The 230,686-nt window shown below is 58.3% G+C and carries 197 protein-coding genes and 6 pseudogenes (1 of these 203 cut by a window edge); 90 read left to right on the top strand and 113 right to left on the bottom strand.

From position 1 onward, the window contains the following. Positions 1 to 552, top strand: the 3' portion of a protein-coding gene (locus tag EAH78_RS21380; protein WP_140669313.1) for a CsgG/HfaB family protein. It extends 306 nt beyond the left edge of the window; the window shows 552 of its 858 coding nt (coding positions 307–858); its start codon lies beyond the left edge, outside the window; its stop codon occupies positions 550 to 552. A gap of 583 nt (positions 553 to 1,135) precedes the next feature. Here the strand turns inward: EAH78_RS21380 and EAH78_RS21370 are convergent. The 5 genes from EAH78_RS21370 to EAH78_RS21350 all read right to left on the bottom strand — a co-directional run bounded on the left by EAH78_RS21370 (position 1,136) and on the right by EAH78_RS21350 (position 7,435). Then, positions 1,136 to 1,513 carry a DUF6124 family protein gene (locus EAH78_RS21370; protein WP_140669312.1) on the bottom strand — a complete coding sequence of 126 codons (378 nt, stop codon included), beginning with the start codon at positions 1,511 to 1,513 and terminating at the stop codon, positions 1,136 to 1,138. Positions 1,514 to 1,816: 303 nt separating this feature from the next. Further along, positions 1,817 to 3,265, bottom strand: coding sequence for a curlin (locus EAH78_RS21365; RefSeq protein WP_140669311.1), 1,449 nt, complete (start codon positions 3,263 to 3,265; stop codon positions 1,817 to 1,819). A 27-nt stretch (positions 3,266 to 3,292) separates the two neighbouring features. Then, the gene (locus EAH78_RS21360) at positions 3,293 to 3,754 is read right to left on the bottom strand and encodes a curlin (protein WP_140669310.1); all 462 of its coding nucleotides are present in this window, start codon (positions 3,752 to 3,754) and stop codon (positions 3,293 to 3,295) included. Between the two features lie 58 nt (positions 3,755 to 3,812). Then, positions 3,813 to 6,053 carry an Ig-like domain-containing protein gene (locus EAH78_RS21355; RefSeq protein ID WP_140669309.1) on the bottom strand — a complete coding sequence of 747 codons (2,241 nt, stop codon included), beginning with the start codon at positions 6,051 to 6,053 and terminating at the stop codon, positions 3,813 to 3,815. 35 nt (positions 6,054 to 6,088) lie between these two features. Further along, the gene (locus EAH78_RS21350; RefSeq protein ID WP_140669308.1) at positions 6,089 to 7,435 is read right to left on the bottom strand and encodes a hypothetical protein; all 1,347 of its coding nucleotides are present in this window, start codon (positions 7,433 to 7,435) and stop codon (positions 6,089 to 6,091) included. 288 nt (positions 7,436 to 7,723) lie between these two features. Between EAH78_RS21350 and EAH78_RS21345 the strand changes: the two genes are divergently transcribed. The 5 genes from EAH78_RS21345 (at position 7,724) to EAH78_RS21325 (ending at position 16,192) form a co-directional block, all read left to right on the top strand. After that, the gene (locus EAH78_RS21345) at positions 7,724 to 9,172 is read left to right on the top strand and encodes an ATP-binding protein (protein WP_140669307.1); all 1,449 of its coding nucleotides are present in this window, start codon (positions 7,724 to 7,726) and stop codon (positions 9,170 to 9,172) included. A gap of 186 nt (positions 9,173 to 9,358) precedes the next feature. Next, the gene (locus tag EAH78_RS21340) at positions 9,359 to 12,166 is read left to right on the top strand and encodes a multicopper oxidase domain-containing protein (RefSeq protein WP_140669306.1); all 2,808 of its coding nucleotides are present in this window, start codon (positions 9,359 to 9,361) and stop codon (positions 12,164 to 12,166) included. Positions 12,167 to 12,186: 20 nt separating this feature from the next. Beyond that, entirely contained in the window at positions 12,187 to 13,197 is a 1,011-nt protein-coding gene (locus tag EAH78_RS21335; protein WP_140669305.1) for an SCO family protein, read from the top strand. Between the two features lie 102 nt (positions 13,198 to 13,299). Further along, positions 13,300 to 14,793 carry a sensor histidine kinase gene (locus EAH78_RS21330; protein WP_140669304.1) on the top strand — a complete coding sequence of 498 codons (1,494 nt, stop codon included), beginning with the start codon at positions 13,300 to 13,302 and terminating at the stop codon, positions 14,791 to 14,793. Further along, complete coding sequence (locus EAH78_RS21325; RefSeq protein ID WP_140669303.1) at positions 14,762 to 16,192, top strand: sigma-54-dependent transcriptional regulator; 1,431 nt, start codon at positions 14,762 to 14,764, stop codon at positions 16,190 to 16,192. The genes EAH78_RS21330 and EAH78_RS21325 overlap by 32 nt, the downstream gene beginning before the upstream one ends. A 3-nt stretch (positions 16,193 to 16,195) precedes the next feature. Here EAH78_RS21325 and EAH78_RS21320 read toward each other — a convergent pair whose 3' ends face one another. Beyond that, the gene (locus tag EAH78_RS21320; protein WP_140669302.1) at positions 16,196 to 16,579 is read right to left on the bottom strand and encodes a hypothetical protein; all 384 of its coding nucleotides are present in this window, start codon (positions 16,577 to 16,579) and stop codon (positions 16,196 to 16,198) included. 167 nt (positions 16,580 to 16,746) lie between these two features. Between EAH78_RS21320 and EAH78_RS21315 the strand changes: the two genes are divergently transcribed. After that, positions 16,747 to 17,556 (top strand): class I SAM-dependent methyltransferase, encoded by an 810-nt coding sequence (locus tag EAH78_RS21315; protein ID WP_140669301.1) that lies wholly within the window; start codon positions 16,747 to 16,749, stop codon positions 17,554 to 17,556. A 13-nt stretch (positions 17,557 to 17,569) separates the two neighbouring features. Here EAH78_RS21315 and EAH78_RS21310 read toward each other — a convergent pair whose 3' ends face one another. The 3 genes from EAH78_RS21310 to yghU form a co-directional block, all read right to left on the bottom strand. Continuing rightward, complete coding sequence (locus EAH78_RS21310; protein WP_140669300.1) at positions 17,570 to 17,878, bottom strand: addiction module antidote protein; 309 nt, start codon at positions 17,876 to 17,878, stop codon at positions 17,570 to 17,572. A gap of 2 nt (positions 17,879 to 17,880) precedes the next feature. Then, positions 17,881 to 18,174 (bottom strand): type II toxin-antitoxin system RelE/ParE family toxin, encoded by a 294-nt coding sequence (locus EAH78_RS21305; RefSeq protein ID WP_140669299.1) that lies wholly within the window; start codon positions 18,172 to 18,174, stop codon positions 17,881 to 17,883. Positions 18,175 to 18,417: 243 nt separating this feature from the next. After that, entirely contained in the window at positions 18,418 to 19,260 is an 843-nt protein-coding gene (yghU, locus tag EAH78_RS21300; RefSeq protein ID WP_140669298.1) for a glutathione-dependent disulfide-bond oxidoreductase, read from the bottom strand. Between the two features lie 341 nt (positions 19,261 to 19,601). On the opposite strand from yghU, the gene EAH78_RS21295 reads away from it, so the two are divergent. The 4 genes from EAH78_RS21295 to EAH78_RS21280 are packed head-to-tail and all read left to right on the top strand — an operon-like array spanning position 19,602 to position 23,677. After that, positions 19,602 to 20,147 carry a polysaccharide biosynthesis/export family protein gene (locus tag EAH78_RS21295; protein ID WP_140669297.1) on the top strand — a complete coding sequence of 182 codons (546 nt, stop codon included), beginning with the start codon at positions 19,602 to 19,604 and terminating at the stop codon, positions 20,145 to 20,147. A 32-nt stretch (positions 20,148 to 20,179) separates the two neighbouring features. Continuing rightward, complete coding sequence (locus EAH78_RS21290) at positions 20,180 to 21,289, top strand: hypothetical protein (RefSeq protein ID WP_140669296.1); 1,110 nt, start codon at positions 20,180 to 20,182, stop codon at positions 21,287 to 21,289. A gap of 19 nt (positions 21,290 to 21,308) precedes the next feature. Next, on the top strand, positions 21,309 to 22,874 hold the full coding sequence (locus tag EAH78_RS21285) for a GumC family protein (RefSeq protein WP_140669295.1): 1,566 nt from the start codon (positions 21,309 to 21,311) through the stop codon (positions 22,872 to 22,874). A gap of 11 nt (positions 22,875 to 22,885) precedes the next feature. Continuing rightward, positions 22,886 to 23,677, top strand: coding sequence for a CpsD/CapB family tyrosine-protein kinase (locus EAH78_RS21280; protein WP_140669294.1), 792 nt, complete (start codon positions 22,886 to 22,888; stop codon positions 23,675 to 23,677). Between the two features lie 48 nt (positions 23,678 to 23,725). Here EAH78_RS21280 and galE read toward each other — a convergent pair whose 3' ends face one another. The 3 genes from galE to EAH78_RS21265 form a co-directional block, all read right to left on the bottom strand. Further along, positions 23,726 to 24,703 (bottom strand): UDP-glucose 4-epimerase GalE, encoded by a 978-nt coding sequence (galE, locus tag EAH78_RS21275; RefSeq protein ID WP_140669293.1) that lies wholly within the window; start codon positions 24,701 to 24,703, stop codon positions 23,726 to 23,728. An 85-nt stretch (positions 24,704 to 24,788) separates the two neighbouring features. Further along, complete coding sequence (locus EAH78_RS21270; RefSeq protein WP_140669369.1) at positions 24,789 to 27,464, bottom strand: cellulase family glycosylhydrolase; 2,676 nt, start codon at positions 27,462 to 27,464, stop codon at positions 24,789 to 24,791. Positions 27,465 to 27,469: 5 nt separating this feature from the next. Beyond that, positions 27,470 to 28,996 carry an O-antigen ligase family protein gene (locus tag EAH78_RS21265; RefSeq protein WP_140669292.1) on the bottom strand — a complete coding sequence of 509 codons (1,527 nt, stop codon included), beginning with the start codon at positions 28,994 to 28,996 and terminating at the stop codon, positions 27,470 to 27,472. A gap of 95 nt (positions 28,997 to 29,091) precedes the next feature. Here EAH78_RS21265 and EAH78_RS21260 point away from each other — a divergent pair, with 95 nt between their 5' ends. The 10 genes from EAH78_RS21260 (at position 29,092) to EAH78_RS21210 (ending at position 39,701) form a co-directional block, all read left to right on the top strand. Continuing rightward, a complete protein-coding gene (locus tag EAH78_RS21260; RefSeq protein ID WP_140669291.1) occupies positions 29,092 to 30,468 on the top strand; it encodes an oligosaccharide flippase family protein in 1,377 nt (458 codons plus the stop codon). A 326-nt stretch (positions 30,469 to 30,794) separates the two neighbouring features. Further along, on the top strand, positions 30,795 to 32,291 hold the full coding sequence (locus EAH78_RS21250) for a GMC oxidoreductase (protein ID WP_140669289.1): 1,497 nt from the start codon (positions 30,795 to 30,797) through the stop codon (positions 32,289 to 32,291). 96 nt (positions 32,292 to 32,387) lie between these two features. Further along, positions 32,388 to 33,005: an acyltransferase gene (locus EAH78_RS21245; RefSeq protein ID WP_140669368.1), complete on the top strand. Its 618-nt coding sequence runs from the start codon at positions 32,388 to 32,390 to the stop codon at positions 33,003 to 33,005. Further along, positions 32,998 to 33,954 carry a glycosyltransferase family 2 protein gene (locus EAH78_RS21240; protein ID WP_140669288.1) on the top strand — a complete coding sequence of 319 codons (957 nt, stop codon included), beginning with the start codon at positions 32,998 to 33,000 and terminating at the stop codon, positions 33,952 to 33,954. The genes EAH78_RS21245 and EAH78_RS21240 overlap by 8 nt, the downstream gene beginning before the upstream one ends. An 8-nt stretch (positions 33,955 to 33,962) precedes the next feature. Then, on the top strand, positions 33,963 to 34,487 hold the full coding sequence (locus EAH78_RS21235) for a serine O-acetyltransferase (RefSeq protein ID WP_140669287.1): 525 nt from the start codon (positions 33,963 to 33,965) through the stop codon (positions 34,485 to 34,487). A gap of 82 nt (positions 34,488 to 34,569) precedes the next feature. Next, positions 34,570 to 35,547 carry a glycosyltransferase gene (locus EAH78_RS21230; RefSeq protein ID WP_140669286.1) on the top strand — a complete coding sequence of 326 codons (978 nt, stop codon included), beginning with the start codon at positions 34,570 to 34,572 and terminating at the stop codon, positions 35,545 to 35,547. 7 nt (positions 35,548 to 35,554) lie between these two features. Further along, entirely contained in the window at positions 35,555 to 36,484 is a 930-nt protein-coding gene (locus EAH78_RS21225; protein WP_140669285.1) for a DUF535 family protein, read from the top strand. Positions 36,485 to 36,517: 33 nt separating this feature from the next. After that, positions 36,518 to 37,720: a glycosyltransferase gene (locus EAH78_RS21220; protein WP_140669284.1), complete on the top strand. Its 1,203-nt coding sequence runs from the start codon at positions 36,518 to 36,520 to the stop codon at positions 37,718 to 37,720. After that, positions 37,717 to 38,904, top strand: a complete 1,188-nt coding sequence (locus EAH78_RS21215) for a glycosyltransferase family 2 protein (RefSeq protein WP_140669283.1) — start codon at positions 37,717 to 37,719, stop codon at positions 38,902 to 38,904. The genes EAH78_RS21220 and EAH78_RS21215 overlap by 4 nt, the downstream gene beginning before the upstream one ends. Beyond that, complete coding sequence (locus tag EAH78_RS21210) at positions 38,904 to 39,701, top strand: WecB/TagA/CpsF family glycosyltransferase (RefSeq protein WP_140669282.1); 798 nt, start codon at positions 38,904 to 38,906, stop codon at positions 39,699 to 39,701. Before EAH78_RS21215 ends, EAH78_RS21210 begins: the two co-directional genes overlap by 1 nt. Before the next feature lie 245 nt (positions 39,702 to 39,946). On the opposite strand, the gene EAH78_RS21205 is transcribed toward EAH78_RS21210, so the two are convergent. Next, the gene (locus tag EAH78_RS21205; RefSeq protein WP_140669281.1) at positions 39,947 to 40,291 is read right to left on the bottom strand and encodes a hypothetical protein; all 345 of its coding nucleotides are present in this window, start codon (positions 40,289 to 40,291) and stop codon (positions 39,947 to 39,949) included. Between the two features lie 746 nt (positions 40,292 to 41,037). Between EAH78_RS21205 and EAH78_RS21200 the strand changes: the two genes are divergently transcribed. Both EAH78_RS21200 and EAH78_RS21195 read left to right on the top strand, forming a co-directional pair. Further along, positions 41,038 to 42,180, top strand: a complete 1,143-nt coding sequence (locus EAH78_RS21200; protein ID WP_140669280.1) for a hypothetical protein — start codon at positions 41,038 to 41,040, stop codon at positions 42,178 to 42,180. An 84-nt stretch (positions 42,181 to 42,264) separates the two neighbouring features. Continuing rightward, on the top strand, positions 42,265 to 43,386 hold the full coding sequence (locus EAH78_RS21195; RefSeq protein WP_140669279.1) for a glycosyltransferase 61 family protein: 1,122 nt from the start codon (positions 42,265 to 42,267) through the stop codon (positions 43,384 to 43,386). A gap of 238 nt (positions 43,387 to 43,624) precedes the next feature. On the opposite strand, the gene EAH78_RS21190 is transcribed toward EAH78_RS21195, so the two are convergent. Further along, positions 43,625 to 45,049, bottom strand: a complete 1,425-nt coding sequence (locus tag EAH78_RS21190) for an undecaprenyl-phosphate glucose phosphotransferase (RefSeq protein ID WP_140669278.1) — start codon at positions 45,047 to 45,049, stop codon at positions 43,625 to 43,627. A 627-nt stretch (positions 45,050 to 45,676) separates the two neighbouring features. Between EAH78_RS21190 and EAH78_RS21185 the strand changes: the two genes are divergently transcribed. Next, positions 45,677 to 48,508 (top strand): amino acid adenylation domain-containing protein, encoded by a 2,832-nt coding sequence (locus tag EAH78_RS21185; RefSeq protein WP_140669277.1) that lies wholly within the window; start codon positions 45,677 to 45,679, stop codon positions 48,506 to 48,508. A gap of 60 nt (positions 48,509 to 48,568) precedes the next feature. Here EAH78_RS21185 and EAH78_RS32840 read toward each other — a convergent pair whose 3' ends face one another. Both EAH78_RS32840 and EAH78_RS21180 read right to left on the bottom strand, forming a co-directional pair. Continuing rightward, positions 48,569 to 48,742, bottom strand: coding sequence for a helix-turn-helix domain-containing protein (locus tag EAH78_RS32840; RefSeq protein ID WP_240051922.1), 174 nt, complete (start codon positions 48,740 to 48,742; stop codon positions 48,569 to 48,571). A 28-nt stretch (positions 48,743 to 48,770) separates the two neighbouring features. Beyond that, positions 48,771 to 49,325 (bottom strand): hypothetical protein, encoded by a 555-nt coding sequence (locus EAH78_RS21180; RefSeq protein WP_240051918.1) that lies wholly within the window; start codon positions 49,323 to 49,325, stop codon positions 48,771 to 48,773. A gap of 117 nt (positions 49,326 to 49,442) precedes the next feature. Here EAH78_RS21180 and EAH78_RS21175 point away from each other — a divergent pair, with 117 nt between their 5' ends. The 5 genes from EAH78_RS21175 to EAH78_RS21155 all read left to right on the top strand — a co-directional run bounded on the left by EAH78_RS21175 (position 49,443) and on the right by EAH78_RS21155 (position 54,749). Further along, positions 49,443 to 50,111, top strand: a complete 669-nt coding sequence (locus EAH78_RS21175; protein WP_140669276.1) for an ABC transporter ATP-binding protein — start codon at positions 49,443 to 49,445, stop codon at positions 50,109 to 50,111. Position 50,112: 1 nt separating this feature from the next. After that, the gene (locus EAH78_RS21170; RefSeq protein ID WP_140669275.1) at positions 50,113 to 52,584 is read left to right on the top strand and encodes an ABC transporter permease; all 2,472 of its coding nucleotides are present in this window, start codon (positions 50,113 to 50,115) and stop codon (positions 52,582 to 52,584) included. Continuing rightward, complete coding sequence (locus EAH78_RS21165; RefSeq protein ID WP_140669274.1) at positions 52,574 to 53,638, top strand: lipocalin-like domain-containing protein; 1,065 nt, start codon at positions 52,574 to 52,576, stop codon at positions 53,636 to 53,638. Before EAH78_RS21170 ends, EAH78_RS21165 begins: the two co-directional genes overlap by 11 nt. Before the next feature lie 62 nt (positions 53,639 to 53,700). Then, positions 53,701 to 53,943, top strand: a complete 243-nt coding sequence (locus tag EAH78_RS21160; RefSeq protein ID WP_140669273.1) for a hypothetical protein — start codon at positions 53,701 to 53,703, stop codon at positions 53,941 to 53,943. 221 nt (positions 53,944 to 54,164) lie between these two features. Beyond that, on the top strand, positions 54,165 to 54,749 hold the full coding sequence (locus EAH78_RS21155) for a hypothetical protein (RefSeq protein WP_140669272.1): 585 nt from the start codon (positions 54,165 to 54,167) through the stop codon (positions 54,747 to 54,749). Positions 54,750 to 55,068: 319 nt separating this feature from the next. Here the strand turns inward: EAH78_RS21155 and EAH78_RS21150 are convergent, their stop codons facing one another. The 3 genes and pseudogenes from EAH78_RS21150 to EAH78_RS21140 form a co-directional block, all read right to left on the bottom strand. Further along, a complete protein-coding gene (locus tag EAH78_RS21150; protein ID WP_140669367.1) occupies positions 55,069 to 55,338 on the bottom strand; it encodes a hypothetical protein in 270 nt (89 codons plus the stop codon). Between the two features lie 39 nt (positions 55,339 to 55,377). After that, a pseudogene (locus tag EAH78_RS21145) lies at positions 55,378 to 55,701 on the bottom strand (DUF6124 family protein); the annotation flags it as partial. A 285-nt stretch (positions 55,702 to 55,986) separates the two neighbouring features. Then, positions 55,987 to 56,292, bottom strand: coding sequence for a hypothetical protein (locus EAH78_RS21140; protein WP_140669271.1), 306 nt, complete (start codon positions 56,290 to 56,292; stop codon positions 55,987 to 55,989). A 600-nt stretch (positions 56,293 to 56,892) separates the two neighbouring features. On the opposite strand from EAH78_RS21140, the pseudogene EAH78_RS32830 reads away from it, so the two are divergent. From EAH78_RS32830 to EAH78_RS21125, 3 genes and pseudogenes are all read left to right on the top strand, one after another. Beyond that, a pseudogene (locus EAH78_RS32830) lies at positions 56,893 to 57,333 on the top strand (transposase); the annotation flags it as partial. Between the two features lie 44 nt (positions 57,334 to 57,377). Then, positions 57,378 to 58,244 (top strand): annotated as a pseudogene (locus tag EAH78_RS32825) (IS4 family transposase); the annotation flags it as partial. 412 nt (positions 58,245 to 58,656) lie between these two features. Beyond that, positions 58,657 to 59,022, top strand: a complete 366-nt coding sequence (locus EAH78_RS21125; protein ID WP_140669268.1) for a DUF6124 family protein — start codon at positions 58,657 to 58,659, stop codon at positions 59,020 to 59,022. 203 nt (positions 59,023 to 59,225) lie between these two features. Here the strand turns inward: EAH78_RS21125 and EAH78_RS21120 are convergent, their stop codons facing one another. Continuing rightward, positions 59,226 to 60,536 carry an MFS transporter gene (locus EAH78_RS21120; RefSeq protein WP_140669267.1) on the bottom strand — a complete coding sequence of 437 codons (1,311 nt, stop codon included), beginning with the start codon at positions 60,534 to 60,536 and terminating at the stop codon, positions 59,226 to 59,228. A 169-nt stretch (positions 60,537 to 60,705) separates the two neighbouring features. On the opposite strand from EAH78_RS21120, the gene EAH78_RS21115 reads away from it, so the two are divergent. From EAH78_RS21115 to EAH78_RS21100, 4 genes are all read left to right on the top strand, one after another. Further along, on the top strand, positions 60,706 to 61,818 hold the full coding sequence (locus EAH78_RS21115) for a sugar diacid recognition domain-containing protein (protein ID WP_140669266.1): 1,113 nt from the start codon (positions 60,706 to 60,708) through the stop codon (positions 61,816 to 61,818). A gap of 250 nt (positions 61,819 to 62,068) precedes the next feature. Next, complete coding sequence (locus EAH78_RS21110; protein ID WP_140669265.1) at positions 62,069 to 63,211, top strand: glycerate kinase; 1,143 nt, start codon at positions 62,069 to 62,071, stop codon at positions 63,209 to 63,211. 317 nt (positions 63,212 to 63,528) lie between these two features. Continuing rightward, positions 63,529 to 65,154 (top strand): methyl-accepting chemotaxis protein, encoded by a 1,626-nt coding sequence (locus EAH78_RS21105; protein ID WP_140669264.1) that lies wholly within the window; start codon positions 63,529 to 63,531, stop codon positions 65,152 to 65,154. A 42-nt stretch (positions 65,155 to 65,196) separates the two neighbouring features. After that, positions 65,197 to 66,384 (top strand): pyridoxal phosphate-dependent aminotransferase, encoded by a 1,188-nt coding sequence (locus tag EAH78_RS21100; protein ID WP_140669263.1) that lies wholly within the window; start codon positions 65,197 to 65,199, stop codon positions 66,382 to 66,384. 127 nt (positions 66,385 to 66,511) lie between these two features. Here EAH78_RS21100 and EAH78_RS21095 read toward each other — a convergent pair whose 3' ends face one another. From EAH78_RS21095 to EAH78_RS21075, 5 genes are all read right to left on the bottom strand, one after another. Continuing rightward, positions 66,512 to 67,489 carry a 2-hydroxyacid dehydrogenase gene (locus EAH78_RS21095; RefSeq protein ID WP_140669262.1) on the bottom strand — a complete coding sequence of 326 codons (978 nt, stop codon included), beginning with the start codon at positions 67,487 to 67,489 and terminating at the stop codon, positions 66,512 to 66,514. A 21-nt stretch (positions 67,490 to 67,510) separates the two neighbouring features. Next, positions 67,511 to 68,809 (bottom strand): MFS transporter, encoded by a 1,299-nt coding sequence (locus tag EAH78_RS21090; RefSeq protein WP_140669261.1) that lies wholly within the window; start codon positions 68,807 to 68,809, stop codon positions 67,511 to 67,513. A gap of 42 nt (positions 68,810 to 68,851) precedes the next feature. Continuing rightward, positions 68,852 to 69,916 (bottom strand): sugar kinase, encoded by a 1,065-nt coding sequence (locus EAH78_RS21085; RefSeq protein WP_140669260.1) that lies wholly within the window; start codon positions 69,914 to 69,916, stop codon positions 68,852 to 68,854. After that, positions 69,909 to 70,691, bottom strand: a complete 783-nt coding sequence (locus EAH78_RS21080) for a sugar phosphate isomerase/epimerase family protein (protein WP_140669259.1) — start codon at positions 70,689 to 70,691, stop codon at positions 69,909 to 69,911. Before EAH78_RS21080 ends, EAH78_RS21085 begins: the two co-directional genes overlap by 8 nt. Positions 70,692 to 70,858: 167 nt before the next feature. Then, the gene (locus EAH78_RS21075; protein ID WP_140669258.1) at positions 70,859 to 71,884 is read right to left on the bottom strand and encodes a LacI family DNA-binding transcriptional regulator; all 1,026 of its coding nucleotides are present in this window, start codon (positions 71,882 to 71,884) and stop codon (positions 70,859 to 70,861) included. Positions 71,885 to 72,151: 267 nt separating this feature from the next. Here EAH78_RS21075 and EAH78_RS21070 point away from each other — a divergent pair, with 267 nt between their 5' ends. From EAH78_RS21070 to EAH78_RS21060, 3 genes are all read left to right on the top strand, one after another. Next, a complete protein-coding gene (locus EAH78_RS21070) occupies positions 72,152 to 72,976 on the top strand; it encodes a hypothetical protein (RefSeq protein WP_140669257.1) in 825 nt (274 codons plus the stop codon). Positions 72,977 to 73,165: 189 nt separating this feature from the next. After that, positions 73,166 to 75,226 (top strand): hypothetical protein, encoded by a 2,061-nt coding sequence (locus EAH78_RS21065; RefSeq protein ID WP_140669256.1) that lies wholly within the window; start codon positions 73,166 to 73,168, stop codon positions 75,224 to 75,226. Positions 75,227 to 75,473: 247 nt separating this feature from the next. Further along, positions 75,474 to 78,005 (top strand): autotransporter outer membrane beta-barrel domain-containing protein, encoded by a 2,532-nt coding sequence (locus tag EAH78_RS21060; protein WP_140669255.1) that lies wholly within the window; start codon positions 75,474 to 75,476, stop codon positions 78,003 to 78,005. Positions 78,006 to 78,076: 71 nt separating this feature from the next. On the opposite strand, the gene EAH78_RS21055 is transcribed toward EAH78_RS21060, so the two are convergent. The 7 genes from EAH78_RS21055 to EAH78_RS21025 all read right to left on the bottom strand — a co-directional run bounded on the left by EAH78_RS21055 (position 78,077) and on the right by EAH78_RS21025 (position 86,398). After that, positions 78,077 to 78,505 carry a hypothetical protein gene (locus EAH78_RS21055; protein WP_140669254.1) on the bottom strand — a complete coding sequence of 143 codons (429 nt, stop codon included), beginning with the start codon at positions 78,503 to 78,505 and terminating at the stop codon, positions 78,077 to 78,079. 186 nt (positions 78,506 to 78,691) lie between these two features. Continuing rightward, the gene (locus EAH78_RS21050; protein WP_140669253.1) at positions 78,692 to 79,324 is read right to left on the bottom strand and encodes a LysE family translocator; all 633 of its coding nucleotides are present in this window, start codon (positions 79,322 to 79,324) and stop codon (positions 78,692 to 78,694) included. A gap of 48 nt (positions 79,325 to 79,372) precedes the next feature. Then, a complete protein-coding gene (locus EAH78_RS21045; RefSeq protein ID WP_140669252.1) occupies positions 79,373 to 80,212 on the bottom strand; it encodes an AraC family transcriptional regulator in 840 nt (279 codons plus the stop codon). A 76-nt stretch (positions 80,213 to 80,288) separates the two neighbouring features. Beyond that, complete coding sequence (locus tag EAH78_RS21040) at positions 80,289 to 80,930, bottom strand: DUF1345 domain-containing protein (RefSeq protein WP_140669251.1); 642 nt, start codon at positions 80,928 to 80,930, stop codon at positions 80,289 to 80,291. A 97-nt stretch (positions 80,931 to 81,027) separates the two neighbouring features. Further along, complete coding sequence (locus EAH78_RS21035) at positions 81,028 to 81,930, bottom strand: hypothetical protein (RefSeq protein ID WP_140669250.1); 903 nt, start codon at positions 81,928 to 81,930, stop codon at positions 81,028 to 81,030. Between the two features lie 200 nt (positions 81,931 to 82,130). Further along, positions 82,131 to 85,226 (bottom strand): efflux RND transporter permease subunit, encoded by a 3,096-nt coding sequence (locus EAH78_RS21030; protein ID WP_140669249.1) that lies wholly within the window; start codon positions 85,224 to 85,226, stop codon positions 82,131 to 82,133. Positions 85,227 to 85,240: 14 nt separating this feature from the next. Next, a complete protein-coding gene (locus EAH78_RS21025) occupies positions 85,241 to 86,398 on the bottom strand; it encodes an efflux RND transporter periplasmic adaptor subunit (protein ID WP_140669248.1) in 1,158 nt (385 codons plus the stop codon). Between the two features lie 285 nt (positions 86,399 to 86,683). Here EAH78_RS21025 and EAH78_RS21020 point away from each other — a divergent pair, with 285 nt between their 5' ends. Beyond that, positions 86,684 to 87,385 (top strand): response regulator transcription factor, encoded by a 702-nt coding sequence (locus tag EAH78_RS21020; RefSeq protein WP_140669247.1) that lies wholly within the window; start codon positions 86,684 to 86,686, stop codon positions 87,383 to 87,385. A 4-nt stretch (positions 87,386 to 87,389) separates the two neighbouring features. Further along, on the top strand, positions 87,390 to 88,691 hold the full coding sequence (locus tag EAH78_RS21015) for an ATP-binding protein (protein ID WP_140669246.1): 1,302 nt from the start codon (positions 87,390 to 87,392) through the stop codon (positions 88,689 to 88,691). 147 nt (positions 88,692 to 88,838) lie between these two features. Here EAH78_RS21015 and EAH78_RS21010 read toward each other — a convergent pair whose 3' ends face one another. Genes EAH78_RS21010 through EAH78_RS21000 form a run of 3 tightly spaced genes read right to left on the bottom strand, consistent with a single transcriptional unit; the run spans position 88,839 to position 90,698 of the window. Further along, positions 88,839 to 89,606, bottom strand: a complete 768-nt coding sequence (locus EAH78_RS21010; protein WP_140669245.1) for an anti-sigma factor family protein — start codon at positions 89,604 to 89,606, stop codon at positions 88,839 to 88,841. Then, the gene (locus tag EAH78_RS21005) at positions 89,603 to 90,100 is read right to left on the bottom strand and encodes an RNA polymerase sigma factor (protein ID WP_081743930.1); all 498 of its coding nucleotides are present in this window, start codon (positions 90,098 to 90,100) and stop codon (positions 89,603 to 89,605) included. The genes EAH78_RS21010 and EAH78_RS21005 overlap by 4 nt, the downstream gene beginning before the upstream one ends. 55 nt (positions 90,101 to 90,155) lie before the next feature. Beyond that, on the bottom strand, positions 90,156 to 90,698 hold the full coding sequence (locus EAH78_RS21000; RefSeq protein ID WP_140669244.1) for a tetratricopeptide repeat protein: 543 nt from the start codon (positions 90,696 to 90,698) through the stop codon (positions 90,156 to 90,158). A 158-nt stretch (positions 90,699 to 90,856) separates the two neighbouring features. Here EAH78_RS21000 and EAH78_RS20995 point away from each other — a divergent pair, with 158 nt between their 5' ends. The 3 genes from EAH78_RS20995 to nudC all read left to right on the top strand — a co-directional run bounded on the left by EAH78_RS20995 (position 90,857) and on the right by nudC (position 93,504). Further along, positions 90,857 to 91,630: a class I SAM-dependent methyltransferase gene (locus EAH78_RS20995; RefSeq protein WP_140669243.1), complete on the top strand. Its 774-nt coding sequence runs from the start codon at positions 90,857 to 90,859 to the stop codon at positions 91,628 to 91,630. Between the two features lie 224 nt (positions 91,631 to 91,854). Beyond that, on the top strand, positions 91,855 to 92,667 hold the full coding sequence (locus EAH78_RS20990; protein ID WP_140669242.1) for a crotonase/enoyl-CoA hydratase family protein: 813 nt from the start codon (positions 91,855 to 91,857) through the stop codon (positions 92,665 to 92,667). 6 nt (positions 92,668 to 92,673) lie between these two features. Continuing rightward, entirely contained in the window at positions 92,674 to 93,504 is an 831-nt protein-coding gene (gene nudC / locus EAH78_RS20985) for an NAD(+) diphosphatase (protein WP_140669241.1), read from the top strand. Here nudC and EAH78_RS20980 read toward each other — a convergent pair. The 3 genes from EAH78_RS20980 to EAH78_RS20965 form a co-directional block, all read right to left on the bottom strand. Then, positions 93,472 to 94,251: a TSUP family transporter gene (locus tag EAH78_RS20980; RefSeq protein WP_140669240.1), complete on the bottom strand. Its 780-nt coding sequence runs from the start codon at positions 94,249 to 94,251 to the stop codon at positions 93,472 to 93,474. The genes nudC and EAH78_RS20980 overlap by 33 nt on opposite strands. A 242-nt stretch (positions 94,252 to 94,493) precedes the next feature. Then, a complete protein-coding gene (locus tag EAH78_RS20970) occupies positions 94,494 to 94,970 on the bottom strand; it encodes a DUF1348 family protein (protein WP_140669239.1) in 477 nt (158 codons plus the stop codon). Between the two features lie 56 nt (positions 94,971 to 95,026). After that, a complete protein-coding gene (locus tag EAH78_RS20965; RefSeq protein WP_140669238.1) occupies positions 95,027 to 95,590 on the bottom strand; it encodes a TetR/AcrR family transcriptional regulator in 564 nt (187 codons plus the stop codon). A 215-nt stretch (positions 95,591 to 95,805) separates the two neighbouring features. Between EAH78_RS20965 and pssA the strand changes: the two genes are divergently transcribed. Next, entirely contained in the window at positions 95,806 to 97,149 is a 1,344-nt protein-coding gene (gene pssA / locus EAH78_RS20960; protein ID WP_140669237.1) for a CDP-diacylglycerol--serine O-phosphatidyltransferase, read from the top strand. Here pssA and EAH78_RS20955 read toward each other — a convergent pair. The 5 genes from EAH78_RS20955 to efeU form a co-directional block, all read right to left on the bottom strand. Then, positions 97,106 to 98,323, bottom strand: coding sequence for an MFS transporter (locus tag EAH78_RS20955; protein ID WP_140669236.1), 1,218 nt, complete (start codon positions 98,321 to 98,323; stop codon positions 97,106 to 97,108). The genes pssA and EAH78_RS20955 overlap by 44 nt on opposite strands. A gap of 196 nt (positions 98,324 to 98,519) precedes the next feature. Continuing rightward, positions 98,520 to 99,344 (bottom strand): iron uptake system protein EfeO, encoded by an 825-nt coding sequence (efeO, locus tag EAH78_RS20950; RefSeq protein ID WP_140669235.1) that lies wholly within the window; start codon positions 99,342 to 99,344, stop codon positions 98,520 to 98,522. A gap of 24 nt (positions 99,345 to 99,368) precedes the next feature. Further along, positions 99,369 to 100,667, bottom strand: coding sequence for an iron uptake transporter deferrochelatase/peroxidase subunit (gene efeB / locus EAH78_RS20945; RefSeq protein ID WP_140669234.1), 1,299 nt, complete (start codon positions 100,665 to 100,667; stop codon positions 99,369 to 99,371). An 18-nt stretch (positions 100,668 to 100,685) separates the two neighbouring features. Next, positions 100,686 to 101,885 (bottom strand): iron uptake system protein EfeO, encoded by a 1,200-nt coding sequence (gene efeO, locus EAH78_RS20940; protein ID WP_140669233.1) that lies wholly within the window; start codon positions 101,883 to 101,885, stop codon positions 100,686 to 100,688. Positions 101,886 to 101,893: 8 nt separating this feature from the next. After that, complete coding sequence (efeU, locus tag EAH78_RS20935) at positions 101,894 to 102,733, bottom strand: iron uptake transporter permease EfeU (RefSeq protein ID WP_140669232.1); 840 nt, start codon at positions 102,731 to 102,733, stop codon at positions 101,894 to 101,896. Positions 102,734 to 103,006: 273 nt separating this feature from the next. Here efeU and EAH78_RS20930 point away from each other — a divergent pair, with 273 nt between their 5' ends. Next, the gene (locus tag EAH78_RS20930) at positions 103,007 to 104,023 is read left to right on the top strand and encodes an AraC family transcriptional regulator (protein ID WP_140669231.1); all 1,017 of its coding nucleotides are present in this window, start codon (positions 103,007 to 103,009) and stop codon (positions 104,021 to 104,023) included. On the opposite strand, the gene EAH78_RS20925 is transcribed toward EAH78_RS20930, so the two are convergent. Continuing rightward, on the bottom strand, positions 104,007 to 104,450 hold the full coding sequence (locus EAH78_RS20925) for an SDR family NAD(P)-dependent oxidoreductase (protein WP_140669230.1): 444 nt from the start codon (positions 104,448 to 104,450) through the stop codon (positions 104,007 to 104,009). The genes EAH78_RS20930 and EAH78_RS20925 overlap by 17 nt on opposite strands. Positions 104,451 to 104,648: 198 nt before the next feature. Between EAH78_RS20925 and EAH78_RS20920 the strand changes: the two genes are divergently transcribed. The 8 genes from EAH78_RS20920 (at position 104,649) to EAH78_RS20885 (ending at position 113,036) form a co-directional block, all read left to right on the top strand. Next, the gene (locus EAH78_RS20920; protein WP_140669229.1) at positions 104,649 to 105,395 is read left to right on the top strand and encodes an SDR family oxidoreductase; all 747 of its coding nucleotides are present in this window, start codon (positions 104,649 to 104,651) and stop codon (positions 105,393 to 105,395) included. A 56-nt stretch (positions 105,396 to 105,451) separates the two neighbouring features. Next, on the top strand, positions 105,452 to 106,396 hold the full coding sequence (locus tag EAH78_RS20915; protein WP_140669228.1) for a GlxA family transcriptional regulator: 945 nt from the start codon (positions 105,452 to 105,454) through the stop codon (positions 106,394 to 106,396). Positions 106,397 to 106,455: 59 nt separating this feature from the next. Next, complete coding sequence (locus EAH78_RS20910; protein WP_140669227.1) at positions 106,456 to 107,175, top strand: hypothetical protein; 720 nt, start codon at positions 106,456 to 106,458, stop codon at positions 107,173 to 107,175. Positions 107,176 to 107,311: 136 nt separating this feature from the next. Next, positions 107,312 to 108,976, top strand: a complete 1,665-nt coding sequence (locus EAH78_RS20905) for an AMP-binding protein (RefSeq protein ID WP_140669226.1) — start codon at positions 107,312 to 107,314, stop codon at positions 108,974 to 108,976. A 16-nt stretch (positions 108,977 to 108,992) separates the two neighbouring features. After that, positions 108,993 to 109,754: an SDR family NAD(P)-dependent oxidoreductase gene (locus EAH78_RS20900; RefSeq protein WP_140669225.1), complete on the top strand. Its 762-nt coding sequence runs from the start codon at positions 108,993 to 108,995 to the stop codon at positions 109,752 to 109,754. Positions 109,755 to 109,765: 11 nt separating this feature from the next. Further along, positions 109,766 to 110,959 (top strand): acetyl-CoA C-acyltransferase, encoded by a 1,194-nt coding sequence (locus EAH78_RS20895; RefSeq protein ID WP_140669224.1) that lies wholly within the window; start codon positions 109,766 to 109,768, stop codon positions 110,957 to 110,959. Positions 110,960 to 111,120: 161 nt separating this feature from the next. Further along, the gene (locus tag EAH78_RS20890; protein WP_007945943.1) at positions 111,121 to 112,248 is read left to right on the top strand and encodes an acyl-CoA dehydrogenase; all 1,128 of its coding nucleotides are present in this window, start codon (positions 111,121 to 111,123) and stop codon (positions 112,246 to 112,248) included. Positions 112,249 to 112,262: 14 nt separating this feature from the next. Continuing rightward, positions 112,263 to 113,036 carry an enoyl-CoA hydratase gene (locus tag EAH78_RS20885; RefSeq protein ID WP_140669223.1) on the top strand — a complete coding sequence of 258 codons (774 nt, stop codon included), beginning with the start codon at positions 112,263 to 112,265 and terminating at the stop codon, positions 113,034 to 113,036. 117 nt (positions 113,037 to 113,153) lie between these two features. Here the strand turns inward: EAH78_RS20885 and EAH78_RS20880 are convergent, their stop codons facing one another. The 13 genes from EAH78_RS20880 to arnB all read right to left on the bottom strand — a co-directional run bounded on the left by EAH78_RS20880 (position 113,154) and on the right by arnB (position 128,109). Further along, on the bottom strand, positions 113,154 to 114,305 hold the full coding sequence (locus EAH78_RS20880) for an acyl-CoA dehydrogenase family protein (RefSeq protein WP_140669222.1): 1,152 nt from the start codon (positions 114,303 to 114,305) through the stop codon (positions 113,154 to 113,156). 3 nt (positions 114,306 to 114,308) lie between these two features. Next, complete coding sequence (locus EAH78_RS20875; RefSeq protein ID WP_140669221.1) at positions 114,309 to 115,415, bottom strand: enoyl-CoA hydratase/isomerase family protein; 1,107 nt, start codon at positions 115,413 to 115,415, stop codon at positions 114,309 to 114,311. 171 nt (positions 115,416 to 115,586) lie between these two features. Beyond that, the gene (locus EAH78_RS20870; RefSeq protein WP_140669220.1) at positions 115,587 to 116,294 is read right to left on the bottom strand and encodes an HPP family protein; all 708 of its coding nucleotides are present in this window, start codon (positions 116,292 to 116,294) and stop codon (positions 115,587 to 115,589) included. A gap of 160 nt (positions 116,295 to 116,454) precedes the next feature. After that, entirely contained in the window at positions 116,455 to 117,633 is a 1,179-nt protein-coding gene (locus tag EAH78_RS20865) for an MFS transporter (RefSeq protein ID WP_140669219.1), read from the bottom strand. Between the two features lie 92 nt (positions 117,634 to 117,725). Beyond that, entirely contained in the window at positions 117,726 to 119,339 is a 1,614-nt protein-coding gene (locus EAH78_RS20860; protein WP_140669218.1) for an ArnT family glycosyltransferase, read from the bottom strand. Next, positions 119,312 to 120,691, bottom strand: coding sequence for a UDP-glucose dehydrogenase family protein (locus EAH78_RS20855; protein ID WP_140669217.1), 1,380 nt, complete (start codon positions 120,689 to 120,691; stop codon positions 119,312 to 119,314). Before EAH78_RS20855 ends, EAH78_RS20860 begins: the two co-directional genes overlap by 28 nt. Further along, the gene (arnF, locus tag EAH78_RS20850) at positions 120,688 to 121,089 is read right to left on the bottom strand and encodes a 4-amino-4-deoxy-L-arabinose-phosphoundecaprenol flippase subunit ArnF (protein WP_140669216.1); all 402 of its coding nucleotides are present in this window, start codon (positions 121,087 to 121,089) and stop codon (positions 120,688 to 120,690) included. Before arnF ends, EAH78_RS20855 begins: the two co-directional genes overlap by 4 nt. Continuing rightward, entirely contained in the window at positions 121,086 to 121,430 is a 345-nt protein-coding gene (arnE, locus tag EAH78_RS20845) for a 4-amino-4-deoxy-L-arabinose-phosphoundecaprenol flippase subunit ArnE (RefSeq protein ID WP_140669215.1), read from the bottom strand. The genes arnF and arnE overlap by 4 nt, the downstream gene beginning before the upstream one ends. After that, the gene (gene arnT / locus EAH78_RS20840; protein WP_140669214.1) at positions 121,427 to 123,076 is read right to left on the bottom strand and encodes a lipid IV(A) 4-amino-4-deoxy-L-arabinosyltransferase; all 1,650 of its coding nucleotides are present in this window, start codon (positions 123,074 to 123,076) and stop codon (positions 121,427 to 121,429) included. Before arnT (EAH78_RS20840) ends, arnE begins: the two co-directional genes overlap by 4 nt. Beyond that, complete coding sequence (gene arnD, locus EAH78_RS20835; protein WP_140669213.1) at positions 123,073 to 123,957, bottom strand: 4-deoxy-4-formamido-L-arabinose-phosphoundecaprenol deformylase; 885 nt, start codon at positions 123,955 to 123,957, stop codon at positions 123,073 to 123,075. The genes arnT (EAH78_RS20840) and arnD overlap by 4 nt, the downstream gene beginning before the upstream one ends. Beyond that, positions 123,957 to 125,948: a bifunctional UDP-4-amino-4-deoxy-L-arabinose formyltransferase/UDP-glucuronic acid oxidase ArnA gene (gene arnA, locus EAH78_RS20830; RefSeq protein ID WP_140669212.1), complete on the bottom strand. Its 1,992-nt coding sequence runs from the start codon at positions 125,946 to 125,948 to the stop codon at positions 123,957 to 123,959. The genes arnD and arnA overlap by 1 nt, the downstream gene beginning before the upstream one ends. After that, on the bottom strand, positions 125,945 to 126,964 hold the full coding sequence (gene arnC / locus EAH78_RS20825) for an undecaprenyl-phosphate 4-deoxy-4-formamido-L-arabinose transferase (protein ID WP_140669211.1): 1,020 nt from the start codon (positions 126,962 to 126,964) through the stop codon (positions 125,945 to 125,947). Before arnC ends, arnA begins: the two co-directional genes overlap by 4 nt. Next, a complete protein-coding gene (arnB, locus tag EAH78_RS20820; RefSeq protein ID WP_140669210.1) occupies positions 126,961 to 128,109 on the bottom strand; it encodes a UDP-4-amino-4-deoxy-L-arabinose aminotransferase in 1,149 nt (382 codons plus the stop codon). Before arnB ends, arnC begins: the two co-directional genes overlap by 4 nt. Before the next feature lie 385 nt (positions 128,110 to 128,494). On the opposite strand from arnB, the gene EAH78_RS20815 reads away from it, so the two are divergent. Continuing rightward, a complete protein-coding gene (locus EAH78_RS20815; RefSeq protein WP_430539944.1) occupies positions 128,495 to 129,433 on the top strand; it encodes a site-specific integrase in 939 nt (312 codons plus the stop codon). A gap of 10 nt (positions 129,434 to 129,443) precedes the next feature. On the opposite strand, the gene EAH78_RS20810 is transcribed toward EAH78_RS20815, so the two are convergent. The 10 genes from EAH78_RS20810 to EAH78_RS20765 all read right to left on the bottom strand — a co-directional run bounded on the left by EAH78_RS20810 (position 129,444) and on the right by EAH78_RS20765 (position 141,226). Beyond that, positions 129,444 to 130,514 (bottom strand): ABC transporter ATP-binding protein, encoded by a 1,071-nt coding sequence (locus EAH78_RS20810; protein ID WP_140669209.1) that lies wholly within the window; start codon positions 130,512 to 130,514, stop codon positions 129,444 to 129,446. Further along, positions 130,511 to 132,109 carry an ABC transporter permease gene (locus EAH78_RS20805; RefSeq protein ID WP_140669208.1) on the bottom strand — a complete coding sequence of 533 codons (1,599 nt, stop codon included), beginning with the start codon at positions 132,107 to 132,109 and terminating at the stop codon, positions 130,511 to 130,513. Before EAH78_RS20805 ends, EAH78_RS20810 begins: the two co-directional genes overlap by 4 nt. A gap of 3 nt (positions 132,110 to 132,112) precedes the next feature. After that, positions 132,113 to 133,126: an iron ABC transporter substrate-binding protein gene (locus tag EAH78_RS20800; RefSeq protein ID WP_140669207.1), complete on the bottom strand. Its 1,014-nt coding sequence runs from the start codon at positions 133,124 to 133,126 to the stop codon at positions 132,113 to 132,115. Positions 133,127 to 133,464: 338 nt separating this feature from the next. Further along, entirely contained in the window at positions 133,465 to 135,006 is a 1,542-nt protein-coding gene (locus tag EAH78_RS20795) for an ArnT family glycosyltransferase (RefSeq protein WP_140669206.1), read from the bottom strand. Next, entirely contained in the window at positions 135,003 to 136,751 is a 1,749-nt protein-coding gene (gene arnT / locus EAH78_RS20790; protein ID WP_140669205.1) for a lipid IV(A) 4-amino-4-deoxy-L-arabinosyltransferase, read from the bottom strand. The genes EAH78_RS20795 and arnT (EAH78_RS20790) overlap by 4 nt, the downstream gene beginning before the upstream one ends. Before the next feature lie 117 nt (positions 136,752 to 136,868). Next, on the bottom strand, positions 136,869 to 137,492 hold the full coding sequence (locus tag EAH78_RS20785) for a histidine phosphatase family protein (protein WP_140669204.1): 624 nt from the start codon (positions 137,490 to 137,492) through the stop codon (positions 136,869 to 136,871). Between the two features lie 255 nt (positions 137,493 to 137,747). Beyond that, on the bottom strand, positions 137,748 to 138,305 hold the full coding sequence (locus tag EAH78_RS20780) for a PqiC family protein (RefSeq protein ID WP_140669203.1): 558 nt from the start codon (positions 138,303 to 138,305) through the stop codon (positions 137,748 to 137,750). 29 nt (positions 138,306 to 138,334) lie between these two features. Then, positions 138,335 to 139,996 carry an intermembrane transport protein PqiB gene (locus tag EAH78_RS20775; protein ID WP_140669202.1) on the bottom strand — a complete coding sequence of 554 codons (1,662 nt, stop codon included), beginning with the start codon at positions 139,994 to 139,996 and terminating at the stop codon, positions 138,335 to 138,337. Beyond that, the gene (locus EAH78_RS20770; protein ID WP_140669201.1) at positions 139,977 to 140,633 is read right to left on the bottom strand and encodes a paraquat-inducible protein A; all 657 of its coding nucleotides are present in this window, start codon (positions 140,631 to 140,633) and stop codon (positions 139,977 to 139,979) included. Before EAH78_RS20770 ends, EAH78_RS20775 begins: the two co-directional genes overlap by 20 nt. Continuing rightward, on the bottom strand, positions 140,630 to 141,226 hold the full coding sequence (locus EAH78_RS20765) for a paraquat-inducible protein A (protein ID WP_140669200.1): 597 nt from the start codon (positions 141,224 to 141,226) through the stop codon (positions 140,630 to 140,632). Before EAH78_RS20765 ends, EAH78_RS20770 begins: the two co-directional genes overlap by 4 nt. Positions 141,227 to 141,454: 228 nt before the next feature. Between EAH78_RS20765 and EAH78_RS20760 the strand changes: the two genes are divergently transcribed. Next, positions 141,455 to 142,081 (top strand): dihydrofolate reductase family protein, encoded by a 627-nt coding sequence (locus tag EAH78_RS20760; protein WP_140669199.1) that lies wholly within the window; start codon positions 141,455 to 141,457, stop codon positions 142,079 to 142,081. A 13-nt stretch (positions 142,082 to 142,094) separates the two neighbouring features. Here the strand turns inward: EAH78_RS20760 and EAH78_RS20755 are convergent, their stop codons facing one another. From EAH78_RS20755 to EAH78_RS20725, 7 genes are all read right to left on the bottom strand, one after another. Continuing rightward, positions 142,095 to 142,457: a DUF6124 family protein gene (locus EAH78_RS20755; RefSeq protein WP_140669198.1), complete on the bottom strand. Its 363-nt coding sequence runs from the start codon at positions 142,455 to 142,457 to the stop codon at positions 142,095 to 142,097. A 440-nt stretch (positions 142,458 to 142,897) separates the two neighbouring features. Next, positions 142,898 to 143,686, bottom strand: a complete 789-nt coding sequence (locus EAH78_RS20750) for an SDR family oxidoreductase (RefSeq protein WP_140669197.1) — start codon at positions 143,684 to 143,686, stop codon at positions 142,898 to 142,900. Positions 143,687 to 143,732: 46 nt separating this feature from the next. After that, entirely contained in the window at positions 143,733 to 145,280 is a 1,548-nt protein-coding gene (locus EAH78_RS20745) for an amino acid ABC transporter permease/ATP-binding protein (RefSeq protein WP_140669196.1), read from the bottom strand. Between the two features lie 64 nt (positions 145,281 to 145,344). Next, positions 145,345 to 146,139 (bottom strand): ABC transporter substrate-binding protein, encoded by a 795-nt coding sequence (locus EAH78_RS20740; protein WP_140669195.1) that lies wholly within the window; start codon positions 146,137 to 146,139, stop codon positions 145,345 to 145,347. Positions 146,140 to 146,185: 46 nt separating this feature from the next. Beyond that, complete coding sequence (locus tag EAH78_RS20735) at positions 146,186 to 147,256, bottom strand: isopenicillin N synthase family dioxygenase (RefSeq protein WP_140669194.1); 1,071 nt, start codon at positions 147,254 to 147,256, stop codon at positions 146,186 to 146,188. 14 nt (positions 147,257 to 147,270) lie between these two features. After that, a complete protein-coding gene (locus tag EAH78_RS20730) occupies positions 147,271 to 148,122 on the bottom strand; it encodes a sugar phosphate isomerase/epimerase family protein (RefSeq protein ID WP_140669193.1) in 852 nt (283 codons plus the stop codon). 452 nt (positions 148,123 to 148,574) lie between these two features. Then, positions 148,575 to 149,135, bottom strand: a complete 561-nt coding sequence (locus EAH78_RS20725) for a YSC84-related protein (protein WP_140669192.1) — start codon at positions 149,133 to 149,135, stop codon at positions 148,575 to 148,577. A 304-nt stretch (positions 149,136 to 149,439) separates the two neighbouring features. Here EAH78_RS20725 and EAH78_RS20720 point away from each other — a divergent pair, with 304 nt between their 5' ends. After that, on the top strand, positions 149,440 to 149,919 hold the full coding sequence (locus EAH78_RS20720) for a VOC family protein (RefSeq protein ID WP_140669191.1): 480 nt from the start codon (positions 149,440 to 149,442) through the stop codon (positions 149,917 to 149,919). Between the two features lie 4 nt (positions 149,920 to 149,923). Here EAH78_RS20720 and EAH78_RS20715 read toward each other — a convergent pair whose 3' ends face one another. Continuing rightward, positions 149,924 to 150,829 (bottom strand): LysR substrate-binding domain-containing protein, encoded by a 906-nt coding sequence (locus EAH78_RS20715; protein WP_140669190.1) that lies wholly within the window; start codon positions 150,827 to 150,829, stop codon positions 149,924 to 149,926. A 99-nt stretch (positions 150,830 to 150,928) separates the two neighbouring features. On the opposite strand from EAH78_RS20715, the gene EAH78_RS20710 reads away from it, so the two are divergent. Continuing rightward, positions 150,929 to 151,849 (top strand): DMT family transporter, encoded by a 921-nt coding sequence (locus EAH78_RS20710; protein ID WP_140669189.1) that lies wholly within the window; start codon positions 150,929 to 150,931, stop codon positions 151,847 to 151,849. A gap of 42 nt (positions 151,850 to 151,891) precedes the next feature. Beyond that, positions 151,892 to 152,284 carry a tautomerase family protein gene (locus EAH78_RS20705; protein ID WP_140669188.1) on the top strand — a complete coding sequence of 131 codons (393 nt, stop codon included), beginning with the start codon at positions 151,892 to 151,894 and terminating at the stop codon, positions 152,282 to 152,284. Between the two features lie 30 nt (positions 152,285 to 152,314). Here the strand turns inward: EAH78_RS20705 and EAH78_RS20700 are convergent, their stop codons facing one another. The 3 genes from EAH78_RS20700 to EAH78_RS20690 form a co-directional block, all read right to left on the bottom strand. Further along, on the bottom strand, positions 152,315 to 153,616 hold the full coding sequence (locus EAH78_RS20700) for an NAD(P)/FAD-dependent oxidoreductase (RefSeq protein ID WP_140669187.1): 1,302 nt from the start codon (positions 153,614 to 153,616) through the stop codon (positions 152,315 to 152,317). Continuing rightward, entirely contained in the window at positions 153,613 to 154,701 is a 1,089-nt protein-coding gene (locus EAH78_RS20695) for a polyamine ABC transporter substrate-binding protein (protein WP_140669186.1), read from the bottom strand. The genes EAH78_RS20700 and EAH78_RS20695 overlap by 4 nt, the downstream gene beginning before the upstream one ends. A gap of 140 nt (positions 154,702 to 154,841) precedes the next feature. Further along, positions 154,842 to 156,200: a glutamine synthetase family protein gene (locus EAH78_RS20690; protein WP_140669185.1), complete on the bottom strand. Its 1,359-nt coding sequence runs from the start codon at positions 156,198 to 156,200 to the stop codon at positions 154,842 to 154,844. 161 nt (positions 156,201 to 156,361) lie between these two features. Here EAH78_RS20690 and EAH78_RS20685 point away from each other — a divergent pair, with 161 nt between their 5' ends. Then, positions 156,362 to 157,270, top strand: coding sequence for a helix-turn-helix domain-containing protein (locus EAH78_RS20685; RefSeq protein ID WP_140669184.1), 909 nt, complete (start codon positions 156,362 to 156,364; stop codon positions 157,268 to 157,270). 6 nt (positions 157,271 to 157,276) lie between these two features. Here EAH78_RS20685 and EAH78_RS32190 read toward each other — a convergent pair whose 3' ends face one another. Next, positions 157,277 to 157,447, bottom strand: coding sequence for a hypothetical protein (locus EAH78_RS32190; RefSeq protein ID WP_161599701.1), 171 nt, complete (start codon positions 157,445 to 157,447; stop codon positions 157,277 to 157,279). Positions 157,448 to 157,455: 8 nt separating this feature from the next. Further along, positions 157,456 to 158,349, bottom strand: a complete 894-nt coding sequence (locus EAH78_RS20680; RefSeq protein WP_140669183.1) for a LysR family transcriptional regulator — start codon at positions 158,347 to 158,349, stop codon at positions 157,456 to 157,458. Between the two features lie 176 nt (positions 158,350 to 158,525). Here EAH78_RS20680 and EAH78_RS20675 point away from each other — a divergent pair, with 176 nt between their 5' ends. Further along, positions 158,526 to 158,930 carry a (R)-mandelonitrile lyase gene (locus tag EAH78_RS20675; protein ID WP_240051917.1) on the top strand — a complete coding sequence of 135 codons (405 nt, stop codon included), beginning with the start codon at positions 158,526 to 158,528 and terminating at the stop codon, positions 158,928 to 158,930. An 8-nt stretch (positions 158,931 to 158,938) separates the two neighbouring features. Here EAH78_RS20675 and paoC read toward each other — a convergent pair whose 3' ends face one another. The 4 genes from paoC to EAH78_RS20655 form a co-directional block, all read right to left on the bottom strand. After that, on the bottom strand, positions 158,939 to 161,134 hold the full coding sequence (paoC, locus tag EAH78_RS20670; RefSeq protein WP_140669181.1) for an aldehyde oxidoreductase molybdenum-binding subunit PaoC: 2,196 nt from the start codon (positions 161,132 to 161,134) through the stop codon (positions 158,939 to 158,941). Beyond that, complete coding sequence (locus EAH78_RS20665) at positions 161,131 to 162,087, bottom strand: FAD binding domain-containing protein (protein ID WP_140669180.1); 957 nt, start codon at positions 162,085 to 162,087, stop codon at positions 161,131 to 161,133. The genes paoC and EAH78_RS20665 overlap by 4 nt, the downstream gene beginning before the upstream one ends. Beyond that, a complete protein-coding gene (gene paoA / locus EAH78_RS20660; RefSeq protein WP_140669179.1) occupies positions 162,084 to 162,725 on the bottom strand; it encodes an aldehyde dehydrogenase iron-sulfur subunit PaoA in 642 nt (213 codons plus the stop codon). The genes EAH78_RS20665 and paoA overlap by 4 nt, the downstream gene beginning before the upstream one ends. A gap of 109 nt (positions 162,726 to 162,834) precedes the next feature. Then, positions 162,835 to 165,228 (bottom strand): DUF3772 domain-containing protein, encoded by a 2,394-nt coding sequence (locus EAH78_RS20655; protein WP_140669178.1) that lies wholly within the window; start codon positions 165,226 to 165,228, stop codon positions 162,835 to 162,837. 199 nt (positions 165,229 to 165,427) lie between these two features. Here EAH78_RS20655 and EAH78_RS20650 point away from each other — a divergent pair, with 199 nt between their 5' ends. After that, complete coding sequence (locus tag EAH78_RS20650) at positions 165,428 to 165,880, top strand: hypothetical protein (RefSeq protein WP_140669177.1); 453 nt, start codon at positions 165,428 to 165,430, stop codon at positions 165,878 to 165,880. Here the strand turns inward: EAH78_RS20650 and EAH78_RS20645 are convergent. The 5 genes from EAH78_RS20645 to EAH78_RS20625 form a co-directional block, all read right to left on the bottom strand. Further along, positions 165,865 to 166,893, bottom strand: coding sequence for a DUF2955 domain-containing protein (locus tag EAH78_RS20645; RefSeq protein ID WP_140669176.1), 1,029 nt, complete (start codon positions 166,891 to 166,893; stop codon positions 165,865 to 165,867). The two genes, EAH78_RS20650 and EAH78_RS20645, sit on opposite strands and share 16 nt — an antisense overlap. Continuing rightward, a complete protein-coding gene (locus EAH78_RS20640) occupies positions 166,883 to 168,010 on the bottom strand; it encodes an HlyD family secretion protein (RefSeq protein WP_140669175.1) in 1,128 nt (375 codons plus the stop codon). Before EAH78_RS20640 ends, EAH78_RS20645 begins: the two co-directional genes overlap by 11 nt. Then, a complete protein-coding gene (locus tag EAH78_RS20635; protein WP_240051916.1) occupies positions 168,003 to 169,559 on the bottom strand; it encodes an efflux transporter outer membrane subunit in 1,557 nt (518 codons plus the stop codon). The genes EAH78_RS20640 and EAH78_RS20635 overlap by 8 nt, the downstream gene beginning before the upstream one ends. A gap of 80 nt (positions 169,560 to 169,639) precedes the next feature. Next, the gene (locus EAH78_RS20630) at positions 169,640 to 170,272 is read right to left on the bottom strand and encodes a response regulator (RefSeq protein ID WP_140669174.1); all 633 of its coding nucleotides are present in this window, start codon (positions 170,270 to 170,272) and stop codon (positions 169,640 to 169,642) included. A gap of 32 nt (positions 170,273 to 170,304) precedes the next feature. After that, positions 170,305 to 171,672, bottom strand: coding sequence for a cache domain-containing protein (locus EAH78_RS20625; protein ID WP_140669173.1), 1,368 nt, complete (start codon positions 171,670 to 171,672; stop codon positions 170,305 to 170,307). 395 nt (positions 171,673 to 172,067) lie between these two features. Here EAH78_RS20625 and EAH78_RS20620 point away from each other — a divergent pair, with 395 nt between their 5' ends. After that, complete coding sequence (locus EAH78_RS20620) at positions 172,068 to 174,125, top strand: carbon starvation CstA family protein (RefSeq protein WP_140669172.1); 2,058 nt, start codon at positions 172,068 to 172,070, stop codon at positions 174,123 to 174,125. A gap of 15 nt (positions 174,126 to 174,140) precedes the next feature. Further along, a complete protein-coding gene (locus tag EAH78_RS20615) occupies positions 174,141 to 174,338 on the top strand; it encodes a YbdD/YjiX family protein (protein ID WP_007949127.1) in 198 nt (65 codons plus the stop codon). A gap of 71 nt (positions 174,339 to 174,409) precedes the next feature. Here the strand turns inward: EAH78_RS20615 and EAH78_RS20610 are convergent, their stop codons facing one another. Both EAH78_RS20610 and potE read right to left on the bottom strand, forming a co-directional pair. Beyond that, positions 174,410 to 175,315 carry an amino acid ABC transporter substrate-binding protein gene (locus EAH78_RS20610; protein WP_140669171.1) on the bottom strand — a complete coding sequence of 302 codons (906 nt, stop codon included), beginning with the start codon at positions 175,313 to 175,315 and terminating at the stop codon, positions 174,410 to 174,412. Between the two features lie 47 nt (positions 175,316 to 175,362). Further along, the gene (gene potE / locus EAH78_RS20605) at positions 175,363 to 176,703 is read right to left on the bottom strand and encodes a putrescine-ornithine antiporter (RefSeq protein ID WP_140669170.1); all 1,341 of its coding nucleotides are present in this window, start codon (positions 176,701 to 176,703) and stop codon (positions 175,363 to 175,365) included. A 95-nt stretch (positions 176,704 to 176,798) separates the two neighbouring features. On the opposite strand from potE, the gene EAH78_RS20600 reads away from it, so the two are divergent. Next, positions 176,799 to 177,140, top strand: coding sequence for a potassium channel family protein (locus EAH78_RS20600; RefSeq protein ID WP_140669169.1), 342 nt, complete (start codon positions 176,799 to 176,801; stop codon positions 177,138 to 177,140). Positions 177,141 to 177,163: 23 nt separating this feature from the next. Here EAH78_RS20600 and ppk2 read toward each other — a convergent pair whose 3' ends face one another. From ppk2 to ahr, 4 genes are all read right to left on the bottom strand, one after another. Further along, positions 177,164 to 177,982, bottom strand: coding sequence for a polyphosphate kinase 2 (ppk2, locus tag EAH78_RS20595; protein ID WP_140669168.1), 819 nt, complete (start codon positions 177,980 to 177,982; stop codon positions 177,164 to 177,166). Between the two features lie 193 nt (positions 177,983 to 178,175). Next, positions 178,176 to 179,135: an HlyD family secretion protein gene (locus EAH78_RS20590; protein ID WP_140669167.1), complete on the bottom strand. Its 960-nt coding sequence runs from the start codon at positions 179,133 to 179,135 to the stop codon at positions 178,176 to 178,178. Positions 179,136 to 179,138: 3 nt separating this feature from the next. Continuing rightward, positions 179,139 to 179,510: a DUF3302 domain-containing protein gene (locus EAH78_RS20585; protein WP_140669166.1), complete on the bottom strand. Its 372-nt coding sequence runs from the start codon at positions 179,508 to 179,510 to the stop codon at positions 179,139 to 179,141. Between the two features lie 309 nt (positions 179,511 to 179,819). Next, complete coding sequence (gene ahr / locus EAH78_RS20575; RefSeq protein ID WP_140669165.1) at positions 179,820 to 180,851, bottom strand: NADPH-dependent aldehyde reductase Ahr; 1,032 nt, start codon at positions 180,849 to 180,851, stop codon at positions 179,820 to 179,822. A gap of 369 nt (positions 180,852 to 181,220) precedes the next feature. On the opposite strand from ahr, the gene EAH78_RS20570 reads away from it, so the two are divergent. The 12 genes and pseudogenes from EAH78_RS20570 (at position 181,221) to EAH78_RS20520 (ending at position 193,636) form a co-directional block, all read left to right on the top strand. Further along, positions 181,221 to 182,063 carry a transporter substrate-binding domain-containing protein gene (locus tag EAH78_RS20570; protein WP_140669164.1) on the top strand — a complete coding sequence of 281 codons (843 nt, stop codon included), beginning with the start codon at positions 181,221 to 181,223 and terminating at the stop codon, positions 182,061 to 182,063. A 52-nt stretch (positions 182,064 to 182,115) separates the two neighbouring features. Then, positions 182,116 to 182,937 (top strand): amino acid ABC transporter ATP-binding protein, encoded by an 822-nt coding sequence (locus tag EAH78_RS20565; RefSeq protein WP_140669163.1) that lies wholly within the window; start codon positions 182,116 to 182,118, stop codon positions 182,935 to 182,937. An 11-nt stretch (positions 182,938 to 182,948) separates the two neighbouring features. Continuing rightward, positions 182,949 to 183,620, top strand: a complete 672-nt coding sequence (locus tag EAH78_RS20560; RefSeq protein WP_140669162.1) for an amino acid ABC transporter permease — start codon at positions 182,949 to 182,951, stop codon at positions 183,618 to 183,620. 10 nt (positions 183,621 to 183,630) lie between these two features. Beyond that, positions 183,631 to 184,296 carry an amino acid ABC transporter permease gene (locus EAH78_RS20555; RefSeq protein ID WP_140669161.1) on the top strand — a complete coding sequence of 222 codons (666 nt, stop codon included), beginning with the start codon at positions 183,631 to 183,633 and terminating at the stop codon, positions 184,294 to 184,296. Positions 184,297 to 184,333: 37 nt separating this feature from the next. Continuing rightward, positions 184,334 to 185,215: a dihydrodipicolinate synthase family protein gene (locus EAH78_RS20550; RefSeq protein WP_140669160.1), complete on the top strand. Its 882-nt coding sequence runs from the start codon at positions 184,334 to 184,336 to the stop codon at positions 185,213 to 185,215. Positions 185,216 to 185,273: 58 nt separating this feature from the next. After that, positions 185,274 to 186,317, top strand: a complete 1,044-nt coding sequence (locus tag EAH78_RS20545) for a 4-hydroxyproline epimerase (RefSeq protein WP_140669159.1) — start codon at positions 185,274 to 185,276, stop codon at positions 186,315 to 186,317. Beyond that, the gene (locus tag EAH78_RS20540; RefSeq protein ID WP_140669158.1) at positions 186,314 to 187,612 is read left to right on the top strand and encodes an NAD(P)/FAD-dependent oxidoreductase; all 1,299 of its coding nucleotides are present in this window, start codon (positions 186,314 to 186,316) and stop codon (positions 187,610 to 187,612) included. The genes EAH78_RS20545 and EAH78_RS20540 overlap by 4 nt, the downstream gene beginning before the upstream one ends. Next, positions 187,609 to 189,090: an aldehyde dehydrogenase family protein gene (locus EAH78_RS20535; protein WP_140669157.1), complete on the top strand. Its 1,482-nt coding sequence runs from the start codon at positions 187,609 to 187,611 to the stop codon at positions 189,088 to 189,090. Before EAH78_RS20540 ends, EAH78_RS20535 begins: the two co-directional genes overlap by 4 nt. 11 nt (positions 189,091 to 189,101) lie before the next feature. After that, on the top strand, positions 189,102 to 190,124 hold the full coding sequence (locus EAH78_RS20530; protein WP_140669156.1) for a proline racemase family protein: 1,023 nt from the start codon (positions 189,102 to 189,104) through the stop codon (positions 190,122 to 190,124). Positions 190,125 to 190,195: 71 nt separating this feature from the next. Next, the gene (locus tag EAH78_RS20525; protein ID WP_140669155.1) at positions 190,196 to 190,906 is read left to right on the top strand and encodes a GntR family transcriptional regulator; all 711 of its coding nucleotides are present in this window, start codon (positions 190,196 to 190,198) and stop codon (positions 190,904 to 190,906) included. A 74-nt stretch (positions 190,907 to 190,980) separates the two neighbouring features. Continuing rightward, positions 190,981 to 191,097, top strand: a pseudogene (locus EAH78_RS33415) (IS3 family transposase); the annotation flags it as partial. A gap of 1,345 nt (positions 191,098 to 192,442) precedes the next feature. After that, a complete protein-coding gene (locus tag EAH78_RS20520) occupies positions 192,443 to 193,636 on the top strand; it encodes a hypothetical protein (RefSeq protein ID WP_140669154.1) in 1,194 nt (397 codons plus the stop codon). A 502-nt stretch (positions 193,637 to 194,138) separates the two neighbouring features. On the opposite strand, the pseudogene EAH78_RS20515 reads toward EAH78_RS20520, so the two are convergent. The 3 genes and pseudogenes from EAH78_RS20515 to EAH78_RS20505 form a co-directional block, all read right to left on the bottom strand. Then, positions 194,139 to 194,456: pseudogene (locus EAH78_RS20515) on the bottom strand (acyl-CoA dehydrogenase family protein); the annotation flags it as partial. Positions 194,457 to 194,468: 12 nt separating this feature from the next. Then, the gene (locus EAH78_RS20510; RefSeq protein WP_140669153.1) at positions 194,469 to 195,662 is read right to left on the bottom strand and encodes an acyl-CoA dehydrogenase family protein; all 1,194 of its coding nucleotides are present in this window, start codon (positions 195,660 to 195,662) and stop codon (positions 194,469 to 194,471) included. 226 nt (positions 195,663 to 195,888) lie between these two features. Continuing rightward, on the bottom strand, positions 195,889 to 196,185 hold the full coding sequence (locus EAH78_RS20505; protein WP_240051915.1) for a CoA transferase: 297 nt from the start codon (positions 196,183 to 196,185) through the stop codon (positions 195,889 to 195,891). A gap of 442 nt (positions 196,186 to 196,627) precedes the next feature. Between EAH78_RS20505 and EAH78_RS20495 the strand changes: the two genes are divergently transcribed. Continuing rightward, the gene (locus EAH78_RS20495) at positions 196,628 to 197,761 is read left to right on the top strand and encodes a saccharopine dehydrogenase family protein (RefSeq protein WP_140669151.1); all 1,134 of its coding nucleotides are present in this window, start codon (positions 196,628 to 196,630) and stop codon (positions 197,759 to 197,761) included. A gap of 111 nt (positions 197,762 to 197,872) precedes the next feature. Here the strand turns inward: EAH78_RS20495 and EAH78_RS20490 are convergent, their stop codons facing one another. Both EAH78_RS20490 and EAH78_RS20485 read right to left on the bottom strand, forming a co-directional pair. Then, on the bottom strand, positions 197,873 to 200,542 hold the full coding sequence (locus EAH78_RS20490; protein WP_140669150.1) for a LuxR C-terminal-related transcriptional regulator: 2,670 nt from the start codon (positions 200,540 to 200,542) through the stop codon (positions 197,873 to 197,875). 176 nt (positions 200,543 to 200,718) lie between these two features. Beyond that, the gene (locus EAH78_RS20485; protein WP_161599700.1) at positions 200,719 to 201,477 is read right to left on the bottom strand and encodes an SDR family NAD(P)-dependent oxidoreductase; all 759 of its coding nucleotides are present in this window, start codon (positions 201,475 to 201,477) and stop codon (positions 200,719 to 200,721) included. A gap of 228 nt (positions 201,478 to 201,705) precedes the next feature. On the opposite strand from EAH78_RS20485, the gene EAH78_RS20480 reads away from it, so the two are divergent. From EAH78_RS20480 to EAH78_RS20470, 3 genes are all read left to right on the top strand, one after another. Continuing rightward, positions 201,706 to 202,893 (top strand): thiolase C-terminal domain-containing protein, encoded by a 1,188-nt coding sequence (locus EAH78_RS20480; RefSeq protein WP_140669148.1) that lies wholly within the window; start codon positions 201,706 to 201,708, stop codon positions 202,891 to 202,893. Between the two features lie 87 nt (positions 202,894 to 202,980). Further along, positions 202,981 to 203,238, top strand: a complete 258-nt coding sequence (locus tag EAH78_RS20475; RefSeq protein ID WP_140669147.1) for a hypothetical protein — start codon at positions 202,981 to 202,983, stop codon at positions 203,236 to 203,238. Positions 203,239 to 203,314: 76 nt separating this feature from the next. Beyond that, positions 203,315 to 204,178 carry an MBL fold metallo-hydrolase gene (locus tag EAH78_RS20470; protein ID WP_140669146.1) on the top strand — a complete coding sequence of 288 codons (864 nt, stop codon included), beginning with the start codon at positions 203,315 to 203,317 and terminating at the stop codon, positions 204,176 to 204,178. A gap of 26 nt (positions 204,179 to 204,204) precedes the next feature. Here the strand turns inward: EAH78_RS20470 and EAH78_RS20465 are convergent, their stop codons facing one another. Further along, positions 204,205 to 205,359, bottom strand: coding sequence for an AraC family transcriptional regulator (locus EAH78_RS20465; protein WP_140669145.1), 1,155 nt, complete (start codon positions 205,357 to 205,359; stop codon positions 204,205 to 204,207). 96 nt (positions 205,360 to 205,455) lie between these two features. Between EAH78_RS20465 and EAH78_RS20460 the strand changes: the two genes are divergently transcribed. From EAH78_RS20460 to EAH78_RS20430, 7 genes are all read left to right on the top strand, one after another. After that, a complete protein-coding gene (locus EAH78_RS20460; RefSeq protein ID WP_161599699.1) occupies positions 205,456 to 206,472 on the top strand; it encodes an AraC family transcriptional regulator in 1,017 nt (338 codons plus the stop codon). A 117-nt stretch (positions 206,473 to 206,589) separates the two neighbouring features. Next, positions 206,590 to 208,119 (top strand): DUF1254 domain-containing protein, encoded by a 1,530-nt coding sequence (locus EAH78_RS20455; RefSeq protein ID WP_140669143.1) that lies wholly within the window; start codon positions 206,590 to 206,592, stop codon positions 208,117 to 208,119. Between the two features lie 33 nt (positions 208,120 to 208,152). Next, positions 208,153 to 209,649, top strand: coding sequence for a DUF1254 domain-containing protein (locus tag EAH78_RS20450; protein ID WP_140669142.1), 1,497 nt, complete (start codon positions 208,153 to 208,155; stop codon positions 209,647 to 209,649). Between the two features lie 144 nt (positions 209,650 to 209,793). Beyond that, a complete protein-coding gene (locus tag EAH78_RS20445; protein ID WP_140669141.1) occupies positions 209,794 to 211,062 on the top strand; it encodes an acyl-CoA dehydrogenase family protein in 1,269 nt (422 codons plus the stop codon). Between the two features lie 117 nt (positions 211,063 to 211,179). Next, positions 211,180 to 212,748, top strand: coding sequence for an AMP-binding protein (locus EAH78_RS20440; protein WP_140669140.1), 1,569 nt, complete (start codon positions 211,180 to 211,182; stop codon positions 212,746 to 212,748). Between the two features lie 57 nt (positions 212,749 to 212,805). Beyond that, positions 212,806 to 213,636 carry an SDR family NAD(P)-dependent oxidoreductase gene (locus EAH78_RS20435; RefSeq protein WP_140669139.1) on the top strand — a complete coding sequence of 277 codons (831 nt, stop codon included), beginning with the start codon at positions 212,806 to 212,808 and terminating at the stop codon, positions 213,634 to 213,636. Between the two features lie 58 nt (positions 213,637 to 213,694). Next, entirely contained in the window at positions 213,695 to 215,143 is a 1,449-nt protein-coding gene (locus EAH78_RS20430; protein ID WP_140669138.1) for an arylsulfatase, read from the top strand. Positions 215,144 to 215,223: 80 nt separating this feature from the next. Here the strand turns inward: EAH78_RS20430 and EAH78_RS20425 are convergent, their stop codons facing one another. From EAH78_RS20425 to qhpR, 9 genes are all read right to left on the bottom strand, one after another. After that, a complete protein-coding gene (locus EAH78_RS20425; protein ID WP_140669137.1) occupies positions 215,224 to 216,861 on the bottom strand; it encodes a 3-(methylthio)propionyl-CoA ligase in 1,638 nt (545 codons plus the stop codon). Positions 216,862 to 216,901: 40 nt separating this feature from the next. Next, the gene (locus tag EAH78_RS20420) at positions 216,902 to 217,870 is read right to left on the bottom strand and encodes a WD40/YVTN/BNR-like repeat-containing protein (RefSeq protein ID WP_140669136.1); all 969 of its coding nucleotides are present in this window, start codon (positions 217,868 to 217,870) and stop codon (positions 216,902 to 216,904) included. 14 nt (positions 217,871 to 217,884) lie between these two features. After that, positions 217,885 to 220,245: an efflux RND transporter permease subunit gene (locus tag EAH78_RS20415; RefSeq protein ID WP_140669135.1), complete on the bottom strand. Its 2,361-nt coding sequence runs from the start codon at positions 220,243 to 220,245 to the stop codon at positions 217,885 to 217,887. 64 nt (positions 220,246 to 220,309) lie between these two features. Then, complete coding sequence (locus EAH78_RS20410) at positions 220,310 to 222,163, bottom strand: DUF1302 domain-containing protein (protein WP_140669134.1); 1,854 nt, start codon at positions 222,161 to 222,163, stop codon at positions 220,310 to 220,312. A gap of 30 nt (positions 222,164 to 222,193) precedes the next feature. Further along, entirely contained in the window at positions 222,194 to 223,558 is a 1,365-nt protein-coding gene (locus EAH78_RS20405; protein WP_140669133.1) for a DUF1329 domain-containing protein, read from the bottom strand. 66 nt (positions 223,559 to 223,624) lie between these two features. Continuing rightward, positions 223,625 to 224,008 carry a hypothetical protein gene (locus EAH78_RS20400; protein WP_140669132.1) on the bottom strand — a complete coding sequence of 128 codons (384 nt, stop codon included), beginning with the start codon at positions 224,006 to 224,008 and terminating at the stop codon, positions 223,625 to 223,627. Continuing rightward, positions 224,005 to 224,397 (bottom strand): c-type cytochrome, encoded by a 393-nt coding sequence (locus EAH78_RS20395; RefSeq protein WP_140669131.1) that lies wholly within the window; start codon positions 224,395 to 224,397, stop codon positions 224,005 to 224,007. The genes EAH78_RS20400 and EAH78_RS20395 overlap by 4 nt, the downstream gene beginning before the upstream one ends. Continuing rightward, positions 224,394 to 225,755: a flavin monoamine oxidase family protein gene (locus EAH78_RS20390; RefSeq protein ID WP_240051914.1), complete on the bottom strand. Its 1,362-nt coding sequence runs from the start codon at positions 225,753 to 225,755 to the stop codon at positions 224,394 to 224,396. The genes EAH78_RS20395 and EAH78_RS20390 overlap by 4 nt, the downstream gene beginning before the upstream one ends. Positions 225,756 to 226,038: 283 nt before the next feature. Beyond that, positions 226,039 to 227,049 (bottom strand): AraC-like transcriptional regulator QhpR, encoded by a 1,011-nt coding sequence (qhpR, locus tag EAH78_RS20385; protein WP_140669129.1) that lies wholly within the window; start codon positions 227,047 to 227,049, stop codon positions 226,039 to 226,041. 467 nt (positions 227,050 to 227,516) lie between these two features. Between qhpR and EAH78_RS32820 the strand changes: the two are divergent. Both EAH78_RS32820 and EAH78_RS32815 read left to right on the top strand, forming a co-directional pair. Next, a pseudogene (locus tag EAH78_RS32820) lies at positions 227,517 to 227,837 on the top strand (phosphatase PAP2 family protein); the annotation flags it as partial. Between the two features lie 213 nt (positions 227,838 to 228,050). Further along, the gene (locus EAH78_RS32815) at positions 228,051 to 228,596 is read left to right on the top strand and encodes a hypothetical protein (protein WP_140669128.1); all 546 of its coding nucleotides are present in this window, start codon (positions 228,051 to 228,053) and stop codon (positions 228,594 to 228,596) included. A 250-nt stretch (positions 228,597 to 228,846) separates the two neighbouring features. Here EAH78_RS32815 and EAH78_RS20370 read toward each other — a convergent pair whose 3' ends face one another. The 3 genes from EAH78_RS20370 to EAH78_RS20360 all read right to left on the bottom strand — a co-directional run. Then, positions 228,847 to 229,137, bottom strand: a complete 291-nt coding sequence (locus EAH78_RS20370; protein ID WP_140669127.1) for a cupin domain-containing protein — start codon at positions 229,135 to 229,137, stop codon at positions 228,847 to 228,849. A 24-nt stretch (positions 229,138 to 229,161) separates the two neighbouring features. Continuing rightward, positions 229,162 to 229,674, bottom strand: a complete 513-nt coding sequence (locus EAH78_RS20365) for a hypothetical protein (protein ID WP_140669126.1) — start codon at positions 229,672 to 229,674, stop codon at positions 229,162 to 229,164. 26 nt (positions 229,675 to 229,700) lie between these two features. Then, positions 229,701 to 230,686: efflux RND transporter permease subunit (locus tag EAH78_RS20360; protein WP_140669125.1), on the bottom strand; the 986-nt coding region annotated here is incomplete at its 5' end.

Below are 230,686 nucleotides of genomic sequence, written 5' to 3'. Positions count from 1 at the left end.
CGGGAAGGGCTGCAGAACCTGCTGACTGAGCGCAAGATCATTCGCGCTTCGCAGAAAAAGGCCAATACGCCGGTGAATATCCAGGGCGAACTGCCTCCATTGCAAGCGGCGAACATGATGCTTGAAGGCGGGATCATTGCTTATGACACTAACGTGCGCAGTGGTGGGGAAGGGGCGCGTTATCTGGGGATCGATATTTCCCGGGAGTATCGGGTGGATCAGGTCACGGTCAACTTGCGGGCGGTGGATGTGCGCAGCGGGCAGGTGTTGGCTAACGTGATGACCAGCAAGACGATTTACTCGGTGAGCCGCAGTGCCGGGGTGTTCAAGTTTATCGAGTTCAAGAAGTTGCTGGAGGCGGAGGTCGGTTACACCACTAACGAGCCGGCGCAGTTGTGTGTGTTGTCGGCGATCGAGGCGGCCGTCGGGCATTTGCTGGCGCAGGGGATTGAGCGGCATTTGTGGCAGGTGGCGGGGGATAACTCGCCGGATGCCAATGCGACGCTTGACCGGTACCTGACCCAGACCAAGGTTGATCCTGAGAGTGAGTAAACCGAGGCGGCCTTCGGGCCGACCTTTCGCTTTCTCGGTGTACATATCCATTCCTGGGGTAACGGCCGCTAATGGTTTCGCTCTTACAGCGACTCCCTTTGGCAAACGCCCCAAAGGAAGCAAAGGTCTCGCCCCGAGCGTCCGGCCCCTCGCTTAGGCTCGGCGTTCCTTCGCTCCGGTATCCATCCGGGGACACTGCCCTCCGGTCTGCTTCGCTACGACCTACATGCAGCGTGTTCGACTGCGTCGAACGGCGCTGCGCGCCACTCCCCGGATGAACACCTCCACTCAGCCTACCGAGGGGGCGGGTGAATCAAAAGCCGTAGATCAAAAGCTTTCAGGCGAGCTACGCTCGGCCTGTTGAGTGGTGAGGAGCAACGGCTGTACGCCGATTCAAACTGTAGGAGTGAGCCTGCTCGCGATGGCGGCCTGACAGCCGACCAATCTCCATCCGATGTACCCAGCTCAAAATGTGGGAGCGGGCTTGCTCGCGAAAGCGGAAGCACATTCAACATTGAAGTCGACTGACACACCGTCATCGCGAGCAGGCTCGCTCCCACAGGGGATTGGCGTTTGCTGGGGATTAGCGGAGTGGCGTGGGTTTGGGCAGTGCGAGGTTGTCCATCATCCGATTCGCCGCCAGTTCGGCGAGCATGACGATTTGCTGAATGGCCATTGCCGTATTGCGGTGCGGGCCTTCCAGGTAGGCGGCAAAATCGCCGGCCATTACGCTGGCCTGGGCCAGTGATTCACAGGTGTGAGCCAGCAGGTCTTCGTCTTTTATATCCGGTGCGAGGATGAACATCGTGCTGGGTTTGCGGGTGGGCGATGATTTCAGGGCTGCGGGGTTGAGGTGGTGATTCAAAGCACGTTCGGCGGCGTCATGAAATTTTTTGGAATCGATGGATTCGTAGGGGAAAACGTCGTCGGTTTCGGGGGGATTTGGTGTTTCTTTGATCATGGTGAAGCTCCATTCGAAGAAAAGGAATCCGCCACGACTGCGACCAAGCAGTTGGGTGGCAAACTGTACGCAGGTTGGTCGACCAGGGAATGGAACCCGGGAGGGCCGAAGCCCTCCCACGCACAGCTCGCCATGAAGCAAGCACGAAAAGTGCGCCATTCTAAGCCGAATTTTCAGACCTCCCCCGGTCAAATTGTGGGAGCGGGCTTGCTCGCGAAGGCGGCCTCACAACCACCACATCCCCACCAGGCACAAAAAAACCGCGACCCTCCACCAAAGGCCGCGGTTTTTTACGCCTTGCGATTATTGCTGCAACACGGTTGCCGAGTTGGCGCTACCAAACTGCTGCACGGTCGCCGTCTGGCTTACGCCGCTTTGATCAACATTGGCAATGTTGCCGGTGCCGCCCTGGGTCACATAGGCGACGTTCATGGTGTCCGCCTGTTTGACGGTGATCATGTTGTCGCTGCCATACAGCTGTGTGGTGTAGGCCTGGTTGCCGCTGCCGGACTGGTCGATCTCGGTGCTGTTGCCAGTGCCGTTGCTGCTGCCCTGGGCCAGGTTGGTGGTGCCGCGCTGGTCGGCGATGAGGATGTTGTCGCTGCCGTTCTGGTCGAAATACAGCTCGTTGTAGGAATCAGCCTGGTTGACCTTGGTTGTGTTGCCGGTGCCGGACTGGTTGGTGGTCATGATGTGGCCGGCGCCGTTCTGGGTGAAGTTGGCGACGTTGTTGGTGCCCACCTGATTGACCGTCGCACGCTGGTTGCTGCCGAACTGACCGCCTTTTTGCGGGCCTTTCCAGTTGCTGGCGTAGACCTTGTTGCCGGTACCTACCGAGTTGGCGTTGAGCACATGGCTGTCGCCGCTTTGATAGGTGAAATGCACGTTGCTGGTGCCCGATTGATACAGCGCGACAGTCGAGCCCAGTGATTCGAACTGGTCGGCATAGATCGCGTTGAGGTCGCCAACTTGCAGCACCGTCGCCACGTTGTTTTGGCCGAAGCTCTGGTCGACCACGGTTTCGTTGGTCTGCCCGATCTGTTGGATGGTGGTCTGGCTGGCAGTCTGACTGTCTTGCCAGACTTCACTGCCGTTGCCATCGCCGAGCTGGTTGATGCTGATGGTGCCGCCCAGGCCGTTGCGTTGATCGCCATAGGCATAGTTATCGTTGCCCGACTGGTTGATGTTGATCTGGCCACCCTCGTGGAACACCTGTTCGGCGGTGCCGTAGTTGGTGTTGCCGAACTGGGTGATGGACGCGTTGTTGCCGACGCCCAGTTCCATCTGTTCGATGTTGGCCTCGTTGTTGTCGCCTTGCTGGAAGGTCGTGCCGCTGCTGCCGTCCTGACTGTCCTGATAGAGGAACGAGAAGTTGCCGTTGCCCAGTTGTTGTTGCAGCGCCTGGCTGCTGCCCACGCCAATTGACTGACTGGCATGGCTGGTGTTGAACGTGCCGACCTGTTGCTGGGTGATGGTGCTGCCGTTTTCGAACAGTTGCTCACCGTAGCCGGCGTTGTAGTCACCGACCTGGATCTGCTCGATGGTGCTGCTGGCGTTGTCCTGCACTGTCGCGGCATCGTTGCCCGATCCAGACTGCTGCTGGGTGGACGTGCTGAAACTGGCTGTGGTCTGTTTCACGTTGGCGATGTTGGCATCGCCGTTCTGGTTCTGGATGGACGTGCTGTCGTCGGCCATCGCCTGGGCACTGAGGATGACCAGGATGGCGGCGGTGAGGGGCATTAATTTGAACATGATGGAACCTCCAAGTGGTGCAGTGCTTTAGCGATATTGTTTGACGGAGACGCTCATGCCGTTCCCGGATTGGGTCACGGCGCTGGAGAGCCCCGTGCCGGCCTGGACGATGCTGGCGTCGTTGTTATTGCCGTTCTGGGAAATCTGCGCACGGTTGTGGCTGCCGGTTTGCGTGATCGAGGCATCGTTGCCAGAACCTTGCTGGTTGATCATTGCCATCAGGTCGTTTCCTTGTTGCAGGATGTAAGCCTCCTGATTGCTGCCCGACTGGACGATATTGCCGAGCAACGACTGGCCGTTCTGTTGCACCAGTGCAATGTTGGCCTGGCCGTTCTGGTCGATCAGCGCGTGCTGGCCAACCGGTGGGGGTAACTCGCCCAGGTCGCCACCGGGACCGAGGTCGTCGTTGTCCATCAAGTCATCGGCGCGCACACCCGCGCTGCTGCAAAGCAGAAGCAGGCAGAGCAGGGCAACGGTCGACGTTTTCATGGCTGAGTCCTTGGTTGAGGGCTTGCCCCACCGGCCATTGCAGACGGTGGGGCAGCGTTTACTGCACGGTGACGGAGACGTTGCGCACCGAGCCCGGGGTTGATCGGATGGTGGCCGTCGGGTTGAGCGATGGGGCGACCGTGGTGTTGGTGACCGTCAGGGTCCAGCGTCCGGTAATCGCTACGGTGGCGGTGCCCAGGGTAGCCAGCCCGGCCGGTGTGGTGACCTGGACGGTGACCGTGTTGCCGACGATCGTCGACGAGGTACCGGCGAAGTTCCAGGTGAAGCGATTGCCGGCACGGGCGGTGACTGTGGCAGCCGTCACGTTGAAGACTTCAAGGACCAGCGGTGGCGACACCTGCACGGTGACCGTGGCCGGTGCCGACAGGGCGCCGAAGCTGTCCCGGGCGACGTAGGTGAAGGTTGTGGTGAAAGGCGTCAGCACGACGGCCGGTGGTGTATAGGTGACCGCCGTGCCGTTGATGGCGACACTGCCGCGACCTGCTGCCGGTTGGGTGAGGCTGGCGACGGCCAGCGGCAGGTTGCCTTCAGGGTCGGTGTCGTTGGCCAGCACGTTGATCGTGACGGGCGCAGCCTGGGTCGAGACGCTGTCGTTGACAGCCACCGGAGGCTGGTTAGATGCCACGTTGACGGTCACGGTCACCGGGTCGGTCGAGGCCAGGCCTTTGGCGTCTTGAACCTTGTAGGTGAAGGTTGTGGTCAACGGTGCATTGACGACGGCGGGCGGCGTATACACCACATTGTTGACGGCCAATGCCACGGTGCCCTTGCCGGCGGCCGGTTGCGTCAGCGCCGTGACACTCAGTGGTGTGTTGCCGTCCGGGTCGCTGTCGTTGGCCAGCACGTTGAGGGTGACCGGCACGCCAAAGGTGGTGCTGCCCACATCGGCAACCCCTATAGGTGCCTTGTTCTGACCGGAGTCCGGTGCGGTGCCGACCACCACGACTGGCTCGGTGTCACTGCCGCCCGCGGCCGACTTGATCGTCACGGTGGCCGGTGGCTGCATCAGGTCCGGCACGGTCAGGCTCTGCAGCGTGCCGTTCTTCGACAGCCTTCCGTAACTCTGGGCGACCATGTCAGGTATGCCCACTTCGTCGGTGGAGGTGGCTTCGATCAGCAGGCTGTGATTGCTCCAGCTGTAGCGAGCGGTCTGGACTTTCACCACGTCGGTGAGTTTGCTCGACACGGAGGTCGGGCGGGTCGAACCGGTCGGGTTGGTGGCGGTGATCACCACGACAGGCGGCACGGCGCCATTGGCCAGGAGGTGCTGGCCGAAGAACAAGCCGTTGTTATCGCTGACCATGGTGGTCTGGCAAGGCGAGACAGGTGGGCCGGGGACCAGGGCAATGCTTTCGCGGAAGCACAGGGTCGAGCCGTTGTTGGCTTTACCAAAGACTTCGACGCGGGTGCTGTTGCCTCCCGTTCCTGCGGTGCGCCGGTACGTGGCGCGACTGATATCCACCGGTGTTTGCGCACGGCTGTCGAGCACTTTGCCGGACAGGGTGAAGAGGCTGGTCTCGATGGTCCCGGCAGGCCCCTGGATACGCACGAAGTTGGTGTTGTTCGGGCTGCCGGTCACGGCTTCGGTGAGGTTCGGATCACCGACGAAGGTTTCGACGGCGCCGGTGTCCGGGTTCACTTCCGTATACGGGCCGTTGACGCTGCGCAGGAAGGGCCCGATAGCACCGTTCACCGCGCCGGTGAATACGCCTGGCGCACCGATGCCGACGTCTTTGGTGATGTTGATCGCACGACGGCCGGGGGTGGTGACATTAACCGTTTCCACACCGTATGGGTGGGTGATGGTGTAGGTCCCGGCGACGGGAATGTTGATCCGCATCCGGATCCGCGCGAAGGTGATCTGATCGCCGTCGAGCGGGTTCCCGCCGGCAAATGCAGCCTCGATCCCGGCAACATAGGCGTCCATCCCGTAACCGGCAGCGTTGTTGGGGATGGTGGCATCGGCGAGGAACCAGAAGGCTTCGTCTGGCCAGTTATCCGGGAACACCATCGGCTGGGTGTCGTCGAAAATGCCCGGTGTCGGCAGCAGGGTACACATGTAGGCCGGTGGCACCGTGACCCCTACTCGCGAACTGACGGCTTTGGACTGGCACAATTCCATCGACAGCAGATTGTTGTCCTGATACCAGATCGGGAATTTCCCGGTGGCAAAGGTATAGGGGCCGGGGTCGACGGCAGCGAGTTGCGCGAAAGCACTGCCGGACAGCGATAGAGTCAGTCCCAGGGCGTTGAGCGCCAGGCGTGGCCAATTGTTCATGATGCCTCCTGATGAGGATCTGGGCATGTGAGCGTTCATTGCACGATGACCACTTCTTCGGTGTCGCTGCCGCCATTGGATGACGTCACCCGAACCTTGGCTGGCGGAATGGGCGAGATGCCGGTGGCCAGGCTTTTCACGGCGCCATCGCCGCTCAGGGCACCGATGGCGACCCCGGTACCCGAGGTGGCGGTGAGCACCGGTGGCGAGGTTTCATCACTGGTCGAGGCGACGATGGTGATCTGGCCGTTGCTCAGGCTGTACTCGGCACGGGAAATCACCACCAGGTCAGTCAGGGGCATGGGCAGGATTGTCGGCGTGCTGCTGGCGATGGCCAGATGGTTGTCGGCGGTCAGTTGCAAGGTGTTCGGCAACGATGGATTGGTCGACGACTGCGCGTACCAGTGGCCGGTACTGTCCGCCTCGGTGAGGTTCAACACCGGGTTGTTGCTGTCCAGGGTCACAGTCGCCGGTGCAGGCGGGGCCATGACGAAGACGTCTTGTTGGGCCACCGGTGCGCTGTCACCGGCATGCCGAGAGTAGGTGCTGCGTTGGGCAATGACCGGGGTTGGCCGGACCACCGTCGACAGCTTGCCGGAGACGGCAAAGAGGTCAGTGCGCAAGTCAATGCCATTGGGGCCTTCGATGCGCACGTAGTTGGTGTTGTACGGACTGCCGGTCACGGCTTCGGTGAGGTTCGGGTCGCCGACGAATTGTTCGGCGGCGCCGCTGACCGGGTTGGTCTCGGTGTAAGGGCCGTTGACGCTGCGCAGGAACGGTCCGACATCACCCTTAAGCGCGCCGTCATAGGTTTTCGCCGCGCCGATGCCGATGTCCCGGGTCATGTTGATCGCCCGCCGCCCTGGGGTATCGACGGTGAACACTTCGACGCCATAGGGGTGGGTTATGACATAGGTCCCGGCCGTGGGCACGTCGATGCGGATGCGGATGCGCGCGAAGCTGATCTGGTCGCCTTCCACCGGGTCGCCGCCGCTGAAGGCGGCTTCAACCGCAGAGACATAGGTCAGGTCGATGCCGCGGGCCGCATCGACGATGGTGGTTTCGCCGGTCGCCCAGAACGCTTCGTCGGGGAAATTGGTCGGGAAGACCATTGGTTGAGTGTCGTCGAAAACACCGGGGGCGGGGATCAACGAACACATGTAAGTCGGGGCGCCTGGCGCACTGGCCACCCTGGAGCTGACTGCCTTGGACAGGCACAGATCAAGAGTGCGGCCGTGCGTATCCTGATACCAGGCGGCGAAATTGCCGTTGGCGGGCAGGTAAGGTCCGGTGTCGACGGCAAACAGCGCCGCCTGCGCAGCGCCTTGGGCCAGAGCGGACACGATCAGGGCGATCGTGGTTTTGGACAGTAAAGGGTGCATGAGTATTCCCTCTATCAGAAGACCTGCCCCTTGGGGGTGGGTCAGTTGAGAGGGCTTCGGCAACTTCCATACCAATTTTTGAAAACCGTCACCACAAGCCCGTAGTGAAGGCCTGTGGCGTGACTGCGACTAAATCTCACCGGCCGTTGAAGCGGGCGACTGTCCCCAGTTTTGGGGGGTGATCGGGGCAGTGGGGCAATCGGGGAAAGTGGGTGGATAAAACCCGAAGCCGGGCAAACATCGGGCAGTGCGCTATAACCCTATAGGGAGCACCCGGGAACCACGTCCATGAATATTCAAGCATCAGCCCTGCTCAAAGAAGAGGGCGACATTCGCCTGAGCTCGCGCAAACAGCCGTTCAATCTGCTGCGTTGGTTCTCGCTGATCAGCATGGCGGTGATCGGCACGGTAGCCGTGGCGCTGGGCGCTGTGTCCACGCGCTTTGTGATTACCGAGAGCGTGCAGCGCGATGCGTTATTGACCTCACAGTTCATTGAAGCGATAGCCTCGGCCGAGGTGCGTCATGTGTCCCTTCCTAACGTGCGGACCATGGGCGAGTTGCTCGACCCGCGCAAAGACAAGGATTTCCCCGGCGACGATCCACAAGCCCGAGCCAGTGCCCGGGGTGAATTCCTCGACCACGTCGAGCATTTGCCCGATGTGATCCTGGCCAACATCTACGCCCCGGACCGCATGGTGATCTGGTCCACCAACCCGGAGCTGATGGGCACCACGATCCATGCCGACGAGGACCTCGATCATGCGTTCGGCTCCAAAACGCCGGTGTCCGCCAGCTATCACAACGTGGACGAGGCGCGCATGGAGCAGAAGTTCGTCACGCCGCCGGACTACATCTTCATTGAGAATTACATCCCGCTGTTCGATGCCGACCGCAACACCGTGACTGCGATGGTCGAGATCTACAAGGAACCCAAGGACCTGATAGAGCGCATGGAGCGTGGCCTGGCCCTGATCTGGCTGGCCACGGCCCTGGGCGGCGGGCTGATCTATCTGGGGCTGTACTGGATCGTGCGGCGGGCAGCGATCCTGTTGGCCACGCAGCAAAAACAACTGATCACCAACGAAACCTTTGTCGCCCTCGGGGAGATGTCCTCGGCGGTTGCCCATAGCCTGCGCAACCCGTTGGCGACCATTCGTTCCAGCGCCGAGCTGGCCCTTGAGTTCGACAGTGGCCCGGCCCACAAAAACATCAACGACATCATCGGTCAGGTGGACCGCATGTCGAAATGGGTCCGGGAACTGCTGCAATCCTTGCGACCGCTCAATGACGAAGTGGAGCCGGTGAACCTGGTTGCCTGCTTGCATGACAGTCTGCTCGCCTTCGAGCATCAGATTGCCAAGGCCAACGTTCACGTGGTGTTCGAGCCCAAGGAGACACCGATGGTGCTCAGCCAGCAGGTGCAGCTGACGCAAATACTCAACAGTTTGCTGGCCAATGCACTGGAAGCCATGGACAAGGGCGGGACGCTGACGATCATGCTCGAACCGACGGATTCCAGAGGTATTTGTGTGAGTATCAGCGACACCGGCAAAGGCATGAACGAGGAGCAGCGCAGCATGGCGTTCCGGCCGTTTTTTACCACCAAGCAAGGTGGCTTGGGCGTCGGGCTGGTGCTGGTCAAGCGCATCATGGACCGCTTCGGTGGCGCGGTGACCCTGGACAGCCGTGAAGGCGAGGGCACGACTGTCCGTTTGTCGTTCAAACGGATTCCCTGAAAACGGGTGTGAACTTTCCCCGTTAGCGGGTGTCAAGCCCCAGTCGGTTTTTGCGGTTATGGCACATTGATGTTGATAAGCCATTGTTTTTCAGGGTGTTAATACTTTCGTATAAATCAGTTACAAATCTGGCGAGCTCCTTGCAAAACACCCATCACCCCCTTCACGACTTCGAGGCGGCTGGTGATGGACAGAAAATCGCGTTATCCCTTCAAGTGGTTTGGCCTGTTGACGCCTCTGGGCGTTCTTTTAACGATGACGCTGGGCACAGCGAATCTGCGTGCCAGCCCTATCGATGACGAGCGACAGCCTGAACCGTCCGACCCCTCGGCTTATTACGACGAACCGGCTGACGAAGCCACGGCGTTGAATGCCATTTTGACCATGCCGGAGGCCAACCAGGATTCTTTCGATTTGCCCGATGGCGTCAAAGGCACCCGCCTGACCCCACGGCAGGAAAATGTCCTGCCGCCGGCGGTGCAGACCAGTTTCAATTACCCCACCAATGGCAAGCCCAGCCCGTTGTTTGGCGCCCAGCCATTCACTCAGCAACTGGTGCTGTTCGAAGAATTCGGCCCGGAAAAACTCGACCCCACCACACCGGCGGCGCCGTTGGGTTTCCCGCCGGCCACGGTCGGTCCGTTGCCACAACAGGACCCGACCAATGCCGCTCGCAGTGCACCACCGAGCGCGGCACTCGATGCCTTCATGCGTCAACCGGGGCTGACCCCGTTCCCCAGCCAATTCTCCAACGTGGTGGACCGCAACCCGTGGCAGGCGCAGATCGAGGTGTTCCTCAACCGCCATATCGGCTCGTCGGCTGAAGGTCGTCCACCAGGAAAGGGCTGGTCGCACCAGCGCTGGAATGAGTTCTACCCGCAAGTGGCCTACAAAACCGTGCAAACCGGGGCGAGGCTCAACAGCGGTTGGCGCGACAGCCATCAGATGCACGGTTACGCCATGGGCGAGTTCGGCCCCGGTGGCCTGTATCACAACGTCGCCGGTGTACCGGCGACCGATGGCACTTCCAAAGGTGTCGATGCGCGTTTCCACCCGAACATGCCAGTGCAGAACCACAACTCGGTCTGGACCTTCGACGGCACCCTGCCGCCTAAACTGCTGATGGTGCGTTACGGCCAACCGGTGTTGATGCGTCACTACAACGGCTTGCCGATCGACCCTGCTGCCAACATGGGTTTTGGTTTACACACCATCAGTACCCACGAACACAACGGTCACGCCCCGGCGGAAAGCGATGGTTATGCCAACGCGTTTTTCTTCCCCGGCCAGTATTACGACTATCGCTGGCCGATCCAGTTGGCCGGTTACGACACCATCAACACCGATGCTCATGATCCACGCGCGGCCTTCCCTTGCTCGCCGGGCGAAACTCTGTGGACCAATGACGTCAACCCCAGCCGCAAGACGTGCGAGAACGGCACGATCAAGATCCGCGGCGACTGGCGCGAAACCATGAGCACCCACTGGTTCCACGACCACATGCTCGATTTCACCGCGCAGAACGTCTACAAGGGCAACGCGGCGATGATGAACTACTACAGCGCCCTCGACCGTGGCAACGAATCGGTCAACGACGGCGTCAACCTGCGTTTCCCCAGCGGCAACGCCTTGCCGTGGGGTAACCGCGACTACGACGTCAACCTGGTGTTCGCCGACAAGGCGTGGGATCAGAACGGTCAGCTGTGGTTCAACCCCTTCAACACCGACGGCTTCCTCGGTGACCAGGTGCTGGTCAACTGGCAGTGGAAACCGGCCCTGGATGTGCGCGCCCGCAGCTATCGGTTCCGCATGCTCAACGGCTCGGTATCGCGTTACTACAAACTGGCGCTGGTGCGTGAAATCAAAGGCACCAGTGGCGAGTTCCAGGGGCCTAAAGGCTCGGGTGTGTCCTATGCCCGCGTGCCGTTCCACATGATTGCCAACGACGGCAACATCATGGAACACAGCGTGCCGTTCGACGGCTCCATGGACCTCGACGCCGACGGCGATAAACAGAACCACAACGCAATCCTGCCGACCCAGGGCATTGCCGAGCGCTTCGACATCATCGTCAACTTCGCCAAAAACGGCATCAAGCCAGGGGACAAGATTTTCTTCGTCAACCTGCTGGCGCACGACGATGGCAAAGGCCCGAAAGAACCTATCTCCCTGGCCGACGTGTTGTCCGAGAAATACCTGGCGGTGATCAAACAAGGCAGCAAAGGACCGCAGTGGGACAAAGGTGACCCGGCAGTGGGCAAGGTGTTGCAACTCAACGTCAAGGCCTATACCGGTCAAGACCTGGCCATGGACCCCGCAGCCTACGAACCGGCCAAACCGGGCAAACCTGAAGGCCTGGTGATGATCCCGCTGAAGATCCATCGCGACAATCCGGCCGACAAGGCGCTACTGGCCCAGGCTCGTCACCGCACCTTCACCTTCGGCCGTTCCGACGGCACCGATGAAGCACCGTGGACGGTCAAGACCGATGGCGGCTTCGGCTTCCACATGGACCCACGTCGCTTGAACACCGCGACCCACTTGGCCAACGGTCCGACCGATGCCGGGGCAGCAGGGTTCGGCACCCTGGAGGTGTGGAACATCAAGCTCGGCGGCAGTGGCTGGAGCCACCCGGTGCATGTGCACTTCGAAGAGGGGATCATCCTCAGTCGCGGCGGCAAGGCACCACCGGAATGGGAAAAGTGGGCACGTAAGGACGTGTACCGCATCGGTACGGAAAAAGACGGTTTGGACAATGTCGAGATGGCGATCAACTTTCGCGAATTCGCCGGGACCTACATGGAGCACTGTCACAACACCCAGCACGAAGACAACTCGATGCTGCTGCGTTGGGACATTGAGAAACCCGGGCAATTCCAGTTGATGCCAACACCGCTGCCAAGCTGGGATGGTGTGCGCTACGTCAACTCCGCCGCGCTGCCAACCTTCCGCAATGGCGACGGCTTCGGCCCTAAAGTGGTGGTCAAACCATGAAACGCCGCGAGGGAGCCGACATGAACGTGCACACGCCGCGCTCCCGCGCCCTGGGCATGCACCTGATATTGGTACTGGTCGTCTGTCTGTTGGCCAGTCAGGTGCTGCTGGCCCATGAGGGTGTGCTGGCGCCGACGGAGTCGGCGACCCCGTGGGGCGGCGACTATTTTCCCAACACCCTGCTGACCGACCAGGACGGTCAGCAGGTGCATTTCTTCGATGACCTGATCAAGAACAAGGTGGTGGTGATCAACTTCATCTTCACCTCGTGCAGCGACTCCTGCCCACTGGAAACCGCGCGCTTGCGCCAGGTGCAAAAGCTGCTCGGTGACCGGGTCGGCCAGGACATCTTTTTCTACTCCATCAGCATCGACCCCTTGAGCGACACGCCCGAAGTGCTCAAGGCCTATGCGCAACGGTTCAAGGTCGGGCCGGGCTGGAAATTCCTCACCGGGGAATTTGCCGACGTCACTGACCTGCGCAAGAAACTTGGGCTGTTCATTGAGGGCGTCGACAACGGACGCAGCAAGGACCACAACCTGAGCCTGATCGTCGGCAACCAGAGTACCGGTCGCTGGATGAAAGCCTCACCGTTCGAGAACCCGTGGATTCTGGCCGACCAGTTGGCCAACACGTTGCAGAACTGGAAAAAGGCCAGCGCGGAAGAAAGCTACGCCAACGCGCCGGAGATTCGCCCACCGAGCAATGGCGAAGAACTGTTTCGCACCCGTTGCGCGTCCTGTCACAGCCTGGGCCCGATGGACGGGCAGGGCATCGGTATGCGCAGCATTGGCCCGGACCTGATCGGCGTGACCCGCCAACGCGACCCGGCCTGGCTCAACCGCTGGATTCGCGAGCCGGACAGCATGCTCAAGGAGAAAGACCCGATTGCCGTGGAGCTGTTTGAACGTTTTGACAAAATACCGATGCCCAACCTGCGTCTGGATGAGAAATCCGCGCAGTCGATTGTGGATTTCTTGCAGGAAGAAACCGAGCGCCAGCAGCCATTGCAAGCGGCGCAGGCGCAATAGCGGCGAAATACTATCATTGGGTCAGTCAGGCACGTTCAATGCGACCTACACTGATCCGTGACATGGTTGAGCAGGCTTGATACGAGCATTCAGGACAACCCTATGCCGACAATAGAACAACAAAAAATACCTGCGCCGGCCACACCGGCAGCAAAGGGCCAGAACCGGTTGGAACCGTTCAATCTGCTGCGCTGGTTTTCCCTGGGCAGCTTTCTGATCATCGCCGCCGTGGCGCTGGGTTTGGGTTATGTGTCCACGCGTTTTGTCGTTGATGAGAGCATCGAACGTGACTCCATGCTGACCGCGCAATTCATTCAGGCCATCGGTGATGCGGAAATTCGCCACGCGGGCATCACCCCGACAAGAACCATGGGCGAAATGCTCGATCCACGCGACGACAACAACTATCCGGATGTCGATCCAGGCGCTCGTGCCGCGGCCCGCATAGAGTTTCTGGATCATGTCGAACACTTGCCGGACACGCTTCTGGCGGTGGTATACGCCCTGGATCGCACGGTGGTCTGGTCGACCAATCCACAAATGATCGGCATGCGCGTCGAAGGCGATGAAGAACTGGACGAGTCCTTTGAAATGAAGGAACTCGTCTCGACCAGCTATCACCAGATCGATGAGGAGCGTCCCGAACAGATGCTGTTACGCGAGCCCAAGTATCTGTTCGTCGAGAACTACATCCCGATGTTCAATGTCGACAAAAGCAAAGTGATCGCCATGGTCGAGATCTACAAGGAACCGGTGGACCTGGTGGAGCGCATCCAGCGTGGTTTCAAGGCGATCTGGCTGGCGACGGTGCTGGGCGGCCTGGTCATTTACCTTGGGTTGTTCTGGATTGTGCGCCGGGCCGCGATGTTGCTGCAGAGTCAGCAACAGCAACTGGTAACCAACGAGACCTTCGTCGCGCTGGGTGAGATGTCCTCAGCGGTGGCGCACAGTTTGCGCAATCCGCTGGCAAACATTCGTTCCAGCGCTGAACTGGCCCAGGAAATCGCCAGCCAGAGTGCGCAGAAGAACATTGGCGACATCATCAATCAGGTCGACCGTATGTCGCGCTGGGTACGGGAATTGCTGGTGTCATTGCGACCCATGAATGACGACTACGAAACGGTCGACCTGGTGCTGGCCATTGATGACACCCTGAGTGCGTTCGATGCGCTGATCAAACGTTCGAACGTGCAAGTGCATTTCAAGCCTCAATCCTGTCCACCGGTCGTCAGTCAACAGGTGCTGCTCACACAAATTCTCAATAGCCTGTTTGCCAACGCCCTGGAAGCCATGCCCAAGGGCGGCCACTTGACCGTCGACATCGAACAGCCACAACCGGGCCATGTGCGCATGACCCTCACGGACACCGGAAAAGGCATGAACAAGCAGCAGCAACAGATGGTCTTCAAGCCGTTTTTCACCACCAAACAAGGTGGTTTAGGTGTCGGCCTGGCCCTGGTCAAACGAATAATGGAGCGTTTCGAAGGCTCGGTCGAACTGACCAGCCAAGAGCAGGAAGGAACCCACGTCTGTCTCAATTTTAAAGTGGCAACGGGAGGGGAATATGGAGCACAGCATATTGCTGGTCGAGGATGACGAAATCCTCGCCGAGAATATTCAGACCTACCTGGAGCGCAAAGACTTCGAGGTGACGGTCTGCCACTCTGCTGAAGATGCACTGGAGCAATTGAGTACGTTCGCCCCGGACGTGGTGCTGACCGACAACTCGTTGCCGGGCATGAGTGGTCACGACCTGATCCAGAAGCTGCGCGTCAGCGCGCCGGATCTGAAAGTGATCATGATGACCGGCTACGGCAATGTCGAAGACGCCGTGGTGGCGATGAAAGAGGGCGCTTTTCACTACGTCACCAAACCGGTGGCGCTGCCCGAGCTCAAGCTGCTGCTCGACAAGGCGCTGGCCACGGATCGCATGGAGCGCACGCTGTCGTTCTATCAGGAACGTGAGGCGCAGAAGTCCGGCGTCCAGGCATTGATCGGCGAATCGGCGCCGATGAACTACCTGAAGAACACCATCGCCCAATTGCTCGACGCCGAGCGGCGAATGGCCAACACCGACCTGCCGCCGGTGCTGGTGGAAGGCGAGACCGGCACCGGCAAGGAACTGGTGGCGCGGGCACTGCACTTCGACGGCCCGCGCAGCAAAGGCCCGTTCATTGAGTTCAACTGCGCATCGATTCCGTCCAACCTCGTGGAGTCGGAACTGTTCGGCCACGAGAAGGGCGCCTTCACCGACGCCAAGGACCGCCGGACCGGCCTGGTGGAAGCGGCCGATGGCGGCACGCTGTTTCTCGATGAGGTCGGTGAAATGGACCTGATACTGCAAGCCAAGCTGCTCAAACTGCTGGAAGACCGGACTATTCGGCGGGTCGGTGCGGTGAAGGAGCGCAAAGTCGATCTGCGGGTGATCAGCGCCACCAACTGCAACCTCGAACAAATGGTCCAGCAGGGCAAGTTTCGCCGTGACCTGTTCTTCCGGCTGCGGATCATTTCCATCAAGGTGCCGCGCCTGTATGCCCGTGGCGAAGACATCCTGTTGCTGGCCCGGCATTTCCTGTCGATCCACGGCAAACGCTATGGCAAGCCGAACCTGCATTTCAGCGATCAGGCCGAAGAACTGCTGCTCAGCTACAGCTGGCCGGGCAACGTGCGCGAGTTGCGCAATATGCTGGAGCAAACTGTGCTGCTGGCTCAGAGCGACACCATCGCCGCGCACCAGTTGAACGTCTGCCTGAGCCTGGTGGACGACCCGCCGATGTATCAGCATGAGCCGCAACACCACGAACCGCGCCCGGTCTACAGCGGCACCGAGTCGATGAACCTGCCGGAAGTCGAGCGCGACATGGTGCGCAAGATGCTCGACAAGACCGACTGGAACGTCACCAAGTCCGCTCGGCTATTGGGTCTGAGCCGCGACATGTTGCGTTACCGGATCGAAAAACTCGGGCTGGCACGTCCGGACAAACGCCAGTGGTAGGCCTTATTCCAACCTCGGGCCCTGTTGACTGAGGCATTCGAGTGTGCAACTCGGGTTCAGGACTTCCTCGTTCATGTACACGTTGAGGTCGGCATCGTACGTGCGAATGAACACCTGAACTCGGGCACTGGCAATTGTCGGCAAGAGTGAATCGTGGAACACGTGCTGGTTTGAAATCGGTATGAACTCCCCTGGCGAGGTCGAGGTATATGAACCTGGCGGTATCAGGATCGCGGAGGGTGGAGCGGGGTGGGCGAAGGGCTGGTCGGCCCCGTAATAGTTGAAGTCACTGCTGTATTCGGTGGTAAGCGGCAGGGTCTCGCCTGCGTGGGCGGCGCTCGCCAGTGTCAGGCAGACAGTGAACAGCATCAGTTCGGTTTTTTTCATGGCAACACCTGTGTATTCGGTTTTCGCGCAATTCCCCAAGGCCATTAACTATAGCTGTCGTACGGGCACGCGTTCGTCATGCCCGGTTTACAAGATTCCAACAGGTTTTTTCAGCGCTCCGATCTAGACTTGGGCCGGTCAATCAAGACCTGAATCTGGAGCGTGCAATGGAAATGCCGACAAAAGAAACAGCCATCGCCAGCAACCGTGAGGCGTGGAACGACTCTGCCCGACACCACAAAGACACCCGCGAATGGCACGAGATGGTGAGTGCTGTGGGTCAGAGGGATTTTTCCTGCCTGGATGCGACGTTGATCGGCGTGCTGGAACAGGTGGGGGTCGATGGCAGGGACGTGGTGCAACTAGGCTGCAACAACGGCCGCGAAAGTCTCTCGCTGTATGCGCTGGGTGCCCGCAGCGTGGTGGGTGTCGATCAATCGGCAGCGTTTCTCGACCAGGCGCGGGAGTTGGCGTCGCGCTCACCCCATCAACCCGAATTTATCGAAGCCGATATCCATCAGTTACCGACCTCGTTGCATCAGCGTTTCGATGTGGCCTTGATCACCATCGGTGTGTTGAACTGGATGCCGAACATCGGCGAATTCATGCGGCATGTCGCGCAAACACTCAAACCGGGCGGGGCGCTGGTGGTGTACGAAACCCATCCGTTCCTGGAGATGTTCGACCCCGAATCGGCTGATCCGTATCGTCTGGACAGTTCGTATTTCCGTAGCGAACCGTTTGTGCAGAATCAGCCGATTGTTTACGAAGGCAAGGTTGAACAGCAGGCCGCGGCGTCCTACTGGTTCGTCCACACCCTGGGGGACATCTTCACCGGTGCCCTCGACGCAGGGTTGCAGATCAGCCACTTCAAGGAATACCCGCACTCGAATCGGGAGGAACTGTATGACCGGTATGAGCGGCAGGTGGCGCAGTTGCCGATGTGTTTTACGTTGGTGGTGAAACTGGCAATTTAGCCAAAAACGGCTCTCAGTGAGCCGAGTGATTTGCCGAATGACCCGGCTGCGCGCAGAGATCAATTCCAAGGGCATGAATTACTTTCAAGACCGTATCAAAACGAGGTTTTGCACCCGGTGCGAAGGCCTTATACAGGCTTTCGCGCCCCATACCTGAGTCCTTGGCTATTTGTGTCATTCCACGTGCTTTTACCACATAGCCGATAGCACGAAGAAACTCCTCGTTGTCGCCGTCGGCAAGTACTTGGGAAAGGTACTCACTGATAGCTTCGTCGCTGTCCAGCAGCGCCGCCATATCGAAAGTAGTCAAAGTCTGGCTCATTTTTAAACCCCCTTCGCCATTTTTTTTGCCCGCCGGATGTCAGCAGATTGCGAGGATTTATCACCTCCCGCCAACAACACAATGACGACGTTATTTCGCATGGTGAAGTAGACCCGATAGCCGGCACCAACGTCCACGCGCATTTCGGAAACCCCATCACCCACGGATTTGATATCGCCCAAATTGCCCACAGACGCACGATCAATGCGACGCGCGATAGCTAATTTTGCCCGCAAGTCGCGAATTGAGGCATGCCATGCCCGGAAGATCATAGTTTGTTGAATAAGATAATTCATTGATCAAATGTATCCATATGGATACAAGAGAGCAGTCAGGCAGTTCTTTGCCTACATGTCTTTTTTCCGAAAGCTGTGTAGGCAACATGACGCCCAATCGCGAGCAAGCACGGCTCCTACAGTTTTGATCTTCATCAGGCACAGAGTTTGTGTCCGGCGTAGATCCCCGTGGGAGCCGAGCTTGCTCGCGATGGCCGCAACACGGTTTGACCGTCAGCCATCGAACCCGCGGCGCACCGGTACTCAGGTGTTCAAATCATCAGCCCCATGCCGTTCAGGCACCTGGCTCGCCTCGTCACCCCAGGTACGGTTCACGCGCTGTCCGCGCAGGACCGCAGGGCGCTTGGCGATTTCCTCCGCCCAGCGTTGCACGTGGGTGTATTCGTGTGCAGACAGAAACTCGGCCGCCGAGTACACCTTGTCTCGCACCAATTGGCCGTACCAGGGCCAGATCGCAATATCGGCGATGGTGTAATGATCGCCCGCCAGGTAGGGGCTTTCGGCCAGTCGCCGATCGAGGACATCCAGCTGACGCTTGGTCTCCATCGTGAAGCGGTTGATCGGGTATTCGAGCTTCTCCGGCGCGTAGGCATAGAAATGCCCAAAGCCGCCGCCCAGGTACGGCGCCGCCCCCATTTGCCAGAACAGCCAATTCAAGGTTTCGGTGCGCCCGGCCAGATCAGTGGGCAGGAACGCGCCGAATTTTTCCGCGAGGTAAAGCAGGATCGACCCGGACTCGAACACGCGGATCGGCGGCTTCGAGCTGTGATCCAGCAATGCCGGGATCTTGGAGTTCGGGTTGATCTCGACAAAGCCGCTGGAGAACTGGTCACCGTCGTTGATGCGGATCAGCCAGGCGTCGTATTCCGCGCCGGTATGTCCCAGCGCCAACAGCTCCTCCAGCAGGATGGTCACCTTCACCCCATTGGGCGTGGCCAGGGAGTAAAGCTGCAACGGGTGCTTGCCGACCGGTAATGTCTTGTCATGGGTCGGCCCGGCGGTTGGCCGGTTGATGCTGGCGAATTCGCCGCCAGACGGGGCGTTGTTTTTCCAGACCTTGGGAGGAATGTAGGACGCTTTGCTCATGAGACGGACCCCCATTGTTGGCTTGCTGTGATCACAGACTGCAATCGGACAATGCTGTGAACCATGGCAGAAGGTCGTTCAGATGTCACTGAAGTCTGGCCTGGGAAGGTCCCCTGTGGGAGAGAGCCTGCTCGCGAAAGCTGTATCACTACCCTATTTCCTGCTTGCCGCTTCTTCTGGTTGCGAAGGCGTGCGCCAGCGGAAATCGGGCGCCAAAAATCTTGAGGCGATTGCTGTTTGATTGTTTTTTTTATGTAAAGGCGGAAGGAGTGTTTTCTTTTCATTTTTATGTGAAACTCGATTCACTCTTTGCATACTGCTGCTTGTTCGGAGGGATGCCGATGTTGCGTTCGTTATTACCTGTGCTCTGCGTGTTGGTGGTCTTGCCCAGCGTCACCAATGCCGATGAAAAAAGCGCGGCTTACCTGCTCAATCCAGGTGATGTCCTTAGTGTTTCCGTTTGGCGCGAGGACACTTTGAAATCGGAAGTGCAGGTGCTACCCGACGGCAGTATTACCTTTCCGCTGGTAGGGCGAGTCAAGGTTGCAGGGCTTGATTCCACTGCAGTCGAAAAGGATATCGCCCAAAAGCTTGAAAAGTTCCTACCCGATCCGATCGTAAGCGTCGTCATCACAAACCCCAAAGGCAATCTCGTTTACGTGCAAGGCAAAGTGCTGAAGCCTGGTCCTCTGCAATTGGCGGGTCCAACGGATGTACTGCAAATATTGAGTCAGGCGGGTGGGCTCGACAAATTCGCGGACAAAAAGGGCATTAAGATCCTGCGCGACAATAAAGTGCTGCCCGTCCACTACAGCGATTTGATTGACGGGAGTGACATGTCCACCAACCATAAACTTCAGGTCGGCGATACATTGGTCGTGCCTTAATCTTGCGCGCTGTATTGGGGTTTAGCTTATCTATGCTGCGAACTACTGGGGCTGCGGCGGCAATCTTGATATTGCCGTGTTCGGGGGCTGCCTATGCGGCCACCTGGCAAACTACAACAGCATTGCCTACGACTGTCGAATACGATAGCAACCCAGTGCTTGCCACTGGCAAAAAGCAGTCGGTGACTCGTACGATCATCGCTCCTGATTTCGATATTGTGGGAACGTCCGACCAGGACCAGTTGCACATTGGTCTCGGTTTGAATGTGGTGCACTCGTCTAATACAGCCGTCGTTCGAAACCGTGAAGACCCTAACTTGCTATTAGGGTGGGAGCGAGAGACCGAAAAGGGCGCCTATGGACTGACGGCGAGTTATGTCGAAAGCTCGACGCTCTCCAGTCAGGTTCAAGAAACCGGCGTGGTCGCCCCCGATGGTACGCAAAAGCAATATACGTTGGGCGGCAACTGGCGTACCGCTCTCAGCGAACGAAGTACCCTGGTCAACGAGACTGAATACACAGACGTCAAATACGATATCAATACGCTGACGCCCTATGACGAGCTTTCCAATCGATTGAGCTGGAACTACGCCTGGAGCGATCGCGTCGAACTCTTCACGCGTTTTTCAATGAGGCGCTATGAACCGGCGTCGGGCTCCGGGATTGCCTCTTCAAACAGCTACACCCCCACGACTGGTTTTAACTACAAGATCTCCGATCGACTCGAGGGGGGGATGTACGTGGGCGTCAATGAGACGTCGGGTACGAACAGCGGTCCAACCGGCCAGGGCGGGTTCAATCTGCACTATGCCGGTGAACGTTTTGACACAACCTTTGACGCCAGTCGCAGCACGATAGCCAGCGGCAATGGCGGCTTTGTCGAGTCTGACAATGTGCGCGCTACATGGAGTTACTCCATAGACGAGCTCAGTCGTGCAGGTATTGATACCTCATGGCAAAAAACCACGGGGCAAACCCCTAATACCCTGCGCAATTTTAATACCTGGGTCAGTCGAGAGCTCTCGCCTTTTTGGGTTGCGCGCCTATCCTATACCTACAAACAACGCGAGCAAGACAACGTGCCGAATGCCAGTGCTAATGTCGTCGGGTTGACCCTGACCTATAGTTATCCCGAACTCTAAATTCAGCTGTGTGAGAATTATGGCCTCTGAATACGAAATGTCGGTCAACGATTACATTGGAATAATCAAGCATCGAGCCGTGTTGGTGAGCGTGTGTATCACGGTGATTCTCGGCTTGAGTGTGTTGGTGGCGATGTCCATCCCTCCTGTCTATGAGTCCTCCGGCACGATTCTGGTTGAGTCTCAGCAGATATCGCCAGACCTGGTGGCGGCGAACAACAATACCTTTGCCGATGAGCGCATCGAAGTCATTCGCCAGCGCGTGATGACCCGTGAGCATCTGGAAGCGATCATAGACAAATACAATCTTTTCTCTTCGGAAATCCGACGCTTGAGCGTTACGGAGAAAATCGATGAGATGCGCAATGCGATTACCGTTTCCTTGGTGAGTGCTGCCGTCAAGGGGCGTGGAGAGGTGACCATTGCTTTTCGCGTTGGCTTTGAACACAACCAGCCAGAGGTCGCGACCCAAGTTGCCAACGAGCTGGTGACGCTCTTCCTGGATGAAAATATTAAGCAGCGCACCGAGCGAGCCAGTGAAACTACAGAGTTCCTGACGCAAGAAGCGGACAAGCTAAGGGTTGAGCTGGAAATTCTGGAGAACCGCTTGGCGGACTTCAAGCAGGCACATAGCAACGCGCTACCTGAGCATCAGGAATTGCGGATGAACATGTTGTCGCGCGCCGAAACCGAGCTTAAAGAGGTCGACCGTGACTATAAGGCTGCCCGTGAGGAGTTACGCTTTAACGAGTTGGAAGTTAAGGCAGCCAGTGCCGGGGTAGCCAGCAAAGCCGGGGCGTCTGGTTCGGCAGCCAGTCAACCGCAGGATTTGGATAGCCTCAAAGCGGAGTACACCCGCTTACTGTCGCTGTATACGGAAGCCCACCCCGATGTGCGCGCCGTCAAACGCAAAATTGCTGCACTTGAGGCTGCCCGGGGTGCGGGGAATGGTGCAGTTACATCGGTCAGTCTGGATATTGCAAAGGCTCAGGCTCGGGTCGCTGCCTCAGAAGCGAGCATCAAGTCGCTGGCCGATCAAAAGCAGCAAGTACTCGCCAAAATCGACGCCTACGAGGCGCAAATTCTTGAGACGCCACAAGTCGAGCGGGGGCTAGTCACGCTGACGCGTGACCATGATAACGCTCGTAAAAAATATGAGGAGATTCGCACCAAGGAAATGGGGGCGAAAATTTCCGAAAGCCTGGAACAGGAAAACAAAGCCGAGCGATTTGTTCTTCTTGAGGCGCCGTTGATGCCTGAGAAGCCGGTAAGGCCCAACCGTAAAAAAGTCGTCGCAATGGGCTTTGTTCTCGCCCCGGTGGGCACTGGCGCTCTGGTGATGCTTCTGGAATTGCTGAATCAGCGAGTGCGCGGTGTTGAGGCGCTGGCAAGTGTCTTGGGCAGACGCGTGTTGGGTACCATTCCCTACATTCATACTCGGGCGGAACTTGCGCGCCGCAAGCGATTGCAAGCACTCATACTCCTCGGTGGAGTCCTGTTGATCGCGGGCCTCCTGGTGCTCGTGCATTTCCTTTATATGCCTCTGGATTTACTCGTGTACAAGGCGCTGTCCCGGTTTGCATAAGGAATATAGCAATGGAAATAATCAAGCCAGCGAGCGATGAAAACGAGCCAACTACATCGTCGAGTCTCGTGACTACGTCGAACGGAGATTCTGCAACACTTAATGCCCTCAGCTATGTACGCACCAAGATTGTACCTTTGTGGACAGAGCACCTTGAGCGCAACCGGATTGTGGCTTACAACAAAAATTCGAATATGGGCAGGGCTTTCGATCTACTGCGTACGCAAGTGTTGAACATCATGGAAGAAAACGGCTGGCGTACGCTCGCTATCACCTCGCCAACTCCGGAAGCAGGCAAGACGGTATTGGCTATTAACCTGGCAATGAGTATCGCTCACCACACCACCAAGACGGCGTTACTGGTGGATTTCGACTTGCGTCGTCCGAAGGTGGGTGCGTGCCTCGGTCTTTCGATGGAAACGTCACTCAATGAGTTGCTTGCCGGTGAAGCTGAGCTGGCAGATGTGTTAGTCAACCCGACTTTGCCGCGCTTTGTGGTCTTGCCGACACGTGAGCCGATTCCGCTCTCCACTGAAGTACTGTCATCACCTGTGGTGAGTCATTTGATTTCCGATCTTCGTGAGCGCTACAACTCACGCATCGTGATTTTTGACTTGCCGCCGTTGTTGAGTTCGGATGATGTAATTACGGTCTTGCCTAAATTCGATTGCGTCCTACTTGTGGTCGCGAACGGTATGAACAGCAAGAAAGAAATCGAGGAATGCCTGCATCATCTGGGAACAGCCAATCTGATTGGCACGGTGCTAAACAAAGGCGAACCCCCAAACCGCTCTTACTACTAGAGCGATGCCCTCACTCAGGTGTTCGGCGTTGCTCGCCAGCGCCGACGCTTAGTTCCAGGGGTACTTTTGCTCCCAGCTCCAGGCGTGCGTCACTATCTGTTCAAGTGAGGCAAATCGTGGCTGCCAGCCAAGCAATGCTTTAGCCCTGCGCGAATCAGCCACCAGGCGTGGTGGATCGCCGGCGCGGCGAGGCGCGTCGCTCACGCGGATATCCTGGCCGGTCACGTAGCGCGCAGTGTCGATCACTTGCTGCACCGAGAAACCTTGACCGTTTCCGAGGTTGAACGCTGTGCTTGTTCCACCTTCCATCAAGTAGTCCACGGCAAGCGCGTGAGCTGCAACGAGATCGACAACGTGTACATAGTCGCGAATGCAAGTGCCATCAGGCGTGTCGTAATCACGGCCATAGACGGTGACTGATGTACGTCGCCCAGAGGCCGCTTGAAGGATCAGTGGCAGCAGGTGGGTTTCCGGTTCATGGCGTTCGCCTAACTGTCCCTCAGGATCTGCTCCGGCGGCGTTAAAGTAGCGCAGGCAGACCGATTTGAGTCCGTAAGCACGGTCGAAATCTTCAAGCACCTGCTCCACCATCCACTTGCTGCGACCATAAGGGTTGATCGCGGCCTTGGGGTGCTCTTCGTCGATAGGTACATACACCGGGTCGCCATAGACGGCGGCGGTCGAGGAAAAAATGAAGTTCTTAACCCCCGCACCCACCATGGCATGCAGCAGCGTCAGAGTGGCGGCGAAGTTGTTTTGATAATACTTGGCAGGTTCCGTAACGGATTCGCCCACCTGGATGAATGAAGCGAAGTGGAACACGGCATCGAAGTGTTGTCCCGCGAAAAGGACGTCCAGGGCCTGTGCGTCGGCTATGTCCAGTTCGACCAATTTCCCGCCGATCAACGCGTCGCGATGGCCCGTTGAAAAGTTGTCTGCCACCACCAGTTCGTGACCTGCACCCAGTAGCTGCTTGACCATGTGCGAGCCGATATAGCCTGCTCCACCAACAACCAAAAATTTCATCCTGATCTCCTGGAAACTGTTGCTGTGCAAGCGCAGCTTGGGAGGTGCGCGAGTTAACTGACCATTACGCTGAAAGACAGGTTAGCTATTGAGTGGCTGGCTCGCTGATTGATGCAGTATTGGCAGGGCTTGGTGATGTTTTAGCTTGCGTGGCGTTTTTTTTCAAAAACAACCAGTTCGACGCCTGCAAGCCGTCGAGCTTGATCGTATAGCGTCCATCGAGGTAGGTGACGGGCAGATTCTTCATTTGACCAGGTGCGCCGTGGGTAAACAATGTCAAGCCTTGCGGTGCCTGGATGGTTAGCGTGCCTGCGAGGGGCTCAACATAAAAAGGGGGTTTGCCATCGTCCTGGGGGATGGCACGGGTGCCCAGCGAAATCAGTAAATCCTGCGATCGGCCCACAGGGCTGTCGTCCAGACTTTGCACCACTACACTTGCGTTGGCGGTGTTCACTTGAATATCGACGTTGGCAAGGCTGATCGACTCGCCGCCGATCCAGCCGGTAGCGGCTTGGGTGCGCGGTGTATTGATGGTGTAGATCCCTTGTTTCCAGTTGCGCTTCAGCTCGCCCGTATCCGTCGTGGACTCACTGGCATTGGCCACTAGCAGGGACTGGTTGGGGTCATGAAACACCTGCGCATTTTCCGGGATAACGCTCGCCTGCAACCAAGGCAGTTCTGGCGTCTGGGGCAATGCGATTTCCAGCTTGCCTTTCTCCATGGCTGTGCGCAGTAGCACAGCATTGGCCGGTGTAATGAATTGATTGAACAAGGTGCCTGGCGTCGGAGCAAAGACATAGGTCGTTGTTGCTTCACGAACGTCTGCACGGCGATAAAGCAAGGCGGCCGCGGGGAGGGTGGCCAGCAATGCCGGGTCGTTATAGGCGTGCCAGTTGTCGGCAGTCATCCATTCGCCGCCGAGTGACTCCTGGCTGTAGGCATATTGCATCAGCGCATCCCAGCCTTGGTGGCTGGCTGTGCCGGCGATATAAAGTGGCAGCGAGTGGCGGTCAGGTGTCGGGAACGGTTCATTGTTCCACTCGGTGACGGTCAGGGGTTTACCGGCGACCTGTCCGGCAGCAATCCAGTTCACTATGCTGTCACTGAAAAGCGGGTTCTTTTCTATCTGGCCAAGGCCACCGTAACTATGGACGTCGATCACGTCGCCGGCGGTAAGAGCCGGCAGCGAGCTCAGGCCATTGCCGCCCCAACTGCTGGTCGTGGCGATGGGCACTTTCACGCCGAGTCCACGCAGGTGCTGAATCATGTCGACGTTGAAGCGTTGCTCCAGATCGTTGAGAAACAGCTGGGACGGGCCAGGCTCCCAGGCGCGCCAGGTCTGGCTCGTCGATAGATTGTGTTGCTTGGCAAAGGCCGCAGCCGCGTCCATGTAGACGCGATTGTGCTTGGGCACTTGCTTGTCGGGTAACAGGGCGTTGCCGTAGTGATGGGTAACGTCATTTTCGTTGGTGATCAGTATGGCGGCAATCGCCGGGTCGTCCTTGTAAGCGAGCCCGGTAAACGTGTTTACATGAGTGAGGTAACTTTCGGCAAAGCGTTTCATCGCATTCTGAATGGTGAGGTTCACGTAGGCATAGCCCTTGAGACCCGCCGTATTTTTGCTGTTCTTTGGCATTTCCTCAAAGCCGAAAATGTTGTCGTTGGCGCTAACGGCGCGTTCGACGTGCATATCGAGCCATACATAAATGCCTTCGTCCTTCAGGCACTTGATCCACCAGTCGATTTTTTTCAGCGACTCCGGACTCAGTTGCTGGGTGTCAGTCGTCACATTGCCGTCACCAAAAATATTCGGGAAGACCCACGGCGAGTCATGGTGATGCAGTCGTACGAGATTGAAGCCCAGTGCCGACAGGCGTTTGGCCTGCAACTTGATCGCATCGTCTGGTGTGCGGAACAGGGTGTAGGCCGACAGGTTGGTGCCCCAGAAACGCGCCGGGGTATTGTCCGCGAAGCGTAGTTGCTCGCCGTCGGCCTTGACGAAGCCGCGCTTGCCGGCAGGTTTTTCCTTAGCATTGAGAAAGGACAGGTCAACCGGCGAGGTTTTCCAGTCGAGCTTGTCAGTAGGCCAGCTCTTTGGGTCGGTCGGGCCGAAGCGCTCGCTGGTGGTAGGGCCGATCGCCACATCACCAGAGACACTCAGGGTGGCCGTGAATTTCCGAAGGCCGGGCTCTATCGTGTTTTTGTAGAAAAAAGCACGCACCTCGGATTTATCGCCGGGTTCAAAGTACACGCTCGCCAGTGCAGGCTCGAAACGCATTTCGATGCGTCGCCCCTGTGCAGTGCCCCAGGACCAGCCGCTATTGTCGGGAAGCAAAACGGGCTGACCCATCTCCTGGAAAAGGGCTGCGTCGAACCTGAAAACAATGCCGCCACCCATCACGCCCGATTTCGCGCTCCGTGCATCCAGGGCAAAGTTCCAGGTCAGCTTTTGCGCGTCTACTTTCTGGATCTGCGCGTGCAGATCGAAATCCAGAGATTTGTTCTGGCCCGCCAAAACGTAGCGATAGGGCGCGGTGACCTTGAGTTCGGTCGCCGTGTAGGTCCAGCCCCAGTTTTTCTCCCAGAAAGTCAGGGCGCCGATAAAGGCCGGGCTGCCGCCGCGCAGCAGTGTGGGCAGGCCACTGCGCTCGTCGACGCTGACGACCCAGTCCGACGCCCAGATACGCAACGGTAAAAGCGCCAGCGACAGCGACAGCAGTAACAAAAGCGCAATCAGGGGACGGCGAAACAAGGGGACCATAGGTTCTACCGGAGTGAGAGGTGGGCACTGGCTGTGATGGCCGTCGAGGTGTGTTTGCGCCGGTGCGCCATCTGGGCATAAGCAACGCCCAACCCGGCTACCGACCAATACACCACGGGGATGACTGTGATACTGCTGACGGTAACGATGGTGATCAGAATTCCGGCCAGTGTCGCGAGGAGTGCTCGCCCGAGTCGGTGCGCCTCATTGTCCTTGTTGGGGAACGAGCGCATGCCTTTGCGGATGCCCATCAGGACGCTAATGAAAAAGACCACGAAAAGCGTCAATCCAACCAGACCGAACGATAGCGCGATGCCGATATAGGTGTTCACGACGTCGATGATCCCTTGGCCCTGAATCAATGATTGCATTTCCGGCGTGCTGCGAAAATCGAAAGAGCCCAGCCAGGGGTTGCGCTGGACAACGATTACTGCGTTATCGAACAGGCGTTGTCGGTAGGTGATGTTTTCCACCTCCACCGTGCCGATGAACGGTAGCAGATCAAGGATTTTTTGCCCGCCCGGCACAACGACCAGCAAGGGCACGACGAGCATCGCGCTGATCCCCAGTAGCATCAGGCGTTTGATGGCTTTGCGTCCGGTGCCGATGAACACGACGATCATCACGGCTGTGCCGATCCAGGGGCCTCGGGACAGCGGCGCATACAGACCGCCAGCGAGCAGCAGCGCGCCCAGCCGGCGTTGTAATTTGCTGCGCACCTCTTCCTGCAAGTACAGGTAAAAGCCGATGGCTACGCTGATGACGAAGCCCAGAGCAATGGCCTGGCCGGTCGTGACACTGGCGCGTAACGAACCACCGCGGGTCAGGTAGCCGGACATTTCCCATTGCACGCCCAAGGCGTTGTTCAGTGCACTGTAGAGCAACCAGCTGCGCCAGTACTCGAACAGGCCAATCAGCGATAGCAGCATGGCGGCGAGTACAAAACAGAACAGAGCATCCTTGAAGTCGCTGAGGTTCTTTAGTGCCCGGCTGGCCACGTAATAGGGTAAAAAAACTTCGACGAACAGGTACAGCGTTTGGCGCAGCGCGTCGGTGACGGTGGTTTCGCGCAGGTAAAGCAGGCACGTCAACACCATGTTGGCGGCCAACAGTTTGTCAGGCCAGGTGCGTCCGAAAGGAACCGTGTCCGCTTGTTTGCGCAGCACAAGAAAAGCCGGAAGCAATACACACAAACCCAGCAGACGAACATGGTTCAGGGCGAAGAAATAATTGATCACGCCAAAGCCGGGAATCTCCACCGTGGCGGGCGGCATGAGAAACAGCAGAATAAAAAAAAGCGCCACTGGGTTTCGTTCGCGCTTACGTGAAACGGTCATCACGATAGCGGCGATGCCCGCATAGACCCAGAAGCTGTGGGAGAAGAAAGCCAGTAGCGTCAATACGAACCACAGATTGCGCCGACGCGTGAAATCGCGCTCAGAAATCAGGTCGGCAGCGGGTCGGCGAGCCATGGCAAAAACGACGCCGGCAAGGACCAGAATGACGATTAACGCGCGAAAGTGCTCAGGCATGGATGTCGTACTTTTCTGATTAATGAGCGACGGCTAGCTGTGTGGCAAAATGCGACTATAGTACCTTTTGTGCCATTGAGTCTGGGGTTGATGTTATGTCGTTAGCCGAGGTATCGCCATCAACCGGCCTTCGCAAGAAGGCGATTTCTGCCGGGGTCTGGAATGTCGGGGCGCTCGTTACGTCCCAAGGGTTTCGGCTCGGCGGCAACCTCATCATGGCACGATTGTTGATGCCGGAAATGTTCGGCGTCATGATGATTGCAACCACCGTTTCGGTGGTTCTGCACCTGCTGTCCGATGTCGGCTTGCGACAAAACATCATCCAGAGCCCACGTGGTGACGACCCGGTGTTTCTCAATACCGTGTGGACGGTGCAGATCGTGCGCGGTCTCATCCTTTTTGCGTCAACACTGCTGATCGCGGGCGTCGCCTGGTTTGCCCAGACCCTCAATCTGTGGGCAGTCAATTCCACCTACGCTGCGCCCGAATTGCCGTTGGTACTGGCGTTGACGGGGGTGTTGGCAATCATCTTCGGTTTGCAGTCGACGAAAGTCGATTTGGCGGTGCGCGCTTTCCAGCAAAAGAAAGTGGTGATCGCCGAATTTACGTCGCAGTTCGCCGGGCTCCTGGCGATGCTGGCCGTCGGTTATTTCACCCGGTCCATCTGGTCACTGGTGGTGGCGGGTCTGGTCTCGGCGGTCGTCAGCACAGCGATGGGACACCTGTGGTTTGAGGGCCCGCCCAACCGTCTGCAGTGGGAAAGTGATGCGCTCAAGGAGTTAGTCGTTTTCGGCCGCTGGATCTTGTTGTCATCGGCCGTGGGCGTATTGGCGTTGTACGGTGACCGCATCTGGTTTGGCGGCAGCATGACGGCCGCCGAGTTGGGGGTCTATTCCATTGCCGTGCTTATTTTGGGAGCGCTGCAGTTGGGAATGCAGAGGCTGGTCGGGGCCGTGGCCTTGCCGGCCTTTAGCGAGGCCACAAGAACCAGCGACACCCCACGGCTGCACGCGTTGTATTACCGCCTCAAGCTGATGTTCGATCTGGCCTGTCTGTTTTTCTGTGGCTTGTTCTGGACCGGCAGTCCACTGCTCATCAGGTTTTTATACGATGAACGCTACGCCCAGGCCGGCGACATTATGGCGATTCTTTCACTGTCTTTTTTCACCATGCGCTATATGTTGGCCCATCAGGTCTGGCTTGCCTTGGGGCTCACCAAGTACCAGGCCATGGACAACATTATCCGGGTGGTCTCGCTATGGGTGTTGCTGCCTTTGCTGCTGGCAATTGGTGGGGTCAAATACGCGATCTGGGGTGTCGCCCTGCATACGTTTCCGACGCTTATCCTGGTTTTTTATGTCAACTATCGTCTGGGTATATTGAGTCTCAAGCGCGAGCTGGTGGTGTTGCCAATGCTGTTGGTGGGGGCTTTGTGTGGAGCGCTTTTGACGGATCTGGCCAAATGGCTTTGATTGAATCTAACGCTTTTGCTGTTTCCAAAGTGGTCGTACAGCGTCGCCATTGAGAGGCATTGATGGTGGTCGCCAGACAGTTGTCACCTTAATGTGAAATTTCCAACGCATCTCGATGTCGTGGAGCTTTGAATCATGCAAGAAACTGATTTGAATTTCTCTGTGATAGGTCGCAGAGGCTTCCTCCGGGCCTGTGCCCTGCTGAGCCTTGGTGGGCTTATGTTTGGATCTGCCATTACTGTTCCCCGGCCTTCTGCTGCCAAATCCAAGTTTGTTGTCATCAACGGATGGGTGCTGCCAGCCCAGCATTTTCGGCAAGCCCAAGCATGATCAAGGACTATCAATCGCAGAAAGAACTGCGCGACCACTATGACGTCTGCATCATCGGCGGAGGGCCGGCTGGCATTACACTGGCCCTGCGTCTAGCCGGTAACGGACGGCACGTGGTGCTTCTTGAGGGCGGTGGGCACGAGTATTCGCCGGTTTCGCAAGAGCTCTACAAGTGCCCTTCGACAGGCCTCGAAGTCTATGCAGAGGAAACTCGCCTGCGCTATCTCGGCGGGACCTCCAATCACTGGGCCGGACGATGCCGTCCCTTTGAGCGGTCGGACTTCGCCGTCGGCCCTCCCGTGCATTTGCCCGGCTGGCCCATCGCGTTTTCCGAGATCGACCGCAATCTGGTAGCGGCCATGGATATTGTCGATCTTCCGCCGCACTCCGGATTCAAGGCGATCAATGCCAGTCTGGACGGTGACGACTTTGAAGCTGATCGCTTCCTGCTCAGTCCACCAACGCGATTTGCTCAGAAATATGCCAAGGAACTTAATGAGACTGATGGGCTTGATGTTTTCATCAACTGCAACTGCGTTGATCTCGAGTTCGACAGCAACACCGGACGCATAGCGACCATCGTTGTCTCCGACTATGCGTTGCATCGAGAACGAGTCACGGCCAAACAATTCATTCTGGCAACAGGGGCGATCGAGAATGCCAGGCAGTTGCTCAACAGTGAGTCCCTGGCAGCTGGCGGAATCGTACGCAAGGATGGTTTTGTCGGTCGATGCTTCATGGAGCATCTGAACGTCGATATGGGAACCTTCATCCTCAAGGACGGGGAGGGTGCGGATGTCCGGCAGTACTTCACCACCGATGCCTTCGTGATGGCGCACGAGTCCGGTAAAGGCAATGTGACTGCCTCGCTCGTATCTGAAGTGAAAGCCTATGGGCGAACGGCGGCAATCAAGGACTTTTTCGAGAATCTCGTCTGTGACATTGGAGCTGCGCACAAGATCGAGTTCATTACCAAGTTCGAATGCCCGGGCGACGGAGTACTCGGCACGCTGATCGAGCAATTCCCCAACCCCAATAGCCGCATCGTGTTACTCGAAGAGCGGGATGCGCTAGGGATGAAAAAAATAAACGTGCACTGGGAACTGACCCCGGCAGACCGAAATACTGTCAAGTCCATAGGGCTCGAAGTGGCCAAATGTTTTGCCGAGACGGGGCTGGGCTTCGTGAAGCTGGAGGAGTGCGTCTACGACGTCGAGCTGCCGCTGAAGGTCAATCCCCATGCTCATCATATGGGGACCACACGGATGGCGGCATCGCCTGAATTTGGCGTGGTCGACGAGAACTGCAAGGTATTCGGCGTCGAGAATCTTCACGTGGCGGGCAGCAGCGTTTTTGCCACTGGTGGTGCCTGTAACCCCACGATGCCCCTTCTTCAACTGGCGCTAAGGCTGGCGGATCATCTGAACCATGAAATGGGGCCGGCGGTGGGCAGATATTCCGGAACAGGAGAGTTTGTCGATTTTCCGAGTTGAATGTTAAGGAGGAGTCTACGCTTAGAGTAGTGGTAATAACGATCAGGGTCATCGAACCCTGGCACGATGTATATCGCTGAATTTGAGGCTAACAGGATGATTGGTCTACTAAAACGCGCCATTGCTCATTACGCCAGAACAACTGGACGTGGAACCTCACTCTATAAAAAGTTTTGTAAACCGGACGGGTATGAATGGGCTCAACATATGGGGCGATGGGGGGGGCTGCACTCCGTCGGTAAAGGAGCGTGGATCAACCTTGGGTGCAACATCACCGACCCTGCGATGCTTAAGCTTGGCGACAACGTAGGTTTATCCGATTGCACAATCTTCGGCCACGATGGCATCGTCCACGTAATCAATGCGCGTGACGGGACAAAACTCGATTCTGTCGGCGGCGTCGATATCCGGGCTAATTCTTTTGTCGGTCATGGCGCCATTGTCATGCCGCGTGTAACGATTGGCCCGAATTCAGTTGTGGCCGCTGGCGCTGTTGTACTCAGAGACGTTCCACCCGGGATGGTGGTCGGGGGTAATCCAGCCAGGGTTATCTGTACGATGGAAACGCTGGTGAAGAATATCCAGGAGCGTTGCGCCGCTTATCCGTGGATTGACCTCATCGAGAATCGCGAGGGTTTGTTTGACTCGGAACTGGAACCGAAGCTGCAAGCCATGAGAGCAGAGTATTTTTTTGGCGAACAAGCCAATGGTTAGTACTCCTCTGGACGTGCTGGTGGTTAATTACAATACAGCGGCACTGTTGCAACCCATGTTTAATGCGTTACGTCAGGCGAATAGCGCGAATCGCACGCGTTACCTAATAGTTGATAATGCCTCTGCCGATAATTCGCTGGAGTGTCTGGCAAATATTTGTCCAGAGGCCTTTCTGCTGGCCAATGAAAATAATGTTGGCTTCGGTCGCGCCAACAATCAGTTGGTTGAACATCTGCAGGGCAAATATGCGTTGCTCCTCAATACCGATGCCTTTGTTGCTGCTGATACCCTGAGTAAGACCCTCGACTACATGGAGGCTCATCCTGACTGCGGTGTCCTCGGCGTACGGTTGGTTGGACGAGAGGGCGATTTGCAACCCTCCTGTCGCTTTTTTCCGACACCGTTGAATGTGTTCCTCTCGCGTACAGGGCTTGAACGCTTTTTCCCTGTGGTGAAAGCGGTCGATGACATGGCCTGGGATCATGCCTCGGTCCGTGAGTGCGACTGGGTGCCCGGTTGCTATTACCTGATTCGCCGTGAAGTCATCGACCAGGTTGGATTGTTCGACCCGCGCTACTTCCTTTACTACGAAGAGGTAGATCACTGCAAACGCGTCAAACAGGCCGGTTGGAAGGTGGTTTGCTACCCACAAACCACGGTAGTGCACATCGGCGGTGAAAGTGCCAAATCGGTTGATACGCTTAATGCGGTCAGTCGACAGATATCCACGTTACAAATGGAAAGCGAACTTTTGTACTTCCGAAAGCACCACGGTCTGCTTGGTCTTGCATTGCACATGTTATTGGTAAGCCTGGGTGATCTGATTTTGGCGCTCAAGGCACTCTTGAAAGGTCGCGGCTGGGCAGCCATAGCGGCATGCTGGCAGCATGCTCGTATTACTTGGGCGCTGTTGCGTGAAACCAATCTCGCCAGCCAACCGACACGGTAAATAAATCTATGTTCGAAAACATACGTGCGGACTTGCGTTCCTACGACGGCGATTGGGCTGCTCAGGGATTCTGGGTAATGTTGGTCTATCGCTTTGGACGCTGGCGCTATGGCGTGCGCCCGGCACTGTTACGTAAGTTGCTCTCCTTTATATACAAAGTTCTCTTCAAGTTAGTGCAGATCCTGACGGGTATCGAGCTGCCGTGTGAAGTTGTGATCGGGCGCAACTTCGTTATCGATCATTTCGGCGGTATCGTGATCAGTGGTTATGCGCAGTTCGGCGATGATTGCCGTATTCGCAACGGCGTGGTCGTCGGACTAAAGAATGTGAATGAGCCGATTGCCCCGGTGATGGGTAACAACGTTGACATCGGTGCAGGGGCCAAGGTGCTGGGCAATATCCGCATTGGTAACAATGTCGTGATTGGAGCCAATGCCGTAGTGCTGACAGATGTACCCGACGATTCGTTGGCAGTGGGCGTGCCTGCGACTATCAAGAAAATGCGGCGCACGGAGGCACAGGAATGCTCATGAACCGTCCGATGGAGTATCTCGATCGTGGTTTGACGTGCCTGCGTTTTGGCAACAAATCCTGTTGCATCGCTGAGTGAACGCCATGGCCACTGATTTAGGTGTGGTTGTTATCGGTCGCAATGAAGGCCTTCGGCTTGAGTGTTGCATGGCTTCGCTGGTCGGTGCTGCGCAGAAGATTATTTATGTCGACTCTGGATCAACGGATGGATCAGTGCAGATGGCACTTAGGCTTGGGGTCGAGGTGGTCGAGTTGAATATGACAATTCCCTTTACGGCTGCGCGCGCGCGTAATGAAGGGTTTGCCTGCTTGCAACGCTTACTGCCGACGGTGCGTTATGTGCAGTTTGTCGATGGTGATTGCGAGGTTGTCGCTGGCTGGCTGTCTCAGGCACGAGCCTTTCTTGAAGCGCATCCTGAGGTTGCGGTGGTCTGCGGACGGCGCCGGGAACGCTTTCCACAGCGCTCGATTTACAACCTGCTGTGTGATCTCGAATGGGACACACCGATAGGTGAGGCCAAAGCTTGTGGCGGCGATGCGCTGATGCGGGCTGATGCCTTTATCGCAGCGTCGGGGTTTCGAACAGATCTCATCGCCGGGGAAGAGCCTGAGTTGTGTGTGCGTCTGCGTGCAGCTGGATGGAAGGTCTGGCGTCTGGTTGAAGAAATGACCTTGCACGATGCAGGCATGACCCGCTTCGGGCAATGGTGGAAGCGGACCCTGCGCGGGGGGCATGCTTTTGCCGAGGGCGCATTTTTGCATGGGGCCGCACCGGAGCAACATTGGCTACGTGAGTCGCGCCGTGCCTGGGTCTGGGGCTTGGGTATCCCGCTGGCGACTATGATCGCGAGTTTGATGCTGGGATGGTTCGGGTTGGTTCTACTGCTGGTCTATCCTCTGCAGGTGGTGCGATTGGCTCGCCGGGGCGATAGATCTGCGCGCGAAAACTGGATGCAGGCCTTTTTTTTGGTGCTGGGCAAATTTCCCGAGATGCTTGGGCAACTCAAGTTTCTATTGAACAGATTCGGCGCCGGAAAGACGGCGTTGATCGAATACAAGTGAGACTTATATGAATTATAGGCTGATATGGAATAGTGTATTTTTTTTGCATGCGGGCTATTCATTAAGAGCGTTGAATAATAAGTTTAAATTACTGGTTTTAGTTGGGAAAAACTGGTCAGCGCTAAACACGTTTTTGTCGCGTATGTCGAACGCTCTTGGCAAGACCGGTGTCGAGAAGTTGGGGGAGGATTGCGTGGGTGTGGTTCATTGGCCATACATCAGTAGCAACTGGAGCTCTCAAGATAGACTTGGCGTATTAGCCTCGCATTACGAAGTCGTCTCAAAAAGCTGCCCGAAGTTATTGCTTTTTGGGCGAAATGAAAGTCTGGTTTTGGGGGATTTGTCAGAATACTCTGCTGGTTGTTCCCTGGTTTTGGATCGTCCGGTATGGTTTATGCGTGAAGGGGAGTTGGTGCTGAATTTGTTTCAGGGCGATTTGCGCATTGCTTCAATAGCATTCACCTTGTGTCGTACGGAAGTTGAGTTATGTATTTTTATTGGTGCTGTCCAAGGGATACATAAGGGAATAGAGAGTGACAAGTCTCTGGATATTTATAGAGAGCTGACAAAAGATTTTGAAGGTCTGCGCCCAAGAAGTTTCCTGATCGAAGCCATTAAGCATGTTGCGAAAATTGTGGGTGTTGAAAAAATCTATGCGATTGGGGATGGTTATCGACATCATCGTCATCCGTATTTTGGGGCAAAAAAAGCGCTAGAGTTGGTGGCCAATTATGATGTCATATGGTTGGAGCACGGAGCGATTCCGTCTGCGAGCGAAGACTTTTTTGAAATCCCCATGGCCTTGGCCAGAAAGGCGCTTGATGATATTCCGTCAAAAAAACGCGCCATGTACCGCAGGCGTTATGAGTTTCTTGATGATGTGTTTTCAAAAATAGACAGGGTATTAGGAAGAACTGCCGTGAGCGTACCGCAGTAATAATTCACCGCACGACATCTCAATTGGGGGCCTATGCACATCGCTTATTTTATCAATCAATACCCCAAGGTCAGCCATAGCTTCATTCGTCGGGAAATTTTGGCGTTAGAGCGTCAGGGCTTTGCGGTACAGCGCATTGCGCTGCGTGGCTGGGATGTCGAGTTAGTGGATGCTGAGGACGTATCCGAACGCAATAAAACCAGCTATGTGCTGCAGGACGGAGTCAAAGGGCTGGTAGTGCCTGTGCTGCGGGTGCTGCGCGCTCAGCCGAGACGCTTTTTTTCGGCGCTGTGGCTGGCGTTGCGCATGGGTCAGCGTGCTGATCGCCCTTGGCCGTACCATTTGGTCTATTTATTCGAGGCGTGCCGCCTGCTGCCTTGGTTGCAGGCGTTTGGCGCCGAGCATGTGCATGCACATTTCGGTACCAACTCCACCGAGGTGGTGATGCTGGCCAACGCACTTGGCGGGCCAACGTACAGTTTTACCGTGCACGGTCCGGAGGAGTTCGACAAACCGCAGTTTATTCATTTGGGCGAGAAAGTCCGGCGCGCGACTTTTGTCGCGGCAATCAGCTCTTATGGACGCAGCCAGCTGTTTCGTTGGGTGGAGCATGCGCATTGGACCAAGGTAAAGGTCGTGCATTGCGGCCTGGAGCGGGCGTTTCACAATGTGCCGGCAGTTGCCGTGCCATCTGTGCCGCGGTTGGTTTGTGTGGGTCGTTTGTGTGAGCAAAAGGGCCAGCTATTGTTGCTTGAAGCAGCCCGCATCCTGGCAGCGCAATCCATATCGTTCGAGATAGTACTGGCCGGCGATGGGGAAATGCGTGCGCAAATAGAAGCCCTGATATCCCAGCATGGCTTGCAGGAGCGGGTGCGAATTACCGGCTGGATTAGCAGCGATCAAGTGCGTGCGGAAATGCTTGCGGCGCGCGCCTTGGTGTTGCCGAGCTTCGCTGAGGGTTTGCCGGTAGTCATCATGGAAGCCATGGCTTTGCGTCGACCAGTGCTGACGACCTACGTAGCAGGTATTCCCGAGTTAGTGCGTCACGGTGAGAACGGTTGGTTGTTTCCCGCTGGAGCGGTGGATGAGTTGGCGGCGGCGCTGGCGGACTGCCTCGCTCAGCCTGCCGAGGTCTTGCAGCGGATGGGCGAGGCGGCTTACCTGAGAGTGCGGGAGCGGCACGATATTGATATCGAAGCGGCTAAGTTGGCTAACTTGTTTATGGCGCAAGTATGATCACATTACTCAATTGGCTGCTCAGCGCACTGTCGGTGCTCATGCTCTTGCCTGTGCTGGTTCTGTTTGTGCAGGTACTGCTGGCTAGTCTGCCTGCGCGGTCGATTCCGTCGGCGCAAGGATTGCGCCCCCGAGTGGCGGTGTTGGTGCCGGCACACAATGAATCCTCGATCATAATCGCAACGCTGAATAGCATTCGGCCGCAGTTGCTAGAGGGCGATCGCCTCCTGGTTGTGGCGGATAACTGTACCGACGATACGGCCGCCCTGGCCCGCACGGCGGGCGTCGAGGTGGTGGAACGCTGCAATGATCATCAGCGTGGCAAGGGTTATGCGCTGGACTTTGGCTTGCGACATTTAGCGAACTGCGCTCCCGACGTCATGATCATTGTCGATGCCGATTGCCAGGTAGGTGAGGGCGCCATTGAGCGGTTGGCGATGTGCTGCATCGACTCAGGTCGGCCAACGCAAGCACTTTATCTAATGTACGCTCCCGCAGGTGCCGGACTCAAAGTGCAACTTGCCGAGTTTGCCTGGCGTGTGAAGAATCTGGTTCGACCGCGAGGTTGGGATCGGCTTGGTTTGCCCTGTCAGTTAATGGGGGCGGGTATGGCTTTCGTCTGGCGGGACCTGGCTTTGATCGATTTAGCCAGTGGTCACATTGTCGAAGATTTGAAGATGGGCTTCGATTTTTGCCGCCGCGGCAAGCCGCCTTTGTTTTGCCCTGATGCTCGGGTGACCAGCTATTTTCCGCGCAGTGATGAAGGTTTAAGCACCCAGCGTACGCGCTGGGAACATGGTCATCTAGGGGTAATCCTGGGTGATGCGCCAAAGTTGTTTGTTGAGTCGATTGGCCGGCGTAACTGGAGCCTCCTGGCGATGACGCTAGATTTACTGGTCCCTCCGTTAGCGTTATTAACGTTAGCGTTGGGAGCTGTTTTTAGTCTGTCATGGTTGGTGTTTTTTCTGAGCGGAGCGTTGGCTCCCGCAGTGATCGCTTCTGCAGGGGTGACAATATTAAATGTGACTATCTTACTGGCGTGGAGTCAATTTGGTCGCGGGGTCATCCCTTTGTCAGCCTTATTGTATGCGCCGTTCTACGCAATAAAAAAAATACCCCTATATATAGGCTTTTTGATTAAGCGCCAAGTTGAGTGGGTGCGCTCGAAGCGAGGTGAAAGCTAATGTGGACTTTTGCTTGGCGGTATAATTGGCACACGATTATCCAGAAACTCACCGTGATCAGAAATCTCGGTGATGAACAAGTGTTGATTGATGCTTTATCCAATTATGAGGCGCCGACAGTGCTTGGTTTTGTCAATTCCCACGCTATGAACCTGGTGGTGGGAAACACCGATTACTACAACGAACTGTTGGCTGCTGACGTGTTATTACGGGATGGCACCGGCATGGCTATCCTGTTGCGGCGGTTGGGCTTAGTGCCGGGTATGAATATGAATGGCACGGATTTTATTCCCAAATTACTGGCTGCGTTCAAGGGACGGCGTGTGGCCTTCTGGGGCACTGAAGAGCCCTATCTAAAGAATGCGGTGCAGCGTAGCGAAACGGCATTTGCGGTAAATGTCGTTTCTGCTCACCATGGTTTTGCTGAGGTGGATGACTATATAAACCTTGCCCGGGAGCTGCGCCCGGAATTGGTTGTGCTGGGTATGGGCATGCCCAAGCAAGAAGCCGTTGCTGCCAGGCTAGCTGCCAGCGACTTGCCATGCCTGATCGTATGTGGCGGAGCGGTCCTGGATTTTCTCGGTGGCAAGGTACCTCGGGCTCCATACTGGGTACGCCGTCTCGGTTGTGAGTGGGTATTCAGGCTGATGAAAGAACCTAAGCGATTATTTCGTCGTTACGTGCTGGGTAATCCAAAGTTTTTGGCGCGCACGCTGATCTTCAGAGACGCCTCTTTAGGGGGCACTGCAAAAGACTGTCCGCCTCCGGCGAAGTCATCTACCTGGACCGGGCTTTAAGGTTGCCCGTTGTGTCGATGGCTGGTGTCGCGATGGCTGATCGTCAGGCGCCAGCGTTACTTGCCCGATCGGTAAGTCTGTCTGAAGGATGTTCTGACTCGTCTGCCACCGTAGCGGGCCAGCGAGATTATGAAAGGGTGCCGTATATAAAGGCGCCCGTTTAACTACGCAAGGCGTGTTAAACGGGGGCTTTCGTTTGGTTGCAGTGATCTTGCCATGGAGAAGGCAGTTTAGAAGACCAGCGTCTACACCTTCCGTCGATTGGCGAACAGAACAAAACCAAACAACGCGGAAGAAAATAGCCAGGCTGCCGCAGGAATGGGTACAGCATTCCCTTGACTGAGATACGAGCTGGCGGTTCCAGCCAAACCCTGGACGTGCAGAGCGTCCTTAAGTTGACCATCGGCAGCAACACTCTGCGTGTCTGAATCAGCGGCGACGTAGGCATGAAAACCCATGGTATTGCTAACTGGAAGCGCCGCTGCGGCTTGGCTGACATTGGTCAAACTGGCCGCCTGAGCACTGGAAATAGCCGCGCTGGTCACGAGAGTCAGCAACAAAACGGCTTTAATGAGAACTTTCGAATTCATAAGACCAGCTCCCGGCGTAGAGGATTGATGAGTTGTCTGACGAAGGAACCTTTATCAGGTGAAATTGAGCTTAGTTGTCAGATTGCCACTACGTCAATAGTGTGTCGGTGCGATAGATAAAAATAGAAACTCAAGTCGAATTGGTCAAAATAACGTCGCCTGTAACCGGTCTGTCATCGGTCAAGCGATCTCCATCCGCGTGAAATAGCAGGGTCTCTGAGCATCACCCGACGCAGGGGGCCTCCGTGATCAGATGCCCCACCTTTGGCCTTTCCGTTCAGTATGGAACGGTAATAGGGCGTCAAAAAAACAACGTTGCCATTGCGGGTCAAAAAAAAAACGGAATTGGGAAATCATTCGGGCCGCGTCATTGAACCGCTGGGCGGGTTCAACCAGCACTGATAAGCGGTGGCACAAAAAACGCGGCTGACGCGAAATCTACCTTGCAAAACGCTGACGCAGCATCTTTACTCGACTTGGGTGATGGGGTGTTTGTGTTTACGTTCTTCGTTGAAGACGCCTCATGCGTAAAAGTTACCGCGCGGGATGTTGTCAGCCAATCTAGCCTGTATTGAGGATTGTGATTTTTCACAAAAATTCGATGTGAAGTAAAGCGGATGATTATGTATGGGCGCTAATTATAGTTTGCTACAGGTGTTGAGTGTCGCGCTTTGCTGCCGAACTCAAATGTCAAACATTGATTGGCACTCTCTAATGACCTCTCCTCAGCGTGTACTAATAAACCAATGAAAGAATCTGTAGCAACACTGATTCGCAAGCTCATATCTCCTTCTATAAGATTTGAGCTAAGAAAAGCGGGTGCTTGGCTGCGGGAGATGTTTGGACGAGCGTGTTTTTGGCGTTGGGAAATTGCCAGATTCAAACTACGGAAAGACAGTCCTTATGACATTCTCTATGTTGGCAGGAAAGCGCAGCGGGAATTTGTGAAGGTTCTCCTGGGGGCGGAGTCTCAAGTAGTTGACAGCATAATTGAACCAGATAAATCAAACCGGACGGTGTTTGTCAGCGAAATGCCAATCTGGGGGGCGTTGTCTGTGCCTCAGTATCTGAGTGCCATTGTGCCGCTGGGTAGGTCTATCGATGAGATTACGGCGAGATACAATACCGAGTTACGTCGAAATCTCCGCAAGAACCGCCTGCGCTACCGTATGAAACAGGCGCTGAACGATGACGATATTGAAAGTGCCGATCAGGAAATGCTCCAACCCTACGCCAAAGCAAGGCATGGCACAGCGGCCTCGCAAATTGAATCGCATGAGGTTAGAAGGGTAGCAACAATTTCCGGTCGCCTGGATCTGGTCATGGTAGAGGACGAGGTTGTTGCGTGCCATCTTGGATGCGTAGTTACCCGGGCGGGAAAGCGCTACTGGAGCACGATCCGCTTCGGCTATCCGGAAATTGTATATTCAGATGCGAAAAAGCTGCGTGAGGTCAACTCAATTACCACCTTCATGGCACTTGAGTGGGCGATAGAAAATGGTTTTGACTATTATGATATCGGATCCTGTCTGGCACGCCCAGACGATGGACTCCTTGAGTGGAAAAGAAGACGTGGTGGTGATGTTGATACGCTAGGTAACCCCGGGTATTTATTTGTTCGATTGCCTAAGGTGGGCACCGCGCAATTTCTTTGGGATACACCTTTATTTGCTGTCGAAGGCAAAAAATTGACACTTCATCTTGGGCTTCCGGAGGGACCGAATAATGAGGAGGTCGCGAACCGATATCGTGAAATGGGTTTTGGTGGACTATTCAAAATATATCTCTACTGTGCCAAAAGTCCGGGAGAGATGCTTCTCGAGACGTTGCGTAGCCGCTACACTCATCTGAAGTCGCCTCCCATCATGGAAAGTGTCATATCTACCTGATTTGGATTCTGATTTAAAAAATACACTTTACGTTTTTAGCCTTGATCGATGTTTTCTGCATAACCACTTTAAAATGGAACCCATATGTCGGAAATTAATGCATTGACGAGTGGCGGTCGATCGAAGTGGAGTCTTGCTGCATATAAACACATGTTAAGAGAGCGGCTTGCACGAAAGCCGTCCTTGACTCTGCAAAGTGTAGCCGTAAAAACGTGGGAGATTGCGCCAGGTGACATATCAATTGCTCCACCTGCTTTTTTCCTTCCGAATCAACTCGAACGTGTAACAGCGTGGGAAGAAGAGCTTTTTTATCCCCACGAGCATCCCCGTCGTACAATGGAAGGAGTTGGGCGTGTTGAAAATGGTCCAACACGTGGTTACCTGCTTAAAGATGTCTGGTTAATGGATGGATGTATCTATAAAGGTAATGCAAAGTCATGGTTGTCGCCTAAATCTGAATGGTTGCCAAGAGTCTGCGTTGAAAATGAAATTGATCGCGGAGCTATATATTGCACGGCGGGAGGGAATAAATATTTCGGCACGTGGTTAATGGACGATTGTGTAACCTATCCATTGGCATGTAACGAAGGCGTCCCGGTGACTACGGAACTATCTTCAAATCTTGTTTCCACCGAAAGGGACGGCATACTTCACCCACCGGGCTACGAGGACTGGCTTGGCATGAAGCCGGTTCGATTACGTAACGCGTTTTTTCGCGAACTCGTGATCTTCGACGATCTAAGCCAAAATCGACATAAGCATTTACGTTTTCGCGAGATGGGCGAAAAATTGCTATCGCACGTAAAAAGTTGCGCTCACCCCGGCGTGTTCATTCTGCGTGGCGGTAAAGGTGAAAAGCGATTGCTACGTAATGAAATGCAAATTGCCGAGCGTCTGCGTGACCGCAGAGGTTTTCGCATTCTCGATCCTGCAAATACCGATGTTCCGACCATCGTGGCTATCTGCGCTGGGGCAAGAACTGTGGTAGGGGTTGAGGGAAGTCATCTCATACATGGCGTTAATGTACTTCAGCCAGGTGGTTCGCTGCTCGTTTTGCAGCCCCCTAACCGTTTCCTTTGTTTTTTCAAATATCTAACGGATCGCGATCACCAACATTTTGGTTTTGTGGTCGGTAAACAAGAGGGTGATGGTTTTAGTGTCGACCTCGATGAGGTTGAGCGTACTTTAGACCTAATTCCATTTTAGGAGGCACTGAGCAGTTCACCGGTGCGCCCGATGTACCTCTTTCCGGCCGATGGATCAGTCCACCGGCTTTTTTATTTCTCTCAGGCTGGTGTCGTCTGCTTTGTTATTGATTAACCGGGCAACGTCTTGCAGGAAAATCTGCCTGTTGCCTGTTGCCTGTTGCCTGTTGCAATCGCTGCTGGGCGAACATCAGATTGGCTAGCGTGTACAAACTGCAACTGCACCCTGTTCATTTAAGCTAATAAGCACGCTTGCCGGTGAATGCAAGCAGGGTTCGCAGAAGAATGACGAAGTCGAGCCAGAGTGACCAGTTGTTGATGTACTCAATGTCAGATTCCACACGCTGAGCCATCTGCTCCATGTCCCTCGTTTCGCCGCGAAAGCCACGTACCTGCGCCAAGCCTGTGATGCCTGGCTTGATATTGTGACGGGCAAAGTAGGCTGCGATGCCGCGCGAGTACTGCGCATCATGTTGGATAGCGTGTGGGCGAGGTCCCACCAGAGACATTTCCCCCATCAAAACGTTGAACAACTGTGGAAGTTCATCCAGGCTTGTGCGCCGAATAAAGGCTCCAACCCGAGTCGTGCGTGGATCGTTCTTTTCTGCCTGCTTGACGATGCCGTTTTCAGTCTGATGGACGACCATGCTTCTGAACTTCCAGATCCGAAAAATTTCTCCACTCCACCCCATGCGCTCTTGGCGAAAAAACACCGGCCCAGGGCTGTCGATCTTGACGGCAATCGCTATAGCCGCCAGGAACGGCGCCGCAAAAAGCAAGATGAGAAAGGCCAAAACCTTGTCCTCAAGATTCTTCAGAAACAGGCGCATCCCCATTAGCGGCGTTTCGGACAGGGTCAACACGGGAATGCCGGCAATTTCGCGCACACTGTGATTGATTAAACGCAATGAAAAAATGTCCGGCACCCAGTTCACGCCAATATGTTTATCAAGCAGATTTAAGTAAACATGTTGAATAACTTCCGAGCCTTGCAGAGGCGTTACGAAATATACGGTACGAATGGAATGTTGCACGACCAATTCATCAAGGTCGGAGATACTACCCAGTATCGGCAAGTGCTGCGGGCTTTTTGACTCCTCCTTTCCCCGGTTATCGTTAGCGCCAATTAACACACAACCGACCACCCGCTCACCCAGCCACGGGTTATTGCTTATTTTTTTGTGAAGAAAGTTGGCCAGTTCTCCCGAGCCGATAATAAGAGTGTTTTCCAATTGCGCTGGATGGGTCAAGAATTTTTTCTGCAGTTCGCGGATTGCAAGATGCAAAATCAATTGAGCGAAATATCCACAAACATATAACTGCCCCACCAATAAGCGAGAATATTGTTCGCTTTGTTTAGTAAGAAACGCCATGACAACGAGAAAGCCAAAAGCGGCCGACCACGCCTTGAAAAGCTTGAAGGCTTTCACTGCAAAACCGACATTACTCCGGTAAATGGCATAATGGTCGTACACGACGGCCAACGCCCCAAGTAACAGCAGTAGCATGATGACATAGTCCTGCGTTATGTAACCGATGTAATCATTTATCAAATACCATGCGACGCCTGTCACAGCAATAAAGTCGAGACCGGCTTGAATAGCGTTACTGGTACTGCTTCGTCGCTGGAGTATGGAACGGCTACTGCTGGGCTCGAAAATCATAATTTGACCTTATTAAATTGAGTCACCAAAACGCTTGCCACCTACCAACAAAAAGGCAATGAAAACAAGTCATTGATTAATTGATCAATTTTGTATGATTCGTCATCGGTGCACCGCAGTTCGACTCTGATTCCCAAGAGGCGCAGGATCAGGATCAATAAGCTTGCTCAGCAAGCCGTATGATTGTCCCCGGTCCCCCTGCCGCTCGGCGAATTGGGTGAGCGCGAAACCTGGCACGCCATTCATCCTGTGGATCCCTCCTTGTAGGCAAATCATTTTTAGTCGCGCTTTCCAGCGCACGCTAGGCGCCCCCAAGGCTGTAGCGTCGGTCCGACTCTGCCTTTCACTCGACGTTCAGGCGATGTTTGCTATAACTGTAGCAGCACTTTGGAATCAGACACTGAATCGACCTGGATTTTCCAGGCCCTTTTCAGGCGCTGTAAACCTAGCTTGAAGCGGTGTCGTGTGTAGCTGTACTGGGCACAGCCTAATAGCTTGGAATGCGGAGTGTTGGCGCTGAGGGCTTGGCCGTAGACGCCTGCAGAAAATTAAATTTTTCCCGTTTTAGGAAGCATTTTCAGGTCACGAGATTAGCCTCGTACAGACCACGCGGAGAATACAAATAATATGCAGCAAAACCGCCCAGACCCAACGCTTCCTCTTGAATACTGTGTCGAACGTCCGATATTCCTGGACTTCTTGCAGCATGCGAAGCGCTCGCCTGAAGCAGTTGCTGTCGTCTCTGAAGACACGACTTGCAGCTATCGCGAGCTTGAAGAGGTAAGCCAGGGCATTGCGTCTTTCTTGATTGGGAATGGCGCTACCGAGTCCGACCGGATTGTTATTGTGTCGAGTCGCTGTGCGGGGTTGGTCTACGCAATGCTCGGTGCCACCCGTGCCGGATTGACGTTCACAGTTGCCGACAACGCCTATCCACCTGCGCGAATAGGTCAAATCATTCGAGCGCTACAGCCAGCGTTTGTTCTGCTATGCGGCGAGGCTACAGTCGACCTCACTCTGGAATACTTTGAGCCAGGGGCAATGAGTTTCCTTCCCCGGGTCGTCAGAATTCCGGAAATGCCCGCCGAATCTCTGGATAAATTCGCCTTTGATCAAAGGGTTTTGCCAGTAGTCGACCCTTGTCAGCCGGCGTACATCACATTCACATCAGGCAGTACCGGCGAACCGAAGGGCATTGTGGTAAATCATGCACCTTTGGTTCATTTTATTGAGTGGCATACCCAGCGTCATTCGTTATCAAAAGACGATTGTTTTTCCTTACTTTCCGGGTTGGGTCATGATCCGGTATATAGGGACGTATTTACGCCGCTTTCCATTGGCGCGAAACTGATCTGTCCGGCACAATCAACCGTCATAGATCCCTCGGCATTGGCGGCATGGATACATAACAATGAAATATCCGTAATTCACCTTACGCCCCCCTTGGGCAAACTTATTGAAGCGGGTGCAAAAATAAATGAGCTAAAATTTAACGAGTTACGGTATCTGTTTTGGGGTGGAGATGCATTAAGCAGTACGCTGTACGAACAGATTAGCGTCGTTGCACCCAATGCCATTAGTGTGAATTTCTACGGCACGACGGAAACGCCACAGGCAATGGCATACCATCAGATCGACCCTGTCGCCAATAATGCCAAAATACCGCTTGGGAAAGGTATTGAAGGTGCGCAACTGCTGGTCGTGAATGGCTCGAATCAGTTGGTCTGCGAAGACGAAGTTGGAGAAATATTTATACGCAGCCCCTATTTGTCGCAAGGTTACTGGGGGGACGCAGCACAAACACGGGAAAAATTTGTTGTTAATCCATTTACCAATGACGAGGCCGACATTTGCTATAAAACTGGCGACCTTGGCACTTATCTTTCTGATGGTAGTGTCAGATTTTTAGGGCGGGGCGACAATCAGGTTAAGATTCGCGGTCATCGAATTGAACTCACTGAAATCGAAAGCGCCTTATCACGGCATCCCCGAATCAAACAATGTGTTGTGCTGGCGGATAATGACAGTTCGAGTGTAAGGCTGGTTGCATTTTGCATTTCAATAAAACCTATTTCATCTGCTGAGTTGCGTGAGCATGTCAGCCAACAGCTGCCGGAATACATGGTACCGGCGTTGTTCGTCTTTGTGGACGCGATTCCACTGACACCGAATGGAAAAATTGACAAGCGGGCGTTGTCTCAAAATCTAGGTAACACGGCTACGGCGTCCGAAAATTTCACCGAGGATCTATCGCCGCTCGGGGTCAAGTTGGTGGATGCATGGTCTGAAATACTCGAAGTTCCGCGCCTCAATGCAAACTTATCGTTCGTTGAACTGGGTGGGGATTCGCTCTCGTTTGTTCAAGCTTCAATGGTTCTTGAAGAACTTATTGGCCGTCTGCCAGATCGATGGGAAATGACGCCGGTTCGTGAGCTGTGTCAGCTGACCAACAAAACCAAGTCTTCAACGTTTTCAATTCGGGCGATGGAGGTTCCCGTTTTTTTACGCGTAATATCTATATTGCTGATTGTTGTCGGGCATTTTCATCTTTTTTCAACATGGCCGGTTTCAGGCGAGACGACGATATTGTTTGTAGTATCCGGTATCAGTCTGGCAAGATTTCAACTTCAAGCCATTAATGAGCGCGGCAATGTACGTACGCTTGTAAGATCCATTGTCAGTATCGCCGTACCTACATTACTGTACACTGTTTTGATTCAGATTTTGTTCGACAGTGTTCATTGGCAAACCTTGTTGCTTATTTCGAATTGGTTTCCGGTTAATGTTGCAAGTGGCTTTGCATATTGGTATGTCGAAGTGCTCTTGCAAATGATAATAATCATTGGATTTGTGCTGTCATTTAATCGCGTCAGAAAAGCAATAATGTTAAGCCCGTTCCGTTGCCTTGTCATCGCGTCATGCTTATTGACAGTGGCTGATGTGCTTATTAATGAGTATTTGTTTGATGCTACAGAGCTCTATAACAGAGTGCCACAGCACTATCTTGCGATCATGGTGCTCGGAATGGCAATTCATTACGCCAAATCAAGAGCCCAGAAATGGGCCGTTACTGCCGTTACTATTATTGTGATGGGCTGGCAAGAGACTCTGACAGTTTTCGGGCATGGATCACCCGGATTCGAAATGAGGGAATATATTGATGTAGCCATACCGGCTGTTCTCGCGATGATTTGGATTAGGTCTATACCCGTGCCAGGTATCATCGCGCGGGGACTTGCATTAATAGCGTCGTCAACGCTGTATATTTATTTGACGCATTTTCAGTTTCAGTCCCTGGCTCGTCACCTCTATGACCAGCCGGTGCTTGCGGTAGCCTTTGCCATAGTGGGTGGAATCGGGGTGGGTTATGCTTGGAACAAGGTAGTTCGAATTATTTTAATGCGCTGGAATGGAGGGGAGAAGAAGAGCCGTCCCGATACGATTGAACGGGTTGCATAACATGTGATTATTCCTGCGTCAGGCGGTGATGTTCAAGGTGACAGGTCTATTTTCCCTGCTCTAAACATCCGGCGCTGACCCGGTGCGGATTTGATCTAATGGATGCGCCCACCGCGCCCGATACACCCCCGGCGCGCACTCCAGCCACCGCAAACACGCGCGGTTGAAACTCTGCACATCGCTGTACCCCAACCGATCCGAAATCTTCACCAATTCCAGCTCTGCCGCCTGCAACAAATCTTCCGCCCGGCAGCGACGGTACTCATCGAGCAGTTGCGAAAAAACTCCAGCCCAACGCTTTCAGCCGACGTGCCGCGGCGCGTTCCAGCAAGCGATGCTCAGCACAAAATCGTTGCCAATTGGCACTGGCGAGGTCAGCAATCAAATGGTCGCTCACTTGCTCCAGAATCGTCTGCTCACTATTGCGCCGGGTCTGCTCGAGCAAATCCACCAGCGTTTGTTCCAGCTCATGGTTGCCCGGTGTCAGCGCGGTCACGAACAGCTGCGGGTCCAGGCGAATCGAATGATGCGCCTGAGCCCATTGCACCGACGCGCGGAACGCTTGTTCCTGAGCTTGCGGATTGGCGGTCTTAGCCCACGCCAGACCAACGCCGAGCACAGGATCACGCTCCAGACCACTGGCGAGAGACTTGCGGCGCAGCATGCTGCACAGGCTGACGAGGAGGTAATCGGTGGTCGGCGCACCGGCTTTCAGGCTGCCGCAGTCGAGCAGGCGCAACTCGACGCCTTCTTCATCGCGCACGATCCGTGCCTGGAAATGCCCGTTGAAAAACGGGAAAAACCGCTCGAAATACACGCAGGCACTTACCAGCCTCCGAGGATAGGGCGCCCGCCATGCCGGACGACAATCGTCAACGGACAAAAACCATGCAGGGCCGCTATCCTTGCCTCACGCTTCTTCACGGAATTGCCCATGCTTTCGGTCCAAGGCGTCTTCAAAAGCTACGCCACCCCGCAAGGCCCGCTGCCGGTGCTGCAAGGCGTCGACCTGAGCCTGAAACCCGGCAGCAGCCTGGCGCTGATGGGCGAGTCGGGCAGTGGCAAAAGCACGTTGCTGCACCTGATCGCCGGACTGGACAAGGTCGACCGGGGCAGCATCCGCAGCGGTGAACATCGGCTGGAGCAGATGAACGAACGGCAACTGGCCCACTGGCGTCGTACCGAAATCGGTTTGGTGTTCCAGCAGTTCAATCTGATTGGCAGTTTGCGGGTCGAGGACAACCTGGCGTTTCAGGCGCGGCTGGCGGGGCGGCATGATCCGCGCTGGCAGGCGCATCTGGTGCAACGCCTGGGGCTGAGCGACGTGTTGCGACGTTATCCGGAGCAACTGTCCGGCGGCCAACAGCAGCGAGTCGCACTGGGCCGCGCGCTAGCGTCGCAGCCGAAACTGCTGCTGGCCGACGAACCCACCGGCAGCCTCGATGAAGCCACCAGCGACGAAGTGTTGAAGCTGCTCCTGGAATTGCTCGACAACACGTCCACCACGTTGTTGATGGTCACGCACAGCCCACGGGTAGCCGCGCGGCTGGCGGAAAAAGTGGTGCTGCACGGTGGCCGCCTGGCTGGCACGGACGAGCGCTGAGGTGCGGGTTTTTCGCGAGACAATGCGGGCGCTGCTGAGCCATTGGCGGCAGCACCCGGTGCAGTTTTTCAGCGTGCTGACCGGGTTGTGGCTCGCCACCAGTTTGCTCACGGGCGTGCAGGCGCTGAACAGCCAGGCGCGGGAGAGTTACGCGCGGGCCAGTCAGTTGATCGGTGGCGAACCGCTAGCCAGCCTCAGCGCGCCCGGAGGCGGGACGTTTTCTCAGGCGTTGTTTGTCGACTTGCGTCGTGCCGGTTGGCCGGTGTCGCCGGTGCTGCAAGGGCGGGTGACGCTCAAGGGTCATGAAGAGCAGCGCTTGCAGTTGATGGGCATTGAGCCGGTGTCGCTGCCCGCTGGCTCATCGGTGGCAGGGCAAGCGTTGCCGATTGAGCAGATTGTCGAGTTCTTCAGCGCGCCGGGCCGCACCTGGATTGCGCCGCAAACGATGCAAGCGTTGGGGTTGCAGGAAGGTGAACGTCCGCTGAGTTCGAACGGTGAGCCTCTGCCACCGCTGCACGCTCAAACGGACATGGCCCCCGGCGTGTTGCTGGTGGACATCGGCTTCGCCCAGCAGATTCTCGGTCTGCCGGATCAACTGTCGCGCTTGCTGCTGCCGAAGGATTTCAGCGGCCCGTTACCCGACGCGTTCAAGGATCAACTCCAGCTCAAGACCAGCGGCGAAGAGAACAACCTCGCACGCCTGACCGAAAGCTTTCACCTGAACCTCGACGCTTTGGGCTTTCTGTCCTTCGTGGTCGGCCTGTTCATCGTCCACGCGGCCATCGGCCTGGCACTGGAACAACGCCGAGGCCTGCTCAGAACCCTGCGCGCCTGTGGCGTCAGCGCGCGCATGCTCATCACCTGCCTGACGGTTGAACTTGGCGGTTTGGCGCTGATCGGCGGCCTCGCTGGCGTGATCAGCGGCTACCTGCTGGCGAGCGTGCTGTTGCCGGACGTCGCCGCCAGCCTGCGCGGCTTGTACGGTGCCGAAGTGGCGGGGCAGTTGAGCCTCAGCCCGTGGTGGTGGCTCAGCGGTGTCGGTCTGAGTGTGCTCGGTGCATTGCTGGCCGGCGCCAACAGCCTGCTGCGGGCGGCGCGTTTGCCGTTGCTGGCGCTGGCCGATCCACAAGCCTGGCATCAGGCCCACGCACGCTGGTTGCGGCGCCAGGGTTGGGTGGCGGCGACGGCAGCCGTGATTGCACTCAGCGCCTTGATCTGGGGCGACAGCCTGGCCAGCGGATTTGTATTGATGGCGGCGCTGTTGCTCGGCGCGGCACTGGCGTTGCCCGTGGTGCTCAATTCGGTGCTCAATCTGGTCTTGCAGCGCAGCCATTCGGTGCTTGGCCAATGGTTTATCGCCGATTGCCGTCAGCAACTGCCGGCACTGAGCCTGGCCTTGATGGCGCTGCTGTTGGCATTGGCGGCAAACATCGGCGCCGGCAGCATGACCGCCGGTTTCCGCGAGACGTTCAGCAACTGGCTCGAACAACGCCTGACCGCCGAGCTCTACGTCAATCCGCAAACCCCGGCGCAGTCTCGCGAGTTGAACACTTGGCTCAAACAGCAACCGCAACTCTCGGCGGTGCTGCCCAACTGGCAGGTGTCGATCCAGTTGCAGGGTTGGCCGGCGGATATTTTTGGCGTAATAGATCACCCGACCTATCGTCAGCATTGGCCGCTGCTGGAGTCCCTGGGCGACAACCCATGGGACCGACTGGCCAAGGACGACGCGCTGATGCTCAGCGAGCAACTGGCCCGACGCCTGAAAGTGCGCCTTGGCGATCACCTGACGATTCCCACGCCGGGCGGCCCTTGGTCGCCGCGCATCGTCGGCATCTACGCCGATTACGGCAACCCCAAGGGTCACTTGCTGGTCAACGTCAACCATCTGCTGCACGGCTGGCCACAGCAGGCGCCCAACCGTTTTAATCTGCGCATTGAGCCGGCATTGATCCCGGCATTCGTCACCGCGTTGCAGGCGCGTTTCGCGCTCGACGACAACCGCATTGTCGATCAGGCGCGCCTCAAGGGCTGGTCGACGCAAGTGTTCGAACGCACCTTCGCCGCCACCTCCGCGCTCAATAGTCTGACCCTGTGCGTAGCGGGCGTGGCGTTGTTCATCAGCCTGCTGACCCAAAGCCAAAGCCGCCTCGGGCAGTTGGCGCCGCTGTGGGCGCTGGGCGTGACGCGTCGGCAATTGATGCTGCTCAACCTCGGGCAAACCTGGTTGCTGGCAGTGTTGACGCTGGTGCTGGCGTTGCCGCTGGGGATCGCGCTGGCGTGGTGCCTGGATACGGTGATCAACGTCCAGGCATTCGGCTGGCGCCTGCCGTTGCGCGTGTTTCCGATGCAACTGTTGCAGTTGATGGGGCTGGCGTTGTTCGCGACGTTGCTGGCGTCGGCGTGGCCGTTGTATTCGCTGTATCGCACGCAACCGGCGGACCTGCTGAGGACGTTTGCTCATGAGGATTAAGGTCGGCTTGTTTTTATTGGTTTTGTTGAGCGGCTGCGATAACTCAGAGCCTGTCGAGAAAGGCTTCGCCGGTCTGGGGGGCGAGGCGGCGGCATTTACCCCGGTGATGCCGGGGCGGGTATTCAGCTTCCCGGCGGATCACGGGCCGCATGACGGTTTTCGCATCGAGTGGTGGTACGTCACCGCCAACCTCAAGGACGCGCAGGGCCGCGAGTTCGGCGTGCAATGGACGCTGTTTCGCAGCGCATTGAAAGCAGCGCCCGAAGTGGCCGGCTGGGCCAACCAGACGATCTGGCTGGGGCACGCGGCCGTGACCTCGGCGACGGTGCATCACGCGGCCGAACGTTACGCCCGTGGCGGCGTCGGCCAGGCTGGCGTGAGCGTGGCACCGTTCAATGCCTGGATCGATGACTGGCGTTTCAGCAGTCAGGGGGCTGATCCTCTGGCCGACGTTCAACTCAGCGCCCGGGACAAGGCTTTCGGTTACCAGCTTCGGCTGACGTCCACGCGCCCGCCGGTGCTTCAGGGCGATAAAGGTTTCAGCCAGAAATCCAAACAGGGCCAGGCGTCGTACTACTACAGTCAGCCGTTTTTTCAGGCCAGTGGCTCGCTGGACATCGAGGGCAAAACCTATCAAGTCAGCGGCCCGGCCTGGCTCGACCGCGAATGGAGCAGCCAGCCGCTAACCGCCAACCAGACGGGTTGGGACTGGTTTTCCCTGCACCTGGACAGCGGCGAACAAGTGATGCTCTACCGCATGCGCAACAAGGACGGCGAGCCTTACCTCACCGGCACGTGGATCGACGCTGATGGGCAGACTCAATCGTTGCACGCCGACGACATCCGCCTCACACCGCAAGACACCGCGAAGGTCGCTGGCCGAACGATGCCCGTGCGCTGGTCAATCAAAATCCCCGGCAAGCACCTCGACATCACCCTCAATGCCCTCAACCCCAACGCGTGGATGGGTTTGCGCATTCCGTATTGGGAGGGGCCGGTGCAACTGAGCGGCAGCCATGCCGGGCAGGGCTATCTGGAAATGACCGGTTATTGAGTCGGAACTCTCGGCAGATCGACATCCTCTTACGTTAACCAGCCCGTCCACAGGAGCCCGCCATGAGCGACGACCTCAAACCGCCAGACCTTGCCTCATGGCAACGCCTGTTCGACGACAAGGGTTACTGGCAGCAATCCCCCGACGCCCATTACGCCGAACTGCTGCGGGTGGCTGATGACTTGCTGGGGCAGGGCGCCATTGATCTCGAGCAGTGGCAGGAGTTGAAGGCCAGGGCCGAGCAATCGCACAAGGACTCGCCGGCCGTGAACGTCGCTCGGGAAGTTGATGATCCTGAAGCCTGAGCTTGAGCCTCAGGCGTCTGCGACGAACGAGAAAGGGATGCCTTGCTCACCACTTGGCTGACTTGGCCAAGGAAAGTGGAAAATGCACCGATAACGACAAATCCACTGCGTAAGAAACTGCAAAAACTCCCTGAAGAACGTCTATGCTCAGTGGCACATATCGCGCTGATGCCTGAGCCAGAGCGGTCTGCTGCCATTTATTACCAAGGAATGTATCGCCTATGAAACTCCACGCTCTGACCAAAGCCATCTCCCTCGCAACCTTGCTGTCCGCTGTCAGCCTCGGCGCCATGGCTGAAGATATCCCGCTGGCGGGCGTCGTGTTAGAGGATCAACTGACCGCCACCGTCGTCTCGGTCGACGCCGCAACCCATCAAGTCGTGCTCAAAGGGCCTGAAGGTAAAGAGGTTTCCGTACAACTGACCGACAAGGCGAAAAACCTCGCCAACTTGAAAGCCGGCGATCTCGTCGACATCAAAGTCGTTCACGCCGAAGCCGCCTACCTCGACACCGATATCGACAAGGGCCTGCCAGGCTCCACCGAACGTACAGGCGATGTTCGCGCCGCTCCAGGCTCGGAAAAACCGGCGGGTGAAGCTTACCGCCAGATCCAGGTCCAGCTGAAAATCACCCACATCGACGTGAAGAATCATAAGGTGACCTTCGAAGGTCCGAAGGGCAATTCCAAAACCGTTGATGTCGTAAGACCGGAAGTTCAAGCCAAACTCAAAGACCTGAAAGTCGGGCAAACCGTTGTCGTCACCTACACAGACATTCTGAAAGTGCACGCTCACACCAAAAGCTGAGCAGTGACTCTATGAAATGATTGTTCTTGTATAAGATTTTTGTACAAGAACAATCAGTTTTAATGTTCTGGGTAGTGAGTTTTGGTGGTGGTTTGAATAGTATTGCAACCGACATTTTGTTAAACATTGTGTTTACAAATTTCATGTTCGCTTAGCGGACATATCCGCAAACTTCTATTAAAATGTCCCCGTTCGCCCAGTGTCACGGCTCTTTACCAGTGCATGGAATGCCGAGGCCATAGCACTGGGCGGACACCTTCTGTTGAAGTGATGGCAATGAATATATAAAAAACGGGCGATCGTATGATCGCCCGTTTTTTTATGTGGCTTGTTTTTGTAAACGTCGGCCGATGATGTCCAGCAAGTCACAGCCGTCGCGCAGTGGAATTGCAATTACGCGGGCGAAGTCCTGAAGTAGCGCGTTGTCACCCTTCAGCGAGTCACTCAAGGACAGAGTTTCCACCAGTTGGGTCACGCTGCGGATTCGGTATGCCGCCGAGTCGTGCAACACATCTAGGGGCGCTTCCGTATCAATCAGCAGGGAAGGGATCAGGCAGTCGATGCCGGTGATGGGCATGTATCGAGCCATGGTTGGGCCTCCTTCTCTCAAGATAGGGTGCTTCAGGGGGGATGCGTCGCCAGGAGGGTTGAGGTTGTCCAGTGCACGGTTCACCAACAATTCGCCTACTACCGCCAGTTGCTGGATGGATAGCGCCAGGCTGCGGTGTGAACCTTCGAGTTTGCAGGCCAGGTCGGTGGTGAGGACGTTGAGTGAAGCGAGGGTTTCGCAGGCGTGGCTAAGCAGGGTTTCGGTGTCTATGTTGGGGAGGATGGTGAAGACGTGGCTGATGGGGTCGGGGGTGTTTGGGTCGCGGAGGCGGGCGCTGACGGTGCGTGGGGTGGTTTGGCTGAGATCGATTGGGTCGAGGGAATCGGGTGGGCATTTTTTCATGGTGAAGCTCCTGTAGGGACGGAGCCGCAAAGCGGTATTTGCATGCCTTGATCGTGTTCGGTCTGTCAAAACCGGTCGCTGAGGTTGCAGCGGCTGGGGGAGGTTAGCTGGGGGAGTGGGGGGTTACAAGTTCATGGAGGTGTCGATAGGGGGTGTGGGAAATTTCTGAAGCATGGAGCTATCATCAAGAGTGGGGACGGGTTTCATTTTTCTCTTTGAAAATAAATCCGTCCCCTTAGTTTTTTTGTTTCTTGTCCAGATTTTTTCATGTTGCTTTTATTGGTTTTATGTTTTCAGATTTTCCAAGGCAAGGGAGATTGTTTTATGAAGCTCTTCCCAGTTTTTTGCTTTTTCGCTAGAAGCAGGGTGCTCCCAGTCGTGTGCTTTTATTAGGGAAACTCTAAATGTACCGTTTTCACTGAATTCGGGATACCAGCCTATATCAATAATTTGATCTTTAGGGAAGGTGGCTTGAAATAGATCTTCCTTTAAGTCGTCAATAATCAATGATGTGTCGATAGACTGGTTGAGCTGAGACAAGTCATCAAGTGTGATTTTTCCACCATATTCAATTATTTTTTTGGTGTCCATTTAGTTTCTACGATTTGAGTGTGAAAAGTGAAAGTGAATAGGGGACGGATTCTGAGAAATCCCCGCTTTTTCCTACGAGAAATCAAGAAGTTGGGAATTGAAGAGACCTGCATGGGTCGGCAGCTTGTATTGCACCACACAAAAACAAGATCCCGATCCCATGCAGGCCATCCGATTCTTACACAGCGCGCTCGCTCAAGCACTTCCCACTGTCCATTCTCGTCGCCTAAAAACACTGATGTGTTGTGTCAGTTCGTTACTGCGCGGGCGTCGTCTAACGCTGACAGGATTGGGCCGATTCATGTCAGGCAAGGCCTATCCCAAACACGCCATCAAACGAGTGGATCGANCTGAGAAATCCCCGCTTTTTCCTACGAGAAATCAAGAAGTTGGGAATTGAAGAGACCTGCATGGGTCGGCAGCTTGTATTGCACCACACAAAAACAAGATCCCGATCCCATGCAGGCCATCCGATTCTTACACAGCGCGCTCGCTCAAGCACTTCCCACTGTCCATTCTCGTCGCCTAAAAACACTGATGTGTTGTGTCAGTTCGTTACTGCGCGGGCGTCGTCTAACGCTGACAGGATTGGGCCGATTCATGTCAGGCAAGGCCTATCCCAAACACGCCATCAAACGAGTGGATCGATTGCTCGGTAATCGTCATTTGCAAACAGAGCGTTCGCTGTTTTATTGGGTCATGTTGCGAGCCTTGCTGGGGCCTCTGAAACATCCCTTGATTTTGGTCGACTGGTCACCGATTGACGCGGCAGGAGAGTTCTTTTTATTACGCGCCGCGATCCCCTTGGCAGGGCGCTCGTTTCCTATTTACGAAAGCGTCCACGAGCGTGAAGGCTGTCCGAAATATCAAAAGAAATTGCTGCAAACGCTGGCCGAAATGCTCCCCAAAGACTGTGTGCCAATCCTTGTGGCCGATGCCGGTTTTCGACGGCCCTGGATCAAGGCTGTTGAGGCGCAAGGCTGGTATTACGTGGCTCGGGTGCGCAACCGCGACCTCTACCGCAGCGACTCACACACTTGGTTGCCAGTGAAAAATCTCTACGCGTTGGCGTCATCTTCACCGNATTACGCGCCGCGATCCCCTTGGCAGGGCGCTCGTTTCCTATTTACGAAAGCGTCCACGAGCGTGAAGGCTGTCCGAAATATCAAAAGAAATTGCTGCAAACGCTGGCCGAAATGCTCCCCAAAGACTGTGTGCCAATCCTTGTGGCCGATGCCGGTTTTCGACGGCCCTGGATCAAGGCTGTTGAGGCGCAAGGCTGGTATTACGTGGCTCGGGTGCGCAACCGCGACCTCTACCGCAGCGACTCACACACTTGGTTGCCAGTGAAAAATCTCTACGCGTTGGCGTCATCTTCACCGAAGTCACTAGGCCAGATCGAGATGACGCAAAGCGCACCGCATTTCATTCATTTGTACTGCGTCCGGCACCGTGCCAAGGGGCGAAAACATCAGCGCGTCACAGGCTCAATCGCCAAAAATAAACTCAGTAGACAATCGGCCAATCGTGAACGAGAGCCTTGGTTGTTGGCCAGCAATCTACCGGAGGATCAGTGGAATCCATCGAAAATCGTGGCCATTTACTAGCAACGGATGCAGATAGAAGAAGGCTTCCGGGATGTGAAAAGCGAACACTTCGGTGTTGGCGTAACTCGCCATCGAAGTCACTGCCCGCGCCGAATTGAAGTGCTCTTACTGATTGCGGCTTTGGCCAACTACATCATCTGTTTGACCGGACTACAGGCCCGTGAAGCAGGTCATGAACAACGCTTTCAAAGTAATAGCCTTAAGCATCGGCGGGTGTTGTCGCTATGGCGGCTAGGGCTGGAATACTGGCGTAGCGGACGCGGTTCAAAGTCTCGAAGAACCTTGGAGAGACTTGAGCACGCGTTGAGAAACGAGGTGCATCAGCAAGCACAGGCGCTAACGTAGATTTGTGGGGATCTCTCAGGGACGGATCTATTTTTCGTCAGTATCCCTGGCGGCGTAGTCCGATTAAACAGCGGTGTTTAATCGACACCTCCAGAAACTCTCTCAGGCTACACAACCTTGCGCCGTTGCCTACGACTGCGCCAGAATCCGCCGGCTTGTGCGCCTTGGGCCTGGGTCTTATCGTTTCCCCGTCGCTGAAAAACAGCGATGGGGTTTGGTAGCCCGGGTCTCTAGTCGCAAAGCACTGCCTTTTGCCGAGATTTTTCGTCTCGTCTTTATGGTGGTCATGCGCAGGGCATCTTCGGGTGCGCCGTTTTCCTAGAGCCCGGTCTACCAACCTGCGTATGGCCACCACCCCTCGTTTGGTAGCGAGAGTGATGGCTCCTTTATAAGTGCTTTAGGAGTTTCATCTATGTTCAAGATCACACCGAACCCGCCAGAAACCGAAACCGACGACGTTTCCCCCTACGAATCCACCGATTCCAAAAAGCTCAACACCGCCGCCGACCGCGCCCTCGATTACTACCTCAAACCGGTCATCCCCAAAGACACCCCACGCAAACCCAGCACCATCTACTTCGTCGGGCCCGACACCGATCACGAAACCCTGCTGGTCAACGCCTGTGAGACATTGGCGTCAGCGAGTGTGATGTTGAATGATTTCGCCGGGCAGTTGAACGGTACACAGCGCCATACCCTGCTTGGTATTCAACACTCCGTGATGCTGGGCGAACTGGCGGTGAACCGGATGTTGGATAACGTCGACCCTCATAGCTAACACAGTCCCTGTGGCGAGGGAGCTTGCTCCCGCTGGGCTGCGAAGCGGCCCCAAAATCCCAAGCTGTCTGGAGATCTTGCGAGCGCTGCGCACTCGAGCGGGAGCAAGCTCCCTCGCCACAAAAATGTGTCTTCCCACAACAGCGTGTTTGCGCTTGAGAAATGAAAAACGGCCCGAAAGGGCCGTTTTTGTTCTCGCTGAAATTACATCCGCAACGTGCGCGTCATGCGCAGCGCCAGCAAGCTGCCACACACAATCACACCCGCCAGCAGATACAGCGCGGCATCGGTCGAACCAGTGCTGTCCTTGACCCAACCCACCAGATACGGGCTCAGGAACCCCGCCATCTGCCCCATCGAGTTGATCAGCGCCAAACCACCCGCCGCCGCACCCGCACTCAACAGCGCCGTCGGCACCGGCCAGAACATCGGCAGGCCGGTGAGGGCGCCCATGGTGGCGATGGTCAAGCCGAGAATCGCGATGGCCGGCGTGGCGGCGAAGTTCACCGCGATCAACAGACCCACCGCGCCCATCAACATCGGCACCACCAAGTGCCAGCGTCGTTCCTTGCGCAGGTCCGCCGAGCGGCCGACCAGCAACATGAACACCGCCGCCAACAGGTACGGAATCGCACTCAACCAGCCAATCACCAGGTTGTCGCTGAAACCGAGATTCTTGATGATCGACGGCAGCCAGAAGTTGATCGCATACACGCCGCTCTGGATGCAGAAGTAAATCAAACCGAACGCCCAGATCGCCGGGTTCTTGAATACCGCCAACAGCGAGTCAGTGGTGGTTTTCGGTTTGTTCGCCAAGTCTTCAGCGTGGTCGGCTTCCAGCACCGAACGCTCGAAAGGCGTGAGCCATTTGGCGTTGGCGTAGCTGTCACTCAGCAGGAAATAGGCGAGGGCGCCGAGGATCACGGTCGGAATGCCTTGCAGCAGGAACATCCACTGCCAGCCCGCCAAACCGGCCTGGCCTGCACCGAAGTGGTTGAGGATCCAGCCGGAGAACGGGCTGCCGAGCAGGCCGGACACGGGGATCGCCGACATGAACAGCGCCATGATGCGGCCACGGCGGAAGGTCGGGAACCACTGCGAGAGGTAAAGCACCACGCCCGGGAAGAACCCGGCTTCGGCCGCGCCGGTGAACAGGCGCAAGGTATAGAACTCGGTCGGGGTGGTGACGAACAGCAGGCAGGTCGAGAGCGTGCCCCAGACGATCATCATCAGCGCGATCCAGCGCCGTGGGCCGAATTTGGTCAGGGCCAGGTTGCTCGGCACGCCGCACAGCACGTAGCCGATGAAGAAGATCCCGGCGCCGAGGCCGTACACGGTTTCGCTGAATTTCAGTGCGTCGAGCATCTGCAGTTTGGCGAATCCAACGTTGACCCGGTCGAGGTAGTTGAACAGGTAGCAGATGAAGATGAAGGGGATCAAACGCAGGGTGATGCGTTTGTAGACGGCGTTTTTGTCGTCAACGATGGCCTGGGTAGCGGCGGCGCTCTGTGACATGGCGGGCTCTCTCTTTATTATGATTTTTTGCGATGCGCAGGGTAACGTTGATCGCCCAGAGAGTCTCGGCCACGCTTCGGGTTGTTGTCTTTGTGCCTGAGCACAGGGTTTGCGACCAAGGCCTGTGCGGGTGAACAACCCGTCCCACCCCGTTTTCAAGGATCCCGATATGTTCGAACTCGATCACGACCTGGCCCAGGACATCGTCGACCGGGCGATGGCCATCCTGCCGTACAACGTCAACGTCATGGACAGCCAGGGATTGATTCTCGGCAGCGGCGAACCGGAGCGCATCAACACCCGCCACGAGGGCGCGCAACTGGTGCTGGCCAACGGCCGGGTAGTGGAAATCGACGCGCAGACTGCGATTCATCTCAAGGGTGTGCAGCCGGGCATTAACTTGCCGCTGCTGCTGGATGGGCGTTTGATTGGTGTGCTCGGCATTACCGGCGAGCCCGAGGCGCTGCGTACCTATGCCGAGCTGGTGCGAATGACTGCCGAAATGCTGGTCGGCCAGCGTAACCAGCAAGCCGAACAGCAATGGCGGCGTCAGCGTTGCGACGATCTGCTCGCGTTGCTGCTGAGTGAGGCGGGGGACTCGCCGCGCTTGCTCGACGAAGCGCAGCAATTGGGGCTCAAGCCGCAGATGACGCGGGTGCCTTACCTGTTTGAAATGGGCATGGAACACGGCCCGGCGCAAACCGTTGAAGCGCTGAGCGCCTGGCTGACCTCGCGTTACCCGGACAGTTGGTGCGTGAGTTCGGCGAAGTCGTCGTTGTTGTGGTGCCGGCCGGCCTCGCAATCCATCGAGAATGATCGGCTGCTGGAAAAACTCGACGGCCTTGGCTGGAATATTCTGCGTATTGCTGTGGGCGGGCAGGCCGATGGCTTGTCCGGGCTGCGGCGCTGTTACCGGCGTGTGGGTGACTTACTGGCGTATGGGCGCGATGTGTTGCCGCGTTCGCGCTTGCTGACGCTGACCCGTTATCGATTGCCGGTGATGTTGTGGCGGCATCGCAATGACGATGCGCTGGACGAACTGCTTAAACCGCTGCGCAAAGTCATCGCCAAGGATGGTAACGGCCAACTGTTGGCGACGCTGCGCAGTTGGTGTGATCACGACGGGCAGAGCCAGGCGTGTGCTGATGCGTTGGGGATTCATCGCAACAGCTTGCGCTATCGGATGGAGCGGATTGCCGAGTTGAGTGGGGTGGATCCGCTGAAGCTGGACGGCATGCTCGCGCTCTACCTCGGCGTGCAGCTTCTGCCGGAAACAGAGTGAGGGTGTGTGGTGATATCACGGACGCCATCGCGAGCCAGCTCGGCTCCACAGTGGACTTGCGATGTTCACAAAACCCCTGTGGGCGCCAAGCTTGCTCGCGATGACGGACTAACAGCCAACATCAATACCGGATCGGTACGCACGGTTTTGTGAAAATGAACAATAAACGCCACCCCCACTTGTGCAGCGGACTGGCGTTATTGTCCGGTGCTACTGGCAGCATGGAGCGCATTGGAACTGGAGAATTCGCATGAAAATCGTCATCGCCCCCGATTCGTTCAAGGACAGCCTCAGCGCCCAAGGGGTGGCCGACGCCATTGCGTTGGGCCTCGCCACTGTTTGGCCGAACGCGCAATTGGTCAAATGTCCAATGGCCGACGGTGGCGAAGGCACGGTCGAGTCGATTCTGGCGGCGTGCGAGGGCGAATTGCGCCGCACGAATGTCCGGGGGCCGCTCGGCGCAACCGTCAACGCCGCATGGGGCTGGCTGCCGCACAACCACACCGCGATCATCGAAATGGCCGAGGCCAGTGGCTTGCAATTGGTCCCACTGGAAAAACGCGATGCGTGCGTCAGCAGCACCTTCGGCACCGGCGAACTGATTCGCGCCGCCCTCGATGCCGGGGCGCAACGGGTGATTCTGGCGATTGGCGGCAGCGCCACCAATGATGGCGGCGCCGGGGCCATGCAGGCGCTGGGCGTGAAGTTGCTGGATGCACAGGGGCAATCCCTGGCACCGGGCGGTTTGGCGTTGGCGCATCTGGAGCGCATTGATCTGAGCAACATTGACCCGCGTCTGGCTGAAGTGCGCTTCGACATTGCAGCCGATGTCACCAATCCACTGTGCGGTCCCCACGGCGCTTCAGTCATTTTCGGCCCACAAAAAGGCGCATCTCCCGAACAAGTTAAGCAACTGGATAACGCACTTGGACACTTTGCCGAACGGTGCGCTGATGCATTGGGTCGCGACGTCAAGGACGAACCGGGCAGCGGCGCCGCGGGCGGTCTGGGATTTGCCGCCAAGGCGTTTCTCGGCGCGCAATTTCAGGCCGGCGTGGACGTGGTTGCCGAATTGGTCGGCTTGGCGCAAGCCATGCAGGGCGCCGACCTGGTGATTACCGGCGAAGGGCGATTCGATGCGCAGACCTTGCGCGGCAAGACACCGTTCGGCGTGGCGCGGATTGCCCGGCACAATGGCGTGCCGGTGATCGTGATCGCGGGCACGTTGGGCGAGGGTTATCAGGCGTTGTACGAGCACGGCATCGATGCGGCGTTTGCCTTGGCGAGTGGGCCGATGACGCTGGAACAGGCGTGCGCCGAAGCACCACGGTTGTTGCAAGACCGCGCCCGCGACATCGCACGGGTCTGGCGAATCGCAGTTCGCTCTGACTGACCCCGATCTGGAGGAAAAATGATTCTCTGTGGCGAGGGAGCTTGCTCCCGCTGGGCTGCGTAGCGGCCCCAAAAAGCGACGGCTGCTGCGCACCCGAGCGGGAGCAAGCTCCCTCGCCACAAGAGCGTGCCCCATTCAGGTGCTTCATACCCCCTCGAAATATATTTCGCCAACCCCCGCAAAAATCCTCATCTTCGGCCGATACAGCCTATAGACGCTCACACACCCGATTCGACAGTGGCGCCGAGCTGAAGGAACGCCCCTTCAGTGATCACCGGCAAGGATGCTCGCAGCCTCAATCATCCGAGAATCATCCTATGTCCCTGCGTAATCTGAATATCGCGCCACGAGCTTTCCTCGGTTTTGCCTTCATTGCCTTGCTCGTCATCGTGCTGGGTGTGTTTGCCGTGAACCGCATGTCGATCATCCGCCAAGCCTCCATTGATATGGAAAGCACGCAGTTACCCAGTGTCGGCTTTCTGGGCAACATGACCGAAAACGTCTTGCGGCTGCGGATTCTTTCTTTCCGTGTGTTGATTAACCGCGAACCCGCCGCTTTGCAGGAAGCCCAGACACGCATCGGCGTCCTGATGGATAAACTGCGTAGCGCCCAGGCCAGTTACGCGGCCTTGCCCGCTCAGCCAGATGAAGCTGCGCTGTACAAAACCTTTTTGGGCACGCTGGATAGCTATATACAAGCCCAGAACCAGATGATGGACCTGTCCCGGCAGAATCAGCTGGACGAGATGCGCACCCTGATCAATACACGGATCAAGGACGGCACCGACCAAATGGGCGAGCAACTCAATAAGCTGGTCGCGCTCAACAACAGCTACGCCAAAGCCGCTTCCGCTGAGGCAGGCGAGCATTACAGCAGCGCGATTACCGGCATCGTCGTGGTCGCTGTGATCGCTGCGCTGTTGACCGTGTTGCTGGCCTGGCTGCTGACCCGCAGCATCGTCACCCCGCTGAACCGCGCGGTGCAGGCGGCCGAAACCATCGCCGGCGGCAACCTCACCAAAGCCATCGAGATTGACGGCAAGGACGAACCGGCCCGTTTGCTCGGCGCCTTGGCCGCCATGCAAACCAACCTGCGCCAAACCATCGAACAGATCGCCGGTTCCGCCACGCAACTGGGCGCCGCCGCTGAAGAACTCAGCACCGTGACCGAGGAAGCCTCTCGCGGCCTGCAACAGCAAAACAACGAAATCGAACAAGCCGCCACTGCCGTCAACGAAATGACCGCCGCCGTGGAAGAAGTCGCGCGCAACGCGGTGTCGACGTCCGAAGCTTCCAGCCAGTCGACCCAAGCGGCGCGCGAAGGTCGTGACCGTGTGGTGGAAACTGTCAACGCAATCCAGACCATGACCCACGACGTGCAAAACACCTCGGTGATGATCGAAGGCCTGGCCGCTCAGGGCCGTGATATCGGCAAGGTGCTGGACGTGATCCGCGCCATTGCCGAACAAACCAACCTCTTGGCGCTTAACGCCGCCATCGAAGCCGCCCGGGCCGGTGAAGCCGGACGGGGTTTTGCCGTGGTGGCCGATGAGGTGCGGGCATTGGCCCATCGCACTGCGCAGTCGACCCAGGAAATCGAAAAAATGGTCGCCGGCATCCAGAACGGCACCGGCGAAGCGGTTTCGTCGATGCAGCAAAGCAACCAGCGCACCCAAAGCACCCTGGAAATGGCCCGCGCCGCCGGTGTCGCGCTGGAGCAGATCACCCAGTCGATCCACTTGATCAACGAACGCAACCTGGTGATCGCCAGCGCTTCGGAAGAACAGGCGCAGGTGTCCCGCGAAGTCGACCGCAACCTGGTGAACATCCGCGACCTGGCCCTCCAGTCCGCCACCGGTGCCAACCAGACCAGCGTCGCCACCCATGAACTGTCGCGTCTGGCGGTGGATTTGAACGCGATGGTGGCGCGTTTCGTGATTTGAGGTAGGGTTGAGGCTGGAGTCCGCGCGCGACAGGAGAACGACATGCGCTATTCAGCCTTGACCCAACGAATCGCTGGTGACGGAGCGGCAGCCTGGCAGATTCATGACCGAGCGCTGGACATGCGCGAGCAGGGCATTGATGTCCTGCTGCTGTCGATCGGCGACCCGGATTTCGACACGCCACCACCGATTGTCCAGGCCGCCATCAACAGCTTGCAGGCCGGCGACACCCATTACCCGGAGGTGCGCGGCAGTCGTGGACTGCGCAGCAGCATCGCCCGGCGCCATCGTCAGCGCAGTGGCCAGGCGGTGGACGCCGATCATGTGATCGTGTTTCCGGGGGCGCAATGCGCCGTGTACTCGGTTGCGCAATGCCTGCTCGATCCGGGCGATGAAGTGATCGTCGCCGAGCCAATGTACGTGACCTATGAAGGCGTTTTCGGCGCCTGTGCCGCCAAAGTAGTGCCGGTGGCGGTGCGCCCGGAGAACGGCTTTCGCGTCGACCCGTCGGACGTCGCGGCACTGATTACGCCGAAAACCCGGGTCATCCTGCTCAACAGTCCCAACAATCCATCCGGCGCCAGTTTGCCGCTGTCCACCTGGCAAGCGCTCGCCGCGTTGTGCGTGCGCCATGACCTGTGGTTGATCAGCGATGAGGTCTACAGCGATCTGCTGTTCGAGGGCGAACACACCAGCCCCGCGAGTTTGCCCGGCATGGCCGAGCGTACCGCGACCATCAATAGCCTGTCCAAATCCCACGCTATGAGCGGCTGGCGGGTCGGCTGGGTGATTGGCCCGAAACCCATGGCCGAGCATTTGGTGAATCTGTCGTTGTGCATGTTGTTCGGGATTCCAGACTTTATCCAGAACGCGGCGCAATTGGCGCTGGATCAGGACCTGCCGGAAGTGGCGATGATGCGTGAGGAATATCGTCAGCGCCGGGATCTGGTGTGTACGCGGTTGAGCGGTTGCCCCGGTATCCGGCCAATCCGTCCCGATGGCGGGATGTTTGTGATGGTCGATGTGCGCCAGACCGGGGTCGGCGCCCAAGGTTTTGCCGAACGATTGCTGGAGGGTTATGGCGTGTCCGTACTGGCTGGCGAGGCGTTCGGGCCGAGTGCGGCGGGGCATATCCGGATCGGGTTGGTGGTGGATCAAGTGAAACTGGCGGATGCGTGTCGGCGGATTGCGCTGTGTGCGGCAGATTTGTTAGAAGCGCGTAGAGCCTGAAAGATTTTCGGCGAACTTGATGGCCCCTTCGCGAGCAAGCCCGCTCCCACATTAATTTTGTGTCGTTCACAAATCAAATGTGGGAGCGGGCTTGCCCGCGAAGGCTGACTAACAAACGCCAAATGTCTTAAGCCTGCCACACCGAGGCATTCACCAGATTTTTTGGCCGCTCTCCCGCCAACGCCATTAGCAGATTATCCACCGCACACCGCGCCATCGCCTCCCGCGTCTCATGCGTCGCCGACCCCATGTGCGGGGTCGCCACCACGTTGTTCAACGTCAACAGCGGCGAATCCGCCTGCAGCGGCTCACGCTCAAACACATCCAGCCCGGCCGCCCGAATCTGCCCTGACCGCAGCGCCTCGATCAGCGCCGCTTCGTCCACCACCTTGCCCCGGGAAATGTTGATGAAAATACTCTCCGGACGCATCAAGGCGAACGCTTCGGCGCCGATCAACCCTTCGGTTTCAGCCGTCAGCGGCAAGGTCAGGCAAATGAAATCAGCCTGCTGCAAAAGCTCCGTCAGGCTTCGGTACTGCGCACTGAATCGCGCTTCCACGGCTGGTTTCGGCGAATGACTGTGATAAATCACCGGCATACCAAACCCGAAATGCCCGCGCTGAGCCAAGGCTTCACCAATACGGCCCATGCCGATGATGCCCAGCGTCTTGCCATGCACATCGGTGCCGAAATGAACCGGGCCGATGTTGCGCGTCCATTGGCCGTTGCGAACCATGTTCGCCAGTTCCACTACACGCCGGGCGGTCGCCAGAATCAGTGCGAAACCGGTGTCCGCCGTGGTTTCAGTCAGCACATCCGGCGTGTTGCTTAGCAGGATGCGGCGCTCGGTGAGGTAATCGATGTCGTAGTTGTCGACGCCGACCGACACGCTGGCGATGGCTTCAAGGTTCGGCGCCAGGTCCAATAACTGCGCATCCAGTTTCAGACTCGCACCGAGTAGACCATGGGCGCGGGGCAGGGCAGTGCGCAGTTGTGCGAGGCCCTCGGGGGTGAGGTTGTCGATCAGTGTCACCTCGGTCTGCTCATGCAGGCGCGCCATGAGCAGCGGTGAGAGTTTCTTGTACAGCACAACCTGCTTTTTCATCGTCATCATCTCAACTTCAAATCAAGGGTTAGCGGCCGCTGGCCGATGCACGTCGACCTCGGCCACGACGCGGTCACTGGCGCCGGGCTTGAGGAAAATCGTCAGCACCACCGAGAGCATCAACGCGCCGCTCATCAGCAAGTAAGAAGCGCCGGGCGAGCCGGTGGAGCTGTTCAAGTAGCCGACCAGGTACGAGCCGCCAAACGAACCGAGCGCGCCCATGCTGTTGATCAACGCCATAGCACCGCCCGCCACGTTGGCCGGAAGGATCTCCGGGACGATGGCGAAAAACGGCCCGTACGGCGCATACATGCAGGCGCCGGCAATCACCAACAGCGTGTAGGACCACCAGAAATGTTCAGCGCCCAACGCGTAAGAGCCGTAGAACGCAATGGAGGCAATCAGCAGCGGCGGCCAGACGAAACGTTTGCGCTTCTGCAATTTGTCCGAGCCCCAGGACACCAGCAGCATGCCGATCACGGCGGCCAGATACGGCAGCGCCGAGAGCCAGCCGGCCTCGATCATGTCCATCTGCGCGCCAGCCTTGAGGATCGACGGCAACCACAGCACGAAGCCGTAGACACCAATGCTCCAGCAGAAAAACTGCAAGGCCAGGATGATGACTTTCGGTGAGCGAAAGGCTTCGGCGTAGTTCTTCACCGCTTTGATCCCGACCTGTTCGGCGGCGAGGGCGCTTTGCAGATCCTGCTTCTCTTGGTCGGTCAGCCATTTGGCCTCGGCCGGCCGGTCATCGGCCAGGCGCCACCAGATAAACGCCCACAGCACCGCCGGCAACCCTTCGATGATGAACATCCAGCGCCAGCTGAAATGCTGCACCAGATAGCCCGACACCACCGACATCCAGAGCATGGTCACCGGGTTGCCGAGGATCAGGAATGTGTTGGCGCGCGAGCGTTCGGCACGGGTGAACCAGTGGCACAGGTACACCAGCATCGCGGGCATCACAGCGGCTTCGACCACGCCGAGCATGAAGCGGATGACGACCAGCCAGTAGGCGTTGGAGACGATCCCGGTCAGCGTCGCGAGCCCGCCCCAGAGAATCAGGCTGACGAAAATCAGCTTCTTGACGCTGTGTTTCTGGGCATAGATTGCGCCCGGCACCTGGAAGAAAAAGTAGCCGAGGAAGAACAGTGCGCCGAGCATCGACGACAGGCCCGGCGTGATCATCAGGTCGGCGGCCATGCCGGAGGCGGCGGCGAAGCCATAGTTGGCGCGGTCCAGATACGCCAGGCTGTAAGTGATGAACACGATGGGCATGATGTACCACCAGCGGCGGGTGGCGAGTGAGGCGGTTTTCATGGGTGGTGCTCCTGAGCTTGTTGTTTTTGTCGCAGCAGGTAGTTACATCTTCAGTGTTTGTGCGGGCCTCTTCGCGAGCAAGCCCGCTCCCACATTTGAATCTGTGTCGTACACAGAATGGGAGGGCAAATCCGATTGAATGTGGGAGCGGGCTTGCTCGCGAACGGCGGCTTCAAACTCGGCAAACATCTCGGCTCGGGTCGGCAACCCTTCCATATCGCCCCGACTCTGCACCGCTCGACTGCCAATCCAGTTGGCACGACGCACCGCATCGGCGACGCTGTGATTTTCCAGCAACGCGCTGATCATCCCGACCGCAAAGCCATCGCCAGCGCCGACCGTATCCACCACGGTTTGCACCGGTACGCCCGCGACAAACCCCTGATCCAGTGGCGTGCGGTAATACGCCCCGTGCGGGCCGAGTTTGATCGCCACCGCTTCTGCACCCTGATCGAGGTAAAAAGCCGCAATATCCGCCGGGTCTTCAAATCCGGTCAGCAAACGGCCTTCACTCAACCCGGGTAGCACCCAATGGGCAAGGGCGGCGAGGCGGTTGATTTCGGTAATCATCAGTTGTTCGCTGGCCCACAGGCTTGGGCGCAGGTTTGGGTCGAACGACACGCTACGTCCGGCATTGCGCATGCGGGTCATCAGTTCGAAGGCCATTTCCCGGGCAGTCGCAGACAGCGCCGGTGGAATGCCGGTGGCGTGCAAGTGCCGGGCGTTGAGCAATGGCGGGGAGATCGATTGCACCGACAAGTGACTGGCGGCCGAACTTCGACGGAAATACTCGACGGCGGGATCGCTGCCATCGTCAGTACGGGACTTGAGCTGAAAACCGGTCGGGTGCGCCGGGTCGATGGCGACGTTGCTGCAATCCAGGCCTTCTTTTTCCAGTGTGTCGATGACAAACCGGCCCAGCGAATCAGCACCCACCCGGCTCAACCACGCCACGTTGAAACCCAGCCGTGACAGGCCAATCGCAACATTGCTGTCGGCCCCGGCAATGCGCTTGTGGAACTGGCTCACGTCGGCTAGATCACCGTTCTGCTCGGCGACGAACATCGCCATGGTTTCGCCGAACGACAGAATATCGAACTCAGGCATGAGCGCTCTCCAGGCGGGATTGACCGAGGCGGGCGAGGGTGGCGACGTGTTCGGTGGTCAATTGCACCAGGTCATCGCCTTGCAGCGGATACTCCGCCGCCCGCATAACGCCTTGGGCCATGTGCCGCAGCAGTTGTTCCCACTCCTGCACGTCATTGGCGGTTGGCGGGATCGCGACCAATTTTCCGTCGGCACGGCGGGTCACGGCTTTGCAGTGCAAGTAACCGACATGCCGGCCAAGCAATCGGGCGGCGCTGGCGGCGGATTGGTCCTGCCAGTGCCAGTTACCAATGTCGAAGGTCATTTTGATCGGCAGGTTGTGTTGCTCCACTTCGCCGAAAAAGCGCTGAAACGGTTCGATACGGCCGCCGTGCAACGTCTGGTCGTTTTCCACCAGCAGTTGCACCGGGCTCTGGGCCAGCACGCGGTTCAGGGCCTGCAAGTCATTGTTATCGGTGAAATAGCCCAGCGACACTTTCAGCCATTTGGCGCCGAACGCCTGGGCGCGTTCAAGGGTGACGCGCAGCTCAGGATTGGGTTTCGACTGACCGGCCAGCCACAGCTCCATCGGCGAAGAGTAGATACTTTCCATGCCTTGGGAGTGTGTGTCCTCGGCCAGTTGCCGTGAGTCTTCATCGGTCAGCAACTCTTCACGCCATTCAATGCGTGTGGCGCCGGCAGCAGCCAAGACGTCGATAAAACTGCCTTGGCCGCGTTGGCGGACGAGGTCGGCGCCGTAGCTCGACAGGCTGATGGAAACAGGTGGTTTATTCATTGTTCTGCACCTCTGAAACCGGTTTCATTTTTGTTCAAAAAAAGGGCTGTCTTGAGTGTTGTGTTGTTCTTAAGGGCCTCTTCGCGAGCAAGCCCGCTCCCACAGGGATCTGTGGCGTACACAAAACCAATGTGGGAGCGGGCTTGCTCGCGAAGAGGCCGGAACATTCACCGCAAATCCCCCAGAGTCGACCCACGCACAATCAACCGCGCCGAAAAATCCATCGTCCGCACCGCCCCGACATCCCCACGCAACCGCTTGAGCAAACACTCAAACGCACTCGCGCCTATCTCCGCCGTCGGCTGAGCCAGCGCTGTGATGCCGCTGCCCACCAACGGATACCAATCCAGGTCATCCAGCGCGATCACCCCGATGTCCTCAAATAGATTGCACTGCAATTCACGCAACGAATGCGTACTGGCCAGCGCCGCAATGCCATTGGCACAAAACAACGCTTTTGGGCCAGCACCGGGTGTGTTCAGGAAGGTTTTCAGCTGTGAGGTCAGATCGTTGCCGGTCTCAACTACCGCGCCGGTTAAAGCAGCGCGTTGCGCGATCTGCGCCTTGAAACTGCTGACCCGTTCAATCCGCGAACTGGTGCCGTCAAACGGTTCCGTCACCATCAGCACCTCGCGATAACCGCGCTCCTGCAAATGGGCGAGGGCCATTTCAACGGCGGCCGGGTTGTCCAGCCCGACCAGATCACTCTCAAGCTGCTCGACCTTGCGATCCACCAGCACCATCGGCATTTCCCGATGCAACTCGCGCAGCTCATCGCGGTGATGACCCAGGGTGTTCACGATCAAGCCTTCGATGTTGTACGAGCGCAGCAACGCCAGGTGCTGACGTTCCTGCTCGTCATCGCGATCGGTATTGCACACCACCAGGCTGTAGCCGTGTTGACGGCAGGCGGTTTCCACCCCGTGCATCACGGCAATCGAATAAGGGTTGCGGATATCGGCCACCAGCATGCCGATCAGGCGAGTGCGCCCGCGTTTCAAGCCGCGGGCCATCTGGTTGGGGCGATAGCCGAGTTCGGCAATCGCCTGCTCGATGCGCAAGGCAATGGCGTCTGAGAGCAAGGCGCGGTCATCGCCGATGAAGCGCGAGACGCTGGCCTTGGAGACACCGGCGTGTTCGGCGACGTCGAGCATGGTGACGCGGCTGCGTTGGGCGGCGGAGAAGTCGTTCACGTCTGGCACCTTGTTGTTGGATTTTTCAGGTGTACAGCGATGGCATGCTGAAACCGGTTTCATAAGGCATCAAACAGGGGGGCTGCGTCAATACGTCACGGTCCTCCGCACACAGGGATGACATGGTAAATCCGACGAGCGGCAACTAAACCTGTCAGATCTGACAGTAGCCAATAAAACATCGCCGGTTCTTAATCGGTACCAAAGGTTGTGGGTTTTCAAATGCATGGGCTTACCTGCCAACGCCATCTGCGGAGGAGTTTCAAAATGTCTCGGGTTAATCAATCAACAGAAGAGGCTTTACGCAAGATGGCTGGTTCATTGGCAGATCCGATCACCGTAGATGGTGTAACTGATGTTAATGGCCTCATTCCCTTGCCAATTCTGGCTAGTGGTACCGTGGCTCGAATAACACGCTGGGCTGAAACATCGTTTGATGACCATCTCGAAGTGTTTTGGTTTCAGGGGGGCGCGGAGACTTCTATCTTTGAGGACGACTATCCGACAGGGATTGTCCCCTCCGAAATTGAAGTACCGATTACTCCAGCACGGATGGCCATAGATGGCACTGCGTTTCTCTATTACATCGTCACTGCGTTCGGGATGCAGGATCCATCACCACGCAAACAATTGATTATCGATCACACCCAAGCGCCTGAGGAAATGCTCGAGGAAGCCGACTTCCTTAATTTGACCCTGTGGGGTTATTACAACTGTTTTACCGTGCCTCCTTTGACATCGGGTGTTGATATAGCCATTGCACCGCAGCCTTTGGCGCTTGAAGGTGACCAATTCTCTCTTCACTTTCAAGGTTATCGATCCCTTAACGGATCCCCTGGCGAAGGTGACGTTGACGTAGTTCCCGAGGCCGTTGAGACGTTTACAAAAAGATTAACTGATGACGAAATAAAAAAAGGCTTTATTCAACATTTGCCTTTTGCTCCTTGCATAAAGGCGCTGATTAATAATGACTCGCTCACTGCAATATATACCATTGCCCGTGGAGGGCGAATATTTGGAAGATCTCGCGCAGCGTTGGCAAAGATAGACAGGATTATCGCGGGACATGAAAAGCCTTGCTATTCGCCATGAATCATTCCGCTGTTTTTTTAATGTGTAGCAGGACTACATCTTTGAACCAAAGGTCGTGAGTCAATCAAATGTAAAACTTTGCTGCATTGGTCCGTGCTTTAAACGTTGGCCTTCAAGGGCGGCTAAGTAGTATTCGGGCTGATGGAGCGCGTCAAGCCATTTGGCTTAATGTGAAAAAGGAGAGTGCAAATGTCTGTTAAAGAGAATGCCGAAAACGAAATGCCGCGTAAAAAAACCCGTATTGGACTGTACGCCGATCCGCCAGAGATTGTCGGTATGATACCAGGCGATGGCCGAATCCGGTTGGTTGAGTTGAATAAGCCTACAATCAAAGTCACGCTAATGGAACTCAAAGAAGGTTTGTTTGGTGGCGGCGTTGCAAGGGTAATGGGTAACAGGGTCGGGGAAGTTGAAAAAGAACTTGGGAAAGTTGATATTCCAGAAGATTTCTCAGACTTTTTTCCCGTCAATATCGATGTGCCTAATAGTCTGATTCCGGATGATCCGGATATTCCAGGACCAACGGAGTATTACTGTCGGTTCCATATTGAGGACGGACTTGGAATCGAAGATAGTTCAACTCCAATGAAGTTCTTTGTCGACAAAAATCCACCTTATTATGTAAAAAAACCATTCAGCAGGACACCTCCGCCCTTCGCGACCTTTGCGAATCAGGATATTGCTGGGGGAGAGGCAATTGACGACGCCTGGGCTGCTAAATACCCCGACGGATTGGTAGTCAATATCCCCATCAACTATCCCAACCGGGCAGCGAATGATGAAATCATTTTCTGCATCGCTAATCGATCTGGCACGACCACGAGCATGCCCGAATATTATCGAGGCGTTGTTACGGCTACAGCTGATCCGGCGGTAGGAGAATTCAAAATACCTCTCGCCAAACTGAAAACTCTTCCTAACGGAGGTTTGTACCATCGATATAGGTTGCATGACGCACCACAAAACATATCCCAGGACTCTGTCATTGCCGGCGCACCCACACTGCCGATCAAGTTTTTGCCGCCTCCCGTGCTCAAACCATTACGAGTGCCGGCGGCCGGCCCCAATCATACAGAGGCGATCAGTCTTGGTACGTTTTTACCTGCCGGCAAAGAAATTTTCTGCGAGTTTGACTACCCCGACAATGGCGATCCGAAGGATCTTGTAACCATTACAGTCAGAGGCGATACAGATAAAGTGCTGGGAAGCAGAGAGCTAGGCGCGTCTGCCACCAAGTTTGAAATGAAGCTTACTTACGAAATTCTGGATGAAGTTACGACAGGCGCCACAGCGGAGAAGACTGTAGAAATCGAATATTCATTAAAACGTGGCGCGGATCCTGCCATCCCTTACATTCCGCCAACGACAATATTCGTCAACTTCGTATTCCCGGGGGTACCACCTGATACGTTGCCTGAACTGGATAACGATAATTTGCTGCCGGTTGAAGTTCACGGGCGCGCGGGGGGCGGGGACAAGAATCACCTTACTACCCTGGACATCGGCCAACCGGTTCGCTTCACCGCTACCAGATGGACCGGCGCCCCCGATCTACTTGAAGATGCATTAGTGACTTTCTATTGGGACGGCGAACCAGTCGGAACGGCAGAAATGAAAAATACTGATGCCACCGTCTTTGCAGATGTGGCGTATGAGTTGATTTTCCCCGCCGGACTGGGAGATATCGAGGCTTACTACACCCTCGAATATCCCGGCAATCCTAACGTAATGCGTCAAGTGCCTGCCGTCGAAGTGTTAGTCGAAACATTCGAGATCAACCTGGATCCCCACAAAGGTCCATTTATCGAGCTGGGTGGTAAGCGATATATCACCTGCAAGACGATGGTGCCTCGGACTGTAGACGAGGGGGTAGTGGCCGTACCGCCGCTTAAAGTGTCGGCACCCGGTGGCCATCGAGATCTGCCGGTCGGAAGGGACGTCACCATGCAAATGCTCGCCTGGAAAAACGAAGCTGCCACCGATCCGATCGCCGACGTGACTTTCACAAAAACTGAAAAGATGCCGGTAGGTGGAGGCGATCTTGTATTTGATATGGAATATCTACTCTTCAAGACAATACAACAAGCGACACCGCCCACTAACCCAGTCACTTTTTATTACGCGCAGATATGGTACGAAATCAAACTTGGTGGAACGACGTTCGAATCGGATAAGGAGATGCATCCTGTAAGGGTTCGCAACAGCAGTCTTCAATATTGCGAGGAGTTGGGCGCAGGCAGTGAGGGTTAACGAGTGAAGGGGCACCCAATCAATAGGGCTGTGAAGTTTATATTGATTGGGTGTGATTTTTCCTACGAATTCTTACGATGAGAACCATCAAGGATGGAGGCTGAAGCCTAATTCCTCTAGATCTTCAGATTAGTCCTACAGAGAAGTAAGGGCTGCGCCTGTAATCTTCGGCGCGCTTTCCACATTGATTGTTCGACGCTGGATTTTGTTCCCTCTTTGGCGGAGGACTTTACTAAGGGCTACTGGCATGCTTACTACACCATCTTTCAATTTCGACTTATTAGGCAAGCGAATGGGAATACCTTCCTTTACGCTGGTGATGTTGTCTGTCTCTGTGGCTAACGCCGGGGTTTTGAATCCAGATGAAATCCGCACGATTGATGGCACCATACCGTTTCAATCCTGGACATTGAACACGCGCTCAGAACTGACGGCCAATGATGCCCATACGGGAGATATCGGAGCAGTGAGTGCGACGCTTCTGGTCAATGGAGGAAGTAACCAACAGATTGCTCTTGAACGACTGTCGGTCATGGCAATGACCGGTGGGACGGTTGCAAACACGTCGGGTTCCGGGGCTGCGATCCGTCTTGCGAGCAGTCGTGCCGAACTCACAAACAGCAACGTGACGAGCAATGCTACAGGTCTGATTTTGACACGTAACATTCAGGATCAATCCGGTTCCAGCGTAATGCTGCGCGGCAGCACCGTGACGGCGACCAATATCGGTGCGCAGGTCAACGGTCTTGGTGTACTCAGTCTGCAGAACAGCGCCATCCGTGCTACTGGCGCGACTTCTGACGGTGTCAGGCTCATGAATGGATCAGTCTCTGCCACACAAAGCTCGATCATCGGCGGCGATGTGGGCTTGCGCATTGGAAGCGAGCCTGGCCGAGAGGAAGTCTCATCTGTCGTCCTGGATAACGCACTGATCAAAGGGGAAACCGGCGCTGCGATTTCCACCCGTTTGTTGAACTTGCAAGGGGCGAAAGCCGACATCCACGTGCTCAACGGTTCCAGGCTGGAAGGTGGTAACGGCAATATCCTCGAGGTACAGAACGGGGCAACGGTGGGGCTGACCATTGATAACAGTTCGGTGACGGGTAACGTGGTGGTCGACGCCGGTAGTACCGCGATGACCCGATTGCAAAATCACGCCAGATTGAATGGCGATTTGCAGAACGTCTCTCAGGTCGTGCTGGATGGCCAAAGTGTAATGACCGGCAATGTGCTTGCTCAGGCCGGCACTGATGCACAAGTTGCGATCGATAATGGCGCCATTCTCAATGGAAATGTGAGCGGTCTGACCAGTCTGTCGCTCGACCATGGTTCTTCCATGTCAGGCGATGTACTGACCGCCACTACCGTCTCGGTGGATCATGGCGCCACGCTGACTGGTCAAATTGAAGGTTCCTCTGATGTCCATATCAGGAACAGTGGCCAATGGATGACAACCGGCAATAGCGCAGTACGAAACCTGGCGCTTGATGCGGGTGTTGTCCGTTTGGGGGGTGAAGACGCGTTCCACCAACTGGATGTCGAGAACTTGTCTGGCAACGGCACTTTCATCATGCACACGGACGTGGACACCAACCGTACCGACTTCCTGAATGTCACGAAGAGTGCCAGTGGTGAACACACACTTCAGGTAACGGCGCGCGGCACCAATCCAGAGAGTTCCGACCTGGTGAAAATAGGCAACATCGCCGGTGGGGGTGGAAGCTTCGCTCTGGATAGGCTGGTAGATGCCGGTTCACGCACCTACGGATTGCTGCGGGACGGTGAGGGACTGTTCCTTCAACCCAACCAGACTGTCAGTACCTCCACCAATACCGTCCTGGCGATTGCAGGCAGCGCGTCAAGCATCCTCAGTGGCGAAATGACCACGCTCAACAGTCGACTGGGTGATCGTCGTCTTGGCAGCGGTGGAAACCCGTCGGCGATGGCTCGAAGCGATGCTTCGATAAAAAACCTCAGCAACAGTGTATGGATGCGCACCTATAGCAACCAGTACAACGTTTCCAATGCCTACGGCGGCGGATACACCCAGTACCAGAGTGGTTTCGCACTAGGCGCCGATACCCAGGCGCAACTCGGTGGTCAACAATGGCTGATCGGCGCATTTGTGGGGGATGGACGCACCGAAATAGATCTCAAGAACGGCTCTTCGGCGACAGTGCGCAGCCTCAATGGGGGTGTCTATGGCACATTGCTCGACGTTGCCAGTGGCATGTACGTGGACGTAGTAGGCAAGGTCAACCAATTTGACAACAAAGCCAAGGTCACAATGAGTGATGGCACCCGCAGCAAAGGTCACTATAAAAACCTTGGCGTCAGTGCAACGGTGGAAGTTGGCAAACATATTCGCTTCGATAAGGGCGTTTTTATTGAGCCGTTTGCTCAAGCCGGTCTGGCTGCAGTGGAAGGCAAGCAATATCGTCTGGATAATGGCCTGGAAGTCGATGCCGAGGCGGCGCGGTCACTGTTGGCTAAAGTAGGGGTGTCCGCTGGTCGTGAGTTCGCTCTCGATAATGGCAGCATATTGCAACCAAGGATGCGCGTAGCATTAGGGCGTGAGTTCGTGAAAAACAGTGATGTGCAGGTCAATGACGATGATTTTGAAAGCAGCCCTTCCGATACCAGTGTTGAATATACTGTTGGGATGAACTGGACCCCTGCGCAGAAGAACTGGCAGCTTTATGGTGAAGTGGGAGGAAGTAAAGGTGAAGCTATCGATCTGAGCTGGAACGCCAGTGTGGGTTTAAGCTACTACTTTTAAAGACTGGTATATATGCTGAACTTAAAATACCCCGAATAAACTCGGGGTATTTTTTTGTGTGTTTCGATCTGTCATGGAAGTAACATGTCGAAACTGCCGTCAATGTCCAGTTCTGTATCGTGATTGTCATCCTCGACCTTGACCTTGAACGTAGCGGCCACAGCGTTGGATTCATGGGACTCGAATAGTTCGATAGTGCCTTCAATCCCTTTGTAGACATTGATGTCGCTGCCGGCTTCACTAATGTACTCAACGTGCACCGGGTTCTCAGCATCTGTTAATCGGTAAGTCTTGTATTCCAGGGATTTCGGTAGAATGATCCGGATTTCCCTGTAGCTTAAATCGGGTTCTCGCTGAGTAGCTGCAAAAATATAATGATTCTCAAACGGAGGGGGTAAGTTGTCGTCTCTTACCTCTTTTTGGTTGGCATCAAACGGAGTCTTATCGATGTTTCCGATGAAGTAGGGTACGTCGAGATGTAGTCGAATACTGGCTTTCATGATTTAAGTCCTCTATGCAAGTTTGAGGTATCCAAGACCTCGTTGGCGGTCTTACTTATGGATAAGCCATCAAAGCGCATCACATGCCCCGTGTAAACTGTCATACCTGACAGTTTACACGGGGCATGAACTGTGATTTTTTAGTTTATTGTTTTGGTCAGAGATAAACAGGTTTTCGAGCTGATTTCATGTGGAGGGAGCCTCCGTGATCAGCGCCCCAGCCCATGTCGACGCCAACAATAGAAAGCCCATGAACCGATTGAAGTTTATTTGCGCCCGGTCACTTCCGATAAGTCGGGCGCTACCCACCCCGAGGCCCCCCCATACCCCCAGACAGGGTAGTGCGACTAACAGAAAACCCAGGCTCAAACACATCACATGAAGCAAATGATCCTCACCGGTAGTACTGAATACACCAACAACCGCCATGGCCATCATCCAGGTCTTGGGGTTTATCCATTGCAGGCACGCCGCTGCCCAGAAACCTGCACGACGTGGACTATCAAGGGAAAGTTGATTGAAGGAATGAGGAGGTGAATGAAAGATCTGCCACGCCAGATAGCTCAATCCGATGACCCCGAGCCCCTTCATTACCGCTGGCAGCAAGGCGTACTGGTTCAAACTCTCGCCGAATCCACAACCCACCAATAACACCATGCTCGCAGCACTGATGCTGGCGCCAAAGATAATCGGCAGCACGGCCTTGAATCCATAGCGCGCGCTATGGCTTAGCACCAGAATATTTGTGGGCCCGGGGGTAATCGAAGCGACAAAAGCGAAGCACAAAAATGGCAGCAGGGTATTCAACGATAGCAACACGAGAGACTCCAGGATCAAATCGAAAAATCGATCGTTACAGCTCCGGAGTCAACGGTCTGGAAGGTTTGAGCAGCGCTTGCGGTACATCGCCGGCGTCAACCCGTAAGCCCGGACGAACCAGCGTCCCAAGTGACTTTGATCGGCAAACCCCAACTCCATCGCCACCGCCGCAGGTTGTTCGCCACGGGCCAGCAGTCTCCGGGCGGTTGCGAGGCGCAATTGCACCAGATAGGCGTGCGGCGCCAGGCCATACGCAGCCTTGAATGCTCGGGTCAGACGGAAGCGGTCGATGCCTGTAGCAGCGGAGAGTTGGTCAAGGCCTATATCGTATTGAGCGTTGGCGTGCAGATACTCCCGAGCCCTCTGCGCCACCAGTGGCAGGCGCGGATCCTCGCCATAGCGGTCGCGCCAGTGCAGGTGGCTGGTCAGGCGTTCGAGCAAGCCGTCGAGTGCGGTCTGGCGGACGATTTTCAGTTCGCCACCATGCAAGGTTTGAAACGCCAGACTGGTGGCAACCGCCAACCGTGCGTCGCTGGCCAATGTGTTGGCGAAACTCAATTGACTGTTGTCCGGCGCATTTTCGAACACCGCGCTCAGTTCCCGCTGCAACCACTGCGGGTCGAGGTAGAGCATGCGATAGGTGAAGCCATCCTCTGTCGGCGCTTCGCCGTCGTGGATGTCGCCCGGCTCCAGCAGAAACACCTTGCCCGGCGTGCTCTGATGTTTTGTGCGGCGGCAATTGAATTGCTGGACACCTTGTTCGGTCACACCCACCAGATAACTGTCATGCCAGTGCGGATCATAGGCATGGCCTTCGAAATGCGCGCGCAAGGTCTCGATGCCGGTGTCGGCGTCCTGGGCCAGATCGATCCAGTTGTGAGTGGTCATGCTGCACCTGTGAGACGGATTGCCGACCTATTTAACGCGCCCATCGGGTTGGGTGGCTAGAACGTTTGTGCAGCGACTAACCGAACAGTCCCGCGGCAATGTTGATCGAGAACCCGAGAATCGCCGTGTTGAACAAAAAGCCGATCAGTGATTGCGCCAGCACGACTTTGCGAATGCCCCGTGTCGCCACGCCTACATCCGAAGTCTGCACCGCCACGCCGATGGTGAACGAGAAATACAGGAAGTCCCAGTAATTGGGGGTTTCCAGCCCTTCGGCAAAGCGCAGCGCAAGGTCTTTACCGTCCCAGGTGTAGAAAAGACGTGCGTAGTGCACGCTGAAAATAACCCCGATCAAAAGCCATGAGCCGATAACCGTTAGCGCGGTAAAGCCGTAATGCAGCAGCTTGCGACTGGTATCCAGGTCTTTGCTGCCGGCGAGTTCGAAGGTGATGGTCGCGAGGCTGGCAATGGCGGCGATGCACACCACGAACAGCACCAGCCCGGCGTTTTCATCTTCGACTTCGGCAATGCGCTTCACGTCCGGGGCTTTGGCGCGCGTGGCCAGCCACAGCATCAGGATCAGGTACGTCCAGACCCCGACATTCCAGCCGATGAGAATTTTGCTGATGACCGAATCGGCTGGAGCCAGAATGCCTGCCGCGACGCCAAGGAGGGCGGCGGCGGACAGGCGAGGGTGGGTGCGAGCGAGGAAGGGCATGGAGACTCACGGTCAGGGGCTTTGCAGCACCATAGCCTTGCCGTGAGTGGTGCATCAAGCGCTGCCTTTCAGGTCAATCAAGGGCAGGTCAACAGCGTCAAGGGGTTTGAGGATTACTGTCGAACGTGAAAACTCCGTTTTTAAACGTAATTCGCCTCCCGTTGGAGGCTTCTTCACTGATGAATTCCAGGCGGCCCTTGAACAAACCATGCGATGAACCATTCGCGGGCACTTCCTCAACCACCAGTTTGCCGCTTTTTGCTGGATAGACTGCCGCTCCCGGATACATTTCGAGGTAACTGACGAAGATTTCATCCTTGAATAAGGCCAGGTCATAAGTGCCAGGTCCGAGGTCGCGTGCAAATAAGATATTGACTATATCCAGCGAGCGGTTGGGTACACCATCGGAATAGTTCTGGGACCAGGCCCACCAATGTGGAACCTTCAGGCCTACCTCCGGATTCCCGGGGCGTGCTGCGAGCTGAAATTGATTGGCTGCGTATTCCTTATACGCGCCGCCCTCAAGTGTCGCCGTGAAGGTGCCGGTAGCCTCCGCCTTTGAAGTTGCCCGGACTTCGTCAAAGTCTTTCATATCCACCGAGCCGTTACTGACGACAAGCTCCTTGTTTTCTGGAAGGCGGGCGGTGAAATTGAAAGTACCCGTTACAGTTTGTTGCTTGGTATTGATCGTTACAATTATTTTGCCCGAATAAGCCGGAGAAGGCGCCCAGCCAGCACCCTGAACATCGATCCAGGTTGCCTTGGCGGTAGTAAGGTTTGAGTAGTCACTGTCAATGGAATACTCCTTGTTCGTTACATCCCCCTCGACGGGTATCCGTAGGAAGATCAAGAAGCTTTGCCAGTCGTCTTTTACATCAGCTGAATTTGCGACCCAAAAATTATACATAGGGTCACGGTAAAGATTCGCTTGCTTGACTCCACGAAACTTTGATCCGTCACTCAAGTCCGCGGTGATAGTGCCCGTGGTGGTGATTTCCATATGCGCTCCTGAACCGGTAGGGAAGACGTAATTGCCGTACGGCAGGAAACAGCATATGTATTTGATCTCGCCTCGGAAACTGTCAGATATAGCAGGTGTAAGCGCCCTGTTTCTTATAACCATAGTGGTTTTTTTGCTGGCTGAGTCCAGACTTGTGTTCAGCGGGTGAACACTATTGTTGTCACCCGCGTGGGCGGTATTCACCCTTTATTCATGCGCTTCACCCATTTCATCACCACCACAAAAAACACCGGCACAAACACCACTGCCAATGTTGCCGTGATCATTCCGCCAATCACCCCGGTGCCAATCGCTTGTTGGCTCGCCGAGCTGGCTCCGGTGGCAATCGCCAACGGCACCACGCCAAGGATGAAGGCCAGTGAAGTCATCACAATCGGTCGCAAGCGCAAGCGGGCCGCTTGCAAGGTCGCGTCGACCAGGTCGTGCCCCTCGTCATACAGGCTCTTGGCGAACTCGATGATCAGGATGGCGTTCTTCGCCGACAGGCCGATGATGGTGATCAAGCCGACTTTGAAGAACACGTCGTTGGGCATCCCGCGAAAGGTCACGGCCAGTACGGCACCGAGAACACCCAGCGGCACCACCAGCAACACCGACGTTGGAATCGACCAGCTCTCATACAGCGCCGCCAGACACAGGAACACGATCAGCAGCGACAGCCCGAGCAGAATCGGTGCCTGACTGCCGGACAAGCGTTCCTGTAACGACAACCCGGTCCATTCCTGGCCCAATCCCGCCGGCCCTTGTGCTACCAGCCGCTCGATTTCCGCCATGGCTTCACCGGTGCTGTGACCCGGCGACGGTTCGCCTGAAATGGCAATCGCCGGGTAGCCGTTATACCGCGTCAGTTGCGCCGGGCCTTGGGTCCATTTGGCCTGGACGAAGGCCGACAAGGGCACCATTTTTCCGTTGGTATTGCGTACGTGCATCTTCAGCAGATCAGCCACCTGACTGCGTTGATCGCCTTCGGCCTGCACCACCACCCGCTGCATCCGCCCCTGATTGGGGAAGTCGTTGATGTACGCCGAACCGACGGCGGTGGACAGTACATTGCCGATGTCGGCAAAGGACACGCCCAGCGCGTTGGCTTGCTTGCGGTCGACTTCCAGTTGCACTTGCGGCGCCTCGGCCAAGGCACTTTCGCGCACGTTCATCAGGATCGGGCTCTTCTCGGCAGCGGCGAGCAGTTCGCTGCGCGCCTGCATCAGCGTGGCATGACCAAGGCCGCCACGGTCCTGCAAACGGAACTCGAAACCGCTGGACGTACCGAGACCGTCAACCGGTGGCGGCAGAACCGAGAACACCACAGCATCCTTGATCTGGCTCAGAGCAACGTTGGCTCGGTCGGCAATCGAGCTCGCCGAATCGTCGCTGCTGCGCTCGGACCAATCCTTGAGCGTGGCAAACGACAGCGCGGCGTTCTGCCCGCTACCGGAAAAACTGAAGCCGAGAATGATCGTGCTGTCGCCAATCCCCGGTTCGGTGGCGTTGTGCGCTTCAATCTGCTCAACCACCTGCACCGTACGGTTCTTGCTCGCGCCCGGTGGCAGCTGAATGTCGGTGATGGTGTAACCCTGATCCTCGACCGGCAGGAACGAGGAGGGCAGACGACTGAAACACACGCCCAGACCGATCAGCAGCACGCCATAGATCAGCAGATATCGACCGGTGCGTTTCAGCGCGTAGGCGACCCAGCCTTGATAGCGCTCGGTCAAGCGCTCGAAGCCACGGTTGAACCAACCAAAGAAGCCACTCTTTTCATGATGCTCGCCCTTGGCAATCGGCTTGAGCAGCGTGGCGCACAACGCCGGGGTCAATGTCAGCGCCAGGAACGCCGAGAACAGAATCGAGGTGGCCATCGACAGCGAGAACTGCTGGTAAATCACTCCGACCGAACCCTGCATGAACGCCATCGGAATAAACACCGCCACCAGCACCAGCGTGATGCCGATGATTGCCCCGGTGATCTGCGTCATCGCCTTGCGCGTCGCTTCCTTGGGCGACAGGCCTTCGGTGGCCATAATCCGCTCGACGTTCTCCACCACCACAATGGCGTCGTCCACCAGAATACCGATGGCCAGCACCATGCCGAACATGGTCAGCACGTTGATCGAGAAGCCCAGCGCGAGCATGGTCGCAAAGGTGCCCATCAACGCCACCGGCACCACCAGCGTCGGGATCAGCGTGTAACGGATGTTTTGCAGGAACAGGAACATCACCGCAAACACCAGCAGCATCGCCTCGCCGAGGGTGTAAACCACTTTGGTGATCGAGACTTTGACGAACGGCGAAGTGTCGTAGGGGATTTTGTATTCAACGCCCGCCGGGAAGTAGCGCGCCAGTTCGTCCATCTTCGCCCGCACCAGTGTAGCGGTGCTCAACGCATTGGCGCCCGGCGCCAGTTGCACGCTGACGGCGGTCGACGGTTTGCCATTCAGGCGGGTGGAGAAGTTGTATTCCTGACTGCCGATCTCGACCCTTGCGACGTCGCCAATGCGCACGGTGGAACCGTCGGGATTGGCCTTGAGCACGATGTCGGCAAATTCTTCCGGCGTCGACAATTGGCCCTTCACCAGAATGGTCGCGGTAATTTCCTGGGTGGTGCGGGTCGGCAAATCGCCAATGCTGCCGGCCGAGACCTGGGCGTTTTGCGCGACGATGGCGGCGTTGACGTCGGCCGGGGTCAAGTTGAAGCCGATCAGCTTCTGCGGGTCGATCCAGATACGCATCGCCCGTTCGGCACCGTACAGCTGGGCCTTGCCGACGCCGTCCAGACGCTTGATCTCGTTCATCACGTTGCGCGCCAGGTAATCACTGAGCGCCACGTCGTCGAGCTTGCCGTCGCTGGAGGTCAGGGTGATCAGCAACAGGAAACCGGCGGAGACTTTCTCCACCTGCAAGCCTTGCTGATTGACCGCTTGCGGCAGGCGCGACTCCACCACTTTGAGGCGGTTTTGCACATCGACCTGGGCCATCTCCGGGTTGGTACCCGGCTGGAAAGTGGCTTTGATCGTCGCGCTGCCGAGGCTGCTCTGGGATTCGAAATACAGCAGATGATCGGCGCCGTTGAGCTCTTCCTCGATCAGGCTGACCACGCTCTCGTCCACGGTCTGGGCCGAAGCGCCCGGGTACTGGGCGTAAATTTCAATTTGCGGCGGTGCAACGTCGGGGTATTGCGCCACGGGCAACTGCGGAATGGCCAATGCGCCGGCCAGCAGGATGAACAAGGCAACCACCCAGGCAAACACCGGGCGATCAATAAAGAACTGCGGCATAAAAAGCGTCCTGCTTACTGCCCGGAAACCTGGGCAAGTGGAAGAGGGGTGTTGTCGATCTGGACTTTTTCACCGGGCTTGGCATGTTGCAGGCCTTCGGTGACGATGCGGTCGCCAGGCTTGAGGCCACCGGTGACGATCCAGCGATCATCCTGAACCGCACCCAGTTCAATCGGTTGCAGGCCGACGCGCTGCTCGGGGTCCAACAGCAACACGTGAGCGATGCCGGCGCTGTCACGCTGGATCGCCCGTTGCGGCACGCTGATGCCTTGCTGGTTTACCGCTTGCTCCAGACGCACCCGCACGAAACTGCCGGGCAGCAAGTCGAGGTCCGGGTTGGGGAATTCGCTGCGCAGGATGATCTGGCCAGTGCTCGGATCGACGGTGATGTCGGTGAACAGCAACTTGCCCGGTAGCGGGTAGAGGCTGCCGTCGTCTTGAATCAACGTAGCTTTGGCCTGGCCCTGACCGACTTGCTGCAACTGGCCGGAGCGGAAAGCGCGGCGCAGGTCATTGAGTTCGCGGGTCGACTGGGTCAGGTCGGCATGAATGGGGTTGAGCTGCTGAATCAGCGCCAGTGGCGTGGTTTCGTTCTGCCCGACCAGCGCACCTTCGGTCACCAGCGCACGGCCGACGCGACCGGAAATCGGTGCGGTGACGGTGGCGTAGCCGAGGTTGAGTTTTGCCCGTTCCACGGCGGCTTTGTTGGCGGCGACGTCGGCCGCGGTTTGCCGGACGTTGGCGCGGGCGTTGTCGTAATCCTGGCCGCTGATGGCGTTGCCTTCGATCAACTGGGCATAGCGCTGCTCTTGCAGGCGGGCCTGGAACGCATTGGCCTCGGCCTTGCGCAACGCCGCTTCGGCGCTGTCCAGGTCAGCCTTGAACGGTGCCGGATCGATCCGGAACAGCACATCGCCTTTTTTCACATCGCTGCCTTCGTTGAAGGTGCGTTGCAACACGACGCCGGCGACACGGGCGCGAACCTCGGCGATCCGTGGCGCAGCAATCCGCCCGCTCAATTCGCTGGTGATCGACAGGGGGCGGGCTTCAATGGTTTCGATACGCACGGTGGCCAACGGAGCCTGTTCTTCGGCGGTGGAGGACTTGTCACAGGCGCTCAGCATCAGCGCCAGTGCGAGCAGGCCGAGCGTGGCAAGCAGATTCTTCGACATGGAAATACCCCAATAATGACCACCCGCATCCTACGGGGCGCCGACGAGGGTAGCGGTGAAGCTTTGTTGGTGCTCTGTGAAATTGTGTAAGGGTTTTACTCAGGCGGGGGTTAGGGCGTATATCCTTGGCGACTTGATATTTTTTGCGCAGCTGAGGCCGCCTTCGCGAGCAAGCCCGCTCCCACATTCGACCGCATCCTCCTGGAAGAACTGGGTTTAATGTGTGAGCGGGCTTGCTCGCGAAGAGGCCGGGCCGATCGCCACAGCACTTTCTGGAAACACCCCATGCCCAACATCCTCCTGGTCGAAGACGACTCCGCGCTCTCCGAACTGATCGCCAGCTACCTGGAACGCAACGGCTATTCGGTCAGTGTGATCAGCCGTGGTGACCACGTGCGTGAACGCGCGCGGGTCAATCCGCCGGACCTGGTGATCCTCGACCTGATGCTGCCGGGGCTCGACGGCCTGCAAGTCTGTCGCTTGTTACGGGCCGATTCAGCAACGCTGCCGATCCTGATGCTCACCGCCCGCGACGACAGCCACGACCAAGTCCTGGGACTGGAAATGGGCGCCGATGATTACGTCACCAAACCCTGTGAACCCCGCGTGTTGCTGGCCCGCGTGCGCACGCTATTACGCCGCAGCAGCCTCAGCGAACCGCAGACTGCCAACGATCGCATCCTGATGGGCAACCTGTGCATCGACCTGTCCGAGCGCACCGTGACCTGGCGCGAGCAATTGGTCGAACTGTCCAGCGGTGAATACAATCTGCTGGTGGTGCTGGCCCGTCATGCCGGCGAAGTGCTGAGCCGCGACCAGATCCTGCAACGCCTGCGCGGCATCGAATTCAACGGCACTGACCGTTCGGTGGACGTGGCAATCTCAAAGTTGCGGCGCAAATTCGACGACCACGCGGGCGAGGCGCGCAAGATCAAGACCGTGTGGGGCAAGGGCTATCTGTTCAGCCGTTCCGAGTGGGAATGCTGAGACGATGTTCAGGATTCTGTTTCGCCTCTACCTGGTGACGATCGTCTCGTATAGCGCGGCGATCTACCTGGTGCCTGACGTAGTGATCAAGCTTTTCCATGAGCGCTTTGTCACCTACAACCTCGACTATTCGCGCGGCTTGCAAACCCTCATCGTCAATCAGTTCCACGCCGTGCCCGAAGCGCAGTGGCCGGCGCTGGCGGTCGAGATGGACAAGGACTTTGCGCCGCTGCACATCGCGTTGACGGGCAATGACGATCCCGATTTCACCCTGTACGAACGCGAACGCCTGCAAAGCGGCGAGAACGTGGTGCGCATCGGCGACTGGGGTTGGCGCACGCTGGCCGTGGCACCCCTGAACGAGCAAACGGTGGTGCAGATGATCGTGCCGCCGGATCCGATGGACGTCAGCCTGTTGTACTGGAGTATCAACGTGCTGATCGGGGCGACCATGCTCGCCTGCCTGCTGCTGTGGCTGCGCCCGCACTGGCGCGATCTGGAACGCCTGAAAGGCACCGCCGAACGTTTCGGCAAAGGCCACTTGGGCGAACGCACACGGATTTCCCGGCACTCCAACATCGGCAGTCTGGCCAACGTCTTCGACACCATGGCCGGCGACATTGAAAACCTGCTGAACCAGCAGCGCGACTTACTCAACGCTGTCTCCCATGAATTGCGCACGCCGCTGACCCGCCTGGATTTCGGCCTGGCGCTGGCGCTGTCCGATGATTTGCCCGCGGCCAGTCGCGAGCGTTTGCAAGGGTTGGTCGCGCACATCCGTGAGCTGGATGAATTGGTCCTGGAGTTGCTGTCCTACAGCCGCCTGCAAAACCCGGCGCAAATACCGGAGCAGGTTGAAGTGGCACTGGACGAATTTATCGACAGCATTCTGGGCAGCGTTGATGAAGAATTGGAATCACCACACATCGTGATCGACGTGCTGCTCAATGGGCAACTCGAGCGCTTCACGCTGGACCCGAGATTGACCGCCCGTGCGATCCAGAACCTTTTGCGCAATGCCATGCGCTATTGCGAAAAACGCATTCAAGTCGGCGTGCAGGTGTGTGCGAAGGGCTGTGAAATCTGGGTGGATGACGACGGGATCGGCATTCCGGACGACGAGCGCGAGCGGATCTTCGAGCCGTTTTATCGGCTGGACCGCAGCCGGGATCGGGCCACGGGCGGGTTCGGTTTGGGGTTGGCGATCAGCCGTCGGGCGCTGGAAGCGCAGGGCGGCACGCTAACGGTTGAACCATCACCGCTTGGCGGCGCACGGTTCCGTTTATGGCTGCCCACCCAATCCTGACGACACACTAATTTTGTGGCGAGGGAGCTTGCTCCCGCTCGGCTGCGCAGCAGTCGCAAAACCTGCGACCACGGTGTAATAGGCAGAACGCAAGGGGCCGCTTCGCTGCCCAGCGGGAGCAAGCTCCCTCGCCACAGGGGGGCTGACTCAAGTGCTAAGCCGGGTTCGCAGCAGTTTAGCCATGTCTTCAAGCTCCGCCGCCGGGTTGTGCCCGATCAGCATCCACGCATGTTCCATGTCCGCCCAATACACGACGTTCATGCCGTGCCGCCGCTCATGGGCGAAGTGCCGGCTGCCGCTGTTGGAGAGCGTGACGCACAGCGCCATCGGGCCATTCGCCGGGTCCAGGTAGGTGATCTGGGCAATCGGCACACCATCGTATTCGAGGATTTGCGCGCGCTTGAATTCAGAGCGGGGCAAGACCAGCTTCGCGGGCACAAGGTTCAGGCCCAGGCGCGTATCGATGGAACGCAGCTGCGCCTGTTGGGTGCCTTCATCGCTGGGCAAGTGCTCCAGTGTTTCTGGCACGTAGAGTGACATGTAGTCCGCCACCAACCCGCGCCAATTGTTCTTCTCCTGGCTCAGTTGCCAACCGAGGAACAAACGGTCCGCCACCACGCTGGTGACCACCAACCCGGCCGCGGCCGCCAGAAACCAGCGACGATCCATCGACGGGCGCTCCGGCGAAGGCAAGGTGTCGAGCATGGACTGCATACGATCCATGGGCGCCTGTTGCGCCAGTTGGGCAAAAGCGTCCTTGAACGGCAGGCTGCTGCGGGCCAGCCATTGCAGGCGCAGGTTGAGCGTCGAATCCTCGGCGATGGCCGTGTCGATGCGGGTGCGTTGCTCGGCATCGAGTTGGTCGTCGAGGTAGGCCACCAGTTGCTCGTCCGACGGTGCGGCGCGTTCGTTCATCGACGTTCTCCCGAAGAAGGGTTCGGTACAGCGTGCAGCGGTGGATATTCGGCCAGCTTCACTCGTGCAGCGGCCAGCCGGCTCATGACGGTCCCGACGGGCACTTGCAGCACCTCGGCGACTTCGCGATACGACAAACCTTCGACGTACGCCAAGTACACCGTTTCGCGCTGGGCTTCGGGCAACGCGTCGACACGCCGGATCACTTGAGCCGCGCGCACATGGGTTTGCGCCGCGTGCTCGCCGTCGAACGACAACTGGCTCTCGGCATCAACCAACCCCTGACCCTGGCGCACCCGTCGCGCGCGCACTTCGTTGAGCCAGATCGAATGCAGAATGCTCAGCAGCCAACGGTCCATGCGCGTGCCGGGGACAAACTGCCCGGCACGCTCAAGCGCCCGCACACAGGTGGCCTGCACCAGGTCTTCAGCCACATGCCGTTGCCGGGACAGCAGCAAGCCATAGCGCCACAATCGCGCCAGATGTTGGCCCAGTTCTGCCCGTATTGCCTGATCGCTGGCGATAGCGACCTCCGTCGTTAATTCGATGTCAGGTTTTCGATGAATCGTTTATCGCTTCGGCCAGGTCCTGGTATTCCTCGCACGTGTTGCCGCAAATCGATTTGATGTGTTGCAACTGCTCTTGAGCCAGATCCAGTCGACCTTTGATCACATACGCTTCGCCGAGGTATTCGCGCACTTGCGCATACTGCGGGTCGAGTTTGACCGATTGCAGATAGTAGCCGATGCCTTCGTCGGTGCGCCCCAGTTTACGCGTGGCGTAACCGCGATAGTTCAAGGCTTTGGCCGTGTTCGGTTGTTTCAGCGTGTCGAGCAGGGCCAGGGCTTCTTCATAGCGACCATCCCTGGCTAGACGATAGGCGTAATTGGTGCGGTCGGCATCCGGCACCAGACTGCTGGTTTGCTTGAGGCATTTATTCGATTTGGAGTCGAAGACCTGGCCTTTGGGGCAGTTGGGTTTGGCGGGTTCATTATCGTCACCATGGGCCAGGGCCAAGGAACTGGTCAATGCTGCCGTCAGACAACCGGCGAGCAGCAGCGGGGCGGTGAAAACAGCAAAACGCAGGTTCATGGTCAAGGCTCCAGGGTGTGATCCACGATCGTTCGGGGTGCTGAAACAAGAACACCGCAGCGTGAACAATTATTCATTTCTTTCTGGCGATCATTTCAGGGAAAGCATAAACCTTGGCGCTATGCTCGACAGCATTCGTTGTCCAGCGGAGAACTGCCATGAAAGACCCTGTTCATCATTCTGCAGCGGCGGGATACAAAACCGGCGCCGACACCTATGTTCGCGGTCGCCCGGACTATCCGCCGGCCGTGGCCGACTGGTTGACCGGTGCTTTGGGTTTGAACGCGGACAGCACCGTGATCGACCTGGGGGCCGGCACCGGCAAATTCACCGGCCGCTTGCTGGCGACCGGGGCGCAGGTGATCGCCGTTGAGCCCGTGCCGCAGATGCTGGAAAAACTTACCCTGGCCTATCCCGAGGTGTTGGCCGTGAGTGGCACCGCTATGGATCTGCCGCTGCCGGATGCCTGCGTGGACGTGGTGGTGTGCGCCCAGGCCTTCCACTGGTTTGCCACTACTGAAGCGCTGACTGAAATCGCCCGCGTGCTGAAACCGGGTGGCCGCTTGGGGCTGGTGTGGAACTTACGCGATACCAAGGTGAGTTGGGTGCCGAAACTGGATGCGATCGTCAACGCATTGGAAGGTGACACGCCACGTTATTACACCGGTGCGTGGCGCCGCGCGTTTCCTCATCCGGCGTTCGGGCCGTTGCAGGCGCAGCATTTCAGCCATGGGCACACCGGCTCGCCTGAGGATGTGATTTTCAATCGGGTGCGTTCCACCAGTTTTATTGCGGCGTTGCCGGAGGCGCAGCGGGAGAGGGTGGATGAACAGATGCGCGCGTTGATTGCCGGGGAGCCGGAGTTGCGAGGACGGGATGTGGTGACGGTGCCTTATGAAACCGCGGCGTTTGTGGTGGTGAAGGGCAGTTAGATCGGCGGTGCGGCCTTCGCGAGCACGCCCGCTCCCACATTCGACCGCATTCCAATTGATGAACTCGGTTAAATATGGGAGCGGGCTTGCTCGCGAAGGGGCCAGCCCAGACACGAAAGAACTGAAGCCAGTCCCGCTTTTGGCCGAACCACTGCCTTACTCACCCCGCCAATGCCTTGTTATAGTCCGGACCTCATTTTTTGCCCGGTAAAAGGATCACTGCCATGTCTCAGTACACCGCGTTCACCGTCGAACTCGCCGACAACATCGCCCATGTGCAGATCAACCGTCCGGAAAAGATCAACTCGATGAATGCCGCATTCTGGAGCGAGATCATTGAGATTTTCCAATGGATCGACGACACCGACGAGGCGCGCGTGGTGGTGCTCAGCGGTGCCGGCAAGCATTTCTCCTCGGGCATCGACCTGATGATGCTGGCCGGCGTGGCCAATGAACTGGGCAAGGACGTCGGCCGTAACGCGCGCCTGCTGCGCCGCAAGATCCTCGCGCTGCAAGCGTCCTTCAATGCCGTCGACCATTGCCGCAAGCCGGTGCTCGCAGCGATTCAGGGCTATTGCCTGGGTGGTGCGATTGACCTGATCGCCGCCTGCGACATGCGCTACGCCGCCGAAGACGCACAATTCTCGATCAAGGAAATCGACATCGGCATGGCGGCGGATGTAGGCACTTTGCAACGCTTGCCGCGTATCATCGGTGACGGCATGCTGCGTGAACTGGCTTACACTGGTCGCACGTTTGGCGCCGAGGAAGCGCGCAGCATCGGCCTGGTCAATCGCGTCTACAGCGACACTGCCAGCCTGCTGGATGGCGTCATGGGCATTGCCCGGGAAATCGCCAGCAAGTCGCCGATTGCGGTCACCGGCACCAAAGAAATGATCAGCTACATGCGCGACCACCGCATCGACGACGGCCTCGAATACGTCGCCACCTGGAACGCCGCCATGCTGCAATCCACTGATTTGCGCGTGGCCATGGCCGCCCATATGAGCAAACAGAAACCCGAATTTCTGGACTGATTAACCATGACTTCACGCTGGACCACCGCAGTACTGGACACCGACCAACCCGGCGGCTGGGCCGTGGCCCGCAGCCCTGAAGGCTTCCTGTTCGATGACAATGGCGCGCTGTTCCCGCGTGAATGGCTCAAGCGTCAGGACTTGTCGATTCTCGCCGAACACGGCATTGGCCATCTCGACGGTGAGCCGGTCTATCTGCTGGAACTGCGCAGTGCCAGCGACGTGGCGGGCTGCAACTGGAAAGGCCTGCGGGCGTTCATGCTCGATGGCGATCACACGGTGTACAAGGTGCTCGGCTATGCCGCGCAAATCGGCACCTGGTATCGCGAGCACCGCTTTTGTGGCAACTGTGGGCAGGCGGCGACGCAGGTTCCCCGTGAGCGGGCGATGTACTGCGAGCCGTGTGATTTGCGCTATTACCCACGGATCTCGCCGAGCATGATCGTGCTGGTAACCCGTGGCGATGAAGTTTTGCTGGCCCGTTCGCCACGCTTCGTCACCGGGGTCTACAGCACGTTGGCGGGGTTTGCCGAACCGGGTGAATCCGCCGAGGACTGCCTGATTCGCGAGGTTCGCGAAGAGGTGCAGATCGAGGTCAAGAACATCCAGTACCTGGGCAGCCAGTGCTGGCCGTTCCCGCATTCGATGATGCTCGGCTTCCATGCCGAGTACGCCAGCGGCGAGATTGTCTGTCAGGAAGACGAAATCGAAGATGCCCAGTGGTTCAACGTCCATGCGCTGCCGCCGTTGCCGGCGTCGCGCTCGATTGCCCGTTACCTGATCGACATCTATGTGGCGCGGCGCTTAGGCCACGCTGAACCAGTGTTGCCAAGCTAGCCGCACGGTCAAGCCCAGCACCACGGTGATGAACACCGGTCGGATGAACTTCGCGCCGCCGCTGATGGCGGTGCGAGCGCCGAAGAATGCGCCGGCCATCACCGACACGCCCATGCTCAGGCCGATGATCCAGTCCACCTGCCCGGAAAACACAAATACCGACAGCGCCGCAATGTTGCTGACGAAGTTCATGCTGCGCGCCACGCCGCTGGCCTTCACCAGGTCGATGGGGTACATCAGCAGGGTGCTGACGGTCCAGAATGCCCCTGTGCCGGGACCGGCCACGCCGTCGTAGAAACCGAGGCTGAAGCCTTGGGTCGATTGCCACTTTTTCTTGATCGGTGCATCGCTGTCCAGCGGGGCCTTGGGTGTGCCGCCGAACAACAGGTACACGCCGCAGGCGAAGACGATCACCGGGAGCATTTTGTTCAGCCACTCGGCGGGCAAGTAATGCGCGACGATGGCGCCGGTCAATGCGCCGACCAGGGTACCGACGATGGCGTGGACCCACTGCCGGGGATGGAACAGCTTGCGTCGGTAGAAGGTGAAACTGGCGGTGGCCGAGCCGAAGGTCGAACTCAACTTGTTGGTGCCCAACACCAGGTGAGGCGGCAGGCCGGCGGTGAGCAGTGCCGGCGTGGTGAGCAGGCCGCCACCCCCGGCAATCGCGTCGATGAAGCCGGCAATAAAGGCAACGACGGCCAGAATGGCCAGGGTGGTGAGGTCAACGCTGAGTTCGAAAGGCATGGAAATCGGCTTATTCGGCGGGGTGCAGGAAAGGGCTGCGGGGAAGGGGCAGTATCTTACCTGGATCCGACTTCTGCGGCGACTGGTCTGGCCCTGTCGCGAGGAGCAAGGATCTCCGGTGTAGCTCAGATCAAATGTGGGAGCGGGCTTACTCGCCAAAGCGGTGGGTCAGCCACTATTTGTACCGACTGACACTCCGCCTTCGCGAGCAAGCCCGCTCCCACATTTGGATTCAGGTGAATTCACAGGCCCAGGTCGGACAGCCCCGGGTGATCATCCGGACGACGTCCCAGCGGCCAGTGGAACTTGCGCTCGCTTTCCTTGATCGGCAGGTCGTTGATGCAGGCAAACCGGTTAGCCATCAGCCCGTTTTCATCAAACTCCCAGTTTTCGTTGCCGTAGGAGCGAAACCAGTTGCCCGAGTCGTCGTGCCATTCATAGGCATACCGTACGGCGATGCGGTTGCCGGTGAAGGCCCAGAGTTCCTTGATCAAACGGTAATCCAGTTCCTTGGCCCATTTGCGGGTCAGAAAACCTTTGGCTTCTTCGCGGTTGTAGGCGAACTCGGCGCGGTTACGCCATTTGGTGTCCAGCGTGTAGGCCAGCGACACCCGTTGCGGGTCGCGAGAGTTCCAGCCGTCTTCGGCCAGGCGAACTTTTTCGATGGCTGACTCGCGGGTGAAGGGCGGCAAGGGCGGACGAACTTCAGCGTTAGACATGTAAAGTCTCCCAATAAAAGTAAAGTTCAAACACGTTGTCGGGCTTATATAGGGTGTTACAGGTCCAATAACTTTCGCGCCATGCATTGCGCATTATCGGCAGCACTGTGATCACCCATGACAAGCGCCACGGTAATGGCACCATCGATCAGGATCAGCAGCTGTTTGGCCAGCGTTTCCGGGTCGGTGGCGCCATGTTCGGTGCAGAGCTCGCGCACATAGTCGAGCAGTTTTTGTTTGTGTTCCCTGGCGACCAGGCGGACCGGGTCTTGCGGGTCGCCGGTTTCGCCGCTGGTGTTGATGAAGGCGCAACCGCGGAAGCCTTCCGAGGCGAACCAGGCCTTGAGCACGGTAAACAGGTTGAGCAGGCGGTCGGTCGGTGTTTCAGCCTGATCGACGGCGGTTTTGTACCAGTGCATCCAGCGCACATCGCGGCGTTGCAGGGCGGCGACGGTCAGCTCTTCCTTGCTGGCGAAGTAGCGGTAGATACTTTTTCTGGAGACGCCGGCAGTTTTCACCAGAAGGTCCATGCCGGTGGCTGCGATGCCACTTTTATAGATCAACTTTTCGGTGACATCCAGAATGATGTCGCGTGTAGTGTTATCGGTCAGTTCGTTCATGTGGCGAAGAGTAGAACGGACGTTCTCCATGGTCAACTTAAAATTTTCATTGCCTGTTATGGCCCCTTCGCGAGCAAGCCCGCTCCCACATTGGAATGCATTTCAAATGTGGGAGCGGGCTTGCTCGCGAAGGGGGCCTCAACAACACCGGAAGACCCGAACCGATCCATGGTGTAAGCTCTTGAATTCTCCGGATTCGACCCATTGCGAGCCCTATGCCGTCGCTTTTCAAACGCTCTCTGCTGCCCAAACTGCGCAGTTTTCCGCTGACCGCCGATGCCGTCACCATCCTGTCCGGCGCTGCCGAGTTTCGTCGTTGCCTGCTGGAGAAAATCGCCCAGGCCACACACCGCATCTATATCGTCGCGCTGTACCTGCAACAGGACGAAGCCGGGCAGGAAATTCTCGATGCCTTGCACGCCGCCAAACTAGCGCGTCCGCAACTGGATGTGGTCGTGGTGGTGGACTGGCTGCGCGCCCAGCGCGGTCTGATTGGTGCCGGCAAGCAACCAGGCAACTCGGCGTGGTATCAGGAAGCGACCCGCACCCACGCCAGTGAAGTGCCGGTGTATGGCGTGCCGGTGCAGACGCGCGAGTTGTTCGGCGTGTTGCATTTAAAAGGCTTCGTCATCGATGACTGCGTGATCTACAGCGGTGCAAGCCTGAACAACGTGTACCTGCACAAATTCGACAAGTACCGCTTCGACCGCTATCACGTGCTGCAAAACCAGGCGCTGGCCAATTCCATGCAGCACCTGATCCAGCATGGATTCATTGCCTCCAAAGCCGTGCACCGCCTCGACTTGCCGAACCTGCCGACCACCCGCAGCCTGCGCAACGACATCGGCGACCTGCGCAGCCGCCTCAAGCACGCGGCATACGACACCACGGCGGGCACCACGCTCAAGGACGGTTTGTCCGTCAGTCCGTTGCTCGGTGTGGGCAAGAACAATCCATTGAACCGGGTGATTTGTGAGCTGATCGCCAGCGCCCAGCATCAACTGACCATTTGCACGCCGTACTTCAACCTGCCGCTGGCGGTGACCCGGGAAATCAACCGGGCGCTGGGCCGGGGCGTGAAGGTCGATATTGTGGTCGGCGACAAGACCGCCAACGACTTCTACATCCCGCCCAGCGAGCCGTTCAAGGTGATCGCGGCACTGCCGTATCTGTACGAGATCAGCCTGCGACGCTTTGCCAAACGCCATCAACACAGCATCGACAGCGGCAAGCTGAACCTGCATTTGTGGCGTGATGGCGACAACACCTATCACCTCAAAGGCATGTGGATCGATCAGCGCTACACCTTGCTGACCGGCAACAACCTGAACCCGCGAGCCTTCCGTCTCGACCTGGAAAACGCGCTGCTGATCGATGACCCGAAAGGCGAATTGCTGGAGCCCCGCAAGGCTGAGCTGGTGGAGATTTTCCAGAACACAAAGCGCATCGAGCGTTACCAGGACCTCGAAACGCTGCTGGATTACCCGCCGGCCGTGGCCAAGTTCCTCACGCGCGTCAGTCGGGTGCGGATCGAGCGGTTGCTCTATCGGATTCTGTAAAGCTCGACGCTGCCGGGGGCTTTGGCCACAGGGCCACCAGCAGCAGTAACACAGCGGCCACCAGGTAGGGCAGGCGCGGTTCGAGGTCATAGATCAATGTGGCCGCCAACGGTCCGATGACCACGCCAAAGCCTTGCGCAGCGCCGATGGAGCCCGCCGTGGCGCCTTGCTCGGAGGCGTCTACGGCATTGGCGGCCAGCGCCGCGAATGACGGAAAGATCAGCCCCATCCCGCCCGCCGAAACGAAAAAGCACAGCCACAAGCCCCACGCGGTATTCGCCAGGATACTGCCGGCAAACCCCACGGACGCCACCAGGGCACCCGCACGGATCAACCGCAGCGGCGGCCATTCCAGCCGGCGCACCAGCAGTTGTGAACAGATCAAGGCGAAACCGACCATGGTCAGGGCAATGCCCGCCGTTTGCGCGGCGTCGGCCGGGCTCATGCCGAGCCGGTCGAGGGCGAAGAAGCCGACGGTGATCTGCGCAATCGACACACACAGCATCGCCACAAACGCGACCGCCATGGGCCGGCGCAGGCGCGGATCATTCAGGTGGACCTTGCGCGGTACTTGCCGCAGGTGCAATTCCTGGCCCTCGAGCTTGAAGCGCAACACCAGAAACGCCAGCAGTGGCAGCACGGCCATGGCGTAGAACGGCAGGCTCAAACTGAAACGCGAGAGCAACGCAGCAATGGCCGGCCCGATCACCAGGCCACAGGCGTTGGCGGCACCCAATGCCGCCATGGCTTTGGCGCGGTGTTGCGGTTCAATGTTGTCGGCGATCAGCGCGTTGCCACCCACCGGGATCGCGGCATAGAACACGCCGATCAAGCCACGGCCGATCATCAAACCGATGAACCCCAGCAGCGCCGACGGCAGGAACCGCAATGAAGCGTCGATGAACAGGCACAAGGCCCAATAGGCCAAGGTGAAACCGGCGGTGGCGATCAACAGAATGCGGCGCCGGCCATAGCGGTCGCTGGCCTGGCCCCACGGACGCGCCAGCAGCATCCAGATCACCCCGGACACGGTCACCGCCGCACCGGCCTGCCACGTGGCCAGGCCCAGCACCCGGGCAATCGGGCCGATCAGCGAGACGAACGCCATCATCGACATGGAGCAGGCCATGTTGGCGACCATTAATGGGCGCAGGTCGAAGGCGGGAGTGGTCATGGGGGTGAGTCTTCCGTGAGCTTTTGTTGTTTGCGGGGGATGGTAGCGCGGGTTGTGTGCAAGTAGGAGGAGTATCGGTGGTAGTGATAATGCCTTCGCGAGCAAGCCCGCTCCCACATTAGTTTTGTGTCGTTCACAAATCCAATGTGGGAGCGGGCTTGCCCGCGAAGGGGCCCGCTTAAACGCTACAAAAGTATCAGTTCAACCCAAGTTTCCCACGCAACGTCGACAAATCTTCAGCCAACGTATTCACCGGCCCAACCAGCGCCTTGCGGTCACTCTCTTTCACCTTGTCATAGGTTTCGAAACCACCGTCCTTGGTCTTGTACTTGGCCAGGATCTTGTCCACGGTCGCGAAGTTCTTGTCGACCTTGGCCATGAACGCCGCGTCTTGCTTCTGGATCTGCGGACGGAACAGGTCAACGATTTTCTTCGCGCCGTCGACGTTGCCCTGAAAGTCATACAGGTCGGTGTGGCTGTAACGGTCTTCTTCGCCGGAGATCTTGGTCGCCGCCACTTCTTCCAGCAACGCCGCCGCGCCGCCGACGACTTTCTCAGGCGGGAACGTCAAGCCGGCCACACGGGTTTGCAGGTCTTTGACGTCTTTGTTCAGGCCATCGGCCAGGTCGCCCAGGCCCTGGGTGCTTTTTTCCGAGAACAGCGAGTATTCAATGCGGTGGAAACCGGTGAAATCGTCGGCTTTCACACCTTTTTCGTGGTCGTCGACACGGGAGTCGATGGACGCGTCGAGGTCACTGAACAGCTCGGCAATCGGCTCGATCGACTCGTAGTAGACGCGGGTCGGGGCATAAAGCTTTTGCGCGGTGGCCAGGTCACCTTTTTTCACCGCGTCGGTGAACTGTTGGGTGTGGCTGGCCAATTCGTCCAGTTGCTCGGTGACATAGATCTTGTAGTCCGAGACCGGCCCCACCAGGTCCAGCGGCGCGGTTGCCGCGAACGCCGACAGCGAAGTGTTGAGCAAGCCAAGGGTCAGCAGCAAAGCGAGGGGCGACTTTTTCATGGGGCGGTTCCGTGTTGGGAGTTGTCAGGCGGTGGTTGTTGAATGGGTGGCGTCCAGCAGCGAGCGACCGATGAAATCCTGATCGCTGATGATACCGGGCAAGGTGAAGAAGTAGCCGCCGCCGACTGGCTTGAGGTATTCCTCCAGCGGTTCGCCGTTGAGGCGGGTTTGCACGGTGATGAAGCCTTTTTCCAGATCGGCCTGGTAGCAGATGAACAACAGGCCCATGTCGAGCTGACCGTTCTTGTTCACGCCGTTGGAGTAGTTGAATGGCCGGCGCAAGATCAGGTTGGCCTGGGCCGCGGCGGTGCGCGGGTTGGCCAGACGGATGTGCGCGTCGAGTTTGGTCAGTTTGCCGTCCGGGTCCTTGGCGTAGTCCGGGACCTCGGTTTCATGGGCGCCGCCCATGGGCGCGCCGGTGCTTTTGACCCGTCCGAGAATGCTTTCCTGTTCCTGCAATGGCGTACGGTCCCAGCGCTCAACGAAGTTGCGGATGATCCGCACCGCTTGATAGCTGCCATTCGCCGCCCAGGCCGGTTCATCGCTGCCGGGCTGGACCCAGACGACGTGGTCCATGGCCTTGGCGTCGTTGGAGTCGGGGTTGGCCGAGCCATCGCGAAAACCGAGGAAGTTGCGTGCGCTCTGTGCCGGAACACCCGGTTTTGCCGGAGCTTGCGGCGGCACGCTGCCTTCCTGCTTCCAGCGTACCAACAGCAAGTCCGGAAGGTTTTTCACGATGTCACGCAGTGCGTGGATGTTGGTGTCGGTGGTGTTGGAACAGAACTGTAAGCTCAGGTCGCCGTGGCAGCAGTCAGCATCCAGCGCATCGTTGGGGAAACCGACCATGCGCATCAACCGCTTGGGCTTGACGCTCGCCAGACCGAAGCGCTCATCGAACAGCGACTCGCCCACCGAGACGGTGATGGTCAGGTTGTCCGGCGTCACCACCGGGCCGAGAATCCCGGAATCCACCGGCGGCAGTTTCGGATCGACCTGGGTCACCGGGCCGCCCTTCATCAAAAACGCGATGCGCGCGTTGAGGGTGCGGAACAGCCGCTCGAGGTCTTCTCGGTCACTGGCCAACACATCGAACGACACCAGCATGCCGGATGCCGGGCGCGGGGTGACGATGCCGGTCTGGTGCTTGCCGTGGAAGGCGTGACGGTCTTCGGTCTTGTCGCTGCTCGGCGCTTCGGTAACTTGCGCGGGGCTGGCGGCCATCGCCGGGCAGCTCAGTGCGCTACCGGCCAATGCCACGCCGGCGGCGCCCATGCCCATCAAGACCCGGCGACGCTGGAGGTTGAATTGTTCTGAATCGTTCATCTGAATGTCGTCTTCTGCTTACAGGCCGGACAGGCCAAGGGCGGGATCGATGGTGTCGAGGGCGTCGGCCAGTGCCTGGGCCTTGTTGGCGACCCGTTTGCGCTGTTCGGCGCTGACGCTGTCGTAGCTGGCGTAGCCGTCCTTGACCTTGAGGCCATTGAGTTCGCTGTCGAAGGCGGCGAGGGCGCTGTCGACCTTGGGCAGCACGTCAGCGGCCGACTTGCTCAGCATCGGTCGCAACAGCTCGACCACTTTGCGTGCGACGTCGAGGTTGGCGGCGAAGCCGTTGAGGTCGGTGTGGCTGTAGCGTTCTTCTTCACCGCTGCTGGCACGCACGTCGGCGAGGGTGTTGAGGTTGCGCACCACAATGCTCACCAGTTGCTCCGGCGGCAGCGGCTCGGCCAGCAGTTGCTGTTTGAGTGTGGTGACGTCGCGGGTCAGGCGTTGCGCAACCGGCGTCAGGCCGTCGAGGTTGCGTTGCTGGTACAGCGCATATTCCAGGCGATGGAAGCCGACGAAGGCCGGGTCCTTTTCGCGTTTTTCGAAATAGTCGGCGCGGGCGTTGATTGCGTTGTCCAGTTCGGCCAGGCGCTGGGCCGCCGGGGCGATGCGTTGATACGCGGCACGGGCCGGCACGTACAAGGCTTGCGCCTGGCTCAGGTCGCCGGCTTCGATCGCTTGCTCAAGGGCGGTTGTGGCTTTGATCAGCGCGGTGCCCTGGCTGCTCAGGTACACGCGAAATTCCGACAACGGCCCGATGAACGCGACCATCGAAGGTTTGGCCTTGGCGGCAGCGTCGGACGCGGCCGTCGGGGTCACGTGCAACGTGCCGCGCGGGTTGCTGAGCAAGCCGCAGGTGATGGTGTAGTCGCCGGGTGCCAGGTTGGCGTTGATCACCTGGCTCAGGCCCGGTGCGATGTTCTCGCGCTCTTCGAGCACCAGCACGCCGTCGAGGATCTCCCATTCCACGGCGCGGTCCGAGCGGTTGACGATGCGGAAGCTGGCGCGACCGGCCGGGACCGTCAGCGCATTCGGCTCGCAGCTGTGCGGGTGAATGTTCACCACGACTTCGTCATGGTTGGCCTGACGCTTGGCCGCGGCCATTTTCGAGGCGTAGTAGAACAGGCCGCCGGCGGCGATCATCACGATCACCGAACCGGCCACCGCCCAGCGCAATGCCTTGGACGGTGCGGCCACGGTAGGAGTAGGCGTTGACATGAAAGCCCTTACTGACTGGAAACGGAAGAAGACTGTTTGGCAGGCGCCGGGACCGGGAGGAAAAACATCACCAGCGCCACCACCAGGTAAATCAGATAAGCGCCGAGGGTGCTGACGGTTGGCGCGTCCTGATAGCCGAACATGCCCGCCAGTACCGAGCCCAGCGGGCCATCCATCGGCAGCGTGGCGCTGACGTCGAACAGCACGGTTTGCAGGTGATTCCACAGCCCGGCTTCATGCAGCGCCTGCACCGAGTTGGCGAGAATGCCGGCGGCGACCACCAGGATGAACAACCCGGTCCAACGGAAAAACGCGCTGAGGTTCAGGCGCATGCTGCCGGTATAGATGAGGAAACCGATGACAATGGCCAGGACCAGGCCGAGCAGGGCGCCGATGGGTGCGGCGGGGCCTTCGCTTTGCTGGAACACGGCGAGCAGGAAGAACACTGTCTCCAGACCTTCCCGGGCCACGGCGAAAAACACCATGGCGATCAGCGCGAACACCTGGTTTCTGGAACCGGTCAGCGCGTGATCAAGGGATACGTGCAAGGAGTGCTTGATCGAACGCGCCACTTTGCGCATCCAGAACACCATCGAACTGAGAATGCCGACGGCCACCAGACCAACCACGCCTTCAAACAGCTCTTGTTGTTTCTGCGGGAACTCGGCACTGACCAGTTCCAGGCCACCGCCGACCAGCAGGGCCAGGGCGGCGGCGAGGAACACGCCGATCCACACGGCGGGCATCCACTGGCCACGGCCGGTTTGCTTGAGGTAGCTGGCGATGATGCCAACGATCAACGCGGCTTCAATGCCTTCGCGCAGCATGATCAGAAAAGGGACGAGCATTCAGCACCGGGTCGAAAACAGATAGGGTGCTAATTTGTAACATAATGACACTCATTCCCATATGGTGTTGATTGCCATTTACCTGAACCTAACCTGAACGAGCCTGAACATCACACACCCCTGTAGGAGCAAGGCTTGCCCGCGAAGAACGATTACCCGGTTTCAGGGTAAGACCGGGGTGCCTGCTTCGCGGGCAAGCCTTGCTCCTACAGGATTGGGTCGCTGTGCGCTAAGATGCCCGCACTCAAAAAACAACAGGGCTCACCTCGCTCAATGTCGGAAAAAGACACCATCTCCATTCAACTGGTGCGCGAGGCGTTGCTGCAAAGTTGCGCCCCCGGTCAGGCCACCGACGAGGTGTTGAACAAGGTCGGCATCGATCCGGCCTGGCTGCAAACCACCGATGCCCGGGTTCCGGCCACCGCCTATGCGCGGCTCTGGCGCTTGCTGGCGCGGCGTGGCGACGACGAGTTTTTTGGCATGGACCCGCGCAAGCTCAAGTCCGGCAGCCTGGCGTTTCTGTGCCGCTGCTCGATGGTCCAGCCCAGCCTCGTCGCTGGTTTAACCTCGGGTTTGAGCTTCCTGTCGTTGATGCTCGAACACCTGCCCGCGCAACTGGTTCGCCAGCAAAGCCTGGCCGAAATCGTCCTGTTGGAAGACGATCAGGCCCCGCGCCGCGCCTTCACCTATTTCACCTATTGGATGATCGTTCACGGCGTTGCCTGCTGGCTGGCCGGGCGTCGGATTCCGATCCTGGCCATCGAATTGCGCTGCGCCGCGCCGGACTTTTGCGACGACTATCAGGTGATGTTCTCCGAGAACCTGCGCTTCGACCGGCCGCGCACCCGGATGATTTTCTCGGCCGACTGCCTGGATTTGCCGATCAAGCGCAGCCCGGAAGAACTCAAGCGCTTTTTGGCCCATGCCCCGGCCAACATTCTGGTCAAGTACCGTGATCCGGAAAGCCTGGCGAGCCGGATCAAACAGGACTTGCGCCACTTGCCCGCCGAACAGTGGCCCGAGACTGAACCGTTGGCACAGCAACTGTGCATGTCAGCCTCAACCTTGCGCCGGCGTCTGGCGGAAGAAGGGCAGACCTATCAAGGGCTCAAGGACAGCGTGCGTAAGGAGTTGGCCATTGTTTGGCTGGCGGAGCCGAACATTAGCTTCGCCGAGATCGCGACGCGGTTGGGGTTTGCCGATGCGAGCTCGTTCTACAAGGCGTTTCGCAAGTGGTCGGGGTCCAATCCGGGGCATTACCGCAGTCTGATTCTCAATGAAGCCGACTGAAGGGACAGGGCGAGAGCGCTGTGACTGAGGCCGCATTGATCACACTGCCTGCGCCACGCGCTGCAAACCCGGGGGCCAGCGCATCCGCCAGCCGTGCCGGCGCGAGCACACCCAAGGCGATCAGCGTTGGGCTATCGAGTCTGGCAGGTTCACCGTCGATATGGTTCACCAACAAGGTGATGCTCGCGTCCAAGCGCAGGAGGGCGACCACCCGTTCCAGGTCCATTGGCAACGCCAGATCGGCGGCCAGTACTTCCACCGAGCGACCGCTTTGGTCAGTGATACGTGCAGCGATCTGCAGCAAGTGTTCGCGGTTGCGCGCAATCAGCATCACGTCATAACCCTGCCGTGCCAGTCGCTCTGCGAAGTCGGCGCCGATGCGCGATGCCGCGCCGGTAATCACCGCAGTGCCTTTTGCATTCAACATGACGCCTTCTTGAGTTTCGGTGGTGGGTAATGACGCCAGACTAGAGCGCTGCCTCGTCCCCGGTAAAGGTCGAATACCCGACAAATCGGGCCTTGGCAGAATGGCCCGATTTGTCGGTTTTTCGACGTATGCGCCCAGGGGCAGACTCCTAACATTGAGTTCGACAGGCAACCACTCACTACCCACCCTGGAGCTCTCATGAAACTGACCCACAACACTATCTTCATCACCGGCGGCGGTTCCGGTATTGGCCGTGCCCTGGCCGAAGCGCTGCACCAGCGCGGTAACAAAGTCATCATCGCCGGGCGCCGTGCCGATTACCTGAGCACGGTGACAGCGGCCAATCCCGGCATGGAATCGGTGGTGCTGGATGTCAGCGATCCGCAGGACATTGCACGGGTCAGCGCCGAACTGATCCAGCGCCACCCCGAACTCAACGTGCTGATCAACAACGCCGGCATCATGCAGTTCGATAACGCCGCGTCGACCGTCGATGAAAAGATGCTGGTCGACACTATTTCTACCAACCTGTATGGACCGATCCGCGTCACTTCAGGGCTGATCGAACACCTCAAGACCCGGCCGAATGCGGTGATCATCAACGTGTCGTCGGTGCTCGGCTTTGTGCCCATGGCAATGACAGCGGTGTACAGCGCCACCAAAGCGGCGATGCATTCCTACACCCTGTCGCAGCGCTATACCTTGCGCGACACCTCGGTACGCGTCCTTGAACTCGCGCCGCCTTGGGTTCAGACCGATTTGCTCGACAGTAGCGAAGAACCCCGCGCCATGCCGCTGGCGGAGTTTATCGAAGAGACCATGGCGCTCTTGGCCACTGATGCCGATGAAATTCTGGTCGCGCGCGCCAAGCCGTTGCGGGCCGTTCCGGGGCCGGATGAATTCGCGTTCGTCAGCCAGTTCAACGACTCGCTGAACGCCGGTTAACCCGCAATGGATTGCGCCTATACTCGACCTTCTTCGACACGCCACAGGGGCGTCACATGCAGACGGTAGCGCTGGTGATACGCGCGGATTTTCAGGTGATGAGCCTGGCGGCGCTGTCTGCATTCGAATTCGCCAACCTGTCATCCGGCGAGCCGCTGTATGACATCAAGGTGTTGTCCGAGCACGGCGGCCTGGTCCGCAGTTCGCTGTATACCTCGGTCGAGACCCAGCCGTTCGGCGCTGCCGATTACGACACCGTGCTGATCAGCGGCGCCATGGACCGGTCTTCGGCCTCGCCGGGTGTCCAGGCGTTTCTGGTCGAGGCGGCGGCCAATTGCCGTCGGGTTGGCGCGCTGTGTGTCGGGGCGTTTGCCTTGGCCGAAGCGGGTTTGCTCGATGGGCGGCGTGCCACGGTTCATTGGGCGCGAGCCAAGGAAATGCGCGAAAACTATCCAGCGATCAAGGTCGAAGAAGACCGAATTTTCATCATCGACGGCAAAATCTGGACCTCGGCGGGCATGTCAGCCGCACTGGACCTGACCATCGGCATGGTGGAAAAGGACTTTGGCGCCAAACTGGCCCGTAACGTGGCCCAGCGCCTGGTGCTTTACCATCGCCGCGCCGGCGGTCAGTCGCAGCACTCGGCGATGCTGGAACTCAGCCCGACCTCGGACCGCATTCAACTCGCGCTGGAATTTGCCCGGCGCAACCTGCACCGCGACCTGTCGGTTGAAGACCTGGCGGATGCGGCGTTCCTGAGCCCGCGGCAATTCAGTCGCAGCTTTCGCGCCGAGACCGGCAGTTCACCGGCCAAAGGCCTGGAAAACCTTCGCCTGGAAGCGGCACGGTTGATGATGGAGCAGGGCCGGCATTCGCTGGAATCCATCGCCGCCGAAACCGGTTTTGGCGACCGCGAGCGCATGCGTCGTGCGTTTTTGCGGGTCTTCGGCCAGTCACCACAATCCATGCGTCGTGCGTTCGGGCATTCGCCGGACATTTGATCGCGCCTCGCACCTTTGCACCGTTCTCCCATGTTCTTCCATGAATCAGGGGTTTAACCATGAACGATTTGCTAGCCTTTGCGATCGAGGCCCATGGCGGCCTGGACCGCTGGAATACCTTTAGCCGCTTAAGTGTCGGGTTGTCTGTCGACGGCGCGATCTGGCATTTGAAGCAACAGCCGGGCTTGTTGAGCGACAAGGTGTTCGACATTGACACCCATCACGAGCGCTTGAGCATTACGCCCTTTACCGGCCCGGATCGACGCAGCGTGTTCGTCCCCGGCCGGCTGGCGCTGGAGTCGCTGGACGGTCAACTGATCGAAGAACGGCTCAACCCCGAGCAGGCCTACGCCGGACAAACGCTGGAAACGCCATGGGACAAATTCCATGTCGCCTACTTTGTCAGCGAAGCGCTGTGGACGTACCTGACATCCCCGTTTCTTTACACCTATCCGGGTTTTGAAAGTAAGGAGATCGAACCCTGGCATGAGAACGGCGAAGTGTGGCGCCGCTTGCAGGTGACCTTTCCGGACAACATAGCCAGCCACACCAGGACCCAGGTCACCCATTTCGGCCCTGACGGCCTGATGCGTCGCCATGATTACACCGTCGATATCCTCGGCGGCGCCACGGGCGCCAATTACGTCAGTGACTACGTTGAGGTCCAGGGGTTGATGATGCCAACCCGGCGGCGCATCTATGCCTACGACGAACACCTGCAAAAAGTCCCCGAGCCGTTACTGGTCTCGCTGGATTTCGGCGCGTTTACCTTTAGCTGAATGACCACCGGGCTTTGGCCAAAGCAGTCACGCAACTTGATAACTTTGACCATTGCCCTGTGCTGCCCACAGAGCGAGTATTTCCCTGCTTTTTACGGTTCCCCCAACCTAATAAAAAAACAGAGGGATTCTGGCAATGCGCGATTACTTGTCTGCCACATCACAGTTCAATTATCAGCACACCGTCGACGCTGCACTCAGCGGTTCCCTGCACGCGCTCAACGCCTGCGTCGAGTGTTGCGACCGGCATGCCTTGCCGGGGCGCATTGCGCTGTTCTGGGAAGGTCGCGAGGGCGCCAGCGCCACGTACACCTTCAGTGAGTTGCAGGACAAAGCCGCACGTTTTGCCAATTTCCTGCTGGCCCAGGGCGTGAAGAAGGGCGACAAGGTCGCCGGGCTCCTGCCACGCAATATCGAATTATTGATCACCGTGTTCGCCACCTGGCGCATCGGCGCGGTGTATCAGCCGCTGTTTACCGCCTTCGGCCCGAAAGCCATCGAACACCGTCTCGGCTGCTCGGGGGCCAAAGTCGTGGTCACCGACGCGGTCAATCGCCCGAAACTCGCTGAAGTCGCCGACTGCCCGACCGTCGTCACTGTCGGTGGCGCCAAAGGCCAGGGCATCGTCCGTGGCGATTACAGCTTCTGGGCCGAACTGGCCAATTACTCCGCCGACTGTGAACCGGTGCTGCTGACCGGTGAAGACCCGTTCCTGCTGATGTTCACCTCGGGCACCACCGGCCCTTCGAAAGCGTTGTCGGTGCCACTGAAAGCCATCGTCGCCTTCCAGAGTTACACCCGCGACGCCGTGGATTTGCGTCCCGAAGACGCGTTCTGGAACGTCGCCGATCCGGGCTGGGCCTACGGCATCTATTTCGGTGTCACCGGGCCGATGTCGATGGGGCATCCGATCACCTTTTACGATGGCCCGTTCACCCTCGAAAGCACTTGCCGGGTGATCAACAAGTACGGGATCACCAACCTCACCGGGTCGCCGACCGCTTATCGTTTGCTGATCGCGGGCGGCGACGAGTTCGCCAAGTCGATCAAGGGCAAGCTGCGCATCGTCAGCAGCGCCGGCGAACCGCTGAACCCGGAAGTGATCCGCTGGTTCGCCGACAACCTCGGCGTGGTCATCCACGATCATTACGGCCAGACCGAACTGGGCATGGTCCTGTGCAATCACCACGCACTGGAACACCCGGTCCATGTGGGCGCTGCCGGTTTTGCCTCGCCGGGTCATCGCATCGTGGTGCTGGACGATGACTACAAGGAGCTCGACGTCGGTCAGCCCGGCATTCTGGCCATCGACCGCACCCAGTCGCCGATGTGCTGGTTCAACGGTTACGAAGGTGCGCCGACCAAAGCGTTCGTCGGCGACTATTATTTAAGTGGCGACACCGTGGAGTGGAACCCGGACGGCAGCATCAGTTTCGTCGGTCGCAGCGATGACGTGATCACCACCTCCGGCTACCGCGTCGGCCCGTTCGACGTGGAAAGTGCGTTGATCGAGCACCCGGCCGTGGTCGAGGCGGCGGTGGTCGGCAAACCCGATCCGGAGCGCACCGAACTGGTCAAGGCCTTCGTCGTGATCTGCGCGCAATACCGCGCCACGCCGGAGTTGGCCGAAGAACTGCGCCAGCACGTGCGCAAGCGTCTGGCCGCGCATTCCTATCCCCGTGAAATCGAATTTGTCAGCGAGTTGCCGAAAACCCCAAGCGGCAAATTGCAGCGCTTTATCTTGCGCAACCAGGAAATCGCCAAGGCTCAAGAGGCCGCCGCGAAGAACGTTTCAGCTTGAATCCAAGGAAACAATGATGCAGATCGAAAACAAGGTTTTTCTCGTCACCGGCGGTGCTTCCGGTTTGGGCGCCGCCACCGCTGAAATGCTGGTCGCGGCCGGCGCCAAAGTGATGCTGGTGGACATGAATGCCGAGGCCGTTGCGGCGCAGGCCCAGCGTCTGGGCGCGCAAAGCGTGGTCGCGGACATCAGCAACGAAGCGGCGGCGGAAGCGGCGGTGCAGGCCACGGTCAACGCCTTCGGTGGCCTCAACGGTCTGGTCAACTGCGCCGGTATCGTGCGTGGCGAGAAAATCCTCGGCAAGAACGGTCCGCATGCACTGGCCAGTTTCAGCCAGGTGATCAACGTCAACCTGATCGGCAGCTTCAACATGCTGCGCCTGGCCTCGGCGGCCATCGCCGAAACCGAGCCGGACGCCGATGGCGAACGTGGCGTGATCATCAACACGGCCTCGGCCGCCGCTTATGACGGCCAGATCGGCCAGGCCGCTTATGCGGCGTCCAAAGGTGCAATCGTCAGCCTGACCTTGCCTGCCGCCCGTGAACTGGCGCGCTTTGGCATCCGCGTGATGACCATCGCCCCCGGCATTTTCGAAACGCCGATGATGGCCGGTATGACCCAGGAAGTGCGCGATTCGCTGGCCGCTGGCGTGCCATTCCCGCCGCGCCTGGGCAAACCCGGCGAGTACGCCGCGCTGGTCCGGCATATCATTGAAAACAGCATGCTCAACGGCGAGGTGATCCGTCTCGACGGTGCCTTGCGCATGGCCGCCAAGTAAGGAGTTTTGTCATGACCATTGCCAACGATCCGATTGTTATCGTCAGCGCCGTCCGCACCCCCATGGGCGGTTTTCAGGGCGAATTGAAAAGCCTGACCGCATCGCAACTCGGCGCTCTGGCCATCCGCGCCGCCGTCGAGCGCGCCGGCATTAAGGCCGAATCGGTTGAAGAAGTGCTGTTCGGCTGCGTGCTGTCCGCCGGTCTCGGCCAGGCGCCAGCGCGCCAGGCTGCACTGGGCGCCGGGCTGGATAAATCGACCCGTTGCACCACGCTGAACAAGATGTGCGGTTCGGGCATGGAAGCGGCGATTCTGGCCCACGACATGCTGGTAGCCGGCAGTGCTGACGTGGTGGTCGCGGGCGGCATGGAAAGCATGTCCAACGCGCCATACCTGCTGGACCGCGCGCGCAGCGGTTACCGCATGGGCCATGGTCGTGTGCTCGATCATATGTTCCTCGACGGTCTGGAAGATGCTTACGACAAGGGCCGCCTGATGGGCACCTTCGCCGAGGATTGCGCCGAAACCAACGGTTTCACCCGCGAAGCGCAAGACGCCTTTGCCATCGCTTCGACCACCCGCGCACAGCAGGCGATCAAGGACGGCAGCTTCAGGGACGAGATCGTCCCGGTGTCGGTCATGGTCGGCAAGGAGCAAGTGCTGATCAGCAACGACGAACAGCCACCGAAAGCCAAACTGGACAAGATTGCCTCGTTGAAACCGGCGTTCCGCGAGGGCGGCACGGTCACGGCGGCCAACTCCAGTTCGATCTCCGATGGCGCGGCGGCACTGGTGTTGATGCGCCGATCCGAAGCCGAGAAACAAGGGCTGAAACCGCTGGCAGTGATTCACGGCCACGCGGCGTTTGCCGACACCCCGGGCCTGTTCCCGGTGGCACCGGTTGGCGCGATCAAGAAGCTGATGAAGAAAACCGGCTGGTCGCTGGACCAGGTCGAATTGTTCGAAGTGAACGAAGCCTTCGCGGTGGTCAGTCTGGTGACCATGAGCAAACTGGAAATTCCTCACGAGAAGGTCAACGTTCACGGCGGCGCGTGCGCCTTGGGCCACCCGATTGGTGCGTCGGGCGCGCGGATTCTCGTGACCTTGCTCTCGGCCCTGCGCCAGAAAGGCCTGAAACGCGGCGTCGCGGCGATCTGCATCGGCGGCGGCGAAGCCACGGCGATGGCGGTTGAATGCCTCTATTGAGGCTGGTGCTGTTCCAATGTGGGAGCGGGCTTGCTCGCGAAGAGGCCGTGTCAGTCGACATCAATGTTGAATGACACACCGCTTCGCGAGCAAGCCCGCTCCCACAGGTTCAGCGTTTCAACCAGGCATTTTGTACGACAGGCTTATTTTAAGGACTTGGCATGATTCCCAATGACGAACAACTGCAAATCAGCGAAGCCGCCCGGCAGTTTGCCCAGGAACGGCTGAAACCGTTCGCCGCCGAGTGGGATCGCGAACACCGCTTCCCCAAGGAAGCCATCGGTGAAATGGCCGAACTCGGCTTCTTCGGCATGCTGGTGCCGGAACAGTGGGGCGGTTGCGACACCGGTTACTTGGCTTACGCCATGGCGCTGGAAGAAATCGCCGCCGGCGATGGCGCTTGCTCGACCATCATGAGCGTGCACAACTCCGTGGGCTGCGTGCCGATCCTGCACTACGGCAACGACGATCAGAAAGAACGCTTCCTCAAACCCCTGGCCAGCGGCGCGATGCTGGGCGCCTTTGCCTTGACCGAACCGCAAGCCGGTTCCGACGCCAGCGGCCTGAAAACCCGCGCGCGGCTGGAAGGCGATCATTACGTGCTCAACGGCTGCAAACAGTTCATCACCTCCGGGCAAAACGCCGGGGTGGTGATTGTGTTTGCCGTGACGGACCCGAGTGCCGGCAAACGTGGTATCACCGCGTTGATCGTGCCAACCGATTCGCCGGGCTATAAAGTCGCGCGGGTTGAAGACAAACTCGGCCAACACGCGTCCGACACCTGCCAGATCCTGTTCGAAGACGTCAAAGTCCCGGTCGCCAACCGTTTGGGCGAGGAGGGCGAAGGTTACCGAATCGCCTTGGCCAACCTCGAAGGCGGGCGCGTCGGCATCGCTTCGCAATCGGTGGGCATGGCCCGCGCCGCGTTCGAAGCGGCCCGCGACTATGCCCGTGAGCGCGAGAGTTTCGGCAAACCGATCATCGAACACCAGGCCGTTGCGTTCCGCCTCGCCGACATGGCCACGCAAATTGCCGTGGCCCGCCAGATGGTGCATTACGCGGCGGCGCTGCGTGACAGCGGCAAACCGGCACTGGTCGAAGCGTCCATGGCCAAGCTGTTCGCCTCGGAAATGGCCGAAAAGGTTTGCTCCTCGGCGTTGCAAACTCTTGGTGGTTACGGTTACCTCAACGATTTCCCGCTGGAGCGCATCTACCGCGACGTGCGGGTCTGCCAGATCTACGAAGGCACCAGCGATATTCAACGCATGGTTATTTCGCGCAATTTATAAGAAGGAGTCCCTCTGTGAGTTACGAAACGATTTTGCTGGAAACCCACGGCCGCGTTGGCCTGATTACCTTGAACCGCCCGCAAGCGCTAAACGCGTTGAATGCGCAGATCGTCAGTGAGCTGAACCACGCCCTGGACGGCCTGGAAGCCGATTCAAACATCGGCTGCATCGTGCTGACCGGCTCGAAAAAAGCCTTTGCTGCCGGTGCCGACATCAAGGAAATGGCCGAGCTGACCTACCCGCAAATCTACATCGACGACCTGTTCAGCGACAGCGATCGCGTGGCCAACCGCCGCAAGCCGATCATTGCCGCGGTCAATGGTTTTGCCCTGGGCGGTGGTTGTGAACTGGCGCTGATGTGCGACTTCATCCTGGCGGGCGACAACGCCAAATTCGGCCAGCCGGAAATCAACCTCGGCGTGCTGCCAGGCATGGGCGGCACCCAGCGCCTGACCCGCGCCGTGGGCAAGGCCAAGGCCATGGAAATGTGCCTGAGCGGGCGTTTGATCGATGCGGTGGAAGCGGAGCGTTGCGGCATCGTCGCGCGGATCGTGCCGGCGGATGAGTTGCTGGACGAAGCGCTGAAAGTCGCGGCGCTGATCGCCAAGAAATCGCTGCCGATTGCGATGATGGTCAAGGAAAGCGTGAACCGCGCGTTCGAAGTGAGCCTGTCCGAAGGCGTGCGCTTTGAGCGCCGGGTGTTCCATGCGGCGTTTGCGACGCAGGATCAGAAGGAAGGGATGGCGGCGTTTATTGCCAAGCGTGAGGCGCAGTTCGTCGGCAAGTGATGCGGTGTTCTGACTGACGCCTTCGCGAGCAAGCCCGCTCCCACATTCAACCGCATTCCTCCTGCAAGAATGCGGTCAAATGTGGGAGCGGGCTTGCTCGCGAAGCTTTTAAGCTTTTTAGACCAGGTAGTTTTTGAGTTCGCGGGCGATCACCATCCGCTGTATCTCGCTTGACCCTTCGTAAATTTGCGTAATCCGCGCATCCCGGTAGTATTTCTCCACCGGATAGTCTTCCAGATACCCATAACCACCATGAATCTGCATCGCTTGCGAGCAGACTTTCTCAGCCATTTCCGACGCAAACAGCTTGGCCTGTGAGGCTTCGGACAGGCAGGGTTTGCCGGCTGTGCGCAGGCGCGCCGCATGCAGGATGAGCAATCGCGCGGCATTCAGCTGCATGTGCATGTCGGCGAGCATGTTGGCGATGCTCTGGTGTTCGATGATCGGCTTGGCGAATTGCACTCGGTCCCGCGCATAGGCCAGCGCCGCTTCAAACGCGGCACGGGCAATGCCCAAGGCCTGCGCGGCGATGCCGATACGGCCGCCTTCGAGGTTGGACAGGGCGATGGCCAGGCCTTTGCCGCGTTCACCCAGCAAGTTGGCCTCGGCAATGGTGCAGTTGTTCAACGTCACCGCGCAGGTGTCCGAGGCGCGGATGCCCATCTTGTGTTCCGTGCGATCGACGATGAAACCGGCGGTGGCGGTCGGCACCAGGAACGCCGAAATACCGCGTTTGCCCAGGTCTGGATCGGTCACGGCAAACACAATCGCTAGTTTCGCCCGCTTGCCGTTGCTGACAAATTGCTTGGCGCCGTTGATCACCCACTGACCGTCGCGCAGTTCGGCGCGGGTGCGCAGGTTGTGCGCTTCGGAACCGGCTTGTGGTTCGGTCAGGCAGAAGCAGCCGATGGCCTGACCGCTGGCGAGATCCGGCAGCCAGGTCTGTTTCTGTTCTTCAGTGCCGTAGTTCAAAACGGGGCCGCATCCGACGGAATTGTGGATGCTCATCAGCGCCCCGGTGGCGCCATCACCCGCGGAAATCTCTTCGACTGCCAAGGCGTAGGCCACGTAGTCGACATAGGTGCCGCCCCATTCTTCAGGCACCACCATGCCCAGCAACCCGAGTTCACCCATCTTCGCCACCAGGCCGTCATCGATCCAGCCAGCCTTTTCCCAGGCTTGTGCGTGGGGGGCGATTTCGCCACGGGCAAAGTCCCGGGCCATGTCGCGGATCATGACTTGCTCTTCGCTCAATTCGATATCGTGCATGGCTCAGTTCCCGCTCTGATCAAGGCCGGTGAAGAAACTCGCGACATGCTCGGCGTCCAGCGCCTGCAAGGTTGGCGGGTTCCAGCGCGGGCTCTTGTCTTTGTCGATCAGCAAGGCGCGCACGCCTTCGATCAGGTCGCCGCGCTCGAACCATTGACGGTCCAGGTGCAGCTCAAGGGCGAAGCAGTCTTCCAGACTCAAGTGTCGACCACGACGCAGCATTTCCAGGGTCACGCCCATGGCCAGCGGCGAACGGCTTTGCAGCAGGTCGGCGGTGGTCGTGGCCCACTCGTGGCTGTCGGCGACCGTGACTTCACGCAGTTGCTCAACAATACTCGGCACATCGGGCAAGGCGAAGAAGTGGTCGATGGCCGGGCGCAATGCTTCTAACGGTGCATCAGGCAATTGCTGTACCGCGAGTTTAGACAGCAAGCCTTGCAGGTCTTTGAGCGGCGAGTCGTGCCATTCGAGCTGATCAAGCTTGTCGTCGAGCGCGGCGAGTTTTTCGCTCTCCAGATACCAGTCGGCCAACCCGCAATAGAGCGCATCCGCCGCGCGAATCTGTACGCCGCTGACGCCGAGGTACATCCCCAGTTCGCCGGGGATGCGCGGCAGGAAGTAACTGCCGCCGACATCCGGGAAGTAGCCGATGCCGACTTCCGGCATCGCCAGTCGGCTTTTCTCAGTGACCACCCGCAAATCGGCGCCTTGCACCAGGCCCATGCCGCCGCCGAGGACAAAACCGTCCATCAGGGACAGGACCGGTTTGCAGTAGTGATGAATGGCGAGGTCGAGGGCGTATTCCTCGACGAAGAAATCTTCGTGCAACGTGTCGCCATTTTTGAAGCTGTCATACAGCGAGCGGATATCGCCACCGGCACAGAAGGCTTTCTCGCCGGCACCGCGCAGGACCACCGCATGCACCTGCGAATCCTCAGCCCAGGCATCAAGCTGGCGCTGCAGGTTGCGCACCATGTCCAGGGTGAGGGCGTTGAGACCGGCGGGGCGGTTGAGGGTCAGGTGGCCGATGTGGTTGCGAACCTCAGCCAACACTTCGTTTTGCGTGGCATCCATGGACGAAGTCCCTGGAGAAGAAACCTGAGCAGTCATCACTAACTCCCTGCTTTTATTGTTCTTTATAGACAAGCTCGCGCGCGAGCGATGCAGGATCGTACCAGTGCAAATTTGTGGTGTACAACCGGGATATGTGCAGGTGCTGGCTGCGTTTTTGCCTTAAGGCTAATGCCTTCCGGATACCCCCACCAAACTTGTAGGAGCCGATCAAACTCGGTGGCTGAGTACTTCGCTGATGCTGCGCCGCTTGGCGTGCAATTCACTGGCATGAATCAGCTGTTCGAGGTCTTCAGGGGTGACATCGAAAAACGCCTCCATGTCCGCCAACGCCAGTTTGAGGTCCTGGGCGGTGATGGCCTGGGTGTCGACAGGTGGGTGGTCGGCGGGGATCACGGCCACCGGTTCGCTGGCGCGTTTCGGGTAGCGAATGCGTGTCAGATTGTTGTAGGCCAGGGCACTGAGCAGCATCGCTGAGGCCCCGAGCATCACCGGGCCGAGGGCCTTCCAGTCCATGGCGATGGTGGCCGGGTCGGCCAGCACCAACAGCAGCGCCAAAGCCCCGGCCGGTGGGTGCAGGCAACGCAGCCAGCACATCAACATCAGCGCCATGCCCGCCGCCAGGCAAGCGCTGCCGAGGGTCCGCCCGAGCACATGGGCGACCAGCAGCGAAACCACCCCGGCACTCAGGTAACCGCCCAGAATCGACCACGGCTGGGCGAGGGCGCCAGAGGACACGGCGAACAACAACACCGCCGAAGCTCCCAACGGGCCGATCAGGTGCTGCGTCACTTCCATGCCAAACACTTGCCCGCAAACCCACACGCTAAACAGCGTTCCAAGCGCCATTCCGATGGCGGCGCGGCTCCATTCGGAAGGACGGGTGTTGATGGCAGCGGGCAACCAGCGAGCAAGCATGATGAAATCGATCCGTAGACAAAAAACCGAGCAAAAAAAAAGGCTTGGCTGGGATATCCAGAAAGCCCTTGAAGGTGTTCCAACTATTGGGGGAGGAACGGGCACAGTGTGCCGTTCATTCCAGGTACTGACAAATTCATATTAATGCAGTTTCAGTGCATTAATTTTGCACTATCGCGACGCGTCGTCCACTCATGAAGCAAAGGAATCCGCCCATCGAGGTCAATGCGCTCAAGGCATAGAACATCGTCGGTGCAGGCGTGTGCATCAGCAGGAAGCCGCAAATCACCGGGCTCAATGCACCGCCGAGCGCGGCGAGGTTTTGCGCGCCGTAATAGCTGCCACGCAGTTCTTCCGGGGCCAGGGTGTCGACGAACAGGAACTCGGCGGGGTAAATGATCATTTCGCCGAGGGTGAAGATGAACATGGCAACGCACCACGACACCAGACTGTCGGCCAGGCTGAAGCCGATCAAGCCGACAATGAACAGGCCGGTGCCACCGGCAATCCAGTAGCGCAGTTGTTCGCGCTTTAGGAACCGGCCGATCTGGTATTGCAGCAGGACCACGCTGATGGCGTTGCAGGCGAGCAGGGCGGCCATGGTTTCCATGGTGTGCTTTGGGTTGCCGGTCGTCAGCAGGTACTGCGACAGATAAAAGGTAAAGCGGCCATGTACGACTGTGCTGAGCAAGCAGCCTCCAGTGAACATGATCAGGGTGCGGTCGTTTTTCAGGGTGACCAGCGTCTTGAGGAAGCTTTGGGTCTGGCCGATGAGGGGAGCAGCGCCTGGGTCTTTGGCAATGCCGGTCATCAAGAATATGCTGAAAAAAGCGACGGCTGCCGCAATCAGGAATGGCGCGCTGGCAAAAAAACCTGCAATCAACACACCGAGCATCGGCGCGACCGCGTAACCAATGTTGCTCAACGTATAGCTCAAGGAAAAAGCCTTGGCGCGTTGCCCCACGGGCAGATTGTCGCTGAGGATCGCTTTCGAACCGATCAGGAATAATGATGAAGCAGTTTCGGTGACAATTAATGTGAGGGTGGTCAGGTACAGGTTTTCAGCAAAGGTCAGCAGCACCAGGCCGACGGCGCTGGAGAGCATGGCCAGGATCAGTAATCGGCGCTTCTCGAAGCGATCGATGACGTAGCCGCCGTAAAGAGAGAGCAGGGTGGCGACGAACACGGCGATACCCAGCAGCAAACCAACGTCCTGTTGGTTAAGCCCTAGCTTGTCGCTCACAAACAGCGTGAGCAACGGGCTGGTGATGGCGCGGCTGACAACGATAGTCAGCGAGCAGATCAAAAGACGGCGAATAAGCGGAGAGTAAGCGGCCACGGCGATGAACATCCTTATTCGATTAAGCCGGTTTCAGCTCGATCGTGGCCGCTACTTTAGCAGTCTCGCAATTGCGCGACTGCCTGAAATCCTCACTGTAAATGCAGCAGCACAAAATCATTCTTATCGAATCGCCCGCTCAGCACCGGTGGCAGCGCACCGAATGCAGTGTCTTGCAACGATTCATAGACGTTCAGGTCCATCATCAACCAGGCCGGCCTTTTCAGGTTTTCCAGTTCCTGAAGCGACTCAGTGAACACCGGATGCAGGTCCTGTTGGATGTTGACCATGAACTTGATGGCCTTGGCGTCTTTACCCATGGCGTGCATAACCAGCGGTGCCGGGTCTTTTTGCACCCGTTCAAACACCTCGCGACTGAAGGTCCGGGTGTCGTAGAGCTGCCGTTGGACTGGCTCGAACTGCAGGATATAAAACGACCACAGTGCCAGAACCGCGCACAAGGCCAATGTCTGCGCTCGCCATTGCGGGCGCTTGAGTACCGCCAGGGCAACCACTTGCAGCACGCCAAGAACGACAAACAGTGACGGGTGATGCGCAATCTGGTCAGGAAATTTTCGCTGCAAGACAATCAAGCCAACAATCAGAAGGCCAGGCATCAGCAACCAAAGAACTTGGATCAAACCCCGCAACCAATGGAACAACCGGCCCTGAGCGACCTGAAACGGATACGCTGCCACAATCGCCGCCATGGGCAGCATCGGCAGCAAATAGCGGGCCTTTTTTGCCTGAGGCACGGAAAGACCGATCATCACGATTAATCCGGCCGCTACGCAGTACTGCATGAGGCGCAACGCCGGTCCAGTCTCCCTCGGGCGTGACAGCACGACAGTAACCAGCACGAGTACGGCCAAGGGCCACGCCAACGCATAGTTGCCCATCGAACTCGTGAAGTAATACAGCGCGTCGTTGGAGCCTTCGGTGCCGTCCATGCGCCCCATGAACTGCATACGAATCACTTCCTGCAAAAACGCCGGACCACCACTGACATCCGCCAGCCATAGCAACAGGCCAATGCAGCCCGCCAGCAGGACCGATGCCAACAGACCGAAGACAATCAGTCGGCGCCATTGGCGATCGAGCAGGAAATAGCTGCAGAGTACGCCGGTGGGAATCACCAGGCCGATAGGTCCGCGAATCCAGAAACCCAGCACCAACAAGGCAACGATCAGCACCCATCGACGCGGTGCGCCAAAATGATCGGCAGCGTAGCCCAGATAAAAAACCGCAAACGCTACCGCTGCGAGCATCAAGTCCAGGGACACGGCTCGGGTTTCGGTAATGAAGGTGAAGGTCAGCAGCATCATGGCGATGCTCAACACCGCCCAGCGTGTGGAATAGGGCGCCAGCAGGCGGTACATCAATGTGACGATGACCGCTGCGGCGATAGCGCTCGGGAGCCAGGCGCTCAGGCTGTTGACCTGCCCGAAAGGCAAGGACAGCAGCCAGATAAACACGGTCGACAGCCCGGAGTAATCCGCATAGGGCTGGCCATAGGTCGTCGGGAAAAACGACGGCCCGTTGCGCAACATCTCCTGGGCGAATAGCACAAAGCGTGAATCGAAACCGATGGCCGCCTGCTGATAAACCCCGGCACTGAACAGGATCAGTGCCAGGAACCCTATACCCAGGGACTGCTGGCGTGTAGGTGACAAGGTAATCACGCGATGACCGAGTCTGCGGGCCATTGCTGATACGGAATCGGCAGGTTGCGCGACTCGCCACGGCCCATCGGGAAATACTTGAACCCGCTGCGTTCCAAGCGTTCGGCGTCGTACAGGTTGCGTCCGTCGAAGATCACCGGTGCGTTCAGGCGCTGCTCGATCAGGTCGAAATCCGGGGCCTTGAACTGCTGCCACTCGGTGCACACGATCAAGGCATCGGCGCCCGACAGGACGGATTCCGGGGTACCCATCAGCATCAGTTTCGATTCGTCAGGGTAGAGTTTCTGGGTTTCCTGCATGGCTTCCGGATCGTACGCTCGCACGGTAGCCCCTGCGGCCCACAGCGACTCCAGCAAGACCCGGCTCGGCGCATCGCGCATGTCATCGGTGTTGGGTTTGAACGCCAAGCCCCAGACGGCAAAGGTCTTGCCGCGCAGGTCACCCCGGTAGAAGGCTTTGATCCGCTCGAACAGTTTGTGTTTCTGGCGCTCGTTGATCGCTTCCACCGCTTGCAGCAGGTCGCTGGAGCAGTGTGCTTCCTGGGCGCTGTGAATCAGTGCGCGCATGTCTTTGGGGAAACACGAGCCGCCATAACCGCAGCCGGGGTAGATGAAGTGGTAACCAATGCGCGAGTCGGCGCCGATGCCCAGGCGTACCGATTCAATGTCGGCACCCAGGTGCTCGGCCAGTTCGGCAATCTGGTTGATGAAACTGATCTTGGTCGCCAGCATGCAGTTGGCGGCGTATTTGGTCAGCTCGGCGCTGCGCAGGTCCATGAACATCACGCGGTCATGGTTGCGGTTGAACGGTGCATAGAGGTCGCGCATCACATCGCGTACTTCGTCGCGTTCACAGCCAATAATGATCCGGTCCGGGCGTCGGCAGTCGGCCACGGCCGAGCCTTCTTTCAGAAACTCGGGGTTGGAGACGATATCGAACTGCAGCACTCGGCCATTGGTGACCAGGCATTTGTCGATATGCGCGCGCAACGCATCGCCGGTGCCTACCGGCACCGTGGACTTCTCCACCAGAATCGCCGGTTGTTCACGATGACGCGCCACGGCATCACCGACCGACATCACGTAGCTCAGGTCTGCCGAACCATCGTCCCGCGACGGCGTACCGACCGCGATAAACAGTACCTCGCCATGCTGCACCGCGAGTTTTTCGTCAGAGGTAAATTGCAGCCGCTTGGCCTCCAGACTTTCACGCACCAGGCTTGCGAGCCCCGGTTCGAAAATGCTCACATGACCTTGTTGCAGCAACGCAACTTTCTTCTCATCAATGTCCATGCAGACTACATCGTGGCCGACTTCAGCCAGGACGGCTGCTTGTACCAGACCCACGTAACCGCTACCAAATACACTGATTTTCATGATGCATTCCTGAGATCCGGCGTGCGAACCGGGCGAGAATTAATAATGACGACCCCGAGCATGACCAACGCCACCCCGAGGGTTTTGGAAAGACTGAATGTTTCATTGAACAGCGGCAGGCTGGCGGCCAGCAGGTAGACCAGTGCGTAGCTGATGCTCAGCAGCGAATAGGCCCGGCCTAGCGGCAAGTCGCGCAGGGCGCCAAGCCAGCAGAGCATCGAGAGGGCATAGGCCACGATCGCGCTCAACACGACCGCCACCGCGACCAGATCGATGCTGGCCGTCAACAGGTATTCGGGAGCCGGCAAGCGCGTCATGCTCCAGCGCATGCCCAACTGGGCGCTACTGACCAGCAGCACGCTACTCATGGCGAAGTTGATTCCGCGACGAAGGCTCATGCGTGTTGCCCCAGCAGAACCACGCCACCGATCACCAGTGCCACGCCTAACCAGTGCTGGCGGTCGATCGTTTCATGGAAAACAAAACGGGCGACCAGGGTGACCAGCACAAAGTTGAGGCTCAGCATCGGGTAGGCAATGCCGACCTCAAGGCGCTGCAGTACCAGCAACCAGACCAGCAAGCCCAATCCCAACGAAACCAGGGCAAGCCACAGCCAGGGTGAGCGAAGCTTCTCGGCCCATCCTGAATCGTGCCCACGCCAGCTTTCTACGGCGTATTTCTGGGCGATTTGACCCAGGCACGTCAGCAGGCAAGCCGTCAGTAACAACAGCAGGCTCAAGGTGCCTCCTGAGGGAAAATCAGAATCACCAGGTTGCCCTGTTCATAGCGTTTACCGTCCTTGGGCAACAATTCGATTTCCTGCAATTCATCCTCACCCTTGACCCGCATCACCACACCCACCGAGCCGCTTCGGCGCGCATCGTGCATCCACTGCTGAACCTGCATGACTGTGACCAGTTGCTGTGCCGAGTCAGGATAGGCAAGACCATATTTCAATTCGCCTACCGAGTTGTACAACGACACGTCCGGATGCTTCATGCGCCAGGCCAGCGCGGAGGCGGCGCCAAGATCGTTGCTCAGCAATTTGCCGGTCTGCGCCAGTTCATCCATGTGATGGAGGATGAATTGGTCCGGCGTCTTGTTGGCGACCACAGAATTGGGCAGTCCGGCCGGTATCAAGCCGATCAGCAGCAGGCTGCCGAACGCCGGTGCAGCCCAGCATTGCAGCGGCCTGAAGGCTTGCAGCAGGTTGGCCATGATCCAGCCGATCAAACCGATGAACACCAGCACCAGGTTGTGCAATTCATGGTCGTACAGCGGCTTTTTCAGTTGCAGGTAGACGAGGGCGATCAGGGTTACCAGACCCAACACCAGGTTGAGCAAGCCGTTAAGCCCCAGCACCCGTCCCTGTTCCAGCTTCAGCCGGTCAGCCAGTGTGTGACCCAGCAACAAGGCCAGGGGCAGCAGGCACGGCAGGATATAACTCGGCAGTTTGCCTTTGCTGATGCTGAAAAATACCAGCGGCATCACCAGCCACAGCAGCAGGAAGCCGATGCTGGACTGACGTCGTGTTTGCCAGGCCTGCTTCAGCGCCGACGGCAACAACGCCGCCCATGGCAGACTGAAACCGACCAGCAACGGCAGGTAGAACCAGAACGGCTCTTCATGCTGGGCGTCTTCACCGGCAAAGCGCTGAATGTGCTCGTGCCAGAAGAAGAACCGCCAGTAATCGGGTTCTTCCGCATGCACCGCCAGCACCCAGGGCAGGCTGATTGCGATAGCTACGACAATGGCTACGGGGCCATAGACCAGCAGTTCTTTCCAGCGCTTCTGCCAGATCATGTAGGGCAGGGCGACCAGAACCGGCAGCAACCAGGCCAGGAAACCCTTGGTCATGAAACCCATGCCGCAGGCCAAGCCGAGCAGCGCCCAACTCAGGATTTTTTGACGACGACCGACGCTGTCCAGCGCAAACCACAACGCCACCAGACTCAGGTTGACCCATAAGGTGAATTGCGGATCAAGGTTGGCATAACCGGCCTGACCGGCGATGACGCTGAAACTCATGTACAGCAGCGCGCAGGCAAAGCTTTTGCGCGGATCGTTCCACAATCGGCGAGCGATCAGAAAGCACAGCAACACGCTCAGGCCCATGCTCAGGGCCGAGGCAAACCGCACGCCAAACAGGTTCTGACCGAACAGCGCCTGGCTGGCGGCGATCATCCAGTAACCCGCCGCCGGTTTCTCGAAATAGCGCACGCTCATGAAATGCGGCGACACCCAGTCGCCGCTCAGGAGCATGTGCTGACTGATTTGCGCGTAGCGGGTTTCGTCTGGAATCCATAAACCATGGGTGCCCAGCGGTAGCAGATAGGCCAGGACGAAAAGGACCAGCAGCAGGGGGAGTGCCCAGCGTTTGCTCATGCGCCTTGTACTCCCAACCAGCCTTCGCGACCCTCAAGGGCGCCGCGTACGACACGTCCTGTGGGCAAAATGTTGGGCTCGTCGGGCAGCAAGTCGCCCAAGGGCTGGAAATGAATGTCACGCTGGCGCGCATCGGCCAGCAGCTGACGGAAATCGTTGGCCATCAGAATCCCTTCTACTTCTGCATGAATGGTGTAGACGTTGAGTTTGTCGGGGGCAAAGCGGTCAAGAATGAACGCGTTGAAATCCTGGGCAGCGACCGTTGGGCCAACCACCTCGTCAAAGGTCGGCAAGTCCACCGGTATCTGCGGTGCACCCAAGCCACCGTTTGCCAGCGTTGGCTGAAACAGGCTCTGGCCCCGGCAGTCGCTGTTGTAGCGAAAGCCGAAAGCTTGCTTGGCTTCGATCACGCGCTCGTCCGCGCGCCAACCGGCGGCGGCCGAACAGTCGACCTTGTTGCCGAGGATGTCGCTCAGCGTGTCGACGCCCCGGCGGATCTGCTCGATCAGCTGTGCATCGCTCCAGCGTCCGGCGTTAGCCTGCCAGCCATGGTGATCCCAGGCGTGCAGGCCAACTTCATGCCCGGCGGCCTGAGCCTGGCGCATCAAATGCCCCAGGTCCCGGCCAATCGGTTTGCCCGGCCACGCGGTGCCGGCCAGCAAAATGTCCCAGCCGTACAACCCGGCGGCATTGGAACGGAGCATTTTCCACAGGAATTGCGGGCGGATAAGGCGCCACAAGTGGCGCCCCATGTTGTCCGGCCCAACGCTGAAGAAGAATGTCGCCTTGACCTGCGCCTCGTCGAGGATTTCCAGCAGCCGGGGCACCCCCTCACGGGTGCCTCGGTAGGTGTCGACATCGATTCGAAGGCCTGCCTGCATCAACGCTTGTCCGCGATTTCGAGCATGGCTTCACGGAGGAAGAAATCCAGCGTGTTGCCGATGGTCTCGGTCATCTCCACGGTTGGCGTCCAGTCCAGCAGACGCTTGGCGTTGGCGATGCTTGGTTTGCGGTGGGACACGTCCTGGTAGCCGGTGCCGTAGAAGGCCTTGCTTTCAACGTCGCGGAAACCGGCGAACGGCGGGAAGTTATCGCGCAGCGGGTGAGCTTCGAACTGACGCAGCAGTTCTTCGCCCAACTGGCGAATGCTGGCTTCGTTCTCCGGGTTGCCGATGTTGATGATCTGACCGTTGCAGGCGTCGTTTTCGTTGTCGATGATCCGCGCCAGTGCTTCTACGCCGTCAGCGATGTCAGTGAAGCAACGCTTTTGCTCACCGCCATCGAACAGGCGAATCGGCGTGCCTTCCACCAGGTTCAGGATCAACTGGGTAATGGCTCGGGAGCTGCCGATACGTGCCGAGTCCAGACGGTCAAGACGTGGGCCCATCCAGTTGAAAGGACGGAACAGGGTGAAGTTCAGACCTTTCTGGCCGTAGGCCCAGATGACGCGGTCGAGCAATTGCTTGGAGACCGAGTAGATCCAGCGTTGCTTGTTGATCGGACCGACGACCAGGTTGGAGGTGTCTTCGTCGAAGTTCTGGTCTTGGCACATGCCATAGACTTCCGAAGTCGACGGGAAAATCACGCGCTTGTTGTATTTGACGCAGTAGCGAACCAGTTTCAGGTTCTCTTCGAAGTCCAGTTCAAATACACGCAGCGGGTTGCGGGTGTATTCGATCGGGGTGGCAATCGCTACCAGCGGCAGGATCACGTCGCACTTCTTGATGTGATACTCGATCCACTCGGAGTGAATGCTGATATCGCCTTCGACGAAGTGGAAGTTCGGGTGGCTGCGCAGACGGTCGATGGCGTCCGAACCGATGTCCAGGCCATAGACTTCGTATTGGTCATCGCGCAACAGGCGCTCGGACAAGTGATTGCCGATGAAGCCGTTGACGCCGAGGATCAGCACGCGGGTGCGACGTGGCTTGCGACCGGATTCGGCGCCACGCAGGACGGAACCGTCAACCAGGCCCAGTTCGTTGGCCAGTTGCGGGCCGCTCAGGTACAGACCGTTTTCATTACGCTGACCGGCGGTGACCACCAGCGAGTCTTCGCCGCAAGCGATACGCAGTGGGTCGACGCTGATCACACGGCCTGGCGCCAGACCTTCATTGCCCTTGGCAACTTCGGCACTCCAGACAATCAGCTTGTGCTCGCCCACGTCGCAGAACGCGCCCGGATACGGCTGTGTAACAGCGCGGACCAGGTTGAACAGTTCTTCCGCTGGCTTCTTCCAGAGCAGTTTGCCGTCAGCCGCCGTGCGGCGACCAAACACCGTGGCTTTGGATTCGTCCTGAGCGGTTTCGGTGACTTTGCCTTGCAACAAGGCGGGCAGGGTGTCGCGCAGCAGGTCGGCAGCGGCGACACGCAATTTACCGTGCAGAGTCAGCGCGGTGTCGCTGCGCTCGATGGCAACCCGTTGCTGGGCGATGATCGCGCCGGCGTCGGCGCGCTTGACCATGCGGTGCAGGGTCACGCCAGTTTCGGTTTCGCCGTTCACCAGCACCCAGTTGGCCGGCGCGCGGCCCCGGTAGCTTGGCAGCAACGAACCATGCAGGTTGAATGCGCCTTTACGGGCGGTGGCCAGCAGCGGCTCGGTCAACAGGTTGCGGTAGTAGAACGAGAACAGGTAATCAGGATTGAGTTTGGCGATGCGCTCGATCCACAGAGGATGGTTAGCATCTTCAGGGGCGTGAACCGGGATGCCTTTTTGAGCGCACAACTGCGCGACAGAACCGTAGAAGGCGTTTTCTTTCGGATCATCGGCATGAGTAAACACGGCGGCAATCTCAATGCCGGACGCAAGCAGGGATTCGATACCGGCACAGCCAATATCGTGGTAGGCGAAGACAACAGCTTTTGCGCTCATGAGTGAACCTGATCTGAAGAAGTGGAAGTGAGGCCGTCAACGGTGACAACGGGAGCGGGCGCGGCGGGTTGGCTACGCAAAACTTTTTCGACAAAGAACCGTGGACGGGCACGGACATCGCTGTACATGCGGCCCAGGTACTCGCCCAACAGGCCCATGCCGATGAATTGCCCACCCGTGAATACGAATAGCACGGCAAACAGTACAAACGTACCGTCGCCAGCCCAACCGGCGCCGAACGCCAGTCGCAAGATGATCAACGCCGTGGCGAACAACACACCCAGGCCGGCCATGGCGAAGCCGACAATGCTCAGCAGTCGCAAAGGCGTCGTGGTCATGCAAGTGATCAGGTCGAACATCAAGTTGACCAGGCGCATGGGGCTGTATTTGGATTCGCCGTGTTCACGCTCGGCATGCATCACCAGGATTTCCGTGGTGTGCCGCGCAAAGCTGTTGGCCAGGATCGGGATGAACGTACTGCGTTCGCGGCAGGCCAGCATCGCGTCGACAATGGTCCGGCGGTAGGCGCGCAGCATGCAGCCGTAATCGCTCATGGCAACACCGGTCGAGCGCTGTACGGCCAGATTGATCAGTTTCGACGGCCAGCGACGAAGGGCCGAGTCCTGGCGGTTGTTGCGCACCGTGGCGACCACGTCATAACCCAGTTCTGCCTGGGCCACCAGTCGCGGAATTTCTTCGGGAGGATTCTGCAGGTCGGCATCGAGGGTAATGACCACATCGCCTTTGCAATGCTCGAAGCCGGCCATGATTGCCGCGTGTTGGCCGTAGTTGCGGTTGAGAATGACCGCTACCACCGGGCTGCCTTCGCGATTGGCTGCGTCTTCAAGGATTTGTGCTGAATCGTCGCGGCTGCCGTCGTCTACCAGCACGATTTCGTATTCATGGTGCAATTGCTGGCACGCTGCTTCGGTACGCCGAAGTAGCTCTGGCAGGCTTTCTTGCTCGTTGTAGACCGGGATAACAACCGACACGCAACGGATTGGGTAAGGTTTCACTGAGATCTGTCCATAACGTTTTCAATGGCATCGGCCACACGATTGACATCATCGGTGGTCATGTCGGGGAACAAGGGAATCGAACATAGCCGCGCCGAATTCCATTCGGTGTTGGGCAAGTAAATGTTCGGGAACCGCTGACGATAATACGTGTGAAGGTGGGTGGCGATAAAGTGGATACCGGTGCCGATGTTCTGCTCCTGCAAACCCTTCATGAACGCTTCACGGTCCAGCCCGCAGCGCTCCGCGTCGATGCGCAGGATGAACAGGTGCCAGGCGTGTTGTTGGGGGTGCGTGGGAATCGCCAGCGGTTGCACCGCCGAACCTTCAAAACGCTGCAGGTAGGTACGGGCCAGTTCGGTGCGTTTGGCGTTGATTTCGTCCAGCCGCTCCAGTTGTACCAGTGCGATGGCAGCATTGATGTCGGCCAGGTTGTACTTGAACCCTGGTTCCATCACTTGCGCTTGAGGTTTGCGGCCGTGAGTCAGGCGGTCGTAGGCGTCGACACCGAGGCCGTGAAACTTGAGCATGCGTACCCGACTGGCCAATGCTTCATCATCGCTGACGAACATCGCGCCCTCGGCGCAGGTCATGTTCTTGATGGCGTGGAACGAGAAGATGGCTGTGCCTTTGGAACCGACGTGACGACCTTTGTAGAAAGTGCCCGCAGCGTGGGCAGCGTCTTCGATAACGGGAATGCCGTGTTTGTCAGCCAGCGCATAAAGCGGGTCCAGATCGAAGGCGGCACCGGCGTAATGCACAGGAATGATGGCTTTGGTGCGCGGGGTGATGGCCGCTTCGATGCTTGTCAGATCGCTCATCAGGGTGTCGCGGTCAACATCAACGAACACCGGCGTCGCACCCAACAGGCAGATCATGTTGGCAGTGGACACCCACGTCTGGGACGGTGTAATGACTTCATCGCCCGGACCAATGCCCAAGGCCAGCAAGGTGATGTGCATGCCACCGGTGGCCGAAGAAAGTGCAACGGCGTGGCGGCATCCGACGTAGTTGGCAAATTGCTCTTCCAGTTGCTGGTTTTTTGGCCCGGTGGTGATCCAGCCGGAGCGCAATACTTGCTCGACAGCTGCAATTTCTTCATCGCCGATACTTGGGCGGGAGAAGGGGAGAAACGCCTGACTCATGGGCACCTCGGGCTGGAATTGAACGGACATTGATACCGGATGTGTTGGATTCAAGGCAAGCGTAGTCGATAAAAAATAAGCTGCTTCAATCGGTTACACAAAAAGTGTGACAAATCGCATCAATTGACTTTTTCTGTTCCGGTCGGCACGTTGGAGGCCTGTGGAGGACAGTCGCGGCTCATTGAGGGTATGCGCAATTTCGTGAAAGGAACATGAAAACCCGGTCGGCAAATCGTTTATCTGAGAGTCATACAGGCACTGTTCAGACTCTTGCCGTTCATCCCTGTTTTTAGAGGAAAAGACCTACAGAATTCTCCGCTTTAGATGAGGAATGTTTCAACCCTTAGTTGTTTTACTGCAGTGTTTTAACTCAAGGCCGTTTCGTTTGATTGACTTACCTGTTACCCCTCCTGTTGCTTCAAAGACCAACCCGTTGACGGTCTACCTGGCCCGGCTCGCGCCTTCCAGTCAGTTGACCATGCGCTATGTTTTACAGGATGCCGCCGACCGGTTGGGCTTCGAAGACATGAACATCGAGGAAATTCCCTGGCATCAGCTACAGCCAGAAGATGTCATTGCGCTGGTTGCCGCATTGCGCGAAGACGGCTATGCGCCCAACACGTCGTCGTTGTACGTGAATGCGGTACGCGGGGTGATGAATGAGGCGTGGCGCATGAGCCTGATCAGTCAGGAACATTTGCTGAAAATGCGCTCGGTCAAAGGCATTGCCGGAACCCGACTATCGCAAGGGCGGAACTTGCGGCGCACGCTGATCCAGGAGTTGATGGCGGTGTGTGCCGCCGATCCACGTCCACAAGGGTTGCGAGACGCGGCGATCATCGGGATTTTGTACGGTTCGGGGATGCGCAAGTCCGAGTCGGTGAACCTGGACCTGTCGCAGGTTGATTTTGCCGAGCGCAGCCTGCGGGTCACGGCCAAGGGCAACAAGCAATTGATCAAGTACGCGCCGGCCTGGGCGTTCGCCAAGCTGGAGGCGTGGCTGGCGTTTCGTCGATCACAGCTCAAGGAAGGCGAGGTGGATGACCCGTTTCTGTTCAATCGCATTCGCCGTGGCAGCCATATCACCCGCGAGCGCGTGACCAAACATGCGATCTATTACATTGCCCGCCAGCGCGGTGCTGAAATCGGGGTAAAGATCATGCCGCACGATTTTCGCCGTTCCTTCATCACCCGCGTGATTGAAGAGCACGATTTATCGATCGCACAGAAACTGGCGCATCACAGCAACATCCAGACCACCGCCAACTATGATGTGCGCGACGACAACGAGCGGCGTCGCGCCGTGGATCGCTTTGATCTTTGACCAAATGCCGTTACGCGTCACTGAACACGTGAGCATGGCCGATGGTCGAGACATGGACCGCACTCCCGGCAGGGGGCGCATACATGCCCGAACTGCGAACCGTTAATGAGCGTCCTGCCTGGTCACCGGCGGTCGAGGCCTGTAGCTCCACGGTCAGGGTGCAGGTGTTGCCGCTAAAGTCCCGGTCGGTGACCACGGCGCGGCAGCCGGTAGCCTCGGTCGGACTTGGCTGGGCGCTGACCAGTTGCAGTTGTTCGGGGCGCAGCATGATCTGCGCGGCACTGTTGTTGCGATGGTTGTTCACCGGTATCCGGCCGAGGTCGCAATGCGCCCAACCCGCTTCGATTCGGGCCGGCATGACCACCGCATCACCGAGAAACAGCGCGGTTTGCTCATCGTCGGGATAACGGTAAAGATCCAGGGGATGGCCGGATTGCACCAGCCGGCCGTCGCGCATCACTGCCAGTTGATCGGCAAACGACAGCGCTTCACTCTGATCATGGGTAACCAGGATGGTGGTGACACCGGCGTCGGACAGCAGCCGGGCGACCATTTTGCGCATGGCGCCGCGCAGGCCGGTATCTAGGGCGGAAAACGGCTCGTCCAGCAACATCAGGCGCGGTTGTTGCGCCAATGCCCGTGCCAGCGCCACACGCTGCTGCTGGCCGCCGGAGAGTTCGTGGGGCCAACGGTTGGCCATGTTCGCGTCCAGGGCCACGCTGTCCATCAGCTCGGCGATACGCTCTTTCTTTTTGCCACCCTTGCTCGTCAGTCCGAAACCGATATTGGCGGCCACGGTCATGTGCGGGAACAGGGCGCCGTCCTGGGGAACGTAGCCAATCAAACGCTGATGCGCCGGCACCTCGTGGGTGTCGTCGACGAGTGTCTGGCCGTTGAGTGAGAGCCGGCCAGTGTCAGGGAATTCAAAGCCGGCGATCATCCGCAACAGGGTGGTTTTGCCTGAGCCGGACGGGCCGACAATTACCGTCCGGCTGCCGGCGGGTACCGACAGGTTGATGCTCTCCAGCGCCTGATGGTCGCCGTAAGACTTGGAAATGGCATGCAGTTCAAGAGCGTTCATCGGCCAGCCGTTCGTTTGGATTGGTGATAAAGAAGTCCGGTCAGCGGAAGCGACAGCAGGATCATCAACAGGGCATAAGGTGCGGCGGCGGCATAGTCGATTTCGCTGGTGAGGGCCCAGAAACCGGTGGCCAGGGTGCGCGTGCCATTGGGTGCGAGCAACAGGGTGGCGGTGAGTTCGTTGGTGATCGCCAGAAACACCAGTGCAGCGCCAGCGGCGGCCCCCGGCGCAGCCAGGCGCAGGGTAATCAGCCACAAGGCCCGACCCGGTGAGCGGCCGAGGCTGCGCGCGATGTTTTCCAGCTCCACCGGTGCCTGGGCAATACCTGCCCTTAGACTCACCAGCGCCCGGGGCAAGAACATCAGCAGATACGCCATTAACACGGTGATCGTGGTCTGGTAAATCGGCCGGGCGAAATGGATGGTGAACGTGACAAGGGCCAGGGCCACCACAATTCCCGGCAACGAGCTGGTGATGTAGTTGCAGCTTTCCAGTACCCGTTGCAGTCGACCCGGTGAGCGAATCGACAACCAGGCAATCGGGATCGCGGCGCAGGTGGTGAGGACCGCGCCTGCCGCGCCGAGCTGCAAGGTCTGTTGCAGCGCCGGCAGCAGATCGTCCAGTTGCCAGACTTCCGAGCCACCCGCGATCAGCCACTTGCCCAGCGTGATCAACGGCACACCCAGCGCCAGTGCGCAGGTAATGCCCTGCAGGAGCAGGCCGAGCGCGACGTCCCGTGAGCCCAGCCGAACAACCCGCTGAGTGCGTGCGCTTCCCGACCCCACCCGGGCATAACGCGCCGTGCCGCGAGCAGCGGATTCGGCGGTCAGCATCGCCAGGCAACAAAGCGCCAGCACACTGGCCAGCATGTTGGCGGCAGGGCCGTTGAAGGTGGATTTGAACTGATCGAAGATCGCGGTGGTGAAGGTGTCGAAGCGGATCATCGCGTACAGGCCATATTCGGCGAGCAAGTGCAGGCCCACCAGCAAGGCGCCGCCGCAAATGGCCAGGCGCAGTTGCGGCAGCACCACACGAAAGAACACAGCCCAAGGCTTGAGCCCCAGCGATTCGCCGACGTCTTCGATGGCGGGATCGAGCCGGCGCAGGGTCGCGGCAATCGGCAGGTACAGGAACGGGAAGTAGGCGATGACCGAGACCAGCACGCCGGCAAACAAACCATGAATCGGTGGCACCAGGCTCACCCACGCATAACTGTGAACGAAGGCCGGCACGGCCAGCGGTGCGGTAGCCAATAGCGACCACACGCGTCGGCCCGGCAGGTTAGTGCGCTCTGTCAGCCAGGCCAGCGCCAGGCCCAGCATCACGCACAACGGAATGGTGATCACCACCAGCAACACGGTGTTGATCAGTAATTCAGCGACACGAGGCCGGAAGACCAGCGGCACGATGGCCGCCCAGCCGGTCTGGATCGACACGCCGATAACGAAGGCTATCGGCAACAGCGACAGAAGGGAGACCAGTACGGACAAACCGATCACCCACACGCCGCCGCGGCCCGCGAAGACGCCCCGGGAGCGTCGTCGCAAGTTCGAGGGCATCGCCGTGGCGACACTCCCTGGCAGGGTTTCAGGCATCAATTAGAGCAGTCCCGCCTGAGTCATCAACTCCACGGCTTTTTTGCTGTCGAGTTTGGAAGCATCGACTGCCGGCGCATCGAGTTGCTGCAAAGGCACAAGTTTAGGATTGGACGGTGCGTTCTTGCCCACGGCGTATTCGAACGATTTGCCGGTTTCGAGGACTTTCTGGCCTTCTTTACCAGTGATCCACTTCAGCAGTGCCTGTGCTTCTTCTTTGTGTTTGCTGGAGGCCAGAACGCCGCCGCCGGAGATGCTGACAAAGGCACCCGGGTCTTTATGCTTGAAGTAGTACAGGGCGGTGTTCTTGCTGTTTTCACCGGTTTTGGCCTGATCGCCAAAGCTGTAATAGTGATAGATCAAACCGCTGTCGACCTGGCCGGCGTTGACTGCCTTGAGCACGGCGCTGTTGCCACGGTAGGCGGTGTAGTTGGCTTTCATCCCCTTGAGCCATTCGAGAGTCGCGGCTTCGCCCTTGAGCTCGAGCACTGCGGCGACGATGGCCTGGAAATCGGCACCGGCGGGCGAGGCGCCCCAACGGCCTTTCCAGTTGGGGCCGGCGAGGTCCATCAGCGATTTCGGCAGATCGGCTTCAGGCAGTTTGCTCGGGTTGTAGACGAACACCGTGGAGCGCGCAGCGATCCCGACCCATTTGCCATGCGCCGGACGATAAGCCGCATCGACTTGTTCCAGCGTGGTCGGTGCGACCGGTGCCAACAGGCCGGCATTATCCACCAGCACCATGGCCGGGGAATTCTCGGTCAGGAACACATCGGCCGGGGAGGCGGCGCCTTCTTGTACGATCTGGTTGCCCATCTCAGTGTCGTCGCCATTGCGCAAGGTGACGGGGATCCCCGTTTCTTGGGTGAACCCCTCGACCCAGGCCTTGGTCAGGCTTTCGTGTTGGGCGTTGTAGACCACGATACCGGCGGTATCCGCGGCATAAACATGCCCGGCGCTGAGCAGTGCAGTGGTCAGCAGTGCGGTTTTGAGGAACGAAGGGATAGAGGGCGTCATTCTGGGGGCTGCTCCTGTTCTTTGTAGTCGTCATGCGCGCCGATTCACCAGCAAATCAATGCGAATCATTTGCATGTTTTTGAATGGCAGGGAATGTAGAACGCAAAATGAGAAAAAAACGTCAAAGAAACCGTTAATACATGTCATTTTCATTCAGATTAGCAGCCCCTCAGCGGCTTGCTCGCCAGAACTGATATCAAACGATGGCAGATTCGCCCCCGGCAGGACTTCGTTCCGCGCACCAGATGATGAGCAACCGGCTCGGCTGCTCATCTGTAAAAGGTGGCGAAAGGATAGTACAGCGGTGCAAGGGGCGACTGGAAGCGGGTCCTGCTGATTCAATTCTGTGCTGTGGACGACTCGGGGATAAACGCGACGCTCTGGTCTTCGCGGGCGTGAAAAATCCGCTCGCCATTGGTGGGCGTGGTGGTGATGACCTGGTGGTCGGCACTCAAGTAGTTCAGCGGCAGCGCATCGCCATTGCGGTACTGCGCGACAACAATGGTGCGTTGCGCATCCCAGTGTTGCCCGCTGGTGCGGTCCAGCCAGGCCATCAGCGTTGCGGTGTCGCCGGTGCGAGGGAAGTCCTCGGTTTGCTGCACGTAATAAAACGGTGCACCACCGGTTTGCAGGTACATGGGCACTTTGTTGTCGACGTCGATCATCACTATGCGCCAGTGATTCAACGGCGCCCGTTTGCTGGCCTCAAGCTTGACCGTGTCACCGAAGTTGACCACGCCGCCACCGCTGTTGGTCCATGGATACAGCACGCCGAGCACGGCCATCAGTACGGCTGCGCTTACCCCGAATCCGATCTTCAAGCCACGACTGGCAAACGTTCCGATCGCGTTGCGTTCGGCCATGCGCCGTGTGATCCACCACGCCCCGAGCAATTGAGCGAAGGGTACGAGGGGCAATACGTAGTAGCTGCGTCGACTGCCACTGGCGGTGAAAAACAGCATAAGCAACCCCAGGCCCCAAATCAGCCAGCGTGTATTGGGCTCGACACTGCGCCAGTTGCGCAACGCGATCCAGCACGCCAATAGCCAGCAAGGTGCCCACGGCAAGGTGTAGACAGGGAGGTAAAGCAGGTAAGTGTAAATCGGACCGATGTTATCGAACGGTTGGAAAAACCGGACGACGTTCTCGCGCAACACCAGGCCCAGGCCACTTTCGCCATAGGTCGGCGCTCCGTACACATGGGAGAGCATGAACGGTGTCATGTAGAAAACGCCGGCGATCAGCAGCGCCGCGCACAGCCGCAGATTGAGGTGGCGTTTCCAGCGACCTTCCTGCACCAGATGCGGCAACAGCAACAATCCCGGCAGGATGAAGCCGATCAAGCCTTTGAACAGCGAGGTCAGCGACAGCAGCAGGAAAAACACCAGGTAACGGCCCAGGCGCGTGTCGTCCGGTCCGCGCCAGTACCACCACACGGCCGCCAGCACGCCGCACACCGTGAGGATGTCGGCCGTGGCCACCCGTGCCCAGAAGACAAAATAGAAGGTGGTCGCAAGCATCCATCCGGCGATCAAACCGGTGCCTTTACGGAACAGCTGTTCGCCGATCAAGTACACCAGCCAAACGCTCAGCCACGCGGCAATCACCGAAGACAGGCGTAACGACCAGTGGCCCAGCCCGCCGGTCAACCATGCGGAAGCCGTGATCAGCCAATAAGAGGGCAGGGGTTTGTCGTAATAGGCGCCGCCCTTGAGGTAGGGATCGAAATAGTCACCACTTTGCAGCATCTGCAGCGCGATGTTGGCCCAACGTGTTTCCGCGCCCCATAACTCGCGGGTGCCCAGCCCCAAGAGCAGGATCAACGCAGTGACGCCCAGCAGGAGAGCCAACCGGCCTCTATCACTGGCCCAGAATTTCATGACGGATTTCCAGTCGGTACTGTTGAAGACACGGGTTCAGTGCCGGTTTTCGGGAATATCAGGATCTGCAAATTGCCGCGGTGATAACGTACGCCGTCGATAGGCAACAGCTCGACTTCCTGGACTTCCTGGACGCTGTTCACCCGCATGACCACGCCGACCGCACCTTTTTTTCGTGCTTCGGTCATCCACTTTCCGACGCTGTCCTTGGTAACTTTGCGCGAATCCATGGCGGGGTCAGTGAGGCCGTATTTCAGCTCGCCGATGGTATTGAACAGGTCGACTTGTGGCCGCCTCAGGCGCCAGGACAACGCTGAAGCCGCCCCCAGATCGTTACTGAGCAATGAAGAAGTTTGCGCCAAAGCATCGAGGTGCTCGGCGATAAACTGATCCGGCATCTTGCTGTTGACGATCTGCGCGGGCATGGCAGCCGGCGCCAACGCAACCAGCAGCCAGATACCGATGGCCGGCATCGCCCAAAACGTCAATGGCCGCAGGACTTGCAAGGCGTTGGAAATGATCCAGCCGATCAACACGATGAACACCAGGGACAGGCTGAACATCTCGGTGTTTTCGTAGATTTCCTTGCTGGCCTGCAGATAGAGCAAGGCGATCAAAGCCGTGGTGCCCAAGGTGATGTTGATCACACCGTTGATGCGAATTGACCGGCCTCGTTCCTGATTCAGCTGTTCCATGAGCATGTGCCCCATCAGCAGGGCTAACGGCAACAGGCACGGCATGATGTAAGTCGGCAACTTGCCGCTGCTCAGGCTGAAGAACGCCAGTGGCAGCAGCAGCCACAGCAGCATGAACGCGATGGCCGGTTGGCGTTTTTGCTTCCAGGCGTTAATAAAGGTGTTCGGCAGCAACGCCGCCCACGGCAGGCTCGACGCAACCAGCAGCGGCAGATAGAACCACCATGGCCGTGCGTGCTGAGCATCATCGGCGGCGAACCGGCGGACGTGTTCATTCCAGAAGAAGAAGTTCCAGAAGTCCGGCTCCCGATGCGCGATGGCGAGCACCCACGGCAAGCACACCGCGACCGCCACCAGCACGGCCAACGAGCCGTAACGCACGAGTTCGCCCATGCGCCGTTGCCAAATCATGTAGGGCAGGGCGATCAACACCGGTAACAGCCAGGCCAGAAAGCCTTTGGTCATGAAACCCATGCCACAGGCAAATCCCAACAACGCCCACGCGCCGGCTTTGCTTCGAGACGTAGGGCTGTCGATCGCAAACCAGAGCGCGACCAGGCTCAAGTTGACCCAGAGCGTGAATTGCGGATCGAGGTTGGCGTAACCGGCCTGACCGGCAATCAGCCCGAAACTCATGTACAGCAACGCGCAGGCAGCGCTTTTGCGTGGATCGTTCCAAAGCCTGCGGGCAATCAGGTAAGTCAGCCAGACACTCAGCCCGGTGCTCACTGCTGAAGCAATCCGCACACCGAACAGGTTGTCGCCGAAGATGGCCTGACCGATGGCGATCATCCAGTAGCCGGCAATAGGCTTTTCGAAGTAGCGGATACCCATGAAGTGCGGTGCGACCCAGTTGCCGCTCAGGAGCATTTCCTGGCTGATCTGGCCGTAACGGGTTTCATCGGGAATCCACAAGCCGTGCGTCACCAGCGGCAGCAGGTAAAAAACCACAAACGCCAACAACAGGCTGGGCACGAGCCAGCGTTCGATGGGGGCGCGAGCGCGGGTTAACGGACCCGCAGAAAAGGGCAGTGGATTTTGTGAAGTCATGACTCGTCCTTGGCGTAATACCGCGAGTGGCCAGCATCGGTGGCGAAGTTCAACCGGCAGTGGGGTGACTCGCGTTGAGTCGCCGGCGACTGCTTACTGTTGGCGAGTAGCGGTGGTTTATTTTCCTTGTAGCGCGTTCCAGTCTTCGGGATTAACAATGCCCAGTACTTGAAGTTGCCCGTTAGTGTCAATGCGCAGGAACAGCGAACTGCCATATTCACTCTTCGCTGCGTGAGGGAAACCGGTCTCGGCTAAAAAGTCGCCGATGCAACCACTGTGGGATACCAGTACCAGATTGCGATGGGCTTGCTTGTGTGCCACCACATCGTTGCGCAGTGTTTTGCCGCAGCTGACCAGCCATTCCTGAGTCTTCGGGTCGCTGCCGAACATGGCGTGCGAGGTTTGTATCGTGCGCGTGACCGGGCTGCTCAAGACGTCGGTCTGCGCCATGCCCAGGCGCATGAAGTGCTGACCTACCGCCGTGGAAGACTCGTTGCCGAACCGTGTAATACCATCGGCTGGCCCCAGGCAAGGGTTGCTGGATTGGTCGCACCGCTCGGCGTGACGAACCAGCGCTACGACTTCACCAGCCTTCCAGTCTTGCAAGAGTTCAGCTTTGGCAGCGCTGTCGGCACTGGCCAGGTGGGTGGGCGATCTCGGCCACAAGACAAAGCCCGTGACGACTGCAGCAACGATCGAGGCGGCGATCAGTGACGCCAGTTTTACTGTGCGTGAAGTCATGTTTCGTTCGTAATCTGAAGTGGAAGAATTACGAGCAAAACTAGTGCGTCGCAGGTAGCGGAGGAGTGAAACGAATGTGAAAAAATTGCGCAGGAAGAAGGCGGGATAAACTTAGTTAGTTATTGAAAAACCTTATCTTTTACTCGGTTCTTGGTGTGACTTTGCTGTGTCGAAATAAAAACGTCATGCAAGGGTTGGTTCAGCGGTGACAGGGGCACCGCTGAACAGTGCCAAAACGTTAAACAAGTGATTTGATCAGGAGGACGGGCAACCTTGTTGTGTCCCCCGGGCCGCTTGCCCGATCTGCGCAGCCAAGCGCTTGACATTAGTCTGCTGGGCGGCGACCAGATCCTCGATGGTCGCGCCTGAAGGCGTTTGCAAGGTGCTACGGCAGGTGACTGACGCGGCATTGCCTTCACCGGTATTGCGCAAGCGCCACGTCACATCAATCAGCCCGTATTGACCGGGAACCAGATCAAAGCGCTGCACCTCGATGCGCAGCGACAGTTTGCGTTGAGGATTGGCGCTGGCCAACTGATCCACCAAGGCACTTCGAAACTCTTCCCCCAGCGATGCCCCCCACCATTCGGTTTCGAGCAACACCAGTCCGCTGTTGCCTTGTCGAATGACGACCTGTGTGCGGTCGACCTGTGGGGGCACGGTAAGGGTCTCGATATCGATAGAAACCGCATTACTGTGCGCTACGCCGCCCGTCTGTGCCGGCATCAGGGTGTAATAGTGAACAGGATCACTGCGGCAGGCCGCGAGCAGCAACAGCGCAGTGACCAAGGCGAACTTTGGCGAAAAACCCATGGGTGTTGCTCCTTTCTTCTGCGGCCCGATCATTGTTTCAGGTCCTTTGGCAAGGCATTGTCAGGTCGACCACGAAGCAATGATTCCGGATGCCGGCTCAGGTAATTCGTCAGTTCACGCAAAGATCTCGCTGTGCGTGAAAGTTCATCCAGGGTCTGCCCCAGTTGTACCCGTTGTGGCGAATCTTCGGCAATCGTGGAGTTAGCAGATTGCAGGGCCGTATTGGCCGATTGCAGGGTTTTGCCAACGTCCGACAGGGTGGAATCTACGCCAGGCAGTGTCTTGCTGTTGAATTTCACCAGTCCTTTGCGCATCTCCACCAGGTTGCTGTCGAGGTTGTCGGCGATGCGCTCCACGGGCAGTTTGTTGATCTTGCTGATCATGGCTTCGAGTTTTTCCTGCAACTGCTCGAGGCTGCCCGGAAGCGTCGGAATCATGACCGGGCGCGCGTTTGGATCGAAGGCGACTTTTTCGGCTTTAGGGTAGAAGTCCAGTGCGATGTACAACTGGCCGGTCAACAGGTTGCCGGTGCGGGCCTGGGCGCGCAGACCGTTGTCGATGAAAGTGCCGATCATCCGCACACCAGCCGCTTCGTCATTGGGGTCATGATTGAGCGCTTTGATCATTTTGGTGTGGGCCTGACCCAGAAGCTGCGGGTAGATCACAATGCCGACATTGACCGGGAAGCTGCGTTTTATCGGGTCAAAGTCCAGATTGACCGATACAACCTTGCCGATTTCAATGCCGAGGAATTCCACCGGCGCATCGACCTTGAGCCCGCGCATCGCCTGATCGAAACGCAAGGCCAGGAACTGAGGCTTGCCGTTGGGCGGGGCGAGGGCGGTTTGCTGGTCTTCGAACAGCTCGTAGGCATACTCTTCGGCGGCCGGTTTGTCGTTAGGGTTGTAGTCCGGTGTACGAAAGGCAATACCACCCACCAGCAAAGAGGACAAGGACTCGGTCTTCAGTGCAAAGCCGTTGGCGCCGACGCTCACGTCCACACCGCTGGCATTCCAGAATCGGGTGTTTTCGGTGACGTACTGGTCATTCGGCGCATGGATGAACAGGTCGATGTTCACGCCTTTGCCGTCAGGGTCCAACGCATAGGCCACCACCTGGCCAACCGGAATCTTGCGGTAGTAAACCGGCGATCCAATATCCAGCGACCCCAGGTCCTGAGTGTGCAAGGTGAACCGTTTGCCAGGCTCGCCATAGGTGATCGGTGGCGGGTTTTCCAGACCTTTGAAGTTTTTCGCGCGGCCATTGGCCTGGCCAATGTCGGCGCCGATGTAGTCTCCGGACAGCAAGGTATCAATCCCCGAAACTCCTCCGGCACCGATGCGCGGACGCACGACCCAGAATTTCGAATCTTCACGGGTGAAGCTTTCCGCCTGTTTGGCCAGTTTGATCGTAGCGTTGACACTCTTCTGGTCGTTGCTCAGCTCCACATCTGAGACTTGGCCGATCACCACATTGCGGTATTTGACCTCCGTCTTGTTGGCCGTCAGGCCATCACCGGTCTTGAACGTGACCGTGATGGTCGGGCCTTCCTGCAAGATGCTGTGGACCACCAGTGAAAGCCCCACCAATACCGCAACAATGGGCACTATCCAGACCAGTGAGAGACTGCGACCGGTCTTGACCGGGGCCTGCCCAGGGGCTTGAGGCCCTTCAGTGGCTTGCGACTTCATCCATGACCTCCTCGTTGTGTAGGTTTTCCCGCTTTTTATCCCAGATCAGGCGCGGGTCGAAACTCATCGCCGCCAGCATGGTGAACACCACCACCAAACCGAAAAACAGAATGCCCGGCCGCGGTTCGATGTCGGCCAGGGCTTGAAACTTCACAAGTGAGGCCACCAGTGCCACCACGATCACATCGAGCATGGACCAGTAGCCGATGACCTCGACAAAGCGGTAGAGCTTCGACCGCTCCTTGCGCGCCCACAGGCTGTCGCGCTGTACGGTCACCAGCAACAAGGTAAGCGCCACGAACTTGATGCCCGGCACCGCGATGCTGGCGATGAAGATGATCAGGGCGATGTCCCAGGCACCGGCTTCCCAAAACTCCAGTACGCCGCTCATGATCGTGCTGTCGGCACCATTGCCGACCATTTTGGTGTTCATCACCGGCAACAGATTGGCCGGCACGTAAAACGCCAGGGCGGTGAACATGTAGGCCCATGTGCGGGTCAGCGAGTTGGCTTTACGATGGTGCAGCGCCGCGCCACAACGCTCGCATTCGTGGGGTTCACCGGTCATGTCGCAGGCCATGCCGCAGCTATGGCACAGGCAGAGGTTGAGATCGCTGGCGACCGGGGGCGTATTCATAGGATGTCCCACAATTCACGGATATCGCGCCCGGCGATGCGGATCATCATCAGGCTGAGTACGGCCAGGGCAAACAGGCCGATGCCGGGCAGCACGTCGAGCAAACCGGCGAGTTTGATCACCGCGACCATTGCACCCAGCAAACAGACTTCCAGCATGCTCCAGGGCCGGAGGGACTCAAGCCAGCGCATGCAGAACTTGAAACCGGGTGAACGTCGGTGCGAGAGGGCGAAACACAAGACCCAGATCAGCAGCAACAGCTGGAAAATCGGCGCGATGATCATTGCAATCGCGGCGACCATCGCGATGAACGTGATCGGTCCCAGGCTCAGGGCCATGACCGAATCCCACAGGGTTGCGCTGTTTTTCAGGCCTTTGAGGCTGATGCTCATGACCGGATAGAAATTGGCGAAAATCCACAGCACCAACGCCGTAAAGGTCAACGCCAGTCGTTGCTCCACCGTCAGGCCGTTGTAGCGCTGCAGCACGCCGCCGCAGCAAGTGCACAGGGTTTTCTGGTTTTTAGCGAGCGTGACTTTTTCATACACACTGTCGCAGTGCTCGCAGATGATCAATTGATCAGTAGTCGCCATGGGCCAAGGCTCAACAGTAGGCAGGAAGTTCAGAGCACCTCCTCAATATAGAAGTGCCTTGCAATTGAGCAAATCGAAAGTCGAAACGATGCTGTATCAGTGAGCTTTTATCTGTACGGAGGACTGTCGATTTCGCATCCGCCCGTTCGACTATCTGTCAGGGAATGAGTCGGCGGGTACGCTGTGATTCCCGGCATTCCCGATACGTGCACTCAACAGGAGAAGACCATGCGCAAGCTCACCGTTGCCGCCTTCATGAGTCTGGATGGCGTGATGCAAGCCCCCGGCGGTCCTGAAGAAGACACCAGCGGCGAATTCCGCTTCGGTGGCTGGATCGTGCCTTTTGCCGACAAGGTCTCCGGCGAGGCGGTACAGGACCTGTTTTCGCAGCCGTTCGAGTTGCTGCTGGGGCGTCGCACTTACGACATATTCGCGGCGTATTGGCCGCACCAACAGGCCGATTCACGCAGCCAAGGCATCGCTGACCGGTTCAACAGCGTGCCCAAGCATGTGGCTACGCATCGCCCTGATACGCTGGAATGGCAGAACAGTCATGCACTCAAAGGAAGCCTTGCCGATGCGATACGCGCGCTCAAGCAACAGGACGGCGCCGACCTGTTGACGCAGGGCAGCGGCGACCTGGTGCGCCAACTGCTTGCCGCCGGGTTGGTCGACGAATTTCGCTTGATGACGTTCCCCGTCGTACTGGGGCGAGGCAAGCGCTTGTTTGACGACACGGCACACGCCTCGGCCTTCAGATTGGCGCACTCGACCAGCACACCTGCTGGCGTGCTGATCACCCGGTATGTGCGCGATGGGGAAGTACGCACTGGAACGTTCGATGGAGGTGAATAGAAGGGGGCCGTGCTTACGCCTTCACTTCAACCTTATCCAACGCCTGATTCACCGCCAATTCCCCCAACATGACCACTTGGGTAATCCCCAGCAGCGTCTTGCGGTTTGAGTTGTCCAGCAGCGCCGCGAGATTGCTGAGCATGGTGGTGGCCGAGCCCAATGATTCGCTGGCGTTGACCAGTAGGGATTCGGTGTCGCACTTGGGGTTGGCGAGGAACATCGGTTCGGGTTCGTGGTTGCTGGCCATGATTTGCGCGGCCGGGTTGAGGTAATGGTCGAGGGCGCGTTCGGCCGCTTCGTGGAATTTTTTCGAATCGAGCGATTCGTAGGGCGATGCCGGATCGGTTTCCGGTGGGTTGGGTGTTGGTTTGATCATGGCGAAACTCCTGATTGTTCATTAGGAGCTACCCGCATCACTTGCAGATGATGGGTGGCAGCTATGTGCGGGTCTGCAAGACCGGGAAACCAGGAACCCGGCAGACCCGAAGATCTCCCGCACAAAGCCGCCATTTCGCGGACATGAACGAGCGTCCGTTGGCAGGGCTATGCGACTGGTATTCCGGCGGGCTTGCAGACCCGATCACTGATGAGCAGTGACAGGAATCAAGTTAACGACGGGGACCAGGACGCACAAGCCGGCGGATTCTGTCTTACCTGTAGGCGATGGCGCAAGGCGTTGTAGCCTTTAGGAAGTAACAGGAGGCTTCGTTTAAACAGGCTGAATTTTTGTTGTTTAAGCGGCTGCAAATCGTAGGGGGGAATCCAGCGCCGGCACGGACCCCAATGCGAGGTCCGCTCCCGTTGTGCCTGCCGTCATTACTGGCTGGAGCGAATGGCTCCGCCATCAATCAACAAGTTCTGCCCGGTCAAGTAACCTGCATGCCTGCTGCAAACGAAGGCACACAGTGCACCGAATTCTTCGGGCGAGCCGAAGCGTTTGGCAGGGATTTCACTGCGGCATTCGTCGAGGAATGCCTCACTGTCTTGCCCCAGCTCCTGAGCCGCCTCGACCAGGTTGCCGCGCAGTCGATCGGTGTCGAAGGAGCCCGGTTGCAGGTTGTTGATCGTCACATTACGACTGGCAATGTTTTCTTGCCGGGCCAGCCCTGCGATAAACCCCGTCAGGCCGCTGCGCGCGCCATTGGACAGGCCCAGGCTTTCGATAGGCGACTTCACGGCACTCGACGTGATGTTGATGATTCGGCCAAATCCGCGTGTCGCCATGCCGTCTACCGTTGCCTTGATCAACTCGATCGGGGTGAGCATGTTGGCGTCCAGTGCCTTGAGCCAGGCGTCGCGATCCCATTCGCGGAAATCCCCGGGAGGAGGGCCACCCGCGTTGTTGATCAAGATATCGAAATGCTCATGGGCCGTAAGGGCAGCCGTCCGACCTTCATCGGTCGAAATGTCTCCGGCCACGGCAATGACCGTCACGTCAGGATTGATCGCCCTGAGCTGACGGGCCGTTTCATTCAGTGTCTGTTCGCCCCGTGCAGTGATCACCACGTTCACACCTTCGCTGACGAGTGCCTGTGCGCAGGCTTTCCCCAGCCCTTTGCTGGCGGCGCACACCAGTGCCCAGCGTCCTGCTATTCCAAGATTCATGCGTGTTTCCCTGAAAGAAGAAAGCTCAAATAAAGTGCCTGGCTGTTCATGCATGATCTACCGCTGTGGACAGCTTTGGCGATTCAGCATCGATTCCCATGAAGCGCCGCACCCTCTCGCCCTCGGCATCGCAGCGGATGGTTTCAGGGGCGGCGTCGAGTTGAATATTGCCGTTCTCCATGAAAATCACCCGATCGGAGATCGACATGGCAAAGTCCATTTCGTGGGTCACGATCAGCATGGTCATGCCTTCCTTGGCCAAATCGCGGATCACATTGAGCACGTCGTTGACCAGTTCCGGGTCGAGGGCCGAGGTCGGCTCGTCGAACAGCATGATCTGCGGCTCCATGGCCAGGGCCCGGGCGATTGCCACGCGCTGTTGCTGCCCGCCGGAGAGTTGGTGCGGGTATTTGTGGGCGTGGGCCAGCAGGCCGACCTTGTCCAGCAGCGCATAGGCACGATGTTCACTCAGCTCGCCCGGCTGGCCGTGGTAACGCGGTGCCAGCGTGACGTTGTCGAGAAGGGTGCGGTGCGGGAACAGGTTGAAGTTCTGGAACACCATGCCGATGTGCCGCACGCCTTTGCGCAGGCGGGAACTGTCGGGTTTGTCCGTCGCTTCGATGAAGGTTTCGCCGAACAACAGAATGTCCCCAGTATCGATGCTTTCAAGGCCGTTGACCGTGCGGATCAGCGACGTCTTGCCGGACCCGGAGGGCCCAATGATCGATACCACCTGGCCGTATTCGACAGTCAAGTCGATACCCAAAAGCACTTTATGCGTGCCGTAGCTCTTCTGGATGTTCTTCAATTGCAGAATGGGTGTCGCGTTATTGCCGGCTGCTTTGCGCGCACTGTCGGGCAATGCTTCGGCGCAGGCCTTGAACTTGGCCACGGCGGCATCATCGAGTGTGTGCGGCTTGCGGAAGTTCAGGTCAAGGTAGCGTTCCAGACGCTGCAGGAAATAGCCGAACACGGTGACGATCAACACGTAGTACACGCCTACCGCCGCCAGGGTTTCCATGACCAGGAAGTTGGTGGCGTAGAGGCGTTGGCCGACCGTGAGGATTTCGGTCAGCGAAATGACCGAGACCAGCGAGGTCAGCTTGACCACCGTGATGTATTCATTGATCAAGGTGGGCAGCGAGATACGGAATGCCTGGGGGATCACGATCAAGCGTTGCATGCCGAACAGCCCGACACCCAGCGCGCGCCCGGCTTCCTTTTGGCCCTTGGCCACGGAAATCAGGCCGCCACGATGGATCTCGGCCATGTACGCCGCTTCGGTGACCACCAGGGCGAGCAAGCCTGCGTAGAAGGGGTTGGAGAGAATAGGGCCGCTTGCGGGAAACAATTGCGGCAAGTTATAGACGAACACCACCAGCACCAGCAAAGGGATGCTGCGGAAAAACCAGATGTAGACCGCCGCGGGAATGCGCAGCAACGGCGATTGTGACAGTTTGGCCGTGGCCAGGAGAAAACCCAGCAGCATGCCGATGAACCAGGCCAGGGCACTGAGCTGGATCACCGTGACGCAGGCGTTCCAGAAGTCCGGCAGAGAGAACAGGGAGAAAAAATACGACCAATCAAATTGCATAGGGCACCTCAATCTGCCGCCCCGGTGCAGGGGAGGCAGATGACCAAACTACAAGGACACGTGCTTAGTTAGCAGTCGGTTCTTCCAAGGCGTATTTTTTAAGAATAGCGGCATACTCACCACTCTTCCTGGTCTCCTCGAAAGCCTTTTGCACCGCCTGGAAGGTTTCTTCGTTACCTTTCTTGACGAAAATGCCCAAGGTTTGCTGATAGATCGGGTGATCGGTGGTGATGACGACTCGGCCGTTGGTCTTTTCCGCGATCAGTTTTGCGGCGCCAGCGATTTCAACCTGGGCCTGAATGTTCTTGGACAACAGGGCCTGGGTTACTTCAGGCGCAGAGGGGTACTCGCTGACGGTGATGGCGCCTTTGTTGTTAGGCACGCAATATTCATCGGACAGTTTGCGGAATTCCTTGACCCAGGTGGTGCCCTGTTCCAGACCCAGTTTCAAACCACACAGGTCTTCAGGTTTTTTTGCATTGATTTCGCTGCCCTTGGGCACCATGACCGCGGCACCGGTGTTGGCATAGGCGATGGTCTGGGCCTGGGTCTGGCGTTCCGGTGTGATGTACATACCGGAAATGACGGCGTCGTATTTGCCTGAGTTCAAGCCGAGGATCAGGCTCGGGAACTTGGTGTCGACGAACTCCACTTTGGCGTTCATGTGCTTGGCCAGAGCTGCTGCCAGTTCGGGATCGGAACCCACCACGTTCTTGTCCTTGTCATAGGACTCGAAAGGAGGGTAGGTGATCTCCATGCCAACCTTGAACGTATCGGCCGCAGCCATGCTCACCGAGGCACCGAGCATACCGGCTGCCAATACAGCCAAGCTCAACAGGTTCTTTTTATTGTTTTTCATTTTTGACTGACTCCGGCGTAGGTAAGGGTGTAACTGAAAACTTCAATCAGGACGGTTGAACCTGATTTTTCAAATGTCCGAAACTGGCGGGCTTACGTGCCTTGCCTGGCAGTTGAACTTCCCCGTTGGCTACCCTCTGACGCAGATACTGATAGGTCTGCAGAGATTGGCCATACATGTGTTCGCCGATCGTGATTTCTTCGTAATCGTTGCCGGCCTGGGTGAATCCGGGCAGCGGTTTGATCTGGGTGTGATAGTCGCAGGCATAAAACAGAGGAAATGAATAGCGCTCCTCTTTCACGCTGCGCACCCGGTGCGCAGTGGCAACGAATGCGCCTGCCGTCATCACTTCCAGCATGTCGCCGATGTTGACCACAAACGCATCGGCCATCGGTGGTGCATCGATCCATTGTCCGAGATTGTTCATCACCTCAAGGCCTGGTTTGTCGGCCAGGAGGATGGTGAAGCACTCGTAATCAGTATGGGCGCCAAGACCCGGTGCGTCATGGGCGGCACCGTCGAACGGGTAGTGGATCAGGCGCAGCTTGGACGGCGGACGGGTGACCAGGCTGTCGAAATAGTTTTCCTCCAGGCCCAAGGTCAGGGCGAAACCGCCGAACAGGCGCCGGCCCAAGGCGAAGATAGCTTCATAGTAGGCCTGCACCGATGCCTTGAAACCTGCCAGTTGCGGCCAGTCGTTGGGCCCCAGCAATGGGGTGTTGGCCAGCACCAGCGGGTCATCGGCCGGGACTTCGAAGCCGACGTCGAAGGCTTCCTTGTGGTCCGGCTTGCCCTTTGAATAGACCTCTTCGCCTTCGGGCACAAAGCCTTTGTGGGTTTGCGAGGTGCCGATGTAGTGGCGCATCTTGGCGTCGAGGGGCTGGTCGAAATAGTCCTTGGCCGCCTTGCGCAAGTTGGCGATCAGCTGCGGGTCGATACCGTGATCGGTGATATAGAGAAACCCAACGTCGCTGGCAGCGCGCCCCAATTGCTCGGCCACGGCCAGGCGGTGTTCCAGTTCAACGCTGAACAGACCGGCGATGTTAACTACCGGAATGCTATTGAAGTTGGCTTTTTGTGTGTCAGTGCTAACGCTGTTGTTTTTATTGTCAGGCATGACGCATCGGCTCCCTAAAGATGACTTGAGTGGTGGAAACGCTCGAAGTGTTCGCGTTCGGTCTGGCCCATCCACACGTTCAATGACCACAAGTCGGCCACCGGGACGTTGGTGAAGGGCAAATGATGCAGGTAGCCGTCGGCGCCGAATTCCGGGGTCAGGGTGCTGACCTGGTAACCACGGGCTTGCTGCGAGCGCCAGATGCCTTCCCAGTGCTGCTGATGGAAAGCCAGTTCTTTTGCATATTCGGGAGCCGCCGGGTGCGGGACCTGCGGGCCTTGGTCGTAACCGACCCGGGCCTGGATATGGTGAACCCGTTCGATGAACGCGCTCAGGTCATCGGCCGGGTCATTCAGCAGTCGTTCGCAAGTCACCACCCAATGGCTGATGTCGCTGGTGAACAACAGATCGGGCAATTGCCGGATTATCTCCAGGGTCACCCAAGGGTTGAACAGCGAGCGCGAGCGGTGGGTTTCGAAACTGCAGACTTGACCGTGCTTGCGCGCCAGCTCCAGGGCCTGACCGAAGAACTCAACCTGTTGCGGCAACGACCAGCGATCATTGCCCGCCAGCACGTTGACGAAACGGGGGCCGAGTTCGGCAGCCCAGGCCAGTTTCTGATCGAGGTCATTGAGGTGGACGGCAGGCGATGCCGACTGATCCGGCAGCACGTCGTACGCGGTGAAGACGGTGCTGATATAACCCAGGCGATTGGTCTGGAGAAAGGCGCCAAACTCAGCCCGTTCCCGGGCGTCCAGTGGCAGGCGTGCTTCCATGCCATCAAAGCCCGCTTGCAGCAACTCCTCGAGCGCTTGAGCTTTGCTGGCGGTGTAACCCCACAGCGTGCGAAAAATTTCCAGCTTCATCGGTGATCCTCAAAAATCCCAAGGCCTACTGCAAAAGCACTTAGATGGCGCCAGGCCAATCGGCGATCAATGGTCAACTGGGGCAGAGGACTTGAGATCCGGATGCCTGCATCATCTGACCCACGGAGCGATACCGAGGCTGGTTCACTGTGGCGCCGATGTTAGGCACAGGCCGTGCGGCGAAAGAATCTGAAAGTTCAAATCAATACTTCAGACTTTCGTTAACAAATAGCTAGCTACTTATCGCGCTTATCTGAGGGGAATTTAGGGTGAAGAAGGTGTCTGCGTTGGCTATTGGCGCGGCGTGCCATCGTTACAGCATCATTTTGAAGACTGCCAAGCGACACCGGGCTGCAGAGGGATCCTTCAGGCCGATGACTGCCCGTTACGACGGGCAGTCATCGGCCTGAAAAGTGAGCGGCGAGGTCGCCTGATGCTCAAAGTCAACGGTTTCAGCGCTTGATCTGGGAAATCTTCGTGCCTTCGATGCTGACCCCGGCCATTAACCCTTGCTGGTCGGTAATGAACGCGTACGCGTCATCTTTCAGCGTCGAGCTGGACAGGTTCTTGGCAATTCCTTCATCCACTACAACAACTGTGGGCCCTACACCGATTTCCCAACCCTTGGTTTCGGCAAGGTACTTCACCGCTTTGTCGGTCATCAGAAACACCACATAGCCATACGACTGGGCACCCGCCTGCAGCCCCCATGACCCGGTGACGGAGTTGTAATAGCTGTCGACTTTCGTGCCTTTCATTAACACGCCTTCGCCATAACTACCGCCGAACACCAGGCCCGCCTTGATTATTTTTGGGAAGACCAGGATCGCCTTGGCCTGGTGCGAGAGATTTTCGGCAACTGGAGAGGACTTGTAGAGGATTTTCAATTCTTGCCGAGCGTCGGCATTCAAGTCCTCGGCCGTGGCCGCACCGGCCGTGTTGAGCAAGCTCGCCGAGGCCAGTGTGGCTGTCGCGAGGAAGAACGAGAGGAGAAACCGCATGGGTTGTGTCATTTCCGTACTCCGAGAAAGGGAGCTTGGATGTGAGCAGCAGCCAGGGCCTGCAACAGACAGGAACCGAGCTTGCTGACGTTATCCGGCGCACCCTGAAAGGTTGGGACTGCAAGCGTCGCGCCTGAATAAATGGGGCCGTGGGCCGCTGGTCAGTTGCGATGCCATCACTGGTTGTGACCACTGCGTAACGGCGGGGTTCGCTCATGACTGATACGCCTTGAACCTCGGTCAATACCTCGGTGCCCGGTCGTAATCATCTGCGCTGCTAAAATGCACCTTCGAGTTTCAATCGAGGAGAACCAAGATGATCAGCAAAAACACGATTTGTCTCTGGTACGACGGCACCGCACTGGAAGCCGCGACCTTCTATGCCCAGACGTTTCCCGACAGTGCCGTGGGGGCCGTCCACCGCGCGCCCGGCGACTATCCGGCGGGCAAACAGGGCGATGTCTTGACGGTTGAGTTCACGGTGATGGGGATACCGTGTCTGGGCCTGAACGGCGGGTCGGGGATCCAGCATAACCAGGCCTTTTCGTTTCAGGTCGCGACCGATGACCAAGCCGAAACGGATCGCCTGTGGAACGCGATTGTCGGCAACGGCGGCACAGAAAATGTCTGCGGCTGGTGCCAGGACAAGTGGGGTTTGTCGTGGCAGATCACCCCGCGTGCCTTGACGGCTGCGGTTACCCATCCTGATCAAGCGGTGGCCAAGCGCGCGTTCGAGGCCATGATGCAGATGGGCAAGATCGACATCGCGGCGATTGAAGCGGCGGTGGGGCGTTAGCGGGTCACGTGGAAGTGGTTGATTGCTCCGCGCTGGCCCGATCAATCAACCACTGCTTCAATACCGCGGCGGCCGGACGTAATCCGGTCTGGCGGTGGTGAACCAGGTAATAGCCTCTGGACACCGGCAGGCGCATTTCAAAGGGTTCGCACAGCGAGCCATTGCGCATTTCCACCTCCGTCAGGACCGCGCTGCTCAATACAACCCCCTGTCCATGTCGTGCCGTTTCTATGGCCAGAATGGACTGGTCGAAATGTTGACTGGGGATGCCGGCCACCTGCGCCTCGGTCAATTGGCTGAACCGTTTGAACCAGGGCGTCCAGTGGGGAAGCAGGGTGGTTTGCAGGAGTGTGGCCCGCACCAGGTCTTCAGGACCTTTCAGTTTGAGTTTGCGGGCATAGTCGGGTGAACAATAAAGCCGGGCTTCATCCCGGTACAGCAAGGTGGAGTCCAGCGTCGGATCGTTACCGTCAAAGTAGCGAATCGCGAGATCAACCCGATCCCGCTCAAAGTCGATCAAGGCCGTTGATGCACTCAGGTGCAAGGAAATGTCGGGCCTGAAACTCAAAAAATCGGCCATCCGTGGCGCGAACCACTTCGCTGCCAGCGTCGGCGGCATCGACAACCAGACTTCATTGACGTTGCTCAGGCGCAGCGCGTTGCTGGCGTGCTGGATCCGCAGCAACGCCGGTTGTACGGCGGCCCAGTAGCTCAGCGCGGCTTGAGTTGGCTGGACTTGCCGCACCGACCGGATGAACAGCGGCGTACCCAACCATTCTTCGAGCTTCTGGATCTGCTGCCCCACGGCGCCAGGGGTGACATGCAGTTGCGCCGCCGCTTCGGTAAAGCTGGCGTGTTTCATTGCCGCGTCGAATGCGATCAGGGCCTTGAGGGGAGGCATGTCATTCATGCTGAAGTTTTTCTACTCCATGGGGATTTTTAAATCGTTTGTTCAGCACTGGCTTTGCCGCGTACTTTGGCACATTAACTCCCCAAGCAGAGGTTCATCATGAACAAATTTGTCTATCCTGCCTTTGCTTTGCTCGGGCTGATCTGGGGGACCAACTTCATTTTCATGAAGTGGGCTGCCGAGGTGATTACGCCGATGCAGATTGTGCTGTTGCGAGTGCTCTTCGGCTTCGTTCCGATCCTTGTCCTGGCACTCTCACGCCGTGCATTGCGCTGGTCTCATTTGCGCTACTTGCACCATTTTTTCGTCATGTCATTGCTCGCCACCACTGTGTATTACCTGGCGTTTGCCAAAGGCGCGGCGCTGCTTCCTTCGGGAATCGCGGGCATGCTCAGCGGTGCGATTCCGCTCTTCGCCTTTTTGACGGCGTTTGTCTTTTTGCGCCAGGAACCGATCAACCGCTTGACGGTGACGGGCCTGATGATCGGTTTTGTCGGTGTGTTGCTCATTGCCCAGCCATGGAACAGCGGCGGCAACGGCGTTGATATCCGTGGCGTGCTTTACATGGTCGGCGGTTCGCTGAGCCTGGGCTGTTCATTCGTTTACGCCAGACGGTTCCTGATTGACAAGGATCTGTCACCGCTGGCGTTGTCCACCTACCAGATCGGCCTGGCGCTGCTGGTGCTGTTGTTGACCGCCGATTTTCACGGGATCGAGCGTATTGCACACGCGCCTGTCGCCTTGAGTGGCCTGGTGTTCGGGCTCGGGATCATGGGCACCGGCGTGGCGTTCCTGTTGTATTACTTTTTGGTGCAGCACCTCGGCGCGCTCAAGGCGGCAGGTGTCACTTACATTCCGCCCGTCGTGGCGCTGGGCATTGGTGCATTGCTGGTCCATGAACCTTTGCAGGCCCACGATTTGGTGGCACTGGTGTGCATCATCGTCGGGGTCTATGTATTGCAAGTCGGGAAGTCTGCGTCGCGCCCGATAACCGCCGCACCTTCCTTGAAACCTCTTTGAAAACCTCACCCAATCAACCCTCAACCGCAGCAGGAAACCACCATGCCCTTAGCCAGAATCGATGTTGCCGCTGATACCTCCGAAGAAACCGTCGCCTCCATCAGCCATGTGGTTTACGAGGCCATGATGCACACGGCCAACGTTCCCGAACATGACAAGTTCCAGATCATCAATCGCCACCGCAAGGATGAGCTGGTTTATCCGTCGGCCGGCTACCTGGGCCTGACTTACACGCCGGGAATTGTGTTCATTCAAGTGACCTGGAATGCCGGGCGAACCGTTGAGGTCAAGAAGGCCTTTTACCGGGCGATTGCCGAAGGCATTCACGCAAGGACAGGGCTGCGCAAGGAAGATATCTGGATCAGTCTGGTGGATGTGAAGCGCGAGGACTGGTCATTCGGCAATGGTGAAATGCAATACGCCCCGGCAGATTGACGGGGGGACAAGCCCCCTCGCCACACGTCGTTAACCCAACATTTCGCGCATCCGGTACCAGAGCATGCCCAGTGCCAGCAGTGGCGAGCGCAGGGCGCGGCCGCCGGGGAAGGTCATGTGGGGCACGGCGCTGAACACGTCGAAACCCTGGCTGTGCCCCACATGGATCGCTTCGCCCAACAGTTTGGCGCACCAGTGGGTGACGTTCAGTCCATGGCCGGAGTAGCCCTGGGCGTAGAACACATTCGGGTGCTGACTCAAGCGCCCGACCTGAGGGAAACGATTGGCCGAGATGCCGATCATGCCGCCCCATTGGTAGTCGATCCGTACATTCGCCAATTGCGGAAACACCTTGAGCATTTGCGGGCGCATGTAGGCGGCAATATCGGCCGGATCGCGCCCGGAATAATGGCAGGCACCGCCGAACAGCAAACGCCGGTCCGCCGAGAGCCGGTAGTAATCGAGGCCGACTTTCTGGTCGCACAGCGCGACGTTATGCGGGATCAACTGCGCCGCCGCTTCCTCAGACAACGGCTCGGTAGCGATGATGTAGCTGCCCGCCGGCAGCACTTTGCCGCTGAGCTTGGGTTCGAGTTCTTCTAGATGGGCGTTGCAGGCCAGCACCAGGCTGCCGGCGCGCACGGTACCGCCGGCACAGCGAACCTGCACGATGCTGCCATGGATCAGCTCCAGCACCGGGCTCTGCTCGAAGATCTGCACCCCGAGGGATTGCGCGACCCTGGCTTCACCGAGCACCAGGTTTAGCGGATGCAAGTGCCCCGAACCCATGTCCACCAAACCACCGGCATACACGCCGGAGTTCACCACCTGCTCGCGGATCTCTCCGGGTTCGACCAGACGGGTTTCATGGGCGTAGCCCGACGCGATCAGTTCCGCGTGTTCGGCCTTCAACCCGGCAAATTGCGCCGGCGTGTTGGCCAGTTCGCAGAAGCCCCAGCGCAGGTCGCAATCGATGGCGTGCTCGCGGATTCGGTTGCCTACCACTTGCACCGACTCGACACCTGCACGTTCCATATAGCGCACACCTTCGGCACCGACGTGCTTGGCAAACCCGCTGACGTCATGGCCGATGCCGCGAATCAACTGGCCGCCGTTGCGTCCGCTGGCGCCCCAGCCAATCCGCCGGGCCTCCAGCAGGATCACCGAGAGCCCGCGCTGCGCCAGTTCGATGGCGGTGTTGACGCCAGTGAAGCCGCCGCCGATCACGCAGACATCGGCCGTCAGGTCCGAGGTCAGCGTGGGGCGCGGCGTCAGGCCGCTAGCCGACGCGGCATAGTAGGACTGGGTGTGTTCGTTGCTGTATTGAGTCATTTGTTGGACTTCACTTTGCTCCAGGAACGGGTCATCAAACGCATGATCGCCTGGGGCGGGGTGGTCGAAATGTAGAGTTTGTCGAGGACGGCCTGCGAGGGGTATACCTCAGGATTGTTCACCAGTTCCGGGTCCATGAATTCTTTGGCCGGCGGGTTCGGGTTGGCATAACCGACCGACGCGCTGACCTTGGCAATCACTTTTGGGTCCAGCAGGTAGTTGATGAACGCATGGGCCTCTTTTGGGTTGCTCGCATCGGCAGGAACGGCGAGCAAGTCGAACCACAGGTTGCTGCCTTCCTTGGGAATGGCGTAGGCGATATTCACCCCGTTTTTGGCTTCCTTGGCGCGGTTGGCGGCCTGGAACACGTCACCCGAGTAGCCAAAGGCCACGCAAATGTCGCCGTTGGCCAGGTCCGACACGTACTTCGAGGAGTGGAAGTAGGTGATGTAAGGACGAATGGCCAACAGCTTGGCTTCGGCCTTTTTGAAGTCTTCAGGGTTTTCGCTGCGCGGGTCCATGCCCATGTAATTGAGGACCGCCGGGAACACTTCATCCGCCGAGTCCATCATCGACACGCCGCACTGGCTGAGTTTCTTGATGTTTTCCGGTTCGAACAGCACGGCCCAGGAATCGATGTGATCGACGCCCAGCACTTGCTTGACCTTGTCGACGTTATAGCCGATGCCATTGGTGCCCCACAGGTACGGCACCGAGTGGGCGTTTTGCGGATCGTTCTTTTCCAGCAGCGCCAGCAGTTTCGGGTCGAGGTTCTTGAAATTCGGCAGTTGTTCGCGGTCGAGTTTCAGGAACGCGCCGGCTTTCACCTGACGTGCGAGGAAGTGGTTGGATGGCACCACCACGTCGTAGCCCGTTCGGCCCGCGAGCAGTTTGCCTTCCAGGGTTTCGTTGGAATCGAATACGTCATAGATCACCTTGATCCCGGTTTTGGCCTGGAAGTCGGCGAGGGTGGTTTCGCCGATGTAATCGGTCCAGTTGTAGACGCTGACCTGTGGCTGGGCCTGCACGCCGGCGCTGAACAATGCCGCCAGCGCGACCGGGACCATGGATTTCAATAGACGCATATCGACACCTCTTCTAATTATTGGATTCTTCCGGAGATTCTTTGGTGTTCCTGAGGCCGCTTTCGCGAGCAAGCCCGCTCCCACAGGGGAATGCATTTCAAATGTGGGAGCGGGCTTGCTCGCGAAGAGGCCGTAACGGACTAGACGCTCATCATCAGGAACTCGCGTTCCCAGGAGCTGATCACGCGCTTGAAGTTTTCGTGTTCCGCGCGCTTGACGGCGACGTAACCGCGAACAAACTTGCTGCCCAGATAACGTTCGACGGTGTCGCACTCTTCCATCTGGGTGAGGGCGTCTTCGATGGTGATCGGCAAGCGCAGGTTGCGGCGCTCATAGGCGCGGCCCTGTACCGCAGCACTCGGCTCGACGCGCTCGACCATGCCCAGGTAACCGCACAGCAGGCTGGCGGCAATCGCCAGGTACGGGTTGGCGTCAGCGCCCGGCAAGCGGTTTTCCACGCGCATCGCATCCGGCGAAGAGGTCGGCACGCGCAGGCCGACGGTGCGGTTTTCTTCGCCCCATTCGACGTTGACCGGCGCCGAGGTGTCCGGCAGGAAGCGGCGGAACGAGTTCACGTTAGGCGCGAACATCGGCAGCACTTTGGGGATGTACTTTTGCAAACCGCCAATGTGGTGCAGGAACAACTCGCTCATGTTGCCATCGGCGTCGGCGAAGATCGGCTGGCCGGTGGCGATGTCGACCACGCTCTGGTGGATGTGCATGGCGCTGCCGGGCTCATCGCCAATCGGCTTGGCCATGAACGTCGCCGCGACGTTGTGCTTGAGCGCAGCTTCACGCAGGGTGCGCTTGAACACGGTGATCTGGTCCGCCAGGTCCAGCGCGTCGCCGTGACGGAAGTTGATTTCCATCTGCGCCGGGCCGTCTTCGTGGATCAAGGTGTCGAGGTCCAGGCCCTGCAATTCACACCAGTCGTAGACGTCTTCGAACAGCGGATCGAACTCGTTGGCAGCGTCGATGGAAAACGACTGACGACCGCTTTCGGCACGGCCCGAACGGCCCATCGGTGCCTTGAGTGGCAAATCCGGGTCTTCGCAACGCTGGGTCAGGTAGAACTCCATTTCCGGCGCGACAATCGGCCGCCAGCCTTTGTCGGTGTACAACTGCAGCACTTTTTTCAGCACGTTGCGCGGCGACAATTCAATCGGGTTGCCGAACTTGTCGAAAGTGTCGTGGATGACGATAGCGGTGGGCTCGATCGCCCATGGAATCACGTACACCGCATTCGGGTCCGGCTTGCAGACCATGTCGATATCAGCAGGGTCGAGCAGGTCGTAGTAGATGTCGTCGTCGACAAAGTCCCCGGTTACCGTTTGCAAAAGCACACTTTCCGGCAGGCGCATGCCTCGCTCATGCAGGAACTTGTTGGTGGGTGCAATCTTGCCGCGTGCAATGCCGGTCAAGTCACTGACCACACACTCGACTTCGGTAATCTTGTGATCTTTCAGCCAAGTGAACAGCTGATCGAAAGGGACATTCATAAAGACCTCGTTATTGGTTTTATTAACGTCGGGGAGGGCGGTTTCATCCACCGCACTCTTCCCCTGAGACGCGTTGACGACTATCTTGGGCGAGCCTTGCGGTTCCATCTATCCACTTTAAGCAGCACCAAAACGCACCAAACGAGTGCGTAAGGTCACCCATGTCAGCGTCCAGTCCGATTCAGGTTCAAGCGTTCAACACCGAAGATGTCGCCGAGCAAATCCGCGCCACACCGGGTTGGGTCCAGCACTATCAGCAAATGTCGCCGGGGCATTTCGCGGGGCGTGTGCGCTATCTGGACTTGCAAGGTGTGGAGATCTACGAAGAGCAGATGAACACTCGGGTCGAGCAGAATTTCAGTGCGCCGCAAGGGTCGCTGGCGTTCTGTTTCGATCGCAGTGACAACGCGCTTTACCTGCTCAATGGCGAAAGCCGCAACATCTGGATCACCCCCGAGAACTACCAGGAAATTGCCGTGGTATTCGGCCCGGCGTTCGTTCAGCGCCAGGGCTTGAACGTCGCGCAGCTGGAAGGGTTGTTCATGTCGCCGCTGAACTCCGGGCAAAACGCCTTGTTCAGCCGCTGGTTGAGCGGCACGCTGACCCGCTTGGGAGAAACCCTCGACCCGCCGAGCAAGGAAGCCTTGACGCAGCAGTTGCTGGAGGACTGTTTGTACATCCTCGACAACGCCTGCGTGTGCCTCGACCGGGGTGGCTTACAGCGCCGCACCGAAGAGCGCTCTATCATGAAGCGCATCGGCGAGTGGGCCGCCGACTCCCCGGAAGAAACCCTCAATCTGCTGGAGCTTTCCCAAGTCGCCGGGGTGTCGTTGCGCCAGTTGCAGCACGCGTTCAAGGCCTTCACCGGAATGACGCCGACCCATTGGCTGCGCCTGCGCAGGCTCAACAGCGCCCACCGTGAACTGCTCAGCCGTACGTCCAACCAGACCACTGTCGCTGAAGTCGCGATGAATTGGTCGTTCTGGCATTTGGGACGGTTTTCCAGCAGCTATCGGGCGCTGTTCAAAGAATTGCCGAGTGAAACGCTCAAGCGCGGCAGTCAGCGCTGATTGAACTCAGCAACGTGTACGGAACATCATCAACGGTCGACCTCGACCTTTGAGGTCGTCAGGGCGGGCGATGAGCAATGCAGCCACGCACATCAATGCCAGGCCCAGCATTACGCTGCTTCCCACAAACGCCGCCGAAACGCCTTCGGCACTGCTTTGCCCATGAGCACAGCTCATGAATGGCTTCAGCCGCGATAACGCAACGCGTCCAGCAGCAACGCAAACGCCGGCGAGGCTTGGCGCCGACTGGGGTAGTAGAGGTGAAAGCCGGAAAACGGCGCGCTCCAGTCTTCCAGCACCTGTACCAGTCGACCGTCCGCAAGATGAGGCGCCACGAGGTCTTCGGGGATGTAGCTCAGCCCGAGGCCGTCCAGTGCCGCTTTGAGCAACGGGTAAACGCCATTGAAGGTGACTTGGCCCGAAACCCGGACATTCAGGCTTTCCTGGTCCTTTTTAAATTCCCATGTGTACAAGCCGCCGTTGGTAGGTAGCCGCAGGTTGTTGCATTGATGCTCGGTCAGATCGCGCGGCGTTTCGGGCACTGTGCGGTCGGCAAAGTAGGCCGGGGAACCCACCACCGCCATCCGCATGTCCGGTCCGATCCGAGTGGCGATCATGCCTTGCGCCACATCTTCGCCCAAGCGCACACCGGCATCGAAACCTTGTGCGGCGATATCGACGAAACCGTAGTCGCAGCAGACCTCCACGGAGATGTCCGGGTACTGGGCGAGGAACGGTTTGAGGACCGGCCACAGGATGAACTCCAGCGCGTGGTCCATGGCATTGATGCGGATTTTGCCTGCCGGCGTATCGCGCAGATCGCTCAGCGCTGCCAGCTCGAATTCGATTTCTTCAAAGTGCGGGCCAACCGTTTCCACCAAGCGCTGACCTGCCTCGGTAGGCGACACGCTGCGCGTGGTGCGGGTCAACAGGCGCAGGCCCAGTCGCGCTTCCAGTGCACGAATCGTATGGCTCAGTGCCGACTGGGAAACCCCCAGCTTGCCGGCGGCTTTGGTAAAGCTTCGCTCACGCGCAACAGCGAGGAATGCGAGCAAGTCGTTGGCGTTTTCCCGCAGCATTCATGAGCCTCCCTCATAGGTTTAACCCGATTCTAGCGACTAATCGTTGAAGTGCGTAGCAGGTAGATTAGTGCGACTTGCTGCTGCCTGGCGTCAGGACCGATATGAACACTCTTGCCGTCACCGCGCTCTCGCGTTTGCTATTCGCATTTGATTCATACGCTCAGGAGACACCGATGCTGACTGTTACACCCAATGGTTCCCAACCCTCGGTCAAAGGCCCCGCCGATTACTTCACCGGCACGGTGCGTGTCGATGCTCCATTCAAAGGCACTGAACCGGCTCAGGTCAGCGGCGCCACGGTCACGTTCGAACCCGGTGCGCGCACCGCCTGGCACACTCATCCGCTGGGACAGACATTGATTGTCACGGCAGGAACGGGTTGGGTGCAGGCGCTTGGCCAACCGATACAGGTGATCAGGCCGGGCGACACCGTATGGATTGCGCCGCACGTGAAGCACTGGCACGGCGCAACCGACAGCACCGCCATGACCCACATTGCCATTGCCGAAGTGCAAGATGGCAAGGTGGTTGACTGGATGGAGCAGGTCAGCGAAGCGGATTACGCTCACGGGCAATAACGGTTTGATCAGATCATCGGCGGTAACGCGTGCAGCACTTTGTCCAGGGTGATCGGGTACTCCCGCACGCGCGCGCCGGTGGCGTTGTAGATCGCATTGGCAATCGCCGCACTGACGCCGCACAAGCCCAACTCACCGACGCCTTTGGCTTTCATGGGCGAGGAGGCCGGGTCGGTTTCATCGAGGAAAATCACTTCCTGATGCGGGATGTCCGCATGCACCGGCACTTCGTAGCCGGCCAGGTCGTGATTGACGAAGAAGCCCAAATGCTTGTCGACGACCAGGTCCTCCATCAATGCGGCGCCGACACCCATGGTCATCGCGCCGATCACTTGGCTGCGCGCAGACGTCGGGTTGAGAATTCGCCCGGCCGCGCACACGGCGAGCATTCGGCGCACGCGGGTTTCACCGGTCGCGCTGTCGACGGCGACTTCGACAAAGTGCGCGCCAAACGTCGATTGCTGGTACTGCTTGCTCAGCTCTGCGAATTCGATGGCGTCCTCGGCGACAATCTCGCCTGCGGTTGCCGCGTCGTGCAGCGCAAAGGTATTGCCGCCCGCGTGCACTTCACCGCCGACAAACACGGCATCCTCCACGCTGATGCCAAGCCGTTGCGCCACCGCTTCGCGCAGTTTGACGCACGCCGCGTACACCCCCGCCGTCGAGCAATTGCCGCCAAACTGACCACCAGAACCAGAGGACACCGGAAAGCTCGAATCGCCTAGCCGCACCACCACGTCATTGAGGCCGACGCCCATCATTTCCGCAGCGGTCTGGGCGATGATCGTGTAACTGCCGGTGCCGATGTCGGTCATGTCAGTCTCCACGGTCACCGTTCCACTGGCATCCAGACGCACCCGTGCCCCGGACTTCATCTGGAGGTTATTGCGAAACGCGACACCGACGCCCATGCCGATCAGCCAGCGACCTTCGCGTTGAGTGCCCGGTTGTGCATGGCGTTTGTCCCAGCCAAATCGCGTGGCCCCGGTGCGCAGGCATTCGATCAGGTGCCGCTGGGAGAAGGGCCGCTTGGGGTCAACCGGATCGACTTGTGTGTCATTGATGATCCGAAACTCGACCGGGTCGAGTTTGAGTTTTTCGGCCATCTCGTCCATGGCGATTTCCAGCGCCATCAGCCCCGACGCTTCACCGGGTGCACGCATGGCGTTGCCTTCAGGCAGGTCAAGCGTACACAGGCGCATCGACACCAGTCGATTGTCCCCGGCATACAGCAGTTTGCTCGGTTGCGCGGCCAGTTCGAGTTTGCCGCCGGGCAGGTCGCCGGACCAACTTTCATGGCCCATCGCGGTGATCTTGCCGGCCGGGGTGGTGCCGATGCGAATGCGTTGAATCGTCGCCGGGCGGTGGGTCGAGTTGTTGAACATCATTGGCCGCGCCAACGCGACTTTCACCGGCCGACCGGCCAGGCGCGCGCCAAGGGCGGCGAGTAGCGCATCGCAGCGCAGGAACAGCTTTCCACCAAAGCCGCCGCCGATGTAGGGCGAGATCAGGCGCACATTTTTCTTGGGGATACCCAGCGTGGTCGCGAGGTCCGTTACCGACCAATCGATCATCTGATTCGACGTCCACAGGGTCAGTTGTTTGCCTTGCCATGCGGCAATCGAGGCAAAGGGCTCCATCATCGAGTGGGCCTGATCCGGAGTGGTGTACGTCGCGTCAAACTGCACCGGCGCTGCCCCGAACGCGGCGGCAAAGTCACCATGGGTGGTGTCCGGCGCCTCTTCGGTGGGTGCGCCGGAACCGCGCACGCTTAATAGATCGAAGGCGCCTTCACTGCTGACGTACTGGATGTCGAGCAGCTGCGCAGCGGCCCGTGCCTGTTCGAAAGTGTCTGCGACCACCAACGCCACGGCCTGGTGGTAATGCTGGATGTCAGGACCACCCAGCAGTTTTGCGGTGTTGTATTTGCCTTTGCCCAGCTTGCCGGCGTTGGCGGCCGTGACAATGGCAATCACGCCCGGCGCGGACTGCGCTTCCTGGAGGTTCATCGAGGCTATGCGGCCCTTGGCAATGGCCGAACCGACCACCACGCCATAAGCCTGGTTCGGCGCTACGTCATGGTGTTCGTAGGCATAAGGCGCAGTGCCGGTAGTCTTCAACGGTCCTTCGATACGGGTGGTCGGCTTGCCGACTACCTTCATCTGGTCGATCGGGTTGGTAGTGGCGAGGGTGTCGAATTTCATGCGTGAGTCCTCGCTTGTGCCATCACCGACGCGAGCGTGCGCTCGACCAAGGTGAGTTTGAAGGCGTTTTCCGGGGTGGGGGTCGCACCGGCGAGTAACTGGTCAGCCACAGCTTTTGCCCCTTGTGCCATCGCCGATTCCGCCGTTTCAACACGCCAGGGTTTGTGCGCAACGCCGCCCAGCACGACGCGGCCGCTGCCGTCCTGCTGGATCACAGCCGCCACGGAAATCAGCGCGAAGGCGTACGAGGCACGGTCGCGAACTTTCTGATAAATGTGCATGCCGCCGAGGGGCGCCGGCAGGGTGACTGCGGTGATCAACTCATTGGCAGCCAAGGCCGTTTCGATGTTCGGCGTGTTGCCCGGCAGTCGATGGAAATCGGCGATGGCAATCACGCGGGTCGAGCCGTCGGCGCGCACGGTTTCGACGTGTGCATCCAGTGCACGCATGGCCACGGCCATGTCGCTTGGGTGCGTGGCGATACAGGCAGCGCTCACGCCGATGACGCCCAGCGAACGACTGAAACCGCCGATGGCTGCGCAGCCGCTTCCGGGTTGGCGTTTGTTACAGGCCTGGTTGGTGTCGTAGAAATACGGGCAGCGCGTGCGTTGCAAGAGGTTGCCAGCGGTGGTCGCCTTGTTGCGCAACTGGCCGGAGGCACCGGCGAGGAGGGCGCGGGACAGCAGCGCGTAGTCTTTGCGAACCCGGGTGTCGGCGGCGAGGTCGGTGTTGCGCACCAGTGCACCGATTCTCAGGCCACCTTCGGGCGTGGTGTCGATCCGGTCCAGCGCCAGTCCGTTGACATCAATCAGGTGCGTGGGGGTTTCGATGTCCAGTTTCATCAGGTCGAGCAGGTTGGTGCCGCCGGCAATGAACCTTGAGCCGCTGACTTGAGCGGCCAGTGCAGCAGCCTCAGCGGGGGATCGGGCACGCAGGTAAGTGAAGGGCCTCATAGGTCGGCCTCCGCGACTTCGGTGATCGCTTCGATGATGTTGGAGTAGGCACCACAGCGGCAGATATTGCCGCTCATGCGTTCCTGCAGTTCACTGGCAATCAGCTGCGGCGAATCGGTGAGGCTGGCACTGACGTGACTCGGAATGCCGGCGCGGATCTCCTCCAGCACCGCGACCGCCGAACAGATCTGTCCCGGCGTGCAGTACCCGCATTGGTAACCGTCGTGTTTGATGAACGCAGCCTGCATCGGATGTAACTTTTCAGGCGTGCCCAAGCCCTCGATGGTCGTGACCTTCGCACCGTCGTGCATCACCGCCAGCGTCAGGCACGCATTGATGCGCCGGCCATCGACGATCACCGTACACGCGCCGCACTGACCATGATCACAGCCCTTTTTGGTGCCGGTGAGGTGCAAGTGTTCCCGTAGCGCATCGAGCAGTGTGGTGCGGGTGTCCAGGTCCAGATCGCGCTTTTCGCCGTTCACCGACAGGGACACTGAAGACTTGATCGGCCGCGCGGCATTGGCGGCGCAGGCTTTGGCCGAGATAAAAGGCGGTAGCACCATGGCGGTCGCGGTCACGACGCCGACGATCAGCAATGTGCGTCTGGAAAGCGGTAGCGGGGCACGGTTGTCCATTGATTCGATTCCTGTGTGTTGGGCATTGCCAAGGCTCACAGAAAGAGTGACCCGCCTGATCGGCGAATGTTTTTGCGTAATTCGTCTATAGAGTTATGAGCGGTACTCATCAATCCGGCGCTGTCGGCGGTTTGGCCAGTTGAATGCCCGCCGCGCCCAGGCGTTTGAGAATCTCGAACAGCAGATCACTTTTGGTGATGCCGACAATTCTCGGGCTGCTGACGTACCCGGTGATGGTCAAGGTGATGCCATCCGGGCTGAGCTTGCTGAAGCGGACAAACGTTGCCGGTTTATCGAGAATGTTCTCGTTCTCTTGGTAGGTGTCATACAGCAGGCTTTTCACCTGCTCCGGGTCGATGTCCAGCGGGAACATCAACTCAAGGCTCGCCACGCCTTGGGCACTGCCGCCGAGGGTGACGTTGCGCAGGTTTTGCGAAATCAATTGGGAGTTGGGCACGATGACAATCGAGCGGTCGGCGAGTTGTATTTCCGTGGCCCGGACGTTGATGCGGCGGATATCACCTTCGACCCCGCTGATGCTGACCAGGTCGCCCACCTTGACCGGACGCTCGGTCAGCAGGATCAGGCCGGAGACGAAGTTCTTGACGATTTCCTGCAAGCCGAAACCGATACCCACCGACAGGGCGCTGACGATCCATGCCAGGTTGGTCCACTGGATGCCCAGCGATGATAGGGTCAGCAGAATTACCAGGGCGTAGCCGATGTTGGCAAACAGTGTGCTCAAAGAGTCACACATGCCGGGGTCCATGTCGGTTTTCGGCAGGAGCTCGTCATCCAGCCAGCGGCAAAGGGCGCGAATCAGGTAGATGCCAATAAACAGGGCCAGGATCGCATTGAGTAAATGGCCCGGAATGATGTTCAGCTTGCGCAAGCCGTCGCCGCCGAGAATGGAAAGTGCCTGGGTCACCAGTTGTCCGAGCGTGGTCCCCACACCGCCGACAAACAATGAAATGACCGCCAACAGTATTAACGTCGCACGACCGGCCCCGGACAAAATGATCTGGGTTTGCTCAAGGCGCACATCGCCCATCCCCAGCAACTGTTTGATCGCCTTGCCGCTCGGGCTCTTGGGTGAGAACAGGTATTCGCAACTGTCCTTGAGCAACTGAATCAGCATGTAGAAGCCGGAGAGAACGATAAAACCCCAGACCAGTTCGTACGTGATGAACCTTGCCAGGGAGACGTAGCCGACCAACAAAGCGCAGAACGAGATGACCAGTGCAATGATGGTGCAGGTGTAAATCAGGCCGGCCAGGGCGGTGCCCGCTTCAGCGGTGTCGCCAGCGGCTGCCAGGACTCTACGGGCGTGACTGGCACGGCGGAACAGCAGGGTGAAAATCACCGCGACCACCAGCGCGATCAAGCCTCGTCCCAACAGCAGGGCGGGCCCGCTCATGCCGGAGACATTGGTGATTTGCGCCAGTGATGCCATCACCAGCAGGGTGGCGGCCAGTATTCTGGGGTAGGGCTGAATGGCCTCCGCGACGGAATCGTGGATCGCCGGTAGCCGCCAGGAAGGATGCTGATTGGCCAGCAGCGCGCGGCTTAACCCGGTGATCAGTACACAGGTATAAACGACTCTTTCGAATTCCTCGGCGTAGTTCTGGATCATGGGCGACAACGGCAGTTCTCGCGTAAGTGCATAAAACAGCAGTTGCAACGCACAGGCGGTGGTCAACACAGTGGCGATGACAGACGCCAGTGCCAGCGTACTTCGACGCAATCGCCCTTCAGGCAGGCGATAGATGCAAATCCAGGTCAGCCCGCGATCAGCCAGTCTGCGGCCCCAGATCCAGATGACCAGGGCCAGCGACATCAGCATGACGGCCGACAAACGCTGGCCGGGTTGCCAGGCGGCCGCGAGGGTGTCGCTGGCTTGCTCAATGAAATTTATGAGCCGCAGGCGATCTTCCGGAAGTGGATTAATTAACGGTTCCCAAAAATCCCGCCCCAGGATGCTGCCACTGCGCAGCGTGACTTCGCTTTCCAGAAGGCTGCGCCGAATACTGGCAATCTGAGTGAGAAGGTCGACGGCGCTGGCTCTCAGCGCGGCGAGGGTTTTCAAGCTGGCATCGATGACTTTCTTTTGCTCGGAAAGAACGACTCGTTGCGCGGTGATATCCGATTTCTCGACAGCCTCGCCACCCAGGGAAACTGGACCGCTCAGTACATCAAGTTGCGCTTGCAGTTGTTTCTGTTCGGGCTGCAGCGATGACTGCAGGGTGTCCACGTCATTGATATACGACTGAACGGAATCTTGCAGGCCGACCATCATGGTGACGTTATTAGCCAACGAAACCCGCTGCTTGATCAGGTCCAGTCGTAGTTGCAGACCCTGCAGTTCACTGGTGGACACCGCGGCCGACGCAGAGCCCGGCGCAAGGATTGAAGACGATGTCGGATCGTCGGCAGGCAGCGCTGCGCCACTGGGCACCAGCAGGGTGAGCGCGACGAAAATCACTGACATCAATACATGACGCATAGGCGTTCGGCTCGTTTGTTGGTCACTCAGCCTATGAGGTTAGGTCATCGGGCCAAAACGATCGAAAACTTTCATCTTCAGGGGCCGCAATCGACATAACGGCCCTGAGACGGTTGAGAGCTGATCTACACTTCTAGATGCTCATTCAAGTGCGGGATCAGTGGTCAATGGTCCGCTCGGTACTGCGCAGGAGGTCATCATGCACACGTTATCTTCCATCGGTCTGTGTCTTGCATTATCGGTTTCAGCTTCCCAGGGCTGGGCGCAAACCGTGGTGCCAACCAAAGGCCAGACTTCGCAACAGACCCAGCTGGATATCAATGAATGCCAGAGTATTGCTGCCAGTCAGGCGGCTTCAACCACCACTTCTCCTTCCGGGGGAAGAGTGAAGGGGGCAGCGGTGGGTGCCGCCGCGGGGGCTGCCGCCGCCGGTGCGCGTGGTAATCAGCGCGAAGTTTACGAGAATGCCAATAGCAACGTGCAGCAGGAGTATCGGCAGAATCAAGCTAAAGGGGCGGCGGCGGCCGGTGCCGTGGTGGGCGGATCGCGCCAGCGGCAGGAACGCCGAGCGGATCAAAAAACCAGCTCTGCCAACAGCCAGGCTTCCTATACCAGTTGCCTGCAAGGCAAGGGTTATCAGGTCAATCCCTGAGCCGGTGCCTGCGTGGGCCGATCAAGCAATCGAACCATCACGCAGGCGTACAGCGTGACGGCGATGAACAGCCCCATGCGCACGGCGAAAGCGGTGTAGACGTCTTTGCCCAGGGCACTGTCCTGTACGGACTGGCCCAGCAGGATGATCAGGGTGATAAAGGTGTTGAGCCACAACCCCGGGCCATAGCGGCTCGGGCTCAGAGCGTATAGCTTGCGCGCCAGAATCAGGCCGAACAGCAGCATCCACAGGAAGAACATCCACAGGTGTACAAACAGGCTAAGTGCGCACCAGAACAGGATGGCCAGCAAACCGCCGAGCAAGGTCGCGCCAAGCAGCTCGCGGCCGGCATTGCGCGCGCTGGTCGTGGAGCATTGCTGACCCAGGCCCACCGCTTTCAGGATGATCGGCAGGTAGGCCGCCGGGTCGATCATCGCCAGCAGGAATGTCGGCAAGACGATCAAGGTTGCACGCAGCGCAATCCGACTGGCTTCGACACCCTCCGGCGGTGGGGCGGCGGGCGGCGAGGGCGCATTGTGCGGTTCGGGGAATATCCAGTGACTGAGCGCAATCACCATCACCGCCAGTAAAAGACCTTTGACCAGCGCGCCGATGACCATCGCCGCCAGGTCGAATTCGGCGACGCCCGCCGAGGAGATCATGGTCAGGCCCATCACCAGCAAGGTCACGATCAGGTTGTTGCCGCCACTGAGCCCCCAGCGAAACACCAGGAACAGGCTGACCGTGACCAACAGCACGCCGGTCACCGGGTAGTAACGCAGGATCGGGATTAATAGCAGGCCGATCCCGGTGGTGAGCATCGCTACCAGGGCGAGCGCGATCGCTGCCTTGAACGGCAACGGGCGGTTGACCGAGGCCAGGAGCAACAGGCACAACACGGGGGCAAGAAACGGAATCGGCAGCGCCAGGCCGAAACTGATGGCCAGGCACAGCGCCGCGCCGCTGGCCAACCGCAACGCACGCTGGGCCCGTGGCGTGCGTTTAGTAGGCATAGGACAGCCAGCTCATCACGCCTAAAAATGCGTGACCAAGCGGGTTGAGCCAATTACTTGGTGAAGGGAATGCCATGACTTCAGCCTGCCCACCGGCACGAATGTTCCCGCTGCCCAGCAGTGCGTTCATGGACTGCTCGGAAAACTCGATGATCACCGGGAAGCGTTGGGCCGGTCGCAGCCAGTCCCGGCTGTTTTGTATGCCAGGCAGGGTGCCGGGCGGCGTTGGCTGGCCGACGCTGATGCCATAACCGACACTGCGCACGCGGCCCTCGAAGACTTCACCCGGTACTGCATCGAGGACGATGGACACCGGCGTGTCGGGCCGCACCAGGCCGAGGTTGTTCTCGGTCATGTCGGCCGTGATCCAGATGTCCTGAAGGGTGATCAGGGTCATGACCGGACTGCCAGCGGCGGCGAATTGCCCGACGTCGGTGCGCAGGTCGGTGATCAAACCCGCCGAGCGTGCCCGTGTTTGCGTGTTGGACAGGTCCAGTTCGGCTTTTTCCAGCGCCGTGGCGGCGCTACGCAGCTTCGCGTTGACGTCTTCACCGCCACCTTCGGTTTCTTTTGCGCGTTCTACCTCGGCGCGTGCGGCAGCCGTTTGACTAATCGCGGCTTCGCGGTTGGTGCGTGACGCATCGAGAACGCGCACGGAAATGGTTCCCGGGTCTTCACGATATAACCCTTCCAGGCGCTGATTCTCCTGGCGGGCCTTGGTTTCGTTGGCTTGGGCTGCACGCAAGGCTGCTTGCGCCGAGGCAATCCCCGCGGTGCTGGCGCCCAACTGCCGTCGGGTTGTCTCAAGGTCGGCGCGGGCGCGGTCGACGGCAATCTTGTAGGGCGCCGGATCGACCTCGAAAACCACGTCGCCGGCCTTGACGATCTGATTGTTGTGAACGTTTACCCGGATCACTCGCCCCGCGACCTCCGACGCCACCGGAATAACCAATGCACCCACCCGTGCCTGTTGCGTATACGGCGTGAAACGGTCGGCCAACAGGTACCAGGCCAGGCTCAGGATGATCAGCACCAACACCCATTTGATGCCTTTTTTTGCCGGATCGGCCGGCACGGACTCGGCGGCGTTGGGGGAGGGCTGCGGGGCGTCACTCATGGCTGTTTTCCTTGGCAGGTAGCGGGAAAGCGGGCAGGTCGGCGTCGGGTTCGTCCAGCATGTTGCCCCAGTCCGTGCGTTGTTCCATCAGATGGCGGGTGGCCGGGTCGACCCGCGGCAGCGCGGAGTACCAACCTCCGCCCAAAGCCTTGTACAGGGCGATCACATTGCTGACCGCATTGCCGCGGGCGACCAGGTAATTGTCCTGTTGTTCGAGCAGCGCACGTTGCGCGTCGAGCACCCTCTGGAAGTCGGAATAACCTTCGCGAAATTGCACACTGGCCAGCGTCAGCGAACGCGTGGCGGCGCCGCCGGCTTCACGCAGGATTCGCTCGCTTTCCAGCGACTGGATCAGGCCGTTGGCCGCATCGTCTGCCTCGCGTGCGGCCTGGCGAACCTTGTCGCGGTAGGCTTCGATCAACTCCTGCAACCGCGCGTCCTGTACGCGCACGTTGTTGGTGATATTCCCGTAATCGAACACATTCCAGCGCAGACTCGGGCCACCCACCAGGTCCAGGCTGCTGGACGTGCCGTGGAGCGTGTCCGTCGACCAGACAATACTGCCGAGCAACGTCAGCGACGGATAGAAATCACTTTCGGCCACGCCGATCAGCGCCCCTTGAGCGGCGACGTTGAGCTCGGCAGCGCGGACGTCAGGCCGACGCAACAGCAAGCTGGCGGGCACATCTTGCAGCACGGCGCGATCGACCAGCGGCACCAGGCTGTCATTCTCGACCACCTGCGGCAGCCCGCCCGGCGGTTGCCCGATCAGCACGGCCAAGGCGTTACGAGTCTGTTGCAATTGGGCCTGGAGGTTGGGAATAGTGGCCAGCGTGCCCAAGTATTGGGTTTTGGCCTGTTGCAGATCGAGCTCGGCATCCTGGCCGCTCTTGAACAGTTTCTCGGTGATCTCGAAATTGCGCTTTTGCTGCTTGGCGTTTTCTCGGGCCACGCGCAGACGGGCTTCGGTGGTGCGCAACAAATAATAGGTGTCTGCCACTTGGGCGCGCAGCAAGACCAGCACGTCTTCGTAGTTGGCCTGGGCCGCAAAATAAAGGGCATCGGCGGATTCGATGGCGCGGGCGAAACGTCCCCAGAAGTCGAGCTCCCAGCCGATGTCAAACCCGGCACTGTGTTGCCAGAAATTATTGTCCTGGGGATTGTTACCACCGTATTGGTGCCGCTTGACGTACAGACTGTCAGCGCTCACTTGCTGCAGTTGCGGGTACAGCGTGCTTTGCGCAATGCCCAATTGGGCGCGGGACTCCATGACGTGCAAACCGGCGATTTTAAGGCTGGAATTGTGCGCATCCGCTTGTGCGATCAGTTGATCGAGCATCGGGTCGTTGAAGACTTGCCACCACTGGCGCAGATCCGGATTCGCCCCGCGCTGGCTGGATTGCTCAAGGGCCGGGGTGTCCCAATGCTTGATCCATTCCTCACCCGGCGGCTGGAAATCAGGGCCCAGCCGGATGCAGCCGCTCAGGGCCAGCGTACCCAGCAGGGTGAGGCAGGCCGGTTGCATCAGCGGGGATCGACTTGGAGGCATTGTTCCGTGTCCAGCCAAGAAAGATCACTGGAGCATAGACGCCTGTATGAACTGTCGAGTGGGCGGCGCTGGATTTTTTCCTAGCGTGAAATAATCCCGTGATCGATCGCGTATTTGACCAGTGCCGCCGGTTTGTCAATGTTGAGTTTGCGGCGAATGCTCAAACGATGGGTTTCGACTGTGCGCACGCTGATGTCCAGTTCGCGGGCCATTTCCTTGTTGTTCAGGCCTTGAGCCATTTTGTACAGCACCTGGCTTTCGCGCGGAGTCAGCTCGTTGTCGGTGCTTTTATCGGCGATCAGGCGCTGGGCAATTTCGGCGCTGTAGAAGGTGCCGCCGCTGGCAATGGCTTCGATGGCCGCAATGATTTCCCGCGATGGCGAATTCTTCAGCACATAGCCGCTGGCGCCGGCACGCACGGACTCGCTCACGTATTCATTATTGTCGTACATGCTCAATACCAGCACTTTCAGCGCCGGGTACTGGCTGCGCAATACGCGCGTCAGTTCAAGGCCGTTCATGTCGCGCAAGCTGATGTCGACCAGCAACAGGTCCGGCTGACAGCGCCCGACCATCTCGATCGCCTGCGCGCCGCTTTCGGCTTCGCCCACCACTTCCAGGGGCGCCATGACTGCCAGCAGCGCTTTGATCCCGTCACGGACCAGGGAATGATCGTCGACCAGGGCGACGCGGATCGGGTAGGGCAGGTTCATCGCGGGTGTTCACTCTTGTTGTAAGGGGTGAGTCAGCGTTGCGTTGCGGATACTTTCATTGGCAGCTGTACGTCCAGTTCGCTTCTGCCGGGCATCGAGGTCAGCTCAAAACATCCGCCAAAATGCTCGACCCGTTCACGGATGTTACGCAGGCCGATGCCCGCCTGGCGACGCTCGACCTGGGCGACATTGAAACCGATCCCGTCATCCACCACGCTCAGGCGCACCGATTCTTCAGCGCCGTGCAGGGTAATGGAAACGTTTTTTGCCTGGGCGTGGCGTTCGATATTGGTCAGGCCTTCTTGCACGATCCGGAACAGCGCGACGGCTGCACCGTCGACCAGGTGACAATCGAATTCGTTGTCGTCATACGTCACTTTGAGGCCGCTGCGTTGTTCGAATTCGGCGGCCAGTTGGCCGATGGCGGCCGGCAAGCCCAAGGTGTCGAGCAAGGAAGAACGCAGGTCGTGGGAGAGGCTGCGGACTTCTCCAATGGCTTCGCCCAGTCGTTCGGTAGCGTCCTTCAGCGTGCTCAGGCCCTTGTCATGGCCTTGTTCATTTTCCAGCAAGTGGCTGGCCAGTTCGAAGCGAAACTTGATCGACACCAGCAGTTGGCTGATGCCGTCGTGCAGCTCACGGGAGACCCGTGAGCGCTCCTCTTCCTGCAGGCTGACGATACGCTGCGTCAGGCGCTGCAATTTTTTATCCGCCAGGCGATGTTCGCTGACGTTCAGTGTCATGCCGCTGGCGAACACAAACAGCACGGCCACGAGCGCCACGACGGCAATCGCCAGCATGGTCTTACGGATGCCCTGAGCCACTTCGTCACGGGCCTGCTGCGTGGCGCGTTCGACGTCCTCCAGGTAAATGCCGGTACCGAGCATCCAGCCCCAACGGTCCAGCATCACCACGTAGGCGAGTTTGTCGGTGACTTGGCCGGAGGAGGGTTTGTTCCACGCGTAACGCTGAAAGCCTTCGCCCGATTGCGCACTTTTGAGCAATGCCTGAATCACTGGCAAACCGTGCGGGTCTTTCATGTCCCACAGATACTTGCCCACCAGTTCGGTCTGGCGTGCGTGCATCAGGCTGCGACCTTCGCGGTCATAGACGAAGAAGTAGCCGTTGATGCCGAAGCTGAGTTTGCGCAGTTCTTCCAGCACTTGCTGCTGGGCGTGCGCGTCACCGTGGCCGTCGTCGTACAGCGGCGCAATCAGGCTTTGCGCCATTTCGACGTAGTTTTTCAGCTCGGCACGCTTGCTGGCCAGGATGCTGTCTTCGATCAGTTGAGCCTGTTGGTCGCCGAGTTGGCGATTAAGCGAAATCACCAGCCCACAGATCACGGCGATGGCCAATACCAGCGGCAGAATCCCGAGCGCGACTATTTTGTGTTTGAGCTGCATCTTGGCTCCTGACCGGACCGAAGAAGGGCGAAGGCCGGCATCATAGGCCAAAGGGATGCAATTCCAGTAGCGCTGCTGGACGGAATGACTACCGGCCGGGATATCCGTCAACTGATGCAAATCCCCTGTGGGAGCGGGCTTGCTCGCGAAAGCGATCCGTCAGTTGGCATTGATGTTGACTGACACACCGCTTTCGCGAGCAAGCCCGCTCCCACACGGTTTTGCGTTTGAGCAGGTAGACCGGTCCCGTCTACGTAGAACTACGTAGGCGTCGCGTACGTAGTAACGCGGATTTATTTATAGACGGCATGCGGGGATATTGGGCCAGCTCCGCACCGCGGACACAATTATAAAAATTACCGCCGCAGTCACTGGCTGTCGGCAGGAGACACGCTATGCCCCGTCTGGCTAAACACCTCGCCTGGTTTGCCGTGGCTGTTCTGGGAGCGTTTGCGCTAAGTGTCGTGGCCCTGCGCCGCGGCGAAGCGATCAACGCCCTCTGGATCGTCGTCGCAGCTGTCGCTATCTACCTCGTTGCCTATCGCTACTACAGCCTGTTCATCGCTACCAAAGTGATGCAACTCGATCCCAATCGTGCCACGCCCGCGGTCATCAATAACGATGGCCTGGACTACGTGCCGACCAATAAACACGTGCTGTTCGGTCACCACTTCGCGGCGATTGCCGGCGCGGGTCCGCTGGTCGGTCCGGTACTGGCGGCGCAAATGGGCTACCTGCCTGGCACGCTGTGGCTGATCGCCGGCGTGGTGCTGGCCGGTGCCGTTCAGGACTTCATGGTCCTGTTCATGTCCACGCGCCGCAACGGTCGTTCGCTGGGCGACATGGTCCGTGAAGAAATGGGCCGCATCCCCGGCACCATTGCGTTGTTTGGCTGCTTCCTGATCATGATCATCATCCTCGCGGTGCTGGCGCTGATCGTGGTGAAAGCGCTGGCCGAAAGCCCGTGGGGCATTTTCACGGTGATGGCGACCATCCCGATTGCGATGTTCATGGGCATTTACATGCGCTACATCCGTCCGGGCCGCATTGGCGAAATCTCCGTGGTCGGCGTGGCGTTGTTGCTCGGTTCGATCTGGCTCGGTGGGCAGATTGCGGCTGATCCAGTGTGGGCCAAGGCCTTTACGTTCACGGGTATCCAGATCACCTGGATGTTGATCGGTTACGGTTTTGTCGCCGCTGTATTGCCGGTGTGGCTGATCCTTGCCCCCCGTGACTACCTGTCGACCTTCCTCAAGATCGGCACCATCGTGGCCTTGGCGATCGGCATTCTGGTGACCATGCCCGACCTGAAAATGCCGGCTCTGACCCAGTTCATCGATGGCACTGGCCCGGTGTGGAAAGGTGGCTTGTTCCCGTTCCTGTTCATCACCATCGCTTGTGGCGCGGTCTCGGGTTTCCATGCGCTGATCGCTTCCGGCACCACGCCGAAACTGTTGGCCAGTGAAGGTCATGCCCGTTACATCGGTTACGGTGGCATGCTGATGGAATCCTTCGTTGCCATCATGGCCATGGTTGCCGCTTCGGTGATCGAGCCGGGTGTGTACTTCGCGATGAACAGCCCGGCGGCGTTGGTCGGCGCGGATGTGGTTTCCGTCGCTCAAACCGTCAGCAGCTGGGGCTTTGCCATTACCCCTGATGCGTTGCAAGCAGTGGCCAAGGACATCGGTGAAACCACGATCCTGGCCCGTGCCGGCGGCGCGCCGACCTTGGCGGTCGGTATCGCGCAAATCCTGCACCACGTCCTGCCGGGTGAAAACACCATGGCGTTCTGGTACCACTTCGCGATTCTGTTTGAAGCGCTGTTCATTCTGACCGCGGTTGATGCCGGTACGCGCGCCGGTCGCTTCATGCTGCAAGACTTGCTAGGTTCCTTCGTCCCGGCGCTTAAACGCACCGATTCCTGGCCCGCCAATCTGATTGCCACCGCAGGTTGCGTGGCGATGTGGGGTTACTTGCTGTACCAAGGCGTGATTGACCCATTGGGCGGGATCAACACCTTGTGGCCGCTGTTCGGTATCTCCAACCAGATGCTGGCCGGTATTGCACTGATGTTGGCAACCGTTGTGCTGATCAAAATGAAGCGCCAACGCTACATCTGGGTCACCATGCTGCCGGCAGTCTGGCTGCTGATCTGCACCGTTACCGCTGGCTTTATCAAGCTGTTCGACGCCAACCCGGCCATCGGCTTCCTCGCCCTGGCCAAGAAGTACAGCGACGCGCTGGCCAACGGTCAGGTGCTGGCCCCGGCCAAGAGCATTGACCAGATGCAGCACGTGATCTTCAACGCCTACACCAACGCGACACTGACAGCGCTGTTCCTGTTCGTGGTCTTCAGCATTCTGTTCTTTGCCCTGAAGGTCGGCATCGCCGCTTGGAGCACCAAGGAGCGTACGGATAAAGAAGCGCCCTATCAGGCCATTCCGCAGGCTTGATGGAGGAGGGGATTGATGTTCAATGACCTGAGTCGTCTGGGTAAATACCTCGGTCAAGCCGCGCGCCTGATGGTGGGCATGCCGGACTACGACACCTACGTCGAGCACATGCAGAACAAGCACCCGGACAAACCGGTGATGAGCTACGAGGTGTTTTTCCGCGAACGCCAGGAAGCTCGATACGGCAGCAAGGCTGGGCCGAAGTGCTGTTGATGCTTTAGGCGCAGGTATAAAAAACAGGAGCCCGGCTTACCGTGCTCCTGTTTTTTTGGTTGTCACCGGCGCTAAGGCAGCGCGTAGACCTTGAATAGTTTTCTGGCCGTGTCGCTGGCGCCGTCCAGGTACTTGTCGTACGCCTGTTCAATCTCGCCGGAGCGGTACATTTCACTCAGCGTGGTGTCGACCAGCAAGCGGAAATCTTCATCATCACGCGGTACCGCCATGGCGGTTGGGGCGTACTCGAAAATACGCTCCAGCAGGACCAGGTTGCCGGTCGGGTAACGGCTGTCGAGGAGGTTTCTGAGCAGCATCCGTTCGCTGAACATGGCATCGGCTTTGCCATTGGCGACCAACTCGAGTCCGTCGGCGGTAGTGTCGACCGTGATGAGTGTGGCGACCACGCCCAGCAAGCGCATCTGCTGACGAATCCACGCCTCGCTCACGCCTCCCGCCGTGGTGACATAAGTCTGGTTGGACAGACCACGGTTGACGGTGGCACGCCAGGTGGGGCCGGTGTGGGCGACTTTGCCGTTGAGCACGTCCAGCAGCGTCGCCGGCGCATCCTGGTACACGACCGCCGAGAGACCTGCGGTGTAAATGGGCACCGAGTAGCTCACTGACTTGCGTCGTTGCAGCGTGGGTGGCGTTGGTGTGCAGAGGAGGTCGATCTTGCCCGAGCTGACTGCGCTGATTTCATCGGCGGCGGTGACAGGCTGGTAACTCACCTGTAGCTCGGGCAAACCCAGTTCGGCCTTGACCTTGTCGGCGATTTTGTCGCAAAGACCGATGGCATAACCCTGGACCTTTTCGCCTACTCTTACGCTGAAGGGAGCGAAATCCGGCAGGTAGCCGAGGTTCAGCGTATTGCTCAAACGCACCCGTTCGAGCGTATTGGCACCGGCCAGTGACGGCACCAGCATCAGCAGGCAGGCAAAGCTCAGTGCGGCGGTTTTGCTTCGTTGTACGTTCATGTCCTTATCCCCCGTGTGCAGATGTCACAACCGTCCGAATTCCAGGCCTAAGCGTTGTCGCTTCTGGCTGGATCGGTTGCAGACACCGTTGCAAAGCGTTTGGCGAGCCAGCCATAAAGCGGGTAGCCGAAGACCAGGACAAGGGCGCCGCCGAACACGGCGTCTTTGCCGCAGGAATGCAGGGCGTAGAACGAATAGGCGAGCGCTATCAGCAAGACAGGGGTATTGCGCAGGTAAACGGCTGGCGAAACCGACGCCTTGTACATCATGACCATCAGCCCGGTCAGCGCCGTCACGTAAGGGATCAGATTGGTCACGGCGGCCAGATTGATCAGCTTTCCAAACTGCGCGCTGGCATTCGGTGAAATGGTCGACAGGGCCATCAGCGTCTGGATCACCCCACACACGAGCATGCCCAACAGAGGGGCATTGCGCGCGTTGACCTTGCTGAACAACTTCGGAAACATCCCTTGGTCTGCAGTCATCTTCGCCGTTTGCGCCAAGGTGAACTGCCAGCCCAGCAGCGAGCCGATACACGCCATCACCGCCAGCGCCATGATGATGTTCCCCACCATGGGGTTGAACATCTGCGCATAGACCAGCGCGAAGGGCGCCGAAGCGTTGGCCAGTTCGGCGTTGGGGATGATGCCCTGGATGACGGTCGTCGACAGTACGTAGACCACGGCAGCACCCAGCGTGCCGAACAGACAGGCCAGCGGCACCGTGCGTTTGGGATCTTCCACCGCATCGCTGGCTTGCGCCGCGGACTCCATGCCCAGAAAGGCCCAGAGGGTCAGCGGAATCGCCTTGCTGATCGCCTCGGCGTTGGAGAGGTTATTCGGGTTCCAGGCGGAAACCAGCATGTCAGTCTTGAACCAGAACCAGCCGATGATGCTCAGGCCCGCCACCGGGATGATCACACCCCAGACGGTAATCGCACCGATCCTGCCAGTGATGCCGGGGCCACCGAAGTTGGCCACGGTGGTCAGCCACAGCAGGCCGACCGTGCCGATGAACAGTGGGATCGCGCCAGTGCCCAGCCAGGGCAGGAACGAGGTCATGTACCCCACGGCGGAAATGGCGACCGCGACGTTGGCAATGGCCAGCGACAGGAAGTACAGATACGAACAGAGAAAGAACCCTGACTTGCCATGCGCCTCTTCGGTGTAGGCGGACAACCCGCCCGAGCGCTGACAATAAATACCGCACTGGGAAAAGCAGTAGGCAATGGCCATGGAGCCGACCGCCGTGACGATCCAGGACAGCAATGAAATGGCCCCGAGCTGGGCCATGCTCGTCGGCAACATGATGATGCCTGACCCCATCATGTTGACCATCACCAGGGTAGTGAGCCCCACGAGGCTCATTTTTTTGCTTGAGTCGGCCATCGAAAACTCCTTTCTCCGCACTTGTGCCAAGCTGTCAGGTGTTACCGCACCACGCAATCAGATGTCGCCAAGCTCAATCTCAGGAAGTCCATGACATGACCCAATCTCATGCAAAGTACATCCGTCGGGAGTTTTACAAAACCGTGTGGTTCTACGTTCGTGTTGTCTGGCCGATTTTCTCAATTCTGCTGTTTACGATCGTGCTGTTCGGTCTGATCATCGCGTACCTGGAAGGGTGGGGACCGTTTGACGGTATCTACTTCGGGTTCGTAACCGGGTTGACCATCGGCTACGGCGACCTGGTACCGAAAACGCCCCTCTCACGCGTCCTTGCCGTCTTGCTGGGTTTCAATGGCGTTCTGATGACGGCCATATTCGCCGCCGTCAGTATCCGCGCCATCGAAGAGACCGTGCGAGCGGCCAACTCCGAAGAATAAGGCCGTCGCATCATGCTGAACCCTCAGTAGGGTTCAGCGATGTACTTGAACGGGTAATTGGCTGCCTTGTAGGCGCCGATTTTGCGTTTCGGCAGGCTGACTTTTTCTTGCTTGACCTTTTTATAGGGGATGTTTTCCAGCAAGTGGGTCAGTAGGTTCAACCGTACGGATTTCTTGTCTTCGGAACGGGCGACATGCCAAGGCGCCCATTCGGTGTCAGTGGCTTCGAACATATCATCACGGGCGCGTGTGTAGTCGTCCCAGCGGTTGTAGGACTTGATGTCCATCGGCGACAGTTTCCAGATCTTGCGTCCGTCGGTGATGCGTTCCTTGAGCCGCCGGGTCTGTTCTTCAGGGCTGACTTCCAGCCAGTACTTGAACAGCAGTACACCGGAATTGACCATCAGACGTTCGAACATCGGCGCTACCGCTAAAAAGCCTTTCACCTGCTTCTCGTCGCAGAACCCCATGACCCGCTCGACGCCCGCGCGGTTGTACCAGCTGCGATCAAAGATCACGACCTCACCGGCCGCCGGAAAGTGCGGCATATAGCGTTGCAGGTACATCTGGCTTTTTTCTCGCTCGGACGGTGCCGGCAGGGCCACCACGCGAAACACTCGCGGGCTGACGCGCTCGGTTAACGCCTTGATCGTGCCGCCCTTGCCGGCACCGTCGCGGCCTTCGAAAACAATCACGACCTTGGCCCCGGTGGCGACCACCCACTGCTGCAATTTGACCAGTTCGACGTGCAGGGTCTTGAGCTGTTTTTCATAGTCTTTGCGGCTAAGAGAGGTGGCTTTTTTATCCGCAGAATCAGCTATTTCACGATTGTTTTTTTTCATCGCAAGACTTCAACCTCTGCTGGTCTTGAATAGGGTGTGTACCGGTTGCGAATTCCCGGTACGGCTTGCGAATAAAGGGTAGTTCAAATCCCCAAAGGCCAGATGACGCAGGTCATCCTCCAAACAATGAGTCGATCCGGGGACACACAGGTAGGGCAGGCGCCCCCCTGTTAAAAGGGGCGCCTGTCATTTATTAATGGAATGGAAAGAGGTAGTTCATCCAGGCAGCCATACGCAGCAGGATTTTGCGCATCATGGCGATATGGCGGAAGTGCTGACTGTAGAGTGCCGCCTGCCCATACGCGCCGCCCGGCATCTGGCTACTGTATTGGGCATAGTCCGGATCGGTTATCTCGATAATGACCGGGACCCGGCCAGCCGGCGCTGAGCCAGCGAAGCCGATCAATGTTCCGGAGGGCTGAACTTGTCCTTCTGCGATAACGTTAACGACGGTCTTGACCCGCCCCTGGAACACCCTGCCGGGAATGCCATCGAAGGCCACTTCCGCGTCATCGCCGACCGACAAGCGCAACAGGCTGTTTTGACGCATCCACGCGGCAAAGTAATGCCCCTCATCCGGGATGAACACCATGGAAGGACGCAAGGGTAACTTGGTGGCCATCATGCCCGGACGCAAGGAAACATGGGTTACGAAGCCTTTGCTCGGAGCGCGAACGGTGGTGTTGTCCAGTTCATACTGAGCATTGTCCAGTTGTGCCTGCAAATCGTCAGAGCGAGCAATGACCACGTCCAGTTCACGCTGGGTGCCAAAGTTGCGCTTGATCAACTCAGTGATTCGGGCTCGATCAGCTTTTGCCGAGACCAATTGGGCCTTGATGGATTGGATCTTGTACTCGAACGGAGCCGGGTCGATGCGAAACAGCACATCGCCTTTTTCCAGAGGCTCATTACCCTTGACCGGCACGTCGATTACCTGGCCACTGACCACCGGAATAATCGGCACGGAGACGAAGTAAGTGCGCGCGACTTCTGAGTACGGGTGGTTGTAGTTCATCGTGAAGATCATTGCGCCCACGATCAGGATCCCACCGAGGACTGCCGTCGGCACCGTCCATTTGTTCAGCGGTATGCGGAAAATCTTGAAGATGGCGGTGCAGATGGCGGCATAGGTCAAAACAAGCAGAAGATCCATGGCTTAGATTCCCTCACCGCGAGTGTCCGGCGCTGGATTGCCCCGCGCAGTGCCTGTAGCCGTTTCCAGCCGCTCAACGCGACTTTGCAGATCGGCAACCTGTTGTTCCAGATGAGCAACATGCAATTGTGGTGACTTGCCATCACCAAAGCCCCAGCCCCGGTCTTCCCGGTACGCCATCGCCCAGATCCACAGAAATGGCCAAAGCGCATGCAGGGTAAACAAACTCACCCAACCGGTGGCATGGATCGCATCCTGGTGCGGGTGATTGCGGTGTACGGCAATTTCATAGGGAATGTCGTGTAGCGCGATGATTCCGTAGAACAGGACCAATCCGACAAAGAACAACAGGCCTAGCGCGAAGTAATCCAGCATGGTCGCCCCCTCATGGCACAAGCGATGTACTTGGGTCAGTGTAGTCACGGTTTTTTTGAGTGCGGGCAGTCCTGATTACCAGAACTGTACCGGCCACTAGATTGTCAGCCTGCGCAGGCCTGGCCTGCGGGAGAGCGAGCGAGAGGATCCCCTTGATTGCTGCGGTGTTCTAGGTCGTTTTATGCCAGCTTCAGTTTTACCCTTGCCGGGTGGAGAGAAATGCTGGCATTTGCAGGTCTTTGTAAATCGCGAGAAATCTCAAGCCCGAAGTGAATATCAAGGCAATCCGCTTTGCCCATTAGCAGCCGGTCATTTGCTCGCATCCAGCACGACGCGATAGCGCGCCTTGCCACTGCGCAAGTGATCGATGGCTTCGTTGACCTTGCTCATGGGAAACAGCTCGACCTGCGGCAAGATTTGATGACGGGCGCAGAACTCGAGCATGGTTGCGGTATTGCTCGGCGAACCCACTGGCGAACCGGACAGGCTCTTTTGTCTGGGAATCAGATCGAACACGTGGACCGGAATAGCGCTGGGCACGATGCCGACAAAATGCAGACGCCCCTTGCCGCGCAACGTGCCGAGCATAGCCGCCCAGTCGAGGTCGGCACTGGCGCTGACCAGCAGAAAATCCAGCGTCCCGGCAATGGCGTTCAGGGCGTTGCTGTCAGTTGAAGCGATGACGTTGTGAGCGCCGAGGCGCTTGGCTTCATCCTGCTTGTTCAGTGACGATGTAAAAGCCGTGACTTCGCAGCCCCAGGCATTCAGGAACCGCAGTGCCAGGTGACCCAGGCCACCGATGCCCACCACGCCGACCCGGTCAGTCGGCTTGACGCCGAACTCCACCAACGGGTTGAACACCGTCGAACCGGCACAGAACAAGGGGCCGGCCATGGACGGGTCAAGTCCGTCCGGAATCGGCAGCGCCCAGGCCCAGTGTGAACGCAGGCGGTCGGCGAAGCCTCCGTTGCTGCCGATGATCGTGGGCTTGGCGGTGTTGCAGAGCTGATGGGAGCCTTCGATACACGAAGAGCAATGCATGCAACTGCCCTTGAACCAGCCGATGCCGACCCGTTGTCCGATTTTGAGACCGCGGACCTGCGGGCCTATGCGCACAATGCTGCCGACCACCTCGTGGCCGGGGATAAACGGGTATTGGCTGATGCCCCATTCGTTATCAATCATCGATTGGTCGGAATGGCAGACGCCGCAATACTCCACGGCGACTTCCACTTCCTCGCCGCCCAATGGGCCGGGGTCATAGCTATGGCGCTCGAGCTGCGCGCCGGCCTTCGTTGCGGCCCAACCGGTGAATGTCGTGAGTTCGGTGCTGTCGCTCATGGGGTACCTCCAGATCAGGACGCCGCTAGGGAGGTGCGGCGCAGGACAGGAAGTGTAGCGGGGCGCTTGGCGTTGTCGCGGAGGCTGATGAATGAGGTATCAGAATTACCCTGACGTGGATTCCTCACCGAGTTCCTTGGCCCACTCCCTTGAGACTTTCTCCAAGCCTTGTAGCAACCGTGTTACGGCCTTTGCGCCAACGGCCATGACGGGCTGCGTTGGCACCTTCCCGATAATTTTTACCGTCTCGTGTTGACAGCTCAGTTCGTTCGATTCTAATCTGCATACAGCGCTGCACACATGCCAGCGCACATCGATGTAGATTTGTACCTTCCTGCCAACAAGAACGAAATATCGGAGAGGTCAAAAATGGCTCGGTTCCTTCCTCGCACCATCCGCAACATGTTCGTTTGTGCATCCGCTATCGGCGCGTTGCTCACCCAAGTCCCAGCCCAGGCGGCTGATGTTTCATTGTGGAAAGACATACAAAAAGCCGGTGTCCTGCGCTGCGGGGCCGCCGTTGCTGCGCCTTACGTCATGCGCGACGCGCGTTCCGGCGAATACAGCGGCTACTTTGTCGAACTGTGCCGTGACTTTGGCGAGCGGGTGCTGAAGGTCAAAGTCGAGTTCGTCGACACCAACTGGGACAACCTCGTTGCGGGGTTGCAAGGTGGCAAGTGGGACATGGCCATGGCGCTCAATCAGACGCCTGAGCGCGCACTAGCGGTCAGTTTTTCCGTGCCGGCCACGGACTATCAGGTTTCGCTGCTGATCAACAAGGACAACCCGAAGCTGGCCAATGCTGGTAACACCATTGGCGATTTCGACAAACCTGATGTGACCTTCGCCGTCATGTCCGGTACCGCTCAGGACAAGGCCATTTCGGGCGTCATCAAGCAGGGCAAAATCATGCGCCTGCCGGGTATGGACGAAGTGCGGATGGCCGTGATGTCCAAGCGTGCCGACGTGCTGGTCGATGCCAGCGACACCAACCATCTGTTCGCCGTGGCCAACCCTGGCTGGACCAAGGAAATACTGCCAAAACCGGCACTGGCCAAACAGGGTGTTGCGTTTGGGGTACGCCGGGACGTAAGCGCAGCCGATCTGCAGACGCTGAATATCTACCTCGCCCAGCGCCGCGAGACCGGTGAAATCGACGCCTTGGTCGACAAGGCCTCGCAACTGGCCAACGCCGACAAAACCCCTCAGTAAATCCCGCCGATGGTGAGCGCGCAGCTGGCTGCACGCTCCCGGAGAACGTTCGATGAAAGCTTCCAATCTGGCGGCGGTGCCGTCACGGCCTCTGCACGCCTGCGAAACGAAGAGCAGCGAGTTCATCCAGCTGCGCGATGTGTACAAGTCCTACGGTGAAAACCTGGTGGTCATGGATCACCTGGACCTGGATATGCGGGCCGACGATCGCCTGGTGATCATTGGCCCAAGTGGCAGCGGCAAAAGCTCTTTGCTGCGAGTGATGATGGGGCTTGAAAGCATTCAAGGCGGGACCATTCGCTTTCAGGGCAAGCCTTACATCGACGGCAATGCCCGGGGCAAAGGCAAGCCGATGGACTGCACGCTGCAAACTCAGGTGGGCATGGTGTTCCAGCACTACACCTTGTTTCCGCACCTGTCGGTGCAGGGCAATCTGATTCTGGCGCCGATGAAGGTGCACGGTCTGTCCCGGACGCAGGCAACCGAGAAAGCGCGTGCGTTGCTGGCGCGGCTCGGCCTGGAAAGCAAGCTCAACGTCTACCCCAGCCAATTGTCCGGCGGCCAGAAGCAGCGCGTGGCGATAGCCCGGGCGCTGATGTTGGAGCCCAAGCTGATGTTGTTCGATGAAGTCACCTCCGCGCTTGACCCTGAAATGGTCATCGAGGTGCAAAACGTCATGCTGCAGCTGGCCGAACAGAAGATGGCGATGATCATCGTCACACACGACATGCACTTCGCCCGCCATATCGCTACCCGCGTGGTGTTTTGCGCCAACGGCAAAGTGGTCGAGCAAGGCCATCCCGACCAGTTATTCACTCAGCCCAGGGAACCGCGCACCCGCGAGTTCCTGGAAAAAGTGCTGCACCTGGATTGAGGAGAGCGATCATGAACTATCAATTCGATTTCAACTTTCTCCAGGGCAATTTCGGCCTGTTGTGGGACGGACTCAAAGTCACCCTGCAACTGGCGCTGGTGTCGAACATCGTTGGCCTGGTGCTCGGGTTCGGTCTGTGTCTGCTGACCTTGAGTCGCTGGTTTTTCCTGCGCTGGCCGGCACAGTTGTTCATCGAGTTCTTCCGTTGCACACCGGTGCTGTTGCAGATCGTCTGGTTTTTCTACTGCGTGCCGATGCTGTTCAACGTGTTCATCGACCCCATCACCATGGGCGTACTTGCCTTGGGGCTGAACCTCACCGCGTTCAATGCCGAAGCCTATCGGGCCGGCGTGCAAGCGGTGCCCCATGAACACCTCGATGCCAGCGTCGCTCTGGGGCTGCGCCCATGGCAGCGCACGCTCTACGTGATTCTCCCCCAGGCGTTGCGCACGGCCATCCCGGTGTTGATGACCAATGGCATCTCGATCCTTCAGCAAAGTGCGCTGGTGGCGATCGTCGCCGTGGGCGACCTGATGTACGTCGGCAAAAGCATCGCCACCGAAGCCTACCGTCCGCTGGAAACCTATTCGCTGATCGCGCTCATCTACTTCGCGCTGTCGTTGCCCATCGCTCAGTTCGTGCAATGGCTGGAACGCCGTCAGGACACCGCGCTCGCGCGCTGAGGAGGTCGTCATGAATCTTGATTTCACCGTGGTGTTTTCTTACTGGCAGGCCCTGTTGCAAGGCCTCGCGCTGACCCTGGTGTTCACCGTGGGGTGCGCGATCATGGGCAGCCTGTGCGGTTTTCTGCTGAGCCTGTTGCGGGCTTCTCGCAGTCGCTGGTTGAGCGTCCCGGCCGGCCTGTATGTGGAGTTGTTCCGCGGTACGCCACTGCTGATCCAGCTGTTCTGGGTGTTTTTCTGTTTCCCGGTGGTGTTCGGGATCGACATCGCGCCCTACGTGTCGGTGTTGCTGGCACTGACCCTGTACATGACCGCGATCACCAGCGAGACCTTCCGTGGTGCACTCAAGTCGATACCCGGCGAACAGCATGATGCCTGCGTCGCACTGGGGCTGGCCTCGTGGAATAAAACAGTTTTCGTGGTGTTCCCCCAAGCCTTGCTCCGAGGCATTCCTCCGCTGCTTTCCAACGTGGTTTCGCTGTTCAAGGAAAGCGCGCTGATTTCCTCGGTGGGCATCGCCGACTTGATGTTCGTTGGCCAGAACATCTCTAACAGCACGGCCCGGCCAGTCGAGTTTCTCTCGGCGGTGGCGGTCATCTATTTCCTCGTGGCGTTCCCGTTGACCCGGCTGGTTGGCGTGGTCGAGACGCGGATGCTGCGTCGTTATGCGTACTAACCCCAACCCTCGTACTCAAATCCGTGGAGTGTCTGCAATGACTCAACTCAAAGGTATCCTGCCTGCTCTGGTCACACCGTTCGACAAGGCCGGCAACGTCAATTACGACATGCTGAGCAATATCATCGAGTTTCAACTCAAGGCGGGAGTCGCGGGCTTCGTGCCGCTGGGTTCCACCGGTGAGTACTACGCACTGACCAATCAAGAGCGGCGGCAGGTTCTGGCCACCGTGCGCGAGGTGGTGGGGGACCGCGGGGTGTTGATCGCCGGTGCCAACGGCTCCTGCACCCGTGAGGTGATCGAGCAGGTTAAACAGACCTGCGATGCCGGCTACACCAACCTGTTGATCGCGCCGCCTTATTACGCACTGCCGTCGCAGGACGAGCTGATCGGTCACTACCAGGCCATTCTCGACGCCGCGCCGGACATCAATCTGGTGCTGTACAACTATCCGGTAAGGACCAATGTCGAAGTCGGTTTTGCCGTACTGGACGCTTTCAAGGACAACAAGCGCGTGATCGCGATCAAGGAAAGCAGCGGCAACCTGCTGCGTGCAATCGAGATCGGCAACACCTACAAGGACAACTATCAACTGTCGTGTGGTTCCGATGACCAGGCACTGGACTTCTTCCTGTGGGGCGCCAGCAGCTGGATCTGCGGCCCGGCCAACTGCCTGACGCAGCAGGTCTGTGATTTTTACAGCAAGTACACCAGTGGCGACCTGAACGGTGCCCAAGCCATCGTCCGCTCACTGTTCCCGGTACTGGCAGACATGGAATCCGGCAAGTTCATCCAGAAGGTCAAGTTCGGCTGTGAACTGGCAGGTTTTGACGCCGGCGCCGCGCGCATGCCGCTGCAACCGCTGACCAACGACGAGAAGGCCAGTTTCCGCAAGGCTTTCGAAGTGGCGCTGGGTTAATGGCAGTGGCCGCATCGGTCGCAACGCCCGGCCGATGCGGCACGATGGAGTGAATGAGATGACCCGACACGTATTCAACAGTATCGAAGGACATACCGAAGGCATGCCCGTACGCATGGTGATCGCCGGAGCTCCAGCCCTCAAAGGCAGAACCATGAGCGAGCGGCGCGAACACTTCATGGCCGATTTCGACTGGATTCGCCGTAGCCTGATGCTTGAACCGCGCGGTCATTCGCACATGTCGGGTACGATTTTCTACCCGCCGATGCGCGCTGACAGCGACTTCAGCCTGTTATTCATCGAGACTTCCGGCTGTTTGCCCATGTGTGGTCATGCCACGCTGGGTTCGATTACCTTTGCCCTGGAGGCCGGTTTGATCGAACCGAAAGTCCCGGGCACCGTGGTGGTGGATGTTCCGGCGGGGCAGATCCACGCGACCTATGTACGCGATGGCGACAAAGTCAGCTCGGTGCGTTTCACCAACGTTCCCTCGTTCTTGCTGCACCGTGATCTGGTAATCGACTTCCCGCCCCTGGGGGTGCTGAAGGTCGACATCGCCTATGGCGGCAACTTCTACCCGATTGTCGAGGTGCAACCCAATTTCCCGGGCTGCGAACATTTCAGCCCGCAGCAACTGCTGGAGTGGGGCAGGGAGATGCAGGATCTGGTCAACCGAACTGTTGACGTGGTCCACCCTGAAAACCCCGCCATCAGGGGCGTCAAGCATTGCATGTGGACCGGTGCGCCATTGTCCGCACAATCCCAGGGGCGGGCCGTGGTGATTGCCGGTGCGAGCCTGATCGATCGTTCGCCTTGCGGCACCGGCAGTTCGGCCCGGGTCGCTCAGCGCTTTGCACGTGGCTGGTTGGCGAAGGAGGGCGCCTATCGCCACGAAAGCCTGATCGGCAGTTTTTTCGTCGGCCGCGTGGCCCAGGCCCTGAAACTGGAAGACGGAACTGCCGCGGTTCGCCCCAGTATTGAAGGAAGGGCATGGATCACCGGGCGTGCCGAGTTCATTGTCGACGATACCCAACCCTGGTGGGACGGCTTCAGTCTGGAAGATTATGCCGCTCCAGCCTCTGCTCAAGAGACTTCCCTATGACACCTGCACAGCCCGTTGCACAAAGACCCTTTCCCGGAGAGAAGGCTGTGGTGGTCGGCGGTGGTATCGTCGGCGTCTGTTGTGCCCTTTACCTGCAACGTGAAGGCTATGCCGTGACCCTGATCGACCCGGCCGCCGCGGGCGACAGCACCGCCAAATGGAGCTGCGGGCAAATGGCGGTCAGCGAGGTGATTCCGCTGTCCAAGCCCGGCATCCTGAAAAAAATCCCCGGCTGGCTGCTCGACCAGAAGGGACCGCTGGCGCTCAGGCCCGGCGCCTTGCCCGGTATCCTGCCGTGGTTCCTGCGGTTTTTGGCCTGTGCCCGGCATTCGAAAATTGTCGAAATCGCCGAAGACATGGCAACCCTGACGCACCAGGTCTACGAGGACTATGCGCCTTTGCTGGCGGCTTGCCCGGACAAGACCCTGATGGGACAGCGCCCGATCATCGAGGTGTTCGATACACCGGCAGGCCTTGAACACGAGCGTGAGCATCTGGCGTTGCGCCAGGCTCTGGGTTTCAAATCCGAAGTGTTGGACGCGAAGGCCATCTCGGATCTCGAACCGTCGTTAGCCGGCAAGTTCAACCATGGCCTGCTGTTTGCAGATTGGCGCGCGGTCCGCGATACCAAAGGCTTTATTGCCGCATTGACGCAAAGTTTTCTCGATCAGGGCGGCGTTCGCGTGCGTGGCCAGGTCAAGCGCATCGATGAAGTGGCCGACCGTGCCAGTGGCGTCACCCTCGCAGATGGCCAACGCCACGCGGCTGATCAGGTGGTGATCGCCGCCGGCACCGGCTCGCGACAGTTTTTTGAGCAGATCGGCGCGCAGGTTCCACTGGCCGGCATCGCCGGCTATCAGGTGTTGCTGCCCACCCCTGGCGTGGAGATTCGCCATTCGGTGATTTATGCCGATGGCGGGTTCTGCTTCAGCCCGATGTCCCGTGGTCTGCAGATTGGCGGCACCATCGAATTCGCTGGCCCCAACGCCGAGCCGAATTTCAAGCGTGCAGACATCATCCTCGAGAAAGCACGAAAGATTCTTCCCCGACTGCAACTGGATAAGGTCGAATACGGCGTCGGCTATCGCCCGTTTCTACCCGACACCAAACCGGTCATCGATCGCAGCACCCGGCTGTCGAACGTGTTCCTGGCGTTCGGCCACGGCCAGCTCGGCCTGACGTTGGGTGCAACCACCGGACGACTCATCACTGACCTGGTTGTGGGACGAAAACCCGCCCAGGACCTCACCCCTTTCAGCGCCCAGCGCTTTGCCCTTGTTGGAGGCCATGCATGAAATCCTTTGACCAGCTGTATATCGATGGCCAGTGGGTTCACCCCAGGAATGGCGCCACGTTTGACACCATTGACCCGAGCGATGAGTCGGTCATCACCCAGGTTGCAGCAGCTACCGCAGAAGATATCGATCTGGCCGTCAGTGCCGCACGCCGGGCATTTGATGAGGGTCCCTGGCCGCAAATGACCGGGGCCGAGCGCGCGACGATTCTGCGGGCCATCGCCAACGGCATCCGCGAACGCCAAGACCAACTGGCAGAACTTGAGGTGCGCGACAACGGCAAACCCTTGCCCGAAGCCCAGTGGGACATTGCCGATACCGCAGGCTGCTTTGACTTTTATGCTGATCTGGCCGACAGCCTGGACGCTCATCGTGAGCAGAATATTGCACTCGCCGACGAGCGCTTCACCTCGATTGCGCGTAAAGAGCCGGTGGGCGTCGCAGGGGCGATCATTCCCTGGAATTTTCCGATGCTGATGGCCGCCTGGAAAGTCGCACCGGCACTGGCCGCCGGTTGCTGCATGGTGCTCAAGCCATCGGAGCTAACACCGTTGACCGCCCTGGAGCTGGCGGACATCGCTCATCAGGCCGGTTTGCCTGCTGGTGTTCTCAACGTGGTCACCGGCTTCGGCCCGGATGCCGGGGCACCCCTGAGCGAGCATCCTGGTATCGACAAACTGGCCTTTACCGGCAGCGTGCCTACCGGAACGCGGATCATGCAGGCCGCCGCCCGCGACATCAAAAACATCAGCCTGGAACTGGGGGGCAAGTCGCCGTTCATCATCTTCGACGACAGCGATATCGAAGCCGCGGTCGAATGGATCATGTTCGGCATTTTCTGGAATCAGGGCCAGGTGTGTTCAGCGACTTCCAGGGTGCTGGTCCAGCGGGATTTGTACGAGCCACTGCTCAAACGCCTGGTGGAACAGACCCAGCGTGTCAACATCGGCAACGGCATGGATGAAGGCGTGCTGCTTGGCCCGCTGGTCAATCGTGGTCAGTACGACAAAGTACGGGCGGCCATTGCCCGTGGCCGGGAGGAGGGCGCCACATTACTGACCGGCGGTACTCGTCCGGCCCATTGCGAGAAAGGCTACTTCCTGACGCCAGCGATTTTTGCCGACGTGCCGCAGGACAGCTGGATCTGGAAAGAAGAAATCTTCGGCCCGGTGGTGTGCGTACGCCCCTTCGATGACGAAGCCGATGCAGTGCGCAGCGCCAACAACTCGCGCTTCGGCCTCGCGGCTGCCGTGATGTCACGGGACAGTGCGCGTGCCGAACGCGTCGCTCGCCGACTGCGAGCAGGCATCGTCTGGGTCAATTGCTCCCAACCGACCTTTACCGAAGCCCCTTGGGGCGGCTACAAGCAAAGCGGTATCGGGCGTGAACTGGGTGAGTGGGGCTTGAACAATTATCTGGAAACCAAACAGATCACCCGTTACGACAGCGAGCAGCCTTGGGGTTGGTACATCAAGTAAAGGAACCGGACATGCGCTGGAAAAAGACGCTGCAGATGGCTGATGTGCATTGTGAAGGCGAGATCGGCAAGGTCATCACCGGCGGAGTCATTGATATCCCCGGTCAGACCATGCTCGACAAGATGAACTACATCAACGAAGTCGACGACAGCTTGCGGCGCCTGGTGATCCTGGAGCCGCGCGGTTGCCTGCAGATGTCGGTGAACCTGCTGTTGCCGCCAACCCGGCCCGAAGCCCAGGCCGGGTTCATCGTGCTGCAGGCGGACAAGGCTCACCCGATGTCCGGCAGCAACTGTATTTGCGTGGTCACCGCCCTGCTGGAGCTTGGGATGGTGGAGATGGTCGAGCCCGTGACCACGGTGGTGCTCGACACCCCGGCGGGCCTGGTGACCGCCCGTGCCCAGTGCGCGGATGGGCGCTGTCAGAGCGTTTCGCTGGATATGGTGCCGTCCTTTGTCGAGCATCTGGATATGCCGATCGAAACTGCAGACTTTGGTGTGATCAAGGCAGACATTGCCTTCGGCGGTGTCTATTACGCGCTGGTGGACGTTGACCAGATCGGCCTCACCATTGCCCCCGAGAACGCCCGTGAACTGGCGACTCAAGGTGTTCGCCTTAAAGGCCTGATCAATCAGCAGGTGAAAGTGCGCCACCCGCTGTTCCAGACACTCGACGAAGTAGCGTATGTAATGTTCCGCCACCGCGTAAATCGGCGCACCTACCAGACCTGTACCACGCTGCCTCCGGGGCGGGTCGACCGCTCGCCCTGCGGCACGGGCAGCTCGGCGAACCTGGCGACCTTGAGCGCACGCAATCTGGTTGAAGTGGGGGATACACTCATCTCGCGTTCGACCATTGGCGGCGAGTTTCAGGTCGAGCTGCTGGGGCTGACGAATGTGGGCGGAAAACCGGCGATTTTGCCCAGAGTCACCGGGCGGGCGTGGATCTATGGGCTGCACCAGATTGGCGTCGATCCGGACGACCCATTGGCGGCCGGTTTTATGTTGAGTGATACCTGGGGTGAGGGTTTCTAACTATTCCCGGGCAGATGTTAAAGTTGCGGGCTGGCCGGATGACTGGCCCGCACTGTCGAGAGCATGACCCTATGAGCAAAGAAACGACTGAAGCTACCAGTGGTGCCAAACGCCATGGCGGTCGCTACATCTACGAAGAGTTGCGCAAGCAGATCCTGACGCTGAAGCTCAAGCCAGGCGTGCCCTTGGACGAAGTGTCCTTGGCCGCGCAGTTCGGTCTGTCCCGCTCACCAGTGCGTGATGCGCTTGCGCGTCTGATCAGCGAAGGCCTGGTGACCATCCTGCCGAACCGCACGCTGTTGGTGACACCCTTCGAAATCGAAGAGTTCCCCAACTACATTTCGGCCCTCGACTTGATCCAGCGCGCGGTAACCCGCCTGGCGGCCATGCACCGTACCGATGAAGACCTGTTGCGTATTCGTGGTGCCGACGCGGCCTATCTGGACGCCGTGAGTGCCGGGGACTTCCAGGCAATGTCCGAAACCAACAAGGCATTGCACATGGCGATTGCCGAGGCCGGGAAGAACCCGTACTTCATCAGTTACTACGAGAAGCTGCTGGGCGAAGGTCAACGCCTGCTTCACCTGCACTTTGACTACATCGTCAGTACGGCCAGTAGCTCAACCTCCCTCGGCCGCGACCACGATGAAATCGTCGATGCAATACAGGCGCGTAATCCCGACGAAGCAGAGAAGGCCGCGCACGAGCATACAATGCTGTTCCGACAACGCTTCCTCGCGTACCTGCAACAGAACCTTACCGAGAAGATGTCGGTGGGTTGAGAGGGCGTTGATATTACTCATGCCCGGACGCGGTACCGGCCAATCGAGCGTCATTTGATCTGTGCGAGGTTGACGATAGATGTGGCTGCCATCGGGTGGCTAGGTTAGTGCGCCTTGAAGGTTTGCGTTCTCAGACTGGGTATCGGCGACGCCCAGAAAAATCTGACGCCAAACTAGCGGTTGCGTTACCAAAGCCTTAACCGAGAGCTTTTTCAGCTACGCAGCCCTCCCGAAGGGCCGTGAAAAACTGGGGCAGGGTAGCCAGAAGTTTAAGCAGCGGATGGTTTGACGTGGTTAACATGTCGTTCCTTTTCTACGCCCTATCTATTATAACTAAACAAAACAGTCATTTAGTTTAGTTATAATATTAACGCATATATCCGCATTGCTGCAGTGAAGTGCCGGAATTGGCTCACAGACTAGCCTTAAGGGGCACTTTAACTAACTGGGCTGCAAAAATTGAAAGACCTGTGAGAGTGGATAAGGGCATTTAAGGACTCTCATTTAATGCTCTTTGCACGTCACGACCGGCTTCTAGGTGCTGTGAGTCCAAGGGACTTGCTCAAGCAGATGATCTCTGAGGCCGAGTTAGCGGCAAGTAATCGTACCGTTCATCTTTGTTGGTAGGGGTTGGATACTCGCCCTGGATAACATCGACTTTCCGCACAGATTCCGTTGAGCGAAGCGAAGCCGTTGTCTGTTCCTATCGAGCAGATTGAGCGATCGGTTATCGCACCACATGCCAAGATTTGGATTTACGACGACAAATCAGCGTTCAACGGCGCTTTACCGGCAACGCTCAACCCACAAAGGTGGCTCGACAATAACGCATGCCGTGGTAACAGAGCGCCGTTGCCAACGTTGACGATGCTGGACGTCAAGGTGCCTTCGTCGATTCCACAACCGATGAACTGTTTGTCTGTGAGTACAAGCTTGATCGAGTTTTGGATCTGTTCATTAAAGCCTTTTCGTAATGACTGAGAGGCTGCGCCTGGGTTGAAATCTGACCACCACTGACCCCCGCACAAGAATACGATGGTACGCATAATGTATATTATGTTAAACGAGGTGCTATGTTAGATATGTTCATCTGTCAGCCTTTCGTAATTACTGGACGGAAAATTTCTAAATCTGGACGCAAGAACCTTTGAGAATTCATAGGCTTGCCCTTTTCTGCTCGATCCTGTGTCTTCAGAATCGTTTTTTGATACTGGATGCTCTGGGCGTGAAATCTCAGCCCCGAGAATCTCCAGTCGATTGATCATACTCCTTCCCTTGATCTGCCAAACATCCACCCATCGACGGATCTCCATCGGCCGACAAGCGACAAGCAACAATCGACATCTGCTCGCCGGCGTAAGCATCTCTTGCCAATAAGTTGAAGCATCTCGCGATCGTTTATCGACGAAGACTTCGACACCGCATCAAAGCATTTCCGCGGATCACCGTTCCAAAATAATCACGGCGAGTCCTACGTCGGCCACATTGAGTTCTCCGAACTACACTTTTCCTGAGCTCACAAAACGTGCATTTCTTATGAACTGGACGTCAAACCCGTTCCCCATTTTCCCTACGATGTGGGTGTTCGTTCGCTGCTTAGACGAAGGCATGGATTTCCCCGCAAACATCCATGTTCTGCGACGGTTATCCGACATTGACCCGTCCTGCCGCCCAGTCGAAATGTGCCGTCACGCGGCGGATTTCATCCTCGAATCGATGCAAATCAAGCAAACACCTTGGGCAGGTCGATACAGCGACTACACCTCTGTGCTGCATATGGCCCTGAACTGGAGTTTCCTGGTTGACCGGCGGCCCATGACCGAGTGGGATACCGAGAGCCTGACGCGATTTCTACACTTTATAAAACAGCCTGACGACAATTGGGTCGCTCAGAGTCCGGCTGGATTTCGCTTCTTGCTCAGTGGCTATCCGGCTCTCACAAATCAGCCAATCAATCCGAGCTGGCGCCCATGTTACCGACCCGACCCCAAGGCCCCGATCGTCAGCACGGTGATGCGCCAAGTCCATGGAGTTACTTTCCATTTTCTCCAATATTTGTGGCGTATCGGCGTTCGAAAACAGCCGGCTCCTGTGATGGCCAAGCCTCCTGAAACCCCGTCTGATAAGGCCTTGGACGCTGCCAATCTATCGCCCCTCGAAATGGATTGGCTCTTCGCACACCTCGAACGCTGGCGCCTAACCAGTCCTGAGTACGAGATGTGCCGATTCATGCTCGCGGTGGCCAGATTCACGACTATTCCGCTATCCGGCTTGTCTCGGGACGGCCAGCACGTAGGTTTGCTCAGCCAATTTATGACTTACCAGCACCCGCCCGAACCTGTTGATCCGCCTCGCTGCAGTTCCTGGGTATACATTGATAACCCGGGGGCACCTCTGGAAACTGAGCGCCCGCTCTGCACCCAGTTCATTGGGATTTTGAAGGATTATGTTGAATCTCGAGGACTGCCAACCGGAGGTGCGCTCCCTGATGTCTGCACGTTGACGGAAACTCAGAGTTCGAAAGTCATGGCTAGCGAAGGTGTCCAGACCATGATTCGGCGACATCGGGTCGCTATTGCTGATGCTGCAAGGAATGATGAGACATTGCTAGACGCAGCAGAAACCGCGGCAAAACTCGCCCAGTTGACGTTCAGCCAAGTGAGGCGTTCGGCGCGTGCGAATCTGGAACTCGCCTGTAAAAAACCGACCACTCATAGGTGGTCTCGATGATATTCACGGGGCGCCTACATCTGACAATGTGAAGCTGCACGGCCCTCCGTGTCGAACTCATTGGCAGAAGAAGTAACGATGGGCGTGGCTCTTCGAGCGCGGCTGTCGTGAATCAAGCCCGCGCCCCGCGCGTGTCTTGACCCTGGCGGGCATCCATCCTCACGCCTGCGCGCTCCGCTTGCAGTGTTAGCTCGGGAGTTGCTGGGTTTGGGGAGCGATTATAGGGTTCCCGGCCGGCGGCTTGGCCGGTAGGAAAATCAGTTGAGGCTGGGGCATTCGGATTGGAATGAGCTCAATCCCCTGCCCCACAACCCTAATATTGCCGCGATTGCTAACACGATGCATGGTGACCCGGATGTGGTGCAATTCGAGTTACGCATTAATAAATCCAAAGGTTTGATTCGGTGTGGAGCGCCCTTGGCGCTGTCAGACCTTCCACGCATGGCTCGTTCGTTTCCGTTGGACGATCGCGCCAAGCCAGCGAGGCATTTTCATAAGTGCATTGCTCATCACTGCCTAGTTGAGTCAGCAAGCCACCGGCAAAGATCACTGATTGCAGGTAGGGTTCCAGGCACAGGCCACGCCCCAGCTCGGTCATGATCACCAGCGTGTCCACGCCACTGCCACCGAAGCCACCGAACTCCTCGGAAAATGGCACGGCGGTAAGGCCCAGTTCGCCCAATTGCTGCCAAAAGGCAGCGCTGAAGCCCAGCTCGCTCTCGGCGAACTTTTCACGCGCTTCGAACCCATAATTGTCACGCACCAGGCGCGTAGTAGTGTCCAGCAGCATTTGCTGCTCTTCGGAAAGTTTGAAGTCCATTCGGTATACCCCTTACAGCTCTAGAATCATCTTGGCGATGATGTTTTTCTGGATTTCATTGGAACCGCCATAGACCGAGGTCTTGCGCATATCGAGGTACTGGCTGGCTGGCGTGGTGCTGTAGTCGCGATACAGGTCCGCTTGCTTGAGATAGCCCAGCTCTTCTTCGACGAAGGGCATGGCATACGGGCCCAGGACCTTGCTCATCAGGTAGGTGATGGCCTGGCGGATTTCACTGCCCTTGATCTTCAGGAACGAGCTTTCGGTGCCCGGCACCCCGCCGTCGCCGGCAGCGGCGACAATGCGCAGGTTGCTCATTTCAATCGCCATCAGCTGGATTTCCAGCTCGACGATCTGCATGCGCAGCTGGATGTCATCGATCAACGGCAAGCCGTCTCGCTGCTCCTGGGTGGCAATGTGTTTGAGCCGGCCCAGCATCTGCTTGGCCTGACCGATGCCAGCAATACTCGTGCGCTCGTGGGTGAGCAGGTACTTGGCGCACGTCCAGCCCTTGTTCTCCTCCCCGACCAGGTTTTCCATCGGCACGCGCACGTTGTCGAAGAACACTTCGTTGACTTCATGCTCACCGTCGAGGGTGATGATCGGACGCACCGTAATGCCCGGGGTCTTCATGTCGATCAACAGGAAGCTGATGCCCCGCTGTTGTTGCGCTCCAGGGTCGGTGCGCACCAGGCAGAAGATCCAGTCGGCATAATGGGCCAGTGTGGTCCACGTCTTCTGGCCATTGACCAAGTAGTGTTCGCCATCACGCACAGCGCGTGTCTTTACAGCGGCCAGGTCAGAACCGGCGCCCGGCTCAGAATAGCCTTGGCACCACCAGTCTTCAGTGGTGAGGATGCGGGGCAAGAAGCGCGCCTGCTGTTCAGGCGTACCGAACTTGATGATCACCGGGGCAACCATGTTGACGCCAAACGGTACGACCCACGGAGCGCCGAAAGCGGCACATTCTTCCTCGAAAATGTGTTTCTCCACTGCGCCCCAGCCGGTGCCGCCGAACTCCACAGGCCAACTGGCGGCCAACCATCCCCGCTCATTGAGCAGGCGCATCCAGGTAACCTGATCTTCTTTGTTGAAACGCTTGCCGTGGCGACCGCGCGTTGCGATATCGGCCGGTAGTTTGTCACGCAAAAACGTACGGACTTCGTCTCGGAAGGCCAGTTCGGCAGGGGTGAATTGGATGTCCACTGATGTACTCCTCACGTTCGGCTGAAAGTGGGCAAGGACAGTTCGACTAACCCACTGGCAGCAACGGTAGAAGATTGATCAGAGTGACCTCCCCCCCGCGGAAGGGGGGATTGACATCTAAATGGTAAATACCTTCAAACAATCGCGCCAACGTTACGCAGTTCGTCGATCTGCCCAACGCCAAGGCCAAGTTGCTCAAGGATTTCCAGGGTGTGCTCGCCGTTTTTTACCACCCTCCCGCCTTTACTGGAGTACGACTCAAGCGCGGCGCAGGTGCCGGGTGCAATACGCCGTGGGTTTCCATGAACAGGCCGCGAGCGCGGTTGTGCGGGTGGGTAAACGCTTCGCTGATATCCAGCACCGGGACAAAGCAGGCATCCGTACCTTCCAGCAGATGGGTCCAGGCATCACGGGTGCGAGTCAGGAATAAGGTCTCCAGTTTCTGGCGCAGCAGCGGCCAGTCCTGCTTCTGCCATTGCTGCTTGAAGTCCGGATCGTCGATACCCCACAACTCCAGCAGCAATTGATAGAACTGCGGTTCGATAGCGGCACCGGCAAGATCAAACCGGGGGAGGTTTCAATCGTGATGTTCTCGGGCATGGACAGGTTCCCCACTTTGTTGGCCGCTGCGGGCGATGCCGAGGTCCTGTGGGCGCATCCAGAATATCGAACTCGTTCAATACCCCCCCGCCGTGGGGGGCCGTCAGGGGTATCGAACTCACTACTTTTGGACGGTGCAGGTAACGGTGTCATGTATCGATTTGTTTGTGTCGACGACTTGAACATTCAAGTCGAGCACGCAGAAACGGCAGGTCCAGCCCCGCGAAATCGAGATGTGCCCACCCGAAATGCCCGGCAAGGTCGACGCTGCCGTTAACAGGCAGGTCTTGAACAGGCCGGCCATTCGAATCGTCGTGCACTGCTCCGCCTGTTTCGCATACCCAACAACATCAAGAGAATAAAAAATGGCTAAGTATTCCGTCGTTGTCTATGGCGCAAGTGGTTATACCGGCATGCTGATTATGGATTGGTTGATCGACCAGAACATTGCGTTTACTGCTGTGGCGCGCGATGCCGGGCGTACCCGTGAAATGATGGCGCAGCGCGTGGTGCGACTGGAGTCTGCGACATACGAAATCATCGAAGTCGACCACACCGTCGAATCGCTGACCGAGGCATTCAAGGGTGCCAAGGTTGTGTGCAATACCGTGGGCCCTTTCGCCAAATTTGGTCTCACCACGGTTGAAGCGGCGCTTAATGCCGGCTGTCATTACCTGGATACCACTGGCGAACAGTCCTTTGTGCGCAATGTCCGCGATCAGTTTGGCGAGCGCTTCGCCCAGGCCGGCTTGCTGGTTTCGCCGTCACTGGCGTACATGAATACCTTCTCGGAGATCGCCGCCGAACTGGCGCTCGAACACCCCGGCATCGATGCACTGGAAACCTCGGCGTTGTGCCGTGGCCAGCGCGGTATTGGTGCCGGTGTAACGGTCGGATCCACCGCTTCGATTTTCGAGATGTACCGCGCCGAGCATTGCTACCTGTGGGACAAAAAACTGGTGGCACACCCGGTCGATGCGTCGTTCTTGATCCCTTCGCCACACTTCATGCAAGCGGTGTTCGCCTTGCCATGGGGCGGCACTTCGTTGCCGATCTATTTCGAGAATGATTCACGCGTGCGCTCCTGCGTCTCGTGCGTCGGCTTCTACGACAACGACGCGATGAAGATGGTGCATTCGCTAAACCAGAAATGGGAAGCTGAATACAAGCACCTTCCGCCCGAAGCACAGGATGAGGTACTTAAAAACATCGTCCAGGCGACGACCCCGGCGATGCCACCACGCGAGCGTACGACCTTGATGCGTACGGTTGACACCGCGATCGGTCGCGGCCAGCTTTCGGCCGTTCGCGCCGAAGTGTTCGGCACCACTGCCTACATTGCCACGGGCGCCTTGCAAGTTGCGGGCGTGATCAAGTTGCTCAACGGCGAAAATGCCAAAGTAGGCTTTGCGTCGGGCTCCAAGGCATTCGGTCACCGTTACCTGCTGGGCTTCTGCGAAGAACGCGGTTTGGCTCGCGCTGTCGTCACCACGCTCTGACCAGCAACCCGGGCACGTCGCGCCAGCCCGCTGGCGCGATCCGGCAAGAGAATGGTTTGCTGGAGTGGGTAGATATTCAGGACTGGGCCAGGCAACCCGGATGCTTCTGGCTCAACCAGACGCCTCGAGAATGCCCAGCATGTAGGCGCGATCTACTACATGCTTGCGGGTGCCTGCATGAAATTTTCCGTACAGATTTTTCAGATGCCACTTTACGGTTTCATCACCGACATCCAGTGCAAGGGCTATCTGTTTGTTCGTCAGGTTGCGTGCCAGCAATTGCAGCACCTCCCGCTCTTTGGCCGTCAGCAGTCGGCTGGGCGAAATGCCGGTGGCAACAGGCTCCTGGCGTCGGATCGCAACGGGCGGTGTTGCTTCCTGCGCAGGTGTTTGAGCCTCCCTATGGCGGACTTTCTGCGCCCACGTGACGAGATCGGGATGAGTGTCCTGGAGGATGCGCTGCAAGCCGTAGGTGTTAGCCAGGCTGATCGCTTCGACCAAACTTGACAGTCCATCCCCTCCTGAATCTTTGAGTGCCAATGCCTTGAGCAACTTGACCTGAACGACTTCACGACCACGCTGCAGACGCTCGGCAAGCTCGTTTGCCCCGGCGAGCACGTTCAGCATGGCCTCCCAGTCGCGCTGGACCAGACACACATAGGCGTTACTCAGCCCGGCCAACAGGGCCAGTTCCTGTCCCAACAAACCGCTTTGCTGGCGAGCCACGTCAGGCACCCGCTCATCCAGCCGTCTCCAGAGTGCCAGGCAAGAATCGCCTCGGCCAAGCAAGGCATTCAACCGGATTTGTTCACCCAGGGCCACCATGCAGAAGCGCGCGATGCCCCGCTCTTCGCCGAGCGCGAACAATGCCGCCAGCAAGTCATGGCCGCGATGGGGCTGCCCCTGCAACGCAGCCAGACGTGCCGCCGTAAGAAATCCCATTGCAATCGCATCCGGCGACGCCAACCGCTCGACAACATCCAACCGATTGGCGAGTACCGTCGTGGCTTCCTGGATCTCTCCTCGTTCCAGAAGCACCGTGGCCAGTCCACAGGCGAGCATCACCGCCACGGAACTGCGCCGGCCGATATCCTGCTCGGCGCGTAGCAAACTCTTGCGAAAAGCGGCCTCCGCCGGCGGCATACGCCCTTCGCACAAGTAGGTCATGCCTACGACCCATTCACCGTAACCGCGGATTCCATCAAGCTGCGGGGTCCACGCGTAGTGCGGTGCGCGCTGAAAGATACGCCGGGCTTTTTCTGGCTGCCCCTGAAATAGGGCTATGCGGGCGACCAGGTTGGCGACCATGGCTTGCAGCTTGATCGATCCGGACGACAATTTATCCATCCATGGAGCGAGTAGTGCCATTGATTCGTCTGGCCGGTCGGCAAAGTAGGCTGCAGCGGCTTCTATCGCCGCGGCTTCGCAGCGCGTTTCCTCATCCGCGGCCGGATCCTGTTCGATACAGGCGATCAACCTGGCCGCCTCGACATGTCGCTCGCTCATTGCCAAGGCCCAGGCTGCCGCCAGACAGAGGCGCGGACGTGATTCCACTTCCTCGGCAGGCAGCTCTTCGACCCATTCCAGCACCCGGCTGAACTGGCCTCGCAGCATAACCTCGTAAAGGCATTGTTCGATCATCAGGTAGCCCTTGCTGGTCTGTCCGGCCAGCAAGTATTGCCGCGCCGCCTCCTCGAAAAAGGCATTCGCCTCCAACCAGTTCGCGGCCCGCTCATGGAGGGTCCTTCGCTGCTCCTGCGCAAGATCTCGAAAACGACTCTGCAGAAACTCTCTGGCCAAGGGATGGAAGCGAACCCAGTCGCTGTCGACCCCTTCGGCGAAGATGGGTGTCGAGGCGCATAACTCATGCAGCAGTTCCCCTGCCCGCTCACTGCGCGTTAGTGCGGCACACAGTGAAGGGTGAATGACTTCCAACAGGGAGAGACAGGTAATGAATTCGATCTGTTCTGCCGACAGGCGGGTAACCAGCTTATCGACGAAATAACCTTGAATATCACCGGAACAAGCCGAGAGATCCTCAACGGCGGCTTCCAGATGGGCGCTCTTCTCAATCGCCGCAATCGCCAGTTGCAACCCCAGAGGCCAACCTTCGGTGATTTCATGCAGGCGAAGACACAGATCAGCGTCGATGCGTGTTCCGAAACGGTTGCTGAGCAATTCGATGGTTTCTTCGCCACGGAATCGCAAGGCATCCACCGCGACCCGGACATAGAGTCCTCGGGCCACAAGGTCAATGGTGTTAAAGCTCAAGCGGCGACGCGAAGACATGATGATGCGAAGGTTGGCCGGGGCATTGTGCAGCAGGTAAGTCAGGCAGTGGCGGGCGGTAGGCTCGGGCAAGGCGTCCACCTCGTCGAGGATCATGACTGTCTCGCCGCCGAGGTCGGCCACCTCCGCTAGCCAGTGGGTCAACCTTTCCAGCTCGTCGCGACCATGGCTTGAGGATCCATCACTGGTACTGGTAAAGGACTGCCGGCCGCTGCCCAACGCCATGGCTGCCGATAGGCCAAGTGCAAGGCGACTGCCATCATCACGCGTATCCAGGGTCAACCATCCAACCACTGCCCCGCGCGACAAAAACTCTCGTCGCCATTGCGCCAGCAGCATTGTCTTACCGAAGCCGGCTGGCCCCTGCACACTGATGGCCACCTTGTTCGCCAATTCGGGGGCATCGATGCTCAGTCGATCGCGCGCCTGCGCTCCCCTCTGGCTGCGCGGAGGAGTTGTCTTGAGCACCAGTTCAGGCTCTATGCGATCCACGTTGGCGATGCCTCTCTGCAATCCCGTGCACGGTATGAAAGAGACCGGAGATTGATGTCTAAGCCATCAACGCCCTACTCATCTGCTTGTTCCAGGGTAACGGCCTTGCGTATAGACGATAGCCCTGGAACGGTTTGCGTGGTCTCATTTTATTCAGTTTGCCAGCGGTCTCCCACTCAATCCGGCAACGCAAAGCCTGCGGTCAGTCCGCCGTCCACGGTGTGGCACGAACCATTGATATAGGCGGCTTTGTCCGAGGCCAGCCAGGTCACCAGGTTGGCGACATCCTCCGGAGTGCCCGCACGGCCGCCTGCCGGAACCATAGTCTCTAACATGGCCTGCTCGTTCTTGCTGAGATTGTTCTCGGTCATGGCGGTGCGAATGTAACCCGGGGCGATGGCAACGCTGCGAATGTTCTGCCGTCCATGCTCCAGCGCGCAGGCTTTGGTCAGCCCGATGACGCCATGTTTGGCGGCCGTGTAGTGCGGCAGGGTCGCCATGCCCACCAGGCCGTCCACCGACGCCGTGTTGATGATGACCCCACCGCCGTTGTCCAGCATGGCCGGTATCGCCGCCCGTGCGCAAAAGAAGACGCCGTTCAGATTGATATCGATGACACGGCGCCACTCGGCTACGGACACCTCGGCCGTCCGCCCACGAACACCGCAGATGCCGGCGTTGCTGAACAGCACGTCAACCCGCCCGAACGTATCGACCGCAGTATGCACCATGGCCTTGCAGGCGGCTTCATCCGCGACGTTGGTGTGAACAACGATTGCGTTGTCGCCAATCACCTCAAGGGTCTCCTGCAACCCTTTTTCATCGACGTCCGCCAGTACCAGGCTCGCCCCCAGGCGCGCAAACTGGATGGCTGAAGCACGACCGATGCCGTTAGCAGCGCCCGTTACTATTACAACCTTTCCGGTAAATTCCACGGTAAATCTCCTCACTCATGCCAGATGGCTTTTATTATTCACCGTCAAACTATCCCTCCGAATTCCCTTGGGCTTGTCCTTGCAAGCACAAGTCTTGTCCCATGCACGACGGCATCGCATAACGTCGATTTATCCCGGCGTGCCTGACTTGTTATCAGCTTGCTCCCCCTGCAATTACAAACGCTGAGCATTGTGGATACTGGCCACCACGTTGAAAAAGGAGTCGCTATGAGTACCGATATTGTTATCGCCGGCGTAGGCATGGTGCCTTTCCGCAAACCGGGTCAATCGCAAAGCTACGATGTCATGGGTGAACAAGCCACACGGGCGGCGCTCAAGGATGCCGGCATCGACTATGCATTGATCGAGCAAGCCTTTTGCGGCTATGTCTATGGGGATAGCTGCGCAGGACAGACCGCGCTCTATCGGGTGGCTATCAGCGGCATCCCGATTTTCAACGTCAACAACAACTGCGCCAGTGGCTCTTCTGCGTTTGCCCTGGCAGTACAGGCTGTCCGGGGGCAGCAGGTCGAATGCGCCCTGGCGCTTGGCTTCGAACAGATGCCCGCAGGCGCGATCGACATGGTCTTTCCTGACAAGGTCAGCCCATTGGCACGACACTCAGAAGTGATCGCCAACCTCATGAACCTCAGTGAAGAGGAGCGCGATACGCCGCCGGCGGTCTGCATGTTCGGCGCTCAGGTCGACGCCATGCTTGAGACAGGCGTGACCGAAGAGACCCTTGCCTCGGTGTGCGTCAAATCGCGCCAGCACGCTGCCAACAATGAAAACGCCATTTTTCGTACGCCGTTGACGGTCGAAGAAATCCTGGCGACGAAACCGATCTTTCGCGGTCTGCGCAAAAACTTCGCCTGCCCACCGAGCTGCGGTGCCGCCGCGGTGATTGTATGTACGCCAGAATTTGCCCGCGCGCATGGCATTCGCTCTGATGTGCGCCTCGCCGGTCAGGGCTGGTGCAGTGACCAGCAAAGCTTTTTCGAAGGCAGCATCATGGATGTCATGTTTCAAGCATTGAGTCGTGATGCGGCCAACAAAGCCTATGAAGACGCCGGCATCGGACCGACGGATGTCGACGTCATCGAGTTGCACGACTGTTTTGCCAGCAATGAATTGGCCACTTATGTCGCGCTGGGCCTGTGCAAACAGGAAGAGTTGAACGATTTTGTCGCGTCAGGACGCGGTACCTATGGCGGCCAGTGGGTGATCAACCCGTCGGGCGGCCTGTTGGCGAAGGGACACCCATTGGGTGCGACGGGACTGGCCCAACTGGCAGAACTGACCTGGCAGCTACGCGGCCAGGCTGGCGCACGACAGGTCCCGGGAGCAAGGGTCGCGTTGCAGCACAACGGCGGTCTGGGCAGCGCGGGATTTGTGCACATTCTGAAGAAATATTGAAGCCCGGTTGAGACGCAGATACGCACGCAATGAGTGTCACGTGTGTATCTGCCGACAAGTCGGATCATGACAAGAGGGGAATTCATTTTGATCGCACTGCTGAAATTCTTGTGCATAGGCGTCTATGTTCTAGGTGTAGCAGGCACCGCAGGCTTGCTGCCCGCTACCTGGTCGTTCTGGAAAACCATTGCAGTGGTACTGCTGCTTGCACATCTGCTTGAGATCATCGTCATGTTCAAGTTCGTCAAGCGCTACCGGGGCTCGCTGGGTGCAAGCCTGGTCCTCACGCTGCTCTTTGGTTTTCTGCACTGGAAACCTTTAATGAAAGTGAAACAGCGTCCGTGAAAATCAGGCGTGTTCATCTTCCGATGATATTGCACAGCGTCAATGTCATCGGCATGCGTTCGAAGAGGTACGGAGTGTGAATTGCACGATTTCCACGCTGGACGGCAAGCGCCGCAAACTCGACGGGGGCGTAATGTTCGGCAACACCCCGCGCGAGTCCTGGGCCGCCTGGGTCAAGCCTGACCATGACAACCGGGTCGAACTGGCTTCTCGCGGGTTATTGGTACAACAGAACGGGCGCAATATTCTCGTGCTGGCCGGTGCCGATGCCCTGCTGGCTGCGACACCACGCACCTGTCGCTGCCAGCCGGGTAGTCCGGGTCTGCTGGATAGTCTGAATCGGCAAGGCTTGAATGAACACGACATTCATGTGGTGTTGCTGACTCATCTGCACGCGCAATTACCGGCCGGCCTGAGCGCGATGATCAAGGGCGGCGAGACACCTCGCTTGTTGTTTCCGGCGGCGCGCTATATCACCAGCAAACGTCACTGGACCCGGGCACGGCAGCCCCATCCGCGCGATCGGACGCTGTTTGTGCCGCAGATAGTGCGGCAATTGGAAAGCAGTGGTCGACTGAACCTGATCGAAGGCCCCGACTGCGACGAGCTCGGCGCTGGTTGGCGCTTGCATGGCAGCGATGGCTACACCCCCGGGCAACTATTGCCGGAGATCGACTTGCCCGGTGGCCCGGTGATATTTGCCGGTGACCTGGTGCCGGGGCGCCAGTGGCTGCAACTGGATGTGACCAGCGCCTATGACCGCAACCCAGAATCCTTGATCGATGAGAAAGAACGATTGTTGGATTACCTGGTGGCCTGCGGCGGCCGGTTGATTCTGCCGCGTGATCCCGAGGTCGCGATGGTGAGCGTGTTGCGTGACCGGCAATCGCGTTATGTGCCATTCGATTCGTATCAGGTTCTAAATGGCTTCGATTCTTGATCCCGATTGCGCTCTGCCCTGCCCTGTCAGCGCTCCAACCCGAGACTCTGGCGATATTGGCTCGGTGCCATGCCGGTCCATCGCTTGAAGGCACGGGTAAAATTGCTGACTTCGGAAAAACCCAGGGAAAAAGCCGCTTCCGTCACCGACACCGAACTGCGCGACATGAAGGCGAGCGCATTGGTGCGCCGTGTGTGGTCGAGGATTTCCTGAAAACTGGTGTCTCTGGCGGCGAGCTTCAATTGCAAGCCGCGGGTACTGATGTGCAGCCGCTCTGCCACTCGATCCTTGTTCAGTGCACGCGAGGACAATTCGCTACTGACAATGGCCCGGACGCGATTGACGATATCGCCCCGTTCAATGCGCTGAAGGTACTCCATCACCGTACGGTCATGACTCAAGGCAAGCTCCTCGTTGGCCCCCGGGAGCCGCTTGTCCACCAGGTCGAGGTCCATCGCCATCACAATCTCGGGCCGACTGAACTCGACGTCGCATTGGAAGTAGCTGGAAAACACCTGAGCCATGCCTTCAGAGGCAGGTCGGATCAACTCGAGTCTGCTTAAACGGAACCGATTGCCGGAAATGGTCCGCAACAGCGCAAAGATCAACGCGATGTAAGCATCGTGAGTTTCATGGCACACCTGCGCACCCGCTGCGCTCGAAGTGATGAGCAGAAACGTGTTGTTTCGTTCCTCTACGCGGATGTTGGCATTCTGCGAAATGACGCGGTAGAGCGAGCTCAACCGTTGCGCAAAGTCCCGTATGGAAATGCTGGCCAGCAGCGCAAAGCCCATCGCATGCAGATTGGCCGGACGCAAGGTCTCCCCGGCACGCAGGCCGAAACACGGATCCTTTGTGGCCTGTACGGCCGCGGCATACAGTTTTGCGATGGTTTGATTATCGATGCGCAGCATCGGATCGGTGGTCGCAGGCAGCATCACCCCGCAGGAGTGAAAGACCTGATCGGCGCTGGCACCCTGGTTTTCGAGCGCTTCGGCAATCGCGATGGCATAGGCACCAATGATCGATGAACCACTGCTTGGCGTGTTCGGCGCAAAGCCATCTTTCAGCGCCCGCTGCGCGCCAATTACATCGCTGTATTCATTGCTTGTCGTCACGGTATAAACCTCTGATTGTCCAAGTCGGCACCGAGCGATATCGCGTCGACTGACGCGGTCCATTTTAGGCACCGACGCCGGCGGCAATTTTGTTAATGCACGACAAACATTTGTGATTGAATGCCGTTTCAAGCAGCCACGTCATCAAGGAGAAGTGGTATGACGCCATACATGCGCGGCTGGGTACTGCAGGGCTTTGCCAAACTGATCGAGGAACTGGGCGGTGATGTGGTGCGTTACGAAGAACGCTTTCATCTTCCGCTGCATGGTCCTGATCAAAGCGATATGAAGATTCCTGGCGCACCGTTGATCCGCTTGATGGAGGCATGCGCCGAAGACCTGGAATGCCCGGATTTCGGCATTCGTCTCGCTTCAGTACAAGGACGCGCGCCACTCGGCCCGGTCATGCTGGTATTGACCCAGTGCGCAACGGTGGGCGAAGCCATCGGGGCTGCCGCGCGGTTCATCAACTTGCTGAACCCGGCCGTGGAACTGCAAGGCCAGACCATTGCCGGTGGGCTGCGTATGAGCTATCAGCTCAAAGTGCCCAGAGTGGGCATCGCGCGCCAGTTCGAACAATGGTGTCTCATGGCGGGCGTCAATGTTTTTCAGATACTGGCCGGTGCCAATGCCCGGCCGCGAGCGATTTTCTTCACCCATGCCCCCCTGCAAACGAAGGAATTCTATTCCCGTGCCTTCGGTTGTCCGTCGAAGTTCTCGCAAGCTACGTTCGGGCTCGAATTTTCTGCAAGTGACACTGCGCGCCCGATGGACGGCAATGATCCAGAGATGAAGGCGCTCGTCACCGACTATCTGGAGCGGATTGCAGACGCCTCCGGACTCGACCTCGAACATCAGCTGGATGCACTGATTCGTAAACTCCTGCCAACCGGCCGTTGCACACTCGACACCCTCGCCAGCCATTACTTCGTCAGCGTTCGTACCCTGCAGCGGCGCCTGGAAGACCAAGGGCTGGCATTCGAGAAGCAGGTGGACGATATCCGCCGCGAACGAGCGGCGTTGTATCTCAGTGATCCGACGCTGCGAATTTCCCAAGTGGCGTTGTTACTCGGTTATGCCGAGCAAAGCTCACTGTCACACGCCTTCAAGCGCTGGTATGGGATGTCGCCCAGTGTCTGGCGCCGCATCCGTTCGACCTCGCCTCAGGCGCAGTGACATCCAATCACAAATGTTTGTCGTGCATTAACAAACCATTGATGCGGTGCAGTTCCCAAAATAGGGCAGCCAACATCGGCTGGATGACTTCGTCCGCATCAATGGAGAACAATAAGAATGACATTGCCCCAAACGAGCCGTGCAGGAAGTGCTAGACGCAGACTTAAATCGTCCCTCTGCATCGTGCTTGGTTTACTCGCGGCTTCGACGGCAGTTGCCCAGTCCTACAAGACCGATATCCCGCCCTCGATCGTGACACCTGACACCCTCGAGACACGTCTCGGTACCCTGCACTTCACCGACGGTTTCCCGGACGAGGAGACCGTGCAGAAGGTCTACGACAACCTCGACTTCCAGCGCGGCGTGCAGGCGTTTCTCACGACCATTCCTGCAGCGTCGCAAGCGGCGATGCGCAGAGCCATCAGGACGCTCGGTCCGGACAATGGAACAGTGTTCCTCGCCGAGACCCTGCTGGACTCCAGATCACTGTTCCTGACGGGCAACAGCGAGAACGTGTACGCATCGGGCTGGATCGATCTGAAGAACGGGCCGGTCGTGATCGAAAGCCCACCCAATACACTCGGCGTCATCGATGATTTCTGGTATCGCTACGTCACAGATCTCGGTAACGCCGGGCCCGACAAGGGTCAGGGTGGCAAATACCTGTTGCTACCTCCGAACTACGAGGGGGAACTCCCGCAGGGTTACCACGTCTTCAAATCCCCTACTTTCAACAACTGGTTCGTCAGCCGTGGCTTTTTGGTAAACGGTGACACCAAACCTGCGGTCGATGGCTTCAAGAAGCAATTGCGCATCTATCCGTTGGCCCAGGCCGCCAATCCACCGGCGACGACCTTCGTCAACATTTCCGGTAAAACGATCAACACCATCCACTCGATGGACTTCTCGTTCTTCGAAGAGGTCAACGAGGTGGTGCAGGAGGAGCCGAACGCGGCGCAAGATCCTGAGACACTCGGATTGCTCGCCGCCATCGGCATCGAAAAAGGCAAGCCATTCGCGCCCGACGCGCGGATGAAAAAGATCCTCACCGAAGCGGCAGCGGTCGGCAGCGCCACGGCACGGGCGAACGCCTATAGAGCCCGATCGACGGATGCATATTTCTACCCGAACAGCGCGTGGCGCAGGCTTTTCTCCGGCGCCGATTATCAATTCCAGCGCGACGGCATCCGCCAGCTCGACGCGCGCTCCTTCTTCTTCTTCTATGCCACAGTCAATACGCCCGCACTGGTGAAGAAGATGGTCGGCGTCGGTTCGCAATACGCGGCGGCATTCGTCGATGCCAAGGGTCAGCCACTCGACGGGGCCAAGAATTACCGGCTGCACCTGCCGCCGAACATTCCGGCGAAGAATTTCTGGTCCGTCGTGCTCTACGACAATCAGACGCGCTCGATGCTGCAGACCGACCAGCAGTTCCCGAGCATCGGCAGCCAGCGCAAAGGCATCGTGATCAACCCCGATACCTCGGCCGACCTGTATTTCGGTCCCAAGCCGCCACCCGGCAAGGAAAGCAACTGGGTGCAGACCCTCCCTGGCAAAGGCTGGAACACCCTCTTCCGTCTCTATGGCCCGCTCGATGCCTGGTTCGACAAGACCTGGCAACCGGGTGAAATCGAAGAGATCAAGTAAGCCTTTGACGCGGACAATGTAAGGAATCAATACATGAACATCAGACTTGCAACCCTCATGCTGCTCGGTGCATCCACGGTGTCGTCGGCATTCGCCCAGACCTACAAAACGGACATCCCGCCTTCGATCGTGACACCCAATAGCCTCGAGACGCGGCTCGGCCCCCTCAGGTTCAACGACGGTTTCCCGGACGAGGCGACGGTACAGAAGGTCTACGATAACCTCGACTTCCAGCGCGGCGTGCAGGCATTCCTTACGGCCATGCCCGCGGCTTCGCTGTCCGCGATACGCAAGGGCATCACCCAGTTCGGACCGGCCAACCAGACCGTTGCGCTGTTCGAGAACCTGATGGACGCCAAGTCGCTGTTCCTGACGGGCAACAGCGAAAACATCTACGGCTGGGCCTGGATTGACCTCAAGGACGGACCGATCGTCATCGAAAGCCCACCCAACACGCTCAGCATCATCGACGACTTCTGGTTCCGTTACGTCGGCGACCTCGGCAACGCCGGACCCGACAAAGGCAAGGGCGGCAAGTACCTGTTGCTGCCGCCGGGATACGACGGCCCTGTGCCAGAAGGCTATTTCGTATTCAGGTCACCGACTCTCGGTAACATATTCATCACCCGGGCATTTCAGCTCAATGGCGACCCGAAACCTGGCGTCGAGAACATCAAGCAGCACCTGCGCATCTATCCACTGGCGCAGGCCACCACCACCCCGCCGCCGACGAACTTCGTCAATGTCTCCGGCAAGGCGTTCAATACCATCCATGCCCTGGACATCACCTTCTTTGACGAGGTCAACGAAGTGGTGCAGGAGGAATCGAATGCGGCGATGGACCCGGAAACGCTCGGTGTGTTGGCCGCTATCGGCATCGAGAAAGGCAAACCGTTCGCGCCTGACGAGCGGATGAAAAAGATCCTCACCGAGGCCGCAGCCGTCGGCAGCGCCACAGCACGCACGCTCACCTTCCGCTCGCGCATCAAGGATTCGTATTTCTACCCGAACAGCGCCTGGGGTACACCCTTCGTCGGTGGCAGCCATCGCTACGAGCGTGACGGCGTGCGCTTGCTCGATCCACGCACGTACTTCTACTTCTACGCCACCGCCAACACGCCTGCGATGATCGCCAAAATGGTGGGCGTTGGGTCGCAGTACGCAACCGCATTCGTGGACGCCAACCAGCAGCCCTTCGATGGAGCCAAGACCTACCGGCTGCACCTGCCGCCCAATATCCCGGCGAAGAACTTCTGGTCGGTCGTGCTCTACGACAATCAGACTCGCTCAATGCTGCAGACCGACCAGCAGTTCCCGAGTATCGGCAGCGAGAGGAAAGGCATCGTGCTCAACCCCGATACATCGGTGGACCTGTATTTCGGCCCCAAAGCGCCGCCCGGCAAGGAAAGCAACTGGGTTCAAACCACGCCGGGCAAAGGCTGGAACACCGTGCTGCGTCTCTACGGGCCACTTGAGCCGTGGTTCAACAAGACTTGGCGGCCAGGCGAGATCGAGGAAGTGAAGCCGTAACTCCATCGTGCCGACTCCGGCCTGTCGAGCCATTTCAAATCAGGGGCGCAGAGACAAGCGCTGTGCCCGATTCGATAAGCCGGGGTTTTCGTTACGGGATTACTCTCAATCAATCGGTTGGAACAATAACAAGAGGAATTATCGATGTTCGATCTGGAGAAAATTGTCGAGCCTGTTCTGGGTCTTTGCGGTCTGGAAAGCGATCTGACAGAAGAAGAGCGGGCCATTCAGGAAGTGGCGCACGGCTTCGCCAAGAACGTCATGCGCCCGATTGGCGCTGAGCTGGACAAAATGACTGCCGAAGAAGTGGTTGCGCCGGGCTCTCCCCTGTTCGATTACATGCGTCAGGTGCACGAATCGGGCCTGCTCGATCTGGGTGCACTGGCGGCAATGGACAGTCAGCAGAAATCGCGCATCATGCCGATCATCTTTGAAGAGCTTGGCTGGGGTGATTCGGGCCTGGCCATCGCCACACTGGCCTCCTCGTTCCCGGCGTATGCAGCGCACAACAGCGGCAACCCTGAAATCATCGAGCGATTCGGTTCACTCCCTGGCTGCTGGCTCGCGACCCAGCCCGACCGTGGCAGCGACATCGTCGACATCGACGCCGACCTGGTCCAGCGTGGCAACAAGCAGTCGCGCGGCAATCTTTACGCGCGGGTCGTTGGTGACGAAGTGATCATTCAAGGCCAGTCCTCGGCATGGGTGTCGTATGCGCCGCTGGCCCAGACAGCGCTGGCCTACATTCCTTGCGACTACGGCGATGGCCTGGAAAATGGCGCTGGCCTGAATCACATCGCCATTCTCATTCCGCTAGATCTGCCAGGTGTCTCGAAAGGCAAACCGCTGGAAAAACTCGGTCAGCGCGCCCTGCCCCAGGGTGAGATCTATTTCAATGAAGTCCGTGTGCCCCGCAAATATGCCCTCGCCGAAGGTGAAGCGGCCATCACCAGCTTCTTTGGTGCCTTGACGTTCGGCAACATGGAAATGGCGGCGACCTTCACCGGCGTAGCGCGCGCAGCCTTTGAGCATGCACTGGCGTATGTGCACGAGCGCAAACAAGGCGGCACACCGATCATCAACCATCAGAGCGTGCAGCTGCGCACCTTCGACCTGTGGCAAAAAGTCGAGCTTTCGCGCGCTATTGCGCATCGCGTGTTCGCCTACAACTACAGCGAAAAGGGCCCTCATCTGCTGGCCTCGATTACCAGCAAGACCTATGTCACCGAAACCGCGTTCCAGGTGGCCAGCGAAGCGCTGCAACTGTTCGGCGGCAATGGCCTGACCAAGGAATACCCGATCGAGAAGCTCATGCGCGACGCCCGGGCATCGATGATCGAGGATGGCGAAACCAACGTCCTCAAGCTCAAGGGCATGCGCTGGCTGAGCCGCGCCTACCAACGCGCCAATTGATTCCCCCACCGACCCCGTCCACCCCATTCCCGGGCTGCCAGATGTGCAGCCCGAGGATAACGCTGTGTCGAAAAAGCCAGTCGTTGTGGAAACCACGTTTTATGGAGTGCATTTGCCATGCGGATCATCGATCACTTCGATAACGCAGTACGTTTTTACCCGAACAATCGGGCCTTCGTCGACGTTGGCAACGATGCCAGCGCAGTGACCTATGCCCAAGCGGCACCCGTGACGCAAGCCATTGCCGGCGCAATCGCCCACAACGGATTTAGCGCCGGTGGTCATGTCGGTATTCTCGCGCCCAATTGCACTGTGGCATTCCTAGCGCTGCTGGGCGTGTTCCGCGCACGGTGTGTCTGGCTGCCGGTCAATCCGCGCAATACGGTGTCAGCCAATGCGGACCTATTCAATGACTTTGAAGGCGAATTGCTGCTGTTCCATAGCACCTACGCCACTGAGGCGGCGCAACTGAAAGAACGCTGCCCTGGCCTTCGCGAGCTTGTTTGCATCGACGGCGATTGCGGTGTGGGGACGTCTCTGGCGGCGTGGTCGCAAGGTGCGCCGGCGAACTTTACCCCCGCCGTGGGAACCGGCAGCCTGGACGATACCTTTGCCTTGTACCCCACCGGTGGCACGACCGGAAAGTCGAAGGGCGTGATGATTACCCATCGCAACATCCACACCTTCTTCAGCAACTTCTACGCGCACTTCGATTATCACGACAGCACCTGCCATCTGGTGGTAGCGCCGATGACCCATACCGCCGGCCTCACCGGCTGCCTGCACTTCGCGCGCGGCGGAACCAACGCGATCATGGCCGGCGCGGGCCCTGAAGCGGTGGCCGACGCGATCGAACACTACAAGGTCACCCACCTTTTCCTGCCGCCGACCGTGCTGTACATGCTGCTGGCGTTGCCCGACATCCGCCAGCGCGACTATAGCTCGCTGAAGCATTTCCTGGTCGGCGCTGCGCCGACGTCGCTGGAAAAACTCAAGGAAGCCGTGCAGGTGTTCGGCCCGGTCATGTCCGAGGCGTTCGGCCAGTCCGAAGCACCGGCGGCGATTACCGCCAAGGCGCCTTGGGACTACATCGGCGCGGACGGCACGATCAATGAAACACGCCTGCAATCCATTGGCCGGCCGTGTGTACTCAATACCGTCGCCATCCTGAATGACGAAGGTGAGGAAGTGGCGCGCGGTGCCGCGGGGGAAATCTGCATCCGCGGCGATCTGGTGACGCCGGGCTACTTCAAGAATCCGCAGGCGACTGCTGAAGTCCGTCAGCAGGGCTGGCACCACACAGGCGACGTTGGGGTCATGGCAGAGGACGGCTACATCACGATTGTCGATCGTATGAAGGACATGATCATCACCGGCGGATTCAACGTTTATCCGAACGAGATCGAACAGGTACTTACGACCCATGATGCTGTTCAGGATTGCTCTGTAATCGGCATTCCTGACGATAAATGGGGCGAAGCGGTGAAGGCGATCGTCCAGCTCAAGCCTGGCCGGAGCTGCACGGGAGATGACCTGATAGCGCTGGTCAAGGAACGGCTGGGGAGTGTCAAGACACCGAAGAGTGTCGATTTCATCGAGCAGCTACCGCGTAGCCCGGCGGGCAAGGTACTGAAAACCGAACTGCGTAAAGCGTATTGGGAAGGCAAGACCAGGGCTGTGCACTGAGTACTCCCCCGTCTATGCCCGCTCACTTCAGCAACGACAACGGCATTGCGAGCAATCATGAAACTCGAACAGAAATACCCGGCAAAACGCGCCTTCGTGACGGGCGCCGCCAGCGGTTTTGGTCTGGCCATCTGCATGCACCTCGCAAGCAGAGGCTGGAAACTGCTGATCGCTGACATCAACGCAAAAAGACTGGAGCAGGCTGAGGCGCAGCTGCGCCAACACGGCGCCGAGACCTTCAGCATGGTGTTGGACGTCACCCGACAAGAGGCGTTGCAGGACGCAGCCAACACCGTCAAGCAACTGTGGGGCGGCGTCGACCTGGTGTTCAACAACGCCGGCATTGCGTCTGCCGGGTTGATCGACGACCTGCCCCTGGAAGAGTGGGAAAAAGTCATCAATGTCGACCTGTGGAGCGTGATTTACGGCTGCCGGGCCTTCGTGCCTTTGCTCAAGAATCAGGGCGGCGGCTGCATCATCAATACCGCCTCGAGCGCCGGGACGTTGTCCGGGCCTGAAATGTCGCCCTACAACGTGGCCAAGGCTGGCGTCGTGTCGCTGTCGGAGACCCTCAAGTCCGAACTCAGCGGCTTTGGTATCGGCGTGACAGTCGTGTGCCCGACCGTGTTCGCGACGTCCCTGGGCGACTCGCTCACCAGCGAACGCGCCATGGAAAAACGCCTGCTGGCCCAACTAAAAAAATCCCGATTCACCTCCCAACACATTGTCGACGATGTGTTTCGCGCACTGGAAAAGGGTCGCCTCTACGTCATGACTCAGCCCGACGCCAGATGGGCCTGGAGACTCAAGCGCTGGATGCCGGAAAGCTATTTCCGTCTGATTGCCTACCTGTACCGCAACCGCAAGTGGCTTTACGCCGAGCAGTAGGAAACCGACCGATTGATGAAAAACGGTGACATTAGTGCGTACCCGTGGAGTGCAGACAATGCAACGTATCCGGCTACTGCCGTTCCTGATCGCATTCATGGGTTGCGCAAATGCCCAGGACAAACCCAACGTCGTCGTCATGCTCGCCGACAACGTCGGTTATGGTGACCTTGGCGCCTATGGTGCGGGAGAGGTTCGGGGTATGCCGACCCCGCGCATCGACCAGTTGGCCAGCGAAGGCGTGCGCTTTACCCAGTTCCTCGTAGAGCCCGGTTGCACGCCCTCCCGCGCCGCGCTGCAAACTGGACGTTATTCACCACGTTCAGGCCTTGGCAGCATCATCGTCGCGGGTACGCCCAATACGCTCCAGGCCAATGAAGTGACACTGGGGGAACTGTTCAAAAGCCAGGGCTATGCGACGAGTTACATTGGCAAGTGGCATCTTGGCGCGAGCGAGCAAAGCTGGCCGACCCGCCAGGGTTTTGACCAGTACCGGGTCGGGGTAGTTGAATCCAGCGACAGCACACTGTATCGCGGTGGCATGCAGCGCAGCGGACTCCCTGAGGCAGTTATCGCGGCGTCCGAGCCTGGTATCTGGGAGTCCGGGCCCAATGGTGATCTGAAGAAAGTCCGCCCTTATACGATCGATTACCGCCGCCAGGTGGAGGCAGATATTGCTGATTCGGCGGTGGAATACATTCAGCGCCAGGCCAAAGCGTCTGAGCCGTTCCTGCTCTTCGTCGGCTGGACGAATACCCACTACCCGTCCCTCGTCGCCCCCGAGTTTGACGGCAAGTCGCGGATTGGTCCCTATGGTGACGCGATCATGGAGCTCGATCACCGCACCGGCCAGGTATTGGACGCCATCAAGACCGCCGGTGTCGAAGACAACACCATCGTGATCTGGCTGTCCGACAATGGCGCTGCACCGACTGAGGGGCCGGCAGAGTTTCGCGGTGGCTCGAACGGCCCGTTCCGTGGCGAGCTCGGCGATGCACTGGAAGGGTCACTGCGTGTACCGGCCATGATCAAGTGGCCAGGCAGGATCGCGCCACGGACGAGCAACGCGATGGTGTCCATCCACGATATCTTTCCGACATTGGCGAAGATCATTGGCGCAGCGATTCCCGCAGATCGGCCAATCGACGGCGTCGACCAAAGCGATCTCGTTCTCGGCAAGCAGACCGCGTCAAAGCGTGAAAGCCTGATCACCTTCCTCGGTGACGAGATCGTTGCCGTGCGTTGGCGGCAGTTCCGCATCTATCCGAAACAGTTCATCAGCTCGGCTGGCAATCCAGCCATGGCCGGCATTGGTGGCTACCGCGCCGAACTGACCGGTTATCCATCGATCTTCAATATAGAGCAGGACCCCCGCGAAGAGCTCAATACTGTCGCGGTGAACGCCTGGACCCTGGCTCCTTATATGAAGTTGATCGGCGAATACCGGAAGTCACTCGAGCAATATCCAAATCCCAAGGCTGTCAATTTGACGAAATTCGGAGGGTGATGTGCGTGTAGAAATCGTCATAGGTGTGCTGCTCCCGATCTATCTCGGGAGCCAGCAACTCTTGATGTGAATCCGCTCGATCACTCCTGCGCCAAGCGATAGTCACGAAACTGCTCGCGCAACTTCATTTTTTGCAGTTTGCCCGTTGCCGTATGTGGCAGTGCCTCGACATAGGCGACGTCGTCCGGTAGCCACCACTTCGCTACGCGGGTTTCCAGGTATTCCAGCAGTTCTTCCTTGCTGGCTTTCTTGCCGGGTTTGATCACCACGATCAGCAGCGGTCGCTCCTGCCATTTGGCATGGGGAATACCGATAACGGCCGCCTCGGCCACCGCTGGGTGACCGACGGCGGCGTTCTCCAGGTCGATCGAGGAAATCCACTCGCCACCGGACTTGATGACATCCTTGGCGCGGTCGGTGATCTGCATGTAGCCATCGGCATCAATGGTGGCGATATCACCGGTGTCGAACCAGCCGGCCTCATCGAGGATGCTTCCGCCCTCGCCCCGGAAATACTGGTTGGCGATCCACGGCCCCTTGACCAGCAGATGGCCGGAGGCCTTGCCGTCACGGGACAGCTCGGCGCCCTCCTCGTCGACGATCTTCATGGACACGCCGAACAGTGCCCGACCCTGTTTGGCCTGCAGGTCAAGCCGTTCGGCCAGCGAAGCATCGCGGTGTCTGGGCAGCGGGTTGCATACGGTACCCAGTGGCGACATCTCGGTCATGCCCCAGGCATGCAGCACCCGTGCATCGAAACGAGTTTCGAACGTCTCGACCAAGGTCCTCGGTGCTGCGGCCCCGCCAACTACCACCCGGTTCAGGCACAGGTCCACCGCGGGGTCCAGGCCACGGGTTTCGACGTGTTGCTGCAACATCATCCACACCGTCGGCACGCCAAGCGCCAGTGTCACCTGTTCGGTACGCATCAGTTCATAGAGGCTCTCGCCGTCCAGCGCCGGTCCTGGCAGCACCAGCCTGGCGCCGCACATGGCTGCCGCGTAGGGCATGCCCCAGGCATTGACGTGGAACATCGGCACCACGAGCAACGCCGAGTCCGCCGACGACAGGCCAAAGCCCTCCGAGGTGCACAGCCCCAGGGAATGCAGAATCGAGGAACGGTGCGAAAACAGCACCCCTTTCGGATTGCCGGTGGTGCCCGAGGTGTAGCACATCGAGGAGGCCGCCCTTTCATCGAGCACAGGCCAGTCGAAGTCACTGCTCTGGCCGTCAATCAAGTCCTCGTAACACAGTAGGTTGGGCACCTCGATGTCCGGCATCCGGTTGCGATCCGTCAGGGCGATGAAGGCTTTGACGGTCTTCATCCGTGGCGCGAGCTGTTCTACCAGCGCGGCGAACGACAGTTCGAAGAACAGGTACTGGTCTTCGGCGTGGTTGGCGATGAATTCGATTTGTTCAGGGAACAGCCGCGGGTTGATGGTATGCAGGACCGCACCCATTCCCGACACACCGAAATACAGCTCCATGTGCCGGTAACCGTTCCAGGCCAGGGTGCCGATCCGCTCGCCGGGCTGCACCTCCAGCGCGGTCAGGGCATTGGCCAGTTGTTTGGCACGCCGTCCGATGTCGGCATAGGTGCAGTGGTGCAACGGCCCTTCGACCGTGCGCGAGGCAATTTCGCTTCGTGGATGCGCGGTGAGCGCGTGTTCGAGAACCGATGAAATCAGTAGCGGTTGGTCTTGCATCAAGCCCAGCATCGTTTCGTGCTCCCTTCAGATTCTTGTGTAAGTGCGCCGATTACTGGCTGTCCGTCAGATCTTGCTTCAACACACCTTGTGGGCCGAACAGTGCAAGTTGGCCATCGTCGAGCGGCGCGAGTGCGGCGAGGTTCTGCCGGTCGGCGCGGACCTGTGCCTGGAAGTGCTGCAAGCCCTGATCGGCGACAGCCACCAGCCCGCCATTGCCCACCAGCGCTAGGCGACCGTCGCTGAGTTGGCCGACCGCCGTGATGGCTTCCTGGCTGCCGCTGTCGCTGGTTTGCCAGGTATCGCCCTGATCCTCGCTGACTAGCACTCGTCCGCTCATGCCCACCACCACAACGCGGCCGTCGCGCAGGCTCGCACCTCCCCACAACGAGCCGCTGACGCCGGTATCCAGGGTTTCCCAGGTCCTGCCATTGTCGGGAGACCGGTAGGCGCTGCCGCCCTCGCCGGCAATGAACAGGTGGCCATTGCGCCCGGCAAAAATCTGGTTGAGGTGGTAATCGTCGCCGTCGCTGCTCACGCTCAGGCGCATCCAACTGCGACCGCCATCGCGGGTTTCACTGGCGTAGCCGTAGGCGCCGACGACAATGCCGTGCCGAGGGTTTTCGAACCACACCGACAGCAGCACCGGCTTGCCTTCCAGAGGTGGTTGCAACGCCCAGGTTTCACCGCCGTCGTCGGTGCGCAGCAACACCCCGCCATGCCCCACGGCCCAGCCGTTTTGCCCATCGGCGAAACTCAACGCCGTCAACAGCCCATCCACCGGGACGGTCTTGGCCTGGTGCCACTGTTTGCCATCGCTAGAGAGCACCACTACACCGTGGTCGCCGACGGCGACCAAGCCCGTGCCAACCTTAGTAACCGCCACCAATGGCGCCTGTTGTACTTGGGCCAGGCGCATGGCCGATAGCTCGGCGCCATGGCTATGGAGCACCTGACCTGCCAGGCCGAACAACGCAGCAATGGCTAGCAGGCGCGGCAGCGAAATCGTTTTTTTCGACATTTCACATCCCTCGATCAATGCGCAATCAGAGGCGCACGGACAGGCCCCCGCCGCGGAATCAGCACGTCCAGCATCACCGCGATGGCCGGGAGTAGCGTGATCGCCATCAACATGTTGAACATGAACATGAAGGTCAGCAGTAGCCCCATGTCGGCCTGAAACTTCAAGGCCGAGAACGACCAGGTCGCCACGCCGATGGACAATGTGATCGCAGTGAAAATGGTCGCCACGCCGACCTCGCGCAGGGCTAGCTTGAACGCCGTGACGATGTTCTGTCCTTCGCCCAGGTGCAGTTGCAGGCGGTTATAGATGTAGAACGCGTAATCCACGCCAATGCCCACCGCCAGCACCATCACCGGCAACGTGGCAACGGTCAGACCGATGTCCAGCGACTTCATGAACCAATAGCCGAGGAAGGTCGCCACGGTCAGCGGTGCGCAGCAGGCAACCATGGCCCGCCAGTCGCGGTAGACCAGAAACACCAGCAGCACGATGGTCAGGTACACATAAAGCATCATCGGCAACTCGGAGGTTTCGACGATTTCGTTGGTGGCTGCCTGCACCCCGGCGTTGCCACTGGCCAGACGCACGGTGATGCCGTTCATGGGGTGTTCCGTCCGATACTGCTGCACCGCCGCGACCACGGTTTTCAGGGTGCTTGCCTTGTGATCAGCCAGGTACAGGTTGATCGGCAGTACCGTGCAATCGGCGTTGTAAAGGCGCAACACTTCGGGCACCTGGCGCACCGCCTCACCGATGCTCAGTTCATCGACCGGCAGCGCTGCCCATTTTGGATTGCCCTCGTTGACGCCCGAGGCTGAGAGCTTGGTCAGTGCCGGCAACGATTGCGCCGACAACACGCCCGGCACGTTGGCCAGGAACCAGGTCAGTCGATCGGCGTAAGCCATTACTTCATGCTGGTAGCAACCGTTTTTCGGCGTTTCGACCACCACGGTAAACAGGTCCAGCCCCAGACCAAAATGGCCGACCACGCTTTCCACGTCCAGGTTATAGCGCGAGTCGCTTCGCAGCTCGGGCGCGCCCGGCAGCACGTGGCCGACATGTCGACCCTGGCTCTGCCAAACGGCAATACCGAGCAGCACCAGGCACAATACCGAGCCGATCGCCGCATTGCGGGTTTCAGCCAGCCGCCCCAGTTTGCTCATCAAGCCATCGCGCCAGGCTTGCAGGCGTTTGACCCGGTTGACGTAGGCCTGATCGAAATGGAAGAAACTGGCTAGCACCGGCAACATGATCAGATTGGTGACGATCTTGTAGGCGACCCCGACCGAGGCGGTAATCGCCAGTTCGCGAATCATCGGAATCGGCACCAGCACCAAGGTGGCAAAACCAACGAAGGCGGTAATCAACGCCAATGTGCCAGGGATCAGCAAACCGCTGAAACTGCGGCGGGCGGCGGTCATCGCATCGGCGCCGTTGCACACTTCCTTGGAGATGAAGTTGACCTGCTGCACGCCATGAGACACACCGATGGCGAATACCAAAAACGGCACCAGAATCGCCAGCGGATCAAGGCCGAAGCCGAGCAACGTGATGGTGCCGAACTGCCAGACCACCGACACCAGCGAACAGCACAGGGGCAGGAAAGTCAGCACCCAGGAGCGGGTGTACCAATACACGGCGGCCAGGGTCAGCAGGAAGGCCAGCGCGAAGAAGCCCATGACGCTGGTTGCGCCGGCGCCAATGTCCCCCATTTGCTTGGCAAAACCGATGATTTGCACGTCATAGGCGCTGTCGGCATATTGGGCGCGGACATCGTCTTCCAGGCGTTTGCTGAACTCCAGGTAGTCCAGGCGTTTACCCGTCTGCGGGTCCGGGTCGGCGAGTTCGGCCACCACCATGGCGCCGGAGTAGTCGTTGGCCACCAGACTGCCGACAAAGCCACCCACGATGGTGCGATCACGGATGCCGACAATCGCCTGTTCGTTAAGAGTGCCCACGGTGACGTCACCGCCGATCACGTCTTCGGCCTTCATGCCCTCTTCGGTGATCTGTACCGCGCGGGTATTGGGCGTCCACAGCGAGGTGACCGTGCGCCGGTCGATGCCCGGCATAAAGAACAGCGTCTGGGTCAGGTCGTAGAGCCGGGTCATGGCCTGCGTGTTCCAGATGTCACCGTTTTTGGCGTGCAACACGACGATGACGCGGTTGGCACCGAACAGCACATCCCGGTACTTGTTGAAGGTTTGAATGAATTCGTGCTGCTGTGGCAGCTGCTTGTCAAAACCGGCCGACATGCGAAGTTGCGAGGCGAAACCGGCCATGACCAGCGTGACCAGGGCCAGCACCGCCAGGGTCGACAGACGACGCCGAAAAAAGAACCGCTCGAGACCGAGCACTAGAGAAGCCAGCATGGTGAGCCTTCCTGAAAAACGCGGATGAGCTCCCCTCAGCCCGTGGCCGAGGGAAGGCACGACATCAGAACGAGTAGGAAATGTTGCCGCTCAAGAAATCACGGTCAGCCATCAGGTTGTTATCCCCGCCCCCCCAGTACTGCACCCATTGCAAACCACCTTTCCAGCGGTCGCGGTAGTTGAACAGCAATGAACTGGTCAACGACTTGCGACCTTCTACGAACGGTAAAGCGTTTGGCGAGGTGCCGTTGACGTCGTGAGTGAAGTCCAGCTGCGGCGTGACCGTAATCCCGGTGCCGAACACATTCGGGTAGTTGATGCCGAACTCGGTGACATAACCCCATGAAGTTCTGTCCGGCAGCGAATAGTCGGGCAGGAAGTAAGGCGTCTGACCCGAGGTATCCAGGTCCGGATAATGGGTAATCACCGCTTCGGTCAGCAGGAAGCCGTCGGAAGCGCCCAGGCTGGTCGGGATAAACCCGAGTGGGTCGTTAGCCGAAAAGGTGTAGATGGCATTCACGTGGGCCTGCCATTTCTTCTCTTCGACGAAGCCTTTGCTGGTCCCGGTGTCGTACACGCTGAATTTGTTGAATTCACCGGTGAACGCCCGGCCAAAGGGCACCGTGGGGTCGATGCCGACGCTGTCATTCGGGCGGTAGGACAACTCCGCACCCACGGCCACCGGGCCGACCATGGTATTGAGCGACAGGCCGTACAGGTTCTTGTCTTCGCCGTAATTCCAGAAGTAGTTGTCGATCAGCAACGCATCCGGATTGGACGTCGCGGTGTAACCCACGAACGGCAGCTTGTCGTGATAGCGCTCGTAGAAGAAACCGAACTCGGTCGCGATTTCCTCCACCGTCCAACGCAGGGCAAGACCATATTGGCCACTGTTCTTGGCCGAGCGCTCACCGGCATAGGGAACCGCCAGTCCATTGGCAACCAGCGTGGCGTCGTCCAGGCCGCTGATCAACGGCTCGCCGCAACGACCGGTAGGTGTCAGCGAGGCACAGGTCCCCGCGCCGAGAAGACCATCGACCGTACTGGTCGAGTAGTAGATCGGCCGGTTGCCCTCACCCACCACATCTGAGTTGGAATAATAGGTGCCCACCGGGTCTATGCCATACGCGTTCCACTTGAACTGGTAGTAGGTCTCAAGGTTCAGGTTGTCCGTCAGCCCCAAGTTAAACGAGGCCATCGGTGCCGGGATGAAAACCTCCTTCAATTGGGTGCCGGGCGTATGGTATTTCGTCAGATTGAGGGCGTTGATCTGGTTGATGCCGCCTGTGACGAAAATCTCTTCGCCCCAGCTGATGACCTGGTTACCGACCTTGACTTTGGCCGGCATCTCGCCCAGGTCGAAACTCTTGGCCACCCAAAGGTCGAGCAGGTCGACGCGTTCGGTGGCTTCGCGGTCGGCATTGTCATCGAGCTCGGTGCGCCGGGTGTTGTCCATCTTGAAGTCTTTCGACCAACTGACCCGACCCAGGGCGCTCCAGCCATCGCCGAACTTCAGGCTCAGCTCGTGAGTACCCTTCAACACTTCGGAGAAGACATCGTGCTTGTTGTAGTTCAGATCACCGTCGTCGGAGTTGGTGTAATTGATGTCGGCATTGGCGTAACCGTTGCCTCTGCTCAGGTTGTAGAACTCCCCCAACCCGGTACTGCTGCCATCGTTGCAGCCACCGCTGTCATCACCGAGCAAATGGCAATCAGGCGATTGCAGGCGCGAGGCGAAGCCGTATGACAGTGTGGAGTCGAAACTGCCGGAAATGCCGTCCTCGGAGCCAAAGCGCATGGCATGACTGGCATCCATCCACATCAGGCTCGAGGCGGCCATTACTACCAGAGTCAGACTATTTTTAGCGCGCGCGAAGCCCGGCGCGGCTTGGGCCGCGCCTTTTTTATTGTTGTGCATAGCTCTACCTTTACGCGGAGTTATTGCTGCTTAACGTTCGCCGCTGCGGCGCAGTTCGTTGGAGTTGAACAGTTTGTCGCTGACCCGGCCTTCGAGGCCCGCGGTCAGGTCGAGCACCTCGCCCTCCTGGGTAAAACCGTCAGCGATGTAGCGCCGTGCGACGAGGTCGTAGCTGACGTACTCGAAGCCCGTGCAGGACTGGGTCTGCGGGTTGGCCCAGAGACTGCCTTCCTGCACGCGCCAGAGATTGCCCTTGGCGTCGTACATGTCCACGTGCAACAGCGCCCAGCTGTCTTCGTCGACGAAGAACACGCGCTTGGCAAATGAGTGACGTTTATCGGCCTTCACCGTGGCTTCCACCACCCAGACCCGGTGCTGCTCATAACGTTGGGCATCGCGATTGAGGTAGTCCTGGCCCATCAGGTTCTCGTACGTGTTGCTCTTGTCGACCAGCTTGTAGGAGTTGTAAGGCACCATCATTTCCTTCTTGCCGATCAGCTTGAAGTCATAACGGTCCATCGCCCCGGTAAACATGTTGATCTGGTCGACGAAGTACAGGCTGTCAGTGCCGGCAATCGGATTGTCGTAAGCGAAGGACGGCGCTCGGCGTACGCGGCGTTGGCCGGGGAAGTAGATCCAGGAGTCCTGCGGCTTGTCGAGGTAGCCGTGGACCAGATACATCTCGCCGGCCCGCGATGGCGGTGTCAGCACGTCGTAAAGCATCTTGGCTTCATAGTCGCCGGCATCGACCGGACTTTTCACAGCCGCATCGTTGTAGGGGTAATACTCGCTGGCCCACTGTTTGAGCTCGGACAATTCACCGCTCTTCTCGCGCAGCAACATCGACACCTGGGCTCGACGACCCTTGGCCATGTAGCGCAGCTTGTAGTTCCACATCACCTCGATGCCACTCTGCGGCACTGGGAACGGAATCGCAGCGCCGGCCGCTTGCTCCAGGTTCCAGCCGTCGCTGCCGATCTTGCTCTGCGCCGCGAACGCTTTGGTGCGTTGGGCAATCTCCGTCGGGAAGGTGCAGCTGCGGTGCGTCGGGTAGACGTCCAGGCGGTAGCCCGGATAGGCCTTGATCAGCTCCACCTGGCCGGGAGGCAACTGTGCCTGATACTGCGCGAGGTTCTTGCCATTGATGGAGTACAGCGGTTTGTCGGCGCCATAAGGGTCGCCGTGGCCAGGTTTCCAGCCCGCCGGAGCCTGGGTGAGTCCGCCGTTCCAGGCCGGAATGCTGCCGTTGGCATTACCGGCTTTTTCTGCTCCGAACGGTGTCAGATCGTTGCCCAACCGGGCGAGATCGGCCAAGGTCGCTGCCTGGGCGCCGCCAGTACTGAACAGTGCCACCAAGGCGCTGCACAGCAGGGACTTCTTGAAATGAAAACTCATGATCACTCTCCCATTGTAATTGTTGTGCAGGAGCGCCCGGCGCATGACGCCGGGGCGAAACGTGGATCAGGCGCAGGCCTGCCTGCCGGCAACCTGACTGGCGCACCAGCCAAAGCCCAGGGCTGACCCCAGGTAGACGGCGGCCAGACCCCAGCCAAGCGGGTTCATCGAACCCGTCATGACCGCGTGAACAATGATGCCGGCACACACAAGATCGGAGCCGATCATCAACAGCGAGTCGCGCCGGGGCAGGTCTTCGAGACTGCTGATAAACCAAAAGCCCAGACCGACAGCCAGATACGTAGCGCCGAGGAGTCGGCCAAGGAGCATGCCGTCGGCCCCCAGTGGCATGCCCACCCAGCGGAAGATCAGGCTTGGGTCGATCAGCAGTAGTGTCGCGACAGCTACGGTTAGCAGGCACTTGGGTTTGGTGTAGATCGTGATGCTCATGAGTGGGGTCCTTGTTGACTGAGGAAGCATGTGAGCGCCTGACGATCCACTGCCTGTCGCAGACCGCCAAAGGCCATGGCAGTACCGGGCAGAAACGTCATGGGGCCACTGAGGAACGCGTCGAGCTTTTCCGTATTCCAGGTGAAGCCGGCCTGCTCCAGCGTCGGCGTATAGGTGAAGCCTGGGGCTGAACCTGCCTTGCGACCGAATACACCGCCGAGCTTTGGCCCGACCTTGTGTTCGGCAAGTGAATGGCAGGTTGTGCAACGGGTTTCGAAGAGCTTCTGGCCGGCAGCCAGGTCGCAGGCTTCAGCGGCCTGCGCGGGCAGATTGATCAACCCCAGCAGCCCGAGTGCGACACACAGATGATGGGCGTAACGACCAATCATCCCAGCATCTCCTTGGTCCGCTGGGCCGCCTTGCCGCCGGCGGCGATTGCTCCGTCGATGCAACCGCGCCAGCCCTCGCCGTGGTCGCCCTGGCCGAAGAAAATGCGGCCGCGGTCCTTCTGGAAGTGCGCGTAATACTTCTCGAACCAATCCGGTTTGTAGCTGGCGTAGGTGCCGAGGCTGTAAGGGTCGAGTGTCCATTCATAGCCGTGGGTACTCTCGACCTGGATGCCTGGGAAGAGCGGTTCCAGAATTGATTGGACGGCCTTGATGTCAAAGATATCGACCTTGCTTGGATCGTTGCCGAAGGCGACGAAGAGGGTGTAGTCGTCACTCACGTAGTGCGCCATCACCAGGTTGACCGGGTAGTTGGAGTCGGCCATGGCGGTGACCTTCGCCAGCTTGGTAAACCCGCCCCTGGCCTTGATGTAGAACTTGATGCCCTTGCCGCTGTGCTTCTGCTTGCCAGCCTCGATCAGTGCAGGGTCCAATGCCGGGGAGAATTCCAGGTTTGGCAGTACGTTCATTGGCAACGCGATGATGACGCTGGCAGCGACGATTTTTTCGCCTTTTTGGGTGGTCACCACCGTGTGGTCACCCTTATCCTCGATTTTTTTGACCGGGGTCGACAGGCGCACTTCCGGCTTGCCGTCTTCGATCATTTTGTTGATCAGACCGACGGTGCCGTCCTTGAGCTTGTAACGCACGACAGCGTCGTTGAAACCCTGCAGGTTCCAGCCAGAGAGCGCCCAATAGCGCAGCATGTCGACGTAGGACGCCTGGTCCAGTGGGGCATGCGCTGTCGCGCCGACAAAGCTGTCGATCGCCACCCGCTGCACTGGGTTGAGCGTGAGTTCATCCAGCCGTTGTTGTGCTGTCCGCTTATCTCGGCGGGTGATTTCGTTCCAAGTATATTGAGCGTCGTAAGGGCGGTCCCAGACCTGGCGTGCCTCGGCGTAGAAGCTATCCAGTGCTTCGTAAAGCGGCAGCAATTGCTCGCCACTCAGCGTGTGGGTCGTGTCGCCGACCCTGACCACGTACTCTTCTTTGTCCAGCACCGCGCCACTGACCGGAGTTTCCAGTACCTCTAGGCCGTAGCGCTCTTTTTCGGCCCAGACGAAGGGCTGCGCCTGGTGAATCCAGGTGCCACCCATCTCGACTTTGTGGCCGTCGAACTCGGAGGTGAAGGTACGCCCGCCCAAGCGGCTGCGTGCCTCCAGCAGCAAAGTCTTGTAGCCGTTCTTGCGACTGTCCCGAGCCGCGGTGACACCGGCGAAGCCGCCGCCGATCACCACTACGTCATAGTCGCAACCCACTGTCTTGCATTTATCACCGGATGCCGCCGTGGCTTGAGTCATAACCCCTGCCCCTGCGACAGCCACCGCGCCTACTCCGGCACCGTGCAAAAACTTGCGACGGCTGACACCCTTTGCGCCGTTCTCATGCTCTGCCATTAGCCCACACCTCTTTTTTTGTTATGGGTGGCGGGCATGCAGCGCAGCTAAAAAGCCCCGACCGAGCCAGACGACGCCAGCCGGGACAGGTCATGCCCACCTGGAACAGAAGCTAACAGTGGAGGTGCGCAAGGGCTTGCCAGCGTGCGTCAGAGCCGTTGACATCTGACGTCAGCTGCAAAAAAAATTACACGAGGTTGGCCTTGGTTTGCAGGCGATATTGCTGAGGAGAGACTTGAGTCCAGCGACGAAAAGCTCGGCTGAATGAACTGCATTCGGCGTAACCAAGCAGCAAGGCGACTTCAGTCAGGCTGTAATGGTCCTGTGCCACATAGGTTTCGGCCAGTGAACGGCGCACGTCTTCGACCAGCAGCCTGAATTCCACTTGGTGCTCAGCCAGACGCCGTTGCAGTGTGCGCGGTCCCAGGCCCATGCTCTGCGCCACCATTTCCAGGCTGGCCCCGCCGCTGCTCAGGCTGCTGGCGATATGACGCCCCAGTTCGGCGATCAGATCGCCAACGGGTGCCCTGATCTGCCGCTGCTGTTCGAGGAAGGGTTCCAGTGCCTGGAACAGGCGTGGATCGGCGGTGCGTACCGGCATCTCCAACAATTCAATCGGGAAATAAAGGCGGTTGTCCGGCTGCTTGAAATGTAACGGGCACGCAAGCACGTCTCGATGTAACGACCAATCGGTCGGTCTTTCATGCTCGAAGTCGGCCCGCTGCGGCGTCAATCGCGGATTCTCGGTGATCTCCCGCAGAAGGCTGAGGAAGAAGCCAATGGTGAATTCGGAGTCCTGGCGGCGCCGCGTGATGGTCGGATCGGTGCACTGGTAAGACAGGATGACCTGCCCCCCGTCGATTTCGAAATCCACCCGAATAGCATGAGCAAACACCACGGCAAAATGACTCATGCAACGCAGCGCCAGGAGCATGGTCGGCGCACTGCGTATCGTTTGACCATAGGCGCCAAGGGCGGTGCTGACAGTCTGAATGCCGATGCGCAGGCCGATCGACGCATCCACTCTGCGCCCGAGGATCTCCCAGAGCTCGACATAATTCGCGGCGGGAATCTCCACATCGGGGGTATGCAAAATGCGCTCTTCCAGGCCGGCCTCGGCCAGGAACGGGGCGAACAGTTGTGCATTCACGCGAAAGAAGCTCTCGGCGAAGATGGTCTGGGCACTGGGTCTGGACATGCTGGACAACGCCGAATGAAGCCCTGTTCCGGGCAGGTAGTTCTTATAGGGCTCACGGTCCCTGTCTCGATGACATGGCCGAATCTGAAACCATCCTAAAGGTCGTGAAACATTTTGCAAATATTCTTCGATCGGGGCATCCAACTGGAATTTTAGCCAGTCCTATCCCCCCCACCAAGGGGGGGGAAGTCGTTTTCAACCCGAATAAAGTCAAGACACAACAGTACGTTCCATCACTCAGCGCTTTAGAGCAGGTGAACCGATGAAAATAACAATAATGCTGTGCGTCGTTGCATCACTGATAGCGATGGTGGCTGTCATCTCTACTCGACTTGACGAAGTCTCGCTGGAGTCGCTACGCCAGACCCGAAATGATTGCCAGGCGGTGAATCCCTACGCCTGTCTCAAGCCATCGGTGAATTTTGCCTCGCTGCATTGATCGTGCTCCGAGTGCCGAATTCCAGGTTATGCACAGCTGTGCATTGAATGCCCCGGTCAGCAGCGAAGACACCCCCTACCTTTATCAACTCTTGCGTCGCTCGCTGACGGATGCCGGACTGGCGACCTATTCAGCCAAGAATTTTTACATTCGCACACGACCCTTGGCGGTGAATCAGGCACCCATCTGTGCCCCGGACGCGGAACCCTTGAAAAAAGACGGCTCCTATCCCTCCGGCCACAGCGCCATCGGCTGGGTATGGGCACTGATCCTGTCCGAGATAGCACCTGAGCGTACCGATGTCCTTCTGGCACGAGGTTTTTCCTATGGACAGAGCCGGGTGATTTGCAATGTGCACTGGCAAAGCGATGTCGACGCGGGGCGAATTATCGGCGCCGCCGCAGTCGCTCCTCTGCACGCTGATCCTGTATTCCTCGCCGATGCGGGAACTCGCAGCGGTATGTGCGAAAGGTCTGAAACAGGCACGTGTCTGCCAGACAGAGACACAGAAACTCGCCACTCACCCTTAGTGGTGCCCCTCCCTACCACAGGAAACTTTCCTATGAACAACGCAACAATGGCCATCGTCGGTGACGAAGCAGCCGTTACGCCCGCCAAAGTCGGCTGGACCTTCATCCGCTGGGGCCTTGGCCTGTTCATCACCGGATTTGCAGTCGGTTTCATCCCGATCCTGCACTACATGGTCGGCGCTCAACAGGGCGATGTCGGCCCGGTGTTCCTCAAGAACGTCACGCTGTGGTGGGGTTGCCCGGCCGTCCTGGCCGAGATGACGCTCAAAACTGGCAGCCTCGGCATGATCGCTATCGGGTTGTGCTATCTGGCCGCGATCCGCCAAGACTCGGCGCACAGCGTTTGCGGCCTTGAACGCTTTGCAGCCAAACTTTGCGCATACGGCCTGATCGCCGAACTGGTGACTGCCGGCGTGGGTTTTTATGTCGGCAACAAGATCTGGCCAAACTTCTATTTCGAACCGGTACAGACTGGAAAGAACCTGTGGCTCGCTGCGCAGGGACTCAGCATCCTCGTCTATTTCGTCGGCATTTGTTATGCGGTCGCTGGCGTGCGTAGAGCGGCGGCGCAACGGTGATGACAAATTATCTGCGCAAGTGGTTCTGGCAAAACAGACGTTGGCAGGCCATTGCCTGGGTCTGCGGCATCACATCCACGGCATACTGGGTCTATTCAGGCATGCCGATGATTTGCCACTGAGTGCGAGTCAACCAAGCCAGAACCAAAAAGCCCGGCAGCGCATCGCATGCCGGGCTTCTTTTTTGCTGCATTTAAAGTTACGCGGTAAAGCAGGAAATACGTCAGCTCATCAGCGCATCCATGCGCACCTAAATATCCGTAGTGGCAGAAAAAAAGCTCTTGCACGCTTTTTCTGATTTCACATCCCAGACCACAGTTGCTCCCTTGCGAATAAACCAGCTACGTCCATCGCCACCCTCATAGGTGACACTATCGCCTGATTCATCGGTTATCTCGATTTGACTTTCAATTAACGTTGCCAGCTCGCTAAAGGGATAAGTGAAACGGAAACGGCCTTTCGTGACTTCAAAAAGACCTGTAGTGAGTGGAGCCTCTCCCCCACCAAGATCCACGCGGGCCGATGTAAACGAGTTCATCATCTTTGTTTGCGGATGAATAGGTGATCATGGATGCTCCTTCTTCTCTGGCAAAACTTCAATTGTCGGCAAGGGGTAGCGCAACTCTCCGATCATGTCATCCAGAGAGCCACGCGGATGGCACGTGCTTTCCATGGTCAGCCATTTGAGGATGGCTGACTCGTGACGAACCATCGACTTGGCGATGTCGCGATCCTCTTCGGGGCAAATGCGCGCGATCTGTTCAAAGCGCGACAGGAAGTTCTCAACAACAGGTTTAATGCCGCCAGCAAATTCCTGGAGGTTAGCGGCTGACTGATAGGCGCTGACAATGGCTCCAACATCACTCAGGTCGATGTTCTCGCTCAGAGGTACACCGTACTTGAACAAGAAGGGCCGCAAGCGCGCTTTTGTTTCGGTTTCAAGTTGCAGCAAAGTACCAAAGTGGTATTGATCGCGTTCGCTTTTCGCCACCTCGATCAGCGCGAGCGCAAGGGCTTCACCAAATATCTCGCTCTCATGCAGTTCGCGAATCCACGCAGGATATTCCACAGCCGTCATACAGTTACTCCACTGTTTGTCTTGTTTTAATGTGCGCGTCGGAGCAGGAAATGTGACAAGGCAGGAATTAACACCAACGCCCCGATCATGTTCCAGATGAACATGAACGTGAGCAGGATGCCCATGTCGGCCTGGAATTTGATCGGCGACCAGGCCCAGGTGATGACGCCTGCCGCCAGCGTGATGCCGACCAGCGCCACCACTTTGCCGGTGAACGCGACGGAGTTTTTGTAGGCTTCGGTCAACGACAGACCAGCACGTTGTTGGGCCAACTGGACGCTAAGCAGGTACAGCGCGTAATCGACACCGATGCCGACGCCCAAGGCGATTACTGGCAGGGTCGCGACCTTCACGCCCATGCCGAGCCAGACCATCAATGCTTCGCAGAGAATCGAGGTCAGCATCAACGGCACCACCGCCACCACCACCGCGCGCCAGCTGCGGAAGGTGATGAAACACAGCACGATTACCGCGCCGTACACGTAGAACAGCATGGTCCGGTTGGCGTCGCGCACGACGATGTTGGTTGCCGCTTCGATCCCGGCGCTACCCGCGGCGAGCATGAACTGGCGATCGTCGTTGCTGTGTTCGCGGGCGAACTGGTCGGCCACTTTCACCACGTGATCGAGGGTTTCGGCCTTGTGGTCCGAGAGGTAGGCGATCACCGGCATCATCGAGCAGTCGCTGTTGAACAGTTCCGGGTTGTTCACCGAGGCCTGCTGCGCGCCGTAATTGAGCACATTCTGATTACGGGCGATGGTCAGCATTTTCGGGTTGCCCTCATAGGAACCCGCCGTGATCTGCCGCACCGCATTGACCAGCGAAACGGTGGTCTGCACGCCCGGTTGTTGTTGCAGCAACCAGCCGAGGCGGTCGGCTTCCACCAGGGTTTCGTACTTCAGGCAACCTTCGCTGGCGGTTTTAACCATGACCGCGAACTGATCGCTGGACAGCGAGTAATTGGCGGTGATGTAGGCGTTGTCGCGGTTGTAGCGCGAGTCGGCACGCAGTT

This window comes from Pseudomonas arsenicoxydans (genome assembly GCF_006438915.1).
Classification (GTDB): Bacteria; Pseudomonadota; Gammaproteobacteria; order Pseudomonadales; family Pseudomonadaceae; genus Aquipseudomonas; species Aquipseudomonas arsenicoxydans_A.
The sequence above is the reverse complement of the archived record's forward strand: the minus strand, read 5'-3'. Positions and strand labels throughout refer to the sequence as shown.

Coding starts and splice junctions, on each gene's coding strand:
- EAH78_RS21285 (WP_140669295.1), top strand. CDS start 21,309: ATGGCCTCTGAATACGAAATGTCGGTCAACGATTACATTGGAATAATC.
- EAH78_RS21280 (WP_140669294.1), top strand. CDS start 22,886: ATGGAAATAATCAAGCCAGCGAGCGATGAAAACGAGCCAACTACATCG.
- EAH78_RS20525 (WP_140669155.1), top strand. CDS start 190,196: ATGAGCAAAGAAACGACTGAAGCTACCAGTGGTGCCAAACGCCATGGC.
- EAH78_RS20540 (WP_140669158.1), top strand. CDS start 186,314: ATGACACCTGCACAGCCCGTTGCACAAAGACCCTTTCCCGGAGAGAAG.
- EAH78_RS21185 (WP_140669277.1), top strand. CDS start 45,677: ATGCAGCAAAACCGCCCAGACCCAACGCTTCCTCTTGAATACTGTGTC.
- EAH78_RS20745 (WP_140669196.1), bottom strand. CDS start 145,280: ATGCAATTTGATTGGTCGTATTTTTTCTCCCTGTTCTCTCTGCCGGAC.
- EAH78_RS20880 (WP_140669222.1), bottom strand. CDS start 114,305: ATGCACGATATCGAATTGAGCGAAGAGCAAGTCATGATCCGCGACATG.
- EAH78_RS20875 (WP_140669221.1), bottom strand. CDS start 115,415: ATGACTGCTCAGGTTTCTTCTCCAGGGACTTCGTCCATGGATGCCACG.
- EAH78_RS20615 (WP_007949127.1), top strand. CDS start 174,141: ATGTTCAATGACCTGAGTCGTCTGGGTAAATACCTCGGTCAAGCCGCG.
- EAH78_RS21020 (WP_140669247.1), top strand. CDS start 86,684: ATGCCCAACATCCTCCTGGTCGAAGACGACTCCGCGCTCTCCGAACTG.
- EAH78_RS20635 (WP_240051916.1), bottom strand. CDS start 169,559: ATGCCTCCAAGTCGATCCCCGCTGATGCAACCGGCCTGCCTCACCCTG.
- EAH78_RS20400 (WP_140669132.1), bottom strand. CDS start 224,008: ATGAGCATCACGATCTACACCAAACCCAAGTGCCTGCTAACCGTAGCT.
- EAH78_RS20390 (WP_240051914.1), bottom strand. CDS start 225,755: ATGACTCAAGCCACGGCGGCATCCGGTGATAAATGCAAGACAGTGGGT.
- EAH78_RS20565 (WP_140669163.1), top strand. CDS start 182,116: ATGAAAGCTTCCAATCTGGCGGCGGTGCCGTCACGGCCTCTGCACGCC.
- EAH78_RS20465 (WP_140669145.1), bottom strand. CDS start 205,359: ATGGACCGCGTCAGTCGACGCGATATCGCTCGGTGCCGACTTGGACAA.
- EAH78_RS21250 (WP_140669289.1), top strand. CDS start 30,795: ATGATCAAGGACTATCAATCGCAGAAAGAACTGCGCGACCACTATGAC.
- EAH78_RS20590 (WP_140669167.1), bottom strand. CDS start 179,135: ATGGATCTTCTGCTTGTTTTGACCTATGCCGCCATCTGCACCGCCATC.
- EAH78_RS21085 (WP_140669260.1), bottom strand. CDS start 69,916: ATGCCTGAGTTCGATATTCTGTCGTTCGGCGAAACCATGGCGATGTTC.
- EAH78_RS21125 (WP_140669268.1), top strand. CDS start 58,657: ATGTTCAAGATCACACCGAACCCGCCAGAAACCGAAACCGACGACGTT.
- EAH78_RS21295 (WP_140669297.1), top strand. CDS start 19,602: ATGTTGCGTTCGTTATTACCTGTGCTCTGCGTGTTGGTGGTCTTGCCC.
- EAH78_RS21140 (WP_140669271.1), bottom strand. CDS start 56,292: ATGGACACCAAAAAAATAATTGAATATGGTGGAAAAATCACACTTGAT.
- EAH78_RS20855 (WP_140669217.1), bottom strand. CDS start 120,691: ATGAAAATCAGTGTATTTGGTAGCGGTTACGTGGGTCTGGTACAAGCA.
- EAH78_RS21120 (WP_140669267.1), bottom strand. CDS start 60,536: ATGTCACAGAGCGCCGCCGCTACCCAGGCCATCGTTGACGACAAAAAC.
- EAH78_RS21215 (WP_140669283.1), top strand. CDS start 37,717: ATGATCACATTACTCAATTGGCTGCTCAGCGCACTGTCGGTGCTCATG.
- EAH78_RS20695 (WP_140669186.1), bottom strand. CDS start 154,701: ATGCGTCTATTGAAATCCATGGTCCCGGTCGCGCTGGCGGCATTGTTC.
- EAH78_RS20995 (WP_140669243.1), top strand. CDS start 90,857: ATGAAAGACCCTGTTCATCATTCTGCAGCGGCGGGATACAAAACCGGC.
- EAH78_RS21225 (WP_140669285.1), top strand. CDS start 35,555: ATGAATTATAGGCTGATATGGAATAGTGTATTTTTTTTGCATGCGGGC.
- EAH78_RS21340 (WP_140669306.1), top strand. CDS start 9,359: ATGGACAGAAAATCGCGTTATCCCTTCAAGTGGTTTGGCCTGTTGACG.
- EAH78_RS21330 (WP_140669304.1), top strand. CDS start 13,300: ATGCCGACAATAGAACAACAAAAAATACCTGCGCCGGCCACACCGGCA.
- EAH78_RS21060 (WP_140669255.1), top strand. CDS start 75,474: ATGCTTACTACACCATCTTTCAATTTCGACTTATTAGGCAAGCGAATG.
- nudC (WP_140669241.1), top strand. CDS start 92,674: ATGACTTCACGCTGGACCACCGCAGTACTGGACACCGACCAACCCGGC.
- EAH78_RS21155 (WP_140669272.1), top strand. CDS start 54,165: ATGAAACTCCACGCTCTGACCAAAGCCATCTCCCTCGCAACCTTGCTG.
- EAH78_RS32190 (WP_161599701.1), bottom strand. CDS start 157,447: ATGAGCTGTGCTCATGGGCAAAGCAGTGCCGAAGGCGTTTCGGCGGCG.
- EAH78_RS20415 (WP_140669135.1), bottom strand. CDS start 220,245: ATGCTGGCTTCTCTAGTGCTCGGTCTCGAGCGGTTCTTTTTTCGGCGT.
- EAH78_RS20750 (WP_140669197.1), bottom strand. CDS start 143,686: ATGAATCTTGGAATAGCAGGACGCTGGGCACTGGTGTGCGCCGCCAGC.
- EAH78_RS21070 (WP_140669257.1), top strand. CDS start 72,152: ATGTCTCGGGTTAATCAATCAACAGAAGAGGCTTTACGCAAGATGGCT.
- EAH78_RS20495 (WP_140669151.1), top strand. CDS start 196,628: ATGGCTAAGTATTCCGTCGTTGTCTATGGCGCAAGTGGTTATACCGGC.
- EAH78_RS21115 (WP_140669266.1), top strand. CDS start 60,706: ATGTTCGAACTCGATCACGACCTGGCCCAGGACATCGTCGACCGGGCG.
- EAH78_RS21350 (WP_140669308.1), bottom strand. CDS start 7,435: ATGCACCCTTTACTGTCCAAAACCACGATCGCCCTGATCGTGTCCGCT.
- EAH78_RS21035 (WP_140669250.1), bottom strand. CDS start 81,930: ATGGAAATCACCACCACGGGCACTATCACCGCGGACTTGAGTGACGGA.
- EAH78_RS20740 (WP_140669195.1), bottom strand. CDS start 146,139: ATGAAAAACAATAAAAAGAACCTGTTGAGCTTGGCTGTATTGGCAGCC.
- EAH78_RS21365 (WP_140669311.1), bottom strand. CDS start 3,265: ATGTTCAAATTAATGCCCCTCACCGCCGCCATCCTGGTCATCCTCAGT.
- EAH78_RS20365 (WP_140669126.1), bottom strand. CDS start 229,674: ATGACGGCTGTGGAATATCCTGCGTGGATTCGCGAACTGCATGAGAGC.
- EAH78_RS20930 (WP_140669231.1), top strand. CDS start 103,007: ATGTCGGAAAAAGACACCATCTCCATTCAACTGGTGCGCGAGGCGTTG.
- EAH78_RS21290 (WP_140669296.1), top strand. CDS start 20,180: ATGCTGCGAACTACTGGGGCTGCGGCGGCAATCTTGATATTGCCGTGT.
- EAH78_RS21095 (WP_140669262.1), bottom strand. CDS start 67,489: ATGAAAAAGCAGGTTGTGCTGTACAAGAAACTCTCACCGCTGCTCATG.
- EAH78_RS20990 (WP_140669242.1), top strand. CDS start 91,855: ATGTCTCAGTACACCGCGTTCACCGTCGAACTCGCCGACAACATCGCC.
- EAH78_RS20760 (WP_140669199.1), top strand. CDS start 141,455: ATGCGCAAGCTCACCGTTGCCGCCTTCATGAGTCTGGATGGCGTGATG.
- EAH78_RS21015 (WP_140669246.1), top strand. CDS start 87,390: ATGTTCAGGATTCTGTTTCGCCTCTACCTGGTGACGATCGTCTCGTAT.
- EAH78_RS20560 (WP_140669162.1), top strand. CDS start 182,949: ATGAACTATCAATTCGATTTCAACTTTCTCCAGGGCAATTTCGGCCTG.
- ppk2 (WP_140669168.1), bottom strand. CDS start 177,982: ATGAAAAAAAACAATCGTGAAATAGCTGATTCTGCGGATAAAAAAGCC.
- EAH78_RS20410 (WP_140669134.1), bottom strand. CDS start 222,163: ATGCACAACAATAAAAAAGGCGCGGCCCAAGCCGCGCCGGGCTTCGCG.
- EAH78_RS20730 (WP_140669193.1), bottom strand. CDS start 148,122: ATGAAGCTGGAAATTTTTCGCACGCTGTGGGGTTACACCGCCAGCAAA.
- EAH78_RS21205 (WP_140669281.1), bottom strand. CDS start 40,291: ATGAATTCGAAAGTTCTCATTAAAGCCGTTTTGTTGCTGACTCTCGTG.
- EAH78_RS20780 (WP_140669203.1), bottom strand. CDS start 138,305: ATGGGTTTTTCGCCAAAGTTCGCCTTGGTCACTGCGCTGTTGCTGCTC.
- efeU (WP_140669232.1), bottom strand. CDS start 102,733: ATGCTCGTCCCTTTTCTGATCATGCTGCGCGAAGGCATTGAAGCCGCG.
- EAH78_RS21370 (WP_140669312.1), bottom strand. CDS start 1,513: ATGATCAAAGAAACACCAAATCCCCCCGAAACCGACGACGTTTTCCCC.
- EAH78_RS20900 (WP_140669225.1), top strand. CDS start 108,993: ATGCAGATCGAAAACAAGGTTTTTCTCGTCACCGGCGGTGCTTCCGGT.
- EAH78_RS21090 (WP_140669261.1), bottom strand. CDS start 68,809: ATGAAAACCGCCTCACTCGCCACCCGCCGCTGGTGGTACATCATGCCC.
- EAH78_RS20555 (WP_140669161.1), top strand. CDS start 183,631: ATGAATCTTGATTTCACCGTGGTGTTTTCTTACTGGCAGGCCCTGTTG.
- galE (WP_140669293.1), bottom strand. CDS start 24,703: ATGAAATTTTTGGTTGTTGGTGGAGCAGGCTATATCGGCTCGCACATG.
- EAH78_RS20460 (WP_161599699.1), top strand. CDS start 205,456: ATGACGCCATACATGCGCGGCTGGGTACTGCAGGGCTTTGCCAAACTG.
- EAH78_RS20775 (WP_140669202.1), bottom strand. CDS start 139,996: ATGAAGTCGCAAGCCACTGAAGGGCCTCAAGCCCCTGGGCAGGCCCCG.
- EAH78_RS21235 (WP_140669287.1), top strand. CDS start 33,963: ATGTTCGAAAACATACGTGCGGACTTGCGTTCCTACGACGGCGATTGG.
- efeB (WP_140669234.1), bottom strand. CDS start 100,667: ATGAACGATTCAGAACAATTCAACCTCCAGCGTCGCCGGGTCTTGATG.
- EAH78_RS20425 (WP_140669137.1), bottom strand. CDS start 216,861: ATGCTGGGCTTGATGCAAGACCAACCGCTACTGATTTCATCGGTTCTC.
- EAH78_RS20550 (WP_140669160.1), top strand. CDS start 184,334: ATGACTCAACTCAAAGGTATCCTGCCTGCTCTGGTCACACCGTTCGAC.
- EAH78_RS21355 (WP_140669309.1), bottom strand. CDS start 6,053: ATGAACAATTGGCCACGCCTGGCGCTCAACGCCCTGGGACTGACTCTA.
- EAH78_RS20870 (WP_140669220.1), bottom strand. CDS start 116,294: ATGCTTGCTCGCTGGTTGCCCGCTGCCATCAACACCCGTCCTTCCGAA.
- EAH78_RS21310 (WP_140669300.1), bottom strand. CDS start 17,878: ATGAGCCAGACTTTGACTACTTTCGATATGGCGGCGCTGCTGGACAGC.
- EAH78_RS20585 (WP_140669166.1), bottom strand. CDS start 179,510: ATGCTGGATTACTTCGCGCTAGGCCTGTTGTTCTTTGTCGGATTGGTC.
- EAH78_RS21265 (WP_140669292.1), bottom strand. CDS start 28,996: ATGCCTGAGCACTTTCGCGCGTTAATCGTCATTCTGGTCCTTGCCGGC.
- arnA (WP_140669212.1), bottom strand. CDS start 125,948: ATGAGCGCAAAAGCTGTTGTCTTCGCCTACCACGATATTGGCTGTGCC.
- EAH78_RS20440 (WP_140669140.1), top strand. CDS start 211,180: ATGCGGATCATCGATCACTTCGATAACGCAGTACGTTTTTACCCGAAC.
- EAH78_RS20395 (WP_140669131.1), bottom strand. CDS start 224,397: ATGATTGGTCGTTACGCCCATCATCTGTGTGTCGCACTCGGGCTGCTG.
- pssA (WP_140669237.1), top strand. CDS start 95,806: ATGCCGTCGCTTTTCAAACGCTCTCTGCTGCCCAAACTGCGCAGTTTT.
- EAH78_RS21165 (WP_140669274.1), top strand. CDS start 52,574: ATGAGGATTAAGGTCGGCTTGTTTTTATTGGTTTTGTTGAGCGGCTGC.
- qhpR (WP_140669129.1), bottom strand. CDS start 227,049: ATGTCCAGACCCAGTGCCCAGACCATCTTCGCCGAGAGCTTCTTTCGC.
- EAH78_RS20435 (WP_140669139.1), top strand. CDS start 212,806: ATGAAACTCGAACAGAAATACCCGGCAAAACGCGCCTTCGTGACGGGC.
- EAH78_RS20735 (WP_140669194.1), bottom strand. CDS start 147,256: ATGCCTGACAATAAAAACAACAGCGTTAGCACTGACACACAAAAAGCC.
- ahr (WP_140669165.1), bottom strand. CDS start 180,851: ATGAGCGACAGCACCGAACTCACGACATTCACCGGTTGGGCCGCAACG.
- yghU (WP_140669298.1), bottom strand. CDS start 19,260: ATGAGCAAAGCGTCCTACATTCCTCCCAAGGTCTGGAAAAACAACGCC.
- EAH78_RS20915 (WP_140669228.1), top strand. CDS start 105,452: ATGCAGACGGTAGCGCTGGTGATACGCGCGGATTTTCAGGTGATGAGC.
- EAH78_RS21230 (WP_140669286.1), top strand. CDS start 34,570: ATGGCCACTGATTTAGGTGTGGTTGTTATCGGTCGCAATGAAGGCCTT.
- EAH78_RS21245 (WP_140669368.1), top strand. CDS start 32,388: ATGATTGGTCTACTAAAACGCGCCATTGCTCATTACGCCAGAACAACT.
- EAH78_RS21110 (WP_140669265.1), top strand. CDS start 62,069: ATGAAAATCGTCATCGCCCCCGATTCGTTCAAGGACAGCCTCAGCGCC.
- EAH78_RS20725 (WP_140669192.1), bottom strand. CDS start 149,135: ATGACACAACCCATGCGGTTTCTCCTCTCGTTCTTCCTCGCGACAGCC.
- EAH78_RS21160 (WP_140669273.1), top strand. CDS start 53,701: ATGAGCGACGACCTCAAACCGCCAGACCTTGCCTCATGGCAACGCCTG.
- EAH78_RS21190 (WP_140669278.1), bottom strand. CDS start 45,049: ATGATTTTCGAGCCCAGCAGTAGCCGTTCCATACTCCAGCGACGAAGC.
- EAH78_RS20980 (WP_140669240.1), bottom strand. CDS start 94,251: ATGCCTTTCGAACTCAGCGTTGACCTCACCACCCTGGCCATTCTGGCC.
- EAH78_RS21040 (WP_140669251.1), bottom strand. CDS start 80,930: ATGCCCTTCCTCGCTCGCACCCACCCTCGCCTGTCCGCCGCCGCCCTC.
- EAH78_RS21195 (WP_140669279.1), top strand. CDS start 42,265: ATGTCGGAAATTAATGCATTGACGAGTGGCGGTCGATCGAAGTGGAGT.
- EAH78_RS21045 (WP_140669252.1), bottom strand. CDS start 80,212: ATGACCACTCACAACTGGATCGATCTGGCCCAGGACGCCGACACCGGC.
- EAH78_RS20720 (WP_140669191.1), top strand. CDS start 149,440: ATGATCAGCAAAAACACGATTTGTCTCTGGTACGACGGCACCGCACTG.
- EAH78_RS20705 (WP_140669188.1), top strand. CDS start 151,892: ATGCCCTTAGCCAGAATCGATGTTGCCGCTGATACCTCCGAAGAAACC.
- EAH78_RS20535 (WP_140669157.1), top strand. CDS start 187,609: ATGAAATCCTTTGACCAGCTGTATATCGATGGCCAGTGGGTTCACCCC.
- EAH78_RS20805 (WP_140669208.1), bottom strand. CDS start 132,109: ATGCCTGAAACCCTGCCAGGGAGTGTCGCCACGGCGATGCCCTCGAAC.
- efeO (WP_140669233.1), bottom strand. CDS start 101,885: ATGTCAACGCCTACTCCTACCGTGGCCGCACCGTCCAAGGCATTGCGC.
- EAH78_RS20600 (WP_140669169.1), top strand. CDS start 176,799: ATGACCCAATCTCATGCAAAGTACATCCGTCGGGAGTTTTACAAAACC.
- EAH78_RS32815 (WP_140669128.1), top strand. CDS start 228,051: ATGAACAACGCAACAATGGCCATCGTCGGTGACGAAGCAGCCGTTACG.
- EAH78_RS20970 (WP_140669239.1), bottom strand. CDS start 94,970: ATGTCTAACGCTGAAGTTCGTCCGCCCTTGCCGCCCTTCACCCGCGAG.
- potE (WP_140669170.1), bottom strand. CDS start 176,703: ATGGCCGACTCAAGCAAAAAAATGAGCCTCGTGGGGCTCACTACCCTG.
- EAH78_RS20785 (WP_140669204.1), bottom strand. CDS start 137,492: ATGACTTCACGCACAGTAAAACTGGCGTCACTGATCGCCGCCTCGATC.
- EAH78_RS20675 (WP_240051917.1), top strand. CDS start 158,526: ATGCTGACTGTTACACCCAATGGTTCCCAACCCTCGGTCAAAGGCCCC.
- EAH78_RS21210 (WP_140669282.1), top strand. CDS start 38,904: ATGTGGACTTTTGCTTGGCGGTATAATTGGCACACGATTATCCAGAAA.
- EAH78_RS21080 (WP_140669259.1), bottom strand. CDS start 70,691: ATGAATAAACCACCTGTTTCCATCAGCCTGTCGAGCTACGGCGCCGAC.
- EAH78_RS20405 (WP_140669133.1), bottom strand. CDS start 223,558: ATGAGTTTTCATTTCAAGAAGTCCCTGCTGTGCAGCGCCTTGGTGGCA.
- EAH78_RS20920 (WP_140669229.1), top strand. CDS start 104,649: ATGAAACTGACCCACAACACTATCTTCATCACCGGCGGCGGTTCCGGT.
- EAH78_RS21105 (WP_140669264.1), top strand. CDS start 63,529: ATGTCCCTGCGTAATCTGAATATCGCGCCACGAGCTTTCCTCGGTTTT.
- EAH78_RS20630 (WP_140669174.1), bottom strand. CDS start 170,272: ATGAACCTGCCCTACCCGATCCGCGTCGCCCTGGTCGACGATCATTCC.
- efeO (WP_140669235.1), bottom strand. CDS start 99,344: ATGAAAAAGTCGCCCCTCGCTTTGCTGCTGACCCTTGGCTTGCTCAAC.
- EAH78_RS20570 (WP_140669164.1), top strand. CDS start 181,221: ATGGCTCGGTTCCTTCCTCGCACCATCCGCAACATGTTCGTTTGTGCA.
- EAH78_RS20685 (WP_140669184.1), top strand. CDS start 156,362: ATGTCAGCGTCCAGTCCGATTCAGGTTCAAGCGTTCAACACCGAAGAT.
- EAH78_RS20455 (WP_140669143.1), top strand. CDS start 206,590: ATGACATTGCCCCAAACGAGCCGTGCAGGAAGTGCTAGACGCAGACTT.
- EAH78_RS21325 (WP_140669303.1), top strand. CDS start 14,762: ATGGAGCACAGCATATTGCTGGTCGAGGATGACGAAATCCTCGCCGAG.
- EAH78_RS20640 (WP_140669175.1), bottom strand. CDS start 168,010: ATGAGTGACGCCCCGCAGCCCTCCCCCAACGCCGCCGAGTCCGTGCCG.
- EAH78_RS20480 (WP_140669148.1), top strand. CDS start 201,706: ATGAGTACCGATATTGTTATCGCCGGCGTAGGCATGGTGCCTTTCCGC.
- EAH78_RS20520 (WP_140669154.1), top strand. CDS start 192,443: ATGAACTGGACGTCAAACCCGTTCCCCATTTTCCCTACGATGTGGGTG.
- EAH78_RS20905 (WP_140669226.1), top strand. CDS start 107,312: ATGCGCGATTACTTGTCTGCCACATCACAGTTCAATTATCAGCACACC.
- EAH78_RS20860 (WP_140669218.1), bottom strand. CDS start 119,339: ATGGCCCGCAGACTCGGTCATCGCGTGATTACCTTGTCACCTACACGC.
- EAH78_RS20430 (WP_140669138.1), top strand. CDS start 213,695: ATGCAACGTATCCGGCTACTGCCGTTCCTGATCGCATTCATGGGTTGC.
- EAH78_RS21175 (WP_140669276.1), top strand. CDS start 49,443: ATGCTTTCGGTCCAAGGCGTCTTCAAAAGCTACGCCACCCCGCAAGGC.
- EAH78_RS21025 (WP_140669248.1), bottom strand. CDS start 86,398: ATGTCGAAGAATCTGCTTGCCACGCTCGGCCTGCTCGCACTGGCGCTG.
- EAH78_RS20610 (WP_140669171.1), bottom strand. CDS start 175,315: ATGAACGTACAACGAAGCAAAACCGCCGCACTGAGCTTTGCCTGCCTG.
- EAH78_RS20655 (WP_140669178.1), bottom strand. CDS start 165,228: ATGCGTCATGTATTGATGTCAGTGATTTTCGTCGCGCTCACCCTGCTG.
- EAH78_RS20710 (WP_140669189.1), top strand. CDS start 150,929: ATGAACAAATTTGTCTATCCTGCCTTTGCTTTGCTCGGGCTGATCTGG.
- EAH78_RS20765 (WP_140669200.1), bottom strand. CDS start 141,226: ATGGCGACTACTGATCAATTGATCATCTGCGAGCACTGCGACAGTGTG.
- EAH78_RS20620 (WP_140669172.1), top strand. CDS start 172,068: ATGCCCCGTCTGGCTAAACACCTCGCCTGGTTTGCCGTGGCTGTTCTG.
- EAH78_RS21315 (WP_140669301.1), top strand. CDS start 16,747: ATGGAAATGCCGACAAAAGAAACAGCCATCGCCAGCAACCGTGAGGCG.
- EAH78_RS20625 (WP_140669173.1), bottom strand. CDS start 171,672: ATGCAGCTCAAACACAAAATAGTCGCGCTCGGGATTCTGCCGCTGGTA.
- EAH78_RS20890 (WP_007945943.1), top strand. CDS start 111,121: ATGATTCCCAATGACGAACAACTGCAAATCAGCGAAGCCGCCCGGCAG.
- EAH78_RS20795 (WP_140669206.1), bottom strand. CDS start 135,006: ATGAAATTCTGGGCCAGTGATAGAGGCCGGTTGGCTCTCCTGCTGGGC.
- EAH78_RS20810 (WP_140669209.1), bottom strand. CDS start 130,514: ATGAACGCTCTTGAACTGCATGCCATTTCCAAGTCTTACGGCGACCAT.
- EAH78_RS20770 (WP_140669201.1), bottom strand. CDS start 140,633: ATGAATACGCCCCCGGTCGCCAGCGATCTCAACCTCTGCCTGTGCCAT.
- EAH78_RS20650 (WP_140669177.1), top strand. CDS start 165,428: ATGCACACGTTATCTTCCATCGGTCTGTGTCTTGCATTATCGGTTTCA.
- EAH78_RS20665 (WP_140669180.1), bottom strand. CDS start 162,087: ATGAGGCCCTTCACTTACCTGCGTGCCCGATCCCCCGCTGAGGCTGCT.
- EAH78_RS21010 (WP_140669245.1), bottom strand. CDS start 89,606: ATGAACGAACGCGCCGCACCGTCGGACGAGCAACTGGTGGCCTACCTC.
- EAH78_RS21030 (WP_140669249.1), bottom strand. CDS start 85,226: ATGCCGCAGTTCTTTATTGATCGCCCGGTGTTTGCCTGGGTGGTTGCC.
- EAH78_RS20955 (WP_140669236.1), bottom strand. CDS start 98,323: ATGACCACTCCCGCCTTCGACCTGCGCCCATTAATGGTCGCCAACATG.
- arnD (WP_140669213.1), bottom strand. CDS start 123,957: ATGCAGGCAGGCCTTCGAATCGATGTCGACACCTACCGAGGCACCCGT.
- EAH78_RS20800 (WP_140669207.1), bottom strand. CDS start 133,126: ATGACGCCCTCTATCCCTTCGTTCCTCAAAACCGCACTGCTGACCACT.
- EAH78_RS21320 (WP_140669302.1), bottom strand. CDS start 16,579: ATGAAAAAAACCGAACTGATGCTGTTCACTGTCTGCCTGACACTGGCG.
- EAH78_RS20530 (WP_140669156.1), top strand. CDS start 189,102: ATGCGCTGGAAAAAGACGCTGCAGATGGCTGATGTGCATTGTGAAGGC.
- arnT (WP_140669214.1), bottom strand. CDS start 123,076: ATGAGCAAACGCTGGGCACTCCCCCTGCTGCTGGTCCTTTTCGTCCTG.
- EAH78_RS20420 (WP_140669136.1), bottom strand. CDS start 217,870: ATGTCGAAAAAAACGATTTCGCTGCCGCGCCTGCTAGCCATTGCTGCG.
- EAH78_RS21065 (WP_140669256.1), top strand. CDS start 73,166: ATGTCTGTTAAAGAGAATGCCGAAAACGAAATGCCGCGTAAAAAAACC.
- EAH78_RS21305 (WP_140669299.1), bottom strand. CDS start 18,174: ATGAATTATCTTATTCAACAAACTATGATCTTCCGGGCATGGCATGCC.
- EAH78_RS21260 (WP_140669291.1), top strand. CDS start 29,092: ATGTCGTTAGCCGAGGTATCGCCATCAACCGGCCTTCGCAAGAAGGCG.
- EAH78_RS20715 (WP_140669190.1), bottom strand. CDS start 150,829: ATGAATGACATGCCTCCCCTCAAGGCCCTGATCGCATTCGACGCGGCA.
- arnT (WP_140669205.1), bottom strand. CDS start 136,751: ATGACTTCACAAAATCCACTGCCCTTTTCTGCGGGTCCGTTAACCCGC.
- EAH78_RS21055 (WP_140669254.1), bottom strand. CDS start 78,505: ATGAAAGCCAGTATTCGACTACATCTCGACGTACCCTACTTCATCGGA.
- arnB (WP_140669210.1), bottom strand. CDS start 128,109: ATGAGTCAGGCGTTTCTCCCCTTCTCCCGCCCAAGTATCGGCGATGAA.
- paoA (WP_140669179.1), bottom strand. CDS start 162,725: ATGGACAACCGTGCCCCGCTACCGCTTTCCAGACGCACATTGCTGATC.
- EAH78_RS20925 (WP_140669230.1), bottom strand. CDS start 104,450: ATGTTGAATGCAAAAGGCACTGCGGTGATTACCGGCGCGGCATCGCGC.
- EAH78_RS21270 (WP_140669369.1), bottom strand. CDS start 27,464: ATGGTCCCCTTGTTTCGCCGTCCCCTGATTGCGCTTTTGTTACTGCTG.
- EAH78_RS20645 (WP_140669176.1), bottom strand. CDS start 166,893: ATGCCTACTAAACGCACGCCACGGGCCCAGCGTGCGTTGCGGTTGGCC.
- EAH78_RS21000 (WP_140669244.1), bottom strand. CDS start 90,698: ATGAACCTGCGTTTTGCTGTTTTCACCGCCCCGCTGCTGCTCGCCGGT.
- EAH78_RS21100 (WP_140669263.1), top strand. CDS start 65,197: ATGCGCTATTCAGCCTTGACCCAACGAATCGCTGGTGACGGAGCGGCA.
- EAH78_RS21150 (WP_140669367.1), bottom strand. CDS start 55,338: ATGGCTCGATACATGCCCATCACCGGCATCGACTGCCTGATCCCTTCC.
- EAH78_RS21335 (WP_140669305.1), top strand. CDS start 12,187: ATGAACGTGCACACGCCGCGCTCCCGCGCCCTGGGCATGCACCTGATA.
- arnF (WP_140669216.1), bottom strand. CDS start 121,089: ATGAGCCTTCGTCGCGGAATCAACTTCGCCATGAGTAGCGTGCTGCTG.
- EAH78_RS20680 (WP_140669183.1), bottom strand. CDS start 158,349: ATGCTGCGGGAAAACGCCAACGACTTGCTCGCATTCCTCGCTGTTGCG.
- EAH78_RS20755 (WP_140669198.1), bottom strand. CDS start 142,457: ATGATCAAACCAACACCCAACCCACCGGAAACCGATCCGGCATCGCCC.
- EAH78_RS21240 (WP_140669288.1), top strand. CDS start 32,998: ATGGTTAGTACTCCTCTGGACGTGCTGGTGGTTAATTACAATACAGCG.
- EAH78_RS20445 (WP_140669141.1), top strand. CDS start 209,794: ATGTTCGATCTGGAGAAAATTGTCGAGCCTGTTCTGGGTCTTTGCGGT.
- EAH78_RS20700 (WP_140669187.1), bottom strand. CDS start 153,616: ATGACTCAATACAGCAACGAACACACCCAGTCCTACTATGCCGCGTCG.
- EAH78_RS20965 (WP_140669238.1), bottom strand. CDS start 95,590: ATGAACGAACTGACCGATAACACTACACGCGACATCATTCTGGATGTC.
- paoC (WP_140669181.1), bottom strand. CDS start 161,134: ATGAAATTCGACACCCTCGCCACTACCAACCCGATCGACCAGATGAAG.
- EAH78_RS21345 (WP_140669307.1), top strand. CDS start 7,724: ATGAATATTCAAGCATCAGCCCTGCTCAAAGAAGAGGGCGACATTCGC.
- EAH78_RS21360 (WP_140669310.1), bottom strand. CDS start 3,754: ATGAAAACGTCGACCGTTGCCCTGCTCTGCCTGCTTCTGCTTTGCAGC.
- EAH78_RS20545 (WP_140669159.1), top strand. CDS start 185,274: ATGACCCGACACGTATTCAACAGTATCGAAGGACATACCGAAGGCATG.
- EAH78_RS21200 (WP_140669280.1), top strand. CDS start 41,038: ATGAAAGAATCTGTAGCAACACTGATTCGCAAGCTCATATCTCCTTCT.
- EAH78_RS21220 (WP_140669284.1), top strand. CDS start 36,518: ATGCACATCGCTTATTTTATCAATCAATACCCCAAGGTCAGCCATAGC.
- EAH78_RS20450 (WP_140669142.1), top strand. CDS start 208,153: ATGAACATCAGACTTGCAACCCTCATGCTGCTCGGTGCATCCACGGTG.
- EAH78_RS20370 (WP_140669127.1), bottom strand. CDS start 229,137: ATGATGAACTCGTTTACATCGGCCCGCGTGGATCTTGGTGGGGGAGAG.
- EAH78_RS20690 (WP_140669185.1), bottom strand. CDS start 156,200: ATGAATGTCCCTTTCGATCAGCTGTTCACTTGGCTGAAAGATCACAAG.
- EAH78_RS20910 (WP_140669227.1), top strand. CDS start 106,456: ATGAACGATTTGCTAGCCTTTGCGATCGAGGCCCATGGCGGCCTGGAC.
- EAH78_RS20895 (WP_140669224.1), top strand. CDS start 109,766: ATGACCATTGCCAACGATCCGATTGTTATCGTCAGCGCCGTCCGCACC.